At 47.5% G+C, this 230686-nt stretch carries 203 protein-coding genes and 2 tRNA genes (2 of these 205 running past the window's edge); 72 read left to right on the top strand and 133 right to left on the bottom strand.

Features of this window, described 5'->3' with window-relative positions; genetic code table 11:
- Positions 1–178, bottom strand: partial view of a glycosyltransferase gene (locus tag FIU82_RS02895; RefSeq protein ID WP_152440299.1) — the start only. 932 nt of this gene lie to the left of the window's left edge; only the first 178 of its 1110 coding nucleotides appear in the window; its start codon is at positions 176–178; its stop codon lies beyond the left edge, outside the window.
- A 212-nt stretch (positions 179–390) separates the two neighbouring features.
- Here FIU82_RS02895 and FIU82_RS02890 point away from each other — a divergent pair, with 212 nt between their 5' ends.
- A complete protein-coding gene (locus tag FIU82_RS02890; RefSeq protein ID WP_253946337.1) occupies positions 391–1917 on the top strand; it encodes a capsule assembly Wzi family protein in 1527 nt (508 codons plus the stop codon).
- A 36-nt stretch (positions 1918–1953) separates the two neighbouring features.
- On the opposite strand, the gene hldE is transcribed toward FIU82_RS02890, so the two are convergent.
- Positions 1954–3399 carry a bifunctional D-glycero-beta-D-manno-heptose-7-phosphate kinase/D-glycero-beta-D-manno-heptose 1-phosphate adenylyltransferase HldE gene (gene hldE / locus FIU82_RS02885; protein ID WP_152440297.1) on the bottom strand — a complete coding sequence of 482 codons (1446 nt, stop codon included), beginning with the start codon at positions 3397–3399 and terminating at the stop codon, positions 1954–1956.
- 5 nt (positions 3400–3404) lie between these two features.
- On the bottom strand, positions 3405–3989 hold the full coding sequence (locus FIU82_RS02880; protein ID WP_022946494.1) for an SIS domain-containing protein: 585 nt from the start codon (positions 3987–3989) through the stop codon (positions 3405–3407).
- A 134-nt stretch (positions 3990–4123) separates the two neighbouring features.
- On the opposite strand from FIU82_RS02880, the gene waaA reads away from it, so the two are divergent.
- A complete protein-coding gene (waaA, locus tag FIU82_RS02875) occupies positions 4124–5386 on the top strand; it encodes a lipid IV(A) 3-deoxy-D-manno-octulosonic acid transferase (protein ID WP_152441449.1) in 1263 nt (420 codons plus the stop codon).
- Complete coding sequence (locus tag FIU82_RS02870) at positions 5379–5927, top strand: DUF1415 domain-containing protein (protein WP_152440296.1); 549 nt, start codon at positions 5379–5381, stop codon at positions 5925–5927. Before waaA ends, FIU82_RS02870 begins: the two co-directional genes overlap by 8 nt.
- Here FIU82_RS02870 and FIU82_RS02865 read toward each other — a convergent pair.
- The 6 genes from FIU82_RS02865 to proB (FIU82_RS02840) form a co-directional block, all read right to left on the bottom strand.
- A complete protein-coding gene (locus tag FIU82_RS02865; RefSeq protein WP_152440295.1) occupies positions 5908–6678 on the bottom strand; it encodes a MipA/OmpV family protein in 771 nt (256 codons plus the stop codon). The genes FIU82_RS02870 and FIU82_RS02865 overlap by 20 nt on opposite strands.
- Before the next feature lie 132 nt (positions 6679–6810).
- Positions 6811–7509, bottom strand: coding sequence for a DUF3581 family protein (locus FIU82_RS02860; protein ID WP_022946498.1), 699 nt, complete (start codon positions 7507–7509; stop codon positions 6811–6813).
- 140 nt (positions 7510–7649) lie between these two features.
- Positions 7650–9140, bottom strand: coding sequence for a glutamate--tRNA ligase (gltX, locus tag FIU82_RS02855; protein ID WP_152440294.1), 1491 nt, complete (start codon positions 9138–9140; stop codon positions 7650–7652).
- 116 nt (positions 9141–9256) lie between these two features.
- Positions 9257–9616 carry a glutaredoxin gene (locus FIU82_RS02850; protein WP_022946500.1) on the bottom strand — a complete coding sequence of 120 codons (360 nt, stop codon included), beginning with the start codon at positions 9614–9616 and terminating at the stop codon, positions 9257–9259.
- A 52-nt stretch (positions 9617–9668) separates the two neighbouring features.
- Entirely contained in the window at positions 9669–10658 is a 990-nt protein-coding gene (locus FIU82_RS02845) for a GGDEF domain-containing protein (RefSeq protein ID WP_152440293.1), read from the bottom strand.
- Positions 10659–10742: 84 nt separating this feature from the next.
- Positions 10743–11849, bottom strand: coding sequence for a glutamate 5-kinase (gene proB, locus FIU82_RS02840; RefSeq protein WP_152440292.1), 1107 nt, complete (start codon positions 11847–11849; stop codon positions 10743–10745).
- A 122-nt stretch (positions 11850–11971) separates the two neighbouring features.
- Here proB (FIU82_RS02840) and FIU82_RS02835 point away from each other — a divergent pair, with 122 nt between their 5' ends.
- Positions 11972–12916 carry a DMT family transporter gene (locus tag FIU82_RS02835; RefSeq protein WP_152440291.1) on the top strand — a complete coding sequence of 315 codons (945 nt, stop codon included), beginning with the start codon at positions 11972–11974 and terminating at the stop codon, positions 12914–12916.
- Here FIU82_RS02835 and FIU82_RS02830 read toward each other — a convergent pair.
- The 6 genes from FIU82_RS02830 to FIU82_RS02805 form a co-directional block, all read right to left on the bottom strand.
- Positions 12820–13413, bottom strand: a complete 594-nt coding sequence (locus tag FIU82_RS02830) for a class GN sortase (protein ID WP_152440290.1) — start codon at positions 13411–13413, stop codon at positions 12820–12822. The genes FIU82_RS02835 and FIU82_RS02830 overlap by 97 nt on opposite strands.
- Positions 13406–15505, bottom strand: a complete 2100-nt coding sequence (locus tag FIU82_RS02825; protein ID WP_152440289.1) for a marine proteobacterial sortase target protein — start codon at positions 15503–15505, stop codon at positions 13406–13408. The genes FIU82_RS02830 and FIU82_RS02825 overlap by 8 nt, the downstream gene beginning before the upstream one ends.
- A gap of 28 nt (positions 15506–15533) precedes the next feature.
- Positions 15534–16250 carry a sortase-associated OmpA-like protein PdsO gene (gene pdsO / locus FIU82_RS02820; RefSeq protein ID WP_152440288.1) on the bottom strand — a complete coding sequence of 239 codons (717 nt, stop codon included), beginning with the start codon at positions 16248–16250 and terminating at the stop codon, positions 15534–15536.
- 175 nt (positions 16251–16425) lie between these two features.
- Entirely contained in the window at positions 16426–17283 is an 858-nt protein-coding gene (murI, locus tag FIU82_RS02815) for a glutamate racemase (protein ID WP_152440287.1), read from the bottom strand.
- 34 nt (positions 17284–17317) lie between these two features.
- The gene (locus FIU82_RS02810; RefSeq protein ID WP_152440286.1) at positions 17318–18172 is read right to left on the bottom strand and encodes an HDOD domain-containing protein; all 855 of its coding nucleotides are present in this window, start codon (positions 18170–18172) and stop codon (positions 17318–17320) included.
- Between the two features lie 215 nt (positions 18173–18387).
- Positions 18388–21264: a M14 family metallopeptidase gene (locus FIU82_RS02805; protein ID WP_152440285.1), complete on the bottom strand. Its 2877-nt coding sequence runs from the start codon at positions 21262–21264 to the stop codon at positions 18388–18390.
- A gap of 256 nt (positions 21265–21520) precedes the next feature.
- Here FIU82_RS02805 and FIU82_RS02800 point away from each other — a divergent pair, with 256 nt between their 5' ends.
- Positions 21521–23074 carry a BCCT family transporter gene (locus FIU82_RS02800; protein WP_152440284.1) on the top strand — a complete coding sequence of 518 codons (1554 nt, stop codon included), beginning with the start codon at positions 21521–21523 and terminating at the stop codon, positions 23072–23074.
- A gap of 48 nt (positions 23075–23122) precedes the next feature.
- Here the strand turns inward: FIU82_RS02800 and FIU82_RS02795 are convergent, their stop codons facing one another.
- Entirely contained in the window at positions 23123–24307 is a 1185-nt protein-coding gene (locus FIU82_RS02795) for an NAD(P)/FAD-dependent oxidoreductase (RefSeq protein ID WP_152440283.1), read from the bottom strand.
- 206 nt (positions 24308–24513) lie between these two features.
- Between FIU82_RS02795 and FIU82_RS02790 the strand changes: the two genes are divergently transcribed.
- Positions 24514–26655: a S8 family peptidase gene (locus tag FIU82_RS02790; protein WP_152440282.1), complete on the top strand. Its 2142-nt coding sequence runs from the start codon at positions 24514–24516 to the stop codon at positions 26653–26655.
- Between the two features lie 62 nt (positions 26656–26717).
- On the opposite strand, the gene FIU82_RS02785 is transcribed toward FIU82_RS02790, so the two are convergent.
- The 5 genes from FIU82_RS02785 to prlC all read right to left on the bottom strand — a co-directional run bounded on the left by FIU82_RS02785 (position 26718) and on the right by prlC (position 33305).
- Complete coding sequence (locus FIU82_RS02785; RefSeq protein ID WP_152440281.1) at positions 26718–27191, bottom strand: peroxiredoxin; 474 nt, start codon at positions 27189–27191, stop codon at positions 26718–26720.
- A 25-nt stretch (positions 27192–27216) separates the two neighbouring features.
- Positions 27217–29160: a methyl-accepting chemotaxis protein gene (locus FIU82_RS02780; protein WP_152440280.1), complete on the bottom strand. Its 1944-nt coding sequence runs from the start codon at positions 29158–29160 to the stop codon at positions 27217–27219.
- A 100-nt stretch (positions 29161–29260) separates the two neighbouring features.
- The gene (locus FIU82_RS02775) at positions 29261–30019 is read right to left on the bottom strand and encodes a class I SAM-dependent methyltransferase (RefSeq protein WP_152440279.1); all 759 of its coding nucleotides are present in this window, start codon (positions 30017–30019) and stop codon (positions 29261–29263) included.
- A gap of 72 nt (positions 30020–30091) precedes the next feature.
- On the bottom strand, positions 30092–31138 hold the full coding sequence (locus tag FIU82_RS02770; RefSeq protein WP_045979654.1) for a PleD family two-component system response regulator: 1047 nt from the start codon (positions 31136–31138) through the stop codon (positions 30092–30094).
- Between the two features lie 127 nt (positions 31139–31265).
- Positions 31266–33305 (bottom strand): oligopeptidase A, encoded by a 2040-nt coding sequence (prlC, locus tag FIU82_RS02765; protein WP_152440278.1) that lies wholly within the window; start codon positions 33303–33305, stop codon positions 31266–31268.
- Positions 33306–33443: 138 nt separating this feature from the next.
- Between prlC and gorA the strand changes: the two genes are divergently transcribed.
- The 3 genes from gorA (at position 33444) to FIU82_RS02750 (ending at position 36543) form a co-directional block, all read left to right on the top strand.
- The gene (gene gorA, locus FIU82_RS02760; protein WP_152440277.1) at positions 33444–34802 is read left to right on the top strand and encodes a glutathione-disulfide reductase; all 1359 of its coding nucleotides are present in this window, start codon (positions 33444–33446) and stop codon (positions 34800–34802) included.
- 246 nt (positions 34803–35048) lie between these two features.
- Positions 35049–35486 (top strand): thioesterase family protein, encoded by a 438-nt coding sequence (locus FIU82_RS02755; protein WP_152440276.1) that lies wholly within the window; start codon positions 35049–35051, stop codon positions 35484–35486.
- A 4-nt stretch (positions 35487–35490) separates the two neighbouring features.
- Positions 35491–36543, top strand: coding sequence for an aldo/keto reductase (locus FIU82_RS02750; RefSeq protein WP_152440275.1), 1053 nt, complete (start codon positions 35491–35493; stop codon positions 36541–36543).
- Between the two features lie 22 nt (positions 36544–36565).
- Here the strand turns inward: FIU82_RS02750 and FIU82_RS02745 are convergent, their stop codons facing one another.
- Positions 36566–39652 (bottom strand): ATP-binding protein, encoded by a 3087-nt coding sequence (locus tag FIU82_RS02745; protein ID WP_152440274.1) that lies wholly within the window; start codon positions 39650–39652, stop codon positions 36566–36568.
- Positions 39653–39831: 179 nt separating this feature from the next.
- On the opposite strand from FIU82_RS02745, the gene FIU82_RS02740 reads away from it, so the two are divergent.
- Positions 39832–40734: an ABC transporter substrate-binding protein gene (locus tag FIU82_RS02740; protein WP_152440273.1), complete on the top strand. Its 903-nt coding sequence runs from the start codon at positions 39832–39834 to the stop codon at positions 40732–40734.
- On the opposite strand, the gene FIU82_RS02735 is transcribed toward FIU82_RS02740, so the two are convergent.
- The 4 genes from FIU82_RS02735 to FIU82_RS02720 form a co-directional block, all read right to left on the bottom strand.
- On the bottom strand, positions 40691–41308 hold the full coding sequence (locus FIU82_RS02735) for a LysE family translocator (RefSeq protein WP_152440272.1): 618 nt from the start codon (positions 41306–41308) through the stop codon (positions 40691–40693). The genes FIU82_RS02740 and FIU82_RS02735 overlap by 44 nt on opposite strands.
- Positions 41309–41310: 2 nt before the next feature.
- The gene (locus FIU82_RS02730) at positions 41311–43449 is read right to left on the bottom strand and encodes an exonuclease domain-containing protein (RefSeq protein ID WP_152440271.1); all 2139 of its coding nucleotides are present in this window, start codon (positions 43447–43449) and stop codon (positions 41311–41313) included.
- 46 nt (positions 43450–43495) lie between these two features.
- Positions 43496–44101, bottom strand: coding sequence for a fumarylacetoacetate hydrolase family protein (locus FIU82_RS02725; protein WP_130148659.1), 606 nt, complete (start codon positions 44099–44101; stop codon positions 43496–43498).
- 63 nt (positions 44102–44164) lie between these two features.
- Positions 44165–44902, bottom strand: coding sequence for a hypothetical protein (locus FIU82_RS02720; RefSeq protein ID WP_152440270.1), 738 nt, complete (start codon positions 44900–44902; stop codon positions 44165–44167).
- A gap of 151 nt (positions 44903–45053) precedes the next feature.
- Here FIU82_RS02720 and FIU82_RS02715 point away from each other — a divergent pair, with 151 nt between their 5' ends.
- Complete coding sequence (locus FIU82_RS02715) at positions 45054–46187, top strand: sensor histidine kinase (protein ID WP_152440269.1); 1134 nt, start codon at positions 45054–45056, stop codon at positions 46185–46187.
- Positions 46168–46833, top strand: a complete 666-nt coding sequence (locus FIU82_RS02710) for a response regulator transcription factor (RefSeq protein ID WP_152440268.1) — start codon at positions 46168–46170, stop codon at positions 46831–46833. The genes FIU82_RS02715 and FIU82_RS02710 overlap by 20 nt, the downstream gene beginning before the upstream one ends.
- On the opposite strand, the gene FIU82_RS02705 is transcribed toward FIU82_RS02710, so the two are convergent.
- Entirely contained in the window at positions 46823–48241 is a 1419-nt protein-coding gene (locus FIU82_RS02705) for a diguanylate cyclase (protein ID WP_152440267.1), read from the bottom strand. The genes FIU82_RS02710 and FIU82_RS02705 overlap by 11 nt on opposite strands.
- Positions 48242–48369: 128 nt before the next feature.
- On the opposite strand from FIU82_RS02705, the gene FIU82_RS02700 reads away from it, so the two are divergent.
- The gene (locus tag FIU82_RS02700; protein ID WP_152440266.1) at positions 48370–48603 is read left to right on the top strand and encodes a hypothetical protein; all 234 of its coding nucleotides are present in this window, start codon (positions 48370–48372) and stop codon (positions 48601–48603) included.
- Positions 48604–48660: 57 nt separating this feature from the next.
- Here FIU82_RS02700 and pepB read toward each other — a convergent pair whose 3' ends face one another.
- Positions 48661–49956 carry an aminopeptidase PepB gene (pepB, locus tag FIU82_RS02695; protein WP_045979682.1) on the bottom strand — a complete coding sequence of 432 codons (1296 nt, stop codon included), beginning with the start codon at positions 49954–49956 and terminating at the stop codon, positions 48661–48663.
- Between the two features lie 78 nt (positions 49957–50034).
- On the opposite strand from pepB, the gene sfsA reads away from it, so the two are divergent.
- The gene (gene sfsA, locus FIU82_RS02690; RefSeq protein WP_152440265.1) at positions 50035–50742 is read left to right on the top strand and encodes a DNA/RNA nuclease SfsA; all 708 of its coding nucleotides are present in this window, start codon (positions 50035–50037) and stop codon (positions 50740–50742) included.
- Here the strand turns inward: sfsA and FIU82_RS02685 are convergent.
- The gene (locus FIU82_RS02685; RefSeq protein ID WP_152440264.1) at positions 50714–53272 is read right to left on the bottom strand and encodes a penicillin acylase family protein; all 2559 of its coding nucleotides are present in this window, start codon (positions 53270–53272) and stop codon (positions 50714–50716) included. The genes sfsA and FIU82_RS02685 overlap by 29 nt on opposite strands.
- A 151-nt stretch (positions 53273–53423) precedes the next feature.
- Here FIU82_RS02685 and FIU82_RS02680 point away from each other — a divergent pair, with 151 nt between their 5' ends.
- From FIU82_RS02680 to FIU82_RS02645, 8 genes are all read left to right on the top strand, one after another.
- On the top strand, positions 53424–54431 hold the full coding sequence (locus FIU82_RS02680; RefSeq protein ID WP_152440263.1) for an AraC family transcriptional regulator: 1008 nt from the start codon (positions 53424–53426) through the stop codon (positions 54429–54431).
- A 193-nt stretch (positions 54432–54624) separates the two neighbouring features.
- Positions 54625–55068: an RNA polymerase-binding protein DksA gene (gene dksA / locus FIU82_RS02675; protein WP_022944268.1), complete on the top strand. Its 444-nt coding sequence runs from the start codon at positions 54625–54627 to the stop codon at positions 55066–55068.
- Between the two features lie 6 nt (positions 55069–55074).
- Positions 55075–56019 (top strand): tRNA glutamyl-Q(34) synthetase GluQRS, encoded by a 945-nt coding sequence (gene gluQRS / locus FIU82_RS02670; protein WP_152440262.1) that lies wholly within the window; start codon positions 55075–55077, stop codon positions 56017–56019.
- A 77-nt stretch (positions 56020–56096) separates the two neighbouring features.
- Entirely contained in the window at positions 56097–57527 is a 1431-nt protein-coding gene (gene pcnB / locus FIU82_RS02665; protein WP_082079329.1) for a polynucleotide adenylyltransferase PcnB, read from the top strand.
- The gene (folK, locus tag FIU82_RS02660) at positions 57527–58006 is read left to right on the top strand and encodes a 2-amino-4-hydroxy-6-hydroxymethyldihydropteridine diphosphokinase (RefSeq protein WP_152440261.1); all 480 of its coding nucleotides are present in this window, start codon (positions 57527–57529) and stop codon (positions 58004–58006) included. The genes pcnB and folK overlap by 1 nt, the downstream gene beginning before the upstream one ends.
- A gap of 12 nt (positions 58007–58018) precedes the next feature.
- On the top strand, positions 58019–58813 hold the full coding sequence (gene panB, locus FIU82_RS02655) for a 3-methyl-2-oxobutanoate hydroxymethyltransferase (RefSeq protein WP_152440260.1): 795 nt from the start codon (positions 58019–58021) through the stop codon (positions 58811–58813).
- A 12-nt stretch (positions 58814–58825) separates the two neighbouring features.
- Positions 58826–59677, top strand: a complete 852-nt coding sequence (panC, locus tag FIU82_RS02650; RefSeq protein WP_152440259.1) for a pantoate--beta-alanine ligase — start codon at positions 58826–58828, stop codon at positions 59675–59677.
- A gap of 20 nt (positions 59678–59697) precedes the next feature.
- Positions 59698–59934 carry a hypothetical protein gene (locus tag FIU82_RS02645; protein ID WP_026111017.1) on the top strand — a complete coding sequence of 79 codons (237 nt, stop codon included), beginning with the start codon at positions 59698–59700 and terminating at the stop codon, positions 59932–59934.
- Between the two features lie 27 nt (positions 59935–59961).
- Here FIU82_RS02645 and FIU82_RS02640 read toward each other — a convergent pair whose 3' ends face one another.
- The 10 genes from FIU82_RS02640 to ndk form a co-directional block, all read right to left on the bottom strand.
- Positions 59962–60345, bottom strand: a complete 384-nt coding sequence (locus FIU82_RS02640) for a VOC family protein (RefSeq protein WP_045979690.1) — start codon at positions 60343–60345, stop codon at positions 59962–59964.
- Positions 60346–60437: 92 nt separating this feature from the next.
- Positions 60438–61898: a ribosome biogenesis GTPase Der gene (gene der / locus FIU82_RS02635; RefSeq protein WP_045979691.1), complete on the bottom strand. Its 1461-nt coding sequence runs from the start codon at positions 61896–61898 to the stop codon at positions 60438–60440.
- Positions 61899–61988: 90 nt separating this feature from the next.
- Complete coding sequence (gene bamB / locus FIU82_RS02630) at positions 61989–63161, bottom strand: outer membrane protein assembly factor BamB (RefSeq protein WP_152440258.1); 1173 nt, start codon at positions 63159–63161, stop codon at positions 61989–61991.
- Positions 63162–63173: 12 nt separating this feature from the next.
- Entirely contained in the window at positions 63174–63809 is a 636-nt protein-coding gene (locus FIU82_RS02625; RefSeq protein ID WP_022944278.1) for a tetratricopeptide repeat protein, read from the bottom strand.
- Between the two features lie 21 nt (positions 63810–63830).
- Positions 63831–65105, bottom strand: a complete 1275-nt coding sequence (hisS, locus tag FIU82_RS02620; protein ID WP_138509414.1) for a histidine--tRNA ligase — start codon at positions 65103–65105, stop codon at positions 63831–63833.
- 113 nt (positions 65106–65218) lie between these two features.
- Positions 65219–66337: a flavodoxin-dependent (E)-4-hydroxy-3-methylbut-2-enyl-diphosphate synthase gene (gene ispG, locus FIU82_RS02615; RefSeq protein WP_152440257.1), complete on the bottom strand. Its 1119-nt coding sequence runs from the start codon at positions 66335–66337 to the stop codon at positions 65219–65221.
- A 5-nt stretch (positions 66338–66342) separates the two neighbouring features.
- The gene (locus FIU82_RS02610; protein WP_152440256.1) at positions 66343–67272 is read right to left on the bottom strand and encodes a RodZ domain-containing protein; all 930 of its coding nucleotides are present in this window, start codon (positions 67270–67272) and stop codon (positions 66343–66345) included.
- Between the two features lie 2 nt (positions 67273–67274).
- Positions 67275–69338, bottom strand: coding sequence for a type IV pilus biogenesis/stability protein PilW (gene pilW, locus FIU82_RS02605; protein WP_152440255.1), 2064 nt, complete (start codon positions 69336–69338; stop codon positions 67275–67277).
- Positions 69339–69429: 91 nt separating this feature from the next.
- The gene (locus tag FIU82_RS02600) at positions 69430–70560 is read right to left on the bottom strand and encodes a bifunctional tRNA (adenosine(37)-C2)-methyltransferase TrmG/ribosomal RNA large subunit methyltransferase RlmN (RefSeq protein WP_022943790.1); all 1131 of its coding nucleotides are present in this window, start codon (positions 70558–70560) and stop codon (positions 69430–69432) included.
- 169 nt (positions 70561–70729) lie between these two features.
- Positions 70730–71161: a nucleoside-diphosphate kinase gene (gene ndk / locus FIU82_RS02595; RefSeq protein ID WP_130148693.1), complete on the bottom strand. Its 432-nt coding sequence runs from the start codon at positions 71159–71161 to the stop codon at positions 70730–70732.
- Positions 71162–71448: 287 nt separating this feature from the next.
- Between ndk and yegQ the strand changes: the two genes are divergently transcribed.
- Complete coding sequence (yegQ, locus tag FIU82_RS02590) at positions 71449–72804, top strand: tRNA 5-hydroxyuridine modification protein YegQ (protein WP_045979696.1); 1356 nt, start codon at positions 71449–71451, stop codon at positions 72802–72804.
- Here the strand turns inward: yegQ and FIU82_RS02585 are convergent.
- The 3 genes from FIU82_RS02585 to FIU82_RS02575 are packed head-to-tail and all read right to left on the bottom strand — an operon-like array spanning position 72785 to position 77526.
- Positions 72785–74563 (bottom strand): sugar phosphorylase, encoded by a 1779-nt coding sequence (locus tag FIU82_RS02585; protein ID WP_152440254.1) that lies wholly within the window; start codon positions 74561–74563, stop codon positions 72785–72787. The genes yegQ and FIU82_RS02585 overlap by 20 nt on opposite strands.
- Before the next feature lies 1 nt (position 74564).
- Positions 74565–75806 carry a glycosyl transferase gene (locus tag FIU82_RS02580; protein ID WP_045979698.1) on the bottom strand — a complete coding sequence of 414 codons (1242 nt, stop codon included), beginning with the start codon at positions 75804–75806 and terminating at the stop codon, positions 74565–74567.
- Positions 75799–77526, bottom strand: a complete 1728-nt coding sequence (locus FIU82_RS02575; protein WP_152440253.1) for an HAD-IIB family hydrolase — start codon at positions 77524–77526, stop codon at positions 75799–75801. The genes FIU82_RS02580 and FIU82_RS02575 overlap by 8 nt, the downstream gene beginning before the upstream one ends.
- Positions 77527–77784: 258 nt before the next feature.
- Between FIU82_RS02575 and FIU82_RS02570 the strand changes: the two genes are divergently transcribed.
- Positions 77785–78054: a YfhL family 4Fe-4S dicluster ferredoxin gene (locus FIU82_RS02570; RefSeq protein ID WP_152440252.1), complete on the top strand. Its 270-nt coding sequence runs from the start codon at positions 77785–77787 to the stop codon at positions 78052–78054.
- Between the two features lies 1 nt (position 78055).
- Here FIU82_RS02570 and FIU82_RS02565 read toward each other — a convergent pair whose 3' ends face one another.
- The 13 genes from FIU82_RS02565 to trmJ form a co-directional block, all read right to left on the bottom strand.
- A complete protein-coding gene (locus FIU82_RS02565) occupies positions 78056–78298 on the bottom strand; it encodes a hypothetical protein (RefSeq protein ID WP_152440251.1) in 243 nt (80 codons plus the stop codon).
- Positions 78299–78577: 279 nt separating this feature from the next.
- Entirely contained in the window at positions 78578–79954 is a 1377-nt protein-coding gene (locus FIU82_RS02560; RefSeq protein WP_152440250.1) for a Gfo/Idh/MocA family protein, read from the bottom strand.
- 128 nt (positions 79955–80082) lie between these two features.
- Positions 80083–81156, bottom strand: a complete 1074-nt coding sequence (locus tag FIU82_RS02555) for a phosphotransferase enzyme family protein (RefSeq protein WP_152441448.1) — start codon at positions 81154–81156, stop codon at positions 80083–80085.
- A gap of 4 nt (positions 81157–81160) precedes the next feature.
- A complete protein-coding gene (locus FIU82_RS02550; protein ID WP_152440249.1) occupies positions 81161–82066 on the bottom strand; it encodes a sugar phosphate nucleotidyltransferase in 906 nt (301 codons plus the stop codon).
- A 114-nt stretch (positions 82067–82180) separates the two neighbouring features.
- Entirely contained in the window at positions 82181–83614 is a 1434-nt protein-coding gene (locus tag FIU82_RS02545; protein WP_152440248.1) for an NAD-dependent succinate-semialdehyde dehydrogenase, read from the bottom strand.
- Positions 83615–83689: 75 nt separating this feature from the next.
- Positions 83690–84028, bottom strand: a complete 339-nt coding sequence (gene fdx / locus FIU82_RS02540; protein ID WP_022943778.1) for an ISC system 2Fe-2S type ferredoxin — start codon at positions 84026–84028, stop codon at positions 83690–83692.
- Positions 84029–84031: 3 nt separating this feature from the next.
- Positions 84032–85894 (bottom strand): Fe-S protein assembly chaperone HscA, encoded by a 1863-nt coding sequence (gene hscA / locus FIU82_RS02535; RefSeq protein WP_152440247.1) that lies wholly within the window; start codon positions 85892–85894, stop codon positions 84032–84034.
- A gap of 30 nt (positions 85895–85924) precedes the next feature.
- The gene (gene hscB, locus FIU82_RS02530; RefSeq protein ID WP_022943776.1) at positions 85925–86449 is read right to left on the bottom strand and encodes a co-chaperone HscB; all 525 of its coding nucleotides are present in this window, start codon (positions 86447–86449) and stop codon (positions 85925–85927) included.
- 88 nt (positions 86450–86537) lie between these two features.
- On the bottom strand, positions 86538–86861 hold the full coding sequence (iscA, locus tag FIU82_RS02525) for an iron-sulfur cluster assembly protein IscA (RefSeq protein WP_022943775.1): 324 nt from the start codon (positions 86859–86861) through the stop codon (positions 86538–86540).
- Between the two features lie 11 nt (positions 86862–86872).
- Positions 86873–87256, bottom strand: coding sequence for a Fe-S cluster assembly scaffold IscU (iscU, locus tag FIU82_RS02520; RefSeq protein ID WP_022943774.1), 384 nt, complete (start codon positions 87254–87256; stop codon positions 86873–86875).
- Between the two features lie 35 nt (positions 87257–87291).
- Positions 87292–88509, bottom strand: a complete 1218-nt coding sequence (locus FIU82_RS02515) for an IscS subfamily cysteine desulfurase (RefSeq protein ID WP_045980587.1) — start codon at positions 88507–88509, stop codon at positions 87292–87294.
- Positions 88510–88539: 30 nt separating this feature from the next.
- On the bottom strand, positions 88540–89031 hold the full coding sequence (gene iscR, locus FIU82_RS02510) for a Fe-S cluster assembly transcriptional regulator IscR (protein WP_022945495.1): 492 nt from the start codon (positions 89029–89031) through the stop codon (positions 88540–88542).
- A 202-nt stretch (positions 89032–89233) separates the two neighbouring features.
- Positions 89234–89965, bottom strand: a complete 732-nt coding sequence (gene trmJ / locus FIU82_RS02505; protein WP_152440246.1) for a tRNA (cytosine(32)/uridine(32)-2'-O)-methyltransferase TrmJ — start codon at positions 89963–89965, stop codon at positions 89234–89236.
- 206 nt (positions 89966–90171) lie between these two features.
- Between trmJ and suhB the strand changes: the two genes are divergently transcribed.
- Positions 90172–90975 carry an inositol-1-monophosphatase gene (suhB, locus tag FIU82_RS02500; RefSeq protein ID WP_022945497.1) on the top strand — a complete coding sequence of 268 codons (804 nt, stop codon included), beginning with the start codon at positions 90172–90174 and terminating at the stop codon, positions 90973–90975.
- A gap of 74 nt (positions 90976–91049) precedes the next feature.
- Here the strand turns inward: suhB and FIU82_RS02495 are convergent, their stop codons facing one another.
- Entirely contained in the window at positions 91050–93143 is a 2094-nt protein-coding gene (locus FIU82_RS02495; RefSeq protein WP_152440245.1) for a TonB-dependent receptor, read from the bottom strand.
- Between the two features lie 82 nt (positions 93144–93225).
- Entirely contained in the window at positions 93226–93891 is a 666-nt protein-coding gene (locus FIU82_RS02490; RefSeq protein ID WP_151173216.1) for a tRNA-uridine aminocarboxypropyltransferase, read from the bottom strand.
- Positions 93892–93948: 57 nt separating this feature from the next.
- Between FIU82_RS02490 and FIU82_RS02485 the strand changes: the two genes are divergently transcribed.
- The 5 genes from FIU82_RS02485 (at position 93949) to FIU82_RS02465 (ending at position 99368) form a co-directional block, all read left to right on the top strand.
- The gene (locus FIU82_RS02485) at positions 93949–94491 is read left to right on the top strand and encodes a GNAT family N-acetyltransferase (RefSeq protein WP_152440244.1); all 543 of its coding nucleotides are present in this window, start codon (positions 93949–93951) and stop codon (positions 94489–94491) included.
- A gap of 108 nt (positions 94492–94599) precedes the next feature.
- Entirely contained in the window at positions 94600–95895 is a 1296-nt protein-coding gene (locus FIU82_RS02480; protein ID WP_152440243.1) for a hypothetical protein, read from the top strand.
- Positions 95895–96389: a hypothetical protein gene (locus tag FIU82_RS02475; RefSeq protein ID WP_045980583.1), complete on the top strand. Its 495-nt coding sequence runs from the start codon at positions 95895–95897 to the stop codon at positions 96387–96389. Before FIU82_RS02480 ends, FIU82_RS02475 begins: the two co-directional genes overlap by 1 nt.
- Positions 96390–96397: 8 nt before the next feature.
- Entirely contained in the window at positions 96398–98401 is a 2004-nt protein-coding gene (locus tag FIU82_RS02470) for a GMC family oxidoreductase (protein WP_253946336.1), read from the top strand.
- Between the two features lie 4 nt (positions 98402–98405).
- The gene (locus FIU82_RS02465) at positions 98406–99368 is read left to right on the top strand and encodes a DUF2608 domain-containing protein (RefSeq protein WP_152440242.1); all 963 of its coding nucleotides are present in this window, start codon (positions 98406–98408) and stop codon (positions 99366–99368) included.
- A 787-nt stretch (positions 99369–100155) separates the two neighbouring features.
- Here FIU82_RS02465 and lpdA read toward each other — a convergent pair.
- From lpdA to mdh, 5 genes are all read right to left on the bottom strand, one after another.
- Entirely contained in the window at positions 100156–101583 is a 1428-nt protein-coding gene (lpdA, locus tag FIU82_RS02460; RefSeq protein ID WP_045980580.1) for a dihydrolipoyl dehydrogenase, read from the bottom strand.
- 155 nt (positions 101584–101738) lie between these two features.
- On the bottom strand, positions 101739–103646 hold the full coding sequence (gene aceF, locus FIU82_RS02455; protein ID WP_152440241.1) for a pyruvate dehydrogenase complex dihydrolipoyllysine-residue acetyltransferase: 1908 nt from the start codon (positions 103644–103646) through the stop codon (positions 101739–101741).
- A gap of 11 nt (positions 103647–103657) precedes the next feature.
- Complete coding sequence (gene aceE / locus FIU82_RS02450; protein WP_022945362.1) at positions 103658–106324, bottom strand: pyruvate dehydrogenase (acetyl-transferring), homodimeric type; 2667 nt, start codon at positions 106322–106324, stop codon at positions 103658–103660.
- Between the two features lie 89 nt (positions 106325–106413).
- Positions 106414–107163, bottom strand: coding sequence for a pyruvate dehydrogenase complex transcriptional repressor PdhR (gene pdhR, locus FIU82_RS02445; protein WP_022945361.1), 750 nt, complete (start codon positions 107161–107163; stop codon positions 106414–106416).
- Positions 107164–107446: 283 nt separating this feature from the next.
- Positions 107447–108382, bottom strand: coding sequence for a malate dehydrogenase (gene mdh, locus FIU82_RS02440; RefSeq protein ID WP_022945360.1), 936 nt, complete (start codon positions 108380–108382; stop codon positions 107447–107449).
- A gap of 229 nt (positions 108383–108611) precedes the next feature.
- On the opposite strand from mdh, the gene argR reads away from it, so the two are divergent.
- Positions 108612–109079: a transcriptional regulator ArgR gene (argR, locus tag FIU82_RS02435; RefSeq protein WP_022945358.1), complete on the top strand. Its 468-nt coding sequence runs from the start codon at positions 108612–108614 to the stop codon at positions 109077–109079.
- Here the strand turns inward: argR and FIU82_RS02430 are convergent.
- The 6 genes from FIU82_RS02430 to FIU82_RS02405 form a co-directional block, all read right to left on the bottom strand.
- Positions 109039–109977 (bottom strand): Dyp-type peroxidase, encoded by a 939-nt coding sequence (locus FIU82_RS02430; RefSeq protein ID WP_152440240.1) that lies wholly within the window; start codon positions 109975–109977, stop codon positions 109039–109041. The two genes, argR and FIU82_RS02430, sit on opposite strands and share 41 nt — an antisense overlap.
- Before the next feature lie 92 nt (positions 109978–110069).
- Positions 110070–111104, bottom strand: coding sequence for an ABC transporter ATP-binding protein (locus tag FIU82_RS02425; RefSeq protein ID WP_151173221.1), 1035 nt, complete (start codon positions 111102–111104; stop codon positions 110070–110072).
- Entirely contained in the window at positions 111101–112735 is a 1635-nt protein-coding gene (locus FIU82_RS02420; protein ID WP_151173222.1) for an iron ABC transporter permease, read from the bottom strand. The genes FIU82_RS02425 and FIU82_RS02420 overlap by 4 nt, the downstream gene beginning before the upstream one ends.
- Before the next feature lie 13 nt (positions 112736–112748).
- Positions 112749–113765, bottom strand: coding sequence for a Fe(3+) ABC transporter substrate-binding protein (locus FIU82_RS02415; protein ID WP_022945354.1), 1017 nt, complete (start codon positions 113763–113765; stop codon positions 112749–112751).
- Positions 113766–114842: 1077 nt separating this feature from the next.
- Positions 114843–115358: a hypothetical protein gene (locus FIU82_RS02410; RefSeq protein WP_152440239.1), complete on the bottom strand. Its 516-nt coding sequence runs from the start codon at positions 115356–115358 to the stop codon at positions 114843–114845.
- A gap of 294 nt (positions 115359–115652) precedes the next feature.
- A complete protein-coding gene (locus FIU82_RS02405) occupies positions 115653–116099 on the bottom strand; it encodes a Spy/CpxP family protein refolding chaperone (RefSeq protein WP_152440238.1) in 447 nt (148 codons plus the stop codon).
- A 165-nt stretch (positions 116100–116264) separates the two neighbouring features.
- On the opposite strand from FIU82_RS02405, the gene FIU82_RS02400 reads away from it, so the two are divergent.
- The 3 genes from FIU82_RS02400 to FIU82_RS02390 are packed head-to-tail and all read left to right on the top strand — an operon-like array spanning position 116265 to position 119264.
- Positions 116265–116948 (top strand): response regulator transcription factor, encoded by a 684-nt coding sequence (locus tag FIU82_RS02400; protein ID WP_045980572.1) that lies wholly within the window; start codon positions 116265–116267, stop codon positions 116946–116948.
- Positions 116949–118316, top strand: coding sequence for an ATP-binding protein (locus FIU82_RS02395; protein ID WP_152440237.1), 1368 nt, complete (start codon positions 116949–116951; stop codon positions 118314–118316).
- A gap of 6 nt (positions 118317–118322) precedes the next feature.
- Positions 118323–119264, top strand: coding sequence for an alpha/beta fold hydrolase (locus FIU82_RS02390; RefSeq protein ID WP_152440236.1), 942 nt, complete (start codon positions 118323–118325; stop codon positions 119262–119264).
- Positions 119265–119276: 12 nt separating this feature from the next.
- Here FIU82_RS02390 and panP read toward each other — a convergent pair whose 3' ends face one another.
- Both panP and tsaD read right to left on the bottom strand, forming a co-directional pair.
- On the bottom strand, positions 119277–120902 hold the full coding sequence (gene panP, locus FIU82_RS02385) for a pyridoxal-dependent aspartate 1-decarboxylase PanP (RefSeq protein WP_022945348.1): 1626 nt from the start codon (positions 120900–120902) through the stop codon (positions 119277–119279).
- A 241-nt stretch (positions 120903–121143) separates the two neighbouring features.
- A complete protein-coding gene (gene tsaD, locus FIU82_RS02380) occupies positions 121144–122160 on the bottom strand; it encodes a tRNA (adenosine(37)-N6)-threonylcarbamoyltransferase complex transferase subunit TsaD (protein ID WP_152440235.1) in 1017 nt (338 codons plus the stop codon).
- 199 nt (positions 122161–122359) lie between these two features.
- On the opposite strand from tsaD, the gene rpsU reads away from it, so the two are divergent.
- From rpsU to FIU82_RS02320, 12 genes are all read left to right on the top strand, one after another.
- Positions 122360–122575 carry a 30S ribosomal protein S21 gene (rpsU, locus tag FIU82_RS02375; RefSeq protein ID WP_022945346.1) on the top strand — a complete coding sequence of 72 codons (216 nt, stop codon included), beginning with the start codon at positions 122360–122362 and terminating at the stop codon, positions 122573–122575.
- 21 nt (positions 122576–122596) lie between these two features.
- Positions 122597–123043, top strand: coding sequence for a GatB/YqeY domain-containing protein (locus FIU82_RS02370; RefSeq protein ID WP_022945345.1), 447 nt, complete (start codon positions 122597–122599; stop codon positions 123041–123043).
- A gap of 149 nt (positions 123044–123192) precedes the next feature.
- Entirely contained in the window at positions 123193–124962 is a 1770-nt protein-coding gene (dnaG, locus tag FIU82_RS02365) for a DNA primase (RefSeq protein ID WP_152440234.1), read from the top strand.
- Between the two features lie 124 nt (positions 124963–125086).
- Positions 125087–126928, top strand: coding sequence for an RNA polymerase sigma factor RpoD (rpoD, locus tag FIU82_RS02360; protein WP_022945343.1), 1842 nt, complete (start codon positions 125087–125089; stop codon positions 126926–126928).
- Between the two features lie 62 nt (positions 126929–126990).
- On the top strand, positions 126991–127869 hold the full coding sequence (gene prmA / locus FIU82_RS02355) for a 50S ribosomal protein L11 methyltransferase (RefSeq protein WP_152440233.1): 879 nt from the start codon (positions 126991–126993) through the stop codon (positions 127867–127869).
- Positions 127870–128132: 263 nt separating this feature from the next.
- Entirely contained in the window at positions 128133–129098 is a 966-nt protein-coding gene (gene dusB, locus FIU82_RS02350) for a tRNA dihydrouridine synthase DusB (RefSeq protein ID WP_045980568.1), read from the top strand.
- Between the two features lie 26 nt (positions 129099–129124).
- The gene (gene fis, locus FIU82_RS02345) at positions 129125–129415 is read left to right on the top strand and encodes a DNA-binding transcriptional regulator Fis (protein ID WP_010374122.1); all 291 of its coding nucleotides are present in this window, start codon (positions 129125–129127) and stop codon (positions 129413–129415) included.
- 211 nt (positions 129416–129626) lie between these two features.
- Positions 129627–131213 carry a bifunctional phosphoribosylaminoimidazolecarboxamide formyltransferase/IMP cyclohydrolase gene (gene purH, locus FIU82_RS02340; RefSeq protein WP_152440232.1) on the top strand — a complete coding sequence of 529 codons (1587 nt, stop codon included), beginning with the start codon at positions 129627–129629 and terminating at the stop codon, positions 131211–131213.
- Positions 131214–131323: 110 nt separating this feature from the next.
- Positions 131324–132145, top strand: coding sequence for a class I SAM-dependent methyltransferase (locus FIU82_RS02335; RefSeq protein WP_152440231.1), 822 nt, complete (start codon positions 131324–131326; stop codon positions 132143–132145).
- 12 nt (positions 132146–132157) lie between these two features.
- A complete protein-coding gene (gene purD, locus FIU82_RS02330; RefSeq protein ID WP_152440230.1) occupies positions 132158–133444 on the top strand; it encodes a phosphoribosylamine--glycine ligase in 1287 nt (428 codons plus the stop codon).
- Between the two features lie 370 nt (positions 133445–133814).
- On the top strand, positions 133815–136337 hold the full coding sequence (locus FIU82_RS02325; protein WP_152440229.1) for an EAL domain-containing protein: 2523 nt from the start codon (positions 133815–133817) through the stop codon (positions 136335–136337).
- A 42-nt stretch (positions 136338–136379) separates the two neighbouring features.
- Entirely contained in the window at positions 136380–137201 is an 822-nt protein-coding gene (locus tag FIU82_RS02320) for a DUF2797 domain-containing protein (protein WP_022946777.1), read from the top strand.
- Here FIU82_RS02320 and FIU82_RS02315 read toward each other — a convergent pair.
- Positions 137174–139690, bottom strand: a complete 2517-nt coding sequence (locus FIU82_RS02315) for an EAL domain-containing protein (RefSeq protein ID WP_152440228.1) — start codon at positions 139688–139690, stop codon at positions 137174–137176. The genes FIU82_RS02320 and FIU82_RS02315 overlap by 28 nt on opposite strands.
- 22 nt (positions 139691–139712) lie before the next feature.
- Between FIU82_RS02315 and FIU82_RS02310 the strand changes: the two genes are divergently transcribed.
- The gene (locus FIU82_RS02310) at positions 139713–140039 is read left to right on the top strand and encodes a hypothetical protein (RefSeq protein ID WP_152440227.1); all 327 of its coding nucleotides are present in this window, start codon (positions 139713–139715) and stop codon (positions 140037–140039) included.
- Here FIU82_RS02310 and FIU82_RS02305 read toward each other — a convergent pair.
- The 5 genes from FIU82_RS02305 to FIU82_RS02285 all read right to left on the bottom strand — a co-directional run bounded on the left by FIU82_RS02305 (position 140036) and on the right by FIU82_RS02285 (position 144521).
- Positions 140036–140953 carry a histone deacetylase family protein gene (locus FIU82_RS02305; protein ID WP_138587313.1) on the bottom strand — a complete coding sequence of 306 codons (918 nt, stop codon included), beginning with the start codon at positions 140951–140953 and terminating at the stop codon, positions 140036–140038. The genes FIU82_RS02310 and FIU82_RS02305 overlap by 4 nt on opposite strands.
- Before the next feature lie 118 nt (positions 140954–141071).
- Complete coding sequence (locus tag FIU82_RS02300) at positions 141072–142625, bottom strand: serine hydrolase (RefSeq protein ID WP_152440226.1); 1554 nt, start codon at positions 142623–142625, stop codon at positions 141072–141074.
- Positions 142622–143122 (bottom strand): gamma-glutamylcyclotransferase family protein, encoded by a 501-nt coding sequence (locus tag FIU82_RS02295; protein WP_022945892.1) that lies wholly within the window; start codon positions 143120–143122, stop codon positions 142622–142624. The genes FIU82_RS02300 and FIU82_RS02295 overlap by 4 nt, the downstream gene beginning before the upstream one ends.
- Positions 143119–143745, bottom strand: a complete 627-nt coding sequence (locus FIU82_RS02290) for a LysE family transporter (protein WP_022945893.1) — start codon at positions 143743–143745, stop codon at positions 143119–143121. Before FIU82_RS02290 ends, FIU82_RS02295 begins: the two co-directional genes overlap by 4 nt.
- Positions 143742–144521, bottom strand: coding sequence for a hypothetical protein (locus tag FIU82_RS02285; protein WP_053910058.1), 780 nt, complete (start codon positions 144519–144521; stop codon positions 143742–143744). Before FIU82_RS02285 ends, FIU82_RS02290 begins: the two co-directional genes overlap by 4 nt.
- Positions 144522–144641: 120 nt before the next feature.
- On the opposite strand from FIU82_RS02285, the gene FIU82_RS02280 reads away from it, so the two are divergent.
- On the top strand, positions 144642–145229 hold the full coding sequence (locus tag FIU82_RS02280) for an outer membrane beta-barrel protein (RefSeq protein ID WP_138509467.1): 588 nt from the start codon (positions 144642–144644) through the stop codon (positions 145227–145229).
- Positions 145230–145240: 11 nt separating this feature from the next.
- Positions 145241–145570, top strand: coding sequence for a 5-carboxymethyl-2-hydroxymuconate Delta-isomerase (locus FIU82_RS02275; protein WP_022945896.1), 330 nt, complete (start codon positions 145241–145243; stop codon positions 145568–145570).
- A gap of 53 nt (positions 145571–145623) precedes the next feature.
- Here the strand turns inward: FIU82_RS02275 and FIU82_RS02270 are convergent, their stop codons facing one another.
- Positions 145624–147564 carry a winged helix-turn-helix domain-containing protein gene (locus FIU82_RS02270; RefSeq protein ID WP_152440225.1) on the bottom strand — a complete coding sequence of 647 codons (1941 nt, stop codon included), beginning with the start codon at positions 147562–147564 and terminating at the stop codon, positions 145624–145626.
- Between the two features lie 442 nt (positions 147565–148006).
- Here FIU82_RS02270 and FIU82_RS02265 point away from each other — a divergent pair, with 442 nt between their 5' ends.
- Positions 148007–151045 (top strand): TonB-dependent siderophore receptor, encoded by a 3039-nt coding sequence (locus tag FIU82_RS02265; protein ID WP_152440224.1) that lies wholly within the window; start codon positions 148007–148009, stop codon positions 151043–151045.
- Positions 151046–151100: 55 nt separating this feature from the next.
- Here the strand turns inward: FIU82_RS02265 and FIU82_RS02260 are convergent, their stop codons facing one another.
- Positions 151101–151943, bottom strand: coding sequence for an amidohydrolase (locus tag FIU82_RS02260; RefSeq protein ID WP_152440223.1), 843 nt, complete (start codon positions 151941–151943; stop codon positions 151101–151103).
- On the bottom strand, positions 151944–152672 hold the full coding sequence (locus FIU82_RS02255; protein WP_045980555.1) for an SDR family NAD(P)-dependent oxidoreductase: 729 nt from the start codon (positions 152670–152672) through the stop codon (positions 151944–151946).
- Positions 152673–152746: 74 nt separating this feature from the next.
- On the opposite strand from FIU82_RS02255, the gene FIU82_RS02250 reads away from it, so the two are divergent.
- Complete coding sequence (locus FIU82_RS02250) at positions 152747–153136, top strand: thioesterase family protein (RefSeq protein ID WP_022945901.1); 390 nt, start codon at positions 152747–152749, stop codon at positions 153134–153136.
- Here the strand turns inward: FIU82_RS02250 and FIU82_RS02245 are convergent.
- Positions 153133–153537, bottom strand: a complete 405-nt coding sequence (locus FIU82_RS02245; protein WP_022945902.1) for an META domain-containing protein — start codon at positions 153535–153537, stop codon at positions 153133–153135. The two genes, FIU82_RS02250 and FIU82_RS02245, sit on opposite strands and share 4 nt — an antisense overlap.
- 197 nt (positions 153538–153734) lie before the next feature.
- Here FIU82_RS02245 and FIU82_RS02240 point away from each other — a divergent pair, with 197 nt between their 5' ends.
- Both FIU82_RS02240 and FIU82_RS02235 read left to right on the top strand, forming a co-directional pair.
- The gene (locus FIU82_RS02240; protein ID WP_152440222.1) at positions 153735–155309 is read left to right on the top strand and encodes a S41 family peptidase; all 1575 of its coding nucleotides are present in this window, start codon (positions 153735–153737) and stop codon (positions 155307–155309) included.
- A 5-nt stretch (positions 155310–155314) separates the two neighbouring features.
- Entirely contained in the window at positions 155315–155683 is a 369-nt protein-coding gene (locus FIU82_RS02235) for a hypothetical protein (protein ID WP_152440221.1), read from the top strand.
- Positions 155684–155732: 49 nt separating this feature from the next.
- Here the strand turns inward: FIU82_RS02235 and FIU82_RS02230 are convergent, their stop codons facing one another.
- From FIU82_RS02230 to FIU82_RS02215, 4 genes are all read right to left on the bottom strand, one after another.
- A complete protein-coding gene (locus FIU82_RS02230) occupies positions 155733–156908 on the bottom strand; it encodes a mandelate racemase/muconate lactonizing enzyme family protein (protein ID WP_152440220.1) in 1176 nt (391 codons plus the stop codon).
- Positions 156909–156920: 12 nt separating this feature from the next.
- The gene (locus FIU82_RS02225; RefSeq protein ID WP_152441446.1) at positions 156921–157688 is read right to left on the bottom strand and encodes a class II aldolase/adducin family protein; all 768 of its coding nucleotides are present in this window, start codon (positions 157686–157688) and stop codon (positions 156921–156923) included.
- Between the two features lie 120 nt (positions 157689–157808).
- Positions 157809–158132, bottom strand: a complete 324-nt coding sequence (locus FIU82_RS02220) for a cytochrome c (RefSeq protein ID WP_045980550.1) — start codon at positions 158130–158132, stop codon at positions 157809–157811.
- A 131-nt stretch (positions 158133–158263) separates the two neighbouring features.
- Positions 158264–158806, bottom strand: a complete 543-nt coding sequence (locus FIU82_RS02215) for a DUF2058 domain-containing protein (protein ID WP_022945908.1) — start codon at positions 158804–158806, stop codon at positions 158264–158266.
- Between the two features lie 169 nt (positions 158807–158975).
- Between FIU82_RS02215 and FIU82_RS02210 the strand changes: the two genes are divergently transcribed.
- Complete coding sequence (locus FIU82_RS02210; protein WP_152440219.1) at positions 158976–160118, top strand: MFS transporter; 1143 nt, start codon at positions 158976–158978, stop codon at positions 160116–160118.
- On the opposite strand, the gene FIU82_RS02205 is transcribed toward FIU82_RS02210, so the two are convergent.
- Positions 160064–160597, bottom strand: coding sequence for a prolyl-tRNA synthetase associated domain-containing protein (locus FIU82_RS02205; RefSeq protein ID WP_045980547.1), 534 nt, complete (start codon positions 160595–160597; stop codon positions 160064–160066). The two genes, FIU82_RS02210 and FIU82_RS02205, sit on opposite strands and share 55 nt — an antisense overlap.
- Positions 160597–160989, bottom strand: coding sequence for a hypothetical protein (locus tag FIU82_RS02200; protein WP_053910070.1), 393 nt, complete (start codon positions 160987–160989; stop codon positions 160597–160599). The genes FIU82_RS02205 and FIU82_RS02200 overlap by 1 nt, the downstream gene beginning before the upstream one ends.
- Positions 160990–161202: 213 nt before the next feature.
- Here FIU82_RS02200 and FIU82_RS02195 point away from each other — a divergent pair.
- A tRNA-Ala gene (locus FIU82_RS02195) sits at positions 161203–161278 on the top strand.
- A 205-nt stretch (positions 161279–161483) separates the two neighbouring features.
- Here FIU82_RS02195 and FIU82_RS02190 read toward each other — a convergent pair.
- From FIU82_RS02190 to FIU82_RS02180, 3 genes are all read right to left on the bottom strand, one after another.
- On the bottom strand, positions 161484–162080 hold the full coding sequence (locus FIU82_RS02190; protein ID WP_151173239.1) for a DNA-binding response regulator: 597 nt from the start codon (positions 162078–162080) through the stop codon (positions 161484–161486).
- A 10-nt stretch (positions 162081–162090) separates the two neighbouring features.
- Positions 162091–163170: a sensor histidine kinase gene (locus tag FIU82_RS02185; RefSeq protein ID WP_152440218.1), complete on the bottom strand. Its 1080-nt coding sequence runs from the start codon at positions 163168–163170 to the stop codon at positions 162091–162093.
- A gap of 117 nt (positions 163171–163287) precedes the next feature.
- Positions 163288–163986, bottom strand: a complete 699-nt coding sequence (locus tag FIU82_RS02180) for a tetratricopeptide repeat protein (protein ID WP_152440217.1) — start codon at positions 163984–163986, stop codon at positions 163288–163290.
- Positions 163987–164139: 153 nt separating this feature from the next.
- Here FIU82_RS02180 and FIU82_RS02175 point away from each other — a divergent pair, with 153 nt between their 5' ends.
- The 3 genes from FIU82_RS02175 to FIU82_RS02165 all read left to right on the top strand — a co-directional run bounded on the left by FIU82_RS02175 (position 164140) and on the right by FIU82_RS02165 (position 167092).
- The gene (locus FIU82_RS02175; protein WP_152440216.1) at positions 164140–165003 is read left to right on the top strand and encodes a DMT family transporter; all 864 of its coding nucleotides are present in this window, start codon (positions 164140–164142) and stop codon (positions 165001–165003) included.
- Between the two features lie 67 nt (positions 165004–165070).
- Complete coding sequence (locus FIU82_RS02170; RefSeq protein WP_152440215.1) at positions 165071–165769, top strand: glycerophosphodiester phosphodiesterase family protein; 699 nt, start codon at positions 165071–165073, stop codon at positions 165767–165769.
- 102 nt (positions 165770–165871) lie between these two features.
- The gene (locus tag FIU82_RS02165) at positions 165872–167092 is read left to right on the top strand and encodes a methyl-accepting chemotaxis protein (protein ID WP_172972691.1); all 1221 of its coding nucleotides are present in this window, start codon (positions 165872–165874) and stop codon (positions 167090–167092) included.
- Between the two features lie 57 nt (positions 167093–167149).
- Here the strand turns inward: FIU82_RS02165 and FIU82_RS02160 are convergent, their stop codons facing one another.
- The 3 genes from FIU82_RS02160 to putP are packed head-to-tail and all read right to left on the bottom strand — an operon-like array spanning position 167150 to position 171020.
- Positions 167150–168397, bottom strand: a complete 1248-nt coding sequence (locus tag FIU82_RS02160; protein ID WP_152440214.1) for a glutamate-5-semialdehyde dehydrogenase — start codon at positions 168395–168397, stop codon at positions 167150–167152.
- Complete coding sequence (gene proB, locus FIU82_RS02155) at positions 168394–169500, bottom strand: glutamate 5-kinase (protein ID WP_022946039.1); 1107 nt, start codon at positions 169498–169500, stop codon at positions 168394–168396. Before proB (FIU82_RS02155) ends, FIU82_RS02160 begins: the two co-directional genes overlap by 4 nt.
- 23 nt (positions 169501–169523) lie before the next feature.
- Entirely contained in the window at positions 169524–171020 is a 1497-nt protein-coding gene (gene putP, locus FIU82_RS02150; RefSeq protein ID WP_152440213.1) for a sodium/proline symporter PutP, read from the bottom strand.
- Between the two features lie 571 nt (positions 171021–171591).
- Here putP and FIU82_RS02145 point away from each other — a divergent pair.
- Entirely contained in the window at positions 171592–173445 is a 1854-nt protein-coding gene (locus FIU82_RS02145) for a sodium:proton antiporter (protein ID WP_022946037.1), read from the top strand.
- A gap of 41 nt (positions 173446–173486) precedes the next feature.
- Here FIU82_RS02145 and rpmG read toward each other — a convergent pair whose 3' ends face one another.
- The 3 genes from rpmG to radC form a co-directional block, all read right to left on the bottom strand.
- Positions 173487–173642, bottom strand: a complete 156-nt coding sequence (gene rpmG / locus FIU82_RS02140) for a 50S ribosomal protein L33 (protein WP_022946036.1) — start codon at positions 173640–173642, stop codon at positions 173487–173489.
- Positions 173643–173654: 12 nt separating this feature from the next.
- Entirely contained in the window at positions 173655–173891 is a 237-nt protein-coding gene (gene rpmB, locus FIU82_RS02135; RefSeq protein WP_022946035.1) for a 50S ribosomal protein L28, read from the bottom strand.
- A gap of 223 nt (positions 173892–174114) precedes the next feature.
- On the bottom strand, positions 174115–174789 hold the full coding sequence (gene radC / locus FIU82_RS02130) for a DNA repair protein RadC (RefSeq protein ID WP_022946034.1): 675 nt from the start codon (positions 174787–174789) through the stop codon (positions 174115–174117).
- A 105-nt stretch (positions 174790–174894) separates the two neighbouring features.
- Here radC and coaBC point away from each other — a divergent pair, with 105 nt between their 5' ends.
- Both coaBC and slmA read left to right on the top strand, forming a co-directional pair.
- Positions 174895–176082, top strand: a complete 1188-nt coding sequence (coaBC, locus tag FIU82_RS02125; protein WP_152440212.1) for a bifunctional phosphopantothenoylcysteine decarboxylase/phosphopantothenate--cysteine ligase CoaBC — start codon at positions 174895–174897, stop codon at positions 176080–176082.
- Between the two features lie 94 nt (positions 176083–176176).
- On the top strand, positions 176177–176764 hold the full coding sequence (gene slmA, locus FIU82_RS02120) for a nucleoid occlusion factor SlmA (RefSeq protein WP_022946032.1): 588 nt from the start codon (positions 176177–176179) through the stop codon (positions 176762–176764).
- Positions 176765–177886: 1122 nt separating this feature from the next.
- Here slmA and zapE read toward each other — a convergent pair.
- Positions 177887–179005: a cell division protein ZapE gene (gene zapE, locus FIU82_RS02115; RefSeq protein WP_152440211.1), complete on the bottom strand. Its 1119-nt coding sequence runs from the start codon at positions 179003–179005 to the stop codon at positions 177887–177889.
- A 69-nt stretch (positions 179006–179074) separates the two neighbouring features.
- On the opposite strand from zapE, the gene rsuA reads away from it, so the two are divergent.
- From rsuA to FIU82_RS02100, 3 genes are all read left to right on the top strand, one after another.
- The gene (rsuA, locus tag FIU82_RS02110; RefSeq protein ID WP_152440210.1) at positions 179075–179776 is read left to right on the top strand and encodes a 16S rRNA pseudouridine(516) synthase RsuA; all 702 of its coding nucleotides are present in this window, start codon (positions 179075–179077) and stop codon (positions 179774–179776) included.
- Between the two features lie 127 nt (positions 179777–179903).
- Positions 179904–181535, top strand: a complete 1632-nt coding sequence (locus FIU82_RS02105; RefSeq protein WP_152440209.1) for a methyl-accepting chemotaxis protein — start codon at positions 179904–179906, stop codon at positions 181533–181535.
- A 96-nt stretch (positions 181536–181631) separates the two neighbouring features.
- Complete coding sequence (locus tag FIU82_RS02100) at positions 181632–182990, top strand: MBL fold metallo-hydrolase RNA specificity domain-containing protein (protein WP_152441444.1); 1359 nt, start codon at positions 181632–181634, stop codon at positions 182988–182990.
- Between the two features lie 766 nt (positions 182991–183756).
- Here FIU82_RS02100 and galE read toward each other — a convergent pair.
- The 22 genes from galE to FIU82_RS01990 all read right to left on the bottom strand — a co-directional run bounded on the left by galE (position 183757) and on the right by FIU82_RS01990 (position 206487).
- On the bottom strand, positions 183757–184773 hold the full coding sequence (gene galE / locus FIU82_RS02095; RefSeq protein WP_152440208.1) for a UDP-glucose 4-epimerase GalE: 1017 nt from the start codon (positions 184771–184773) through the stop codon (positions 183757–183759).
- Between the two features lie 15 nt (positions 184774–184788).
- Entirely contained in the window at positions 184789–185664 is an 876-nt protein-coding gene (gene galU / locus FIU82_RS02090; RefSeq protein ID WP_152440207.1) for a UTP--glucose-1-phosphate uridylyltransferase GalU, read from the bottom strand.
- Positions 185665–185748: 84 nt separating this feature from the next.
- Complete coding sequence (locus FIU82_RS02085) at positions 185749–186867, bottom strand: nucleotide sugar dehydrogenase (RefSeq protein ID WP_152441443.1); 1119 nt, start codon at positions 186865–186867, stop codon at positions 185749–185751.
- A gap of 66 nt (positions 186868–186933) precedes the next feature.
- Positions 186934–187635: a SapC family protein gene (locus tag FIU82_RS02080; RefSeq protein ID WP_152440206.1), complete on the bottom strand. Its 702-nt coding sequence runs from the start codon at positions 187633–187635 to the stop codon at positions 186934–186936.
- 9 nt (positions 187636–187644) lie between these two features.
- Complete coding sequence (locus tag FIU82_RS02075) at positions 187645–189357, bottom strand: tetratricopeptide repeat-containing sulfotransferase family protein (protein ID WP_152440205.1); 1713 nt, start codon at positions 189355–189357, stop codon at positions 187645–187647.
- The gene (locus FIU82_RS02070; protein WP_045980472.1) at positions 189347–191263 is read right to left on the bottom strand and encodes a nucleoside-diphosphate sugar epimerase/dehydratase; all 1917 of its coding nucleotides are present in this window, start codon (positions 191261–191263) and stop codon (positions 189347–189349) included. The genes FIU82_RS02075 and FIU82_RS02070 overlap by 11 nt, the downstream gene beginning before the upstream one ends.
- Before the next feature lie 134 nt (positions 191264–191397).
- Entirely contained in the window at positions 191398–193656 is a 2259-nt protein-coding gene (locus FIU82_RS02065; RefSeq protein ID WP_152440204.1) for a hypothetical protein, read from the bottom strand.
- 264 nt (positions 193657–193920) lie between these two features.
- Entirely contained in the window at positions 193921–195933 is a 2013-nt protein-coding gene (locus tag FIU82_RS02060) for a secretin N-terminal domain-containing protein (RefSeq protein ID WP_172972690.1), read from the bottom strand.
- A complete protein-coding gene (locus FIU82_RS02055) occupies positions 195926–196399 on the bottom strand; it encodes a hypothetical protein (RefSeq protein WP_152440202.1) in 474 nt (157 codons plus the stop codon). Before FIU82_RS02055 ends, FIU82_RS02060 begins: the two co-directional genes overlap by 8 nt.
- On the bottom strand, positions 196396–196968 hold the full coding sequence (locus FIU82_RS02050) for a hypothetical protein (protein WP_152440201.1): 573 nt from the start codon (positions 196966–196968) through the stop codon (positions 196396–196398). Before FIU82_RS02050 ends, FIU82_RS02055 begins: the two co-directional genes overlap by 4 nt.
- A 1-nt stretch (position 196969) precedes the next feature.
- On the bottom strand, positions 196970–198037 hold the full coding sequence (locus FIU82_RS02045; protein WP_152440200.1) for a hypothetical protein: 1068 nt from the start codon (positions 198035–198037) through the stop codon (positions 196970–196972).
- Position 198038: 1 nt separating this feature from the next.
- Complete coding sequence (locus FIU82_RS02040; protein ID WP_045980370.1) at positions 198039–198962, bottom strand: general secretion pathway protein GspK; 924 nt, start codon at positions 198960–198962, stop codon at positions 198039–198041.
- Position 198963: 1 nt separating this feature from the next.
- On the bottom strand, positions 198964–199635 hold the full coding sequence (locus tag FIU82_RS02035; protein ID WP_045980371.1) for a prepilin-type N-terminal cleavage/methylation domain-containing protein: 672 nt from the start codon (positions 199633–199635) through the stop codon (positions 198964–198966).
- Positions 199619–200038 carry a prepilin-type N-terminal cleavage/methylation domain-containing protein gene (locus tag FIU82_RS02030; RefSeq protein ID WP_152440199.1) on the bottom strand — a complete coding sequence of 140 codons (420 nt, stop codon included), beginning with the start codon at positions 200036–200038 and terminating at the stop codon, positions 199619–199621. Before FIU82_RS02030 ends, FIU82_RS02035 begins: the two co-directional genes overlap by 17 nt.
- Complete coding sequence (locus FIU82_RS02025; RefSeq protein ID WP_045980373.1) at positions 200025–200423, bottom strand: Tfp pilus assembly protein FimT/FimU; 399 nt, start codon at positions 200421–200423, stop codon at positions 200025–200027. Before FIU82_RS02025 ends, FIU82_RS02030 begins: the two co-directional genes overlap by 14 nt.
- Entirely contained in the window at positions 200410–201621 is a 1212-nt protein-coding gene (locus FIU82_RS02020) for a type II secretion system F family protein (protein WP_152440198.1), read from the bottom strand. The genes FIU82_RS02025 and FIU82_RS02020 overlap by 14 nt, the downstream gene beginning before the upstream one ends.
- On the bottom strand, positions 201621–203276 hold the full coding sequence (locus tag FIU82_RS02015; protein WP_152440197.1) for a GspE/PulE family protein: 1656 nt from the start codon (positions 203274–203276) through the stop codon (positions 201621–201623). Before FIU82_RS02015 ends, FIU82_RS02020 begins: the two co-directional genes overlap by 1 nt.
- Before the next feature lie 9 nt (positions 203277–203285).
- Positions 203286–203693: a type II secretion system major pseudopilin GspG gene (gene gspG, locus FIU82_RS02010; RefSeq protein WP_045980376.1), complete on the bottom strand. Its 408-nt coding sequence runs from the start codon at positions 203691–203693 to the stop codon at positions 203286–203288.
- Positions 203694–203710: 17 nt separating this feature from the next.
- A complete protein-coding gene (locus FIU82_RS02005; protein ID WP_151173249.1) occupies positions 203711–204373 on the bottom strand; it encodes a formyltransferase family protein in 663 nt (220 codons plus the stop codon).
- A 6-nt stretch (positions 204374–204379) separates the two neighbouring features.
- Complete coding sequence (locus FIU82_RS02000; RefSeq protein WP_138508566.1) at positions 204380–204715, bottom strand: hypothetical protein; 336 nt, start codon at positions 204713–204715, stop codon at positions 204380–204382.
- Positions 204715–205308 (bottom strand): sugar transferase, encoded by a 594-nt coding sequence (locus tag FIU82_RS01995; protein ID WP_045980378.1) that lies wholly within the window; start codon positions 205306–205308, stop codon positions 204715–204717. Before FIU82_RS01995 ends, FIU82_RS02000 begins: the two co-directional genes overlap by 1 nt.
- Positions 205309–205311: 3 nt before the next feature.
- Entirely contained in the window at positions 205312–206487 is a 1176-nt protein-coding gene (locus FIU82_RS01990) for a DegT/DnrJ/EryC1/StrS aminotransferase family protein (protein WP_152440196.1), read from the bottom strand.
- A gap of 218 nt (positions 206488–206705) precedes the next feature.
- On the opposite strand from FIU82_RS01990, the gene FIU82_RS01985 reads away from it, so the two are divergent.
- Positions 206706–207932: a lipopolysaccharide biosynthesis protein gene (locus FIU82_RS01985; protein WP_152440195.1), complete on the top strand. Its 1227-nt coding sequence runs from the start codon at positions 206706–206708 to the stop codon at positions 207930–207932.
- The gene (locus tag FIU82_RS01980; RefSeq protein WP_152440194.1) at positions 207932–209281 is read left to right on the top strand and encodes a hypothetical protein; all 1350 of its coding nucleotides are present in this window, start codon (positions 207932–207934) and stop codon (positions 209279–209281) included. Before FIU82_RS01985 ends, FIU82_RS01980 begins: the two co-directional genes overlap by 1 nt.
- A gap of 43 nt (positions 209282–209324) precedes the next feature.
- Here FIU82_RS01980 and FIU82_RS01975 read toward each other — a convergent pair whose 3' ends face one another.
- From FIU82_RS01975 to FIU82_RS01930, 10 genes are read right to left on the bottom strand one after another with little or no spacing between them, the layout of a single operon-like run.
- The gene (locus FIU82_RS01975) at positions 209325–210860 is read right to left on the bottom strand and encodes a hypothetical protein (protein ID WP_152440193.1); all 1536 of its coding nucleotides are present in this window, start codon (positions 210858–210860) and stop codon (positions 209325–209327) included.
- Between the two features lie 34 nt (positions 210861–210894).
- The gene (locus tag FIU82_RS01970; RefSeq protein WP_152440192.1) at positions 210895–211959 is read right to left on the bottom strand and encodes a DegT/DnrJ/EryC1/StrS aminotransferase family protein; all 1065 of its coding nucleotides are present in this window, start codon (positions 211957–211959) and stop codon (positions 210895–210897) included.
- On the bottom strand, positions 211960–212541 hold the full coding sequence (locus FIU82_RS01965) for an acyltransferase (protein ID WP_045980384.1): 582 nt from the start codon (positions 212539–212541) through the stop codon (positions 211960–211962).
- On the bottom strand, positions 212541–213485 hold the full coding sequence (locus tag FIU82_RS01960) for a Gfo/Idh/MocA family protein (protein ID WP_152440191.1): 945 nt from the start codon (positions 213483–213485) through the stop codon (positions 212541–212543). Before FIU82_RS01960 ends, FIU82_RS01965 begins: the two co-directional genes overlap by 1 nt.
- Before the next feature lie 3 nt (positions 213486–213488).
- Entirely contained in the window at positions 213489–214799 is a 1311-nt protein-coding gene (locus tag FIU82_RS01955; protein WP_152440190.1) for a nucleotide sugar dehydrogenase, read from the bottom strand.
- Positions 214792–215874 (bottom strand): non-hydrolyzing UDP-N-acetylglucosamine 2-epimerase, encoded by a 1083-nt coding sequence (gene wecB / locus FIU82_RS01950; protein ID WP_152440189.1) that lies wholly within the window; start codon positions 215872–215874, stop codon positions 214792–214794. The genes FIU82_RS01955 and wecB overlap by 8 nt, the downstream gene beginning before the upstream one ends.
- On the bottom strand, positions 215871–216983 hold the full coding sequence (locus tag FIU82_RS01945) for a glycosyltransferase family 4 protein (protein ID WP_216651818.1): 1113 nt from the start codon (positions 216981–216983) through the stop codon (positions 215871–215873). The genes wecB and FIU82_RS01945 overlap by 4 nt, the downstream gene beginning before the upstream one ends.
- Before the next feature lie 28 nt (positions 216984–217011).
- Entirely contained in the window at positions 217012–218274 is a 1263-nt protein-coding gene (locus FIU82_RS01940; protein WP_152440188.1) for a hypothetical protein, read from the bottom strand.
- A 10-nt stretch (positions 218275–218284) separates the two neighbouring features.
- Positions 218285–219214: a Wzz/FepE/Etk N-terminal domain-containing protein gene (locus FIU82_RS01935; protein WP_151173257.1), complete on the bottom strand. Its 930-nt coding sequence runs from the start codon at positions 219212–219214 to the stop codon at positions 218285–218287.
- Complete coding sequence (locus FIU82_RS01930) at positions 219214–221964, bottom strand: SLBB domain-containing protein (RefSeq protein WP_045980391.1); 2751 nt, start codon at positions 221962–221964, stop codon at positions 219214–219216. The genes FIU82_RS01935 and FIU82_RS01930 overlap by 1 nt, the downstream gene beginning before the upstream one ends.
- Positions 221965–222182: 218 nt before the next feature.
- Between FIU82_RS01930 and FIU82_RS01925 the strand changes: the two genes are divergently transcribed.
- Positions 222183–223340: a glycosyltransferase family 4 protein gene (locus FIU82_RS01925; protein ID WP_238319696.1), complete on the top strand. Its 1158-nt coding sequence runs from the start codon at positions 222183–222185 to the stop codon at positions 223338–223340.
- Positions 223341–223373: 33 nt separating this feature from the next.
- On the opposite strand, the gene FIU82_RS01920 is transcribed toward FIU82_RS01925, so the two are convergent.
- Both FIU82_RS01920 and FIU82_RS01915 read right to left on the bottom strand, forming a co-directional pair.
- Positions 223374–224150: a YdiY family protein gene (locus FIU82_RS01920; RefSeq protein ID WP_022945994.1), complete on the bottom strand. Its 777-nt coding sequence runs from the start codon at positions 224148–224150 to the stop codon at positions 223374–223376.
- A gap of 20 nt (positions 224151–224170) precedes the next feature.
- The gene (locus tag FIU82_RS01915; RefSeq protein WP_152440187.1) at positions 224171–224992 is read right to left on the bottom strand and encodes a mechanosensitive ion channel domain-containing protein; all 822 of its coding nucleotides are present in this window, start codon (positions 224990–224992) and stop codon (positions 224171–224173) included.
- 316 nt (positions 224993–225308) lie between these two features.
- On the opposite strand from FIU82_RS01915, the gene FIU82_RS01910 reads away from it, so the two are divergent.
- A tRNA-His gene (locus tag FIU82_RS01910) sits at positions 225309–225384 on the top strand.
- A gap of 679 nt (positions 225385–226063) precedes the next feature.
- Complete coding sequence (locus FIU82_RS01905) at positions 226064–226510, top strand: transposase (protein ID WP_045980393.1); 447 nt, start codon at positions 226064–226066, stop codon at positions 226508–226510.
- A 407-nt stretch (positions 226511–226917) separates the two neighbouring features.
- Here the strand turns inward: FIU82_RS01905 and epmA are convergent, their stop codons facing one another.
- Both epmA and efp read right to left on the bottom strand, forming a co-directional pair.
- On the bottom strand, positions 226918–227880 hold the full coding sequence (gene epmA, locus FIU82_RS01900) for an elongation factor P--(R)-beta-lysine ligase (RefSeq protein WP_152441441.1): 963 nt from the start codon (positions 227878–227880) through the stop codon (positions 226918–226920).
- A 66-nt stretch (positions 227881–227946) separates the two neighbouring features.
- Positions 227947–228513 (bottom strand): elongation factor P, encoded by a 567-nt coding sequence (gene efp / locus FIU82_RS01895; RefSeq protein WP_022945989.1) that lies wholly within the window; start codon positions 228511–228513, stop codon positions 227947–227949.
- 41 nt (positions 228514–228554) lie between these two features.
- Between efp and epmB the strand changes: the two genes are divergently transcribed.
- The gene (gene epmB / locus FIU82_RS01890) at positions 228555–229571 is read left to right on the top strand and encodes an EF-P beta-lysylation protein EpmB (protein ID WP_152440186.1); all 1017 of its coding nucleotides are present in this window, start codon (positions 228555–228557) and stop codon (positions 229569–229571) included.
- Between the two features lie 56 nt (positions 229572–229627).
- On the opposite strand, the gene FIU82_RS01885 is transcribed toward epmB, so the two are convergent.
- Positions 229628–229840 (bottom strand): hypothetical protein, encoded by a 213-nt coding sequence (locus tag FIU82_RS01885; protein WP_130148167.1) that lies wholly within the window; start codon positions 229838–229840, stop codon positions 229628–229630.
- A 69-nt stretch (positions 229841–229909) separates the two neighbouring features.
- Here FIU82_RS01885 and FIU82_RS01880 point away from each other — a divergent pair, with 69 nt between their 5' ends.
- Complete coding sequence (locus FIU82_RS01880) at positions 229910–230209, top strand: hypothetical protein (RefSeq protein WP_045980396.1); 300 nt, start codon at positions 229910–229912, stop codon at positions 230207–230209.
- A gap of 27 nt (positions 230210–230236) precedes the next feature.
- Positions 230237–230686, top strand: partial view of a phosphoglycolate phosphatase gene (gph, locus tag FIU82_RS01875; protein ID WP_152440185.1) — the 5' portion only. It continues 222 nt past the right edge of the window; the window shows 450 of its 672 coding nt (coding positions 1–450); its start codon is at positions 230237–230239; its stop codon lies beyond the right edge, outside the window.

Raw genomic sequence — 230686 nt, 5'->3', positions numbered from 1 at the left:
TGTGCTGATTAAGAGCAAAATGCACATCAATAGCATCCGCGTAGCGCTGCTTTAAACTCAGGGCTAGGGTTAGAGAACGTATATATTCGCCGATACCTTCAGTGGATGAGACCGGAATGAATAGCAGCCGTTTTACACTTGTTGGTGCTATTGGGCTAATGCGCTCGGAATGTTCCATTTACTCCACATTCTGGCTTGCGTTAATCGCCTCATTATATAGGGGGTTGATGTAGTTTTCGATACCCTCACGGTCGCTGTATTGAATATTTAATAAATTATCAAAGCGTATTTCAACTGCTGCAAACTCACTATTAGCTTGGTAGACTACCCGCTCGTTTTGTATTAGGGACTAATAACGTGCGCTTCTCTACTTCTTCATTATGCACTTTTTTGTGTTTAGTTAGTTCTTCAGTTTTTGCTGAGCCTTGGGTTAAGCCTGATGATTATGGTCTTCGTGCAGATATCCAACGCCTTGCCGATGCCGGTGTAATCTCAGCCCCGGTAACCACATTTCCACTTATGTGGAATAGCTTTATCGACGAGTTGCGCGCGGCACCGGTTGCATCATTAAGTGCTGAGCTTCAAGATGCGGCACTGCGCGTGCGTCACCGCTTTGAATCCGAAAATGGCCAACCTCACAACTTTCAAGTGCATAGCTTTAAAGCCACCGATCCCCGTGCAGTCACCAGTTTTGGGATGAGCCACTCTCAGCAAACAGAAATGCTTGCAAGTTACAGCTACTTGGGAGAGAACTTTGCGGCAAAACTAGCAGTTAATCACCGCGAAGACGGACGTAATTGTTATGTCAAAGATAAAGGCCAAGCGGATATCGTGGCCAATGAGCAAGCACTCGAGCAATGTGATGACACGACTTTGGATCACAGTTATATCGCTTATCGTTTAGGAAACTGGATATTTCGTGCCGGTGCGGTTGAGCAGTTTTGGGGGCCGGGTATTGATAACAGCTTGATTATGTCCACCAACGCCAAGCCGCTACCAGCGATTAGTGTGAGCCGTGAAAAGGCCACCGCGTTTGAGACGCCGTGGCTAAGTTGGATTGGTCCTTGGTCATTTACCGCACAGATGGCGCAACTTGAGTCAACACGGGTCGAACCTGATGCGATGCTATGGAGCACCCGCGTTAATTTCCGCCCGCTACAACAACTTGAAGTCGCTTTATCGTGGTCAGCGCAATGGGCAGGTGAAGGCCAGCCAAGCTCCTTAGGAGACTTTGTTGATATGATCTTAGGTAAAACCGAATGTGCAAATGGCGCTCACAGCTGTACCTCTGAGCAGGAGACCAAACTCGGTAACCAACTTGCGGGGCTCGATGTACGTTGGTCAGACACGCTTTTTTCTCAGCCTTATGCCTTGTATGTCAGCACAATTGGAGAAGATGCAAGCAGTTACTTTAAACCGGCAGACAGAGCCTATGTCTTTGGCGCCCAAACCAGCGCATATGCATTCGCGCAAAACCTGACTTTTAACCTGGAATATATCGATACTGGCGTCAGCTGTGCCGCCGAAGCACCGGATATTGAAAACTGCTATTATGAGCACTCAATTTATCTATCCGGCTATCGTTATCAGGGACGGACTATTGGCTCGGCTTACGATAACGACACGCAATCTTGGGTATTTACTGTTTTAGGCCAACAAAGTAATGGTCATGACTGGCAAGTCAAGTTGCGCCAAATCGACTTTAACAGTGACGACAGCGATCGCTACCCCAACAACCCTGACCTTGGTCATAGCATTACCAAAACACCGATTGATAGCCAGCAGCTGGAAGCTCGCTATCGCTTTTTAGCTATGAAAGGACGTTTCACTGTGGGTGGCGTTGTTGCTAACAATGATACCGTTGAGGGCTCAGAAACAGACACCAGCGCATACCTAAAGTTTGAATACAACTTTTAAACCTGACTCATCAAAAAAGGAGCCGTAGCTCCTTTTTTACTGTCCTTTTTTAATTCGCTCAATCACGTTGGAAGTTGAGCAACCATCGAGAAACTCCAGCACTTCAACATGGCCGCCATGGCGCAGCACATGTTCGGCTCCTGCAATTTCTTCTACTTTGTAGTCTCCGCCCTTGACTAAGATATCCGGGCTGATTTGCTCAATCAGTTTTGCTGGCGTGTCGCCCTCGTACTCTTTGCCGAAAGGGATCACCCAGTCCACAGAGTTCAGCGCACTCAATACCATGGCCCGCTCAGCTAAAGGATTGATAGGACGTGCAGGCCCTTTCAGCCGGGCAATAGAGTCATCGGTATTTAAGCCAACAACGAGCCTGTCTCCCATGGCTTTCGCTTGTGCCAAATAGCGCACATGACCGGCGTGGAGGATATCGAAGCAACCATTGGTGAATACAATTTTCTCACCATTTTGTTTCGCAAACTCAATATGCTGGATTACGGATTCAAAAGGCGTTTGGTAATGCTCGCCATTTGCACGCAGGTACTGCCCTAGCTTAGCACTGAGTTCCTCAGGCGACACGGTAGCCGCACCTAGCTTACTCACAGCAATACCCGCTGCTAAATTGGCCAGCTCTACCGCATCAGAATCTGGCATTCCTGCCCCGAGCATCACCGCTAAAGTTGCGATTACGGTATCGCCAGCACCTGTGACATCACTCACTTCTTGCACTTGTGCGGGATAGTCGTGTTTAGCGCTGGCACTAATCAACGACATACCTTGTTCTGAGCGAGTCAGCAACATCGCGCCAATTCCCGCCTCTTTTATTAATGCCCGCGCCGTATCAGTCAATGCCTGCTCGCTGCGGGCATCGCCACCGGCGAGCTTAAACTCATTTAAATTAGGCGTGATGTAGTCGGCACCACGGTATAAGCCTAACTGTGGCGACTTAGGATCTACCAATACGGTTTTTCCCGCGTCTTTGGCTACCCGGATCATGGCCTCAATGAGCGTCAATGAGCCTTTGTTGTAATCTGAGAAAACAATGAAATCATAGTCACCCACCACACGCTCTAAACGATTCAACAATAACTGCGAATGCTCTTTAGAAAACTGTTCTTCTTGGTCTAGGCGCACCACTTGCTGGTGTCGACTAATCACCCTGAGCTTGGCTATCGTCGGCAATTCCACAGCATGGACTAACTGTGAGTCAATGTGTTCATCAGCAAGAATGCGCTCTAGAATTTGACCACTTTCATCCTCACCAATAAGCCCTAGCAGGCCTACCTGACCATCAAGGCGCGCGATATTCTTGGCGACATTGGCAGCGCCACCGGCTTTGTCTTCAAGCTGGTTCACTTTGACCACCGGTACCGGCGCTTCAGGGGAAATACGCCCGGAGTCACCATGCCAGTATCGGTCAAGCATGACATCCCCAACCACCAAGACCTTGGCATTGTGCAGCTGTTTTAACAGACCTAAATCCATGTTGCTTACTCCGCCACTAGCATATCTAGGGCTTCACACAACCAGTGGCCGATAAACATATGGGCTTCTTGGATACGCGCGGTCTCATCATTACTGATGATAATGGGAAGTTTAGCAATATCTTTAACGGTGCCGCCTTCACGGCCAGTCAAAGCCACGGTATAAGCACCAATGTCGTTGGCCGCTTGGAGCGCAAGATTGATATTAGCGCTGGTTCCTGAAGTCGTCAGGCCAATAACCAAATCCTGTGGTTTACACAACGCCTGAACTTGACGCTCAAATACAGTATCAAAATGATAGTCGTTAGAGTGCGCGGTTAAAATGGAAGTATCCGTTGTCAGGGCAATGGATGCCAGTGGCCCGCGCTCTTTTTTATAGCGCACCACAAACTCTGCAGCGAGGTGCTGTGCATCTGCGGCGCTGCCACCATTACCGAACCAGATCACCTTACCACCAGCAGCTAGTGCCTGATGACAGGCGCTCAACAATTGCGATACTTGCGGTTGGTATTGTTCCATGGTGTCGAATAGTGCGCGGTGGCGCGCAAGGCTATCGAGGTAAGTGTTGGCGGCGTTGTCAATATTAGCCATAAAGCGTCCTCATTCACGGGTTTATCGGCATTATTCCAAAGAGTACTGATAAATGCACGTTTTTGTCAGCCAAGCTTTGGCTTGCCCTATTGCCTGCGGTACACTTTAGTCGAATTTCACAATTAGGCTTTATCGTGTTTGCCCGTTTTCTTTATTCGCTCGTTTTAGTACTACTGATCCCCATAGCCTGGGTATACCTATATTATTTGCGTGGTCGCAAAAACCCTGGTTATCGCCAACACTTTGGCGAGCGCTTTGGCTACACTCAGGCCACTGGCGATATTATTTTGCATTGCGCCTCAGTCGGTGAAGTACTTGCCAGCGCACCTCTGATAAAAGCCTTGCTCGGTGCCAAGTACCGCTTAATCATTACTTGCAACACCCCCACCGGGCGTGAGCAAATCACCACTTTATTCGCCGACGCCATAAGCCAAGAACGTTTAAGCTGCTGCTACTTACCGTTCGATTTGCCTTGGTGTCAACGGCGCTTTATCCGTCGTACACAAGCAAAAGTACTGTCTATAATAGAGACCGAGCTGTGGCCGAACTTATTAAAGCAGGCGAAACAAGCAGGTTTAGCGACCGTGATTATTAACGCGCGGCTGTCGGCGAAATCCGCCAACGGATATGCCAAAGTAGCTCCCCTCACTCGGGATATAATGCGCCATATTGATGTGCTTGCCTGCCACCATCATGATGACGCCGAGCGATTTGTAAAGCTGGGTCTGGCCCAACATAAAGTGCATGTTACCGGCTCCATCAAGTTCGATATCACCGTCAGCGAAAAGCACCAACAACAAGCTCAGCAATTGCGTCACAAGTTCAATAAACCCTTTGTTTGGATTGCCGGCTCCACTCACCCTTGCGAGCCGGAATTACTCCTTCAAGCACACCAGGAATTACTGAAGCAGCAGCCCTCGGCTTTACTGATCATTGCTCCGCGTCATCCGGAGCAATTTGACAATGTTGCCACCGTGCTTAAACAGCAGAATTATGATTTTTGTCGTCGTAGTCACAACGACTACCAAGGGCAGAGCGTCATGCTCGCAGATACCCTAGGAGAGCTGACCATGCTTTATGGCTGCGCTGACCTCGCTTTTATCGGCGGCAGTCTTATCGCGCGCGGCGGACACAATCCATTAGAGGCGTGCGCCCACGCCATTCCAGTTTTAACTGGCCCCCATACTTTCAACTTTGCCCACGTTTACCCAGAGCTCATCAACCAAGGCGGTGCGCAGCAAGTGCAAGCCGATAACTTAGCAGCACAACTGATTGCACTCAGCCATGACCCTCATAAGCGCCAACAAATGGGCGCCATAGGTCTTAATGTGGTGAAGAAAAACCAAGGGGCGATAGCGAAAACATTGGCGATTATAGAGGAATACACTGATGTCTAACTGTGTTGCAGCCATGCGTGAATGGGTCAGTGCGGTCATTGTTAAATACAACTTTTGCCCGTTTGCTCGCAAAGAAGTCGAAAGCCAACGCATTCATTATCATCCCAGTGATGCCGTTAGCGTTGATGAGGCGGTGCTTGACACCCTAGAGCAGTGTCGTGTGCTTGATAACGATAGCGACATTGAAACCACCTTGGTGATTTTTGCTAAGGGTTTTAACGACTTTGATGATTTTCTCGAGCTGATAGATTTAGCCAATGCCTTATTAGTCGCACAGGGATTTGAGGGCACCTATCAATTAGCCCACTTTCATCCTCACTATGTGTTTGCTGGCGCCGAGCCTGAGGATGCCGCAAATTACACTAATCGCGCGCCCTACCCGGCCTTACATATTATTCGCGAACACAGTATGGAGCAGGCACTCGCACAGTACGATGACCCTGAAAGTATTCCCGAAAACAACATTCGTTTGGCTCGGCGTAAAGGTAGCCGTTTTTGGCAGCAACTGTTGCAACACTGCACTAACGCAGCCGATAAGTAAAAAAGACCATTAACTGGTGCGTATAATGTGTCGATACTAAGGGACTGTGATAAATTTCATCGTCCCAGAATTCGCCTCGGTAAGCGGCCACTACCTGCCATTGCGGTGCGAATTGATAACTCAGGGCAATACGTGCAAAAGGGTTGATAGCGCCTTGGGAGTGATACTCCGTGCGCCCATACTGTGGGGCAGCTTGCACCTTACTTACACCATAAAAATGTTGGGTATAATCTTCACTGAGCAACCGAACTCCGAATCTTGTGTGTACCCGGAGCTTATCACTCAACGCCCAAGGAGACAGCGTGTAGGAAACGTTTGCCGCCAGCGAACTGGATTCATTGCTAATATCTTGGGCAAAACGGGCCGAAAAGCCATGATAGTTGAGCGCCATAGTTGCGACCAGCTCGCCACTAGGGTCGTCATAAGAGGTGAATACAGGGTCGTCAGAAAGGTCGCTTTTATATAACAAAACACTGTCGTAGCTGGGATCGCGAAAGTTAAGGCCCATATCAATACCGACTTGACTATCCAACACGCGGTAGCTCACCAACCCTTGGTCAACACCAAAGCGCCAACGTCCATATTGAGCACTTACAAACGGCAGTGACTGATGTTGTGTTGCCATTCCAGCCCAAGGGGTTGTGATAATGGCTCCGCCAGCACCGAGGGTGACCTGCCATTGAGTAGACTGCTCAGCCTGAGCCTGCACGGCGACTAACAAGAACCATGCCGCGTTCAATACTTTTTTCATTGTTCGTATCCTGTGATGTGGTTGAAATGTCACTGTAAAGAGCAACACCCCATTCGACCTGTGCCAAATGTCACTGGATGCGAAAAAAGACTCAAAAAAAGCGCCTTCAGGCGCTTTTCTATCTGTGCTTTATTACGGTTTCAATGCCGCTTTGCGTTCGTTATAACCGCGTATCAGTTCATCCACCGTGTCCTGACAATACTCACGAATCCCCGAGACCAGCATATGCTTTTCTCCACGACCCACGACTTCACCCTGAGCCAGTAAATCAAAGCGCAAAATAATCTTGCCGCGCTTACCTTCGTAGGTAAATACATGCTCGGCTTCGCGCAATTCAGGAGCCGTTACTGCTAGAGTATCCATATGAATACTCATTGATTCATAAATGATCATTGGCCGCGCAGGGTTAATCATTACACCTTGCTTTGCCATCAGTGGCACAACCACATGGGGAAAGGCCTTTCCCGAGAATTCAACATAGTTTTTGATCAACGCATTGGTCAGGGTTTTACATTGGCTGTTTTCGCCCTCACGCTGCACGCTTAGATAGCATTTGTCGCCGTCTTTAATATCGAACTGTGCTTCTCCTTGCGGCATGCTTAGCTTTACACCCTCATCGACCATATTGGCGAAGGTGAAGTGCATTTGCTCATTAATTCCATATTTATCGAGTACCACCGAGAACAGTAAATCCCCAGGCACGCAAAATTTCTTCGCCTCGACATCATGTAACGGGTTGAAGTCATCGGCGACCGCTTTAGCAAATCGACTGCCTTGCTCACGAGAAATGCACACATGGGTACCAAAGTCTTGATAAAACTGCTCTAACATACCTGCTCTGCTTTAGTTCAAAAAAACTGCGGCAGTGTAACAAAATTTACGCATGGAGAGGTCGAATCTGTTGCAATTTATGGAAAAAAGGCACAAAAAAGCCGCAGCATAACAGGCTGCGGCTGTCTTTTTGCCAATGCTTAGTTAAAATCGCGGTAGGCTTTTTCTAGTTTCTTCGCTTGCTTCTTAGATACACCAATGTGCCCTAGCGCTACACGCAACCGTGCTCGCGACATATCAGAGCCAAGAATTTCCATCGCATCGATCACCGATGTAGATGACTTCTTGCCCGTAATAGCAACAAAAATAGGCTCTAAAAAGTCTTTGATCTTCAATTCATGGAAGGTCGCCACTTTTTTCGCAATAGCAAAGATCGCTGACTTTTCCCAGGTGCGCAGTGTTTCCAACTCCCAAATAAAGAACTGCAGTGCTTGGCGCACCACATCTTCTGGCGCTTTACCATCGGTTAATAGCGCAGGGTCATATTCAGGCATCCCGGCGACAAAATGCCCGGCCAAGTCGACTAAGTCAGAGAGTGTATCAATACGAGTTTTCGCCTCAGGTAATATGCGCTTTAGCGTATTAGCGTTATATTTCCAGTCGACAAAACGCGTAATCAGTTGCTCATCGCTAAACTCTTCACGTAACCAAGTGCCATTCAGCCACTTTAGCTTTTCCACATCGAATACTGGACCACCCAAAGAAACACGTTTCATATCAAAGTGTTCAATCATCTCAGCGAGGGTAAACTTCTCTCGCTCATCAGGCATCGACCAACCCATACGACCCAAGTAATTCAATACGGCCTCAGGAAGGAAGCCCATTTCCTTGTAGTAATTAATAGACGTTGGGTTTTTGCGCTTTGAAAGCTTTGACTTATCAGGGTTACGCAGCAAAGGTAAATGCCCTAATACCGGCGCTTGCCAACCAAAATCCTCATACAGTTTCAGCAGTTTTGGTGCCGAGTTAATCCACTCTTCACCACGGAAAATATGGCTAATTTTCATGTGGTGGTCGTCCACCACGTTAGCTAAGAAGTAAGTAGGGAAACCATCTTGCTTCAATAACACCTGCATATCGACATTTTCCCATGGGATTTCAATCTCACCACGCAAATAGTCATTGAAAGTAAAGGTGCCTTGCTCCGGTATTTTCATGCGGATCACATAAGGCTTACCAGCATCCAGGTTGGCTTGAATTTCTTCTTCGCTCAAAAGTAACCCACGCCCATCGTACTTAGGACGCAAGCCTTCGGCCATTTGCTGCTCACGCATTTGCTCAAGCTCTTCGGCACTGGCAAAACAATAAAAAGCTTTGCCCTGCTCCACGAGCTGGTGCGCATACTTTTTATAAAGCTCTGAGCGCTCTGACTGACGGTATGGGCCAAACTCACCACCGACATCCGGTCCATGATCCCATTGCAGGCCTAGCCATTGTAGGCTGTCCATGATCGCCTGTTCTGATTCTGCGGTACTGCGCACTTGGTCAGTGTCTTCGATACGCAATACGAATTCACCGCCTTGCTGCTTGGCAAAACAGTAGTTAAACAGGGCAATATAGGCAGTGCCTAGGTGCGGGTCACCCGTAGGTGAAGGGGCAACACGGGTGCGAACACAGGTGTGGTCAGTCATGCTAGCTTCTCTTTCAATTAGCAACAAAAATTTGCTGCAAATGCTAGCACAAAGGGGCAAAACTTCGTAGTGGAAAACGCCGCAATTGCGGCGTTAACGATAAATAGAATGGTTGCTTAAGCAGCTAAATCATCAAGGTAGGCAACAATGTCGGATGATTCATACAACCAGCGCACCTGCTGGTCTTGTTCAATACGTAAACATGGCACTTTTACTTTGCCCCCTTGCTCAGCAAGCTCTTGGCGGTAAGTGTCATTGTTTTTAGCGTCCCGCGTTTGTATTTTTAGGCCGTTACGCTTAATCGCGCGGCGTACTTTTACACAAAAAGGACAGGCGTGAAACTGATACAATGCCATATTCGCGGTTTGCGCATCTAACTGCTGCTGCGCTTCAGCAGGACGTTTTTTACTGCGCGGAGTAAAGACAAAATTAAAGAACAAAATAATACGGCCTAGCAACCAACGTACAAACTTCATAAGCACTCGAACAGAAAAATTCGGCGCAGAGTTTAGCACGCTCTGAAAGTGGTTAAAATAGCTCCAACATATCGTCGTCTAGATCATCGTCGCCTGCACCCTTGGGATTATCAGGAATATTTAAGCTATGGAAATCGACCACTTGGTTGCGGCCATTATTTTTCGCACTGTAAAGAGCTAGGTCGGCTTTATGCACCAGCTCAGGGACCATTGAAGTATCATCAAAAGCACAAAAGCCAGTGCTAATAGTCAACCTTTTCACCTGCGGGAAGGTAAAATCTGCCACAGTTGCGCGCAGTCGCTCTAACACTTGCATCGCTTGGTCTTTATTATCGCATAGCAATAGTACGGCGAACTCTTCGCCTCCATAGCGAAACACATAATCCTCACTGCGAAAGCTCTGTTTTAAAATTCGCGCTACGAGAATAATAACTTCATCACCAATCACATGGCCGTAGGTATCATTAACGCGTTTAAAGTGGTCAATATCGAACATGGCAAGATACCATTGGCGCTCAAGTTCATTGTCACGGCGCTCAGCAAAGCCGTCGCCATTGATGATGTCCATCACCTGTGAGTCAAAAGTTTGCCGGTTAAGCAGTTCAGTGAGTGGGTCTAATCGCGAGCGATACAGTAAATACAGCTGGTTGGCGTAAATATTAAGAATATTAGTGATCACGAAGGGGGAATCATGCGTCAGCGCGAAGTCACTGCTGCTTTGCACAAAACCTATCACTGCACCAAGATGGTAGATAGGAAAGTACACATATTGTCCTTGGCTACCACTAATGCGCATGCGCTCAGCATCAATTTTTGCCACTAACTGCTGAGCTTGTTCATCATTGAGTATTGCGGCTGAGCCCCCTGAATAGCTACATCGTATGCGGCCCTGCGAAGTAAATTGTTTATTCATGTACAGAGCAAAATTGTTATCGGCAAACACCTGGCTAAGTATATCAATAAGCGCTGCATCCAACGCACGTTCACTTTGTTGCTGCGTTAGACGAATGATCCATTGATGACCACAGGAGTTACTTTGCATAGGCGCTTGTTTTGCAGCTTGATTCTCCTAAGTGTAGACGAACAAAAAGAGTTCTGTGCCCAGTGCACAATGACTGTGTGCAGGCTAAACACTGTCAGTGAAATTGATAAAATCATCGCGATGCACCAGCATAGCGCCATTACTGTAGCCCAAGGTTTCGACGATAGTTTGCTCTTTATGAGCCAGCAATTGGGCCACAGCCACACTGTCATATCTCGCCACGCCTTTGCCTAAGTTAAGCCCTTGCTCGTCACACAAAGTGATGACATCACCACGACTAAACGGCCCCCTTAATTGCGTTATACCAACCAGAAGCACACTGGCCCCACCTTTTGCAATCGCTGCTGCCGCACCGCCATCGAGTACCACCTTGGCTTTGCTCATCGGCCCTGCTAGCAACCACAGCTTGCGACTGCGCCGAGGTGCTTTTAAGCTCAATACCCGGGTGCCTGTTTGCTGCTGCAAACAATTTATAATGACATTCTGGCCGTGTCCTGCACTGATGACCACATCCACACCACCGTGACGGGCAATACTCGCAGCTTCCAGCTTAGTAGCCATCCCCCCTGTGCCCACGGTGCTGCCTGAACCTCCTGCTAACGCCTTTACCTGATCATCAATATGGCGGATTTCCGCAATCAGCTCGGCATCGGGGTGGCTGCGCGGATCGGCGGTAAATAATCCAGGCTGATCAGTTAGCAATAACAAGGTATCAGCGCAAGCTAATATGGCTACCTTAGCGGAGAGGTTGTCATTGTCGCCCACTTTAATTTGTGTGGTTGCGACGGCATCGTTCTCATTGATGATGGGCACCGCTCCCTCTTGCAATATAGCTAGCAACGCATCACGAGCATTGAGGTAGCGCTCGCGGTTTTCTAAATCCGCTTGTGTCAGTAACATTTGCCCCACGGCAATTGAATAAAGCGCAAATAGGCTTTGCCAGGTATGCAGCAGCTGGCTTTGCCCTATCGCAGCTAACATCTGTTTTTGGGCCAAGGTCTCAGTACCAGGCTGGCGGCCCAATAATTCTCGCCCCGCTGCAATCGCCCCGCTGGTGACGATAATTATACGATGGCCTTGTTGCTTCAATTGCGCGCACTGGCGCACTAAATCAACCATGTGCGCTTTATCTAGGCCTCGGCCATGATTGGTCAGCACGCTGGTGCCCAACTTAACGACAATAGTTTGCACTTCATTGCTTCACTTTGTGGAAATGATGACTAATTATTACCCTAGGACTAGGCGCACAAACAAGTTAAATTAATTCAAGTGTGCTAGCATCGCCGCAATTTTGCTTAACCCCACGTTTGTTTATGCCTGCAAGCTTATGTTTAATTATTGCCACCTTCTTATGGGGCAGTTCTTTTATCTCGCTAAAGTATGCCATTGGCGTGTACGACCCAGCTGTGGTTATTTTCTTGCGTATGCTCACCACTCTAGCCGTAAGCCTATGCTTGTGGCGTTTTATTACGCGTTTTGATTATCGCCAGGGTGACTGGAAGTACCTTGTGTCGATGAGTTTAGCCGAGCCTTGCCTGTATTTTCTATTCGAAGGCCACGCTATGGAGCACACCTCAGCATCACAGGCAGGGGTTATTGTGTCGTGTTTACCGCTGATTGTTGCTGTACTGGCATTTTTTATGCTCAAGGAGCGTATCAGCCGCGCCATTATTGTCGGCTTTACGCTGTGTATCGGTGGCAGTATTTTGCTCACCATGCTCTCTCCTGCCTCTGAGCATGCGCCCAACCCCATTGTTGGCAACACCTTGGAGCTACTGGCGATGCTCTGCGCCGCTTATTACACTGTGAGCGTAAAACACCTCGCGGCGCGCTACTCACCGCTGAGCTTGATTGCCTTGCAAGGGTTAGCAGGCTCGCTGTTCTTTGCGCCATTTTTGCTTTTTGTAGAAGTGCCGCAGAACCATGATCCCATTGCCTTTGCTCATATCCTCTATTTAGGCACCTTTGTAACCCTTGGCGGCTATGGCATGTATAACTATGCCATCAGTAAAGTGTCGGTGCTCACTGCTGCCGCCTACTCAAACTTGATCCCTATTTTTACCCTGTTGCTCTCTGCCATTGTGCTCAGCGAGGTACTGACCCTAGGACAATGGTTAAGCATTGCCGTGGTGTTCGCTGGGGTGATGATAAGCCAACGACATCAGGCGATTGTCGTTGACTTGGAAGAGGAAGAAACCAATGAGGCAGAAACCAACAAGCGCAAATCCGTGCCAGAGGCGGGCGAATTAAAAGGGTAGCACGTCACCAGATGCAAACCGGGAGCACTGGCCGCTGCGGTCTGCTCCTGGTGCACCACTTGTTTTTGCTCAATGCGATAACTTAATTGACGACCATCAGCGAGCGACAACACCAGTGTGTCGCCCACCTGCACATGGCGTAAAAAAGCAAAGTGGGTATCATTATGCGCAGCGATCACGCTGCTACCATCACTGCCTAATGGGCTCGAGGCCAAAGCATGAGCGGGGCCGAACGCCAAATTTCGGCCGCTGGCTCCGGCCAGCACATAGCGCTCAAGCGCTAAGTCCGGCACACTGAGCTTTGCCACCACATGGGTATCAGCGTAATACCAAGGCGCGACTGCGGCGCCTTGGCGTACCAGGCTTTGCTGCCAAGCTCGCTCAATAAGGTGCTGAGCCAACCATGCTTTGGCTTGTACATAGCCCCCTTGAGTAAAGAGCAACAACCCCAATGCAAACACCCCATAAAGGGCGTAACGCCCCTTCTGTTTACGCATGTTGACCTCGCACTTTAAGCCAAGCGGATGCAATCACCATCAGCACCATGCCCAGTAGTACATGCCACAATGACTGACCATCTGTTTGCGCAAAGCGCATAAGACGCTGCCCCTGGGCCACAGGGTTAGGCACTTGCTCATCATGCATTGCCGGGCTTTTAGCTGGTGTTTCATCAACCGCAATAAAGGCGGTGAATGGGCTTAATAGCTGATGCTTTAGCGCTAATTCCAAGACTTGCTCACGCACCGCTTGCTGTTCATTATAAAGTAACAGTGAAGCTATTTGTTGACGCGCCCAAACTCTCGCAATGGCTTCGCTACGCTCATAATTACGCGCACTCTCATGCATTGGCATACTCAGACGTAATGGACCATGTTGCGACGTGGCGTTAATGTGGATATCTTGCTGCTGACTGTCGAGCTTAATTGCAACCATTAACGGCTCGCCAAAATAAAGATCCGGTAACGGTTTGGGCCAGTAATCTAATTCACCACTGCGCGCCCCAGCGAGATGCAAGTCTCTCAGTGCAGGGTTGGCAAGGCGTGCTATCAATGCCTGCATTTGCGCTTGCACCTCAGAGCCATCACTAATAAAGGTGTAGCTACCACGACCCACTTGCGCAGCGCGGCGCATAAAGTAGCTATTGGGCGCACTGCCGATGCCCACCGTAAATAAACGGCTATCGCCTAATCGCGCTTTGATCAAATCAAACAGCGCTTGCTCATTACTCACGCTACCGTCGGTCAAAAACACCACCTGACGAACAAACCCCGGGTGTTGCTTAGCGTCTAGCGCGTGATGCAGCGCACCAGCTATTTCGGTGCCGCCATCAGCGTCAAGGTTATAAACAAATCGCTCTGCCTCATTGCGGTTAAACTCATTAGCCGCCACGGCACTGGGTCGGAATAAACGCGCCGTAGAGTCAAAGTCGATGATATTAAAGCTGTCATTTTCATTCATGTTGTCCAGCGCGTAAAACAGTGCCTGTTTTGCCGCCTGCATGGAGCTGCCATGCATTGAGCCGGAACTGTCAATAACGAAAATGAGCTCTCGCGCTAAACGCTGCTGAGCGCTAAATTCGTCGCTCGGTGGGAGCAGCATTAACAGCCCATAATCACCACTTTGCGCTGTCTGCCTAAAGAAAGCGGCACGTGCTTTGTCGCTTTGCTCCACTTTGGCGCGCAGCACAAAATCGCGGTTCATACTTTCGTCACTTACTAAAAGCTGGTAACGACCAAAGCTAGGGTTGCGAATATCCGCCTTATAATGAGGGGTGCGAATGCTGTGCAGTGCGAGGCCAAAATCGATATCTACCTGCAGCTGCAACTTCGGCTGTGTATTGGTCAGTGGCTGTTGACCGGTGGCTTGTTGAGCAAAACGCGGACTCATCCAGCCTGACACTAACTCTGCTGCCACTCTTGCAGTCGCCCCTGCGGTCGCCCCTGCGGTCGCCCCTGCAGTCGTTTCTAGTTCAGGGCTGCTAAGCGTTGCAACCTTATCAGCCCCATCAAGACGATACTGCCTTGGATGATAACGCGGTGTGAAGGTCATCGGCAAACGCACGCTGAGCTGGGCATCGCGTAAAGACACCATTTCTTGATACTGCAAGGTAATGCGCACTTGCTCACCGGGGCCAAGATTGGCCAGTCGCGAGGTAAACATATTGGCACGTTGCTGGTTAACTAGAGCCGCACGCTTACCGGCACGTTTAGCCGCTTGATACTGACGCTCCGCCGCTTGTTTCTCCGCAATTTTACCGACAATTTTGCGCTCTCCCACAGTCATAACCATGGCGTGTACCGCACTCTCACTGGGTAGCGGAAACACATACTGGGCATTGACCGCAAACGGGTGACGATTGATAAAAGTTTGCGTTACCTCAACATGGTTAATTAACCCAGTAATACGCATTTTTGCTTGCGTATTCAGTAACACTCCGGGCGCTACATGGGTGCCATGCGCATCACTTAAGCGCAGCTGCGCTTTGTTGTTTGCATGACTATCATTACTGGCTAAAGCTGGCGAACATAGAAGTAGAGAAAAAAGGCCCACAGCGAGAGCTGTGAGCACTTTGCTAGGACTACTCAACATAATCGGGTCCTCGTGATGATTGGCAAACTTAGTTTTTAGCCATTTGGCTTTGCGTCGCACCACGGGCCGTTAATGTTACGCGACGATCGAAGAAGTTAGTTTCATATTCATTGCCGTTATCGACCAGTTTCTGCTCACCATAGCCTTGAGCATAAAGTTGCTCGCCACTCACGCCTTGGTCAACAAGGTAAGCCTGTACTGCATCAGCACGACGCTGCGATAAACTCAGGTTTGCGCTTTCATCACCCTGGACATCGGCATAGCCGTTCAAGTTCAGGCTCAATTCTGGTTTACGCTTAAGGATTAAAGCGAGCTGGTCGAGCTGCTCGGCGAAATGTGGCTCGATACGCGACGAACCCGAGCGAAATTGCACCGTCATTGCCAGTAAGTTATCAATGCGCGCTTGTTCTAAGCGGTTTTGTTCATTTTCTAATGCGTCGATTTGCGCCGTCAGTGAACGGTTACGGTCTAAGGTGCTACGTAGTTGTTGGTCAGTGTCTTTATATTGGCTGAGCATCACTTGTTGTGATTCAACGGTGTTCTCTGCAGCTTCTTTCTCGCCGATGATGCCGCCGATAAATGCGCCTGCGAAAGCGCCAATCGGGCCACCGACTACGGCACCAATGGTTGCGCCCGTGCCAAGTCCCCATGCAGTTTCTGAGGCCATTTCTTTTTGCTCTTTCGCCATCGCCGGTGCAGCCATTAGGGTCGAAATAAGTGCAGTTGCAAGTAATTGTTTTTTCATCGTCTTCATCCTTCAATACTTAATTTGGTTGGTGTATTGCAAGCAACAAAGTGGTTGGTGACTGTGCTGTCTTGCTTAGGAGTTATTAAAACAAGACACAGTGGCAACAAAGGGGAGCAAAAAAGGAAAAATGAAGGGCAATTATGGCAATAAAATGGCAAGTCTGAGCGCCAGCTTAAAATGGCAGTGAAATCACCTCTGTAGAGACGTTTTGCGGCCATAAACACCGCAGCTGATGATGAAAATAGTCGGGGCAAGCGGAAGTTGCGAAGCGTGCTTCCCCCACTTTAGAGGCCGGATTGATTGCTTGGCTGGGTAAGCACCGCTGCAGTTGCAGGGCCACCGCTTGCTCGGTGGTCAGCACATCAATGTGTGGGCCATATAGCTTGCGCAAAACAGGAGCAATAAAGGCATAGTGCGTGCAGCCCATCACCAAAACATCGGCGCCTTGGTCAATCAAGGGATGCGCGTAGCTGTGCAGCAGTTGCTCCACCTTTTTGCCACTCAGTTGCAATTGCTCTATGGTGCGTGCCAGCTCAGGGCAAGGTTGGAAAATAATACGCCCAGAGGCCTCGCCTTGGCGTTGACACAATTGAATGAATCGTGGCGAAGCCACGGTATTGGGCGTTGCCAACACCCCAACCACCTTGGTTTTGCTCAATGATAATGCCGGTTTCACGCCGGGCTCAACACCCACAATAGGCAGCGTGAATTGTGCTCGTAAGGTATCAATGGCTGCCATCGTCGCAGTATTGCAAGCCAAAACAATCGCACTGGCCCCATGCTCGCATAAGTAAGAAGTAATTCGCGAGCACCTTGATATCACTTGCTCGGGGCTTTTGTCGCCATAGGGCATAAAGCCACTGTCCGCAACATAGTGAATATCAAACTGGGGCAGCAATTGTCGCACTTGTTGGGCAATGGCAAGACCACCCACGCCAGAGTCGAAAATACCGATAGAAGAGTGGAACAAAATAGCGCGCTCAGGGTTACTAAGGCGGCCAAGTGTAGAGCCTTTATGACACAAAGCCAAGCAACAAAAAACGGCTTAGCCAGGCATTTAAAGGTTATAGTTGCTTGTCTATAAAGTACTCTTCGACATCATCTTTAATATCGAGGTAATCGTCATTTTCGAGGTCGAGCACGGCTAAGGCCGACGTCTCAAAGTACTGCCAATCCTGAGACGGTGAAAACCGCCGCTGTAAATGCACGAAGTTTTCCGCCATTTTCAACGTTGCCATAGTCATACGCAGAGTTTCATCTTGGCAGCTATTAAAAAAATGGTGATCATGGTGGCGTAAAATAAGCTGGCAGGTGTCTTTTGGTAAATTCCAGGCACTGGCCAAGTAATAGCCAATAACAGCATGATTAGTACGAGAAGCCGTTTCTTCGTAGGCCACTAAACTACGGCTATGATCGCTATTCGCTTGCTCTAACACATTGATATAGTCCGGATACTGAACGGCTAAAGCAGGGATCCCTGCATCATGGAATAAACCAAGCATATGTAGATTTTCGGTGGGCACTCTAGATTTAATCTTTTTGCCAATTAACACCGCCATATCAGCCACTTCCGTGGCGGTGTCCCAAAACCGCTCTAACTTGATGCAGCACTGATGCTGTGAGTAGGCTTGCTTTAGTAAAAACCCCGTCACTAACGTGGCAATACTGTCGAGACCAAGAAACATCACCGCTTGGCGAATATCAGTGATTGACCTTGCCAAGCCATAGCAAGGAGAGTTTATCACTTTTAACACCGCCGCAGAGGTGGCAACATCTTGGGATATGAGCCCAGCAATATCATGCAATTCAGGCTCTGGTTGTTCAAGGCTATGCTGTAGCTGGGTGAGCAGCTCGGGTTTAGGAGGTAAGCTAAAGCCGCGCTCAACATCTTGTAGCACGGAGCTGTCAATATTTATCATATTCAATGCACTCGTAAATGGGTTATCGCCATCCACTAGCTGAACCTTGCGTTAACGAGATAATAGTTTAGCTGGTTATTTTTTACTACTATTTTGTTAATTAAATTTTAAAAACCAATACAAAGTAACTATTATAAAATGCATAACATCTGGTCCTAGTTGCAGGGCACAAAAAAGCCGAGCATGGTGCTCGGCTTCGTTAAAAACATCCCAGTTTAAAGTTTAATTACCGCGTCAGTGCCTAGCCCAGGGCCGTAGACAATGGCATTGAGCAGTAACCGTGCGGTGCCTTTAGTAGCACCACGGAAGTTAGGCATATTGGCAAACATGATCACTTGGCCATTGCCCTTTTTCTCGCGCGTAAGGTAAGCGGCATTACTCATTCGCTGCGCCGCTTCAGGCCACAACAAACCACTCATACGCACGTACAGGTCCTGCCCTTGCGGAATAGTCGCCCAGCCAATCATGCGCTGCTCGGCCTTGCTGTTTTCTTGCAGTACACCGTAGCGTACCACCGCATCAACGCCTTGCTTAGCCATAAATAAGGGCACATCACCGGCCAATACCGGCAGCTGCTGCTCAACCCCATAGCTGAGCCAATGTTTTTGATCTGTGCGCCCAGCGACTATCGCCCCAGAAGGCATAAATGCAGCACTCCAATCATGCCAACGCTCAAGCTGCTCCTTGTTCAAAGGCTTCACATCGTCGCTTTTATCCCAAGGGAAACTCAATTGTGCAGAGACCTTATGAGCGTTAATCAAATCAGCATTGGCGATACGCTGCTGCTTGGCTTGCCACTCGCGCATCAGCGCCAGGTCATACTCACCGGCCCTCTCAAAACTCTGCTTCAGCAGCGCCACTTTTGAGAAGTCTTCTGCTGTGGCTAATTGCGCAGCCGAGTTACCATTAACGATTAAGGTGCCGCCCTGCGCAACCCACTTGTCCAAAGCGCTAATATGGCTTTTCGATAACTCACCATACCAACGACTAGGGACAATGATGACATTGTAGCCACGAAGATCGCTGTAAGAGAGCATCTCTTGGCTTAAATGGCTATGACGAATACCAAGCTCGGTATCAAGCATATGCCACATCGAGCCAATATCGCCCGGAGCAATGCCATTTTGGCTAATAAAGGCTATTTTTGGTGCTTTCAATAAGTTAAAGTTTTCGCCGCCAATATCGGGTAAGTCTCCTTTACCCAAACCTTGGTCTATAGCGATGGCAGACACGCCGACTTCCTTTGCCACCTTATCCAATAAGGTGCTCAGCTCGCCGCTCTCTAGGGTGTTATCATAATTATTGACCACCACTGAGCCTCGGTTGAAGCGAGTGTCGTTAAACACGCCCGGCTTAGCCAATACGCGCACTTTTACGCCTTGCTCAAGTAAGCGCGCGGCAAACGCCACAGAGGCATCGCTGGCGCCATCAACAACATAAGCAATGGCGTTATCACGAGGTTGCACACCGGCTTCGCTGGGGCGCTGATAGGTGGTGAGATCATCATCAAGGTGCTCAGGTACTTCCAATGCCGGCAGACCAAACATCATCGATACATTCCACGCGGTGGTGTCATACATAATTGAGCTGCCATCACGCAGGGTCTTTTGTCGCTCCTCCAATAGCACCGCATCATTTAACTCTGCGTCAAACTCCATGATGGTTGCCAGTAACGGCGCATCATACTGGCGATTGGGGATGACAATAGCGCCCTTAGGGATGGTCGCATCACGCACCTGCCCGAGGTGGTTTTTGGCCTTGCGTACCTTAAGCTCTTCAGTGGTTGCATAATAATCGATGCCCTGTAAATCAAGGATATCCATCAGCTTGTGCAGGCGCGCGGTATTATCGGTCGGGAGAATAACAAAACTGCGCTCACCATATTTTCCGTCGGGGTCAATATGCGCTAAGCGGTTACTGACAAAGTCACGATACATGGCCTTGCTGTGCTGTTGCAGGGTCTTAAGGTTAGCCAAAGAGCTAATATATTGATGGTCAACAGACTCTTTGTAACTACGCACATTGCCATTTTTTAAGCGCACGCCATCTTCTGCGGTACGTGCTTGTTCATATAGAATATGTACCGTTCCTTTGTACTCGGCATAGTTGGAGTAACCCGGGTAGAGGTTTTCAAACCACTCGCCGGTGTAATAAGGCCAGTTTTTATCGTCAAAAGCGCTGGCGTGATCGCCGGCAAATACCTTGCTCCATTTACGCGTACTGGTGGGAATATTCACGTTCAGCGGTTCACGCGGCGGGCCCATTAAAAAGGTGTCTAAGGCACCCATTTCATGGCCATCGATCATCAGTTGCGGAAACCATTCATTGATGGCTTGTATACGACCCTTTGATTCTGGATTTACGGCAAAGTAAAAGTCGCGATTGAGGTCGAAGTAATAATGGTTAGTCCGCCCAAATGGCCATGAACCGCTGTGCAGCAGTGATTGCGTGTCAAAGTTAGGCGCGGCACTGCGGCTTTCTTGCAGGCGTTTAGTAAATCGGGCGCGACCATCGGGGTTCATTAATGGGTCGACCAGTATCACCAAATCATCTAGGAGCGATTCTATCTCTGAGTCTTGTGAGGCAAGTAATTGGTAAATAAGCGCTAAAGAAGCATCCGCACCGGAAGATTCATTGCCATGGATACTGTAGGCCATCCATGCCGTCCCTGGAGTGGAATCAATGAGAGTATCTATTTGTGATGATGAGAGCGCGTCCGGTTCGCTGAGTTTGCTGATATTCGCTTTAATTTCATCAATATTGGCCAGATTCTTTGCTGAGCTAATCATTAAATAATGCAACGGGCGCCCTTCATAACTGCGGGCGTACTCAACGATTTGTGCTTTATCACTTTGCTCGGCCCACTTATTTACCAGCTCAGTAATTTGCGCTGGCGTGGCGGTGCGCTGACCCACGTCAAAACCAAGCACCTCTTTAGCCGGGGTGATATTTGCCGCATATTGCCCTTGATGTAACGCGGGATAGTCGCCACCGGGCACCGACGTGGGCTGCATTAGCACAGTGGCATGGGCACTGGCCGCAAACACTGCACAGCCCCATGCAGCACTTGCTAATATCCTGTTTAGCTTCATAAATTTACCTTTTTATTATGGTTTTACGTCGCCTTCACTATAGCAGCTGCAATCTAAGCCGAGCATTATTTGAGCTAAATAGCATTATGCTGCGATAACCATAAAGCGAGACAGCGCAACAGCAATTGCAGCAAACATTGGCATGATGTTTCTGTGCCACGTTATAATAAGGGCTATACACCATTGGTTTTTGTTACCCACCTAAGCGTGACAAAGGGCAATGAACCTTTGCTAAACGCGTAATTGGGGAAGCACAATCAATTTAACCAACACTAAATTCAACCGCCTCGGTGTCGACGCACCTCTATTTTTACTCAGCGCCGGATTCATCATCTGCTTTTGCCTTTTTGCCCTGTTCGACCTCAAGACCCTATCGCAGTGGGTTGATGCCAGCTTTGCTTGGTCGGCTAGGTATTTTGGCTTGTACTGGCAATTGTTGTTATTAGCCACCTTTATCATTGCCATCGCCACTGCGATGTTGCCCGCAGCCAAACAGCGTATTGGCAACTTAGTCGCTCCGGAATTTTCGTTATTCCAATGGGGAGCCATGATTATGTGCACTCTGCTCGCGGGCGGTGGCGTATTTTGGGCTGCTGGAGAGCCCATGGCTCACTTTTTATCCATGCCGCCCCAGTTTGACCACGTCGCGGCGGCAACCCAAGAGGCGGTGCCCTACGCTTTGGCCCAATCATACTTGCATTGGGGCTTTCTGGCTTGGGCCATACTCGGCAGTTTAACCACCATTATGCTGATGCATTATCACTATGATAAAGGCTTGCCTTTAGCACCACGTACTTTGCTCTACCCGGTATTTAAAGAAAAAGCCCTGAGTGGGCCCATTGCCGTTATCGCCGATGCCGTGTGTATTGTGGCTGTAGTAGCCGGTACCGTGGGGCCAATCGGCTTTTTAGGCTTACAGGTAAGCTATGGCTTGAATGCGTTATTTGCCATTCCCGATACCACGCTCACCCAAGTAAGCGTGATAGGCGTGCTGACTTTTATTTTCGTGATGTCGGCCGTCTCTGGGGTTACCAAAGGCATTCAGATACTCAGTCGTTTGAACATGTTACTTGCGCTGGTGTTACTGGCATTTATATTAGTTGCGGGAGCCACCTCATTCATTTTCACGAGCTTTTTTAGCGGCCTTATCACCCATTTAAGCCACTTTTTTGATATGGCTTTATACCGGGGCGAGGCAGGACTATTTAATGATGCCGGCTGGCTTGGTTGGTGGACAGTGTTCTTTTGGGGTTGGTTTTTAGGATACGGCCCGATGATGGCCATTTTTATCGCGCGCATTAGTCGTGGCCGCTCTATTCGCGCCATTATTATTATGCTGTGTATCGTGGCTCCGCTTATTACCATGTTCTGGTTTACCATCGTCGGTGGCACCGGGTTAAGCCTCGAACTAGAACAAGCCGATACTATTTCCAAAGCGTTTGCTGGTTTTAACCTTCCCGCAGCATTAATTGCCATCACTCAGGCCTTGCCGCTAGGCGGGTTAGTGTCTTTACTGTTTTTAATTCTAACCCTGACCTTTGTCGCCACCACCGGGGATTCGATGACCTATGTATTATCGGTATCGACCTCTCGTTCAGAGCACCCCGCCGTGCCTATTCGAGTATTTTGGGGGATAGCTATGGGCTTGATGGGTAGTATTTTAATCATCATAGGCTCTGGCGGTATCGACAAACTGCAAGCGTTTATAGTGGTCACCGCCGTGCCGGTCTCTATTATCTTACTGCCCTCGCTGTGGGATGCGCCGCGTATTGTGTTTGCTCGGGCAAAAAATCCGCCCACCCATACGTGAGGGCCCGTTTAAGGTTGGGGTGTAGCAGCGAGGCGTGAGTGAGAGTTATCAACACGCCTGGCCGCAGGCCCAGCCGCAGCTCCACGCATATTGGAAATTATAGCCGCCGAGCCAGCCGGTGACGTCGGTAACTTCGCCGATAAAGTAAAGCCCTGGGCTTTGCTTTGCTTCGAAGGTTTTCGAGCTAAGCTCATCGGTGTCCACTCCGCCTAGGGTCACTTCGGCGGTGCGATAACCTTCGGTGCCATTGGGCTTAATCTGCCAGCGGTGAAGGTAGTTGCCTAACTCGTTTATCTGGCTGTGGCTTAACTGGTTTACATTACAATCAGCAATGGCATTCGTCTCGTGTAACATCTCCACAAATCGCTTCGGTAAGATGGTGGCCAAGGCATTTTTTAGCGACTTCTGCGGGTTATCTTGACGCTGCTGATCTAACCATTGCTCAACACTCAGATCGGGTAAAAGGTTAATAGTCACCGCTTGGCCGGCACGCCAAAACGAGCTTATTTGTAAAATAGCGGGGCCCGACAAACCGCGATGGGTAAAGAGTATATTTTCTCGAAACTGCGTGTTGCACTCACTGCTCACTTCACACTCCACACTAATCCCAGAGAGACCATCAAAGCGGTCTTTATCGTGCTGGTGCAACGTAAAAGGCACTAAGGCTGCCATAGTCGGTAACACCTTTAAGCCGAATTGTTCAGCAATTTTATAGCCTATTGGTGTCGCGCCTAGTTTCGGCATGGTTAGGCCGCCAGATGCTACGACCAGAGATTCACACGCATAAGTTTGCGTACTGGTGGTGACCACATAGCCCTGCTGCGCTTTTTCGACACTGATGACTTCACTGCGCAGCTGCACATGAACGCCCGCCCACTGACATTCGGTCATAAGGATATCGACAATATCTTGCGCACTGTTATCGCAAAATAACTGCCCTAAGGTTTTATGGTGATATGCCAGGCCATGGCGCTCGACTAGGTCGATAAAATCATGCTGAGTGTAGCGACTGAGACAGGATTTAACGAAGTGGGGATTATTGCATAAATAGTTATGAGGACTGGCATGCTCGTTGGTAAAGTTGCAACGCCCGCCGCCGCTGATAAGAATCTTACGTCCGGGCTTTTTGCCCATGTCGACGACCACCACATTGCGCCCACGATACCCTGCTTGTGCAGCGCACATAAGCCCCGTAGCGCCAGCGCCTATAACCAGTACATCGACTTGTTGCATCACTTAAACCCACATCAACATAAAGCGGCATTATAACAGCTGAATACAACTCAGCGACAGCAACTTTACCCACTTATACGGCTTGATATAACTTTTTGTACCAGTTTTATTTCAAAATATTATTTTAACAATATTCACAGTATCTTTACGATTGTCCCCTCATTTGATCCAGATCAAATGTAAAAATTCAACAAAAGGGATACCTTATGACAACCACAAAAACCCCTCGCTCATTGAGCGTCAAGAAAACCGTTTTAGCCTTGGCAATTCCAATGGCGCTAAGCACCACTTCAGCCTTAGCAAATGATCTTCAAGAAGTTTCTGTACCAGCCCAAGCAACCATGGCGCAAACACAAGCCAAACTGCAAGGCCAATCGTCCCTAGGTACTCAATTCATCATAAAATACAAAAATGTACCTGAATTCGGTGTTAACAGCCCTGCTACAGCGGCAAATGCCAATCTTCGTGCGCAAAAGTTTGTAAACAACTTTAAGAATAAAGGCCTAGCTCGCGCTCAATACGTGCGTGAAATGGCCATGCAAGACCACCACGTTATTCGTGCAGACAAAAAGTTAAGCGCCCAAGAAGCTCAGCAGTTTATGCAAAGCATGGCGTCGAGCGGTGAAATCGAATACATCGAAATTGACCAAATGCTACAACCATTTGCTACGCCGAGCGATCCGCGCTACAGCGATCAGTGGCATTACTTCGAGCAAACAGCTGGCATTAACTTGCCTAGTGCATGGGATAGCGCAACAGGCGCGGGTGTCACTGTGGCCGTGCTTGATACAGGTTATCGCCCGCATGCCGATTTAGCTGCTAACCTTCTTGCTGGTTATGACATGATCTCCGACACCTTTGTTGCTAACGATGGCGGCGGTCGTGACAATGATGCACGCGATCCAGGTGATGCAATCACCGCAAACGAATGTGGCTACACTCATGGCGCGCAAGGTTCTAGTTGGCACGGTACACACGTGGCAGGAACGGTTGCAGCCGTTGCCAATAATGGTGAAGGTGTAACGGGTGTTGCTTATGACGCCAATATCGTTCCGGTTCGTGTTCTTGGTAAATGTGGTGGTTTAACGTCTGATATTGCTGATGCAATCGTATGGGCGTCTGGTGGCAGTGTATCGGGTGTGCCTGCAAACGCGAACCCCGCTGATGTTATCAACATGAGCTTAGGTGGTTCAGGCTCGTGTAGCTCAACTACGCAAAATGCGATTAACCAAGCACGCGCTAACGGCACGGCCATTGTAGTGGCAGCTGGTAACGATAACGATAACTCTGCCAACTACAACCCAGGTAACTGTAACGGCGTTATCAACGTCGCTGCGGTAGGCCGTGACGGTGGTCGTGCATACTATTCAAACTACGGCAGCAACATCGATGTTGCTGCTCCTGGTGGTGCACAAAGCTTTGCAAACGACCCTGAAGGGATTCTTTCAACCCTAAACAGCGGTTCAACTTCACCGGGTAGCGACAACTACGCCTACTCTCAAGGTACTTCAATGGCTGCGCCGCATGTTGCCGGTGTTGCTGCCTTGATCAAAGAAGCAAAACCTGCTGCTACGCCAGACGAAATTGAAAATATTCTTAAAGCAACCACCAAGTCTTTTGGTGCAACGTGTAATAACTGCGGTACCGGTATCATCGATGCAGCAGCAGCGGTTGCCGAAGCAGGTGGCACCACGACACCACCACCAAGTGGCGATAATGAGCTTACTCCTGGCCAAGCAGAAACAGGCCTAAGTGGTGCGCAAGGTTCTGAAACCACCTTCACAATGACCGTTCCTTCAGGCGCGTCGAACGTGACCTTCACCACCAGCGGTGGCAGCGGTGACCTCGACATGTATGTGAAAGCAGGTAGCGCCCCAACAACTTCAAGCTATGACTGTCGTCCATACGAAAGTGGTAACAACGAAGTATGTAGCATTGATAACCCTGCAGCAGGCACTTACTACGTGATGCTACGTGGTTATAGCAGCTACAACAATGCCAGCCTACTAGGTGAGCTAACTACCTCAGGTGGCAGCACTGGCGAAGGTGGCGGCGGCAGCGTTACAGACATCTCTGCAAGCTCTGGCCAATGGAAACATTACACCCTAGAAGTACCTGCAGGTATGAGCACACTTGACATTGATATGTCGGGTGGCACAGGTGACGGTGACCTTTTCGTGCGCTTTGGCTCACAACCAACAAGCAGCAGCTACGATTGCCGTCCTTATAAATCAGGAAACAATGAAAGCTGTAGTTTCAGCAACCCACAAGCAGGTACTTGGCACATTAGCATTAATGCGTACCAGACCTTCTCTGGAGTTACGCTAAACGCACAGTACAACCCGTAAACAACCCTACGAAAACACCAAGGGCCGCAATTGCGGCCCTTTTTTATGCATTCTCGCGTGTTTTACAGATTCGCCAGAACCTGCTCTGCACTTGAAACGCCAAATTGTTTATCTTGCTCAACAAATAACTGCGTCACGACCCCATCATCAACCACCATGGCATAACGTTTCGAGCGTATGCCACCAAAACCAGCGGTGTCTTTGTCCAAGCCAATGGCTTTGGTGAAACTGGCATCACCATCAGCTAGCATGGTGATCCCCTGCGCACCTTGCTGCTCACCCCAGGCTTTCATGACAAAGGCATCATTCACCGATAAACAGATGATGCTGTCTACACCTTTGCTGCTAAACTGCGCTTGATGAGCAATAAAGCCAGGAAGGTGCTTTGCCGAGCAAGTGGGGGTAAACGCGCCAGGCAGAGCAAAAAGCACAACCTTTTTGCCAGCAAAAAGCTGCTCTGTGCTGGGGTGGGTCATTCCTTGCTTATCAAGGAGGGAAAAAGTGGCAGAAGGGAGCGCTTGGCCTTGGGCTATCATTATTTATTTCCTCTTTTAAACGGGGTTAAACCGATTGATTATCAAGCCCTAGGCTAGCACGAATACTTTGCATTTGTTGCTGCAGGCTCAGGTGAATATCTTTAACCCGGGTATCCGATGCGCTAATTTGCGTTTGCATATCTTGCATGGAGCGCTCGAATTCAATCAGCATATCACGCTGGCGATGCGCATAGTCGGTTGCTTGTGCCGCCACTTGGTTAGCATGCTCTGCGCTTTGAGAGATATCTTCGGCGTTACGCTTAAGTTCTTCGGCGTTGTCTGTTTGTGCTTGCGCTTGCGTTGCCAACTCGCCAATGTGTTGTGACACGCGCTGCGAATTAGCACTTAAACTATTGAGTTGGGCGTGAATATCGCCCAAAGAAGCTTGTGTTTGCTGCGCCAGTTTACGCACCTCATCGGCCACGACAGCAAACCCTCGGCCATGTTCACCAGCACGAGCCGACTCGATAGCAGCATTAAGCGCCAGCAAATTGGTTTGCTCGGCAATGGTATTGATCACATCCAACACCTTGGAGACATCTTCAACACCAGCGAGTAACTGATTAAGACTTTGCATGCCTTGCTCAATACGTTGCTCGGTGGTCGACGAAGCCGCTAGCATAGCATCGGCGAACCCTAAGCTTTGCGCCATGGTGGTCAGCGTATGCTGGGCGTTATCAGCCACTTGGCTGTTCACCTCATTGACATCATCACCAATACGTTGCACTTCACCGAGTAAGGTTTGACTGTGCGACGCATGTGCTGAGGTTTGCTCAGCGCCACTGCGAATATGCTGCAGGTTATCACTCATGTCACTCATAAATTCATTAATGACCCGCAGCATCTCTTGGCGCTCACGCACTTCATTGCGTTGGCGCTCAATAAGCTGGTTAAAGTAATCTGCAATTTCGCCTACTTCCGTTTCGCTATTTTTACTTACTATGGGATTAAGTTCGTTGCTTTCTATGAGTGTGGCGAAGCCGTCGCGCAATTGGCGCAGTGGGTTCAGCACTTGCGAGCGCTGCAACCAATATACCGCTGCAGCCAAAATAAATAACAAACCAATGGCAATGCCAAATACCACTAAAAGGCGTTGCTTGAGAACATTCTGAGCCGCGCGCAGCTGCTGTTCAGCATCAATAACTACATCAACGACACTGCTTACTTCTGTACGCAGTTGCATTATGCCCTGCTGGTGAATTTGACCTTGTTCAATGGTACTTTGCAAATCGCGCGGATAACGTTTTGGCCAGCTGCGGATCTCCGCTTTGATATCGCCGGCGAGGTCTTCAGGCTCAGCACCAAAGAACAGCTCGTCTTCATCTACTTCACTCATCACCCCGAGGTTTTCGGTATTTTCAATCTCTGCCGCTAAAGCATTCAGCTGTTTTACTGCTTGTTCAACCGCTACCTGCTTGTCGGCGCTATAACCTTGGTACAACGCTTGAGTTGCAAGGCTTAAGTCAAGTACGCCTTGGTAATAATCTCCCGCCAACTCAATGTACCTTGAGGCACTGCCGCGCTTATCTTGCGGTGCTTGTTGGGCATAATTAATTAACGAGGTTGCCGAGCCCGCCATTTGCCGAAGTGCGTTATCTAATAACGCGGTTTCATTTCCAGAGAGCTTACCCAGAGCGCGGTAATCGCCGTCAATGCCATCGAGCAGTACTTGCAAACGGGTATTGAGCTGGTGCTGCAATTGCGCCGACAGTGAGGGTAAGTATTGATTTTGAATAGTTTCGATACGCTGTTTGGCGTCTACCAGATTTTGCGCATCTCCAGTGCTTAAGTAGTCTTCGATATCACCCGATAAGCCGATGATAATGTCATTTTTAAGAGCGCCATAGTGGGTGTTTTGTTGCTCCAAAGAGACTAAGGTTTTAGATGCCCACCAAAGTACAGCAACAAGCACCAAACTGGCTGTTGAGAGCAACAGTGCTACCAAACGAGTAAAAGTAGAAACACGCATAAAAAACCCCACCAATGCTAGTGGGGATAGCGTATTACTTATTTATGACAGTTGTATTAAAAAACACATATAGGGGCATTGAAGGCGCCACCGACTTGGTTTATTTCATGGCCGCATTCACATACACATCAAAGCGGTTTTTCTTGGTTTTTATTTGTGTGCTAGGCGTTTTACCTTCTAAAAACGGGGCGTAGTCAGGGCGCTTTACCACAACCCGTTTTGTCGCTAATGAAAGAGCCGGTGCTAATAACGCATCCGCGTCTTGATCATCCCCCACTAAGGTTTGAAATACGCGCATCTCCTTTTTTACCAAAGCCGACTTTTCTCGGTGCGGGAACATAGGATCAAGGTACACGACATCAACAGGCTGCTCACTACTGACAATGGATAATAACTGCTGCGACGCGCCATGCTCTAAGCGCATACGCTCACTCATCCAAGGGCCAATTTCGCTATCCATGTAAGCCCGCTCTAGGCCATCGGCAAGTAATGCAGCAACCACAGGGTGACGTTCAAATAGAGTCACCGTGCATCCAAGCGATGCCAGCACAAAAGCGTCTCTTCCTAGCCCTGCGGTGGCATCAAGAACATGGGGAATTGCGCCTTTGTTTAGCCCCACTGCTTTGGCAATCGCTTGGCCTTTGCCGCCACCGAATTTACGACGGTGCGCAGCGCCGCCGCTGACGAAATCAACACGAATAGGCGCGAGTTTTGGCTCATCCCGTTTCACCAAAGATAAGCCGTGTTCATCGTACTGAAGATAAAAAGTGTCGTTGTCGTTATACTCTGCTAGTTGAAAACGTGTTGCTAGGGTATCAACATAGCCTTGTGCCTGCGGAATTCGGCAATAGATTTGCACAGCTCGCTCCAAGAAATCACCAAGGCACCCATAATAACAAAAGTTCGTTATTCGCAGGGACTAAATTCCCGCCTAAAACAGCTCAACATCCGTTTGACTGCTGCACTGTTGTTCTGAAGGGGGTTGGGCGAACTGCTCAATATAATGAATTAGCTCATTGCGAATACTTTGTAACTGCGCTCCTTGAGTGGCAACCAGGCGCAATAACTCTTTTTCACCATGGGCCTCAAGCTTGTTCATTAACTGGCTTTCAAACGCCATAAACGCTTCACCAAATAATGCTGCGCAGCGCAGCGCTTGGTCACTGTTTTCCATATCCTGTAACTTCGCGTTCGTGGCCTCTAATAAGTGTGGGAATAAATCTTTATAGCGCCCATACAATGCACTGTCATCAATGGGCATATTTTTTATTAATAATGACACTTTGGGGTAATTGATAATGGTGTTGTCGTCAAAATCAACGAAGCGCTCGCCGTGGCGCTGTTGCAACAGTAGCTCCTGCTCTAGCGGACACTCTGCGCCATGGTTAGCAAAGAACTGATGCTCATCCTCGTGCCAAAACGCCACCACGACGTCGAGCCGCATTGGCTCAAAAAAGGCCAAAAAGTTGCGCGATAAGCTCGCTAAGTCATGGGTAGCAAACGACTGACTGACAAAGCGCATAACACGTCCCATATCTCCCGAGTCGGTCATGGCCATTTCAGCGGTACTTTGAGCGCGATTAACTTCGTGTTCTAACTCCTTAGAGCGCTGTTTGTATTGGTACAAGACATCAATACGCGCTGCCAGCTCGTCACTGGCAAAAGGTTTAATGATGTAGTCATCAGCACCGGCATTATAACCGCGAATGCGTTCTTCTAAATCTGCACGACCGGATAAAAATAGTATGGGAATGCCTTGCGTAAGCTCATTATTTTTAAGTTCTTTACATACCGCATAACCATCCATTTTGGGCATTTCAACATCAAGCAAAATGATATCAGGCTGGTGCTTTTGCGCTTGACGTATGCCTTGTTCGCCGTTTTTTGCGTGGATCACCTGAGCAACCCCAGATAACGCTTCTTCCACTAGATGGTGAATCACTTTGTCATCGTCGATGGTCAGCACTATTTTCGCCATTGGCCACTCGCATACTTAGAAAAGTTACTATTAGCATAGTATGAGTGACTGATTTTGCGAGAGAAAGTGAGAGTTTTATAGGGGAGGAAAAGCAAACAGCGCCCGCAGGCGCTGTCAGTTGTATGGCTTAAGCCGCGATGCCACTGTGCCTAAGCAATGCGTCAACGGTTGGCGCACGGCCACGAAAACGCTCAAACAGCACCGCTGGCTCTTCAGAGCCGCCTTTTTCCAAGATATTGGTTAAAAAGGCACGGCCGGTATCGCTATTAAAAATGCCCTCTTCTTCAAATTTAGAAAAGGCATCGGCCGAGAGCACTTCTGCCCACTTATAAGAATAGTAACCCGCGCTGTAACCGCCGGCAAAAATATGCGCAAAACCATGCTGGAAACGGTTGAAACTCGGCGGCTGAATAACGGCCACCTGCTGGCGCACCTTATCGAGTATGATTTGAATTTCACTGCCCGCAGTGGGGTTGTAATCGGCGTGAATATGAAAATCAAATAACGAAAACTCGAGCTGGCGAACCATCTGCATAGCGGATTGGTAGTTCTTTGCCGCGAGTAGTTTTGATAGCAGCTCTTGCGGTAAGGGCTCGCCACTTTCATAGTGGCCAGAGATAAAGGCAAGTGCCTCTTTCTCATAGCACCAGTTTTCTAAGAACTGGCTTGGTAATTCCACCGCATCCCAAGCCACGCCGTTTATACCGGCAACGGCAGCGGCATCCACTTGAGTCAACATATGGTGCAGACCATGGCCAAACTCATGGAACAAGGTGACCACTTCATCATGGGTAAACAGTGCCGGCTTATCCCCTATTGGGCGATTAAAGTTACACACTAAATAGGCGACTGGGGTTTGCAATTGCCCACCCAAGCGTACTTTTCGGCCCATGCAGTCGTCCATCCAAGCGCCACCACGCTTGTGCTCACGGGCATACAAATCAAGGTAAAAACGCCCGCGCAGCGTGTTATTGCCATCATAAATGGCGAAGAAACGCACATCGTCATGATATGTATCGATATCTTGCTGCTCTTCAACACGCACACCAAACAGTTGCTCAACTGTTTTAAATAGACCACTAAGGACTTTATCTTCAGGGAAGTATGGGCGTAATTGTTCGTCGCTGATGGCGTACTTTTCTTGCTTTAGCTTTTCACTGTAGTAGGCATAGTCCCACGCTTCGAGCTGATCAATATCGTGTTTTTCTTTGGCATAGGCACACAGCTCCTCTAGCTCTTTTTGCGCTTGTGGTCTCGACTTTTCCGCCAAGTCATTTAAGAAGCCAAACACTTGCTCAGTGGAGTCTGCCATTTTAGTGGCTAACGACATTTGCGCATAGTTTTCAAAACCCAATAACTGCGCCAATTCATGACGCAGTGCCAATTCCTCATCCATGATAGCGCTGTTGTCGTATTCACCGGCATTAGGGCCCTGATCGGACGCACGAGTAACGAACGCGGTGTAGGCCTCTTGGCGAAGTTCACGGTTATCGGCGTGGGTCATAATTGGCAAGTAAGAAGGAATATCTAATGTAAACAACCACCCTTCTAACTCTTTGCTCTGCGCTGTTTGCGCCGCCAAAGCCTTTGCTGATTCAGGTAAGCCCGCGAGCTCTTGCTCATCGGTAATATGTTTTTGCCATGCCAGTGTGGCATCCATCACATTATTACCAAACTTAGCGGCAAGCTCACTTAAGCGGCTGGATATTTCGCCATAGCGCTTTTTATCACTGGCATTCAACGCGATGCCAGAGAGCTTAAAATCTCGTAAGGCATTATCAATGACTTTTTGTTGTGCCCTTGACAGCTGCGCGTATTCATCGCTTTGCGCTAAAGCAGTGTATGCATCAAACAACCCTTGGTGCTGACCCACATAGGTGCTGTATTCACTTAATTTAGGTAATACTTGGTCATACACCTCACGCAGAGCTTGAGAGTTTACCACCGAGTGCATATGAGACACGGGCGAGAACAGTCGGCTTAGCTTGTCATCCGCTTCCTCCAGCGGCATCACTAACCCTTGCCAAGTAAAGTCTTTGCCAGCAAGCACTTGTTCAATGGTTTTCTTGCACTGCTCAATACCGTGCTCCACGGCTGGCACCACATGCTCGGGTTTGATCTTTGAAAATGGCGGTAAGCCCTCGAGGCCAATCAACGGGTTGGTCATAGTAATCTCTCATTATTCATTTAATACCTACATTCTTGGGGCGATGATGGAAAATGCAAGTGCAGATCCACCGCCTTATTTCTGCTAAGGTATGGCAATATAGTGATGACAACATCAGTTCATAGGAATAAAGAAATTATGGCTCAACATTTTGATTATATTTGTATTGGCGGTGGTAGTGGCGGCATTGGCTCGGCAAATAGAGCGGCCATGCGTGGTGCTAACGTCGCGTTAATTGAGGCGACTCACTTAGGTGGCACTTGTGTGAATGTAGGATGCGTGCCTAAAAAAGCGATGTGGCATGGTGCCCAAGTTGCAGAAGCAATTAAGCTATACGCCCCAGATTATGGTTTTGATGTTGAACTAAAGAGTTTCAGTTGGAGTAAGCTGGTAGAAAGCCGTGAGGCCTATATTGGCCGTATTCACCAAGGCTACAACAAGTACTTAGCCAGCAACGGGGTAACCGTGATTAATGGTTTTGCTAAGTTTGTTGATAGCAATACCGTAGAGGTGAATGGCGAGCACTACAGTGCCGATCATATCCTCATTGCCGTGGGCGGACGCCCTATTATTCCAAATATTCCTGGTGCTGAGTATGGCATTGATTCGAACGGCTTCTTTGAACTCACCGAGCAGCCCAAACGCGTTGCGGTTGTGGGTGCTGGTTACATTGCCGTAGAAATTGCCGGTGTACTGCATGCCCTAGGCACAGAAACGCACCTATTTGTGCGCCGTCATGCGCCGCTGCGCAATTTCGACAACATGCTGGTAGAGACGTTGGTGGAGGTCATGGAAAAAGAAGGGCCAACCCTACATACCGAATGCTCACCTAAAGAGGTGGTGAAAGAAAGCGATGGCAGCCTCACCATTCACTTTGAAAATGGCCACAGTCAAAATGTCGATGAAGTGATTTGGGCCATTGGCCGCACGCCTACCACCGATGCTATTAACGTTGCTGCTGCGGGTGTAGAGGTGAACGAAAGTGGTTATGTGAAGGTCGATGAGTACCAAAATACCACTGCCAAAAACGTTTATGCCGTTGGCGACATTATCGAAAATGGCATTGAACTCACACCGGTTGCAGTTAAAGCAGGCCGCTTACTCTCTGAGCGCCTTTTCAACCCAGAAATGCCCAATGCGAAAATGGATTATGACCTGGTTCCGACCGTGGTATTTAGCCACCCACCTATCGGTACTATTGGTCTCACCGAGCAAGAGGCCATCAACCAATATGGCGAAGAAAATATCAAAGTGTACAGCTCTACATTTGCAGCAATGTATACCGCCGTCACCCAACACCGCCAACCATGCGCAATGAAATTAGTATGCGCTGGCAGTGACGAAAAAGTGGTCGGCTTGCATGGTATTGGCTTCACCGTTGATGAGATGATCCAAGGTTTTGCGGTAGCAATGAAAATGGGCGCGACCAAAGCCGATTTTGATGCTGTGGTTGCTATTCACCCCACCGGCTCAGAAGAGTTTGTTACTATGCGCTAACACGCTGAGTCACTGATAACCTCTGGCAGGCTGCTCAAAGCAGCCTGCTGCCTTGTTTATTACCCTTAACTAAGTTCAATCGCTCCTGCGATATATAGCGACCAACCTCTCACCCTTTAGTAGCAAAAGTACTTATCAAGCTACTCCAATTTTTGTTCTATCTACTACCAATAAAACACTTGTCGCTTGTTATTTGTTTGCACAAGCTGTCGTGCTAGTCTGAGTAAAAACTCTAAGGATTTACTCATGCCAGATAAACAACAGTTTTTAGAACGCTTTCCGCACGCCTGTGAAATTAAAGTGGCCTGGGGTGATATGGATGCGCTACAGCACGTCAATAACAGTATGTATTTTAAGTACTTTGAGATAGCGCGTATTGATTTCTTTGCGCAAGCGGGGCTGTTTGATCGCCTCGAGGCAGAGAAGATAGGCCCCGTACTGGCTGACAACTATTGTAAATACAAGCGCCCGGTTACCTTCCCCGACACCTTACTCATTGGAGTCAGCGTTAGCGAGATTGCCGAAGCGGGCTTTATGACTCACTACACGGTGTTTTCTTGTGCCCAGAAAGCCATTGTTACCGAGGGTCAAGCTCGAGTGGTGATGTTCGATTTCAAGACATCGCAAAAAGCACCATTGAGTGATACCTTACGTACATTCCTGCATGCGAATGAAAAAGGATAACTCAATGCACTATACAAAACTTGGTCACAGTGGTTTAAACGTATCGCGAGTGTGCCTAGGGAGTATGACGTGGGGTAGGCAAAACACTCAGCAAGATGCCGATGAGCAACTCAACTACGCACTGGCTCAAGGCGTTAACTTTATTGATACTGCAGAGATGTATGCAGTTCCCCCGACGCCGGAAACCTATGGTAAAACCGAGGCCATTATTGGTGATTGGCTAAGCCGCCATAGCGACAAGCGTAAGGATGTGGTTATTGCGACCAAAGTGGCCGGGAATGGCCTAGCTTGGGTCCGTGACGGTGGTGACATCACCAAAGAGTCAGTCATCAGTGCCGTTGATGGTTCGTTGCAACGTTTACAGAGCGACCATATCGATCTGTATCAAATTCATTGGCCTAACCGCACCTCGCCACATTTTGGTAAACAGTGGCCAGGCATGGTGGATTTGCAGCAAATAGATAAAAGTTCGCAGCGGGCGCAAATGCACGCTATTTTAGAGGGTTTAGATGCGTGTGTTCGTGCCGGTAAAATTCGCCACTGCGGGCTTTCAAATGAAACGCCTTGGGGCTTAAATCAGTACCTTGATTTAGCGAAACAGTATTCGCTTCCGGCCATGGTATCGATGCAAAATGAGTTCAGTTTAGTGCATGCCAAAGATTGGCCTTATCTGCTTGAGCAGTGTCACCATGAGGACATCGCTTATTTGCCTTGGTCACCTTTAGCGGGCGGCATGCTCAGTGGTAAATACTTAGGAGGAGCCCGGCCACAAGGCTCACGTTGGACCATTGCCCAGCGTAACGGCTTGTTCCGCGATACTCACCTTGCGCAAGAAGCCGTTGCTAAATATCAGGCTATCGCGAAAGAGCACAATATGACGGCGGCACAACTGGCCCTGGCGTGGTGTAACCAAGTGCAAGGGGTTACCTCCACAATCATTGGTGCAACCACTGTGGCGCAACTTGAGGAAAACATTGCTGCATTTGATATCCAGCTTGAGGACGAAGCACTGGCGCAAATCGACTCAGTGTTAAAAGCCTATCCCGCTCCCTTTTAATGTGGAAGTAGCCTGTAATAGGCTACTTTTCTGATTTCACATCTATTTGCGTGCGCTTTTTCACATTGGCTACGCTGAGCCAGTAATACACTTTCTCTAACAGCTGGTCAGCATCAACAGGTTTGGTGATGTAATCACTCATACCGGCTTGCAAGCAGCGTTCACGATCCCCTGCCATGGCGTTGGCAGTCATCGCGACAATCGCAATGCCGGTGTACTGCTCACCCGCATCCCCTCGACGAATCGCTAAACTGGCACTGTAGCCATCCATCACCGGCATTTGGCAATCCATTAAAATGACGTCAAAGTGCGGATCAGCATTGAGAATATCCAACGCTTGTTTGCCATCCCCACAACTGACTAGGGTAATGGGTAAATCTTTAAAGACACCGGTCACAACCACTTGGTTAATAGCGTTATCGTCTACCACTAGCACTTTTGCACCTGAAACCGAATGAAAGTCGAGTGCGGTGACCGGTGGGCTATCACACAGTGGCTGCTCCGCTCCTTCGGCTGAAAACAAAATATGGGCCAACACCACAGCAGAAATGGGTGGTGAGAGGCACTCAACATTGTCATATTGTTCAGCAAATGCCGTATTCATTTGATACTGACTACAATTGACGATGACTTTAAGTTTTTCACTGTGCTGGGCATGTAATAAGGTATGTAAATGCGCTTGCACCTCTCGACCTTGTTTCGTAGCGTCGACAAACAATAACAACTGATGAAAATCACCAGAAGCTGCGAGTTGGTCAACATCATGCCAGTCGGCGTCGATTACTTCAGCGCCCCACTGGCGCAAATGATTCGTGAGCACCTGTTTACGTATGGCTACTTCATCGATGATAACTGCGCAGGACCCAGCCAAAGGCTTAGCAGTAACCGCACGACTTTTTGCACTACGTAGCATAATATGACCTACAAAGCGCGACCCTTTCCCAAGCTCACTCTCTACGTGAATCTCTCCTCCCATCAACATTACCAGTTGTTTGGTGATGGCAAGCCCCAGCCCTGTACCACCATATTTTCTGGTGATACTATTATCGGCTTGAGTGAACGCGTTGAACAGGCCGTCAATCTTATCAGGTTCAATGCCCACCCCCGAATCTTCAACTACGAAGTCAATTCTGCAGTCAGCTCCATCTTTCTTGCTTTTGACGCAGACTAACACATAACCATTGTGCGTAAACTTAATCGCATTACCAATTAGATTAGTAAAAATCTGTCGAATACGGGTGACATCGCCCAAGAAGTTGGGCTGAGTAAGACCACTACTATCTAGTAGCAGCATTAGTCCCTTCTCTTTCGGGCGAATAGAGTTGGATTGTAGTAACTCACTAAGCACAACCTCTAAATTGACACTTTGTACTTCAAGCTCCATCTTCCCTGCTTCAATTTTAGAGATATCAAGCACGCTATTAATCAAACCCGTTAGATTCGTAGCACTGGCCTGCGCTAATTGCAGATAATGGTTTTGTTGCTCGCTTAACGGCTCTTTTTTGATCAGATTGAGCATGCCAAATACGCCATTCATGGGGGTGCGCAGCTCGTGGCTCATATTGGCTACAAATAGGCTTTTCGCTTCGTTAGCTAGCTCAGCCTCCTTGCGAGCAACGTCTAGCTCTTCGGTGCGCTCTGCCACTTTAGCCTCTAACGATGTGTTAGCTTGTTCAAGCTGCTGCCGTAGAGTTTGTTCTTTGGTAATATCATACAAAATTAAGGCTACAGAAGCGTGCTTACTATTACGTCGTCCGCTAATAGGAACTAAACTAATGTTAATTGAGCGTTCACGGTTATCAAACTCCACCATCCTGACACTCAGCTCCATTGCTTGGCCTTGACGGATGCCCTGTTCTAAGGCTTCATTAGTTTCTTTATCAAGCCTTAATAGTGTCATTACACTTTGACATTTGGCAGTGCGTTGTGAGCACTTTACAAGCTCCAATGCGGGGGAGTTACAGTTCGTGACGAAGCCTTCATGATTTACCAGCAAAATAGGCATTTTTGTACGCTGGAAAATAGTAAAGTACTCATGGTTTGACCGAGACAAACGAACCTGTCTATTTAAGTACTGATAGTAAGCCAACATAAAAATTAAGGAACAAGCGTATAAGAAGAGCAGAATACCCAACCGCGCAAACCATTTATCGTGAATCACTGTTTCGAAGTAGCTCACCGGTGTAAATAAATGCAATGAGATGACTATTGGCTCTATTTCACTACCTAGAAACACCTCTCCTGATTGCGAGTAAACTTTCTCAGAGCTAGCCTTATCCAAATAGATAGGCATCTCATAAAACCGTTTATTGGTATCTGCAAACTGCCGCTTAGCCGCTACATAGAGCGGATCAAACTCATTAGCGAATACCCAATTATCTTTGGGGTGAATAAAGAATTGTTCTTGAGCGCCAACGCCTATTAGAGTAAGGTAATTTGGTAGATCGCTTTGTAACGAATCAATTAAAGGCTTTGCATCATAGTTGATTATTATCATTCCCTGTGCGACGCCATCGGGACCGAAAACAAGCTGACTGATTCGATACGTCGGTTGATAAGGCTGTTGTAGTTTTCCAAATTCCCGGTTCAGACCTATTTCAGAGACAAAAGTGTCTCCTTTTTGTAACTCCATGGTACGGTGTATATAGTCCCTACCAGCTTTAGATTGTAATTGAGAGTCTGAGACTCGAACTATATTTTTTCCCTCTAACTGTACTTTTAATAACTCAGAATGGTTTGGATCAGTCAAAACAAAACGCATTTGTAAGATGTGCTTATGCTCTTGCATGTAAGCTTTAAAATTGCTGGCGAGTATAGCTTTCCAATCAAGTAAACTTATCTTCGTTTTAGGGTCTACCTGTTGATTGTTCAAGGCTCTAACAATCCCCAATGTACTTGGTAACTGGGCAAAGTACTCCACTTCGTCCCGGCCCAACGCTATGGACTCATTGACCATGTTTACTTTATCGGAAAGCTCTTCATCAAGGACTCGCTTTAAGTTTTGAGCTTCTTCAGTTGTAACAAGATAATGCGTGTAAAACCCCGCCCCTGTAAACAGCAAGGAGAGGACCAGCGTCATAGTGATAAGCCCGGAGCGTTCAAGCCTCATCGCTGTAACCTCTTTGTAGGTTAAAACTTTAACTATCTTTAAAGTTTAGGTGAGTTTTAGTACTTAACAAGTTCCACTGATTTTTCTACCAGATTATGTAGATAATTGGCGAGATGCGTACAAATTTCTATACTCAGCTAGAACACCTTATAAATACCATTACCGCACAGGGAGAGACTATGCTTAAGCCACGACAACTACTTGTTGCCACTTTGGTTTTATGTACAGCTTGGAGTACCAAGGCACAAACGGTAGAGAAAATCATTTGGCTGCAAAGCAAGACTCCGCCCTTCCATTTACCTCGTACTACAGAGTATCCCTTTGCAGGACTATGTGATGAGTTGCTCAACCAGCTCATCACCAATATGCCAGGTATTGAACATGAAAAGCTGCTATTGCCGCAAAAGCGTATTCACCGCTATATGAATGAAGGCGAAAAGGTGTGCTTCCCGTGTATGATCCACCGAAATAAAGATACACATACTGCAAAGCTCAGTATCCCCACAGCGGTGTATCCTCCCTTTGCACTTATCACTACGGTAGACAAGCGCGATCAACTCACACAAGTCCATGGTCAGCCTATTAACTTGGCGAGTTTGTTTGCCGATGACTCTTTTACTTACGGCCAAGTGGCTGCGCGACGTTTTAATGGCGAACTGCAAGCGTTACTGCAGAAGACCTCCCACTCCCGCCCTGCGGTATTGAGTTATCGCGCCGATGGCGAAAGCGGTGCAATTGCCGAAATGCTACAACATGGCATCATCGACTACACCCTTGATTACCCGTATATGGCTCGCTATTTCGCTAAGAAATACGGCAATATCCGCGCCTTAGAAACCAACCTCACACAAGACTTAGTCAGAGGCGCAGTAGGCTGCTCCGCGAGCGCTGCAGACGGCTTCGCTGAGCAAGCTATTTCGGCCATCAACAAAGCGCTCAAACAAGTCGTTTTGGAAAATACCAATTACGTGCTGTCACAGCGTTTTTGGTTAGCCCCTTATTTCACTGATTTTGATGCGGTTTATAAAACTCACGTGCTCAAAGCCACTGACGAGCAACCACCATCAACGCAAGACCCATAAAGGCAACACTGAGTAAGCGGTTGATCAACACTTGATTGCGCTCCAATACAGGTAAAAATCGACCGTGGCTACACAATAGTGCCACTATCACATACCAACTCGCATCAATGACGGTAGGCGTTGCCACCATAACAGCGCCTTGCACGGTACTGACTTGCTCTGCGGGGATGAATTGAGAAAATAACGCGATAAAGAAAATGGCTAATTTAGGATTCAAAAAAGCGATAGCAAAGCCATCTGTGGCGGCTTTTTTATAGCTCCCTCGGGTTGTCTCAATGGTCAGCTTTCCTGCGCTACTACGCCAACTGTTAATAGCGAGGTATACGAGATAAGCCGCCCCTCCATAAATGAGCGCGGTGTACAACATCGGCCACTGATGAATAAGTGCGCCCAACCCTAACACCGCTGTTAAGGCATACACACCCACACCAAAACCATGGCTCAATGCGGTGATAATACCCGCCGTGCGGCCACTGGCTAGACAATGCTTCAGCACCACAGCCAAGCTAGGCCCGGGAGACATCGCCCCCATTAAGCATATTCCTACCAGCGCTAACCACATTGATAATTCCATTGTTATTCTTGCCTTTGTTGTTGTATTAAATTAAAAATAGCCACCGTTGCTTCTGCGTCACTCATGGCGCGGTGATGCCGCGACAATACGATATCTAAATCGGCACTTAAACGTGCTAAAGAGTATGATGCATGTCCGGGCAAGTAACTGCGACCCAAGCGCACCGTACATAGCTTCGCCATACTTAAGTGGCGTTCGGTACGGGCAAATTCTGCTTTTAAAAAGCCATAATCAAAGTTAACGTTATGGGCGACAAAAATACAGCCTTGCATAAATTGCCACAGCGATTCTGCCAACTCTGCGAATACAGGGGCATCGGCCACCATCACATTATCTATGCCGGTAAGCTCGGTAATTGCTCGCGGTATGTGACGCTGTGGGTTAACTAACGAATGCCAACGCGCAACTTCCTTACCAGCCACCACCTTGATAGCGGCGACTTCGGTGATCCGATGGCTGTGATGGCGCCCACCGGTGGTTTCTATATCAACAATCACATAAGGCTGTTCACTGTTCACCTGCCAGCGTACGGTTTGCACACTGACATCAAACCCGGCACGCTGCAATTGTTTTAACGCCACCAGCTGGTTACGGCGCAAGCTATCACCCGGCGCTTTTATTTCCTCAAAACGCACTTTGCCAGATGTGATCACCATCAAATCTGGATAACCGTCCTTGGCGCTGCGGAAGTCTTTCGCCATGGTTTCAAGTTGCGTATAAACCGCGCTTAGGGGGGCATGATTGATGAGAGCCACCAATGGCGCTAATACTTCTTCGTGCCACCGAATAAATGCGTTGGGCTGTTGGTAGTAGCGACTGGCCGCCGCGCTGATGTGATTGATTAGCGCCCCTTTACTGTTATGTTCTGCGAACAGTTCACGTATTTGCTGCTGATAATAGTGATAAAACTGGCCGTCACGTAAGCTTGCAGGAAAAACATCAAACTCACTCCCCCTGCCAGTCTGCTCGCCATCAAACAGTAAGTGCCAAAAACAGAGCGCAAATAAGTGTTGCCACAACTGATTTTCGCTATGCAGCGCTTGTTCGCCGCGTTGGGTATATAAATCTATCACCCCCTGCTCGACTCGATGGCGATACGCCTCATCTATAGCCAACGGTTCTTTCTCAGCCAGCAGGTCGCTCAGTACGCTGGTGCGTTTACCTTGATATTTTAAAGCGTAAAAATCCTCGGCGAATACAAATACCTCATCGCTAGGCGGATCGTCAATCAATGCGCATAAACGCTGCTCAACCCATTGCCTGTGCCCTTTTTTAAAGCGCTGACGCAGCAGCAATTCAATGGCGCGATTATCCTCACTGTGTGCTAGCACTGATAATGCTAAATCTTGATGTGGCGGTTCCGCGAGTAAGGCTTTACCTAAACGATAGAGATACTCATGCGAATAGCGCTCTGCCAGCGCACCTATAGCGCTTGGTAGCTGCGTTACTTGCTCGCCATAATGCACCAGCTGCTGCTCGCTCAACTCGCTAACCTGGGCCCGTAATTGCGCATAAGTGAACGCACTTTTAGCCCCTTCTAAGGTGTCAAAGCGCGGGATGACCTTGCCTTGTTGGGTGCGCATAATCCCTAAATCACGCAACGAAAAATGACCCAGCCCAGCTTGTAGGCGACCAAAAAAGATAAAACATAAATAAGCTAAAACCGGGTTATAGGCATGGACTACATAACTGAGAAATACATGGCTGTGGCAAGCTTTGGCAAAGCTCACGTGGGTTTGGCAATAGCCCAACCATTGCTCTTTACGCTTAGACAACGCCACCCCGGGTAGTCCCAGTTCACGACAAAGTGCGACTAGCTCAGCTTTGGTTAATGCCACCAACCATTGTTCAAACTCCCCCTCGTGTACATGACGCAACCAACCTCGACGCTTGAGTAAGGCGAGCGCCAGTGGCGCTTGCTCTATCTCGTCATAATGCAAGCTGCTTTGTTCAAGAAAATCAGACTTGCGATTAAAGCCACGCACCAAAACACACTGGGCATTTTTTGGTAAGGCTAAAAAGTTATCAATAAAGCGCTGTTCATGGGCACCGCATAAATGCCAGCCTTGATGCTGGAAAAAATGCAGCAACTCCAAGAAGTGATCATGATAATAGGTTGGGGGTAAAGACTTGTTGTACATAAACTCGGTAATTCCGACTTGGTGGCACAAGCCTAATACTGTTTATTTATACAGTCAAGTTATCTCTTGCGCGCCAGCTCTGGCTCACTATCACCTCTTGGGAGAGCAGCAGCTGCGCCGTAAACTCAGCCCCTGCGTGCACTTCCCCAACGCCTTTAGGGGTGCCAGTCATCAGCCAATCGCCCGGCTGCAAAGCCATAAATGTAGCCAGCTCTTGCACCGCCATAAGAGGCGGGTACATCATATGCTTTACTTCACCGTGCTGTACTTGCTTGCCATCAATCAGTAAACGCACACCCAATTGCGAAATCTGTGCTTCGCTAATATCAATAAAGTCGCTCATCACCACGGCACCATCAAAGGCTTTAGCACGCTCCCAAGGCAGTCCTGCTTGCTTGAGTTGGCTTTGCAGCATGCGCTTAGTTAAATCAAGCCCCACCGCTGCTTGAGTGAGACCTTGCTCGGTCATACGCAAGCAGATCTCAGCTTCGTAATGTAACCTATCGCCTTGATGCTGAGCATAAAGATGCTGGCTAAGACTACTGCTAGGCTTGTTAAATACCACCATCTGCTCTGGAATAGCATTGCCCAACTCGTGAATATGCTCAACATAATTACGGCCAATACATACAATTTTTCCCGGTAAGCTCATGGGCGTTATCTCTTTTTTCTTTATTTGCCGCTCAGTGTAACTGCCTTTATAAAGAGCGCCAAGCTAGACACCATAGCGTCGACGATAGTGCTGCGCGGCGTACATCAAGCCCGCGCTACCTACCAAAGTGGGTAGCAGCCAACCAATTAACTGGGCATCACTTCCTAATACCGCATTAAATAGACGGCGTCCGCCAAAGGCACCAAAAGCGGTATACACACCAATACCGGAGCCTAACATGGCGCTCAGGTGCTCAATAACCCAGCTACGAGGCCGCACAGAGGGTCGGTAAATATAATGCGCCATAGTGACTGCGATAACCATGGCTAACACCGAAAACGCCAGCAATAACACTTGTTGCTGTTGCCACCCTAGGTAAAAGGTATAACAAGCACATAGAGCCAGTGCTGCAATAAGCCCAAGGTGAGCTGGCGTGCGTAATAAGGAACGCTGCTCCTTGGCCACCAACACTCGCCGGCCATGATAAACCGACACCCACACCAACATTGATAACATGCTTAAAAACCATGCCATACGATGGTTAACCTGTAGATAGCGGCGCAACTCTTCTGCCGTGCTCAAGGTATCGATATTGCGCGCGCCCAACGGGTCTAATAGCACTAGTGCACAGCAAAAAAGGCCACTGCCTGCAATTGCGTACATCACATACGCATAGACCTTACCACTTTGACTGTGCAGCCGGGAGCCTTTGGCCGCACACACTGGCAGCCAAAATAACACTAAAGCAATGCATCCTAATACAATATGTATATAAAGCGCCCCTTGATGTAACCAATACATAACTCTTCTCACTGTGTTGCCAATTAACAGTGTTAGAGTACAAACGCCATGCTGACACGGTAAGTCACATTCGTCATTTTGGTGCATGACATCTGTCACAACATGCGTTGCACTGCTGGTGTTAGATGCGTGCTGTGGATATAGTTAAGGAATGAAAAAATACTTTCGTTATCAGTTATCTTGGTTAGTAGTCGTGCTCGTAACTTGGGCCGTTATCGCGATACCGCGCATCATGGTCAACACTGAGCATGGGTTTACTGCATTAGCCACCATAGAAGTGGTGATACACACACTCATGTTGCTTTGCTTACTACTGGTCATAAACGAGCAAGAGCAAAGTTACGGCTACCCGGTACGCTATGTACTACTGGTAGTTATTGGTGCGGGCATTATCGGCCTGCAACTGCTCACTAGCGCAACACTGATTCTCATCTACATGGTGATGTTTAGCGCCATTTTGGTTTATTACTTGCCGCTGCGTTACTGTTACCTCAGCATTGCTGTTAACGCGGTACTCTTTTTACTCCTACAGCGATTTTATTGGCATCACCCATGGCCTGTTTTGAATACCCTTTCTACCAGCGCCTTTTGCTTATTCGCGTTAGTGGTGAGCCAACGCACAATGGCCGAACAGCAAGCCAAAGAAGCACTGCAAATCAGTAATGCCTCCTTGCAAACCACTCAAGCCTTATTAATCCAAGCAGGAGCAAGTGAAGAGCGCTTACACCTTGCGCGTGAACTGCATGATGATGTAGGCCATCAATTAACGAGCCTTATAATGCAACTAGATATTGCTCGGCGTACCGCCTCGGATACGCTTAAACCACAACTTGAACACTGTTATCAACATGCTCGGCAAACGCTTGCTAGTGTCCGCTCTGTGGTCAGTGGTAAACGCAACCACAGCCCGATTGATTTACAGCCTACCTTAATGCAGTTAGCTGAAAACACGCCACGCATTGCGGTGGTTGTACACTACCAAGCTCACCCACTGCTGGCACAACTTAATTATGCCCAATGTGTGCTGCGCTGTGCTCAAGAGGGAATTAGCAATGCTTTAAAGCATTCGCTTGCTACGGAGCTACATATACATTTGTATAACCATAACCCACTGCGGTTGACGATAAGTGACAATGGTGGTCACTTACATAATCCAGTGCCTGGCAATGGCCTGTTGGGGCTAAAGGAGCGCGTTGAAACCTTGGGCGGCACGTTTACGTTCACCCCCAATAGCAAAGGCATGGTGTTAAATGCGGAGTTTCCCTATGCAAACGACAACCATTAAAGTTCACCTGGTTGACGACCAACACTTAGTTCGTGCAGGGTTGGCGAGTTTGCTGGCGCTCGATAAGCGCATCCAGGTCAGTGGTGAGTCTGTGGACGGCCAAGCCTTTTTAGAGTGTTATCAACAGGGAAACGTGGATGCGGATGTAATTCTACTGGATGTACGCATGCCACGATTAGACGGCATAGGCGTGCTACAGGCACTTGCGAAGTACCACGCGCCGCCCTGCCTTATCCTAACCACCTTCAACGACAGCGACATTTTGTTTCGGGCTATTGAGCACAACGCCAAAGGGTTCATGCTTAAGGATGCATCACTGGAAGAGTTGGTTGCAGGGATCATAGCACTCTCACAAGGCGGTAGCGTATTACAACAAGCACTAAAAGAGGCGGTGATGGCTAAGCAGCGCAGTGTAGTAACGCCACAAGTACAGGGCTTAACAGCGCGCGAACAGCAAATTTTACAGCTTATTTGTGCAGGCTATGCCAATAAAGAAATCGCCGCTAAATTACACAAAGCACCAGGCACTATTCGCAACGCGGTATCGACGATATTAACTAAACTTGAAGTGCGCGATCGCACCCAAGCCACCATTAAAGCCATCGAATTAGGCCTGTACTGCGCTGCGAATACACCTAGTGATTAATACACACTTGATTACGACCCTGCTGCTTTGCCTTGTAGAGGCTTCCATCCGCACGACTGAGCGCAGAACCGATATCTTCACCTTGGTTAACGTGAGTAACACCGATGCTGCACGTCACGCGAAGTTCGGGGTAGTCATCAAAAGTAAGTTCACTAATGGCGATGCGAATTCGCTCGACAATGCCACAGCCTTGCTCAAGGTGGGCACTGAGTAACAATACAAACTCTTCACCACCAAAACGAGCGGCTAAGTCATGCTCACGTAATTGCTTGGTGAGGCAATAGGCCACGCATTCCAACACTTCATCACCAGCCTGATGACCAAAGCGGTCATTCACCTTCTTAAATAAATCTAAATCGACGACCGCAATGCTGCTACTTTTTCCCTTTAGCCCACCGCAGCGTAAGCTGTGTTCAGCGGCATCCATAAAGGCATTTCGCTGCATTAACTGCGTCAAGTCGTCAAACCGAGCTTGATGCTGCCAATAGTGTTTTGAATCGGTCTCATTGAGTAATTGCGACTGCAATAGTCGCCCGCCTATAGTTAACATGGAAAGGGTCACAATAAACGATTGCAGCATAAACAATGACTGCATGGGGGTATCTTGAATAAAAGGGCCAAAGTCATGACCAAAAAGCACCACCAGCGCCGCCACAACGGCTAACAATACCGAATAAACAAAGACACTGGCGCAGACAAAGATCATCACTAGTACGCAAGGCAAAACAGCGAAAATAAAGCCACCGAGCCAAAGTTTGCCTGTGAGCATCGCCGCCAAAGCCAGTACAATCGCCGCACATGCCAGCGCAGATTGACGCAATGGCCATTGCTGTTGCTTCACAAAAGCATCAAAAAATGCGTAGACCAGCAAAGCACCTAAAATGTCGGAAAACAGCAATTGCAGCACATACTGAGCAAAGAGTTCGCTACCAATATACCCACCTAAAATAAGGTTGACCGTTAGCATCACCACAGACAACGCAATAGGCAGCAGATAAACTCGCACAACCAAGGTGACCAAGTCTTGAAAGCGGCTTAAGCCACTTTGTAAATGGCGTTTAACAAGCCCCGCCATCACCCAAGGCGCAAGTGTATCAATCAAAGCCGCGATACTGGTATGCACTACCCCATGGGCCATGTCCGCCACCTGCATACCAGGATAATTAGCAGCGAAACTTGCAATAAAAACCACAATGGCCGATGCCTTGCCCAATCGCAAATACATCACTAGCGCTACACCAACACTGAGCCAAATCAAGGTGATATTAGCAGGCTGAGTCGCCATAAAGGTCATACCGAACTGCGCTAAAGCGTAGTACAACAGGCCGCCAATCAATAGCTTAGGAAACGTATTGAGATGAGGTAAGCGCGCGCTTGCATGAGATTGTGCTTTTACTGTCGGTGTCACAGCGAACCTGTCTAATGATTATTTATTATTTTGGGACGAAATATACCTTGTATGAGGTAGATCAATCCAATAAAAATTTACATTTGCTTAAATAATAGTCGCAAAATGTGACTAAAAGTGATTACCCCATGCAAAAAGCCACCCAACTCACCCTATTAAAATGCATCATAGTATTGGGACTGTTGCTCATTTTGAGTGGTCATAGCCTGCTTGTCGTGGATGGCTTCCGCCAGTATTTTGGTATGTACAGCTATATGTTTGGCGCTATGTGTATTGCTATTGGGCTTATTCTCTCACTCCCCACAAAAATTTATCTGACCATTTTATTAATGCGCCATGAGGGCCATGATTCCAAGCTTTAAGTTAATTTTAGGCATAAAAAAAGCGGCGCAAGGCCGCTTTCTATCGAATTGTTAAAGTTACGACTTTTCTTGTAGCGTACGTGCAACCGTACGCATACCTTGTGTCGTTGCCCCAGCTGCCCACATGCCCGTAGCGGATGTTTGAAACGCTGCGGCTAAATCGATATGCACCCAGCCTTGGCCTTCATCACGAACAAAGCGAGACAAGAATCCGGCGGCGTTTGAGGCGCCACCAAAACCACCACCTTTTTGTGGACGACTATTAGCGGTGTCAGCATAAGGTGATGGACAGTTGTGCTGGTGGAACTTCTCCAATGGCAACGGCCATGCACCTTCAAATTCTTCTTTAGCGAAGCCTTCAACATCGCGTACCATGTCTTTGTCTAGGCCAAATAGGGCGTTATATTCCTGACCCACAGCCACTAACGCTGCGCCCGTTAAGGTGGCTGCATTAATAATGGTTTTTGCCCCAGACTCACTGGCGGCCATCAAACCATCAGCTAGCACTAGGCGGCCTTCGGCGTCGGTATTCACAATTTCCACTGTGGTGCCGTTTTTATAGGTCAGGATGTCACCAAGTTTATATGCGTGCCCTGAAATCAGGTTCTCGGCACAACAAAGGTATAATTTAACTCGCTTATCTAAACCACGACTAATTGCTAGGGCCAAGCCTGCGGTGACGGTTGCTGCACCGCCCATATCGCACTTCATGCCCAGCATCCCTTCGCTCGGCTTGATTGAATAACCGCCAGAATCAAAGGTGATCCCTTTACCAACAAGTGCAGAAGCCACTTCAGCGGCATCATCACCTGTGGGGTTAAAATCAAGCTCTAGTAGCACCGGTGGGCGCTCACTACCGCGACCGACTTCGTAAATACCAATCCACTGCTGCTCTTTTAGTGCTTCACCTTTGATAATTTGATAGCTGACATGCTCAGGCGCCAGAGACTGAATAAATTCACCCGCCTTTTCCGCCAGGCTTTCTGGGTAAATTTCTTCTGCCGTGCCGTTGATCATCTGGCGCATCCAAGTCGCTGCTTGCTTAAGCGCTTGCAGCTCCTTAATGTCGCTTTGGTCGTTATCAACAAAGCTCACCCCATCGAGTACCTTAGGGCTAACAAAGCCTTGGTAGAATGCCCACTGACTTTCAGTGCACCAAGTATCGCCGCTTAACTGCACCGCTTTTACGCCTTGATTAGCTATGGCGCGGCCCGCCTTTTGTACGTTTTTAAGGGTTTCATCTTCACTTAAGTGCACCGTGGCACCTTGTTCATTGAAAGACACTGATGCAGATTCGCCCCAATGACTAGGCGCAGCTTGTTCACTTAGGTGTACTAAAAATTGTTGACTCATGTGGGTCCTCTTGGACTGTGATTACAATTACTCGCAGTTTACACTAGGGCTATGCAGTTCTAAAGCGAAGTGAGATTAATGTTATTTCCTGCCCCGTTACAAAGCGCCACCCTGCTAAAGCGCTATAAACGTTTCTTAGTGGATTTGCGCGACGAAGATGGTAATGAGTTCACCGTGCACTGTGCTAACACCGGTAAAATGACCGGCTGTGCCGAGCCTGGCGTGCACGCCTACTACTCCACCAGCGACAACGCCAAACGCAAATACCCGCATAGTTTGGAGCTCAGTAGTAACGCCCAAGGGGATTTAATTTGTGTTAATACCGCCGTGGCTAATAAAGTCGCCATTGAGGCCATCAACAACGATGTGATCGAAGAACTGCAAGGCTATGAACAACTACACAGTGAAGTAAAATACGGTGCAGAAAATAGCCGTATCGACATACTGTTGCGCGATGCCGACAAAGCAGATTGCTATATCGAAGTAAAATCAGTGACCTTACTTGAGCACTCAGGACAGGGTTACTTCCCCGACGCGCAAACGCTACGTGGGCAAAAACACCTGCGCGAGTTAACCGCCATGCGCCAACAAGGAAAGCGGGCGGTGTTACTGTTCGCTGTGCTGCACAGCGGCATCAACCAAGTCAGCGCCGCCGCCCATATTGATCCGGTTTACGCCGACCTCCTGCGCCAAGCGCAGCAAGCCGGCGTTGAAGTGTTAGCCTATAAAGCCCGTATCAGTGCCGAGGAGGTCACCCTCACTCAGCGCTTGGCTTTTCAAGACTAATACTCATCTCGGCAATCAAGTTGTTGCTAATGTCGCCCTCAGAAAAATACAGCGGGCGCAAAGCGGCTTGTTGCGAGTAATAACGGCTTTGGTCGTCGAAGTGTGGTGAGTCTGAGTGTGCGCTCTGAGACATGGTCAGCAACCCTTTGGCAACCGGGCCGTTCTCGGTAAAGTTCATCACAAACATCCAGCTTGAACCATAGTTGATGGGGTAACCAGATGCACTGAGATTGGAAGCCAGTGGTGCGCCGCTAAGCGCATCATTGAGCGCGGGGAAGCTAACATAGGGGATCACCGTCGAATCGGAAAGCCCACGGCGGTCAAAGCGAAATACGTTAAAGCCGCCTTCGACATGCATAGGGCCCGCCCAGGGGAGTTTTTCTCCTGAGGCCATGCCCCCGGCCAGTGTTTTTTCAACGAACTGCAACTCACCCAAGGTCGCATCCAGGGCAAAACCATTGTCGGTCACATTTAGTACCGCATGTGCCAGAGTTTGTAATGCTGAGCCATCGGGGCGCAACGTGTTCGGAGTATTTGCAGCATCGATGCTGGAGAAGTTATCAAACAAATGCACTGCTGGGTCAAATAAGTGCGCAAACTCACGGATCAGCGCAGCGCCTTTGGTCTGCAAGGTCATCTTGCCGTCAAACTGAGCCAACAGCGCGCAGGCATCACTTAAGTCAACCGCCCGACCATCAAGGTTAATAGGCTCGTTGCCCTGAGCCTGACATTGATTTACCAGCTCCGGAAAGACCAAGTCATAAAGGTAAATATCATTGCCAATTAACGCTTGCTCGAGCTCAGCTAATGAGAACTTACCGTCTTCGCCACCGCCTTCACGCAGTAGCTTTAGTCCCATGCGCGTGCGCAGTGATTGCGGGTATTGCACGTCTCCATATTGCGCAGCAAATCCTGACAGCGGTTGCTCGGGGTTGGTGAGCCAATAACTGTCATTGGAATTTTGCACATAATCGCTGCGCTCTAACTTCGGCGCCTCGGCATAAGGCACCACGCCATCAGCGGCAAATAATGAGGTATCGCCAGGGACTAAATCGAACCCTGTTTGCTCACGTAATGCCACTAATTGTGGCTCTAATCGCAGCGCCAGGTTAGCGGTTTCCCCCACTTTTAGAACGGTGGAGTCATCAATAAAAAAGGCATTGCCGTGCTTGTCCGCTGCCATGGTATTGTTAAAGGATACGCCATCAAATTCGGCAAATGCTGCTTTCATGTCGTCCAAGCTACTGGCGGCATTCATACGCGACCAAAAGCCCACCACATCCATATTAAATTCGTTGGCATCTTTAATGGTAAATGCGTGACTGTCACTCCACCCTAATCCTTGCGCGGCTGGGGTCTCGATCATCAAGCCTTGATGTGAGTAATAGTAGTCTTTCGTCAAGGTAATACTCTGCCCTGGTGCAATGGCAACATCGACATTGATGGTTTTGCTGTTAATGGCCATAGGCTCACCATCTAAGGTGTAACTTAAGCGGTCATTGTCACTGAGCGCTAACTGGTAAATAATGAAATGCCGAGCCTTGGAGAAGGTATGAGTCCAAGCGACATGCTCATTAAAGCCGATATTGACCACACCCGGCATGCCCTGCAAGCTGCCGCCCATGACATTGAGTGATTCAGGGATGGTCAAATGCGATTGCCAGAACCTGAGGTTACCGCGATGCGGAAAATGCGGGTTCGCTAACAAGCCACCCATGCCATTTTCCATTTTATCTTTACCTAACCCCCAACCGTTCGAGCCCAAGTGCTCATACTTCTTTTCTAGCTTTAAGGTTTTCGTACGGGCATTCAAATTGGCAGCAAAACTCTGCGCCACCGCCCCGCTTTGGGCCATAACTGGCAGGTATTCATCGCCCTCACCAGGGTTGGCATAAAAGGCTAAATCAAGAAAGTTGGCAGAGCTGGCTAATTGCACTGTGGCCATAGAGTAGGCCAGCATATCTTCAGGGGTGAGCGTAATCACCCAAGGTTGTGAGGCGCACTCGGGGGCGAGATTAGCAGCCCCGGTGTCACTGACATACTTATTAAACCCAGCAACAAAGCCTTGATAATGGGCGCGACTTTGCGCATCGAGCTGGTCGTAATTTTCTGCAGCATAGTCATTAACGCCCAAGGCCTTATAGCCAAAGTCTGAAATCAAATGAGCGGAGTCGCCGCTGCCAGGGACTTCATCTGGGCCAAAGTAACGGCTACGGTGGCCTCGCACTTTGACGATTTGGTCCATCAATACACAGGCATTGTCTTTGGCATAGGCGTAGCCACTACCAAATGCCAAGCTCTCAACATTGTCTGCTTTAATATGGGGGACGCCGTAAGTGGTCCAACGTATATCAGCGTTTAACGTACCATCGTCATCAAACAGCACCAGAGGTTTAGGTTCAGGGTCCGGTTGTACTGGGTCCGGGGTTTCGACCACAGGCGAGGTATTGTCATCGGAGTCAGAGCCGCAACCATTTAAGGTTAGTGCGCTGATGACGGCAAGGCACAGCGGCGTAAACGATGTTTTCATAGGGTGTCCTTCTCTATTGTTATTCTACTTGCTCTGCTTCACCTTGCCCTAAGCTCAGGTGTAAATCTTGACCTATAACGCCAAAAATTGACTTTACGCGCCAATTAGCGCAGCGTGGATAAAGAACAATAAAATAATAACAAATAGCACTATGAGTCCCTCTTTTGTCAGCCATCAAGTACTGCGCTCTTTGGTTTTGTTTTTAGAAACAAAGGGGCTGAAACGAGCCGACGCCTTGCACCAGCTGCGCTGCGATGAGCAGGCACTACACCAGCCTAGTGAAAGCTTTCACCTTGGCCATTACCACCGCCTAATGCTTTGGGCGCATCAGCAACTCAATTGCGCACATATCGGCTTATACTTTGGTGTGCAATTGGACCTTGAGCGCTGGGGCGTGCTTGGTCATCTTGCTGCCGTGAGCCCTAATTTACACCGGGTCATTGACTACGGACGTCGATTCCACCCATTAGTGCGCCACACCCAAAGCCTCACCTTTCATCAGCGAGCGCAAACGCTAACTTTAGATTTAGGGCCCACGCAGTCGCACTGTTACTACGTAATTGATGAGCTTTTTGCTAGCTGGCTAAGCTTTGCTCGCATGTATGTCTTGCAAGCTGAGCAGCTGACGCCGGTTGCCGTGCACCTAATGCGCTCGCCACCTAATAACACCAAGGAACAGCGTATTTACGAAAACGTGTTTAAATGTCCAGTGTATTTCAATAGCAGCACTAACAGCATGACCATCGCACGGGGGTTGCTTAGCCAACCTCTCAAGCAGCCCGATACCACCCTAGAGCAGCTGTTACTGCATCAGGCTCAACAACAACTGGATGCGCGCTTTGATTTACGCGAAAAAGTAAAACAGCAACTGGTAGCGCATTTGCCACAGCGGCTCAATGTAGAGCAAGCGGCGCAACTGTGCGCTGTGCCAACACGCACATTGCAGCGTCATCTGGCGCAGCAGCAAACAAGCTTTTCGCAATTATTGGATGAAGCCCGTGCGCGTCTGGCTTTACAGCTCTTTGAATCTGGCTATAAAGCCATTGATATTGCAACAAAACTTGGTTTTTCTGAGCAGAGTGCGTTGCAACGAGCTTTCAAGCGTTGGTACGGCAAATCACCAAAACGTTATCTTATTACAAAAAACAACTTGAAATAGTGGCCAAGGACACCATATAAAGCTGAATTAAGAAAAGAATAAACGCCACACTTTATCGTTCCTTTTTACCAGTCATGATGGATTCAGTCGCCATCGGGTTAAGAAAAAAGTGTTTGCTAAGGGGGTGGTATTCTGCTATTTATAGCCGCCGGTTATTTCCGGGGACTGTATATTAAGGATTTAGGAGAGTGTTATGCCAGAGCAGCGTAAACTAGGGTTAATCGCTCAGGCGGGGTTAGAACCGTATCAAGAACAGCCAGGCGAAGAGTATATGAATGAGCAGCAACGTGCTCACTTTCGCAAAATTCTGGAATCATGGCGTAACGAACTGAGAAATGAAGTTGACCGCACCAAGACCCATATGGCGGATGAAGCGGCTAACTTTCCAGACCCAGTCGATCGTGCCGCGCAAGAGGAAGAGTTCTCTTTGGAACTTCGCACTCGTGACCGCGAACGTAAGCTAATTAAAAAGATTGAAAAAACCCTCACACTTATCGATGAAGACGAGTTTGGTTATTGCGAATCTTGTGGTATTGAAATCGGTATTCGCCGCTTAGAAGCGCGACCAACTGCAGATTTGTGTGTGGACTGTAAATCACTCGCTGAGATTAAAGAGAAGCAAGCCGGTCGCGGTTAATCAACCATGACAACTACGGGTTTGGGCACGAGCACACCTGCCGCGCGCCATTACGTTGGCCGTTTTGCCCCTTCCCCATCCGGTCCCCTGCATTTCGGCTCTCTGGTAGCTGCTCTTGGTAGCTACCTAGATGCCCGCTGCCATCATGGCCGCTGGCTCGTTCGCATTGAAGATATTGACACTCCACGCGTCAAAGCTGGCGCTGATACCGACATTCTAAAAACCCTCGAAGCCTATGCACTGCATTGGCATGGTGACGTCGTTTACCAAAGCCAACGTTTAGAGCGCTATCAAGCAATCACCGATGAACTTTATGACCGAGGTTTAATTTACCGCTGTCAATGCACCCGCAAACAAATTAAAGCCATGGGCGGCGTCTATGACAATCGCTGCCGCAACTTGACGGTGAGCGGTGATGAATATGCCCTCAGATTAGTTCAAAACCAGATTGTCGAGCGTTTTCAAGACCGCCTTCAAGGCGAGGTAAAAGTGTTGGCGCAACAAGCACGCGAAGACTACATTATTAAGCGCCGGGACGGCTTGTTCGCATACCAACTGGTCGTGGTCATCGATGACATTGACCAAGGCATTACTGATGTTGTCCGTGGTGCCGACATACTTATCCCCAGCGCACGGCAAATCGGCTTATTTACTGAATTAGGGGCCACTCCACCGAGCTATATGCACCTGCCGTTAGCTGTGGCCAGCCCAGGCTTTAAGCTGTCGAAGCAAAATTACGCGCCAGCTATCGAGCGCGCACACCCTCAACCAGCTCTATTAGATGCACTACGCTTTTTAGGTTTTCAACCTGACCCTGAACTGCTCCATGAGCGCGCTGCAACCATTGTTGATTGGGCTGTTAGCCAATACCCTAAAATACAGCTGCGTCAGGCCCTAGAAGTGCAAGTAAGTGAAAATGAAGCGGGCAACACCGAATTAACCACCCTATAAAGCCGTGATTTTTTGCTCCCTCGCTTAATTTTTCCGCCGCGCTGGTATATTATAAGCCACTTCTAAAATCGCCATAAATGCAGCCTAGGAGAGCGATTATCATTTCCAAATTGTTTCATTTTTGCCGACAAGCACTGTCCGCAAAAGAGCACATTGACGCCCACTCAGCAACCGTAGGGACGCTCGACGAGCCGGTGATTATCCCCCGCAGCGAGCACGGGATTTCGCGCAGCCAGTTTAGCCCCAACGCGTTAAAAGTATTATACCGGCTCAAAGACGGTGGTTTTGAAGCCTACCTGGTCGGTGGTTGTGTGCGCGATTTGCTACTGGGTCTGCAACCAAAAGACTTTGATGTCGTCACTAATGCGACGCCAGAGCAGGTTAAGAAGCTGTTTCGCAACTGTCGTTTAATTGGTCGTCGCTTTCGTCTCGCGCATATCGTATTTGGCCGCGAGATCATTGAAGTGGCGACCATGCGTGGTCACCACGAGGCGCAAGACTCAAAAAATAACGTCAGTCAGTCATCTGAGCATGGTCAACTGCTCCGCGACAACGTCTACGGTACTATCGACGAAGATGCCGAGCGCCGTGATTTCACTATCAATGCGCTGTACTACTCAATTAAAGATTTCTGCATTTATGATTACGCTAATGGCGTCGCAGCCATTAAAGGCCGCCGCATAGAGCTTATTGGCGATCCAGAGACACGCTACCGCGAAGACCCTGTGCGGATGTTGCGTGCCATTCGCTTTGCCACCAAGTTAGACATGAGCATTAGCAGCGCTACAGCAAAACCCATTACTGAATTGGCTGACTTACTTGCGCATATCCCGCCGGCTCGTTTGTTTGAAGAGTGTTTGAAGTTGTTTTTGGGCGGCAAAGCCGAAGCTAATTTCCATGCTTTGCGCCAATATGGGTTATTTAAGTATTTATTTCCCGCATTGGACAAGCTGCTTGATGCCAACCCAGGTGGTCAAGAAGAGCGTTTTATAGCGCAGATGTTTGCCAATACCGATGTGCGGATTAACGGCGACAAGAAAGTCACCCCGGCGTTTATTTTTGCCGCACTGCTGTGGTTCCCGCTGTTAGAGCGTTGTCAGTTGTTGATGCAACGCGATCAATTGCCACATTTTGAAGCCTTGGCTGCGGCCATGAACCAAATTTTATCGGAAAACGCCCAACATGTGGCAGTGCCTAAGCGTTTCACGCTAGGAGCACGAGACATTTGGCACATTCAACACCGCTTTGATAAACGCGGTGGCCAACGCGCCTATCGCCTGAGCCAGCAGCCACGCTTTAAAGCCGCTTACGACTTTATGTTGCTACTGGTAGATAGCGGTCAAGAGGACCTAAAAGAGCTGGCTGATTGGTGGAGTGCCTACCTTAATGCCGATGTGAACGGTCAAAAGATGATGGTCAAAGCCCTAGGAGGCAATAACCGCCCTCGTCGGCGTCGTCGTAGCGGCGGCTCACGCAACCGCAACAAACCTAAGGGTGAGTCACAATAATGACCCAGGTGTACTTAGGATTAGGTGCAAACCAAGGCGACCCTATCGCCCAATTACACCATGCCATTACTGAACTCAAGGCTCTGGCGGGCACCACAGCACACCGCTGCTCGGCGCTGTACGCTAGTAAACCTATGGGACCGCAAGATCAGCCCGACTATGTGAATGCGGTGCTCGCAATGCAATGCACCTTAGGCGCACACCAACTTCTCGATGCCACTCAAGCGATTGAACAACGACTCGGTCGAGTGCGCAAGGCCGAGCGCTGGGGGCCACGTACTTTAGATATCGATATCCTCTTGTTTGGCGAGCAATGCATTGATGATGCCCGCCTCACAGTGCCACATTACGGTATGAAAGAGCGTGAATTTGTGCTCTACCCACTTCATGAGCTAGCTCCTGATTTACAACTACCAGATGGCAGCTCGCTGCAACGCCTCGTGGCCAATACCCCACGCAATGGCTTAGAACAACTCTAATAAGGACAGCATATGGCGAAGATCTCAGTTTCTACTCTGGCAAAGAAAAAACAAGTAGGTGAAAAAATAACCTCGCTTACAGCCTATGATGCCAGTTTTGCCAAACTTTTTGCCGACAATGGCGTTGATGCCGTATTGGTCGGTGACTCCCTCGGCATGGTGCTGCAAGGCAGTGATGATACGCTCGCAGTCAGCATAGAGGATATTGCATATCACACGCGTTGCGTTCGCGCTGGCAGCCGCGATTTGTTTGTCATCGCTGATATGCCATTTATGACTTACAACACCGTTGCTGCAAGCTGCGAGAATGCTGCCAAGCTGATGCGTGCCGGTGCCAACATGGTTAAGGTGGAGGGCGGCGAGTGGCTGCATGACAGTATCCAAGCCCTCACTCAGCAAGGCGTGCCGGTTTGTGGACATTTGGGGCTAACGCCGCAATCGGTCCATGTGTTTGGCGGCTTTAAAATTCAAGGCCGTGACCAAGCGCAGGCGCAGAAAATGATTGCCGATGCGCAAGCATTAGAGCAGGCTGGAGCGCAGCTTTTGGTACTTGAATGCATTCCAAGCGCCTTAGCCAAAGCCATCACCGATGCGGTGAGTATTCCCACTATAGGCATTGGCGCGGGCAACCAGACCGATGGACAGATTCTGGTTATGCATGATTTAGTCGGTATTTCCGCAGGGTATATTCCTAAATTCTCGAAAAACTTTCTTGCCGAAACCGGTAACATGCCTGCGGCGGTGCAGAAGTTTTGTGAAGATGTAAAAAGTGGTGCCTTTCCTGGCCCTGACCATGAATTCAATTAGACGAAGATAGCTATGCAGACTACCAGCGAAATTCGCTCACTACGCAGCCAAATTAAGTCTTGGCGCCAAGCGGGGTTGAGCATCGCCTTTGTTCCAACTATGGGCAACTTACATGAGGGGCACTACTCACTTGTTGATAAAGCGAAAACGTTAGCAGATAAGGTAGTCGTCAGTATTTTTGTTAATCCCATGCAATTTGGTGCCAATGAGGATTTAGATGCGTACCCGCGTACCTTAAAAGCTGATCAACAGGGGTTAAGTGAGCGCGGTGCCGATTACTTATTTACTCCCACAGTACAAACCATCTACCCCAATGGCTTAGAAAGTCAAAGCTATGTTGACGTCCCTGGCGTATCATTGGGTTATTGCGGCGGTGCCCGGCCAGGACACTTTCGCGGTGTTGCCACTGTGGTCACTAAGCTGTTCAATTTAGTACAGCCTGACTTCGCCTGTTTTGGCGAGAAGGACTTTCAGCAGCTACAAGTTATAAAAACCATGGTGCGCGACCTGTCCATGCCGATAGAGGTCATCGGTGTGCCAACCCAACGAGATGTGAATGGTTTAGCACTAAGCTCTCGGAATAACTATCTTAATGAAGCGCAAAAGCAGCAAGCGAGCACCTTGTTTACTACCTTGCAGTGGGTCAAAGAACAAATACAGGCCGGTAATAACGACTTTGCCGACTTGGAGCATCAAGCTATCGCCCGCATAGAACAGCAAGGACTGCGTATTGATTACTTTAATGTGGCTGAGCGCAATCGACTGACAGCAGCGACAACCAAAGACTCTGAGCTGGTGTTATTAGTGGCCGCCTACTTGGATAAAGTGAGACTTATCGATAATTTAACGCTAGACTGCAGCTAAGTAACAGAAAAATAAAAGGGATGAATACCATGAAAGCGATTTTCGCGTTAGCTTTAGTCGCCGCTCTAAGTGGCTGTCAGAATAGTGTGGAAAACCCTGAGCTTAACCAGTGTGCACAGCAAAATTTTCAGTGTGAAACCAACTGTAGCAACAGCACCGTTGAAGAGAGTATGACCAACACCGTGTGCGTGGCCCAGTGCCAAGAAATCTACAACCGCTGTAAAGAGCAAGCCGAAAAGCTCGGCGAAATTCAATAACCAAACAAGCCGCCTAGAGCGGCTTTTTTATGGTTCATTGCTGAGCACAACTAAAGTCCCCTCCAGGGTGCGCACATAGGCGTAGGTGAGCCCTTGATGAGTTGCCGGTGGCGACAGTGGTTCAGCCCCAGCGGCCACCGCTTTAGCAAAGCTCTGGGCAACATTATCGCAGCATAAACTCAACTCAAAGCCCAGTGCCGGTTGCTTTGGCTGAGTACGGATATATTCTTGGCGAAAGCGTGATTGCGCAAATGGATGGCTGGCAAAGGCGATTTTGGCGACCCCGCAGGCTAGTTCGCCGTAAGTGCCTTGCTCGTCAATGTAGTGTGTCGATAAACCAAAAGCTTGGTAATAAAAATCCAGCACTTCTTCGACATTATCAACGAAGATAGTCGTCCCTACGCACTTCATAGCCACTCGTTTTATTTCTGAACAATAGCTTAAGAATAGCGCTAAGGGCGTATAAAATAAACAAAAACGGCGCTCTAATTGCGCCGCTTTCATTACTTACCTTTAGACTCTTGGCTGATTTTTTTCAGCTTCCGTCGCTGTGATAAGGTCATTTTATTACTGCGTCCTGCATAAGGGTTATCCCCTTCACGGAATTCAATTTTGATCGGCGTCCCCATGATGTCTAGGGCTTTGCGATAATAGTTCATTAAGTAACGCTTATAGCTATCCGGCAACTCATGCACTTGGTTACCATGAATAACGATACGCGGTGGGTTATAGCCACCGGCGTGCGCATACTTTAACTTCACTCGACGACCACGCACCAAAGGTGGTTGGTGATCCGCCTGTGCCATATCCATGATCCGCCGTAACATCGCCGTACTAATTCGTTTAGTGGCGCTATCAAAGGCTTCTTCCACCGACTCAAATAAATGCCCTACCCCAGTGCCGTGCAGCGCTGAGATAAAGTGAATACGCGCAAAGTCAACAAAGCCAAGACGGCGGTCTAACTCAGACTTAATACGGTCTTTGACATCGGTATCCAGTCCGTCCCATTTATTTACCGCCAATACCAAGGAGCGTCCGGCATTGAGGGCAAAGCCAAGCAAGCTTAGGTCTTGATCGGAAATGCCTGTGCGCGCATCAATCACCAACAGCACAACGTTCGCATCTTCTATGGCCTTGAGCGTTTTAATCACAGAAAACTTCTCAACCACATCACTGACTTTCTTGCGCTTTCGAACACCGGCAGTGTCTATCAACACATACTCGCGCTCATTGCGGGTCATAGGAATATAAATGGAGTCTCGTGTGGTACCTGGCATATCATAAACAATCACCCTTTCCTCGCCAAGGATACGGTTAGTGAGTGTTGACTTACCAACATTAGGGCGACCAATAATAGCCAATTTTATGGCTTGATTCTCCAGCTCTTGCTGAGCTTCGTCACTCAGCTCACCGTCGTGATCAAACGCAGCAAAGGCTTCTTCCTCAGTGTCAGCCTCTAATGCGCTGAGCTCTTCGATAACCGGGTGCAATGCTGTAGTAAGTAGCCCAGCTATACCACGACCGTGGGCAGCTGCAATCTGGTATACCTCACCGAGGGCTAACTGATAAAACTCCGCACAGTTAGAATCGGCATCGATGCCGTCGGTTTTATTTGCTACCAAGAACACCTTTTTTTCCTGCTTACGCAGGTGGTGGGCAATGGCCTGATCAGCCACCGTCATGCCAGCACGAGCATCGACTAAAAACAGCACCACATCGGCTTCATCAATCGCCAACAGCGATTGCTCTGCCATTTCTGTTTCTATGCCCTCTTCAGAGCCATCGATACCACCGGTGTCGACCACAATAAAGTCATAGCCATCATAGCTCGCTTGACCATATTTACGATCACGAGTGAGCCCGGGAAAATCAGCAACGAGCGCATCTCGAGTGCGAGTTAAGCGGTTAAACAATGTCGACTTACCAACATTAGGTCGCCCCACTAAGGCGATCACAGGAAGCATAATATACCTCTTAAACAACAAAAAAGCTCCGCCATGACCAATTGGCCTGAAGGCGAAGCCTATTTTAGGGCAAAGCCCAATTAATCTAACTTACGGCGCTTTAACGGCGCTTACTTCGCCATCGCGCGTGACAATGATCAAGCGATCATCAGCAACCACAGATTCAACGTAAAACCCTGAGCCATCAAACTCGTGACGAGCGACTAACTCACCGCTGTTGCGGTCTAGCCAGTGCAAGTTACCTTCTTGGTCACCCACAGCGAGGTAATCACCTAGTACCGCAGGGCCTGTGATATACCAGCCGCGCAGTGCTGGCTGTGACCAGCGTTCGATCCCCGAACTCTTATCTAAAGCATAGATAACACCATCAGAATCGACCACATAAATCGTAGTACCAACAATACTGAATTCGCGGTAGCTGCTGTATTCACGCTTCCAGACCACGTTACCAGAGCGAATATCAACAGCAGCCAAGTTGCCGTTATAAGCTAAGGTGTACACCATAGAGCCGCTTACTTTGGGCTCAGTGTCAACGTCGACTAAACGTTCGAACTCAGAAGCACCTTTAGGCTGGGCAATATCTGCCTGCCACGCGGCAAATCCACTGTCAGAAATAAGCACAGATAACTTACCCGTCTCTTCACCCACTAAGACTCCGCCATTCGCGACAGTGGGAGCACTTAGGCCACGCAAGGTCAACGGCGGCACTTCTTGCTCATAGCGCCAGCGCTCTTCCCCGCTATCAGGGTGTAACGCCAGTAACTTACCCGAGCCTAAGTTAACGTAAACCAGGCCATCTCCGGCGGCGGGCTTTGATAGCGCTTCACCGGGAACACTTTTTCGCCAAATGACCTCACCAGTTTCTCGGTCAAGAGCAACCACTTGGCCATGCTCCGAGCCGATAAATAGCTTGCCATAGGCTTGCAAGATACCACCTGAGAGTTTGGCGCTGTCTGTGCTTTCCCATGGCCAAAACGAGGCGTCTGCGCGCACATCGTTCTCCCACAAGACGTCGCCATCAGTTAATGACAATGCTTGTACTTCACCAAAACGCGAGGCAACAAAGACGCGGTCTTTATAAACAGCGGGCTGTAAACGAGAAAAATAATGCTCTACACCATCTCCCACAGTTTCTTGCCACAACACTTGCGTTTCAAACTGGTTGGCAATCTCTGGTAACACCAACTCATCTTCATCACTGGAAGAGCAACCGGTGAGCGACGCCATACACAGTGCTAAGCCTGCCAGGGTTAACTTTTTCATACTACCCACTCCTTAAGCTGCTGGAGTCTGCTCGGCTAAATCGTCTAACTTCACTTGTAGTAAAGGGTTACTCTCTAAACCGCCATTGTCTGCTGCCGCTTGGTACGACGCCCGCGCTTGTGCTTTATCGCCTTGAGCTAGGTAAATATCACCCTTGAGCTCGGCAACATTGGCCTTATAGCTTTCAGGTAACTGCGTATCAAGCGTTGCGAGTGCCGCATCATAGTCTTTCTGAGCTAGTTGAATACGCGCTAAGCGCGTGGTAGCAATCGCTTGCAATTCTGCTTTGCCAGCATTTTTTTGTGCCCACGTTAGCTTCTCAGCAGCCAGAGCTAAGTCGTCATTATCAACCGCTTCTTTCGCTGCAACGAAAGCCGCCAGCACGGCATAGCTCGAGCCATTGTACTGCTCAATAAAGGCATCACTTTTAGCAACTACATCACTGTCTTGTGACCCAGCACCTTCAATCACCTTGTTAAAGGCATCAGATGCTTGCTCGGCGCTGCTTAACTGGTTTTGGTTATAGGCTTTCCAGCCATATAAGCCACCTAGACCGATAACAATACCTAGGCCTAGCGTAATACCATTTTCTTTGAAAAAGCGCTTAATCGCTTCTGCTTGTTGTTCTTCTGTTGAATAAATTTCCATTATTACCTCGTAGACTCAGGTCTAAATCATCTCAGCCAATAGCTGGGTAATTTCATTCAAGGAGTGGGTTGCTTGTGGTTTTTCTTCACGCAGGTATTTCACTGTCACCACTCCTTGCTCAAGTTCGTCTTCACCGAGGATCAGCGCCACTTCAGCACCGCTCTTATCGGCTCGTTTTAATTGTTTTTTAAAGTTACCACCACCGGCGTGTACTAGCACTCGTAAACCTGGCACTTGCGCACGTAACTGGGCAGCAATAACGGGGGCTTGAATACTGGCTTTGTCACCCATTGCTGCAACGTATACATCGGCGTCACGGCGAATGTCGCCGACGCTCTCTAATGCTTGCAACAACAACACCAAACGTTCCATACCCATGGCAAAGCCAACAGCAGGCGTCGCTTTACCACCAAGTTGCTCAACTAAACCATCGTAACGGCCGCCCGCACAAACTGTGCCTTGGGCCCCCAAACTATCGGTCACCCACTCAAACACAGTGCGGTTGTAGTAATCAAGACCACGCACGAGTTTTTCGTTAACCTGATATTCGATACCCGCTGCGTCTAAACGTTCACATAAATCTGCAAAATGTGCTTTAGATTCATCATCTAAGTGCTCAGATAACTTAGGTGCGTCGGCCAGAACAGCTTGTACATCAGGGTTTTTACTATCAAGCACTCGCAGTGGGTTTGAGTGCATGCGGCGCTTTGAATCTTCATCGAGCTTGTCTTCGTGCTGCGCTAGGTAAGCAATAAGTGCATCACGATATTGTGCACGCGCTTCATTGGAGCCTAACGAATTAAGCTCGAGGCGTACATGCTCGCTAATACCAAATTGTTGCCAAAGCTGCGCAGTAAGCATGATCACTTCGGCATCAATATCAGCACTGGCAATACCAAACACTTCCAAACCGAACTGATGAAATTGGCGATAACGACCTTTTTGAGGGCGCTCATGGCGGAACATAGGCCCCATATACCACAGACGCTGTTCTTGATTATACAGTAAACCATTTTGGTTTCCGGCACGCACACACACCGCAGTGCCCTCAGGACGTAAGGTGAGGCTATCACCGTTACGATCGGCAAAGGTATACATTTCCTTTTCTACGATATCAGTCACTTCGCCAATAGAGCGTTTGAAAAGATCGGTTGATTCAACGATCGGGAAGCGGATTTCTTGATAACCGAAAGAGGCCACACACTGGCGTAAGGTATCTTCCACTTTCTGCCAAACTTGTGTATCACCCGGTAGGATGTCATTCATCCCACGGACTGCTTGAATTTGTTTTGCCACTGATAATCCCAAAAATTCTGTTTAGGCGCTCAAGCGCCGATGTCAAAGCGTCGATAAATTAAGCGCGCCATTATAGCCTTTTGCGCCGCTACCACCAAGTAGCAGAGCAAGGCTTAATCAACTAATTTAACGTCGATTGGCGTTTGTTGTTCTTGTTTAGCGAGGTAATCGCGCACTTGCTCTTCAAGTTGATCGACAATGTTATCGTTATCGATACGCAGCTTTTGTCGCTGACCGTTGATATACAGGCCTGAACGGCGATTTGCCCCGGCTAAGCCAATATCACTGACCAAGGCTTCACCCGGGCCATTGACTACGCAGCCGATCACAGAAACGGTCATCGGCTTGACCACGTCTTCGAGGCGCTCTTCAAGCTGGTTCATGGTGCCGACCACATCAAACTCTTGACGCGAACAGCTTGGGCAGGCAATAAAGTTAATACCGCGCGAACGTATGCGCAACGATTTAAGGATATCAAAGCCGACTTTAATTTCTTGCACAGGATCGGCCGCCAACGACACCCGTAAAGTATCACCAATCCCCTCGGCTAGGAGCATGCCTAACCCGACTGCTGACTTCACCGAGCCAGAACGAAAACCACCTGCTTCGGTGATCCCTAAATGCAACGGCTGATCAATTTCTTGTGCTAACAATCGGTATGCGCCGACAGCCAAAAATACATCTGAGGCTTTGACAGACACTTTAAACTGGTCGAAGTTGAGACGCTGTAAAATTTCCACATGACGCATCGCCGACTCAAGCAGAGCTTGAGGCGTTGGCTCGCCGTACTTTTCCTGTAAGTCACGCTCTAGTGAGCCGCCATTAACGCCGATACGAATCGGAATATTACGTTCACCAGCGGCATCGACTACTGCTCGAATTCGCTCTTCATTACCGATATTCCCGGGGTTAATACGTAGGCAATCAGCGCCGTACTCAGCCACTTTAAGCGCGATACGATAGTCAAAGTGGATATCCGTAACTAGCGGAATATCCACTTGTTCTTTAATGCTTTTAAACGCCTCAGCCGCCGCCATAGTGGGCACTGAGACACGCACCAAGTCTGCGCCTGCTTGCTCAATAGCTTGAATTTGCTTGACTGTGGCATCGACGTCCATGGTGTCGGTATTGGTCATGGACTGCACCGCAATTGGCGCGCCGTCGCCAATAGGCACATCACCTACATAAATACGCGTCGATTTGCGGCGTTTGATCGGTGACTCTGAAAACATACTACTTACTCTGTTAACGGTAATGAAAATTTAGCGAGGCGGTTTTTCGGAAACTGTGAAATATCAACCGCTTCACCATTTAATTCGATATCAACAACATCGTGTTTGCCAAGCGTGACAGCAAAAGGCGCTTTGCCAATGAGTTCAAGCTCTTGTCCTGCATTTTTTATATCGTAAACTAGGCGTTTACCATCAGCATCTTCTACCGCCACCCAGCACTCACCGCTAAAACGCATATATACACGCTGCTGACCACTTTTTAAGGGCTCGCTTTGCACTGCAGTATTTGCTGTAGGTGCTGCATCAGCAGTCTCTTCACGCTCTTCTGTCGCAGTGTTAGAGATTGGCTCTTGCGCGCTCAGCGTCGTCGCTGATTGCTGTGCTTCGGGAGCAGGTGTTTGTTGACTTTGTTCTTGGGATTCGCCACCTGGTTGCACTGGCTGTTGCTCAGCGCTTTCAGGCCCCTCACTGGATATTGGGTTCGAGCTCACAGTGCTGGACTCTGGGGTAGACAAACTCAGCGGGTCATCACTATTTTGCCACCACCAAATAGCGGAAGAGCCTAAGATGATAGCCAGGATAATATAGCTTACCAGCATCAAGCGGCTGTCATGGGCTTCTTTTTCAGTTCTTCGCGAGAAGCTTTGCATGGCCGCGATTTGTTCACTGTCATCTTGTGGGTCATAACCCTCAAGCAATTCTTTATGATCTAGGCCTACCACTTTGCAGTAAGCCTTCACATAGCCTTTAACAAAGATCGGCGGGCCGAGCTTTTCGAGGCGGTCATGCTCTAAATCATCAAGCTTTTGCACTGTCAGGTTCAGCCTTTTCGCCATTTGTTCTTGGCTTAACCTGTGTTGCTCCCTCGCTTGTACTAAATATTTCCCTATTTCTAATGGAGCACTTTCCTCTGTTATTTCACTATTTTCGCTCATATTTAATAGTTTTGAGGATCAACTAAATACAGTTTCTCGCCGGGTACTAGGCGAGCGCCCTCATCTAGCTGATTCCATTCCATTAGTCGTTGCAGAAGAATGTTATACTGGGTGGAGATACTAAACAGCGTATCTCCTTCTTGCACAGTATGATAAATGTTCGGCTCTTTTAAGTAAATTTTACTACCACTGAGCACGTGATCTGCGCTCTTAAGGTTATTCCATTCACGCAAAGTGCTTAAGCGAATATTATAGCGTGCTGAAACACTGAATAAGGTCTCCCCTTTTTTCATTACGTGATAGGGCAGCGCCAGTGGGTCATCACTATCGACCTGTGCGCCTTGAGCGATAAACTCGCTGACCCCTTCACTGAGCTCAGTATTACTTTGCTGTACCACCACATCTTCACTTGCGAGGGCCTGTGCATCGGACGCTTGCGTACTGTCTACGGGCGTGGTGTCATCGCTCTCACTTTGTGCAGGGACATCACTCACCTGTGCCATTGCTTGTTCATCGGTGGATAAAGATGGCGGCTCGGCGCCGTCATTGCTTTCGGCCACTACGTCAGATGCACTGTCAGCCCCTTCGCTTTGGGTCGCTACTTCAGCATTTTGTTGCTCAGCAACCGTGTCGACTTCATCGGTGACGGCTGTGGTTGCAGGCTCATCTTGTACAGCGGAGTCATGCTCTGGCAAATCGGCCGATGACGTTGATTGTTCATCAATTTCGGCGCTTGCTTGCAGCGCTTCAGCAGGCTGTTGCGGTGCGCTCTGCGCGCCATCGCTATTATCATCACTCGGCTGTGCTGCAGGTTGTGCAGCTGACGGCTCTGGATTCGAGGTCGTTGTCTCGTCACTGGTATCGGTGGTCGTGACCATCGCAATGTCCTGAGAGTCTGCATTAACCTGCTCGGTAGCACTTTGTTCGGTTTGAGTCGCTTCAGTATCTGGGGTTTGTGCTTTAACAGCTTCTGCGGCTGTATCCACCTCAGTATTTGCTGCTTCTACCTTGTCATTTGTGGTTGCTGCATCGTCATTTGCAACTAGGTCGCTATTTTCATGAGCACTGTCGACCATTTCTTGAGTCTGCTCGGCACTGCTGGTTGCGGCCTGTTGCTGCGCTGGTGAAGTGATGACTACCGGCGCTGTGGTAGGCGTTGTCGAAGTGCTCGACTTTTTCTTCATCACCTTGATTTTTGGCTTGGCAACGATGCGGTCATCTTGCATCACCCCTTGCAACTCAGAAAGTTGGTGTTTGCGATACTGCTCTCGCAACTGTTCAAACTCACTGGCGCTATAGCGCTGCTCGCGAACAATACGCGCTTCAATCGACGACGGGTACGTCAGCTCAATGGTTTCTGCTAATTTACGCGCATCTTCCACATGACCCATACGATCCTGAATCAGATAACCAAGTAACAATGACCGCGATGAAACTCGTCCAGTGCGCTCATAACGCTGGAGCACCTGCTGTGCTTTATAAAAATCGCTTTTAGCATAGTGCACTGCAGCTAAATTAATAAGGCTGGATGCACGTAAAGAACTGTGATTCAACGCTTCTTCAAGGTAGGACTCAGCGGCATCAAATTTATCAAATTCGAGTGCGCACAAAGCTAAGTTTTCGTAGCTTTCCGCAACCCGTAAATAGCTTGGAATTTCAATTGCTGACATAAACTTGTCAACCGCGCCTTCATAATCGCCAATATCACATAAAAACACCCCATAATTATTCAAGGTGTTTGGATCATTAGGCTCGAGCTCAATCGCACGTTCGTAAGCATCTTGGGCACGCTGATGCTCACCGACTCGTTGATAGTAGTAAGCCATCGAGTAATGTACTTCAGGAAGCTCTGGTGCAAACTTAGCTGCGCGTTCGAGGTTATATTTAGCTTGTGTGCTGTTGCCCTGCGAGAGATAGTTGAGGGCTAAAGAGATGCGCGTACGCGCGGCGTCGACATTATTTATTCGTTTTTCTACTACAGGCCGGTCGCTGCCCACATAGGTGCTTTCGGTTACACACCCGCCTAAGGCGAGTAAACTGACACTGGTCACTAAAAGCTTGCGCATGGCGTCGCCTCGTTAATTCCGTTATTGCACCTATATTACCGAAAAGCCCTTTTGTTTCATCTATTTTTTAACAAAAGGGCGATATTTTCTGTTATTGAGCCACATTTATAGCGATAGCGCTCTTTTCTCGCTCTTTTCTCTTGGCCAAACGTTTGGTTCTATCAACTACATCGCCCACCAGCTGACCACATGCGGCGTCGATATCATCGCCTCGGGTACGACGCACTATGGTGGTAATACCGGCCCCTTGCAGTACCTTAGAGAAGCGGTCGATGCGACTGTTGCTTGAGCGCCCGTAATCATTGCCAGGGAAAGGGTTAAAAGGAATCAAGTTAACCTTCGATGGCGTGCCTTTAAGTACTTTCACTAATTCATGGGCATGATCGGTGCTGTCATTGACTTCTTGCAGCATCACATATTCAATGGTGATGTCTTTATTCGCTTTTGAACCGTCAATATAACGGCGACACGCCGCTAAGAATTCTTCAATAGGGTACTTTTTATTAATCGGCACTAGCTCATCACGCAATTCGTTATTCGGAGCGTGTAAGGAGATAGCCAAGGCCACGTCTATTTGCTCTTTTAACAAATCAAGCGCTGGAACCACACCTGAAGTACTCAAGGTAACGCGACGCTTCGATAAACCAAACGCCCAATCATCCATCATCAATTCCATCGCCGGAACCACGTTTTTCAAATTCAACAGAGGCTCTCCCATGCCCATCATCACCACATTGGTGATAGGACGGCGGGTGCTGTCACCGTGCAGACCAATGTCACGAGCCACACGCCATACCTGACCGATGATTTCAGAAACCTTGAGGTTACGGTTAAAGCCCTGTTGTGCGGTCGAGCAGAAAGTACATTCCAATGCACAACCCACTTGGGACGATACGCACAAGGTGGCGCGATCTTTTTCCGGGATCCAAACAGTTTCTACCTCTTGGCCACCATCGAGTAGCAAGGCATATTTGATAGTGCCATCGCTGGATGGCTGCTTTACCGAAATTTCCGGGGCGCGAATCTCACACTCAGCACTCAGTCGCGCTTTGAGTTTTTTATTGAGATTGGTCATGTCGTCGAAATTGTCGATGCCGAAATGGTAAATCCACTTCATCACCTGATCGGCGCGGAACGGCTTTTCACCAATGGATGCGAAATACTCGCGCATTCCTTGGCGATTAAAATCGAGTAAATTGATTTTTTTCTCAGTCGTGGCCATGAACAAACCTCTATCAGGTGACGGATAAAACGAAGGTGGCAAATTGTACACAATTTAACCATTATAGCAATTCCTTAGCACACTGGCTGCAGTGCCAATAAACTAAGGAATTACAAGGACAAGAAAAGGGCCCGAAAGCCCTTCCCGCGACTGTTGTCGTAGCTCGAAATTAACGAGTACGAGGACAGATTTCTTCTTCAGCGAAGAAGTAAGCGATTTCGCGAGCCGCAGACTCTGGCGCGTCAGAACCGTGTACTGCGTTTTCGTCGATGCTTTCTGCGTAGTCAGCACGTAGTGTGCCAGCAGCCGCTTCCGCAGGGTTAGTCGCACCCATGATTTCGCGGTTTTTACGGATTGCATCTTCACCTTCAAGAACTTGCACCATTACTGGGCCAGAAGTCATGAAAGAAACAAGGGCACCGAAGAAAGGACGCTCTTTGTGTTCAGCGTAGAAGCCTTCAGCTTGCTCTTGTGATAGGTGAACCATTTTTGATGCAACGATCTTAAGACCTGCAGTTTCGAAACGGTTGTAGATTGCACCGATGTGGTTTTTAGCTACCGCATCAGGCTTAACGATAGAGAAAGTGCGCTCTAAAGCCATGTTTTGCTCCAAATAACGTTAAATTTTAAGTGTTAAACTTTACCGGGCGCGAATTATACGCGCTTTAGCGTGAAAATCCTACTACATTGTTACGCCCGTGAGCTTAGTGAATAAACAAGTCAGGGCGATGACAATCCCGTTTCGGTGATGATGTGCTCTACCGCCCTACTGTGCTTAGTGGGCTGACGCAATAGCAAAAGCTGATCCATATCAAACCATCCTAGCGCCCTCACCGCTACACTGCCGAGCTATTTTTTCACTGACCTGGACTCAGTTAAGGAATCATTATGTCTGTATTTTCACCAGAGCTGCTCAGCCCTGCGGGTAGTTTAAAAAATATGCGCTACGCCTTTGCTTATGGCGCGGATGCCGTCTATGCGGGACAGCCTCGCTATAGTTTGCGCGTTCGAAACAACGAGTTTAACCTCGCTAACCTCGAGCTTGGTATAAATGAAGCCCACCAGCAAAATAAAAAACTTTATGTGGTTTCTAATATTGCGCCGCACAACGCCAAAATAAAAACCTATTTGCGCGATATAGAGCCGGTTATCGCCATGAAGCCCGATGCCCTGATCATGTCTGACCCGGGGCTTATTATGTTGGTGAGAGAAAAATGGCCTGATATGCCCATTCACTTGAGTGTTCAAGCCAACGCCGTGAATTATGCCAGCGTGCTGTTTTGGGCCAAACAGGGGGTTGAGCGGGTGATTCTATCGCGTGAGTTATCACTGCAAGAGATTGCAGAGATCCGCGAACTGTGTCCTAACACCGAATTAGAAGTGTTTGTCCATGGCGCGTTATGCATGGCGTATTCCGGGCGCTGCTTACTCAGTGGCTACATCAACAAACGCGACCCCAACCAAGGTACCTGCACGAATGCCTGTCGCTGGAGCTACGATGTGCAACCGGCCACCGAAACGCCGACCGGTGATGTGGTACATAAGGTGGACCCAACACTTGGGTTGGGTGCGCCTACCAATGAGGTATTTATGCTTGAAGAGCAAGGCCGCCCGGGGGAGTATATGCCAGCATTTGAGGATGAACACGGCACCTACATCATGAACTCCAAAGACCTGCGCGCCGTGCAGTATGTGGATGCGCTGACACGTATGGGCGTTCATAGTCTTAAAATAGAAGGCCGTACTAAGTCGTTCTATTACGTTGCACGCACGGCTCAGGTGTACCGCCAAGCCATAGATGATGCCGTCGCTGGCAAGCCATTCGATGCCAACTTACTGCGCAGTCTCGAGCATCTCGCCCACCGAGGCTATACCGAAGGCTTTTTAAAACGCCATGCGCACCAAGAGTATCAAAATTATGACTATGGCCACTCTATTTCTGATTCACAGCAGTTCGTTGGTGAGGTGCTTGGTCGAACCGCAAATGGCTTGGCGGAAATAGACGTTAAAAATAAATTTTGTACCGGCCACTCATTGGAGTTAATGACACCTAAAGGCAACGTGCATTTTAACTTACAGCACATGGAAAACACTAAGGGCGAGCGTATTAGCGATGCGAAAGGCTCTGGCCATCAAGTGCGTATTCCCATCCCCGAGGATATCAATCTTGAACACGCCATTTTGATGCGTAATTTAGAAAGTGGTCAAGATACACGCAACCCATTTAAGTCGTCGTGTTCGTAAGCCATATAGCTTGATAAGGGCGCATGCTCAGGCATGTGCTCATGTCTTTATAGACAATGTCACTGAGCAAATCGCACCACGGCTGGGTGTTCACCAAGTTTAAATCTTCCAGTGACAAGGTTTGTGGCTGGTTGCTAATGTTAAACAGACAAAAAATACTTTGTTGGCGGTCGGCGCTTTGCCGCCAAAAGCCGAAAATTTCTTGGCCAAGGTGCAAAGTAAACTGCGTTGCATTGGGGTGAAAGGCTTTTTGCTTCCCGCGTATCTTAAGCAAATTCAACATACCACGATGCACCTTTTGGTGATGGCTATGTGGATCGGCCAATTTGGCCTCTAAGTCATGCCAGTGCCAACGATGGCGATTAATGGCACGATTATGCTGGGTATTATTAAAACGCTCATAGTCGTTTTCGGTCCCCGTGAGCGAGTGAATATACACACCGGGAATTCCCTCCAGTGCCAACATAATGGCATGAGCACATAGAAATCGCGCCACAGCAAAGTTATCTGGCCCCTGCTGCGCTCCCTGTAAGGCATCAAACAACGCGATGTTGATTTCATAAGGCGCTAACGTACCGTCATTTTGTGTGCGCCAACTCACCTTGGCACCAAAGCGCTGCATACAGGCCACCAGAGCATTAATTTGCACGGTATCTAACAGGCCCTCTGCTGGGCGCAAGCCAATGCCGTCATGGGAGGCTATAAAGTTAAAATAGGCCGTACCATCTTGGGCGGGGGGCATGCGCATCATCCACTTTTTCAGTGCTGTGCAGTCACCGGTAGTCAAGGTGTGTAATAACAAAGGAGGTAAAGAGAAGTTATAAATACAATGCGCTTCATTGGCATTACCAAAATAGGAGAGGTTTTGCTCATTGGGAATATTGGTTTCAGTAATGATAATGGCCTGTGGCTGCACATGTTCTATCAAAGTGCGAAGCAGACGCACCACTTCATGTGTTTGCGGCAAGTTAATGCAGGAAGTTCCGGGGACTTTCCACAAAAAGGCCACCGCATCGAGGCGAAATAAACGTACCCCGTTGTCGAGATAAAAGCGGATAATCGCCACAAACTCTCGCAACACCTGCGGGTTAGCGAAGTCAAAGTCCACTTGATCATGACTAAAAGTGCACCACACATGTTGCTCACCCGCTGCCGTACGCACCTTGTTGAGTAGCTCAGATGTGCGTGGACGCACCACACCCTCTAGATTGTCTCTGATATTGGCCGTTTTAAAGTAGCCCTTTCCGGGGGCAACGTTAGCAATAAAGTTACTAAACCACAGGCTCTTACTGGAACAATGATTGATCACTAAATCGGCCATCAGCCGGTAATCTTTACTGATATCGTTTATATGCTGCCAACTGCCAAGGGCCTCATTGACTTGCACGTAATTCATCACCGCAAATCCCTCGTCTGACGAGTAAGGGTAAAACGGCAAAATATGCACCGAGTTAATGGCGCCTTCGGTGTAGGTATCGAGAAATTGTTTCAGTGTATACAAAGGCGGTTCAGTGGGCAGCGTATGGGGTTCATGAGCCTGAGTTTTATTCACCGAGTCGCCATAACAAATCAACACCGCATCCCGTTCATCCCAGCGACTTTTATGTGGTGTGGGCTGGCGAACCACATCACCTTGAAGCATCGATTCTAGCAACTGTGCCGCGAGCTCCTGACATTGCGCATCATCAAGAATACCGGCGTAAATGATCGCTAAATGGTGGGTGACACGTTGCTCAAACTGACGCTGGCGAGAAGTCATACTACCCCGCCTTGCGTATGTGTGCGCTGAACTGCTGATTATCAAGCTCAACCGCTTCACGTAATCGGGCAAACACGTCAGGCATTGCCGACACTACGCGGTTCCAGCTAGGTACGAAAGGCGCTTCCATCGGGTGCTCTAAAAAATGTTGCCCGGCATGCATAATATTTTGCGCGAACATTTCCACCGCCTTTTCTTCTTGGTGAATATCGAGGCTTAAACCATTCATAAGCGCATCATTATGATAGGTTTCGACAAAATCCAAGGCAATGCGGTAGTAAGTTGCTTTCAGTGAGCGAATGGTTTCGGTAGTAAAGGTTTCGCCTTGGGTGGCAAGCTTGCGAAATAGCGCTTTGGTAATATCCACCGACATTTTTGATAGTCCAGCGTTTCTATCCTCCAAGGAAAGATCTTGGTGTTTGTGGTCATAGGTTTGGGCAATATCGACTTGGCATAAACGGTTATGAGCGTAGTTGCGGTACATCTCCGACAGCACACCAATCTCTAAGCCCCAATCACTGGGGATACGAATATCATTGAGCACATCGCGGCGAAACGAAAATTCCCCCGCTAAGGGGTAGCGAAATGAGTCCATGTACTCGAGGTAATCGGTGCTACCTAAAACCGTTTTGAATGAGCGCAGCAGTGGCGTCACCAATAAACGCGAAACTCGACCATTGATTTTTCCTGCCGCAGTACGGGCATAAAAGCCCTTACAGAACTCATAGTTAAAGCGTGGGTGGGCCACAGGATAGATAAGCCGAGCCAGCAGTGCACGGTCATAGGTGAGAATGTCGCAATCATGCAAAGCGATAGATTCAACTTTTGATGCAGCAAGGGTATAGCCCATGCAATACCACACATTACGCCCCTTCCCTAACTCCTTAGGGGCCACACCAAGGGCCTGTAGCTCACTATCCAAGGCACGTAAACGCGGGCCATCATTCCATAGTACCCGGTGTTTTTGCGGCAATTTATCGAAGAATGTCAGCGCATGACGGTACTGTTGCTCGTCTGCTCGGTCCAGGCCTATGATGACTTCATCGAGATAAGGCACTTGCTGCAGGTGATTCACTATGTTTCCTAACGCGGGGCCTTCGAGTTCGGAAAAAAGCGATGGCAGAATAAGACCCATGGGCCGTTCTTGGGCAAATTGCACCAACTCCCCTTCAAGTTCAGCGACCGAACGCTGAGAAATATTGTGGAGTGTTGTGACAATGCCATTTTGATGAAAATCAGCCATGGTTACGCACCTCATCTGCTGCTAGTTGCTCTTTGATCAGCGCTAAACTACTGAGCGTTTCCTGCCAACCTCGCGGCCCGGCATGAACACTGAATAACGCGCTGCGTTTTTTTAAAATCGGGGCTGTGTTTTCGCTGTTCGCAATAACTATCGCAGTGTCTGCCGCCTCTAGCATTGCCACATCATTATGGCTGTCGCCCAGGGCGATGCTGTGCAGTGGGCAACTATATTGCGGTGCCAGCATTTGCATCACATAGTGCAGCGCTTTGCCCTTGTTCACTCCCAGACTCAGGTGCACAAAGCGCCCACCGCGCAACACTTCACATCCTAATTTCTGCGCCGCCAGCGTGAATTGGTGTAACACCTCGTCACTACCTTGCCAGTAAAGCGGATCGCTGTAATGGCGTGTTTGCGCTTGTGTTAATGCCTCGCCAGTGAGGCCAGTTAAGGCACTTAAGCGCTTAGACGATAATTGACTAAAAGAACGAAAGCTGTCACCGAATTGCTCTGCCAAAGCAGATATGCACTGTTGCAATGTCCCTAAAGGCGGGGCAAAGGGCATGATCCAGTAGTTATCGCACTGCTGAGCAGCTTTAGGTGGTGTAATAAAGTGCCCTTTGGGCACATACAGAGCGGCGCCATTTTCGCAAATAAAGGGCAAGTCAAGGTGTAAAACCTGGCACAGCGCACGGATTTCCGCCGCTGTTTTACTGGAATTAACGATCACTGGCACCTGCGCCTGATTCAAAGCATTGAGTAAGGGCTTCGCCTCATCACACTGATAGCTGTGATGATCTAATAAAGTGCCATCCAAATCGGTAAAGATCACCGGAAATGCCGACCCCTGAGTGGCTAGTTTATTATCGCATTGGTAAATGTGTCGTGTGTTATCAAGGTGATAAACTACATCACAGTGCGCGGGTAAGTGAGCTAAACAATGGCGGGTTAAGCGCTCAAAATAGCTAATAAAGGATTTGACTCCTTGCTCGTCGAGAGTGTGCTCACTGGCTCCATGGCGGGCAATAAGATGCTGCTCTTGCTGCCAACGCCACGCTTGCACAGTATCAAAGCTGGGCGCTTTCAACATGATGCGAATATCAGCGGCGTTGAAAACCGCTTGATACTCGTTGGCCAAACGGGAATTCACACAACGCCGCCAGCGGCCATCTGGATCTTGGTTCTGCTCTAGACTATTAACCGCGACGTTAAGCTCACACGGGCTTTGTGGCTGCGCACCAACACACCAGCCTTCAAGAATAAACACATCGATGGGGCGCTCAAAGCAAGGCCAATTCACTAACGGCTCGCGGTCATCGGTGGCTTTATTGAATCGCGGCACTCGGATACCACGAGCTCCGTCTTGAATTCGTGCGATCACTTTATTGAGCAGTGCAATATCATGGGTGCCCGGCACACCTCGGGTGGCAAAGAGCGGGTGCACTGACTGCGCTAACTGTTCACGTACAGCCCTTGGGAAGTAGAAATCATCTATAGAGCACGCGCAGGTATGCAAAGCAAAGCGCTGTTGTAATGCTTGCGCCAAGAACGCTGCTAAGGTGCTTTTACCCGACCCTTGTGCACCATTTATGGTGATAAACAACGCCTGTCCAGGTTGCTTATTATTTGCTAACTGCTGCGCCAGCGGCATGAAGTGGTGCTGAATTTGCAATTTATAACTCGACTGCAACTGTTGCGCTGATATAAATTTTTCAATATCCATGCCGTGCTCACACAAGGTTCGATTGTAACTATGAAGGTAATTTGCAGGACTTAGGCCAAATTGTAAAAGGCGGCCTTTTCATAAGGTTAGTAAATAAGCGAAGAGTAAGCGCACCAAAAAAGTGCAAAAAGGAGGGATTATGCGCTGCTATCGCACTTTGTTTTAGATCAAGCAAAGTAGTAAAACGATAACTAAAAGGCTGTGCTTGAACCACGTTTTTTGTACTATCGCGTCCGCGCTGAAACAAGGGGAGTCGTGATGGCTTTATTAATCAACGATAAGTGTATTAACTGCGATATGTGTGAGCCCGAGTGCCCTAATGGCGCTATTTTTATGGGCGAAGAAATCTATCAAATCGAGGCGAGTAAATGCACTGAGTGTGTTGGTCACTATGATCAACCAACCTGCGTGCAAGTATGCCCTATTGATTGCATAAAACCAGACCCTGCACATCAAGAGAGTGTGGAGCAGCTTGCCGATAAGTATGTACGCTTAACCGAACAAACTGCCCACTACGGCAACACATAAATTACGACCGAGGCGCAGATGTATTGCTTTTCTCTGCGGTATTCACATCATCATCAAGTGCATGCTCTAGCAAATTAGAGACACTCGCTCGCAGTGCTTCACGTTGCGCTTGTACAAAGTTTTCAAGTGCTTGCTCAGCCGCTTGTTTAACGGCTAATTCCACCTCTTCGGCTAGACTGGCCGCTTGAGTAGAAAAGCTCAATGTCATTACAGTAGTGATAAGTGCGATACGTGCGAATTTCATAGTTGTATTCCTTTTTCAGTTTAATTAAAGCATCTTTTGATGCGCTTACTGTAGGAATATCAAGGTCCGTGCCAAAAATTTAAATGTTTAATTATCAATAACTTAAATATTTAACACGCATTTTATTCGTAGCTAAGCTGTCCGTCTGTGGACACGTATGCGTCCGCAATCGGACACTTTTGTTGTATCAGCTTGCTTATCACCGCAACCAAAAACAGCCATTGCTCGATAGACTCACCCCAACAGGCTCAGTATCAAGCTATCGAATTTAAAGAGGGGTTAAGCGCCAACAATCCCCAATGGTGTGGCGCTTTTCCAGGCACCACGAGTAAAGTCAGGAATACTCAAGGACTCACTGCGATTAGCCACCGACTGCGCAGATAAGGGAGAGATCACTGACCACGCGGCGCCATCGTATACATCTTGATCCAATGGTTCACCATTGCGCAGACAGTAGATCATGCGCCAAAACATCAAGAAATCCATACCACCATGGCCACCATTATGCTCTGCTTGCGCACCCATTTTTTGCCATAAGGGATGATCGTATTTGTCATACCATGGCTGCATGTCGTACTCCCACTCATGGAAGCTTTTGTCGCCCCCTTGCTCCAGAGCGATGCGATTAGGGAAGCCGGCAAACACGCCGTTAGTTCCTTGGATAAGATTATGACGACTATAAGGGCGAGGAGTGGTGGTATCGTGCTGAACCATAATACTGCGCCCTTTAACGGTTTTTATCAGCGTGGTATTCATATCGCCAGTTATGAATTCCATTTGATTACGCGAGTGTTCGGGGGGAAATTCGCGCTGTGCATACGCAGCACGTCCTAATGCTGGGGAACTCATAGAGGTGAGGTAATCGAAACGATCGCCACGATTGATATTCATGTATTGCGACACCGGACCTAAACCATGTGTTGGATACAAGTTACCATTACGTTTGGTGTGCCATGCAGTACGCCAAGAGCCGGTCTTATGGGTGATTTCTTTCATTTGCCAACGCAGCTCATGAATGTACGCAGCTTCACCATGGAGTAACTCACCAAATACGCCCTGGCGCACCATATTTAACACCATAAGCTCATCGCGACCGTAATTGACGTTTTCCATCATCATACAGTTCATTTGCGTGCGCTCAGCGGTATCTACCAGCTCCCACATTTCTTCTACAGTCAACGCCAGTGGCACTTCAACAAACGCGTGCTTGCCGCTTGTCATGGTATCGATAGCCATCGGCGCATGCCATTGCCAGGGCGTAGAAATAATAACAATATCAATGTCATCGCGTGCGAGCATATCGCGATAAGCATAGTCACTATCGCCGTAGGCAGTGGGCTTGGGTTGACCGTTATTAACAACGAACTGGACGCTGCGCTCCAGCACTTCTTGGTGGGTATCGCAGATGGCTTTGATTTCGGTGCCTGCAATGGCACTCATACGCTTTACATGGCCGTAGCCTCGTTGACCAACGCCGATAAAGCCGACCCGAACAACCTCCATTTTAGGTGCCACCAAACCGATCACTGAGCTGCCTTGGCGTGCAGGCGTCACTGCTTGTTGTGAACTGGCACAGCCAGCCAAAGAGGCGGTTGCCGCCCCAGCGGCAACCGCGCCTGCGGCCTTAATGAAATCGCGTCGATTAAACTGCTTCATAATCTATTCCTTGGTAAATGCGTCACTAGCACGCTATCGCAAAGCGGTTGGCTAGGCAAAAGGAACAGGATGAATAACGCGCTGGTTGGAGCTGTCGTCAGCTGAGATAACGCGACAACAGCAAAAAGCTAAGCGTGGTCGATCAGTGTTTTCAGAGTGTCGGTGTTATTGATGAGATCGCGGTACAAGGCAAACTGATTGTTTGCTCTGTCCAAATTATGCTCGGGGTACTTAGTGGCAAAGTACTTATCGCCATTAATATAATCAGTTAAAAAGCGAACACCAATCATAAATGGCATCACTTGCGCACCGAGCCAAAAACTGCGTTTTTCCTGTACCGTGATCAGCCCTTTTAATGGCTCAATATAACCCTCAACAATAGCGGCAAATATATCTTTACGCACCCGCACATTACTAAGCTCGGTACTGTCTTCGGGTTCAGGCGAGCAAAAGGTACGGACCATATCACCGAAATCAAATAACCAATAACCTGGCATACAAGTATCTAGGTCAATGACCGCCTTGGCCTGATCGGTTTTGTTGCTAAAGAGCATGTTATTTATCTTGGTGTCGTTATGACATGGACGCACTGGAACACAGGTCACAAGTTCTGCCAATTGGTGCACAAGATGGGTTTGCTGTTGGCAAAAGGCTAATTGCTCATCCACCTTTGCTACACGCCCTTGGCTATCCGCTTGCACCGCTTGCTCGAGCATGTCCAAGCGCATTGCTAAGTTATGAAAGTCCTTAATCACCGGATAAAGCTGCTCGGCGTCGAAATCCTCAAGCGCTGCTGCAAATTGACCGAACGCATTAGCCGCGACCCTCGCTTGGCTTGGTGAGCGCACCACTTCCTCGCTGTAACTACCACCGATAAACTCCAATGCACGCCATTTCTCACCGTTGATATCGAGTAGGTAGCGCTGATCTGTAGTGGCTACATGTTTAATAATATCAAGCTGATATTGTTGTTTATGATGCTTCTTAAGCAAGTGCTGTTCGATTTTACGGGCATTCGCGACCAGCTTATCAGGCTTAGGAAACACATCGGTATTGAGGCGTTGTACCACGACCGCGCCGTGAGCATGTTTCAATAACATGGTGGTATTAATGTGACCATTACCAATGGGATTTAAACTAAGCTGGGTCGGCTCAAAGCCGAACTGGTGCGCCAATAACTGCGCATGAGAGTCTGTATTCATAGGTTCAATCTTGAGTGCCGCTTCGCTCATTGCTTAATCCCTTGAGCTGTTTTATTTTTTTTGCGATTACAGCGAGTTCATCTTTATAAGTCATGCCGAGCCAGGGCTGTGTGGCAGGGTAAACATCAACGGTCGCCAAATGATGGTCAATGCAATATTGTATTTGATCGGGAAGATAATACTCTTTTTTGACACCGTTGTCAGTGCGCACCAAAAAGCGCTCGAAATTATCCGCTAACACATCAAATAATGCTCGCCCTATACCCCAAAAGGTCATTGACGCGAGCGCTCCTGAATCAATTTGTAACCTTTCATCCTTATCATTATAGCCGACAAGCTCGTCATCAACGTTTTGAATATTAAGCACTTCATCAACACGTTGAAGTTGGTTATGGCTGTTAAGCTGACAAATACCCCGATTCACGCCGCCCTGCTCACTACAGGTACTCGCCACTGGGTAAGCAACACAGGCCCAGTGCTCACTGTGCTCAAAGTGTGCCACCATTTGCTGATAGGCGTGCTTACCATAATAGTCATCGGCGGTGATCACGATAGCTTTATCCCTCACCTTGTCTCTCGCACATAGCAAAGCATGGCCTGTTCCCCAAGGCTTATTGCGCTCATGTACTAAGTGAGCATAAGCCGCTGGTACATCACTGATATGTTGCTCGACCAAGTCAACACTCATGTCCTTTGGTAATTGCGGTAATATATGCTCGCACAGCGTCGCCCGCACTTGTTGGTTAATGACCAATACTACATGGCGCACCCCCGCCCTATAAGCGTCTTCAATACTCAATTGCATTATGGTCTTTTGCAAACCCGGCAATACCGCCACCTGCTTGGCGCCACCAAAACGGCTCCCTAAGCCGCCAGCAAGAATAACTAAACTTAGCGTTGCTGCACTCATATTCGTCCAATTACTACGACAAAAGGTAGAGTGTACAGATAACTGAGGGAGTTGAGCAAATAGTTGGGAGGGAATCCAGATGAGGCGCGTTTGCACGCGCCCCCACTTAAGCTGTTAATCAAGGTTGAGACACAAATACTTCTCTTCGAGGTACTCTTCTAACCCTTGGTGCCCCCCTTCACGGCCAAGACCAGACTGTTTCACCCCGCCAAAGGGTGCTACAGGATTAGAAATGAGTCCTTCATTGATACCTACCATGCCATATTCAAGCGCCTCTGCGACCCGGTGTATCTGGGCTACATCTTGACTGTAAAAATACGCAGCTAAGCCGTAGGGAGTGTCATTGGCCTGTTGTAGTGCCTGTTGCTCGTCTTTAAAAGTGGCAACCGTGAGCACTGGGCCAAAAATTTCCTCACAACTGATACGCATCTCACTGGTGACATTACTCAATAACACTGGCGCCACAAAATTTCCTTCAAGACTTTGGCGCTCGCCCACTAAGGTCGCGCCTTCTTGCAGCGCCGAGTCGATAAGCTCATTCACTTTATTTTTGGCTTGTGGGTAAATAAGCGGGCCAATATCAACACCCTCTTCGGTGCCTGGCCCCACCTTTAATTTGGCCACTCGCTGCTGTAACTTGGCAAGCAACTTGTCGGCAATGCGCTCGTCAGCTAATACTCGGTTAACGCACACGCAGGTCTGCCCAGCATTGCGAAACTTACTGGCAATGATGCCATCAGCCGCCTTATCTAAGTCGGCACTGGCGAACACCAATAAAGGCGCGTTGCCTCCCAGCTCCATAGAGGTGCGCTTAATGGTACTCGCACATTGTTTTAGCAGCTGGCTGCCGACCTGGGTTGAACCAGTAAAGGTGAATTTACGCACCGTTTCGCTGGCCGTAAGTTGTTCCCCAACCGCTTTAGCATCATCACTAAGCAGAACATTAAAGGCGCCCCGAGTGAACCCCGCTTGATGTGCCAAGTGAGCCAGAGCTAACGCACACAATGGTGTGTGTTCTGAGGGTTTAAGCACAAAGCTACAGCCCGCCGCATAAGCAGGTGCAACCTTACGAGTGATCATGGCAATGGGAAAGTTCCACGGGGTAATGCCAGCAACTACACCAACGCCTTGCTTGACAACACTAATGCGATGTTCAGGCTTGCTAGCTGGAATAATTTCACCATAGCTACGCTTGGCTTGCTCAGCAAACCATTTTACAAACCCGGCACCATACGCGACCTCACCTTGCGATTCGGCTAACGGCTTACCCTGCTCCAGCGTCATCAGCTCAGCAAGGCTGTGTTGATGCTTCATAATCAACTCATACCAACGGTAGAGTACTTCGCTGCGCTGCTCAGCAGTGGTTGTTTTAAGATCTTTAAAAGCACGTTGTGCACTCGTTATTGCCTGCTCTACCTGAGAAGGGCTCACCCTTGAGGCACGCACTATCTCGCTCCCATCGGCGGGGTTAGTTACGGCAAACTCCCCCTCTCCTTTTAGCCATTGCCCATCAATAAATGAGTGTTGAAATATCCAAGCTGAATCCATAACGCGCCTCCAAAACAAAAAAGCCGCTGAAGATAAATTACAGCGGCTTTTTGCATAAATTAAGTTCGAACCAAATTAATGCTCTTCATTAACGATGTTGAGGTTGTATTTGGGAATTTCAACCACTAAGTCCTCGTCATGAATTTTGGCTTGGCACCCAAGGCGTGATTCGGCCTCAAGTCCCCAAGCTTTATCAAGCATGTCATCTTCAAGTTCATCACTTTCTTCTAAAGAATCAAACCCTTCGCGGATCACCACGTGACATGTAGTGCAGGCACAAGATTTTTCGCAAGCATGGGGAATACTGATGCCATTTTTCAGTGCCACATCAAGGACTGTTTCGCCCTCTTTTGCCTCTAAAGCCGCGCCATCGGGGCACAATTCATCATGGGGTAAAAAGATAATTTGTGGCATTGCTTATACCTCGTCTACTGACTGGCCCGTAAGAGCCTTTTTAATGGATGCATCCATACGACGCGCAGCAAACTCGCTGCTGGCCGCATCAACTTTCTCAATTGCTTGTTTAATTTGCTGTGGCTCATTGGCCTGACTGCTAATTTCCGTGAGCTCCGCCATGGCTGCTCGCAGCGCATTCAACTCTTGCTCATCAAGCAAGTGACTGTCGGTTGCCAATGAAGCTTCTAGTGCCTCTACAACCCGTAGCGCCTCTACTTGCTGCTCTTTAAGCATACGCGCTTGCATGTCCTCTTTAGCGTTGCTCATTGACGATGTAAGCATCTCGGCAACTTGGTCATCAGATAGACCATAAGAAGGTTTTACCTGAATCTCTGCTTGCACACCGGTGGATTTTTCCATCGCCGTCACACTGAGTAGGCCATCAGCATCAACATTAAAGGTAACCCGAATGTGCGCTGCACCAGCGGCCATGGGCGGGATCCCTTTTAAGCTAAATTTCGCCAGAGAGCGACAATCGTCAACTAGCTCTCGCTCGCCCTGCAAAACATGCAACGACATGGCTGTTTGCCCATCTTTAAAAGTGGTGAACTCTTGCGCCCGTGCAACCGGAATTGTGGTATTGCGGGGAATGATTTTCTCCACCAAGCCACCCATGGTTTCTAACCCTAAAGACAGCGGCAACACATCAAGCAATAACATATCAGAGTCAGGCTTATTACCGACTAAAATATCGGCTTGAATCGCGGCGCCGACGGCAACAACACGATCTGGGTCAATGCTGGTTAATGGCTGTTTGGCAAAAAACTCGGCCACTTGTTCACGCACCACTGGCATTCGAGTCGAGCCACCGACCATCACCACTTCGAGCACTTCTTCATTGCTGATCTGGGCATCTTTTAACGCCCGGCGACAGCTGCGTAAGGTTTTCTTAACCAGCGGCTGTGCCAGTTCGGCAAACTGTTCGCGGGTCACGGTGACGGTGTGAGATTGACCATCAAATTCCAATACCACATTCACTTTGCCATAGCTTGTCAGTGCTTCCTTACAGGCTTTGGCTTTATTGATAAATAACCGTAAGGTATTGGCCGTTAATTGCGCAACGCCGGTTTGCTGTTTAAAGTAATCCACCAACAAGGAATCAAAGTCATCGCCGCCCAGAGCGGAATCGCCACCGGTTGCCAGCACTTCAAACACGCCTTTGTTCAAGCGCAAAATAGAGATATCAAAGGTACCGCCACCGAGATCATAAACGGCAATCACCCCTTCTTGGCCCGAATCTAAACCGTATGCCACCGCTGCTGCGGTTGGTTCATTCAGTAAGCGCAACACTTTTAGCCCTGCTAATTGGGCCGCATCTTTGGTGCTTTGGCGCTGGGCATCATCAAAATAGGCAGGCACGGTGATCACCGCCCCGGTGATGTCCTCACCGCCGAAGCTTTGCTCGGCGCGGTTACGCAATGCTTTGAGAATCTCACTGGAAGCTTGTACTGGGCTAACGTCGCCTTGACGAGTGTGAATGTGCAGACTGTTATTGGTATCAGTGAACTGATACGGCAGCTGGCCGTAACTGGCCTCGATTTCCGCTTGGGTTTTACCTAAAAAGCGTTTAACCGAGATCAGCGTATTATGAGGGTCATCTGCAGCGTGCTGCTGCGCGTCAGTGCCGACGACCACGTCTTGCTCTAAATAACGCACAACAGAGGGTAAAATAGCCTCACCTTGCTCATTAGCTAAGGTTTTTGCCTCACCGCTTTGCACCGTGGCAACAAGCGAGTTGGTGGTGCCTAAATCAATTCCCACAGCGAGTTTGTGTTCATGTGGTGCCGCGCTTTGCCCCGGCTCAGCGATTTGCAATAATGCCATGTAATCTAAAAAACCTTTTCGTTTAATGCGCTAATCAAATAACTCATCTTCAATGCGTTCTAGTTCGTCTCGTAACTTGTAGACAAACTTCAGTTTGCGCACGTCATCTGCAGCCTTGTGCCATTGTGCTGAATCGTCGCTCGCTAACAGCGTCGCGAGTTCATTGCTGTATTGCTTATCTAAGGCAGCAATGTGCTTTTCAAACTCAGCGATGGCCGCATCCGGATCGCTGGCTGATTGCAATTCTTCAAGCTCTTCACGCAGCTCCATTTGCTGCATTAAAAATTCAGGGTCTTGCAGCGTCTGCTGTTCGCCGCGTAGGTCCACCCCAAGCTCAGCCAGCATATACTCTGCGCGCTTTACTGGGTGCTTAAGCGTTTGCAACGCATCATTGATTTCCGCTGTTTTTTGCACGGCGACGAGTTTATCCCGCTCACTGCCACCACTGTGTCTGTCTGGGTGAGCAGCACGTTGCAACTCTAAATAGCGCTCATTAATTAAGGTTAAATCAACCGTAAAGCTGACTGGAATAGAAAATAGTTCAAAATAACGCATTGGTTAAACCCTATAATGAAAAGCCCTACATTGGGTAGGGCTTAAAAACGTGCGATGCACACCGCTTCGGCGTACTCACTGCTGGTTATTAAACAGTGAAGCTCTCGCCGCAGCCACATTCACCACTTTGGTTCGGGTTATTAAACTTAAACCCTTCATTCAACCCTTCTTTGGTGAAGTCCAATTCAGTGCCATCAATATACACCAGGCTTTTTGCATCAATGATCAGGGTTACGCCCTTGTCTTCGAAGGTTTGATCTCCTTCGCTGAGCTCGTCGACAAACTCTAGCACATAGGCAAGCCCCGAACAGCCGGTGGTTTTGATCCCCACGCGCAAACCTATGCCCTTGCCACGGTTTGCGAGGAAGGATTTAACTCGGTCTGCTGCTGAGTCTGTTAAGGTGATTGCCATATACTGCCGCCTTATTTGTCTTGCTTGCTCTTGTAATCTTTGATTGCTGCTTGGATTGCATCTTCCGCTAGGATTGAACAGTGAATTTTCACTGGTGGTAATTCTAGCTCTGCACTGATGTCGGTATTTTTGATAGTCGCCGCTTCATCTAAGGTTTTGCCTTTCACCCACTCAGTGACCAGCGATGATGATGCGATTGCACTACCACAGCCATAGGTTTTGAACTTAGCGTCTTCGATGACACCTGTATCAGATACCTTGATTTGCAGCTTCATAACGTCGCCACACGCAGGTGCGCCGACCATACCGGTTGCAACGCTGGGATCGTTTTTGTCTAGAACGCCCACGTTACGTGGATTTTCAACATGATCAATTACTTTATCACTGTATGCCATAACTTTTACCTCGCTACCTTGTCATTCGCCAAGGCTTAATGATGTGCCCATTCAACCGATTCTAAATCAATCCCTTCTTGGTGCATCTCCCACAATGGAGACATTTCACGCAAGCGGCCAATGGACTCTTTAATAAGTTTTACGGTGTAATCGATTTCCTCTTCAGTGGTGAAACGACCAATACTGAAGCGAATCGAGCTGTGTGCTAGCTCATCGTTACGACCTAGTGCACGCAGCACGTAAGACGGCTCCAAGCTTGCTGATGTACAGGCTGAGCCAGAAGATACGGCAATGTCTTTCACTGCCATTAACAGCGACTCACCCTCAACAAAGTTGAAGCTAATGTTGGTAATACCAGGAACCGATTGCTCCGGTGCACCATTAAAATACACTTCGTCCATGTCATTCATAATGCCGTCAATTAAGCGCTGACGCAGGGCACTGATGTGTGCATGGTCTTTATCAAAATCCTGTTTGGCATAGCGGAATGCCGCGCCCATGCCAACGATTTGATGCGTTGCCAGCGTGCCCGAGCGCATACCACGCTCATGACCACCACCGTGCATTTGCGCTTCTAAACGCGCACGTGGCTTACGGCGCACATACAAGGCACCAATGCCTTTAGGGCCATATACTTTGTGGCCAGAAAATGACATGAAGTCGACTTTCAACTCTTGTAAGTCAATTTTCACCTTACCGGCGCTTTGAGCGGCATCGACATGGAACATAATTTTACGTTCGCGACACATCTCACCGATGGTGGCGATATCTTGAATGACACCAAGTTCGTTATTTACGTGCATCACGCTCACTAAAATGGTGTCGTCACGCATTGCTGCTTCCAGCTTTTTCAAATCAAGTAGGCCGTTTTCTTCAACGTCCATATAAGTCACTTCAAAGCCCTGACGCTCAAGCTCACGACAGGTATCGATCACCGCTTTGTGCTCGGTACGCACGGTAATCACGTGCTTACCTTTTTTCTTATAAAAGTTAGCGGCGCCTTTAATAGCTAGGTTATTCGATTCAGTCGCACCTGAAGTAAATACAATTTCACGGGCATCGGCGTTGATTAAATCGGCAATGTCGTGACGCGCCTGATCGACCGCTTCTTCCGCTTGCCAACCGAAGCGGTGTGAACGCGATGCGGGGTTACCAAAATTACCTTCCATTGTCAGGCATTGCATCATTTCTTCGGCAACGCGCGGGTCCACCGGCGTTGTTGCTGCATAATCTAAATAAATCGGTAACTTCATTACTTTCTCCGCTTACGGCAACCTAGTTGCTTACAGTTGACAGCTGACTTGAATATTTTCTAACTTGCTAATGGCATCATTAAGCTGTTTATCTTGGCGATCGGCCACTTCTTTAATGTCAGATTTGCTGACTAACTCAGATAAACTAATACCATGTAAAAACTCTTCTATGCGCTGACTTAAGTCAGACCACAAAGTGTGGGTCAAACAGCGCATGCCGCTTTGACACCCACCATCAGCGCCATGACAACGAGTGGCATCCACCGACTCATTAACCGCACTGATAACATCGCCGACCGAAATAGCACCGGCTTCTTTACCTAGTAAATAACCGCCGCCTGGACCGCGCACTGAGGTCACTAACCCTTGCTTACGTAGGCGAGCGAATAATTGTTCAAGATAAGATAATGAGATTTCCTGCCGCTGTGAAATATCGGCAAGGGGAACGGGCCCTGCATCGGTGTGCAGCGCAACATCGAGCATCGCGGTAACCGCATATCTGCCTTTGGATGTTAACTTCATATCGCCCCCATACTCTTCAAGAGTGTGAATTTTAATTACCTGAGTATTAGAGTCAAGTATTTACTGGAAGTACTTGAGTAAAATACTCGGGTATTGACTGCCATTGTAATTACCTGAGTAAAATAGTCAAGTATTAACCTGCAGTGTATAGAGGGATCACGAGCGCCCCTTCATAGTAGCGCTCTAGTGACGTTTCTGAGTATCAGTCTTGGTTGTTTTGCTGTTTATCTACAGAAGTCAGCATACCGCGCAGAATATTGAGCTCTTGTTGCTCTGGGCGGGCACGGTTAAACAAACGTTTGAGTTTTGTCATCACCTGACCAGGGTGCTGTTTGATGATAAATCCGGTGTTGCTAAAGGTATTTTGCAAGTGTTCATAGAAGCGCTGCATTTGTTCATTGGTAGGGTATTCGTTGTCGTCTTGTTCGACCGCTTGCTCTTGGGTATCTAAAAACTGCATGCGCGTCTCATAACACAGAGTTTGTACCGCCATGGCTAGGTTCAATGAGCTATAATCTGGGTTCGCCGGAATACACACATGGAAATTACATAGCTGCAACTCTTCATTGGTTAAGCCGCTGTTTTCACGACCAAAAACCAATGCCACAGGGCTGCTCTCGCCCTCTTTAACAAGTTTTTCACCGCATTGACGAGGGTCTACCATCGGCCAGCTCAAAGTGCGAGAACGGGCGCTAGTGCCTATGGCCAATACACAGCCTTCAAGTGCTTGCTCTAGCGTATCGACCACCTGAGCCTGCCCTAAAACATCCGTAGCACCAGCTGCGAGTGCGCTGGCATGACTATCAATTTCACAGGCTGGGTCAACAAGATAAAGGTTACTAAAACCCATGGTTTTCATTGCTCGAGCCGCCGAGCCAATATTACCTGAATGCGAGGTGTTAACCAAAACGATGCGAATGTTCTCAAGTGCCATAGTACGGTGTTTATTCTTTAGTAAATTACAATACGCCGTAGTTTATCATAACCCTAGGTAGAGAGCCGCTGAAAAATTTTTCTAATCAAAACAGCGCTGCACAAAAAATCACCAGGTTATTTTTACTCGCGTATTTACTTTAGTTGAAAAACCGCTAGAATACGCCGGCTCGAAATATTGTTCTTTTACAACCCAAAGGTAATGCTATGCATCCGATGTTAAACATTGCGATTCGCGCTGCGCGAAACGCAAGCAAGGTGATTTTGCGCGCCTGTGAAGATTTATCAAAAGTAGAAGCCAGCCAAAAAGGCAGCAACGACTTTGTAACCAGCGTTGATAAAGAGGCGGAAGCCGTTATTCGCGAAACCATCTTAAAATCTTACCCTAACCACAGTATTATAGGGGAAGAGTTAGGCCAACATAATGGCACTGATGCTGACTACCTTTGGGTGATCGATCCCCTCGATGGCACCACTAACTTCATTAAAGATATTCCGCACTTCTGCGTCTCTATTGCCTTAAAGGTCAAAGGCCGTATCGAACAGGCCGTTGTTTATGATCCTATCCGTGGTGAGCTTTTCACTGCAAGTCGAGGTCAAGGCGCGCAACTTAACAGCAAGCGTATTCGTGTTAGTAACGCTAAAGAGCTTTCTGGCACAGTGCTAGCCACAGGCTTCCCATTTAAGCAAAAGCATCACATGGATGCATACATGGAAGCGTTTAAATCGCTATTTGTATACACTGCCGATATTCGTCGCGCGGGCTCTGCCGCGTTAGATATGGCGTATGTGGCGGCAGGCCGTGTTGATGGCTTCTTTGAGATTGGTTTGAAACCTTGGGATACCGCTGCAGGTCAACTATTGGTAAAAGAAGCCGGTGGTTTGGTCATGGATTTTGCTGGCGGTGCTAACCACGAGAAAAGCGGTAACGTGATCTGCGGTTCACCAAAACTCGCTAAAGCTATTGTAAAAGAAATTCGCCCGGTATTAACAGAGTCATTACTGAAGTAATGTCGTGACCGGCGCTTGAACTATCAAGCATAATAGAAAAAACGCGAGCTTAGGCTCGCGTTTTTTATTGCTCTCTAAAAACCGTAGTTAAAGCTGACGCCCGCAACTCTTGGCTCGGCATATTGCACGTAAGTTTGCGCGATGTAACCATTCACTGGGTTATTGCCGAATTTAAAGCCGCGATTGTAGTAGTCTTTATCTAGGGCATTGCGCACCCAGAAGTTCACTCCCCAATATTCGGCTTGGTAGCCAACACTGGCATTAACAAGGTTGTAGCTCGGCGACTTCGAATTATGGCTATTTGAGAAATAGTATTCGTCTTTGCCTTCTACCCCTAAGTTCACGAATAGCGCGTCGGTGATGTCAAAACGGGCGTTCAATGCATACTGATAATGGGGCGCTTGCGCTTGATCGCGGTCACTTTGATCAACGCCCTCAGCGGTAACAAAACCATCGATTTCACTGTCCAGTGCACCGACACTGCCCGTTAAGGTTAAGCGCTTAGAAACAGCATACTCGCCTTCAATTTCAAGGCCGTAGTTTTCGCCGCTGTTGCCGTTATCAAAGTAGCCTGCGAACTGCTGGTCTTCGGTTTTCCAGGCCTTTAGCTGGATATTATCGCGATACATATAAAACGCGGTGATGCGCAAATTAAGGCGCTTATCGGCTGAGCTGCCCTTCACGCCGAACTCAGCATTCCATAAGTACTCTGGGTCGAAAGTGCGATGGTTTAAGAAAAAATCAGCATCTTGGCTTAACCCTTCATCATTGGCCTTGGCGATGGCTTCGGCATTGATACCACCGGCTTTGTAGCCTCGGCTGATACTGGTATAAATCATCGTTCTCGGCACTACTTGATACTCAAGCGCCACTTTTGCACCGACCATGGTGTCGTCGACATTCTCGACGACCGCAGCGGAGTCACTGTATTGGCCCTCATTGCGCTCTACGCGAAGTCCCGTGACCAACCGCGTTTTGTCGCTGATAGGCGTTTCTATTTGCCCATATAAGGCAATATTTTCACTGTCATAGGTCGATGTGAAATCACCGGCATTCCAAGTGTACTGGCGCAATAAGTCAACATCTCGAGATTGGTAATATAGCCCAGTGACCCAATTCCCCGCTTTACCGCTAAGTTGTAGCTCTGCGGTGTAATCTTGACGGTCACGTTGATAACTGTCAGTGGAGCTGTAAGCATAGGGATGCAAGCCCTCTAAACACAACGCTGGCTGCTCGGGGTCATTACACACCCAATCTTCATCGTAACTATATAAAAGGTCAGCGTCTAAACCGGTTAAGTTAAATTGCACATCGGCAAAGTTAAAGCCACTGTAGATGTTGCTCAGCCCCACAGCAACACTCTCTTGAGTATCTTTACCGGGCTCATCGGCCACACTGATACGGGAATTATCTAAGGTGAACGCATCATAGCCGTTATCAATATCCATATAATGAGCAACGAGTTCCGTACGCCAATGCTCTGTAATTTGCGAGTGCAGCTTTATGCGGGCGACTTGTTCATCAATATTTTGACTGTTGCTATCAAGGTATTGGTTATCAACATAGCCGTCTGACTTATTTTGATAGAAGCTCGCGCGCACACTGCTTTTTTCACCAAACCCGGTGCCTGCAGCAATACCAGCATCCCACGCATTGTAGTTACCCGCACCGAGCTTCACCTTAACACTAGGCTCCAAGGTTGGCTCAGCGCTTTCCATGTGGATCATCCCCGCGAGCGCATCGGCGCCAAAACGCGTGCCTTGTGGGCCTCGATAAATCTCTACTTGGTCAACATCAAACAGCATTGCGGCGCCGCCAAGGCCGGAATAATTAATACCATCAATCACCACTCCGACCGATGGATTAACAGGGTCAACAAACTGCGAACGCAAGCCGATACCACGAATTTGCACAAACTTACCGCGCGACGCGCCGGCAGTAAAATTCACATTGGCAGCTTGGTTAAGTAGCTCATCTAAATATTTGGCTTCGCGGGAGGCAATATCGGCCTCGGAGAACAAGCTTGCGCTAGCGCTAAGCTCTTGGATTGATTCGCTTTTAAAGTCACCCGTTACAATGATCTTTTCAATATCACTTTCATCAGCGTGTGCACTGAGACTCAAACTTTGAGCCACGGCACAGGCCAGCAAACATAGACGTGCATTCATGCGCAGCTTGGCATCCCTAGTGGATTAAAAAAGGAACACCGAGTCTAGCAAAATCAGGCCATTAAATGAATATCTGTGGGGGCTAAAGCTTAGAACGTTTACCTTTAAGATAAGCGTTGCGAAAGTCAATAAAATGCTCGGCGAGCTTGCTTGCAGCTTGGTGCTGTTCAGCTAACTCTAAAACCATAATAGCCACTTCAGCAGTCCCTAACTGATGCTCATGTGGGGCAATACGTAAGCGATAGTCCGACACCTGCTCTGGGGCAATGGATAGCACCGGAAAACCATCTAAATAAGGAGATTTACGCATCATTTTTTTCGCCTCACGCCAAGTGCCGTCAAGGAAAATAAACAAAGGCGTTTTGCCCTCAATAGGCTGTACCTCAGTACAGACTCGTTGTGGTTCAACGCCTTGCTCCGGGAACACCACCCACGGCTGATAACGACTATCTTCTAATAGCGCTAATAATGCAGGGTCTGGATCGGTTCTATCCCAGCGAAAAGCAAAGTTCTGCGGCACGATATCGGCAATGAGCCGACCGGTATTAGAGGGTTTAAAACTCTCGTTATGATACATCAACAAACACACGGCAACATCACAAGGCACCGTTTCAACCCCGGCACAAATACATAATGACTGCGCTAACAAGCAATGTTCACAACGGCTGAGCTTACTGCCTCGGGCTTTGTATTCGCGTTTGGCATCAGCAATTTGCTGCGCACGAAGTTTTAATACAGAATTAGTCACCACATACCTCAGGTCGACGATAGCCGCTTATTGTAAGCGAATTAAGGATGCAAGAACATGGTTAACCTAACCAATAGCGCGCGACTACGCTTTCGCCTTATGGATCTTAGCGACGCCGAGCTATTGTACGAACTAGACCAAGACCCCAAGGTGATGCGCTACATTAATGGCGGAACGCCCACCTCCAGAGCAAGCATCAACGAAGTTTTTCTGCCTCGCCTTCGCGCATACCTTAATCCTGCAAAGGGCTGGGGCATTTGGCAAGTCAACCGTATCGCAGATGATGCCTATCTCGGCTGGATACTCGTGCGCCCTTTTGATTTTTTCAGTGACGCACCAAAATGGCACGATATTGAGCTCGGTTGGCGCTTTAAACACTCAGCATGGGGCCAAGGTTATGCCACTGAAGCGGCTCATGCGGTGCTTCATGGTCTTGCTGAACAGCAACCAGAAGTACGTTACTTCAGCGCCATCGCAATGGCCGAAAATCTTGGTTCCATCGCCGTCATGAAGCGCCTAGGCATGCGCTTTCAGCGCCAGTATGTGCACCATGATCCACTGGGGGACTGGCCCGTTGTCCACTATCAGTTAGCGGTGTAACCCACTGTAATGTGAAGTCCCAGCGTTTGAATCTACATTGGTTAGTACACCTAACAGGCACTGAGTGCGTGTTAACCGTCATTACCCTATTGATTCAAGGAGCTGAATATGAGGCTACCCCTCATTGCTGTTGCCACTGTTGGCGCACTCAGTACGTTTGCTAACGGCCATGCGCAAACAACGCCCACACAACAGTTAACCCCCCATCTACCCAAAGACATCAGCGTCACCGAGCCGGTCACGTTGCAATCTTTACAGCACGACTTTGATGTATTCTCTTGGCAGTCCTTTATTGCTCTGAATTGGCCTGCAAACGCAGACGGTCTGCCGGATACCAGTAAAACCATAGGCCAACAAGGCAACGCTGTGGTATGGCAGCACTATAAGGGAAGTCGCGATATATTTTTAGCTAACGGTGCCAAACCGCCCGGCTGGAAAGAGCACAACCCGCCGCCAACCCAGTGCGATGCACCTAATAATGCGTTAGTGCTGTCGCAAGTGGGAAAAACTCCGAATGTGCTTGATGAAAGCGGAGAGCCGTTTCAAACCGGGCCACTGATAGACCAAAATGGCCAGTACACGCGCTTTGAAATTCTCACCAATAAAATGATGTTCGATTACATCGTTGATAACGAACTCTACAACCAGCAAGGGCAACATAAATTCAAAGGCGACGCTGACTTCCCGTCTACCGATAACAGTAAGAATAAAGACGGCGCAATTATGATAAAGGCCGCTTGGAAAGTGATGGGCCCAGGCGATGATCGCAGCCGTTTTTATACCGTAGATGCCTATGTGTATAACAATCCCGACGAAAACCAGGGAGTTCAAGCTGCGTGCCAATTGCAGCGAGTTGGCTTAGTTGGCTTTCACATCGCCACAAAAGTAGCAGGCAACCCACAATGGATTTGGTCTACCTTCGAGCATATTAATAATGCACCCACGCAAGGCCAACCGGCGACTAAGCAGAGCTACAACTATTACCGGCCCAACTGCGATGATTGCACTGCGGTGAATACCCCACCGCCACGCCCGTGGGACCCAAGTACACCCCATACGCAACCCTCGCAGGTTGAACGCGTAATTGCAATTGACGAGGCAACCAACAAGCTGAACCAGAAATATCATGCCCAACTCAAGCACGCCTTTGCCGAAAGCGTTTGGGTAAACTATGAGCTAGTGAGCACTCAGTGGCCCACAGACGCTCAAAGTAAAACCGACCCAACCGGCGTCCCAGCCCCCAGCTTTCTTGCCAATACCACCTTGGAGACCTACATACAAGGCGAGGTTAAACAAACGTCATCAAGCTGTATTGGCTGTCACAACAATGCCGCCATGACCAATGGCCGCTTTGCTGATTTCACCTACCTACTACAACGTGCACAAGCCAAAGGAGAAAAGTAATGAGTAAAATGGATAATTTCATCGGCTTGAGTGCCGTTTTAACAGGCTTTGCCGAGAGCAAACTCGCGCCGCAAATCGACCCTATTGATATCAAATCTGAGTACCTGCCGCTGTGGCAAGAAAAGGTTGATGAACAAAGTAACGGCTTAAGCAGCAAAATTCTCGCCACTTACAGTGACCTAAAAAGCGTTCAACCGCCCTTGTCAGATCAAAAAATTGGTGAGGCCATGCTCAGCGAGCGCAACGGCGCTGACTTCACCATGGCCTGCCGACAACTGATTTACCTTTGGTATATGGGGGCCTGGCCCAGTGTCCCAAAGGACAATAGCCGTACCGACTTCACCATAGTGTCAAGTAAAGCTTACTCTGCAGGGCTGGTGTGGCAGGTCATGCAAGCCCACCCTATGGGCGATTCGAATGAACGCTACGGCTATTGGGCGGAGAAACCCAGCGCCACATTAAGTGACTTTACCGGCCACAGCAGCGAGCAATAAGGAGTAGCATGATGAATAGCAAAACCGAATATGATGTGGTGATTGTCGGCGCGGGAATCGCAGGTGCCATTGTCGCCTACGAGCTTGGCAAAGCAGGTAAAAAGGTACTTATTTTAGAGGCCGGACCTGCCGTGCCCGCTGATCGCTCCAAATATATGGATACTTTTTTTAAAGCTGCCGCAAAAACACCTGAAAGCCCGTACCCACCGGCAACACAGAATGCGGTGGCAAATAGCCTAAACAATCCCCTTGGCTTACCCGATCCCAGTACCGAAAACACACCAAGATACACAGTATTACAAGTGGATGCTTGGCGTAAGCCGACACAATGTTACTTTGATTATCCACCGCAAGATGCCAATGTCAGCGGCACGAGTTTAAATGCTAAGTTTGCTTTTGCCAGCTCCTACGAACGCATCGGTGGCGGTACCACATGGCATTGGTTAGGTACCTGCTTGCGCTTGTTACCACAAGATTTTGAGCTTAAAACCTTGTATGGCCAAGGGGTTGATTGGCCCGGTGGTGAGCAGTTTTATCAGGACTTAGTGCCGTTTTATGAAAAAGCGGACCAAGAGATAAACGTCGCTGGCGATAAACAGCGGATGCAGCGCCTGTATGAGCAGTTTGGCGTCGACCCCAGCGGCACCTACGGCGCTGATTATGATTTCCCCATGCCGGGGATCGTTCCTGCCCTACAAGACAGAGTCTACGAGCATGCCACCTTGGGCATGAAATATGAGGGCAATGAAGTCTATGTATCGCCAACGCCACAGGGACGAAACTCTCGCCCCGGTGAGCGCCGCCAATGCGCCGGTAACACCAACTGCATACCTATTTGCCCTATTCAGGCTAAATATGATGCCACCGTGACCTTGGCTCGAGCACTGCAAACCGGCAACGTTGAGATCCGCTATCAACATGTGGCAAGCAATATCCAGCTCGATAGCACGACCCAACAGGTATGCGCCATTGATTACATCAGCTATACCCATGCTAACGGCATTGCCACAGGTCAGGGTTCGGTCACTGGTAAACGCTTTGTGCTTGCCGCGCATGCTATTGAAACTCCGAAACTACTGCTTATGTCGAATGAAAACCCTGGCTTCGAGAATGGGGTTGCTAACAGCAGCGATCAGGTGGGCCGCAACCTCATGGACCATATTATGTATTTAGGCTGGGGACTAGCGGAGAAGCCAATTTACCCGTATCGCGGTCCACTTTCCACAGGTGGCATTGAATCGCTGCGCGATGGAGACTTTCGTAAACAGCGCTCAGCTTATCGCATCGAGATTGGTAACGAGGGCTGGCAATGGGCTGCTAATGATCCCGGCACGACGCTCGCTGATTTCATATTTGGGCAGAACAATAGTCAGTTGAACGGCAACTCGGTGAATCAACAAGGACAAGAGCTACGCTTAGATGATAACTTACCGGCGAATAGTAAGTTGTTCGGTCAACAACTGGTGCAGACCTTGAATCAGGCCTACACCCGCCAACTGCGTTTAGGTTACCTAATTGAGCAACTCCCCGATGCCAATAACCGAGTCGAGCTATCTTCGACGCTGAAGGACAACCTTGGCTTGCCAAGACCCAAGGTCACCTACCGCTTGGCATCCGATTACGAGCGTAAGGCGTTTGTTTCGGCGAAACAAATTACCACAGAGCTGTTCACTCAATTAGGTGCCACCGAATATACTCAAGACCCCGGCGAGCCCAACCTCAATAATGCCGAGGATGCCTCGGCGACAAAATTCCAATACCAGGATGACAGTGGCACCTTGCATAATTTTAAGTTTTATGGCGCAGGGCATATCGTTGGCACCTATCGCATGGGTGATGACCCAGCGACCTCGGTGCTTAACCACCGCCAACAATCATGGGACCATGCTAACCTGTATATGGTAGGAAGCGGTGTGTTTCCAACCATTGGTACGGGTAACCCTACATTGACGATCGCCGCCTTGGCATTTCAAGGTGCTGGCCACATACTCGACGATTTAGCAGGAGCTTAATGCCATGCACTTTTTATCTTTGACTTACTATGCCTTACTTACAGGCATCGCCACCATGACTCTGAGCCCCCATGTGTATGCTGAGTCAGCAGAGAGCATTTTAACCACCGATTCGTTTGCTTCGCTAGAGCAGCAAGTAATGCAGTGGGGGGAGCCAGAAAACACTCTGGTAGTGATGGATAACGACGATACGCTGACGATGATCGCCTGCGCTGATGACCAATCCCCGAGTGAGTGCCAGTATCTCGGTGGGGCCGCTTGGTATGCGTGGCAAAGTGAGTTAGTCACTGCACAATCAGCTCCGCGTGTCGCCGACACAAGTCTGGAGCTTATTGAAGCCTCAGACCTATTATTTGCGCTTAACACCATGGTTTACACTCGAGATAACGTCCCCGCCATATTGGCACGGTTAAGCAGTCAAGGGGTGAGGCTAATGGTTGAGACGGCACGTGGTAACCAAACGATTTCTGCTACAGAAGACCAGTTTACCGACTTAACACTACCAGATGGCGGCAATTTACTGAGCTTTTTTGCCACCCATGCGCCCAAGTTTGCAGGACTTGCTAGTAAAGCCAGCCCCTACTCATCGTGTGATAGTGACAGCCAGCGTCGCATTTCCTATCGCCAAGGAGTGATGTATTTGGCAGGCCAAGATAAAGGCAAAAACCTACTGTGCTTTGTGATCCAGTACAACGACACGCTATCACCCGATAAGCAAATTCGTAATATCGCCTTTATTGATGACACACTGGAGAATGTCGAAAGTATAAACCACGCATTTGCAACTCAAGCGCAGTTCAACGTTGCCGCCTACCACTACACAGCGCTGGCGGCGCATAAAGCGGCACTGACCCAAGGGCCAATGGCGAAAAAGCACCAAGCAAAAGCCACCGAACGCTGGTGTAGGGTAATAAAAACCATGACCAAGGAGCTGATAAAACCAAGCTACACCCGCGAGTGCCACTGAAAAAAGAATATTCCTCCTAGCTTATTTGAGCTAGGGGGAAGTACTTGCCAAAACGAAAGCGTTTGCGAACATAGTCAAAAGCACTTAAATTAGTTTTTCATCAATACTAATGAGTAAAGAACTACTTCGGACAAAGCAACTACCCACTTTACATAACAACAGATGCTAAGTTTTTTATAAGACAATAACTCGCCTTAACTGAAAACAATGGCCACATTCAGTTCTAATGCTATTTAACAAATAAGAAGTGTTTGAAAATTATGGTTTTTACTACCTAGTAATCGGAAGCATATTTCGCCTTATGAGAAAAAAGTTTGAAAAATAGAAAGAAGATAAAACAAGCTAAATTGAGCGAAACAAGGCTATTTATAAATAAAGCAATATTTTCATTGTTTTGCTGGCTTAGCGGTTTAGCAGGGCTCACAGTACCTATAGTTGCGCTTTTTACTGGCCATATCAGTAGCCTTAGGAAGTATGGGCCGCCTGAAGAGACCTACTTCTTCACATCTTCTCCTTTGACCTTCATATTTATTGTACTGCTTTATTTTGGCTCTTCTCTATTTATACTGCTAGCACCGACACTATTCAATGAAACATTTTTCCCGAAGAAAATAAAAAGAAAGAATAAAAAGTGATTACTTTTAAGTTACTTTATTTTCCTATAGCACCCCAATTACATTGCTGAATTCAACTTTTATGTTCCTGTCACAGTTAAACAATTAAGTATAAATATCAAACATAAAAAAACCCGGCACTAAGCCGGGTTTTTAAATTCAGTTAAAGAAGCTTACTTCTTCTTTTTCGCAGCCTTTTTGTTCGGTAGGTCAGTGATTGACCCCTCGAAAATTTCAGCCGCGAGACCGATTGACTCATTGAGCGTTGGGTGCGCGTGGATGGTTAAAGCGATGTCTTCAGCATCGGCACCCATTTCCACACCTAGACCAATCTCACCCAGCATCTCGCCAGCGTTGATACCGATCATTGCACCACCGATAAGACGATCTGTGTCTTTATCGAAGATAAGTTTAGTTTGACCTTCGGTGCGTGATGAAGCAATCGCACGACCTGAAGCAGCCCATGGGAATACCGCTGTTTCAATATTCAGCCCTTGCTCTTTTGCTTCTTTCTCAGTGACACCAACCCATGCAATTTCAGGGTCTGTGTAGGCAATTGAAGGAATGCACTTAGGATCAAAGTAGTGCTTCTTGCCAGAAATTACTTCAGCGGCAACATGGCCTTCATGAACGGCTTTGTGAGCAAGCATAGGCTGGCCAACGATGTCACCAATGGCATAGATATGCTCAACATTGGTCTTCATTTGCTTATCAGTGTTGATAAAGCCGCGCTCATCAACGTTAACACCGGCTTTGTCGGCATCAACCAACTTACCATTTGGTGTACGACCAACAGCAACTAATACTTTGTCGTAACGCACAGGCTCCGCCGGCGCATTTTTGCCTTCAAAAGTAACGTATAGACCGTCGTCTTTCGCTTCAACACCGGTTACCTTAGTCGATAGCATAACGTTGAACTTGTCTTTAACGTACTTCTGGTAAATCTTGATAACGTCTTTGTCCGCTGCCGGAACTAGCTGATCAGCAAATTCGACAACGTCGATTTGTGAGCCAAGAGCGCGGTATACAGTGCCCATTTCAAGACCGATAATACCACCACCTAGTACCAATAGTTTTTCTGGTACGTCTTTAAGCTCAAGCGCACCAGTCGAGTCAATAACACGCTCGTCTTCTGGAATGAAAGGTAGGTTCACCGGCTGAGAACCAGCCGCGATAATAGCATTATCAAAAGTGATGGTGGTTTTGCCGTCATCGCCTTCTACGTCAATGGTGTTGCTGCCAGTGAATTTACCGTAGCCGCTCACGACTTTCACTTTACGCATTTTTGCCATGCCGTCTAGGCCGCCAGTTAGCTGACCAATAACAGAGTCCTTCCAATCGCGGATCTTGTCTAGGTCAATTTCAGGCTTGCCAAAAGAAACACCGTGTGACGCCATTTCGCTCGCGTCATCAATCACTTTAGCAACGTGTAGAAGTGCTTTTGAAGGGATACAACCGACATTCAAGCACACACCACCTAGGGTCGCGCGTGACTCAACGAGGGTCACTTCCAAACCTAAATCCGCAGCACGGAATGCCGCAGAGTAACCACCAGGACCACCGCCTAGTACAACGACTTGTGTTTTGATTTCGTTGCTCATGCTATTACCTTATTTTGTCCGAACGGGAAGCAATGACACGGTTTGCTGTCAACATGCCATCGCTCACAAAAATTGTGCAAAGATTGTATCATTGCAATTTAAAAAAATCCCAGTAAAAACCGATTACTGGGATTAAAGTTCATTATCTGTATGGCTTACATTACCAAGTGGCGAATATCGCTTAGGTAATTTGCCAGAGTCACAGTAAAGCGTGCTGCCAGCGCACCGTCAATAACACGGTGGTCGTAAGAGCAGCTTAGCGGCACCATTAAGCGCGGCTCAAACTCTTTACCATTCCATTTCGGTTTAAAGTCTGACTTAGAGACACCCAAAATAGCCACCTCAGGCGCATTGACGATAGGCGTAAACGCAGTGCCACCGATGCCACCGAGGCTAGAGATGGTGAAGCAACCGCCCTGCATATCGGCCGAGGTTAGCTTACCATCGCGGGCCTTTTTGGAGATATCCATCAGCTCGCGTGATAACTCCATAATGCCTTTTTTGTTGACATCACGAACCACAGGAACAACGAGGCCATTTGGGGTATCAACCGCAATACCGATATGTACATACTTCTTCAGAATCAAGCTCTCGCCGTCTTCTGAAAGTGATGAGTTAAAGGTTGGGAACTCTTCCAACGCCTTGGCTGCCGCTTTCATCACAAACACTAATGGAGTGATTTTAACGCCCAGCTTTTTCTTCTCAGCCAGCGCGTTTTGCTCTTTACGGAATGCCTCTAAGCTGGTGATATCGGCTTCGTCGTATTGGGTTACATGAGGAATATGTACCCAGTTACGGTGTAAGTTAGCACCAGACAGCTTTTGAATGCGCGATAGCTTCTTCTCTTCGACTTCACCAAACTTGCTGAAGTCGACTTTTGGCCATGGGATCAAGTCGACACCGGCACCGCTGCCGCCTTTACCTGCGCTACCGGATTCAACTTGCTTCACTAAGTCTTTAACATAGTTTTGCACGTCTTCTTTTAACACCCGGTTTTTACGGCCTGTGCCTTTGACTTTCGCCAGGTTAATACCAAACTCACGGGCCAAACGGCGCACTACCGGTGAAGCATGGGCATAATCAGCATTTTCGACGAAGTCTTCACGCTTCGCTGGCGCTGGGCCACTGACCTTGTGCTCTTGCGGTTGCGCGTCGCTTGCCGTTGTTGATTGTTGCTTAGCCGGAGCCTGTTGCTGTGCAGGGGCACTGCCTTGCACCTCAAAGGTAAAGATTAAGCTGCCCGTTTTCACGGTATCGCCCACGGCAACTTTCACTTCTTTTACTTTGCCGGCAAAAGGAGCAGGCACTTCCATAGAAGCTTTATCGCCTTCAACGTTAAGAATCGACTGCTCTTCATCAACGGTGTCGCCAGCACTGACCATCACTTCGGTCACTTCCACTTCGTCGCCGCCAATATCCGGCACCGTCACTTCTTTAACTTCAACACTGCCGCTGTCTTTGTCTGCTTTCGCTTCTTGCTTGTCGCTATCGCTCGAGCTTGGGCTCTCGGTACTGCCACCGCCTGCGGTTTCAAAGATAAATACCAGCGACCCTGTCTTTACGGTGTCGCCGACATTGATTTTGATTTCTTTAACTTTACCAGCTTGTGGCGCAGGCACTTCCATAGAAGCTTTATCGCCTTCAACGTTAAGAATTGATTGTTCTTCTTCAACGCTATCACCGACACTGACCATAATTTCGGTGACTTCAACTTCGTCATCACCAATATCAGGCACAGTAATTTCCACCTCGGCGCCGGCTTCATTGCTAGCACCGCTGTTGTCCTCACTGCTGTCTGCAACCTCGCTTTGCTCGGCATCGGCATTGCCTTGCTCGCCTTCGAAAATCATAATCAAAGTGCCAGTAGAGACGGTATCGCCCTCTTTCACTTTGATTTCTTTTACTACGCCCGCTTCGCTGGCAGGCACTTCCATAGAGGCTTTATCGCCTTCTACGGTAATCAAAGATTGCTCAACTTCAACCTTGTCGCCTACCGAGACAAGCACTTCGGTGACTTCAACTTCATCGCCACCAATATCAGGTACGTTAATTTCAATGCTCATTTGCAAACCCCTTAAGCGTGCAGCGGGTTAATCTTGTCGGCATCAATGTCGAACTTCTTGATTGCTTCTGCAATCACAGATTTTTCTACATCGCCACGTTTCGCTAATTCTGTTAGTGCAGCAACCACCACGTAACCTGCATTCACCTCGAAGTGACGGCGCAGATTCTCGCGGCTGTCGGAGCGGCCATAGCCATCGGTACCCAGTACGCGATATGACTCAGCCGGGATGAAAGCACGAATTTGTTCGGCGTAGTTCTTCATGTAGTCGGTAGCCGCAATCGCAGGCTCTTCACCTAATACAGTTTGCAGATACGGCACTTTCGCCTCTGCCTCTGGGTGCAGCATGTTATAGCGGTCGGCTTCTTGACCATCACGGGTGATCTCATTAAACGAGGTTACCGAGAATATATCTGAGCTAACGCCGTAGTCATCACTTAGAATTTGCGCGGCTTTGCGCACTTCGTTCATGATCGTACCCGAGCTTAATAACTGTACTTTGCCCTTGTTGCCTTCGTAGCTTTCAAGCTTATAAATACCCTTACGGATCCCTTCTTCCGCACCTTCCGGCATGGCTGGCTGATGATAGTTTTCGTTCATCAACGTCAGGTAGTAGTAGATATTTTCTTGGTCTTCACCATACATACGGCGAATACCATCTTGAACGATAACCGCGACTTCATAGCCGAAGGTTGGGTCATAAGAAATACAGTTCGGCACGGTGTTCGCTAGAATATGGCTGTGGCCATCTTCGTGCTGCAACCCTTCTCCGTTAAGCGTTGTTCGCCCTGCGGTGGCACCGAGCAAGAAGCCACGTGCTTGTTGGTCACCGGCCATCCACGCCATATCACCTACACGTTGGAAACCAAACATCGAGTAGTAGATGTAGAACGGGATCATCGGTAGGTCGTTAGTGCTGTATGAGGTCGCCGCAGCAACCCATGAGGACATCGCACCGAGCTCGTTAATACCTTCTTGCAACACCTGACCTTTTTGGTCTTCTTTATAGTAAGCAACGATATCACGGTCTTCCGGGCTGTAATTTTGGCCCCGTGGATTATAAATACCAATTTGACGGAACAAGCCTTCCATACCGAAGGTGCGTGCTTCATCGGCAATAATTGGCACAATGTTTTTGCCAATGCCTTTGTCTTTTAGCAATACATTAAGAGTACGCACAAATGCCATGGTGGTGGAAATATCACGCTTTTGCTCTTCAAGTAATTGCTTGAACGCATCCATCTGCGGCAACTGCAACTGTTCGCTGAAATTAGGCAAACGCGTTGGCGTGTAACCATGCAGCTCTTTACGACGGGCGTGCATATACTCGTACTCTTTTGAGCCTTCTTCTAAGGTCAGGTACGGTAAGTCTTTAAGCTCATCTTCGGAAACAAGATCTTCTAACCCTAAGCGCTTACGTAAGTGAGCCACGTGGGTCATGTCCATTTTCTTCACTTGGTGAGCAATGTTTTTACCTTCGGCGGCATCGCCCATACCATAACCTTTAACGGTTTTAGCTAAGATCACCGTAGGACGGCCCTTGGTATCTTGCGCCGATTTAAAGGCTGCGAATAGCTTCGATGGCTCGTGACCACCGCGCTTTAAGGCAAAGATTTCGTCGTCGGTCATATCGGCAACAAGAGCTGCTGTTTCTGGGTAACGACCGAAGAAGTGCTCGCGCACATAGGCACCGTCTTTTGACTTATAGGTTTGGTAATCGCCGTCAACCGTTTCGTTCATCAGCTGTAGCAATTTACCTGTGGTGTCTTTAGCCAGTAATTTATCCCAGCCACTGCCCCACACGACTTTGATGACGTTCCAACCAGCCCCTTTGAACAGGCCTTCAAGCTCTTGGATAATCTTGCCATTACCCATAACTGGGCCATCAAGACGCTGCAGGTTACAGTTAATTAGGTAGCATAAGTTGTCCAAGCCTTCACGAGCAGCAAAGGAAATTGCGCCCCGTGATTCTGGCTCATCCATTTCACCATCACCTAGGAAGGCATAAACGCGTTGGTTGCTGGTGTCTTTCAGGCCACGACCTTCAAGATACTTAAGGAAGCGAGCTTGATAGATTGAAGCGATAGGGCCTAGACCCATAGACACAGTTGGGAACTGCCAAAACTCAGGCATCAACTTAGGGTGTGGGTATGAAGGTAACCCTTTTCCATCTACTTCTTGGCGGAAATTATCAAGCTGCTCTGCGCTCAGGCGCCCTTCGACGAAGGCACGTGCATAAATACCCGGTGAAATGTGACCTTGGTAATACACCAAATCACCACCGTCTTGCTCATTTGGCGCGCGGAAGAAGTGGTTGAAGCAAACTTCATAAAATGCCGCTGATGATTGGAAAGACGCCATGTGTCCACCCAAGTCAAGATCCTTTTTCGAGGCACGCAGAACAATCATAATCGCATTCCAGCGAATGATAGAGCGGATACGACGCTCAACGTTCACATCACCTGGGTACGCTGGCTCTTGGTCAGCGGGGATGGTATTGACGTAGTTTGTGGTAGTGCCAGTTGGCATATCTACGCCATCAAGACGTGCTTGCTCTAGCACTTGTTCAAGGATGTATTGAGCTCGCTCAACGCCCTCTTCACGCACAACCGACTCAAGGGCTTGTAGCCATTCCTGGGTTTCGAGTGCGTCTACGTCAACGTTATTGACTTCAGACATATGGAGTTTTCCTTATGTTTAAAATACGAATTTAAAATGCCAAAAAGCCCCAGCTTAAGCGCGATGCTCAACTGAGGCTTACAGCGAATTTATTGTGCTCTGGTACGTCGCAAAGAGCGCTCAATACGCGAATGCTCTTTCGTTGCTTCCAGTAAGGCTTCTTCGATAAAGGCTAAGTGCGCATTACTGGCCAGGCGTGCCTCTTCTGGGCGGCCTTCAATGACGGCGTCCATCAACACTTTGCGGTGCTGCGCTAATTGCTGCGACACGGCGGTTTTCTTCATCAATACCTGCAAGTTTTGCAGTACGTTTTGCTCTAGTAAAGCTTGCATGCCACGCACCAAGTGCAGTAACACCACGTTATGAGACGCTTCAGCGATACAAAAGTGAAAAGCATTAATAGCTTTCGCTTTGGCACTCAGGTCATCACTTACTTGCGCTATTTTTTCAAAGCTATGCTTTACCTTTACAAAGTCATTTTGAGTCCCGCGCAATGCCGCATAATAGGCGGCGATACCTTCGAGGGCGTGGCGAAACTCAAGCAAATCAAACTGCGACTCTGGGTGCTTACTGATCAACTCAAACAGTGGATCACTTAAGCCCTCTTCCAATTGATTCTTTACAAAGGTGCCACCACCTTGGCGGCGCGTAACCAACCCCTTGGCTTCGAGTTTTTGAATTGCCTCACGCAGCGATGGGCGTGATACTTCAAACTGCTTAGCCAGCTCACGCTCAGGCGGAAGCTTTTCCCCCGGCGCCAGCGATCCCTCAAGAATCATATTCTCAAGCTGGGCCAAGATCACGTCCGATAATTTCGCTGCTTTTACTTTCAATGACATCGTTGATTTATGCTTTGGGTAAATTGGTCATACCAAAAAGTGCGGTTAAGGTATCAAATTCACCGCAAGCTGTCAAAATTGACCCAGTTCACATCAATTTTTATTCAGCCAATTATGGTGGATATGCGCGCAAATTAAAGTAATTTACGCTTAGCGACAAATGGTCAGACCAGTGGAAGGAAAGGAAATAAATGCACAAAAAAGCCCCTATAGCAGAACTATAGGGGCTTTTAGCATGATATCGCTATTAGCCAATATCATGAAGTAACGGCCATAGCGGCTATTACTTATTCATGAAGTCGATGCCTTCTTGAATATCTTTATTCAAGGTGCCTAGCATGTCTTCTTTGGCTTGTTGTTCAAAGGCGCTTAGTTCACCGTAAGAAAGCAACTCTTCGACACCATTTTTACCAAGACGTACTGGCTGAGCGAAGAACTGTGCGTCTTCACCATTGCCTTCAACATAGGCGTATTCAACAACATCTTCACCTTGCATGCCTTTGACTAGTGACAAGCAGAAGCGCGCTGCAGCTGCGCCCATAGAAAGTGTAGCACTACCGCCACCCGCTTTTGCTTCAACAACTTCGGTACCGGCGTTTTGGATACGCTTAGTTAGCGCAGCAACTTCCTCATCAGAGAAGCTCGCACCTTCTACTTGAGACAGTAGAGGTAGAATAGTCGTCCCTGAGTGACCACCAATTACTGGCACTTTCACGTCGTTCACGTTCAAGCCTTTTAGCTCAGCAATGAAAGTTTCTGCACGGATGACGTCAAGTGTTGTTACACCAAATACGCGTGCAGGGTCATAAGTGCCCGCTTTTTTGAATACTTCAGCCACGATTGGCACTGTGCCATTGACTGGGTTAGTGATAACACCGACCATGGCTTTCGGGCAGTTTTTAACAATGCCTTCAGCTAGCGTCTGGACAATGCTGGCGTTTACATTGAACAAATCAGCGCGGTCCATGCCCGGCTTACGCGGCATACCCGCTGGGATTAAAACAATGTCACAACCGTTTAGTGCTGCGTCTAAGTCTTCTTTACCGAAGCCCTTTACATCAACCGCAGTTGGGATGTGTGACAGGTCAACAGCAACACCAGGAACCACAGGGGCTACGTCGTATAGAGCAAGCTCAGAACCAGCAGGAAGGCTATTTTTTAGTAGCAAAGAGAGCGCTTGACCGATACCACCGGCAGCACCTAAAACGGCAACTTTCATTTTAATTCTCCGTAAAATAACGAGATTGGGTTATCAAGATTTGGGTCATCTGACCTTTTGGTGGCCTTAAAGATAATGAAAAGCGCCGATAAAGACAAATTTATCCGCGTTATTTTGACGATAATCTCGACCATAGTCGTAAACTTCACTGTAAACCCCAGTGCCTTGGATGAAATAACCCCGGTTCTTGGGTAGAATGATAAGACTTTAAGCTACAAAGACCATTATTATGCACGCGCAAGAAAAACAAGAAGCCTTGGTAAAAGCCTTTAAAGCCCTCCTAAAAGAAGAAAATTTCGGCTCACAAGGAGAGATTGTTGATGCCTTAAAAGAACAAGGCTTCGATAACATCAGCCAAAGCAAAGTTTCGCGCATGCTCAGCAAGTTTGGTGCGGTGCGTACACGCAACGCCAAACAAGAAATGGTCTATTGCTTACCCGCAGAATTAGCCGTTCCCACAGCGAAGTCGCCACTGCGCCAATTAGTGCTGGATATTGTTCACAATGAGATGATGATCATCATCACCACCAGCCCGGGTGCAGCACAATTAATCGCGCGTTTGCTCGATTCTCTCGGTAAGGCCGATGGCGTGCTAGGAACCATAGCCGGGGATGACACCATCTTTATTGCCCCCGCCAAAGTCTCTGAAATTGATATTACTCTGGAGCGGGTGCGTAAGCTGTTTGAGAACGTGTAGCCAACGACTTTAGAAAATCCACCGAGGGGGCAAAAAACGCTGAGCCCATGTCAGCTTGGGTAAAGTCCAGCCAAGCATCATAATGATGATGATCCCCTAGCTGACTTTTCAGCATTTGCGTAAACGCGTCGCCACTGGCGGCGCAGGTCACCGACAGCAAGCCTTGCTTGGTCATGGTGCCAAAAGGCATGCCCTGGTGCAGTAACAGCGGCTCGCCTTTTTCATCTTTCAACTCTGAGCGCGCCGCGTGACTGTTGGCATTAATCGGCATTAGCAGCTCGGCATCCAGACGAGTACGGCCAATCACCAACTCTTGTTCTTCAATACTGAGCGCTTGCCAGGCATTGAGGTTGTGGGTAAAGCGCTGGACGTGCACATAACTGCCTTTTACAAAATCATTGCTGGGGTCATTAATGAGCGCCGTGAGATTTTTTTGCCGTCCATGAGGTGTATCTGGAGCGTAAAGAAAGCCATTAAAATCACGCCCGTCTAAAAAGCGATAACAGGTGATTTCCTCAACAAGCTCCACATCACTGCCTAACAGTTTCAATACTCGCTGGCCAAATAGATGATTGACATCTTCCCGGTCCGAGCGAATTTGTATAAACAAATCGAACGGCTGTGCTAGCACGTGGTGGTCACGGTTGGGGATACTCGGAAAGCTCGCTAATTCTGCAGGCATGGCATCGGGATGAAAATGCGGCCAGTACTGCGCACCTATGGCGACAAAGCTGGAAACCATAGCCTCAGAGAAGCGATCATCGTATTCGCTTTGCAGGTCCACTAACTGTGCGAGCTTACTTTTAACTGCGTGATCATGGCCATCAAGGACATTGAGAAACAAGTGCAAGCCGTGCAAATTGGCCTGCGCGCACACACCGGATTGCGCTCTGGGCATTAAGTTACCATTCCTTTCGTTGTTATTGTTAGCAGCGCCTATTACGGGCGCTAAGCCGCCCGCGCGGCTACATACAGGCTATGAATTCGCGCTTAATCAGCGAAGAAATTCACAGAGTGTGGGGTAATTGTAAGCGATAGCTTCTGACTCGGCAAAAACTCTTGTTCAGCTTTAGCAGGAATTTCAACTTCTTGAGCAAACACGCTGACGCGATAAACGTATTCTGTGCCGACAAAACGCTGTGATAGTAACGTCACTTCACCGTGTTCATCACCAATCAACTGCATATCGTGAGGACGAACATACACTTGCCCCTTTCCCGATGATGGCAAAGGCTGTAAAGAGCGCACAATACCAAAGGGCGTTTGTACATGCTCGGCATCAACGATAGTGGCATCAATATACACACCCGTGCCTAAAAACTCTGCCACGACTTTAGAGTTAGGGTGCTGGAATAATTGTTTCGCCGTACCTTGCTGCGCAATTTGTCCGTTGTGCATGACCGCTAATGTGTCGGCAAAGGCAAATGCTTCTTCTTTGGAGTGGGTCACAAAAATAGCAGAGACGCGCTGGTCTTTAATAATGCGGCGAATGTCAGCAATTAGTTGAAAACGCACCTGATGGTCAATATTCGAAAACGGCTCATCAAGTAGCAATAGGCTAGGTTTGTATGCCAGCGCTCTAGCTATGGCAACACGTTGCTGTTGGCCGCCTGAAAGCTGGTGTGGATAACGCCCTCCACACTCATCTAGATGCACCAGTGCGAGCATTTCCGCGACCCGCTGCTGTTTGTTTGCTTTGCTCATGCCCTTTAAACCAAAGGCTATGTTTTGCGCCACGGTTAAGTGTGGAAACAGCGCGTAATCCTGAAACATCATACCCATGTTGCGGTGCTGTGGGGGCACACAATGCTGGTCACTACACAGGACCTCTTTCCCTAAGCGGATCACCCCTCGATGTGGACGTATAAGCCCAGCAATGGCTTTTAGTGTGGTTGTTTTGCCGCAACCGCTGGCGCCTAGCAAACACAAAATCTCATCGTCTGCTAAGGTCAGGCTTAAATTGTTGACCACTGCCCGCTCAGCGTATTCGAAACTAATGTTGTCTAATTCTAGTTGCGCTGTCATGACCGAGAATGCTCCATTGAGCGGTTAATAAAATACAAGGGCAGTAGCCCCACTAATACAATAAATAGTGCCGACACTGAAGCCAGCTCTAATTGCTCATCGCTCACATACTGAAACACATGGGTCGCCAATGTTTCAAAGTTAAATGGCCGCAACAGTAATGCTGCTGGCAACTCTTTCATACACTCGATAAACACTAATAAGGCAGCGGTTAAGATACCGCGTTTAAGAATGGGAATATGCACGCCAAGTAAGGTTTGTCGCTCATTGCGGCCCATTGAGTGGCTGGCCATATCCAAGCTCGGGCTAATGCGGCTAAAGCTTGATTCTATGGCGCCATGGGCAATGGCGTAAAATCGCACCAAGTAACCAAACACGATGGCAAATATAGTACCGCTTAAGAATAACCCTGGTTGATAGTCATATTGGGCGAGCCAATCATTAATGCCGACTTCTAAACTAGTCAGTGGTAACAGCACCGCAATGGCTAAAACGGTGCCAGGTAAGGCGTATCCAGTGCTGGCTAAGCGCCCAGGCCACAGTGTATATCGTGCTGTACTCAAGCGTTGGTAGTACACCACAAGAATACTCAGGGTAATGGCGAGGATGCTGACCATAGTGGCAATTTTTAGGCTTTGCCAAGCATAGAGGAAAAACTCATCATTCCACGCTTGGTCAAAATAATTAAACGCGTAGCTAACCAGCACCGCCGTCGGAATAGCGAAAGCAAGCGCCAAAATAACTAAGGCAAAGCCTGTAGCTGCCAACGCTTTAGCTCCTTTGAGAGTATAAAGAGGCTCACCGCTTAGCTGGGTTTGGCGCTCAAATACGGCGCGGTTGCGGCGCGAATAACGCTCAATAATGATAGCCAAAAACAAAATGAGCAGCATGATCCCTGAGATTTTCGCAGCGGCGGTTAATGAATAATACCCAAACCAAGTATCGTACACCGCTGTCGTTAGGGTGCTTACAGCAAAGTAATTGACGGTGGCAAAATCCGCCATCGCCTCCATGCTAATTAAGGTTATAGCGGCGACAATCGCCCCTCGAGCTAAAGGAAGACTGACTTTAAAAAAGCCTGCAACTGGGCCGTGTCCCATAATATGGGCGGCTTGAACCAGCTTATGAGACTGCTCCTTCAGCGCGGTTTTAAAAATTAAGAATAAGTAGGGGTACAGCACTAACGCAATCATCACGATTGCGCCACCGAGCGTACGAATATCAAAAAACCAGTAATCATCCGGCGATTGCCAGCCAAACCACTGCCGTAACTGAATTTGCACCGGACCAGCATAATCCAGTAAGTCGGTATAAACATAGGCAATAAGATAGGTAGGCATGGCTAAGGGCAGCATCAAAGCCCATTCAAAGTGTTTTCGCCCCGGAAAGTCGCAGCAGGCGACCAACCACCCTAAAGGCAACGCAATCAAGCAACTCAATAGCGCTACACCGAGGATCAACACTAAGGTATTACGGGTATAATCCCACAGCACCGTATCCCAGAGGTGGTTAAACACGTTGGGATCACTTTGCAAGGACTCAAAAATAAGGAAAGCTAACGGCAACGACAGGCCTAAGCCTGTCGTCCACGCAATAAGCTGCCACGATGACAGCGAGAATTTAAAGCGCATCAATACCCAGTAATTAAAGGTCGAATTTTACCTCATCGAGCAGCTTCAACGCCGTTTGACGATGTTTACTGATTTCCGATAAAGGCAGAGAGTCCTCTTTAAAGTCACCCCAAGAGGCAACTAACTCAGACAATGGCACACCCTTTTTCACTGGGTATTCCATATTCACAGAGGCATACATATTTTGCGCTGTATTGTCGGTCATAAACTCGATCAGTTTCAAGGCGTTATCCTTGTTTTTAGCATACTTTGTTAAGGCAACGCCGGAGACATTAACGTGCGCTCCTCGGTCTTGTTGGTTAGGAAAGTTAATATAAACGGCATCAGCCCAAGTACGTTGTTGCTCGTCTTGCATCATTTTTCCAAAGTAATAGCTGTTACCGATGGCCACATCGCACAGCCCTTCTTTTACGGCCTTAACCTGCGCTCGATCGTTGCCCTGCGGTTTACGGGCAAGGTTCTGCTTTAACGCTGTTAACCACTGCTTGGTTTGTGCTTCACCGTGATGGGCAATCATAGATGCGACCAACGCCAAGTTATAAGGGTGCTTGCCTGAGCGCATGCACACCTTACCTGCAAATTGCTCGCTCCCCAGGTCTTCATAGCGCACGCTGCTTAACTGGCCCACACGTTCTTTTGACGAGTAGACATTGCGCACCCGTTTGGTTAATGCCACCCATTGCCCATTGGGGTCGCGGAAGCTAGCAGGAATATTGTCGGCCACCGCGTCGCTATTAATGCTTTGCGTTAGCTCCATATCGTCTAGTTGCATTAAGGCACTAAAATTAGAGGTAAGTACTAAATCAGCGCGAGTATGCTTGCCTTCACGCTTTAAGCGCTCAATAAGCCCTTTTTTCGCAAACACCACGTTGGTCTCTATTCCCGTTTGTGCTGTAAACTTCTCTAGTATGGGCTCAATAAGAAAAGGCTGACGAAACGAGTAAATATTGACGCTGTCTTGCGCCAAGGTGGGAGCGGCTGTTAACGTAGTGAGTAACGATGCCAAGCCCAAAGCCAATGCTTTTTTCATAAAGCCTCCAATAGATAAAAATAATTCTCAAGCGCATCATATCTTTTGCACCGCAAAAGTACAGCACCATCATCACAACATAAACACCAGCTGAACAACTTCCATCTTTGCCCGAGTTACTGTGAGATATATCTCACATAGCATCAGGTTATTGCGTCATTTGCGATAAAGAACAGCACGCAAAAATACACAAAACACTGATAAATAATAGATTTTTAATTATTTCGTTTATTTTACTAAATCAGTGTTTGTTACCACTACCTGACCTGTACCTAATTCATCCTTATACTGTCTCCATCGCTTGTAAGGGCATATGGGCGATAAAGTTAAGGAAAGCCAACCTCAAAGGACGGACCGGAAGTTCAAGGACAGGCGCAGGACGCGTAACGCAACGGACACGCAGACAGGACGGTAGGATTTGGCAAGATGCCATAGAAGGACAGGTGCAGGACGCATAACACAAGGGAATTGTTATTCTAAGGATAGTCAAGGGAAAACGGCAAGATGCCAATATGGACAGATGCAGGATGCATAACGCAAAGGAGTTGCTACTTTAAGGACAGCAAAGGAAAAATAGGCAGGATGCCGAGCACACCGGACGTGATACTCAAGGTTGAGTATAGGACAGGCGAGTGAACGCAGCTCACAAAGGAAATGTGAATAAGGACAGCGAAGGATTTGTCAGTGATAGCTCCACTGAGGATTATGTGCAGGATGTACATATCACAGGAAGTACAGGATGAGCTAAACAATCATAGCAGTCATAATGCGAACCACATGCGACTGACTTGGATGTGTATCACAGGTTTATACAGGAAGTGGACAAGGATGAACCTACAAAGCGATTTGTAGCGCTCACTACGGTGAGTAAAGGAACATTGGACTTGCTCCAATCCCGGCAGGAAGCTGGAAATTATTCCGTCAGCGCGGCCCTCAACGGCCGCGTATTTTTTTGCCTATCGCACACGCCTAGTGGTGATACTCAGATACCACGAAAACACCGCAATACTCAGATAGACAACTGTAACGGTGCTGTGCACTGAAGCACCGTATTCCACTACTTTCACACATCAGTCGTTATTGTAAAAAAGCCTGCTTAGAGTTTACCTCACACTGCTCTACAGGACGGGCTTGAAGCGAGCGACTCACCACCCAACAGTCGTCATAAATTGAGCAGTAACACAGCTCGATTTCGAGGCGTTTATCTATCTTTAAGATATTTTCTACAGCCTCCCCTTTGTATACCAAGGGCTTTATCATTTCGCCTGCAGGAAGCGTGGTTGAACTTATATGGGATTGGTAAATGGAGTTGAACTCAGGTAAATCCGACCACTGCTGCAAATACCGCTTATCGATACTGACTTTTACATACTTAATAATGGCCGGGCCCGTGCCTCTATTCGCCACGCCATAACTAAAGCGATCCTTTCCTTTGCTTCTGAAAACCTCTACTTTTGGCCACACAGAAGCTTTCGCGTAGGCGCGATCTATGTACGCAGAATAAATAGAGATAAAGGCCGTAATTAAGCCAATAAAAAGCGCGGTCAGCGCAATGAGCATTTCTGGATTTTTATACCACTTCTGTTTTTCCAACAACTTAGTCCTTTAATACGCGAAGCCGCTGTATTGTGTTCGCTCCGTAAACTTGGGCCCTACCCCAATACAGCATCGATAATGGTTATTTCCGTGGCTCAAGGGAGAGAGAAAACCACGACATACCTGATCAACTTTAAGCATTTACATTTTAGTAAGCTATCGAGTCATAGCTCAACGTTATTATTGATAGCAAAATTTGCTATCGCTTACTAGCACTTAAGCGCAAGTCACTGAAAATGTCCGCACAAAAAAACGACCCAATGGGCCGTTTACGTGCACTAACATAAAATTTTAATGATCACGCTTATGATGGCCGCGCGACTGACGCTTTTCCTTGAGTTCCTGCAACTTTTGTTGCTGCTGCTCGGTGAGTAAGTTCCATATTTGATGCTGGGTGTGTAACCGTGCAACCTTACGTTCAAGCTGTTTAGCTTGCTGCTCTTGGATTAACGCTCGCGCAGCCTGCTCATCGAAGCTCGCATTGGTGTGCGTTAAGGCATTTAGCTGCTGTTTCATGTCACCACGCTGGTCTCGCTGCGGCTGCAGTTGCTTTTGCGCATCTAAAATAGCCTCGATTTGGCTCTGTTGCTGCTCGCTAAGCTGTAAATAATTGGCCATACGCTTGTTAAACATACCACGCTCACCATGGTTGTGGTGAGCGCCTTGACCAGCAAACACGGCGCTGGATGCCAAGGCTAAAGAAAGCAACGTTGCGCTGATACTCTTACCTAGTTTCATTGTGGACTCCTTGTTTGTCCTGATTGAAAACAATTCACAGTGCCTAGCATAGCGCCGTCAACGCAAAGCACTGTCAGGGCGGTGTAAAGGTTATGTAAAGGATTCACACTGCTGGCAAGGGATAAGGTAGTATAGCGTTGTCGCTGTATACGTACTGGGAATGACATGCATATTTTACTAACCGACGATGATACTGAACTAGCGCAAATGCTCAGCGAATACCTACAGAGCCAGCATTTCCAAGTGACCTGTGCGCATGATGGAAAAACAGGCTTGGAGCTTGCCGAAACTGGCAATTTTGATCTGTTATTACTGGATGTCATGCTGCCAGAGTTAGATGGCTTCGAGGTCTTAAAAAGGCTCAGAGCTCAATCGCTGATGCCAGTCATCATGCTGACCGCTAAAGGCGATGATTTTGATCGTATTTTTGGCCTAGAGCTCGGTGCCGATGACTATATCCCCAAGCCTTTCAACCACCGAGAGCTGCTCGCCCGCGTCAAGGCTATTACTCGACGCATCGAGCATATCAATGCCACTAAGCCTCGTCAGGACTTACAGTTTGCCGGTCTGGATATGTGTATGCATAGCCGCAGCGTCAGCGCCAATACACAGCCTTTGGCACTCACCGGCACTGAGTTTGCTATTTTGCACTTATTACTACAACAACCGGGCACCGTGATCAGTAAAGAGCAAATAAGTGAACAAGTGTTGGGCCGCCGCTTAGCGCCATATGACCGCTCTATTGACATGCATGTCAGTAACTTGCGCAAGAAAATAGCCGAACACATTGAGGCCGAGCGTATTCGCACGCTACGCGGTGCCGGTTACGTCTTGGTGGGAGATGCGTAAATGCGGCCATTGTTTAGCAAACTTTATGTGAAAATATTCTTGTGGTTTTGGCTCACCCTAGCCGCGACCTTCGCGTTGCTTGCCGGGCTAAGCTCGATGAGCTTCAGTGAACTGTCTTATGAGCCTTTACGCGGTGGCGATGCGCACTACTTAAAGCGCTTAGGGCATGCCATTGAGCGCAGTGCTAATAAACACGATATCAGCGCTGAGCAGCTCATCAACCATGGCCGCTTTGCCAAAAGAAAGCAGCTTTATCTGTATTCTGTTGACCAAGATAAAGCGCTACAGAACTTCACCCCACCCCACGACATTGGCCTCAATGAGCTTAATTTTCGCCAGAGCATGGCTCCACAAATGATTTTCCACGAGCACTTTCAAGCATTAGGCCCTTTGCTGATCACCCTACCGGACGGGCAATATCAGCTGTATGAGCTGCGCCCCGGGCGCAAGCTACCTTGGTTATTGCGGCTCAAACTCATGCCTACTTGGCTTAAGGTAGTTGTGGCTTTGGGTGCCTCTTTGTTGTTGAGTTTGCTGTTTACCCGCACCTTGATCACACCGGTCAATGCGCTACGAAGCGCCGCGAAAGACATCGCCGCAGGTAATTTACAAAGTCGTGCGCCGAGTAACGTTCGCCATGATGAGCTTGGCGTTCTCACCGACGAGTTCAATGCCATGGCGGCGCGTCTAGAAACCCTTGTGAATAGTCAACGTTCGTTGTTGGGTGATATTTCTCATGAGCTACGTTCGCCATTAACGCGACTCTCGCTCGCCTGTGCATTAGCCCAAGACAGTGCCGATAGCGCAACCTTATTACAACTGCAGCGCATAGAAAAAGAAACCAAGCAGCTTGATACACTTATTGCCCGTATTTTGATGCTCTCACGGCTAGAAAATCGTCAACAAAGTATTGCGCGCCAGCGCATCAGTGTGCGTGAGTTACTGGCTCCGGTATTTGCCGACGCCAAGTTCGAGGCCGACTCTGAGCATAAGCAGCTCTCTCTTGCTGAGCTCAGTGATAGCCATTTCCTCAACATTGACCCCCAAGTGGTAGCCAGTGCCTGCGATAACTTACTGCGTAACGCAATCAAATATGCCAATCAGCATATTGAAGTGAGCTTGCAGTGGATAGACACGATAATGCTACTGTCTATTAGCGACGATGGTCCTGGCGTTGCTGAGCATGAGCTTGCTCATCTCAAGGAACCCTTTTACCGCGTTGGCTCTGCGCGCAGCCGCGATAGTGGCGGCACCGGTTTAGGCTTAGCGATTGCCAACAAGGCTATAGCGGCCCACAATGGGGAACTTGTATTGCAAAATAACCCTCAAGGTGGTTTAGTAGCGACCATAAAACTCCCTACGACCTGATACTGAATGTTCTACTCCAGCGAAGCACTACTGCATAAAAATGATGACGCCATCGCGCAATTTTGGCAGCAAGATATGCATAAGGGCTTTGTGGACACACGCCAAGGTAAGTTATTTTACGCCTACCATTTACCCTACCAAGCTGACTTTGCGTTAGTGATCAGCTCAGGGCGCATTGAAGCGGCACAGAAATACCAAGAGCTGCTGTGGGAATTTGCGCGTAATAACATTGCCGTGTTTATTGTTGACCATCAAGGTCAAGGGCGCTCTTATCGCCATCTTGAAGATAGCCACAAAGGGTATGTAGGGCACTTTGATGATTACAGCCGAGACCTTGCGCAATTTGTAAACGAGGTGGTTGAACGCCACTGGCAAGGGAAAAAAATACTCCTTGGCCACTCCATGGGGGGAGCAATCGCTTTAGACTATCTTTGTCACCACCGCCATTCGTTCAGCGGCGCGTTTTTAAGCGCCCCGATGCTGCAACTGGATACCGGTAATATCAAAGCTTGGCAAGCACGCTTATGGGCATGGCTAATGACCTTAGTCGGTCAAGGCGGGCGTTATGTCCCTGGACACGGCCCTTATCGTAATATCCCCTTTGCAGAAAATGAACTCACCCACAGTGAAGCCCGGTATACGCGCTTTCGCCAGTTATATGAGCAGCACAGCGATATGCAATTAGGGGGGGTGACTTACGCCTGGCTTAACGCCGCTTTTGCCGCTATCAAGAAGCTACGGACCTGCCAATGTCCTGTGCCGTTATTTGTCGCTGCAGCACAATGCGATACCGTGGTTGACCCAAGTCCTTATAACGACTTTATCCATGGTCAACGCCAAGCTGTATTAAAAACCTATCAAGGGGCTAAGCATGAGCTGTTATGCGAGCACGATACGGTGCGTAAGCCACTCATTCGCGACTTACTCACCTTCTGTCAGGGCTTGTAGTTTAAGGCAGGCTTAAAGGTACTTAGACAAGTACTTTTTGTACATCGGATCTGAGGCGGCTAATTCACGCTGCTCTGCAAGAATGTCCTTAAGTATCGCTTTCGAGGTGAGTGGGTTCGCCAATACCACACGAAATACCACCGTAGGCTGATAACCGTAGGCAGCTGGAGTCAACCGGGTACGCGATACAAATGAACGCCCCGCCTCACGCTGGCGCTTTTGCATGCTAGCGGTGAAACGATTCAATGCGGCGTAAATATCCAGCTTGGTTTGCTCATCCGCCTGCTGCAACCGTGCCTTTATTTTCTCTGGCACATAACGGTAGGTTAATAAGCACAGTTCAGGCTCGGAGATCAGTTCAAAATCCGCTTCCGATTTAATTAAATCAGCGAAAAAGCGCGCTTTCTCTAAGCTTTTATCGATCAGCATCTCATAGCCTTTACGACCGATAATACGTAAGCAGGCATGCACCAACATCGCCATTCCCGGGCGGCTCCCCTCTAAAGTATGACTGCCTAAATCTTTTGAACCTTTACGCAGTATATATTCAGCGTGGTGCTCTATGGCGTCGGTCGCGCTGGGGTCTTTAAATAACACGATTCCCGCGCCCATAGGCACATACATTTGTTTGTGCGCATCAATGGTGATGGAGTCTGCACGCTCAATGCCACTGAGCAGATGACGGTGATTATTCGATAACAAGGTGGCTCCACCCCAAGCCGCATCGACATGGAAGTGACAGCCTAGCTCCTCGGCCAGATCAGCCATGTCATTCAACGGGTCGATATTGCCGGTTTCGGTGGTCCCAGCGACTCCCACCAAGGCCATCACTTTGATGCCTTGGGCTTCGAGGGCACGTGCCTCTTTGCGCATCGCCGCAACATCGACTTTATTATCTTCATCGGTAGGAATCGCGATAAAGTTATCGCGGCCAATACCGAGCACATCGGCGGCCTTACCAAGGGAATAATGGCCTCGCTCGGAAACCAATACCGCCAAACCTTTATAACCGTAGTGGAACATCGCCGACACCAATCCTTGAGCGCCAATGCCTTTAAAATCACCTTCAGCCTTGAGCAAGCAGTTGCGCGCTATCCACAAGGCAGTAATGTTCGCCACCGTGCCCCCGGAGCAAAACGCACCGAGCGAGGTTTTGGCGCTATGCATCCACTTGTCGTAGAACTTTTGCTCGCGACCATACGCCATATGATGCAGCATGCCGACCACTTGGCGCTCTAATGGAGTAAAGGCTTTGGAGGTTTCGATCTTTACCAGGTTTTGGTTAAGACCCACCATGAGTTTGGACAGTGGCAGCACAAAATGAGGTAACGCCGAGGTCATATGACCAATAAAGCTCGGGGCAGCGGTATGCACGGAATGCGCTACCAGCTTTTCCATGATGTCCTGAGCATGGGCACTGACAAACATCGGCTCTTCGGGAACCTGAGCTGATTCGAAGTCGCGCTCGATTTCATGCAGCGGCTTTTCAACCGCAGCAATGTTCTCATTTAAAAAGCCAGCTAGATTACTAGAAATCTCGGCTTCTATTTTACTGAGCGTTGAGTCCGGTGCCTCTGGCACCGTAAAGACGCGCATCAAGCTCTGCTCTGATGCGACGGCAAAACGCTTATCACTCATGACATACCTAAATGCATTGGCTTTAAGGCGGTGACGGGTTGCTTAAAGCAGTTCAATTTAATTGCGCTCACTTTATAGCAATCACCTTAGAAAGTCTTGCAGCTTTGGTCAAATTTAAGAAAGTTAGGTGAATTTTTTACGACATTACCAGCATAAGCGGCACTTATACTGGTACAAAAGAATGAATTAACAACGCCTCATCTAAGGCTGCGCGCATGGGTTGAACATGCGCACACGACCCTTAAGCAATGCTCGGTAAACTATCTATTGGCCAGCGCGGCATAACTTGCGTGCTCACATCACCAGTTTGCCCTGCTTTTAGGCGCTGCATGCCGGCGTAGGCGATCATCGCACCATTATCTGTACAAAAAGCTGGGCGCGGATAGTACACCTCACCTTGCATGCCTTGCATCACCTTCGCCAACTGTTCACGTAAATAAGTATTGGCACTGACTCCACCGGCGATCACTAAGCGGTTTATACCGGTTTGCTTAAGTGCTCGCTTACACTTAATCGCCAAGGTATCGATCACGGCGGTTTGGAAGGCATGGGCAATATCAGCCTTCGTTTGTGAGTCGTCCCCTTCATTACGAATGGTATTCGCCGCAGAGGTCTTCAACCCGCTAAAGCTAAAATCCAAGCCAGGTCTGTCGGTCATTGGTCGGGGGAACTTAAAGCGCCCCGGCGTGCCTTGCTCTGCCAACTTCGCCAATAAGGGCCCGCCAGGATAATCTAACCCAAGTAATTTTGCGGTTTTATCGAAGGCTTCACCGGCAGCATCATCCACCGACTCACCAAGTACTTGGTATTCACCGATATTGCTAACCTTCACCAACAGCGTGTGCCCTCCGGATACCAACAGAGCCACAAAAGGAAACTCTGGGACTCGCTCTTCCAACATCGGTGCCAGCAAATGTCCTTCCATATGGTGAACCGCCACAGTAGGGAGCTGCCACCCATAGGCTAAGGAGCGTGCAATGGATGAGCCTACTAATAAAGCCCCGACAAGGCCTGGGCCTGCGGTATAGGCCACACCATCTAAATCCTCAGGGCTACACTTTGCTTCGGCAAACGCAGCTTCAATTAAAGGCAATGTCTTACGCACATGATCGCGCGATGCTAATTCAGGCACCACGCCGCCATAATCGGCATGCATTTTCACTTGGCTATATAATTGATGCGCAAGCAAACCTTGTTCATCGTCATAAATAGCAATCCCGGTCTCGTCACAGGAAGATTCTATTCCCAAAATGCGCAATGTGAGTCTCCTACATGGGCTTAGGTGGCACGGATAAGGCCGCATATTCTACTTGGTTGCTGCAATTTTACCAGTATTGTGATATTTATTCTTTACACACGGGGGTAAGTCGGATTACAATGCCGCACCATTTTTGAACCACTTGATCATAATTTGATCAGATGAGTGAAGCTCATTTAGTTAGGTAGGTGAATTTTTAATGCCAGTAGTTAAAGTAAGAGAAAACGAGCCGTTTGACGTAGCTCTACGCCGCTTCAAGCGTTCATGTGAAAAAGCAGGTATCCTTTCAGAAGTTCGTCGTCGCGAGCACTATGAAAAGCCAACCGCTGCGCGTAAGCGTAAAAAAGCGGCTGCTGTTAAGCGTCACATGAAAAAGCTTTCTCGCGAAAACGCACGTCGCGTTCGTTTATACTAATCGCTTCTCGGTCTTGATGTCATGAGTCTTTTAGTTACCTTAAAAGATGCACAAAAAGACGCGATGCGTGCCAAGGACAAAATGCGCCTTGGTGCTGTGCGTTCAGTATTAGCAGCCATTAAACAGCGTGAGATCGACGAGCGCATTACCTTAGACGAAGCCGCGATTACCTCGGTTATCGTTAAGCTCGTTAAGCAACGCCGTGATTCTTATACTCAGTATAAAGACGCCGGTCGTGACGATCTCGCTGATGTGGAAGCTGCCGAAATTGCGGTTTTAGAAGAGTTTCTTCCAAAACCACTGAACGAGGATGAAATCAATCAACTGATTGATAACGCCATCGCCGACACCGGTGCCCAAGGCATGCAAGACATGGGTAAAGTGATGGGCGTAATTAAGAGTCAAGCTGAAGGCCGTGCCGATATGGGCAAATTATCAGGCCTTATTAAACAGCGACTCAGCGCCTAGATTGCGAAAGCAAATTCAAGCAAACCGAGCCTTGTGCTCGGTTTCTTCGTTTGTGCACGATTGAAAAATAAAGTCACTGTGGCAGCTCCATTTCTTCGTGGCGATTGATATACTACTGAGATTCTCTATTCCCAATTAGGTGTTAGCAAATGGCAGGCAAGATCCCACGACAATTTATCGATGATCTTTTAGCTCGCACCGATATTGTAGAGTTAATAGACGCGCGCGTTAATCTTAAAAAAGCAGGCAAAGACTACCAAGCCTGTTGCCCTTTCCATAACGAAAAAACACCGTCGTTTACCGTCTCTCAAGACAAACAGTTTTATCACTGCTTTGGTTGTGGCGCCAATGGCAACGCCATCAGTTTTGTCATGGAATACGATAAACTCGACTTTGTTGACGCTATCGAAGAGCTCGCCAGTTTATTGCACCTCGAAGTGCCAAGAGAGCAAGGCCATAATAATTCCGAGCGCCCTCCTGTCAGTCAAGAACAAAAGCGCTCAGACTATGAATTGATGGAACAAGCAGCACGGTATTATCAGCAGCAGTTGCGCCATCATGCTAACTCACAGTTGGTGATTGATTACCTTAAAGGGCGAGGCCTCAGCGGCCAAACGGTCAAAGACTATCAAATTGGCTATGCCCCGAGTGAGTGGGAAGCCTTGTGCCAGACTCTGGGGAAAAACCCCAAGCAAAAGCAGCAGTTGATCGAGCTTAAACTGGCCACCCAAAAAGACAATGGCCGCACCTTTGATTTCTTCCGTGACCGACTGATGTTCCCTATCCGCGACCGTCGCGGTCGGGTCATTGCTTTTGGCGGACGTATTATGGGCAGCGATGATAACGGCCCTAAATACCTAAACTCACCTGAGACCCGGGTATTCCATAAAGGATTTGAGCTGTACGGTTTTTATGAGGCTAAGCAAGCGCACAAAAAGCTTGAGCAGTTACTTATTGTTGAAGGCTATATGGATGTGGTGGCCTTGGCTGAGCATGATATTAAATATGCCGTTGCCGCCTTGGGCACTGCGACCACCGCCGAACACATGCAATTACTGCTGCGGGCCACCGACAAAGTTATTTGTTGTTATGATGGCGACCGCGCGGGTCGCGACGCGGCTTGGCGCGCACTTGAAAACGCTCTGCCCTATTTAAAAGACGGCAAGGCACTGAAGTTCGTGTTTTTACCGGACGGTGAAGACCCCGATTCATTGGTACAGCAAGAGGGCAAAGCGGCCTTTGAACAACGCTTGGATGACGCCAAAGATTTTATCGAGGTGTTTTTTGCTCGTTTGAGCGAACATTTAGATCTTACTCAGGATGCAGGCAAGGCCAAGTTACTAAGCGAAGCCTTACCACTGATTGAAAAAATTCCCAGTGAGTTTTACCAAGAAAGCCTATTAGAACGTTTAGCACGGTTTATTGGCCGCACTCGGGAACAACTCAATGCCAAGCTCAAAACCCCAAAACAACAAAAACGGGTTGAGAGCCAATTTAAAATGACGCCCATGCGCACCGCGATTGCGCTCATGGTGCAACACCCACAACTGGCACCTACGGTTGAGTACATGCCAGAGCTTGCCAGTTTAGGTTTACCGGGTTTGGAATTGTTTTTAGCCATTCAAAAGCAATGTTTAGACAACCCACAAATTACCACCGCGCAGTTGTTAGAAAGTTACCGTGAACGCCCTGAATACGGCGCACTTACTAAGCTTGCAGCGTGGCCACACCAAATAAACGACGAGGTTTTGGAACCTCATTTCCAACAAACGGTCAAATTCATTGAAGATCAGTGTTTAAATCATCGCCTCGAGACCTTATTAATAAAGGACAAGACGCAAGGTTTAAGCTTTGAAGAACGACGTGAATACGCGCTACTAACGCAAGCACTAAAAGGCAGTGAAGTGCTCGAAAGCTAGCCAGAAAAAACTCGGTCTGTTATAATACGCAATTCACTGCGTCAAACCGGCTTGGGGCTCCCAGCTTAGGTTCTTAAGCTGACGCCTGTTGTATCAACTTATCAGGGTGGAAGAGCAAATCTCTATGGATCCAACTCCTCAGTCACAACTAAAACTTCTGATTCAGAAAGGTAAAGAGCAAGGTTATCTTACATTCGCGGAAGTGAACGATCACCTTCCACAAGACATCATTGACTCGGATCAGGTCGAAGACATTATCAGCATGATTAATGACATGGGTATTAAGGTCAGCGAGTCTGCGCCTGATGCCGATGAATTAATGATGGCTGAAACGACCACGGATGAGGACGCAGCAGAGGCTGCGGCTGCAGCCCTGGCAACGGTAGAAAAAGAGATCGGTCGTACTACGGACCCTGTGCGCATGTATATGCGTGAAATGGGGACGGTTGAGCTACTTACTCGTGAGGGCGAAATTGATATCGCCAAGCGTATTGAGGAAGGTATCAACCAAGTACAGATTTCTGTTGCTGAATATCCAGAGGCTATCTCGCACCTACTTGAACAGTGGGACATGTTCGAAGCCGAAGAAATTCGCTTGAGCGACATCATCACTGGCTTTTTCGATCCCAACGAGGACGAAACACAAATCTCTGCCACACACATTGGTTCTGAATTGAGCGAAGAAGAGCTCGATGACGAAGACGATGATGCTGACAGCGATGACGATGATGAAGAAGAAACCGATAACGGTCCAGATCCGGAAGAAGCGCGCGAGCACTTTGAAAAGCTTCGTGCCTTGTACACTGGCGCACGCGAGATTTTCGAGCAAAAAGGCCGTTCGCATCCCGATGCTAAAGCCGCGATTATTGAGATCGGCGAGCTATTTCGTACCTTCAAACTAGTACCGAAGCAATTTGATCGCATGGTTAACAACATGCGTGCAATGATGGATAAAGTGCGTGTGCAAGAACGCATCATCATGAAGCAAGCGGTACAAGTTGCTAAAATGCCAAAGAAAACGTTCGTTAAGCATTTTGCTAACAACGAAACCGATGCCTCTTGGCTTGATGCCGAAATCGCTAAAGGCGAGAGCTACTCAGCGAAATTAAGCGAGCTAAAACCGGAAATTGAACGTTGCATCAATAAGCTAAAACAGATTGAGCAAAGCACCGGTTTATCCATTGAGCGTATTAAAGACATCAACCGTCGTATGAGTATTGGTGAGGCGAAAGCTCGCCGTGCGAAAAAAGAGATGGTTGAAGCAAACTTACGTCTGGTTATTTCAATTGCCAAGAAATACACCAACCGAGGTCTGCAGTTCTTGGATCTGATCCAAGAAGGTAACATCGGCTTGATGAAAGCGGTCGACAAATTTGAATATCGCCGTGGTTATAAGTTCTCAACTTATGCAACTTGGTGGATCCGTCAGGCAATCACTCGCTCGATTGCTGACCAAGCGCGTACTATTCGTATTCCGGTACATATGATTGAGACCATTAATAAGCTCAATCGTATCTCGCGTCAGATGCTTCAGGAAATGGGCCGCGAGCCAAACCCTGAAGAACTGGCTGAGCGCATGCTAATGCCTGAAGATAAGATTCGTAAGGTATTAAAAATCGCTAAAGAGCCGATTTCAATGGAGACGCCTATCGGTGACGATGAAGATTCGCACTTAGGTGATTTCATTGAGGATACCACCATTGATTCGCCAATCGATTCAGCGACCATGGAAAGCCTTAAAGGCGCGACTCACGAAGTACTGGCAGGCCTGACAGCCCGCGAAGCAAAAGTACTACGTATGCGTTTTGGTATCGACATGAATACCGACCACACCCTAGAGGAAGTGGGTAAGCAGTTTGACGTTACTCGAGAGCGTATCCGTCAAATCGAAGCGAAGGCACTGCGTAAGTTACGCCATCCATCGCGCTCTGACCTGCTGAAGAGTTTCTTAGACGCCAGCAAATAAGCCGCGTCTTACACACTACATCAAGGCCGCTTTTTAGCGGCCTTTTTTAACGAGGATTTACAATGGCTTGGATCCAAATCCGCATTCGTGCCACCGAGTCAACGGCTGATGCCATTAGTGATCACCTTATGGACATCGGTTGTCCATCGGTGACCTTCATGGACACTAAAGACACGCCTATTTTTGAACCCCAGCCCGGGGAAGTAAAATACTGGGCAGAAACCACTGTGATTGGCCTGTTTGAGGCCAACCACGATATGCAAGCCGTGGTTGACTACCTAAAAGTACAGCCTGAGCTTAAAGAGCAATTTCATTATAAAATTGAGCAACTTGAAGACAAAGATTGGGAACGAGAGTGGATGAAAAACTTCCACCCTATCCGCTTTGGCGAGCGTTTGTGGATTTGCCCGAGCTGGCTCGATGTGCCAGACCCTAGTGCGGTTAATGTTATGCTCGACCCGGGTCTGGCCTTTGGCACCGGCACCCATGCTACTACCGCGCTGTGCTTAAAGTGGTTAGAAGGCCTCGATTTAAGCGGCAAAACTGTGGTCGATTTTGGCTGTGGTTCCGGTATTTTGGGGATTGCGGCCATCAAGTTAGGTGCTGCCCGCGTTATCGGTATAGATATCGACCAGCAAGCCCTCGATGCCAGTCAAGACAACGCCGCACGTAATGGTGTTGCTGAACAGCTAGAGGTGTATTTGCCACAAAACCAACCTCACCTTGAAGCTGATGTGGTGGTTGCTAATATTCTTGCCCAACCCTTGCGTGAGCTTAATGAAGTGATTCTCAGCTTGCTAAAGTCCGGCGGTGACATTGCTCTATCTGGAGTGCTGGCTGAGCAAGCGCAATCGGTAGCCAGTCATTATGACCAGCAAGTAAACCTCGCCCCTATCGAACAGGAAGGGGATTGGGTGCGCATCAGTGGGGTTAAAAAGTAACCACAGCTGACACTATTTGCGCAGCGGACAATTGTCCCTGCGCGACTTTTTTACACTTTTTACGCATCATCAACACCCCGCAGAGTAAGCTTTCACGGGCCTGTGTTCATAAAACAAACAAAAAAATCACTCCCTCAGCTCGTTACCAAATGTCAATACGAAAAGTTTAAAAAAAAAGCACTTTTGTTCAATTTATAGCCTTTGATTTTGCCGCAAAAAACCGTAAACTTAGCGCCCCTTGAAACGAGGTGAATTGAGTCGCTGTGCAAATTGGTCCGTACCAGTTAGAAAACAACTTAATGGTCGCCCCCATGGCTGGGATAACCGACCGCCCTTTTCGACAACTCTGTCGTCGCTTAGGTGCAGGCCTCGCGGTCTCCGAGATGTTGTCTTCCAACCCAAAGGTTTGGCGTACAGCTAAATCCATGGGCCGTATGGATCACAGCGGTGAGTCAGGTATTCGTTCCGTGCAAATTGCCGGTGCCGACCCTGAACTTATGGCGCAAGCCGCACAATTTAACGTTTCCAATGGCGCGCAGATCATAGATATCAATATGGGCTGCCCGGCAAAAAAAGTGAATAAAAAGCTTGCAGGCTCTGCGTTGCTGCAATATCCAGAGTTGGTCGAAGCCATCGTTAAAGCGGTGGTTAATGCGGTGGATGTGCCCGTCACATTGAAAATCCGTACTGGCTGGGATGTGGATAATCGCAACGGCGTCGAGATTGCAGCTATCGCTGAGCACAATGGTATTCAGTCACTTGCCGTCCATGGACGCACTCGTGCGTGCATGTATAAAGGCAATGCTGAATACGACACGATTAGAGCCGTGAAACGCTCAGTGTCGATTCCTGTGGTGGCTAATGGTGATATTACATCGCCACATAAGGCACAACAGGTTTTAGAGTATACGGGCGCAGATGCCATCATGGTTGGCCGAGCCGCCCAAGGTCGCCCCTGGATTTTCCGGGAAATCGATCATTATTTAAAAACCGGAACGCTGCTAGCGCCGCCTGAATTAGGCGAAGTACGCAGCATATTGATGGAGCATTTAACTAATCTGCATCAATTTTACGGTGAGCCCATGGGGGCGCGGATTGCTCGCAAGCATGTTGGATGGTATTTGCACGCTCATGACGAAAACGGTCAGTTTAGGCGAGTATTCAATGCGCTAGAAACACCTCAACAGCAGGTGGAAGCGCTTAATGAGTACTTTGAAACTTATTGCTAATCCAGAAAGAAAGAGACAATACAACGATGTTTGAACAAAATGTGACTTCTCCTTTTATTACTAACGCTCACGTTCAGTCACAAGAGAAACCACAGCCTCTTCGCGACGCTGTTAAAAAAGCTGTTCACCACTACTTAAAGCAGCTTAACGGTCAGGACGTACAAGATGTATACGAGCTTGTTCTTTCTGAACTAGAAGCACCGCTTCTAGAAGAAGTAATGACTTACACACGTGGCAACCAAACGCGTGCGGCCATCTTGCTAGGTATCAACCGTGGTACTTTACGCAAGAAGCTGAAAAAGTACGGCATGAACTAATGAATACGCAGCGCTAAGCTGCACCTAAAAGCACCTTCGGGTGCTTTTTTATTTTCGTCCATACGCGAAAATGACCAGCGCTACACCTGGTCTGGTGTTATACAAAAGCACCATCATTGTTTAAAATAAGGGATTCTAAGCAAGTCCCCTTGCCTAACCCCAAGGCGTAAGCCTAGGCAAGCTTTCACTCATTGAGGTAATCAAAACAACCATGGATACACATCGTCCAATTCGTCGCGCACTTATCAGTGTGTCTGACAAAACGGGTATCGTTGAATTCGCTCGCGAACTAGCCGCTCAAGGCGTTGACATTCTTTCTACCGGTGGCACCTGCAAACTGCTTGCTGACAACGGCATTAAGGTCACTGAAGTATCTGACCACACCGGTCATCCAGAAATTATGGACGGTCGCGTAAAAACCCTACACCCGAAAATCCACGGCGGCATATTAGCGCGTCGCGGCCAAGATGAAGGGGTGATGAGCGACAACGACATCGATGCCATCGATATGGTTGTAGTGAACCTATATCCTTTTGCACAAACCGTTGCCAAAGCGGATTGCAGCCTTGAAGACGCCATTGAGAATATCGATATCGGCGGCCCAACTATGGTGCGCGCGGCAGCGAAAAATCACAAAGACGTGACCATCGTAGTAAATGCGGGTGATTACACACGCGTAATTGACGAAATGAAAGCCAACCAAGGCTCAACCACCCACGCCACACGTTTTGATTTAGCTATTGCGGCTTTTGAGCACACCGCTCAGTACGATGGCATGATCGCCAACTACTTCGGTAAAATGGTGCCAGATTACACCGAGGAAGCGGCGGCTGAGACTAAATTTCCACGCACTTTCAACATGCAATTCACCAAGAAGCAGGACATGCGCTATGGTGAAAACTCGCACCAAGATGCGGCGTTTTACGTTGAAAATGACCTTAGCGAAGCCTCAGTGGCCACCGCTAAGCAGCTACAAGGCAAGGCGCTATCATACAACAACATTGCTGATACCGACGCAGCCCTTGAGTGCGTAAAGGAATTCGATGCGCCAGCGTGTGTGATCGTCAAACACGCCAACCCATGTGGCGTATCGGTCGGTGAAAACATCCTTAGCGCCTATGACCGCGCCTTTAAAACCGACCCAACTTCCGCTTTCGGCGGCATTATTGCCTTTAACCGTGAACTTGATGGTGATACCGCAGAAGCCATCGTCGCGCGCCAGTTTGTGGAAGTGATTATTGCGCCTAGCATCAGCGAAGAAGCGGCGCAAATCGTTTCGGCAAAACAAAATGTACGCCTACTAGAGTGTGGCCAGTGGCAAGATAAAACCACCGCTGTGGATATTAAGCGCGTTAATGGCGGTATTTTAGTGCAAGACCGCGACCAAGGCATGGTGGCCAAAGAAGAGCTAAAAGTCGTGTCTAAGCGCCAACCTACCGAGCAAGAGCTAAACGATTTAATGTTCTGCTGGAAGGTGGCTAAGTTTGTTAAATCGAACGCCATCGTATACGCCAAAGACGGCATGACCATTGGTGTGGGCGCCGGACAAATGAGCCGCGTTTATTCAGCGAAAATCGCCGGTATTAAAGCTGCTGACGAAAACCTCGTGGTTGAGGGTTCGGTCATGGCCTCGGATGCCTTCTTCCCGTTCCGTGATGGCATCGACGCCGCAGCAGCGGCTGGTATCACGGCCGTGATTCAGCCCGGTGGCTCAATGCGCGATGAAGAAGTTATCGCCGCTGCAGACGAAGCAGGCATGGCCATGGTATTCACCGGCATGCGCCACTTCCGCCACTAAAACCGCTAACCACGCCAGTGCATAATTTGTACTGGCGTGTTTTCGTAGACTATTCAAATCAATCTGTTATGTTGGCACTAAATACCAAAAACAACAGCAAGGATTAGATTATGAAACTAGGCTTGAAAACCGCGCTCAGCGCTGCTTTAGCTGTCTCTTTAAGTGCTTGTGCTGCAACCAGTGGCACCGAAGCACTCACCGATGCCGCGCAAAACGATTTGCGTAGCGAGCAAGCAAAAAGTCGCGACCAATATCGCCACCCGGTGGAAACCTTGGCGTTTTTTGGCTTCGAACCGTCGATGACCGTAGTTGAGATCTGGCCTGGTGGCGGCTGGTACAGCGATATTATCGCCCCTGCGATGAAAGGTGAAGGCACCTTTTACGCCGCCCACTTCCCTGCTGATAGCGATGTTGAGTATTACCAACGCTCACTAACCCGTTTCCAAGATAAACTTGCCAGCGACGGTGCTTACAGCGACGTTAAACTCAGTGAGTTTGCGCCTGGCACACATCATAGCATCGCTCCTGAAGGAAGCGCCGACATGGTGCTGACGTTCAGAAACCTGCACAACTGGTATATGCAAAAAGACGAACAAGGCGTTAAAGATGCCTTTAAAGCCTTTTATGCAGCCTTAAAGCCCGGTGGCGTACTTGGTGTAGTTGATCACCGCTTACCCGAAAGCCGCGATGCAGGTAAAGCGAAACGCTCAGGCTATGTTAAAGAAAGTTGGGTGATTGAGCTGGCTAAACAGGCCGGATTTGAACTCGCTGCGAAAAGTGAAATCAATGCAAACCCGAATGATTTTGCCGACCACCCTCGTGGCGTATGGACATTGCCACCGCGTTTAGCGCTAGGCGATGAAGACCGCGCTAAATATGAGGCGATTGGTGAAAGCGATCGGATGACGCTGAAATTCATCAAACCGCAATAGGATTTTTACGCCATGAATGTACTTGTCATTGGCAGTGGCGGCCGCGAACACGCACTTGCGTTTAAGGCCGCTCAATCAAGCAAAGTAGAAAAAGTATTTGTCGCGCCAGGTAATGCTGGCACCGCTCTAGAGCCAAAACTAGAAAACGTCGCCATTGGTGTCGAAGACATCGATGCGCTTATCGCTTTCGTCAAAGAAAACCAAGTTGAACTGACCATTGTCGGCCCTGAAGCACCGCTAGTGATTGGTGTGGTCGATGCCTTTCGCGAACAAGGCTTGGCTATTTTCGGACCGACACAAGGCGCCGCCCAACTCGAAGGCTCTAAGTCATTCACTAAAGACTTTTTAGCACGCCACAATATCCCAACGGCGTTCTACAAGACCTTTGAGCAAATCGAGCCCGCGCTTGCTTACATTAAAGAGCAAGGCGCTCCCATCGTGGTCAAAGCCGATGGCTTGGCCGCAGGTAAAGGCGTTATTGTGGCCATGACCGAAGCCGAAGCCGAGGCTGCTGTACGCGATATGCTCGCAGGCAATGCCTTTGGTGAGGCGGGTAGCCGCGTGGTTATCGAGGAGTTCTTAGAAGGCGAGGAAGCCTCGTTTATCGTTATGGTTGACGGTAAGAACGTACTACCTTTTGCCACCAGCCAAGACCATAAGCGTGCCTATGATGGTGATAAAGGCCCGAACACCGGTGGCATGGGAGCCTACTCTCCAGCCCCCGTGGTCAGTGAAGAAATTCACAACCGCATTATGGATGAAGTGATCAACCCGACCGTAGCAGGTATGGCAGCAGAGGGTCATCCGTATACCGGCTTTTTGTATGCAGGGCTGATGATTGCCGCCGATGGCACGCCTAAGGTCATTGAATACAACTGCCGCTTTGGCGACCCAGAAACGCAACCGATTATGCTGCGTCTGCAATCAGACCTAGTGTCGTTGATTGAAGCTGCGAATCGTCAAGAACTGGATCGCACAGAAATTAACTTCGACCCACGCGCCGCCGTTGGCGTGGTGCTGGCAGCGAAAGGGTATCCAGGTTCTTACCCTAAAGGTGATGCTATCTCCGGTCTAAAGGTAAATTACCCACAGGGCGAAAAAGTCTTCCATGCAGGCACCAAGCAGCAAGGTGAAGACATCGTCACTGCCGGGGGCCGGGTTCTGTGTGCGACAGCGCTAGGCGATACCGTAACAGCGGCGCAACAACGTGCGTATGATTTGGTGAAAGAGATTAACTGGGACGGTGTTGAATACCGCACCGATATCGCTCACCACGCCATTCGTCGCGAGCGTACTTAACCCCCACGAGAACATTCGTTCCGAGAACCTTCGTTCCGAGAACATTCGTTCAAAACAGGGTTAAGAGCTAATAACCGTACATATCAAGCGAGGCTAAATGCCTCGCTTTTTTATGAAGTCCTAAGAAATGGACACAAAATGCTCGACTTGCACTCGTTCTTCACCAGTTTGATTGTCTCCTCACTAGACGCTTCCCTATTCACTTACTTCACTGTAACTAGTATCAAGCGTTATCGTAGCCCAGTGTAAACACCTCTACCTTTGCATCTACCTAAACTCCTGGTACCGCAAAGTAACCGGGCGTTAATCCGTCCATTTTTCTGTGCTTTGCTACACTTTGACCATCTAAACTAGAAGAAAGTATTGCATTTTGTTGCCACGGCTGGATTTATTTAACGTACTTGCTGCTTGTTTGCTCGCCACTCTAGTGCTTATCGCCGGTGTGTTAGCCGCCAATATTACTCAGTCTTCACCCCACAGTCTGGGCAATGAACCAGGGTTAACAGTGGAGCCAAGTTTTATGGTGCTCCCGCAAGCGGTCACATTTTCAGCGCTTCATGAAAAGCATTTTGATGACTTCACTGCAGGGTCATGGCAACAGGTTCCTTGGCAATTTGGTACACAGCAATATTGGCTACGTTTAACTATTACCAATAACCAAACTGAGCCAAGATCGCTTATTGCCCGCTTTGATAACCCCATGGTCGATAATTTGCTCGTGTATCACCTTGATGAAGCAGGCCAAGTGCAACATAGCGTGCAATTGGGCGACCACCGCCGCGATTTAAGCCAGCTTGAATACGCCCTGCCCCACTATGCATTTACTCTGCAAGCGCAACAGCAACATACTCTAGTTATTGGTATACACACCACGGGCATAAGCAAAACCCCAGTCAACCTTTACTCCGAACAGACCTTTTTTGAGCTTAGCCGCAGTACTTTCTCGTTGTGGAGCGTATATGTTGGCGTGTTATTAATGACCGCGCTGTATAACTTGATTCTATACTTCAGCATTCGCGATCGCGTGTATTTGCTCTATGTGGGCTATATTCTTGCGGTGATGACCTTGCTCGGCATCGTGCTCGGCTATGGCTTTTATTTATGGCCCACGTCATGGCAGCAATGGTTTCACCACCAAGTCATTTTATTTAACTACGCCATTGCCATTACCACGCTGGGGTTTTGCGTTATGTTTTTGCGTTATCACAAAGACCGAGGCAAGCCGTATCGCGTGGCGATAAGTTATTTGCAGCTTTTGCTGTTGTTGTGCGCGCTCAGCCTGTTTTTACCGGAATTTTATAGCGCACCGATATTTTTTATGACCATGCCGGGGCTGTATATCATTTGCTTCTGGCTAATTTTCAAAAAGCTCATCAGTGGTTTTCGGTGGGCTAAATATTACGTACTTTCGTGGTTTCCGTTGTTATGTGCCGCCGCCATCCAGCCGTTAGAATTGACCGGTGTTATTGAATACAGCTATCTAACCCGTCATGCTTTTTTATTCGGCAGCTTAATTGAAATTACCCTGATGGCCCTAGCACTGGCCGATAGAGTACGCTATCAACGTAAGAAATCACTGTATTACGCCATTCATAATAGCCACAGTGGCTTACTGACCTACACCACGTTGATGCGCCGGATTGCGCAACTACAAAATCAACGTCGCAGTTTCACACTGTGTATCGTGCATATGGCGAACTTTCAAAACCTACAGAAGACCATTGGCATCGAAAGTAGCTCGCAACTGCTCAAAAGTATTGCAGCAACGCTCAGTGAACACGCTAAGGCGCTTCGCTGTTATCGCATTCACTCAAGCAGCAAAGAAACCGTGGCTGAGCTTAACAACGGCTGCTTAGCAGTGCTCAGCGCAGAGCCTGCGGCAACACTCGAGCATCAGCGACTGCCGCACTTGCTTAGCCAGTTACAGGCCGAGTTGAGTGTCGCCGATTTACGTCTTAAGCCTAGTTACATTCTCGCTACTGTCGCTGCTGAGCAAAGCTCGCAACCTTTTAAACAGCTGATAGAGCAAGCTTGCCAGCGCGTACAAAAAGCCCCTGCTGGCCGGCATCGTATATTCTCAGTGGATGACAACAGCGATGTCAGCCAGTTACAACGGGCCACTGCACTGCAGCAAGCCATGCACAACAATGAATTGTGTCTTTATTACCAGCCGCAGCTTAATCTGCAAACTCTGCAAGTATGCGGCGCTGAAGCGCTGCTGCGCTGGCCCCAACAACAAAGCCGTGATTTTACCGTTGAAGATATTATTCATTTGGCAGAGCAAACGGGGTTGATCAATCAGCTGACCCTGTGGATTCTTAATTGCGCCTGCAGAGATATCGCTGCGCAAGGAGAGCTGTGGCAAGGGCAGCATATATCTGTCAACCTCAGTGCCCGAGACATACATATTGCAGATTTTACCCACAAGCTTGCTGATATCCTTAATGAGCATGGGGTGGCCCCGACACAGCTGAAACTGGAACTGACAGAGTCAGCCCTTGTTGATGATCCAGAAGCGCTTAAAGCCCTTATCGCTAGGCTTGCTGAGTTGGGGGTCAAGGTCGTGTTAGATGATTATGGTACTGGCTACTCATCGCTCGAGTATCTCGTTAAATACGCCTTCGCGGAGCTTAAAATTGATAAATACTTTGTAATGTCATTGGCGCATTCTCAACACCATCAAGCGATTGTAAACACGACTATTATGATGGCCCATAACCTTGGTTTAAAGGTCACTGCTGAGGGCGTTGAAACGCAAGAAATCGCTCACTTGCTACGCCATTATGGTGCGGATACGGCACAAGGCTATTTGTATGCTAAACCCATGAATATTGCCGATTACAACGCATGGCTGCAGCAGCAAAAGCAATGGAGCAACGACAGTCTAGCCTAGGTTTGCTACCATACGCGCTGACTTTTAACATTGGGGCGTTAAATGCTAGGCACACTAAATAAAATGAAAGCCGCGCTAAGTGATAGCGACGGCGTACATTACCAGCTACCTGTCGGTGACGAACTGCTGTCATTGAATGAGCTAATGGGTCAGCCCATTACCTTAACTCACACCGGCAATATCTTTTGTAAAAACTGCGGCAAAAAAACCAAGAAGAGCTACTCACAAGGCCACTGCTTCGTATGTATGCGCAAGCTCGCTAGCTGCGACATGTGTATTATGAAGCCGGAAACCTGCCACTATGACCAAGGCACCTGCCGCGAGCCTCAGTGGGGTGAGGAAAACTGTATGATCCCGCACTATGTCTACTTGGCTAACACTTCAGGCCTTAAAGTGGGTATTACTCGCCATACACAAATCCCCACTCGCTGGATAGATCAAGGTGCGACCGCTGCGCTGCCTATTTTTAAGGTGCAAACCCGCCTACAGTCTGGCTTAGTCGAGGTTGCTCTCGCTGACTTTATTGCCGATAAAACCAATTGGCGCAATATGCTAAAAGGCACGAGCGTCGATGTTGACTTGAAAGCGGCGCGCGATGAGTTAGTGCCACAAATTCAGCACAAATTAGATGAGCTGGCTGAGCTCTTCGGAGCCACCGCAGTGGAACTGCTCGACGAAGAGGTGGTAGAAATTAACTACCCAGTACAAGATTATCCGAGCAAAGTCAGTTCCTTTAACTTTGATAAGAACCCTCAGGTCAGTGGTGTACTACAAGGAATTAAAGGCCAGTACTTAATTTTAGATACGGGTGTAATTAATATTCGCAAATTTGGCGCTTACGAAGTAGAAGTAGCGCACGGATAAACATAGCGGTTATTAAAGTCTGTGATACTGCAAGGTTCGCCAAGTAAAAAACCTTGCACGTAATCACAGGCTAAGCCCTGTAAAAACTGGTGTTGGCAAGGCTTCTCCACCCCTTCGGCAACCACCAACAAGTTCAGACTAGAGGCCATAGCAATAATGGCACTGACAATTTCGCTATTGCCGTATTCATCCGGCACTTTAGCAATAAAGCTAGAATCAACCTTCAGCTTATCAATCGGTAACTTGGTCAAATAACTAAGCGCCGAATAGCCGGTGCCGAAGTCATCCAAAGCCACTTTTACTCCTAGTAATTTGAGCGCTAACAATACTTCCCGTGCTTGGCTAAATGAGCTAATGAAGCTACTTTCGGTAATTTCAATTTCCAGTTGCTCGGCACTCACTCCATGCTCATTGATAGCCGCTGTCACGGTATCGACTAAATCATGGTGACATAAGTGCGCCGCTGACAAGTTAATTGATAAAGTGCCACTAAAGTGTGTGTGCTGTTGCCACTGGGCAAGCAGCGCGCAACTTCGAGTGATCACCCATTTATCAATATCAATGATCAATCCAAGCTCCTCGGCCAGTGGAATGAACTGCCCCGGTGCCACCATGCCCAGTTGCGGGTCTTGCCATCGCAGTAAAGCCTCAGCACCACACAACTGCGTTGTTTGGCAATCGACAATAGGCTGTAAAAACAATTCAAACTCATCATTGACCAGCGCCTGTTTAATTCGACTGCTCATGGTTAGGCGCTCCAAAGAGCGGGCATTCATGGTCGCTTTAAACAGCTGATAAGAGTTTCTACCTAAGTCTTTAGAGCGGTACATCGCGACATCAGCATGCTTTAGCAAGGTTTCCATGCTCTCACCATCATCAGGGTAAATAGCAATACCTATTGATGTAGTAATGGTGATGGCTTGGCCTGCCAACGAAAAGGAGGGCTTAAATTGAGCCAACACTTTCTCTGCACAGGCGATCACCTCATCGATATCCGCCACCTCGTTAAGCAGTAAGGTAAACTCATCGCCCCCCAAACGTGCTAGGGTATCGCCACTGCGCACACAGCGTTGTAATCGCTTCGCCACTTGCTTTAGCAGCTCATCGCCAACACTGTGACCAAGGCTGTCATTGACGCCTTTAAAGTGGTCTAAGTCGATAAACATAATGGCTAAGCGCTGATGTTGCCGCTGACCGTGCGCGAGGGCGACACTGAGCCGGTCTTTAAACAAGCGTCGATTCGGCAGCCCAGTCAGGTCATCAAAGTAAGCAAGCTTAGTGATTTTGCGCTCCGATGCTTTGCGCTCAGTTATATCGGTAAAGATCCCCGCATAGACTAAATCGCTGTCTTGCTTATCTTTAATCTCAATGATGGTGAGCCATTCGACATAGGTGTCACCGTCTTTACGGCGATTACAAATCTCGCCTTGCCATACCCCCTGCTGCGATAAACTCTGCCACATCGCCTGGTAAAAACTGTGGTCATGAGTGCCAGAGCTCAATATTCGCGGGGTCTTGCCTAGTACTTCTTCAGCACTGTAACCAGTTAGTCGAGTAAAAGCAGGGTTAACTTGTAAAATCGTTCCCTGAGCATCGGTGATCATGATGCCATCTAGGGAAGCGGCAATAATTTTATTTGCTAAATACAAATCTTTTTGCGAGGCCTGCAACGCACAATCGCGCTCAGCCAATACCGCTTCCAATTCACTTAAATAAGCAGACTCAATTTCGGTATTGATATGCTTGAGGGTGAGCACCCCCTTTACTCGCTGCGACTCTTTGCTCGCTGTGACAAGCAAATGACGAATACCATGTTGGTGCAATAACCGATAAGCATGCAGCAAGGTATCTTCACAACTCACAGTGACTAGTTCTTTACTGGCAAAGGGCCAACAGCATTGCCCCTGTGCCGCGAGCATCATTTCCAGCACATCCGTAGCAGTAATAATACCCACGTGCTGTTGCTGCTCCACCAGCACCGCATGGGTATTCGATTTCGCCATGTGTTGGGCTACGACCCGAGCATTGTCGCCGCCTTGCACTTTGGGCACACGGTGATCAAAATGATCGCCAATCAATTTTAGATTAAGGTAATGATCCAACCCCTGATTGCCGACAATATCAGCCAATGACAACAGCCCTAAGGGGGTATCGTCGTCAGCGACCACAATTAAGTGACGAATCGCCAAGGTTGCACATTTATTGGCGGCGTCATTAAGCGCACTATCATCACTAATCGTATGCACTGGGGTCGACATTAAGGTACGAATGGGTTGGCGCAAAACATCACCATTGTGCGCTTGCGCACGAACACAATCCGACTCGGTCCAAATCCCGATCACCTTATTTTTCTCACGAATGGCAATTGCACTGACATTGTGGGTGCGCATGAGCTTGATAACAGCAATGGCTGGCTGGTGAGGCATACAAAAGTGCAACGCCGATAGCTTGGCGTCTTTTACTTTGTAGTCCCGAGTGCTCAGTTGCATAGCCATTCCTAGAGGTTGTAACATGGCTATACTAGACAATCACTGCATTGCACAATTTGACATAAAACAAAAAATGACCAACTTTCACTTTCCCGTACTGGCCGTTGAAGCCGCTCACCTAACCCGTTGTGATAGCGCCAGCGAACTGGCACACCTTTGCAACAGTGCTCAGGTGCTGTTTATTGTTGATGCTCACCAGCAATATTTTGATGTGTCCGGGCAGCGCATTGAGCGCCAGTGGCCGATGTTACAGCAGGCGTTAAAAGCTTACCTGATTGGCGAAGGCGAATGTTGTGTTAGCAAGCTAAGACTTGGTGATGAAGGCCAAGTGTGGAAGTTCGTCGATTAACCCAGCTGGCCTCGTAGATAATGCTCAACGCTGCGAGATAAAGCAGAGAGGTGATAACCCCCTTCTAAAAAAGACACCACCCCTTTCACGTCATGACTTTGTGCAAACTCACTAATGCATTGACTAAACCAGCCGTAATCTTGCTCGACAAATTTCAGCGCCGACATATCATCTTCTAAATGCGCATCAAAGCCCGCAGAGACGAAGATAAGCTGGGGTTTAAATTCTTGCAGCCTTGGCAGCCACTGCTGCGCAACCACTTCGCGCAATGCTTGGCCATCACTGGCAGGCGGCAGTGGTGATTGCACTAGGTTATCGCGCGCGATGAGTTCGGGGTCTGGGTATAAAGGGCGTTGGAACAGCGAGCACAACAACACCGAATCGTCGTCGCTAAAAATACTCTGAGTACCATCACCATGATGAACATCAATATCCAACACCGCTATACGTTCAATACCCAGTGACTGCGCATAGCGTACAGCGATTGCCAGGTTATTGAAAATACAAAACCCGGCGCTGCGGTCTTCGCTGGCATGGTGCCCTGGTGGACGCACCGCACAAAAACCAGCATCGATATGCCCGGCAAGAATTTCGTCTACCGCCGTGAGTCCAGCGCCGACGGCTCGCTCAATAGCATGAAGGGTTTGTGGACACAGACGCGTATCACCATCTAAATCGGCGTAGCCAATATCAGGTATGCGCTGCTCTACCTCATGCACTAAGCGCTCACTGTGAACACGCAGGTAATCTTGACGTTGCGCCCCACGTGCTTGCAGCTGCCGCACTTCTAAGTCCAGGCTGCTAGCAAGTAAACGATCAGAGATAACATCAAGGCGCTCCGGTGACTCAGGATGTTCACTGCCCATTTCGTGGCGGCGACATGCGGGGTGAGTAATAACAGCGATTCGAGACATAAGCGGTTTAGGCAATTACATTGAGCCTATATAGTAAACAAGCTCGCATCAATGCGCTTTTCTCCTTTAGTCTTATAATGAACAAGGCACCCTTAGGTGCCTTATTATCACGGTTTTACTACTCTGTGGCTCGTAAATCTAAATTACGGAAGTCGAAGCTAAAGTCTGTCACCTGTGGTGCCACCGCACGCATAGAGGCTGACTTTAGCGTATTATCGCTACCCATGGTAAATTCGATAAAAGCATCGGCTTCAAGCAATGGCTCGTCCCACTTAACGATAAAGGTGTTGCCACTGTGATGCTTGAGCTGCCCTTTTAAGCGTTTAGTATGGGTAAAATCGATACGCAACGTGCCGCTCACTTCTTCGATAATCACATCGCCGTACCAAGCATCGTGCAAAGTGCCGGTATAATAATGATTAGGCAATGCCTGTTGGTAATCCTCCACCATGGCTGGTTTAGCTGAAGCATAGGCTTTTTCCTTGCGGCTAAAGTGCTGTTCAGCGTAAATTTCGACCCAGTCTTTATCTTCTAGCTCCAGCGCTTGCTCAAAAATTTCCTCGGTCACCGCTGATAAAGCCGAAAACGCCTGCTGGTTTGATAACACCACAACACCGAGCTTTTCTTCAGGGATCAAAGAAACCTGAGAGACCATGCCAAGAATGCCGCCACCATGGCCAACACGCTTGTAACCGTGATAGTCAACAATCGACCACCCTAAACCATAGCCACTGAATTGACGGCGCGAGTCGGCAAAAGCTTTTTTCGACACGGCGCGGTTAATATGCGGTAACCACATCTCACGTTGCTGCTTTTCACTGAAAAGTTGCTCGCCATTAGCCATTGTGCCGCCATTGAGCTGAGTATTTAACCACGAGCTCATCTCTTCAACATTGGAAGCTATTGCGCCGGCTCCACGAAAGTCTTCAAGGTAGTTGACGAAAAACGGGTGCAGCTTGCCATCTAAAGGAATGTGCCCGGTAGCATAGTTAGTATTATCTGGTGCAATACGCGAGAACCCGGCGCGTGAGCGGGTCATCTCAAGCGGTGTGAGAATCTTCTGTTCAATATAATCTTGCCAACTCATACCACTGACTCGCGCCACCACTTCACCGGCGGTAACGAACATTAAGTTGTTGTAGGCATATTGACTACGAAAGCTCGACTTTGGTTTTAAATGCTTTAGCCCGGCGAGAATATCCGCCACCGATTTATTGGTGTCTGGCCAAATCATTAAGTCGCCCTGCCCAAGCCCCAATCCGCTACGGTGACTCAACAGGTCGCGAATAGTCATATGCGCCGATGCATACGGATCGTGCAAACGAAACTCCGGCAGATGTGTCTGCACTTTATCATCCCAGTCCAACTTGCCTTCATCTACCAGCATTGCGAGCGCCGCACTGGTAAAAGCTTTGGTATTGGAGGCAATGCCAAACAAGGTCTCACTAGTCACTGGCTCTTGGCTTTGAATATGGCGCACACCAAAACCCTGGGCATACACCACTTCGCCATCTTCGACGACGGCCACAGCCATACCCGGCACATCAAATCGGGCCATAGAGTGCTCAATAGCGGCGGTTATTTTATCTTTATCAAGTGCTGCCGAGGCCGAATTAGGTAGGTGCAGAGCGGCGAATAGCGCACTCGAAGCTAACAATGTTTTCAGTTTCATTTTTGTTCCTTGTTATACATCTGTGTTTCCCGTAAATGCCGTTCGCGATTTAAATCCTCTACGCTGGCCCTGGTTTTAATAGCGTTCACATAATGCTCCGGTAGCTGAGCTTCACGGGCGCCGTAATACACATGCTGAACATACCAATCAAACGGCAGCGCAACTTTATCTAAGGTATTGGCAATGTAACAAAACACCTGCACGTGTTCATTGCTGTCGATAAGAGTGACCGTGCGAGTTTCAATGTCATAACGCGGCCCTTCGATATCGTGCAAAATACCTTGTTCGTGATCACTTAATTGCCACACTACCCCATACACGGATTCATCGTCACTGGGATGAATTGTACATTTTCCAGAACCATCCAGACTGAGCATATCAAAATCAAGACGGTGGCCTTTGAGTTCTGCTACGCCAATGCGCTCAGCCCCTGGCAGGCGAGCGCGAATACGGTGAAGTGACATATTTGAGCCAAAGGCAAAATAAAACTGTGTCATAAAAGCACCACTTGTGTCGCTAATAGTAGAAGTACTACGCCGATGGCACGGTCAAACCAAAACCCCTTAGCAAGGAAGAATGTGCGCACTCGTGCTCGTGTCAGCATAATGGATAAAAAAGAAAACCACGCCCAAGTCGCCAGTGCCATATAGAGCCCGTAGCCAAGTTGCACCCATTTGGGCGTGTCGATTGAGATCACTAGGGTAAATAACGATAAAAAAAACAGCGTTGCCTTGGGGTTTAACGCATTGGTTAAAAAACCACGGCGAAAGGCCACTATAAATGACTCTGTAGGCTGCGTGGTAGTAGGGTGAACTTGCTCAACTTGCCCCGGTTTCGCGTGACGTAAAGCCTGAATACCCATGTATGCCAAATAGGCGGCTGCCATGTATTTAAGTAAATTAAATAAATCAGGTGCCTGCGAGATAAGTAATGCCACACCTACGAGGCAGTAAATAATGTGTACGAGAATACCCGCGCCCACCCCAGCGCTGGTAATAAGTGCATTATCGCGACCAAAACGCACACTTTGACGCAGTACTACGGCAAAGTCAGGACCGGGACTGGCAACGGCAAAGAAGTGGGCACTGGCAATCGCTAAAAATTCCGGCCAATAGCTCATACTTGCTCCTTGCTCAGCAAGGATAGCAACATCGGGTTCGGACTATGATTGGCCAGTGTGCTGATAATCTTATGCGCTTTTTTATAATAACTGCGCAAATGTCCTTTCAAGTGTGCGGTGCCTTGCTTTTCCCCTTTGATAAAACAAAATAACGCCAGTAAAAACACATGTTGCTGCTCAGAAAGCTCACTGGCGCGATTAGCGTAGGGGTTATAACACTTGCCACAGCCGCCACGGAACTGATAGACGGTGTTGCTAAGCATCACGCCAAAACCAAAGAAGCTGGCCACTACCTCAGTAGCGGCACCTATCATGGCTTCGCCACCTGGTGGCAATACCCCACGCTGATAAATCATAATGCGTGCAAATGCTTGTGCATAACTGGCGATTAAGTCTTGAGGTTGATTAATTTGCTGCGGGTTATAAGACACAAAGATCGCATGACTGTGCTCAACACAGTGCGCTTGCTCGCCTCGTAAAGTACCACTGAAACGCATCAGCGGAAATTGCTGCTCTGGCATCTGCCCTGGACCGAGTAATTGAATAGGCCAATTTTGCAAGCCACTGTGCGCTTTGACTTGGGCAAACACTTGCGCCGCCATTTGCTCTGTACTGCTACTTTGCCCCTGGAAAAATTCATTACTAGGCTGCACCAAGCGACTGTGATTGCGAAAGTAATCCGCATCAAAATGTTCGAAGGCCCATAAAAAGGCATCAAGCAGCCACTGCTGTTCGCTCTCGGTCAGTAACGGCGAGGGTTTTAACCAACTTAACATGTAATTTTTTATTGCAACTTATGTCGTTAACTGCAAGCATATCAACTTGGGTAAAAAATGATAGCCATCAGCGATATGGCTCAGCTATCGATGTCACACTAACGCTCAAGGAGAGCCCTTATGATCACACGCTCGTTGTTGTTAGCCACGACCCTATTTAGCAGCGTTGCTGCCGCCGATGTAGCCGTGACCCTTTATGGCGGTCAATCATTTAGTCAAAGCTTAGAAACCAAAGAAGGCGCCGATATCGATCTTGAAGATGCCAACCACTTTGCTTTTAGTATCGATAGGACCATTACCGATGCCCGCTATGGCTTTTATTACTCAACCAACAAGAGCGATATTCAAGGGAATAATGAGCGCCAAGTAAATATTCAACACTATATGTTTCAAAGTGCCGTAGAGTATCCCCTAGCGAGCTCGACAACGGGTTACTTTGGGGCCCAAATTGGCGCCGCGAATGTCGACCCCGAATGGTTAAGCAGCGATACCTACTTTGCCACCGGGTTATTCACTGGCGCTGGCTATCATGTCACCGACAACGCTCAGCTTATGTTCGAGGTGCGCTGGTTAGCGACCATTATTAATAATGACAGCGACTTTAATTGCACCATTAGCAATGATCCAAATGATCAATGCCTCTGGCATTTTGATGGAGATGTGCTAAACCAATTCAATACCAGCTTGGCATTTAGTATGCGATTTTAACGAGTTCAGCCATGCCACACATTGTTGTAGAACACTCAGAAGATTTGCCTGTACTCCCCCAGGTACTGGTAGAAAAAGTACACCAAGCCACCTTTTCCAGTGGCCTCTTTGAATTAGATGCGATTAAGACGCGAGCCATCGCCTATCGCCATTATCAACTTGGCGAAAACAAAGAAGGCTTCATTCACATCTGTGCTTACATTATGGCGGGACGCTCGCCCATGCAGAAACAGCAACTCAGCAATCACTTATTAGAGTGTCTGCGCACTTATTGTCGCGAATCAGATTGTCTCAGCGTCGATGTGCGTGATCTTGAGCCAGATATATACTGTAAAGGATAATACGGACCAAGACAGGTGAGGCGAGTATTCGATTCTCGCCTCAGCTTTGGCCGTTAGCGATATACCATAATGTCAATTTGCGGGTCTTTATAGGCACTGTACAGCAGCCAGTTCTTGTGCGGCACAAAGCTCATTCCCAAATTACGAGAGAAGCCGCGCTCTTGCACCCTGATCACATCGGTCACCTTATTCGTGGCCATATCATAGCGACTAATACGATAATCGGCGCGATTAACTTTAAAGAAGTACACCTTTTCATTGTGATAATGCCATCCGTAGGCGCCCGACAAGAGCACCTCCTTGGTCAGCGGTGCCGAAGTGCCATCGCTTAAGTTAAGTAAGTACAATCGCTTACCTTGAGGTTTGGCGTATATCAAGGTCTGCTCATCCATCGCCATAGCATAAGCGCCGCCATCTTGAGTCAGCGCCTGCACGCTCAGGGTGTTCAAATCAATACTATAAAGTTGCTTCTGGTCAGAAACATAAAGGTGATGGTTGTCTAAAGACCACGTAGGACGCCCAAAATAATTAAGCGACACTTCTAGCTGCTGAGCGCGGCCACTGTGCATATCATAGATATACAAATGATTACTGTGTTCACTGAAAGCATTGAAGGCAATATAGCGGCCATCATGAGACCAGCTCGGGTCCTCTGCGGTCATCTGCAAATGCGTGAGTTGGCGGCGATTGCTGCCGTCGACATCGGCACTCCATAGCTCATCAAAGCCTGACTCATTGGAGACAAACACTATTTTTTTGGCTTGTTCGCTGTATGCGGGGTAGCGCACACTGTGCTCACCTAGCAGCAAGGGGAAAGGAGTTGAGGCCACATCGGCGTCTAGACTTAATCTCACAATCGATTTAGGAATGCGCCAACGGTGGTAATACAAGGCACCATCTGGCCCATAATGCGGATAGCTAAAGCCAGGCAAATCGAGGGCTTGTAACTGTCCACTGGGCAAATGCAAGTGATAACCTTGACGACGCCCTTGTTCAATAACAGAAAATGTAAGCCGAGATAATAAAGGATGCCATGCCACACCACGCACATCGAGAAAGCCTGATGTAAGTTGCTGTTGCTCGCCGCTGGTGGCATTGATCAAGACTAACTCTTCATGGCCTGAGTCATAGTTGCGGCTAACCACCAAATGCGAGGCATCCGGCGATAAAGCTAATGCTTCATCTCGAAACTGGCAAGGCTCATGGGTGCAGCTCAAAGGCCGTTTGCTACCGGTGCGCAAATCACGCAAATAAGCAATGTTAGTAGTACCGTCGGCACTCAAGCCGATATACGCCAATGTGTGACCATCTTTCGAGATAGCAACATCAGCACTGCCTTTACTTAAACACTCATCCAGTATCTGCACCTTATTATTAAGCAAAGAATGTTGCACCACTTGGCAGCCGATATCCTTACCCTTACGGTAGTAAAATAATGAATGCATATCAGCGCTAAATACCCCACGACTTTCACGATACGGGCTTTGCGTAATTGCCTGCGCACTTTGCTCCGGTGCTAATAAGCTTTGTTTGTAAAGGTTGGTGGGTTGGCCAAGGCGGCGCCACGAGTACAACAGCCATTGACCATCGGGCGATACACTGGGGAAGAGTTCACGCCCTAACTCATCGGTGATTTTAGTGCTACTCGCCTGCGCTATTTTGGTTGCCGGTTGCGGCCACCAGAGAAAAATGATCGCAGACAGAGCCATAATCCCCAAGAAAATCAAAGCGAACGAGCGTTTAAGCGGTTTTGTCTGTGCTTGCTTAGGCTCTTGTGCCTGCGGCGAAATACATAAGCGATAACCCGTTTTGCGCAATGTTTCAATGTATTCATGCTGCGCATCGCATTGTTTAAAGGCACTACGCAGGTGCCAGATAGCATTAGTGAGTGCTTTTTTGCCTACATAGGCGTTGCCTTGCCAAATATGCGCAATTAACTCGTCACGACTGACAGGCTCAGGATAGTGCTGGGCTAGAGAGCATAATAATTCCATGAATTTGGGCTGCAATGCATGACTATTCTGCCCACATGTAATAATGCAACGGCTTACATCTATATGACACGCACCTATTAAAAATTCCTTGCCAAACTGCACTAATTCTATACAACCCAAAAAGCCAACATATCCACTTTTGCAGTCTACAGTGATTCACTTTAGTTAACCAAGCCGTTTGCGATAAAGGGTCGAGAAATTAAATTAAGCACATGATTTTTAAGGAATAGATATTTAATAGATATAAAAAAGGTTGATAAAAGAGGCTCCCTTGTTTGCTAGTTGTCAGCAATCAAATTACAACGGTTACATGTAATTAACCACTGTAATATTACACATAATTAAAGACCCATCGCTGCCGCGCAGGCAAACTGATTTCCCCCCAGTTATTGGTTTAAAACGCTGCGGCAGCACCTCGAATATAATAATAAAGGGAACAATCGTGTCTTACTCCAAAACCCCACTTAAAAAGTGTCTAGTCGCGGCAGCAATTAGCGCCTGTTTTAGCAGCTATGCAGTGGCTAACGAGCAACAAGTAGCGCGACAAAATAACGCTGCGCCCGCCACCGTTGAACAGCCAGAAGAAGTTGAAAAAATCATCGTCACTGGGTCACGACTACGTCGTACCAATTTTGACACGCCTTCACCCATTGTCAGCGTCGGTAAAGACGAACTAAACGACACTGGGCTAGGCTCATTATCTGAGATATTAGTCGATCAAATACCCGCGATCAGTGAATCATTCAGTAACACCAACAGCCAATCTAGTGTACAAAATACCGGGTTATCCACCATAAACCTACGAGACTTAGGCACTGACCGCACCTTAACCCTGATCGATGGCCGTCGCGTTGTCTCCAACAGCTACAGTGGCAACTATATCAGCCTTGGCACCATCCCCTCCGGTATGGTGCAACGTGTTGAAGTCATTTCCGGTGGTGCTTCAGCTGTCTACGGCTCTGATGCCATAGCCGGGGTGGTTAACATCATCACCCAAACAGATAAAGTCGGCAGCGAAATTAAAGTGCGCGGCGGCACCACGCCTGAAGGCGGTGGCGACGAATTTACCCTAGATGCCGAGCATGGCTTTACCTTTGCTGATGGCCAAGGCTACGGCTTTTTTAGCGCCACATGGGATCGTCAATTTGGCATTAATTGGGAGGACCGTGACCGAGCAGCGATTGAGGCCAGTTATGATTACCTCGCCAGTAAAATGTGTAATGCCATGAACACCATCGATGGTGACCAATGTATGCGTGATATCACCCAAGCCGATTGGCGAGAGCGCAGCGATGGTACCTATGGCGGGGTATTCGAAGAAGGGTTAGATGCCGCTGACGGAGGCTACTACTACACCGCTGATGGCTTACAAAGTGGCTGGAATGAAGAGCGCGATGGTATCAACTATGAGATGTTCGATAAGATTAAGGTCCCCAATGATCGCTTCGCTGCCGCCTTTAAACTTGATTACGATTTGAATGACAGTGTTCGCGGCTATGCACAAGTGCAATACAGCAAAACTGGTTCCCGCAATGTGAAGTCGCCAGAGGACGAATACGAAGGCGCAGATGCACTCATTCTCGACCCATTAACGGGCGCTGCGGGTGAAATTAGCCCAGGATATATTGAGCTTGATAACCCCTTCTTGCCCGATGAAATTCGCGATAATGCGAAAGGCCGTGTCAACTGGGACCGCCGCTTTGCCGAAGTCGGCCCTGTGACCACAGATAATAGCCGAGAAACGATTCGTAGCTGGGCAGGCTTAAAAGGCACGGCCTTTAATGATGAGTGGGACTGGGATGTTTCGGTAGGCTATGGCACCTTTGAGCAAAAACAAAAGCGCCTTAATGAGCTAAATACCGTGCGTGTACGCCAAGCCCTCGCCTCTGAGCGTCTGGCTGATGGCACGGTGCAATGTAAAGATGCCGATGCACGAGCCGAGGGCTGTGTACCGCTGAATATTTTCGGTATTGGCTCGATTACACCAGAGATGGCAGATTGGATCCGGGCCACTCCCGTGATCACCACAGATATTACTCAGCTTAACGTGCAAGGCTATATGACGGGCGATCTATTCGAGATGCCAGCTGGCCCAGTGGCGACTGCTTTTGGCTTTGAGTATCGCCGCGATACCCAAGATGTGATCACCAATAAGGAACAGCGATATGGCGGCGTAACCTTTAACGTTGTGCCGACCTTCTCAGGTGATATGGATATTTATGAAGCCTTTGCCGAGGCCTCCATACCCGTGTTAAAAGGCGCAACTTTAGCGAAATCTTTGGATTTAGAAACCTCGCTACGCATTGCCAACTATAGCCCAGAAGGCATAGATACCATGGCGAGTTACCGCGCAGGGTTTAGCTGGGTGCCAGCCTCAGGTTATATGGTTCGTGCCAACTACTCTCGAGCACAACGAGCTCCGAACATTACTGAGCTAATGTCGCCACCACGCGGTGACTTTGACAGCTTCAGCGATATTTGTGATGGCGTAACAGCAACCTCCACAGAGCTTGGTCATGATGCCTGTCGCCAAGAAGCGGGAATTGCCCAAGCGATTGCAAACGAAGGCGTGTTTGAAGATGAAAACAGCGGCTACTCACCTAACACCGGTAACGAACTGCTCAAAGAAGAAACCGCCGACACCTACACGTTAGGATTAACCATTCAGCCCGATTTCGCTCCTAATTTAGGCATGTCGTTCGATTATTATGATATCCAAATCAGTGACTCCATCGAACAAATTGGCAATGAAGATATTCTTGAAGAGTGCTACGCTTCTGCTGCTGTGCCCTTTGGTGAAAATAATAGTTTCTGTGGTGACATTACCCGTGACAGTGATGGTCAAATCACACAAATTTTGCAGCGTGTATTTAACCTTAGCGAAACCCGTACTCGGGGCTATGACATTGCCATCAACTACCGTTACGACTTGCCCGAGTACGGTAGTCTGCGCTTAAAGCTCGATTGGAACCACGTCACGGAGTACAGCATTACCTATGAAGGTAACGACGGCACCGTGGTCAATCGCTACGATGGTGAGCTAGATTCTGGCATTTTCACCGACAAAGCCCGCGCTTCACTCACTTGGTCTTATGAAGACTTACGAGTACGTTGGACCACCAAGTACAAAAGCGACATCGTTGATAGCCATGACCGCGTTGAAGACATGCGCGAACTCTTTGCCGAGAATGCCGCAAGTTGTGCCGCCGGCGATGATAGCTGTGTCGAAAACCCAGAGCAGCCAAAATATTTATATTACCCCTCTTATATCACTCATGATATCTCGCTTTCTTATAACCTCGCATTGCAAGGGGATCAGGACGTGCGCCTATTTGCTGGGGTAAATAATATTTTTGACGACCAAGGCCCGTTTATTCCTTACACAGGCGATAATGTCGAGCATGGCGTCGGCAACTTTGATAGTGAATATGGCGGTGGTGTTGGCCGGTTTGTCTATCTTGGAGCCCAATACAGCTTCTAAACGAGTAGGCTCATCCCCTACCTTGTTGACTAAAGCCTCTCAATGAGAGGCTTTTTTATGGCTGGCGATAAAGCTGCCAAGCATTATCATGCATAAGTTTGTGCTTTTGCGGCAACACCATATCGGCGTACCCCTGCCACACCTGATGATAACTTTGCTGCATTAAACACAGGGGAAAGTTACTGGCGAGCATCACCCGTTCAGCGCCCAGCGCGTTAATACAACACCTAATAACCTGCTGCTGCCACTGCACTGACTTATGCGGATACAACATTTCCCAGCCACTGCATTTGATCAAGATGTTGTCACAGCTGCGCAATAACGCTAGGTTGTCTTGCCATAATGACCACCCATCCACACTCACTAAGCCACAATGGTTAATGATTATGTTGATAGTCGGCACAGCAGTGGCCAACTCAATAAGGCGTTTACACAATTGGCTATCAGCAAGTGTAAATTGCGCCTCAAAAAGAAGCCCTTGCTCTGCTAATAGCGCGGCGTTGTCGATGCAATGGGGGTTAAGTAATCGCGCTCCATCTGCGCCTTCGGTGATATCACGAATACCACGCAATAGGGGGTGTTGTAACTTAGCTAATGCCTCAGCAAAATCAGCAGGGGCTAGGTCAATCGCGGCATGACTGATGGCGGCCCCAGTAAATCCCGTGGCAGCCAACCACTGTAGCTCTCGAGCGGGTTCAGCATTGTCAAAACCGGATTCAATATGCACCGCGCCGCAGTGTTGCAACGGCTCCTTAAGGTGCAAATCCTGTTGCTTAAAATTGCGCGTAATAGCCTGTTTTTGCGGCCAAAATGGCGGTCCTTTGCGCCTTAACCAGTGATAGTCACCCCGGCTAAGGTCAAACAAGTGCACATGAGGGTCAAACAGGCGCTGCGACATTTACTGGGCCGTGTAACCACCGTCGATCACCTGCAGTGATCCGGTGATAAACCCAGCTTCATCGCTGGCTAAAAATGCCACTAGGCTCGCCACTTCATGGGCTTGCCCGAGTCGCCCCAACGGCTGCATCGCTGACTCCTGTGCCACCACTTCTTCTTTGTTAGCGCCACTGCGCTGGCAGTAGTTGTCGATGGCATTGTGGAATAACGGCGTTTCTATGGTACCTGGACACACCGCATTGGCCCGAATGCCAAACTCGGCGTAATCCAGTGCTGTGGTTTTCGCCATCGAAGCCAATGCAGATTTCGATAGGCTGTAGGCGAAGGAGTTGCGCTTACCCACCAGTGCTTGGTCAGAAGAGATATAAACAATCGCTCCTTTATTAGCGCTGCGCATACTGGGCAGCACGGCTTGGGTCGCCGCATAAGCACCTTTTATGTTGAGCGCGATAACTTCATCCAGCAGCGCTTCATCGGTCTGCTCTATGGTGGCGCTGCGATGAATTCCCGCATTGCATACCAACACATCAACCCCTTGCTCACGCTCGCATATCTCTGCAATGATCGCTTTTACGCTAGGCACATCGCGCATATCACAATGGCGATACTCGCCTTGCTCCGACGTGACAATATCCAAGTTATAGACGCGATACCCTTGCGCTAATAACTTTTCGACAATGGCCAGACCAATTCCTTTACTACCACCGGTTACAATAGCGATTTCACTCATATTCATTTACGCCTTGATGTACTGTAATCCCCATACTAGCATCAGCGCCAAATAAAAATATAGGAATTGAGATTATGACCTTTCGTATTGATATGAAAGTACGCGATTACGAATGTGATATTCAAGGAATTGTTAACAACAGTGTTTATTTCAACTACTTAGAGCATGCTCGTCACGAGTTTTTACTCGCTCAAGGGGTTGATTTTGCTGCGCTTGCGAGAGATAAAATCAACTTGGTGGTGCTGCGTAGCGAGCTGGATTACAAAGCATCGCTTATGCCAGGGGATCATTTCTACGTTACCGTAGAGGTTGTGCGCGAAAGCCGCTTGAAATTTGCGTTTGTGCAAAATGTTTATCGCAGCGCTGATGACAAAGTGGCCCTACAAGCCAAAGTGATAGGGACGGCGGTGAATGCCAAAGGGCGCCCTTTTGTTGCCAAAGAACTGGAAACGCTAATCGCTTAAGGTGTGGTGCGCTTGAAGGTGAGCACATGCTCGCCGCTCAGCGTCATTTGACGCTCACCAAGGCGCACAATCGGCGCTGACTTCAACGTCGCCAATAGTGCTTGCTCTGTGCCTGTCAGTGCGGCGTTACATTGTTTATAGGTCATTCCCAGATTAGTGACTTCTAAGCGTTGCTCGCGAATATTGCTGGCGGCAAAGAAGTCATTACAACCGGAAAAGCCATTTAGCTGCAAAGCATCAATAAAGCTGAGTGAGGCTTGATGATGGCGCACATCTTGACCATCAACGGACATAAGCTGCCAGTCATGGTACTTCGCTGCATCCGCTAGCTGCTCGTCAGTTGATGCACAACCGCTCAACGCTAAAACCATAGCCATCGCAAAGACTTGTTTTGCTCTCACCTATTACACCTTACGCTTATTCTTAGCCACGTCCGTAGTGGGTATTAACTATCGCGCTAATGCTAATGCAAAGCAACGTATAATGCACTGCTTTAACTAAAAGAAAGCGATATAAATCATAAGAGTTAACTTTCTTTTTACAGTCTTACACGCTTTGATATAAAGTTACTTACAGGCTAACACTAAGGCGAAACTCCATGATCATTAAACATTCTTTTCGAACGACTTTATGTGCCGCTATCATAGCTACCTTAAATGGCTGTGGGGGTGGCAGTGACGATACTACATCCCCAGGTCCTAGCCCCGATACAGGTTGGGTAGCCGGTGTTTTTGCTGACTCCGAACAATTTAAAGGCCAATGCGCTGCGCTAGACCAAAAGTACTGGCTGCGCTCATGGAGTAATGAAACTTACCTTTGGTACGATGAAATTGAAGACCGCGATCCCGCGTCCATCACCGATGTCATTGACTACTTCAATGTACTGAAAACGAATGACGTCACCGCGTCCGGTGCGCCCAAAGATAACTTTCATTTTAGCCTGCCCACCGATGAATGGGAGCAACAACAGCAAAGTGGCAGTGTGTTAGGCTATGGTTTTAACTTTCGCGTTGTCAAGGCGACTCCTCCGCGCGAGGTCGTGGTGACCTACAGCGAGCCGAATACTGATGCGAGCACCCAAGGCATTGAACGAGGTTGGCAAATCGCCGCTGTAAATGGCGTGGATGTTGTCAATAGCGACAATGTCGACGCCATTAACGCCGCCTTATTCCCCACGCAAACAGGAGTTGAAACACAGTTTACCTTCACCCTGCGCGGCTCCAACCAGCAACAGCGTATTACCTTAGATTCAGCGCAATTCATCCAAGACCCAGTAATGAAGGTGGGCACACTCAGTACCGGCACTGGCAATGTTGGTTATATGCAGTTTAATGATCACAATGCACCTGCCGAGCGTCAGCTGGTTGATGCGGTTAATCAACTCGCCAGCGCCAATATTTCTGACTTGGTGGTTGATATGCGCTACAACGGTGGTGGCTTTCTCGCCATGGCGGCTCAGCTTGGGTATATGATTGCAGGTAGCAATAACACCAATGGGGTGATATTCGAGCAAACTATTTTTAATGATAAAAACCCAGACACAAACCCGGTAACTGGCGATCCCTTAACCCCCTTTCCTTTTATTGACGAATACATTGGCTTCGATCCCGACTCCGGGATCAGCGCGGGCACAGCCTTGCCAAGTCTTAGTTTGAACCGTGTATTTGTGCTCACCACCGGCAATACGTGCTCCGCCAGCGAAGCGTTAATTAACGGCTTACGGGGTATCCCCGATAGCCGTAACTTTGAAGTGGTGCTCATTGGCGATGGCACCTGTGGCAAGCCTTATGGCTTTTACCCTACCGATAATTGCGATACCACCTTTTTCACCATTCAATTTACTGGCGTCAATGACAAAGGGTTTGGTGAATATGCCGATGGCTTTGCGCCGCAGAATATTACTAATACCGAGCGCGCGCCTGTGCTTGTACAAGGCTGCGCTGTAGCCGATGACTTTAATCATTTACTCGGCGATCGTAATGAGGCCTTGCTCAGTGCAGCTCTTGGCTACCGCGCGACCGGTAACTGCCCTGCAGCAAGCACTTTAGCTGGCTTAAAAGGTTATGCTGTTAGCAATGCTGCGGCTAATTCAGGAGCAGCCGCCATCGGCGACAACCGCACGCACAGCAAGTTGCAAAACAACCGGATAATGACGCCAGTGATAAAGGACTAACGGCTATGACTCTTAAAAAAATCACAACCCTGTTGGCGTCAATGCTGTTTATCACCAGTACCGGTTGCAATAGCACCAGCGACTCGCAGCTCAAGCAAACCCTACTGGTCAATGCCGCAGACGAGCAAGTCGCTGAGATTATCAGTCGCATCCTTGAGGCTGATAAGGTGCGCCTCAGTGGCGGCGTGTTCACCCAGCAAAGCTCATTGGTACTAAGCCATCCCAATGTGGTCGATAGCCAAGGCAACCCGATCATGGGCAAACAAATCACCATGCCCGATCGCTTTATGCTGCTGCGCGATAACGAGCAGTGTTATATCCACCACCTTAATAGCGACACCCTAGTCGCGGCACCACAGCTGCAATGCCAGTAAAAACAAAAAAGGCCAGCGCATAGGCTGGCCTTTTTTGTATCCAGTGAAGCTACTTCACTTCAACTCTTGATGAGCGCATCACGACCTCATCATTAAGCTCTATGCCAATACCTGGCACTTCACTGACCTTAAACTTGCCATTCACTGGCTGCGGGTCTTGAATACACAGCTCGCGGTTCCACTTTTTAATGGCATAGGTGTGATGCTCGTGAATTAAAAAGTTCGGAATCGCACTTTCTAGATGCAAGGACGCCGCCGTAGCTACTGGCCCGCCACACACATGCGCTTGAATACGCACATCGAAGATATCGGCATAGTCACAGACTTTTTTAGTCTCGGTAAAGCCACCGCACAAACCAATATCCGGTTGCAGTACGTCAATACTTTGATCTTCAAGATAAGGGCGTACACCCCAGCGGTTATATAAACGCTCACCACCGGCGATGGGCACGGCGACTTTGTCTGCCACCTTTGCATGCAAAGAATGGTTGAGGTAATTCACCGGCTCTTCGTAGTACATACAATCGAATTCTTCAGCGATTTCACCAATCTGAATTGCCGATGTTGCTCCTGGCAGGCTATGACATTCAAAAATAATATCCACCTCGTCCCCCACCGCTTCACGAATGGCTTGCATCCGCGCGCGGTACAGTTTCATCTCGCCACGGTCGATGATCTTAGTGCGATCGTAGTAAGTGTTCCCTTGTTTATCGTATTGAATTGGGTCCACTTTCACAGCATCGTAGCCTTGCGCCACCGCCTTATGTGCGGCTTCAGCATACTCTTGCGGCTGCACTAAGGCCTTAAATTCGCTGTCCCAGTCAAACTGTAACTGCGACGCATAAGTACGCAGTTCATCATTCACCTTGCCGCCCAATAATTGGTATACAGGTAAGCCCAAAGCTTTACCCTTGATATCCCAAAGCGCGGTATCTATCGCACTCATGGCGGCGTAGACCACCGGCCCGCCACCGAGCCCCCAAAAGCTCTCACGCAGCATCCGCGACCATAACAGTTCCGTTTGGAATGGGTCATGACCTATTAAAAATGCATCCGCCATTTCTTTAATCATCGCTGCTGCAGCGCTGTGCCCCAAGTCATAAGCCAAGCCTGCTTCACCTACACCACTGATCCCCTCATCGGTGTGAATACGCACAAATACGGGTGTCCAAGCTGGGCGCTCTGGGCAGTGAATATCAAATATTTCTACACGATTTACTTTCATGGCTTATCCTTGTTATTCAGCAAAGCTAGGGTCAAGACGATATGCTTTACGAAGCATAGCTGGCCACGCTTTTTGCCCGCCAGTGCTGCCGCTGTGGACCACATTCGCTTGATTATAAATATTATCGATAATAGCCTGAGGCACAGGCGTAGGTGGCTGATTCATACTTTGAATGGCTACTTGAATTTCACACGCCCGCTGCAAGTCATAGAAACGCATAAAGGCATCGCCCACCGTTGGCCCGACGGTTAACCCGCCATGATTCACTAACAACATATGGTTAGTAGTGCCTAAGTCTTGTTGTAAGCGCTGCTTTTCCTCGTCATTCACTGCCAACCCCTCGTATTCGTGGTACGACAATGATGGCAATGAGAACATAGAGTGCTGGCTGTATGGCTGCAAGCCACCCTTAACACTGGCTACAGCGATGGTTTCTTTGGTATGCAAGTGGATTACACAGTGGGCATCATCGCGCACTTCGTGAATGGCGCTATGAATAGTAAAACCCGCTGGGTTTATTTGATGGGGCGTGTCGTCAAGAATATCGCCTTGCAGATTCACCTTCACTAAATTAGAGGCAGTCACCTCATCGAAGCTCAGGCCAAATGCATTCACCAAGTACTCATCAGTGCCGGGAATACGCGCCGACATATGGGTGTAAATTAAATCGCCCCAACGCATATGCTCAACCAAGCGATAACACGCCGCCAAATCAATGCGTAAACGCCACTCTTGATCACTGACCTTATCGCGTACGCTTAACGGGGGTAATGTCGGGATCACACTCATGAGTTACTCCACTTAAAATAGATGTATAGAAGTCTAAACACTTCTAGGGTGTCATTCAATAAAAAAAGCCACCGCAGGCAAACCTACGATGGCTTTTTTAAAATAATGACCTTACTTTACGTTGGCAAGGTATTCGGCAATGGCTTCAAACTCCGCATCACTGATGTTCATTACCATGGCTTTCATCGCCGCCGACATGCCGTTGTTGCGCTTGCCAGACTTAATATCTTTCATTTGCGCTACCATATACTCTTTGTTCTGCCCTGCTAGTTTAGGATACAAAGGCATGATCGGTGCTTTACCATCGGCACCGTGGCAAGTGTGGCAGTTTTTCTCGGTGTAAAGCGCTTTGCCATCGGCAGCATGAACATTCATAGTTAATGCCGATAATGCTAAGGCACCAGTTCCCACAAGGACTTTTGTTAGTTTTTTCATAGTAGTTACTCTTATGTTGACGGTAGATAAAATATTAACAATGAGTGTAGACCCATGTTCTTAAACCTAGCAACTAAGAATTAACCTACACTGAGTGCCACCGACCACTGTGCTCGTGCCGTCGCCTTTGACTACCAGATTAGATCATCAGGTACTTCGTAGTCTGCGTACGGATCGTCCTCGTCTTTTTGGTCGTCCTCATTTTCCACATGGAAAACAATATATTTTTCATCGACCTCGGCTATTTTACGAGCTGGCTCATCTTGCAGCACATAAAACTGGCCTTCTAATACGCAAATGGCTAAGCGCCCTTTTGCCAGCGCCTGCTGGGTTTGTGCATTAACATCGATTTCTTTAATTTTATTGTCGTAGGTGAAGTTGAAAGTAAGCTCACCGCGAATCTCATCTTGATTGTGATGTTCAAGAATTTGTTTTACCCGTGCAACCTGCTCTCGCTCTTTAAGCTCCTGTTGGCGTTGCTCGTTCAGCTGATTAGCTTTTTCTTGCTGCGCTTGTTTGGTTTGCTCAATGTGCTTTTGCAAATCACTTTGGTCGCTAGTGGCGCCTTTTTTCTTCTTTTTCTTTTGTGCTTTACGCTTTTCCGACTTGGCCAGTTTAGCTTTGTGCTCGTTGGTTAGCCCGGCTTTAAGAAGCTGATCTTGTAATGACCCCATAACTATCACTTGTAAAATACGAACTGAATAAGGTTATTTTACTCATCATTTTCGGAAATGACAGTAACAGAAGTGATTGCGAGAAACTTTGACTAAGCGCAAGCCAAGGTTTGCCCCTGAACTTATGATACACTGACGCTGCAGCTACTCATTTTATGTACTTGGGTTTATGTCTTATTGGTTGTTACTGACCTGCTCGGTCTTTACTTTTTTTATTCTTTACGCCGTACAACCCCTTTTGGCGCTGTTCGCACAGCATTATCAAGTATCCCCGGCCACTGCTGGCTCGCTCATGACCTTGACCATGGCCCCTTTGGCCATTGCTCCTTTACTTTATGGGGTCATTCTCAACCGTCGCAATCTATACCGGGTGCTCCAAGTAGTGATGGTCACGCTCGCCTTAACCAATGCCTTGGTACCACTCACCGAGCAATTTTGGCAGTTGCAAGCGCTGCGATTAATTCAAGGTTTGGCACTGCCCGCCGCACTCACCGCGATGACGGCCAGTATTGCGATACGCTACCAAGGCGCAGATGTGAGCAAAAAAATGAGTGGTTATATTGGCAGTACCATTGCTGGTGGCTTTCTAGGTCGCGCCTTAGCAGCTGGATTCGCTGAGTATCTCAGCTGGCAAAGCTTTTTTTGGCTTAATTCACTGTTATTGATGGCACTCGCTGCATGCATTCGCGCCCATCGGGCGCCCATACGCCAAGCCCATACACCACTGCGGGGTAACCTTAGCGCACTGTTAAATACGCGCATACTTACGCTTTACGCCAGTGTTTTTTGTATGTTTTTCTGTTTTGCAGCGCTGTTGAATTATTTGCCCTTTATTTTGCGCAGTACCTACGCCATGACCAATACCAAAAATATTGGTTTAGTTTATAGCGGTTACCTATTAGGAGCGTTAACGACCTTTGTTACTCCCTATTTGCAAAAACGCTGTGCGAATATTTTCAGTTTATTGGCCACGGTATTTTTAGGCTACAGCGCCACCATTGCGCTGATGTTTTGGCATAGTTTGCCGGTTTTCCTCGTTGCCTTTACCTGTTTTTGTGCATCGATGTTTATTATTCATGCAACCGCGGCTCCGCTAGTAAACCGCCTCAGCAGCGCCAGCGCCAGCCTCACCAATGGAGTGTATGTGTCTTTTTACTACAGCGGCGGCGCACTGGGCTCGTTTATTCCTGGGTTGTTATATCAAGCCTATGGCGAGCGTGCTTTTTTAGGGTGTTTACTGCTTGTGTGTTTATGTGGCTACTTACTCATCGCCGTGCCACAACGTTTGGGGACCGACAAAACCTGCACTTGATGCTGCCAATGCCTGAACAGACGCAGTAAGTCCTGCTTGGCCACCAGCCAAGTATAACGATTGTCAAAAGGATGGCAGTGATAAAGCGTACCAGGTGGAGTGTTCTGCCAAATGGCCTCATCTAGCCATAATTCAACCTGATTTTCAGGGTCATTCATCAATGCCAGCATTGATACACACCCGGGGTGTACGCCTAAATAACGCTGTAACCGCTCATTCGATGCAAAGCCAAGACGCGATACTTGCTGCGCTTTAGAAAGCGCTTTGAGATCCACCTGTGCGTCATGGGCGGTGATCAGTAAAAAATGCCGGCGGCCATAGTTGTCTCGTAAAAATAGATTTTTTAGCCTCACTCCGGGGCGCTCTAAGGCAATGTTGTCGGCCGCTTGTGCCGTCGCTAAGGGCGGGTGAGAGAGCTTCTCACAAGTAATATCCAAAGCCGTAAAAAGCGCCTCCAGCGCTGCAATAGCACGACTCATTACAGGCACTCACCGCGCAACTGCACACTTAAATCGCGCCATAGCACTTGTGTTATTTCATAGTCACCGGGGCAATACTGGCGCTCATCGAGCTCTTTTTTTAGGGCTGCGGCACCTTGATCTTCAAGTTGCAGCTTCAGCACCCGCGATTCTTCGAAGTACTCTTTTTCAGCATAACGTTCAAACTCACGGCGAGTGATGGGTTCATCCGGGTCGAGCATTTCTCTGCGGCTGGCTTTGACGGTAATAACATAGGCAAATATTTTCTGCCCTTGCTCTGTGGTTTTGCCGTAAAACTGCTGTGACTGCACCTCATATTCGGGTTCATCATAAGATGATGAGCAGGCCGTTAAAGCGCAATAAAACAAGGCCACCGTGATTAATTTATACATGATAAAGACATTCTTATTATTAACTTTCCCTACTGTATCAAAGCCCCCGCGCTTTGGGGAGCGTATTGTCACGAAGCGACAGCCCGCACCTTAGTGCGTGCATCTGATAAAGATAATGTTTAGGTTTGCGTGATTTTTTTTGATGCGGTACTTGACCTTGAAAGTAAAATTAATAAAATACCAAACGTCTTAACGGACAAGCCACTTTTTAGTGGGGCTATAGCTCAGCTGGGAGAGCGCCTGCCTTGCACGCAGGAGGTCAGCAGTTCGATCCTGCTTAGCTCCACCATTTCCTTCTTGTTTTATTATTTTCTTAGTCTGGCATCCAAGCCTATCCCCCGGCTCGGTATCCCTACCTCGCGTTCAAAACTAAAAAAGCAGTGCTTTTTTCGAGCGTTTTTCACCCTGCTTAGCTCCACCATTTCCTTCTTGTTTTGTTATTTTCTTAGTCTGGCATCCAAGCCCACTGGCCAGGCAGCCGTAAGTGTTATTATTTACAACCACCCTTTTTGCCTGGCGATACGCGCTGCATCACTGCGATTGGAGGCATTTAACTTACTAATGGCTTCACTGAGATAATTGCGTACCGTGCCTTCGCTTAAATAGAGCTGCGCGGCGATATCACTGGTTTTTAGCCCCTCTTCGGTGAGCTTAAGTGCGGCACTCTCTTTACGACTTAGGGGGTTATTATCCTCCAGCGCTAACAATGCCAACTCTGGGTCGATAACTTTTTGCCCTTGATGGACTTTCTTTAATGCATCGATTAGATAATCACTGGACGCTTCTTTGAGAATAAATCCGCGTACACCCGCATCCAATGCGCGGCGAATATAACCAGATTTAGAAAATGTTGTCATAATCACGATTTGGATACCTTCATGGGTGACTTGCTCGGCCAGCTCCAAGCCACTCATATTGGGCATTTCGATATCGCTGAGTAGTAAATCAGCCTGTACTTCAGTCAATAATGTCAGCGCTGATTGGCCGTCACTGGCTTCACCAACCACTTCAATAAAAGGGTCTAAATTTAGTAAAGCAACAATAGCATTACGCACTAGCGCCTGATCTTCTATAACAACAACGCGTATCATCGCCGCCCCCTTATTTTAAAAATGTGCATGTTAAACGCACGCCTTGCTCAGTGTTGATATCGAGCTCACCACCTAACTGCTCACAGCGTGTTTGAATGCCCTTAAGTCCATTGCCAAAAGAGACGTTCGTTTCTTTGCCATTATCGAACATACTCGCTTGCCAATAGCTATCAGTCTCTTTGAACTCAACCCCAAAGTGAGTCGCCTTGCTATGGCGTATAACATTAGTTGCCGCCTCTTTGCAGATAAAGCACAGTGCACTCTCAATCGTGCTCGGCAAACGTGGCACCGGCCCAACATGGCATTGAATGTTCTGGCTTTGCAAATTTTTAGTAATGGTCTCTAACACTCCACCCAGGCCCATTTGCTTCATCCCCGCCACCGCCTGGCGCACTTCGCTGAGTAAGTCCCGAGCCAACTGACTTACCTCGTTGATCTCGACGCGGGCTCGCTCACTTTCTGTGGCATCAAGCATTTTTTGCGCGAGCTCTGATTTTAAGGCAATACTTGATAGCGAATGCCCTAGCAAATCATGGAGATCGCGAGCGATGCGCTCACGCTCAGCCACCGCGCCAATATGCTCAATTTGTTGCTCGCTACGTGCTTTAGCTCGTGCATGCTGACGCTCGCGGCGCTCAAAGACACCAAAAAAGAAAATACCAATACTGACTACCACCGCCGGAAGCAAGTAATAACCGAGCTGCACCGGGGCAAAGACCACGCCACTTAGGGTCGCGCCCAGTAAAATAATCACTAACGCAGCTTTCCCTTGCCAGCCAATAAAGTGAAAACCACATAAAAACGCGATAAAACCAAATAATGCCTGGCTTCCAGGGGTGATAGCCGTTGCTGCAATACACAGCACCAGCATGGCAATCACACAGACAACCAGCTTGCTCCCTTTAACCCGAAGAGCGAAGCCATACAGCCCGACAAAAACAATGTAAGCGACGATGGCTAACGCGATCTGTGCCGACGAAAAATAATCGCTCGCCATGATTAAAGGTAAAAAGTAAAAACTTGAGAAAATCAGTGGCATCCAGTTCCAAAAAGGCTTCTGGTTTTGTGCGATAGTGTAGGAGTAAAGCATATAACGGTTTTCCTGTGGCCTTTAACTCATAGAGCGACCATGACGCTGTATGAGCTAGTAAATAACAAGCGGCGGTGGTTATCAATACCACCGCGCTGATGGGCTTGTGCTCATAATCTACTGATTTTTAGCGATGAGCATTTTCGCCCAGCCATAATCAGGGTTCACTTGCAGCGCCTGCTGCCAGTCGGCTAAGGCTTGCTCGCCATGGCCAAGCTCCTTTTGTGTTAGCCCACGCCATGTGTAGGTTTCTGCCTCTCCCCACCCATAGCGAGTGTCCTGTTGCTGAGAGAACAATAACACTGCTTTATTAAAATCACGCAAGGCCTGTTGTTTTGAACCGCCAAACATGGACGGGGTGTTATAAGCACTAACACCTTTTATAAGGTGTACACGCGGACTATTAGGTGCAAGACGCTCTGCTTGGGACAATAACTTACCAGCTTTAGGCCCGTAGTACGCCCCTTTGAGAGGGTTAAAGGTGATTTTGAAGCCATACACTTGGGCTAGCAAAGCTTTGGCCTCGCCTAATTCGGTATCTGACAAAGGCTCAGCGAGAAGTTGTTCTAAGCTCTGCTGCGCCATCTCCAGGCTTTGCTGCGCCGCCTGCTGTTGTGCTTGCAAATACTGACTCATACTCAAGCGGTAATAGGCCAAGCCTTGCTCGTAACCCTGGGCTGATTGACTATGTAAGCGTAACTCTTTTATATCTAGAGTGGCTGCTGCTTGCTCAATGTGTTGCACATCAGTTGAGCTGGCAAAGGTCGAGGTGGTCACGGCGCTGGTAAGTGCCAAAGCGATAATGGTTATTTTCATGATGTCTCTCCTGTTGTTTGGACATCTTTATCATTGCTTATTTACCATCCGCTGCGCAGTCACCTTTGTCATCAATAGCAGATGACATTTGTCAGCACCTGCTTTGTTATATAGCTCATGGTATGCTGGCAAAAAAACAGCCTTTGACACGCTATGAGCTCTCACAAACAAAGCTTATTCTTTTTGCATACAGCGGTTCTACTGTTTGGTGGCACCGCCTTATTCGCCAAGTTAATTCACCTGCCAGCGTTAGATATCACTGTATATCGCACCGCAATCGCAGCCTTTGCCTTAGTTATCATGCTCGGTGCAATGCGCCAGCCCATCGGCCTAAGAAGCACCAAAGACTACCTTATTGCACTGGCACTCGGTGCCATCGTTGGCGTGCACTGGGTAACCTATTTTGCTGGAATGCAGCTTGCGGGAATCACCATCGGCATTATCGCGTTTTTTAGTTATCCGGTTCTAACCGTTATGATTGAACCGCTTTTTCATCGCGCTTTGCCCAAGCTTAAGGACATGTTCAGTGCCATTGCCGTCAGTGTCGGAATTTACTTACTCATACCAGAAGCAACACTGGGAAATGATGTCACTTTGGGCATAGCGACCGGGGTGTTTTCTGCATTATGCTTTGCCCTTCGTAATATTTTGCAGCGCCAGTACTTCAACCACTATGGCGGCCCGCAAACCATGTTTTATCAAACCTTGGTCGCCAGTATAATGCTATGTGCCTTTGTTGAGGTTCCCCCCATGGCCGTTACGCAGCGTGATATTGCTCTGCTGTTTTTGGTCGCCATAGTATTTACAGCCACTCCCCATGCATTGTTTGCCGCCTCATTGCGCCAACTCAGTGCAACAACGGCTGGGCTCATCTCTTGCTTACAACCTCTCTATGCCACCATTTTGGCCTTTATTTTATTACAAGAGCGTCCAGACATCGCCACGCTGATAGGCGGTATGCTGGTTGTCAGTGCTGCATTTTTTGAGACTTGGTCAGTATCTCGACAATCGCGATAAATGCCCTTGATAAATTGATTACCATCAACAAAGATAGCAATGACCCTGCTAGACGGACTGATAAGAAATGAAAGTATTTGCTCATCGCGGTGCCAGCGGTAACCACCCGGAAAATACGCAAATCGCCATAGAAAGTGCCCTTTCTGTGGGCGTCGATGGTATAGAAGTCGACCTACAAAGCTGTCTTGATGACTATGTCATCATTCATGACACCTGGCTTGATAGGACCACCTCAGGTCAAGGCAAGGTCAATAAAACCCCTTTAGCAGAAATTCAACGTTATGATGCCGGCCAAGGACAGCGCGTGCCGGGGCTGCAAGACATGATCGACTGGATAGGGAATAAGACCCTACTGAACCTAGAACTTAAACACACATTCTCACTCGATAAACTCGTTGCTACCCTTGAGCACAATGTACAACAGGGTTTATTACAGCGAGAGCAGCTTATTGTCTCTTCTTTTGATCACCATCAACTCGTATGGTTGAAGCAACATCTACCTTGGGTGAAAATTGGGGCGCTGACTTCCTCTATCCCGCTCAACTATGCTGAGTTTGCTCAACGCTTGCATGCGTATAGCTTGCACTTAGACAAAAACTTCGTAAACCACGAGTTTGTCGCCGATGCGAAACAGCGCGGGCTCGAGGTCTATGCTTATACTGTAGATAAGAAAGAAGATATTCTTGATATGCGAGCACTGGGAGTTGATGGTATTTTCACCAATTACCCATGCAATACTAAGATGATTTTAGCGAATGATGCCTAACTAGGCGCTTACTTCATCGCTAAACACTTGAAAATCTTTTGCTTTATACAATACTGAGCATGTATACATTGACGTCTACTCAGGCAAACGGAGCCCTCATCAATGAGTTGGTTTATGCGCATGTACAATTATATTGAAGAAACATTTTTTTATACGCTAACTCGGAAGATTGTTGGCAACCTTAGCTTTTTGTTTGCTTTACAGTTACTTACTTTAGTTTGGCTGTATCGCGAACTGAGCGCTCAAGAACAAGGTTTGGCGCTGTTTGCGGTGATCTCGCTATTAGTCGTCGGTGGTTTTATTTTTACGGTGTTCTATATGCGCCATTTAATCGTGCGCCCAGTGCAAGCGATGCGCGATACGTTAGAGCAAGTCAATCAGCAAGATGCCAACTTAAATGCGCGATTACCACAATTCACGTATGATGAATTTCGTGACTTATCAGAGCAATATAATAAGTTTGTACACCATCTAAGCGCCCTTTTAAATACCACCTATGAAGGTGCAGCCCAAGCTGCTGATAGCAATCAGCAGGTCAATTTATCCATGCAAAACACAGCTGAATTGGGAGCTCGACAATTACAATTTAGTAGTGAGATTGCAGCGAGCACCACGCAAGTCACGCATAGCCTAGAGCAAATCGTTGCCAATACGGATGCAGTGTTCAGCGACAACAGTGAGAACCTCACCTTTGTACGCACTTCATCTGAAGAGCTTAGCCAATTAGTATCGCAAATTCATAAGATCACGCAGCTATTAGGGCGATTTGCCGACACCGTTGCAGGCTTGAAAGAAAACTCAGAGAACATTCGCAGTATTTTGCAAATGGTCGAAGGGTTTGCCGATCAAACTAACCTGCTCGCCCTTAATGCAGCCATTGAAGCTGCTCGCGCCGGTGAAGCAGGCAGAGGCTTCGCTGTCGTTGCTGATGAGGTTCGCTCACTGTCACTTAAAGTCAGTGATGCGACCCAGCAAATTAGCGACTTTATTAATAAAATGGGCACGCTGGTAAGCGATACTAACCAAGAGTCAGAGCAACTTATTGAGCACTCTTCAAGCGCTGAACAAGCAATCGGTAACACGGCTTCAGGCTTTAGTGAACTAGTGCAAGACTTTGAGAAAAACCAACAACAATTGCAGGATATTGTCGCAGCAGTGCATGAACTGGAGCAAACCCAGGCCAATACTCAGCAATCGGTGGAGCAAATTAAAACCTTAGGTGAAGACGCAAAAGCGCAAATAGACCAAGCCGCAGAGCAATGCGCACGCTCAGAGCACCTAACCCGCACCACTCAAAGCGAGCTAGAGCGCTTCGTAAAATAACCTTTAGAGCACAAAAAAGCCCAGCACTAAGCTGGGCTTTTTAAATCTTAGTCGTGATTAGCTACGAATTTGTCCTTCACCATTCACTAAGTATTTTTCTGTGGTCAATGACTCTAGGCCCATAGGCCCGTAAGCGTGCAACTTAGTGGTTGCGATGCCGATTTCAGCGCCTAGACCTAGCTGCGAACCATCAGAGAAACGTGAGGAGGCATTTACCATCACGACTGACGCATCAACACTGCGCTGGAACAAGTTGGCAGTTTGCTCGTCTTTGGTACAAATAACTTCGGTGTGGAAGCTACCAAAGCGATCAATATGCGCCACTGCTGCATCAAAGTCAGCAACGATACATACCGCGATTTCAAGATCAAGGTACTCTTCACCAAATTCATCATCGCCAATGACATTCGCATTGCTGAAGAATTTCGCTGCTTGAGCATCAGCATTAACACGTACACCTTTTGCTTCAAGCTCTTTTGCCGCACGAGCTAAAAATGCCTCTGCCATCTCTTGGTGCACAACCAAGCCCTCTAGCGCGTTACATACACCGGTACGCTGAGTTTTACCGTTCAGCAACAGGTTCATCGCCACATCAAGGTCTGCATCTTTATCAACATACAGGTGACACACCCCTTTAAAGTGCTGAATAACCGGTACGGTACTGTTTTCAGTCACAAAATTAATCAGCCCTTCGCCACCGCGAGGAATAATCAAGTCAATGGTGTCACGCTGCTGCATAAGATCCATCAACAGGCCACGGTCTGGATCAGGGATCACTGAGATAAGCGCCGTCGGCAAGTTGTGTTTCTCCAGCACACTGTGCAGTACACTGGCAATGGCTTTACTTGACGCTAAAGCCTCTTTACCGCCACGCAAAATAACCGCATTACCTGATTTGAAGCACAGTGCGCCAGCATCGGCTGTTACGTTTGGACGGGCTTCATAAATCATGCAAATCACCCCAAGAGGCACTCGCATTTTATTGATTTTGATACCATTGGGGCGCTCACCCAATGAACGCAACTGACCTACTGGATCATCGAGATCGGCAATGGTTTCAATGCCCACGGCCATATCTTCAATACGCTCATCGGTCAGCGTCAAACGGTCAACCATGGCTGCAGCTAAGTTGTTGTCTCGCGCATTGGCAAGATCTGATTCGTTTTCCGCCTTAATATGCTCTTTATTGGCACGCAGTGCCTCAGCCATTTCTTTAAGTACGTTGTTTTTACTCTCTGTATCAAGCAGAGCAAGCACCTTAGCGGCTTTTGCTGCTTGAGCTGAAATATCCTTAACTAAACTCATGATTTCTCCAATACTGCAATGTCTTCGTCTGAAATAATCGGGCCGATGGAATCTTGTGCTTCATCGCTAAACTCACTGGTTTCATTCTCGGCAATAAAGTTCAGCAAACAGCTACTGTAGTTTGCTCGTGCCTTAGCCAGCTTCGTGCCGTCGTCGCTGCGCACCAAAATAGTGTCGCCAACGGAGAACTCGCCCCGAACCTCGATAATGCCTTGCGGGTTAATCTGCTCGGCGTTTTCATCTAATGGCTCGCTGAAGTCACCTTCAACAATCACCTCACCCTGCTCACTGGCGGTATGTGTACGCCAATGGACTGCCTCTTGCATTGGTTTTTCATACGGCAAGAAGATAGTGCCCGGGTTTTTACCTTCTAACAACAAGTTAAAGGTCTGCTCTTTAAAGCCATTTAGAATAAATGTAGTAATACCATGGGAAGTGGCTTTTTCTGCCGCCTCGATTTTGGTTTTCATGCCGCCGGTGCCTACGGCACTGGTAGCACACCCAGCCATGGCGTAAATAGATTCATCAATTTCACTGATCTCAGGTAACAGTACAGCGTCGGTATGCAAGTTAGGATTCTTGTCATAAAGGCCGTCCACATCTGAGAAAATCATTAATGCGTCAGCATCAGCGGCCGCTGCTACCATAGCTGATAAGTTGTCATTATCACCTACTTTCAAATCATCAGTAGTCACCGTGTCATTTTCGTTGATGACAGGAAGAACACCGTGATCAAGCAAGGTAAAAATGGTGTCGCGTACACTGGTGTAACGCTCACGGTCACGTAAATCACCGTGCGTTAGCAGAATCTGTGCCGATGGGAAATCAAAAAAGCGATCCCATGTTGCCATCATCTCCATTTGCCCAGCGGCTGCCATTGCTTTTTTAAGTGCTACAGAGCGCGGCTTATCCTCTGGGAATAAGTGTGAGCCCGCAGCCACAGAGCCTGATGACACCAAAATAACTTCAATACCTTGGGCGCGGCAACGAACAATAAACTGAGCTATGGTGAGTAAATAGCGTGAACTACAGCCATTTTGCTCGGGTGCAATTAAGGCACTGCCTACTTTGAGTACGATGCGTTGCCATTTAAAATTTTGCATTGCGATTACTTTCCTTACTAGCTTTAGCTAAGTTGCTCAAGTTTTTGCTCAGTTGCATGAAAAGTTTCTTTCACCTCGGCTGACGGTGCCTGAGAAAGCTTACTCACCACAACGATTGCAAGTGAACTTGCGATAAATCCGGGAACAATTTCGTAAATAACACTGCTTAGCGTGCCCCCGTCACTAAGCACTGGTGCAAATATCCAGAATAAAACAGTTGCTGCGCCGACAACGATTCCGGCGAGCGCGCCTTGATGGGTTATTTTCGACCAACACAGGCTAAATAATACTAATGGGCCAAATGCGGCACCGAAACCAGCCCAGGCATTACTGACCAATGACAAAATGCTATTAGATTTGTCCAGTGCCAGTAAGGTAGCAACGAGTGCCACGGCGAAAACCCCTATCCGGCCGATTTTTACTAAGGTTTTTTGCTCTACCTCAGTTTTTGAAAAAGCACGGTATACGTCCTCGGTCAGCGAGCTTGATGACACCAACAGCTGTGATGAGATGGTGCTCATGATCGCCGCTAAAATCGCGGCGAGTAAAAAGCCGCTAATCAGAGGGTGGAACAAAATTTCCGAGAAAATAACGAAAATTGTCTCTGGGTCGGCCACTTGCAAACCAAATTTGTTGGCATAAGCAACCCCAACTAAGCCTGTTCCTAGCGAACCTAAAATGGTGACTGTCATCCAGCTCATACCAATATTACGCGCCGTTTTAATATCTTTTACCGAGCGAATCGCCATAAAGCGCACAATAATATGAGGCTGGCCAAAATAACCTAACCCCCAAGCCAAGCTTGATACTATGCCCAGCAAGGTGATGCTCTGCCAAGATTCACTAAAACTTGGAATCGATTGCTGCGCGAAATTAAGCATATCGGCACTGCCATTGAACTGCATGTAAGCCACAATCGGCACGAGTATTAATGCCACAAACATAATGCAGCCTTGGACAAAGTCGGTCATGCTCACAGCTAAAAAGCCACCTAATAAAGTGTAGGCCACAACCACCGAAACGGTAATGATTAAGCCAAGGTGGTAGCTTAAACCGAACGCCGATTCAAACAGCTTCCCGCCTGCAACTAACCCTGCCGAGGTATAGAGCGTAAAGAACAAGATGATCACTGCCGCTGAAATCACGCGAATCGGCCCTTTGCTCATATTAAAACGCTTATCGAAGAAGTCCGGTAACGTCAGTGCATCATCGGCCATTTCTGTGTACACCCGCAGACGCGGTGCAACTAATAAATAATTGGCCAGTGCACCTAAAACCAAGCCCAGTGCAATCCATACGGTGTCGAAACCAGTTAAGAACATGGCTCCTGGCAAGCCCATTAGCATCCAACCACTCATATCCGATGCTCCTGCAGACAAGGCAGTCACATGAGAGCTCACTTGACGGCCACCTAGAATGTAGCCAGAAATATCACTTGTGGAATTGCGATAAGCGAACAAGCCAATGCCAAGCATGGCTAAAAAATACAATGCGAGAGAGAGATATGTATAAAAATGCATTCCTTATCCTGTTTGGCCACCCTAGGTGGACTTTGTTTTGGGCAATAAAAAGCGTCGCGATATAACAACTGGGGCGACGCTAAATTTTGCTTACGGCTTTACCTACCCAACGCTAACAAGCACAGGCATCAAGCTGTTCCAAAACCAATTAAAAGGAAAGCACTAACAGTTGTGGTTTACGCTGTGATAACAGCGGTTGCATACGACGAGGCAGGCTAAAAACCACAATTAATTAGCACTCTAATAATTTGTCTACGAACGTTATTATGCGGATTTAGATATAAAAATCAAGGTCAAAACTTAGCCATAGCCAGTATTCATGCTATTTATAGCGCATTGAAATAGCTCCTAAGCGCGTAAAGATGCACTCTAGCGATGAATACATAAAATTTTGACCTATTATGAATTTTTAGTGATCTAAGGCTCTTTTTTACTTAAAGAGTAATCAGCTTCGCTATATCACACGTTAAAAGATGGGTAGTTATGCGTGTTTGACTGATGTAGCAAAACGTTGTCATCACGCTCTGCTTATCTCATACTGAGTTTTCATGGACAGATAATAAGGGTCTTTATGTCAGCAATTTATATTGCAGGAATTGCTTTATGTAGTGTTATTGCGCAATGGCTCGCCTGGGCCTTCCGTGTTCCCGCTATTTTATTTCTTTTACTCACTGGCTTATTACTTGGGCCAACCACCTCGTTACTCGAGCCCGACGAACTCCTTGGCGACTTACTGTTTCCAGTGGTGTCCTTATCGGTGGCGATTATTCTTTTTGAGGGCGCGCTCACGCTCCACTTTAGGGAGCTAAAGGGCATTGGTAAGGTGGTGCGCAACCTGTGCTCCATAGGCATGCTCATAACCTGTCTGGTCGTCAGCTTAAGTGCTTATTGGTTGCTTGAGCTCGATTGGCGTGTCGCAGCAGTGCTAGGCGCAGTATTGGTCGTTACCGGGCCCACGGTTATCGCGCCCCTACTTAACGCCATGCGCCCCACTCAAGACATTGACCGAGTACTACGCTGGGAAGGCATTGTGATTGACCCCATCGGTGCGCTCTTCGCTGTGTTAGTGTTCGAGGCGGTGATGTTAGTGGGGCAAAGCGATGTGTTTAGTCACACCCTGGGGGCATTGGTCACCACGCTGAGTGTGGGCTTTTCGCTCGGCGCTGCCGCAGGATGGTTAACAACGCAATTGATTCGTCGCGAGTGGCTCCCTTATGAGCTGCATAAGTTTGGTATTCTTGCGCTAGTGCTTATCAGCTTTACCGTCTCGAACCATCTCAGTCACGAGTCTGGGCTGCTAGCGGTGACGGTATTCGGTATTTGGCTTGCGAACCAAGACGATTTGGAAATTGACTCGGTGCTTGAATTTAAAGAAGACCTGTCGATGATTCTTATCTCTAGCTTGTTTATTTTGCTGGCAGCACGCCTCAAGCTTGAAGATTTACTGGCTCTGGATGCACAAGTCTTCATCTTTTTAGCCATTGTGCTGTTTGTCGCTCGACCACTGAATATTTTAATTTCTACTTATGGCAGTGACTTGCCCGTCAAATCGCGGCTGATACTGGCATGGATTGCGCCTCGCGGTATTGTTGCCGCCGCTGTCGGCTCGGTGTTTGCGCTCAGTATGGCCGATGCCGGTATTGTGGATGCCAATAAAATGGTGCCCTTAATCTTCACGGTGATAATTGTCACTGTGGTTTTAAATAGCCTCACCGCCATCCCATTAGCCAAAATGCTCGGGGTCCGTCAACCTGCTCCCTCGACCTTACTCATCATTGGTGCGAACCACGTTGCCAGAGCTATAGCCTGTGGCCTAAAAGAGCAAGATATCGATGTGCACCTCTCCGATCCGGCATGGGAAAACTGTAAAATGGCCCGTATGGATGGTTTGCCCTGCTATTATGGTAATCCGCAATCGGAACATGCCGAGCGGTATCTGCCACTAACAAGCATCAGTAAGGTGTTGGCACTGTCACCTAACCGCCATCACAACGCATTAGGGGTGCAATACTTTAGCCACCTATTTAGCGAAAACCGAGTGTTCTCACTCAAGTCATCACAAAACCACGCGAAAGCCAATAAAGACAGTGCTACTTTCCTCTCTCGACAAATTCTATTTGGCGAGAATGGTTCTTATGCCAAGCTCAGTAGCCTGATAGCCAAAGGCGGTAAGGTCAGTGCGACTCGATTAAGTGATGAATTTGACTGGCAACAATATCAAGAAGTAAATAGCGAAGCGATTCCGCTGTTTATTATTGGTAACGAAAAAGTAGTGCGTATTATTACCGCGCAAATGGAGAATCCACCAGCCAGTGGTGAGAAGGTTGTTGCTCTGCAGCCACCAAAAATGTCGATGGTGAAAGATGCACAGCAAAACCCACCGACCAAGAATCCGCAATTACAGCCAACAAAAAACCCGACATAAAGTCGGGTTTTCAAATTTGGAAGCGTACGCTTAAAATCAGATTACTTGATTTTTGCTTCTTTGAAAATCACGTGCTTACGAGCTTTAGGATCGTATTTTTTGATTTCCATTTTTTCAGGCATGTTACGCTTGTTTTTGTCGGTAGTGTAGAAAAAACCAGTACCGGCAGTTGAAACTAGACGAATCTTATCGCGCATGACTCAGGCTCCTTAAACTTTTTCGCCGCGAGCACGGATATCAGTCAGTACCGCGTCGATGCCTTTTTTGTCGATGATACGCATACCTTTAGTAGTAGTGCGTAGTGATACAAAGCGTTTTTCGCTTTCAACCCAAAAACGGTGAGTTTGTAGGTTAGGTAGGAAACGACGCTTAGTCGCGTTGCGCGCGTGTGAGCGGTGGTTACCTACCACTGGGCGCTTACCTGTAACTTGACAGACTTTAGACATGTCTATTTATCTCCAATAACTTCGCTCGAGCTTAATTTTCCCTTACGGCCTTTTTGTATACTGCCCCGGGATAAATCGAAGGGCGCTCTTTATACAGCATAGACAGGCAAAGATCAAGAAACCTGATCTCAGAATCAGCTCATATGTAAATTTGATAGCGGCTAATTATAAAGATCAACGCAGCAAAGGGAAAGCAAAAACTGCATTTAAATTGCACAAATAGCTACAGTAGGCCGCGCTCGGCAAAAGAGACCGCGTGGCAACCGCCTATCACTAAATGATCGAGCACACGAATATCGACCAAACCAAGAGCTTGTATTAGCTTGCGGGTAATGACTTCATCGGCCTGGCTCGGCTCGGCGATACCACTGGGATGATTATGCGCAAAAATAACGGCAGCGGCATTATGCTTGAGTGCTGCTTTAACAACTTCTCTGGGGTATACCGACGCTGCATCTATGGTGCCTTGAAACAACGTTTCTGTGCTTATTAAACGGTGTTGGGCATCAACAAACAACACTAAAAAGACTTCCCGTTGCAGCCCTTTTAATTCTAACTTGAGATAATCTTGCACCGCTTGTGGTGAGTCAAAGCTGAGCGCTCGTTCCAAACTTGTTTGTAAATATCGCCGCGCCAACTCAATTGCCGCCTGCAATTGCGTATACTTAGCGGTGCCCATACCTTTAAAACGGCAGAAATGGTCATGTTCAGCAGCCAACAAAGTATGCAGCCCTTGGCTTTGGCTGAGTATCTGTTGGGCTAGGTCAATAGCATTGCAACCGGCAATGCCCGTTCTAAAAAAGATAGCGAGTAATTCGGCATCACTCAGTGCCCCGGCACCCTGAGTAAGTAATTTTTCCCTAGGCCGTTGCTGGGCTGGCAAGTCAGTGAGTCGCATGGGCATTCCTTGGCTTTTGCGCTTATGAACCTTTCTCAACTATAGTGCAATAGCGGCACATCTGGTATCTTCTAAGCTGTCACACAAGCGATATTGTCTATTGTTATGCAAAATAAAAAGGTGGTCCTTGGGATCAGTGGCGGCATCGCCGCATACAAATGTGCAGAGCTAACCCGACGGCTGAAAGAACGCGGTTGTGAGGTCAAAGTGGTTATGACCGACAGCGCTAAGCATTTTATCACTCCGCTCACGATACAAGCGGTATCAGGAGAAATTGTTTCTGATTCACTGCTCGATCCTCAGGCCGAAGCAGCGATGGGCCATATTGAATTTGCTAAATGGGCCGACTTGATTCTCGTTGCCCCTGCGACAGCCAATATCATTGCCAAAATGGCGGCCGGTATTGCCGATGATCTACTCACTACTTTGTTGCTGGCCACCCCAGCTAAAGTTGCTATCGCTCCTGCCATGAACCAGCAAATGTATGCTCATGCGGCAACGCAAGCGAACTTAGCCACCTTAGCACAGCGAGATATTGCTATTTGGGGCCCAGGTGCGGGCGAACAAGCCTGTGGCGACGTAGGAGCCGGACGTATGCTCGAGCCCAACGAGCTTGTTGAGTTAGTGTGTGCCCCTACAGTACAGCCGTTATTAGCGGGTAAAACCCTCACCATCACCGCTGGCCCCACCCGTGAAGCGCTCGACCCTGTACGTTACATCTCTAACCACAGCTCAGGCAAAATGGGCTATGCCTTAGCCGCTGCAGGGGTAGCAATGGGAGCAACAGTGAACCTGATTTCCGGCCCGGTTAATTTACCAACGCCTGTCGGAGTCACGCGCATTGATGTGCAAAGCGCACAACAAATGCACCAACAAGCACTCGCTTTGGCGCCAAGCTCCGATATTTTCATTGGCTGCGCTGCCGTGGCCGATTATCGTGCTGCTGATATCGCCGAGCAGAAAATGAAAAAGCAAGGCGATGAACTCACCCTCACACTAGTGAAAAACCCGGATATTATTGCTGATGTTGCTGCGCTGTCTGAGAATAGGCCGTTTACTGTTGGTTTTGCTGCGGAAACACAAGATGTCGCCGCCTATGCACAGGGCAAATTAAAGAATAAAAAGCTAGATATGATTTGCGCTAATGATGTGTCGGTACAAGGGCAAGGGTTTAACAGCGATAATAATGCCCTGACCTTATTTAGTCATGACAGCACACAAAGCATTGCGCTTATGAAAAAAGATAAGTTAGCACTTACTGTCATCGAAGCAATTGCTACAAAGTTAGTGTAAAGGTCGCAAAAGACTGGAAAGGGACCTCACAAAGCATTAATATGGCGTTCATAATAAAGGTCAGTGACCACCAAAGTTGTTAAAAAGGAACGCCATGGCTGCCTCACGTCGCACTAACCGTAAAGAGCAGATTTTACAATCACTCGCGCAAATGCTGGAAACTAGTCCCGGTCAGCGTATCACTACCGCCAAATTGGCCGCCGAAGTAGGCGTTTCAGAAGCAGCTCTCTATCGCCACTTTCCTAGCAAAGCGCGTATGTTCGAGGGGTTAATTGAGTTTATTGAAGACACCTTGCTGTCTCGCATTAACTTAATCTTAGAGAACGAGAAAGAAACGCAAAGCCGTGTCTACAACATTTTGATGCTACTGCTAGCGTTTGCAGAAAAGAACCCTGGGATTACTCGAATTCTCACTGGTGATGCACTGCAAGGCGAAAACGAACGATTACGTGAACGCATTCAGAGTCTATTTGAAAAGCTAGAAACCCAGTTCAAACAGGTTTTACGTGAACGTAAATTGCGTGAGGGTAAGGCCTTTGCAAGTGACGAGGGAACCCTAGCGAACCTTTTCCTAGCGTTTGTTGAAGGGAAAATGAACCAGTTTGTACGCTCTAATTTCACGATTAAACCCAGTGGCCAATTTGATAAGCAGTGGCAAGAGCTACAGAAAATTTGGTTGTAGGTCAGGCTTTAGCCTGATAATCGAAATCGACCTAATACCCACGCAAGGCTAAAGGCCTTGCCGACAACAACCGACTACAGACCCGTTGTAGGTCGGGCTTTAGCCTGACAATCGACATCGACTTCACACCCGTTGTAGGTCGGGCTTTAGCCTGACAATGGAAATCGGCCTTACACCCACACAAGGCTAAAAGCCTTGCCTACAACATCAAACTGCACACCCGTTGTAGGTCGGGCTTAGCCTGACAATGGAAACCGGCCTCAAACCCGCGCAAGGCTAAAAGCCTTGCCTACAACAAACTACACACCCGTTGTAGGTCAGGCTTTAGCCTGACAATCGAAATCGGCTTCACAGCTGCGCAAGGCTAAAAGCCTTGCCTACAACAACAAGCTACACACCCGTTGTAGGTCGGGCTTTAGCCCGACAATCGAAATCGACCTAATACCTGAGCAAGGCTACAAGCCTTGCCTACAAAAACAAACTACACAGCCGTTGTGGGTCGGGCTTTAGCCTGACAATCGAAATCAGCCTAACACCCGCGCAAGGCTACAAGCCTTGCCTACAACATAAAACAACCTACCCGTTGTAGGTCGGGCTTTAGCCTGACAATGGACATCAATCTAACAGCTGTGCAAGGCTAAAAGCCTTGCCTACAACAACCAACTACACACACGTTGTGGGTCGGGCTTTAGCCTGACAATCGACATCAGCCTAACACCTGCGCAAGGCTAAAGCCTTGCCTACAAAATCAAACTACACACCCGTTGTGGGTCAGGCTTGAGCCTGACAATGGAAATCGACCTAATACCTGAGCAAGGCTAAAAGCCTTGCCTACAACAACCAACTACAGACCCGTTGTAGGTCGGGCTTTAGCCTGACAACCGAAATCAACCTTACACCCGCGCAAGGCTAAAAGCCTTGCCTACAACATCAAACTGCACACCCGTTGTAGGTCGGGCTTTAGCCTGACAATGGAAACCGGCCTCACACCTGCGCAAGGCTAAAGCCTTGCCTACAACAACAAACTACACATCCGTTGTAGGTCAGGCTTTAGCCTGACAATCGACATCAACCTAACAGCTGCGCAAGGCTAAAAGCCTTGCCTACCTCTGCCCTACAACATTAGTGGCTTGGTAAAGACCAACGTTGCATTTCAATTAAGCGCGACTGGGTTCGTGCAAACTCAAAAGCTAAACGCTCTCCTTGATAAAGCGACTCTAGCTCCACCTCTGCAGTGATAACTAGCAACTTATGGTTATCATAAAACTCATCAACCAAAGCAATAAAGCGCCGCGCTTCATCGTCATACTGAGCCTGGCGCTGTGGGGCCTGATCGCGGATGTAACCATCTTCTGTGCCTTGGGCTACATGTGCGCTGTGCATAGCGACTCCCATAGCCGGGACTTTGTCCACATAAAGCACCTGCAGTTGCTGGGCCAGCTCCATATAATCTGCACTGGCGCGACCATCGCCACACAAGGCAAAGAAATCAATCATGGCCGCATCGCTGGCATAAGCCATAAAATGCATGCTTCGTCGGTTTATCTCTCGTATGCAAGGCTTAATAGAACAGCGTTGTTGCTGCTTAAACAGCTCACTCAACACCTCTGGGCCATAGGCGAGGTAGTAACGAAAGCCAGCAAACCCTTGCAGCCGATAATCTAGCTCACCGCTGACATCACAGAGATGGCAATGCGCTTCAAGTAAGGCGATGGTAGGTTCAAAGCGCGCTCGCTGTAACCCATTGCGATACAACTGCTGCGGATGGCAATTACTGGTTGCTACCAAGACCATACCTTGGGCAAACAAAGCCTCGAATAGCCGGGCCATAATCATGGCGTCACCGATATCGCTTACGAAGAACTCATCAAAACACAGCACATCGATACTTCTGGCATACTCTTTTGCCAACTGACGCATAGGATTCTTCACCCCCTGCAACTGCCCCAAGCGTTGATGCACAAAAGCCATAAAGTGATGAAAGTGTAAACGTTGCTTTTTATCACTATTGAGATGCTGGAAGAATAAGTCCATCAGCATTGATTTGCCCCGCCCTACCGGGCCATATAAATATACCCCGGTGGTGACTTCAGGACGACGCCAAAAGCACTGAGACGATGAGCGCTGCTCAAGCTCCTGCGCTAAACGGGCAAGCTCCTCGACCGCCCGTTGTTGCGCATCATCAACGGCAAGTATTTGCGCATCAATTTGCTGTTGGTACTGTGAGAGGATTTTATTCACGGTGGCTGTTTTCGCTGAGACGCATAAGCTATACTCGCGCCATTGTAGCGAAATTAAAGCCCCGACCCAATGAAGTTTCCTTGCCGTTTAGATAAGTTCATTAGCCACGTTACCCAGTTACCACGTACCAAAACCAAGGCCGTGATCAAAGCCAAGCGGGTATGTGTGGGTGGTGAGATGACCACACAGCAAAACACCGCTATTGATGAGAACACCGTGGTTACTCTAGACGGTGAACAGTTGCATTATTTGGGCAAGCGCTACTTTATGCTTAATAAGCCCGAAGGCTATGTATGTGCTAATAGTGACGATTTACATGCAACGGTGCTCGATTTAATGGATGAGCCCAACTTGCAGGAATTGCATGTTGCTGGGCGTTTGGATATAGATACCACTGGCCTAGTGCTGCTGAGTAACGATGGTCAGTGGACACATCAAATAACTAGCCCAAAGAAGCAGAAATACAAAACCTATGTGGTGGAGTTAGGGCAACCTATTACCGAACACGCGGTGCATGAACTTGAACAAGGGGTGCAGCTACATGGCGAACGTGAACTCACTCGCCCAGCCAAAGTTGAGGTATTAGCCCCCTATCAAATTCGCTTGCATATTGTTGAGGGTAAATATCATCAGGTGAAGCGTATGCTAGCCGCCGTTGGCAATGAGGTGGTCGCCCTGCACCGAGAGGCCATAGCCGGTGTGACTCTTGATGACGCGCTTGCCCCAGGGGAGTACCGAGCCTTAAGCGAAGATGAAATAAACCTTTGTTGAGCGTACCTACCAAACATACACTCAAAAAAAATTCAACAGAAAAAAGTCTGTTTTTGCGGCTTTTGCCTTAAAAAGCCGCTGAAAAAGTGATAAGTGTAACAAACCGCTTATCGATTTGGAGCTTGCTGTGTTCGCAACGTTCTCTTTACGAAGCAAAATTATTGCTTTTGCTGTCACCCTATTTATTGCCCTTATTGCCGTCGCTTTGCTAGGTTTGCAAGCCTTGCGTCATGCTAGTGAAAACGACAATATTGCCCGTATTAATCAATTGATGAAAAGTACCGTCAATGTGGTTGAGGAGCTCGAAACCTTAGCGGCTCAGGGTGAGCTTAGTGACGCGCAAGCACAAGCTTACGCCAGCACCATATTACAAAATAATACTTACCATGACTCTGAGTATGTGTATGTAGTCAGCAGCGATCTCAACTTTGTTGCCGCACCGCATGATCCGCAATTGCACGGTACCAGCTTTAATGACTTCAAAGATGCCCAAGGCAACAGCATTGGTGCCATGGTGGAGCGCTTAGTTGGTAGCAAAACGGGTGAGATCATCACCTACCACTGGACTTCTGAGCGCGATGGTGAAGTCGTTGATTTAACCTCAGTTGTACAAAAAACGCCTCGTTGGGGTTGGTATATTGGTACCGGCATCAGCTACAAAGAAGTCGATCAGCGTTACTGGAGCACCGCCAGCTGGTTACTCGGTTTATCGCTTATCATCGCGGTATTACTCACACTCGCCTTAGCTAAGTTTGGTTTAGCACTGACCAATGCCTTAGGCGCTGAATTAAGCTCAGTGAGAGATATCGTAACGCAAGTATCACGCGGGCGTTTGAACAATACTATCGCCCATCAAGAACACAACAAAGATAGCATTATCGGTAGCATGGCCTACATGCAACAAGGATTGCAGGGAGTGGTAACAGGCATAAAAGAAGCCGCAGACACCTTACAGCAACAAAGCGTAGACTCCGACAAACGCTCGGTTGAGCTGGAGCGCTTAACGCAATCGTTACAGCAAGATACGGCCATTGTGGCCTCAGCGATTACTCAGCTTACGGCCTCAGCGCAAAGTGTGGTCGACCTTGCCGAGCAATCAGCTTACGCCGTTGGTGAAGCTGAGCAGCAAGGCCAAGCAGCGAACGCGTTGACAGAGGAGGCTGTTGACACCATTTCCCTTTTAGAGAAACAAATTGACAGCGCTGGTAATAATATTCAGCTACTCGATGACGAAGTCAATAATATCGCCAATGTGCTCGGGGTTATTCAAGGTATTGCCGAACAAACAAACCTACTGGCGCTGAATGCGGCCATTGAAGCTGCTCGCGCGGGCGAGCAAGGCCGAGGTTTTGCAGTGGTCGCGGATGAAGTGAGGCAACTCGCGCAGCGCACCCAAAGTAGCACCGAAGAAATCCACAGCATGATCACTAATCTACAAAGTGCCACCAGCGAGGCTAAACAGTCGGTACAAATGAGCATTGAGACCAGTGAACAAACCGTGAGTAAATCGCAACGAGTGCGCACCGAGTTAGTGCATATCGCCCAGTCGTTGAGTACCCTAGCCGGTATGAGCCAAGAAATAGCCAGTGCCGCGAGAGAGCAGCTCGGGGCAGGTGAAGATACGGCAAATCGCGTGGTGGTGATCTCTGATACCGCCACGAACACAGCGCAGGTATCAAAACAGGCGCATGAGGCCAGCGAAAGCATGCGTGCACTTACTGAGCAACTAGAGCAACAAACGCAAAAATTTGAAACCTAAAACCTTGTACCTCGAAGGGCTGATGTTCTCCGCACTTAAGTGCTACAGTGAAAGCATAAGCAGCGAATAAAAGCGATATGATCAACAATGGATGAGGTGCAAATACGCCATCATGGCGCGGTAAACGGTGTTACGGGCTCTTGCCATGAACTTCAGGTGAGTAAGGCACAGTCGGTGCTGGTAGATTGTGGGTTGTTTCAGGGTGCCGAGGCCAAGCCAAGTTTGGCCATCGACTTTGATATAAGTGCCGTGACTGCGGTTATCATCACGCACTGTCATATTGATCATGTCGGCCGCTTACCTTATTTACTTGCAGCGGGATTCACAGGCCCCATTTATGCTTCACAGGCGACATCGGCATTATTGCCTTTGGTCATTGAAGATGCGCTTAAACTTGGTGTCACTAAAGAGCAAGAGTTAGTGGCCACCTGTATTCGTTTGCTTAAACGCCAATTGGTGAGCGTTGATTTTAAGCACTGGTATGATTTACCCAACACCGATTGTCGCTTTCGACTGCAACGCGCGGGTCATATTCTTGGTTCAGCCTATGTGGAAATTGATTTGCCGCATAACGAGACCCGTCATCGCGTGGTGTTCTCGGGCGATCTTGGAGCCCCTTACACTCCATTACTACCAGCGCCGAAAGCGCCCTACAAGGCCGATACTTTGGTTATTGAGTCCACCTATGGCGATAGCCTCCATCATGGCCGTAAACAACGTACACAGCAACTTAAAGCCGTGATTGAACGCGCGGTGTCAGATAACGGCGTGGTGCTCATTCCAGCCTTTAGCATTGGCCGCACACAGGAATTACTATACGAGCTTGAGCAGATTATACACAGCGCTAAAAAGTACTCTTTCTGGCAAGATATCGAAGTGATTATTGACTCTCCCATGGCAGCAAATTTCACCCGAGAATATCGGCGCTTTAAGTCATTATGGGATAAAGAAGCCAAAGCAAGAGTGGCTAGAGGTCGCCACCCTCTCGATTTCGATAATATAGTGACGATAGATACTCACCAACAGCATGTGCAGCTACTGCAATATCTTCAGAAAAGACAAAAGCCCGCGATTGTCATTGCTGCTAGCGGCATGTGCAGTGGCGGGCGTATAGTTAACTATCTCGTTGAGTTTTTACCGGAGCCCACGACCGATGTCATTTTTGTTGGCTACCAAGGTGCAGGCACGCCAGGGCGAGCTATTCAAAAATATGGCCCGCGAGGAGGCTATGTTGAACTAAATGAGCAACGCATTGATATCAATGCACATATCCACACCATCAGTGGTTACAGTGCACACGCCGATCAGGCTGGGCTGATACGCTTTGTTACCGGCATGCGTAAAAAACCTCAGCATATTAAAATTGTTCATGGCGATAATGAGGCCAAACAAGCGCTGGCAGAACAGCTCAGAAGTAAGCTTGCGCAGCAAACCAAGGTAGAAATAGCCACCTGATGCCTGCGCAAGGCTGAAGCCTTGCCTACAAAAACCAAGCTATACACCCGTTGTAGGTCAGGCTTTAGCCTGACTGTCTGGATACACCTAATACCTGCGCAAGGCTGAAGCTTTGCCTACAACAAACCACACACCGGTTGTGGGTCAGGCTTTAGCCTGACTGTCTAGCTACACCTGATACCTATGCAAGGCTAGAAGCCTTGCCTACAACAACCAAGCTACACAGCCGTTGTGGGTCAGGCTTTAGCCTGACTGTCTAGATAAACCTAATACCTATGCAAGGCTGAAGCCTTGCCTACAACAACCAAACCACACATCGGTTGTAGGTCAGGCTTTAAGCCTGACTATCTGGGTACACCTGATACCTGTGCAAGGCTGAAGCCTTGCCTACAAAAACCACACATTGGTTGTAGGTCAGGCTTTAGCCTGACTGTCTGGATACACCTCTCACCTGTGCAAGGCTGAATCCTTGCCTACAATAACCAAGCTACACATCCGTTGTAGGTCAGGCTTTAGCCTGACTGTCTAGCTACACCTGATACCTGTGCAAGGCTAGAAGCCTTGCCTACAACAAACTACAATCGGTTGTGGGTCGGGCTTTAGCCTGACTGTCTAGCTACACCTCTCACCTGAGCAAGGCTGAAGCCTTGCCTACAACACCCTAGCTACACCTGATACCTGTGCAAGGCTGAAGCCTTGCCTACAAAAAATCACACACCGGTTGTGGGTGTCGATAAAAAAAAGGAGCTAAACGCTCCTTCTTTAATTAATCTTGATACCCATCCGGGTTTTTGCTTTGCCAGCGCCACGTATCTTGCATCATCTGCTCAATACCTCGCTGTGCATGCCAGCCAAGCTCATCAGCGGCTTTTTGAGCGCTGGCGTAACAGGCAGCAATATCACCGTCACGGCGTGGTGCAATTTCGTATGGCACGGCTTTATCGGCGGCTTGCTCAAACGCTTTGACCATTTCCAGAACCGAGTAGCCATTCCCTGTACCCAAGTTATAGATGTGCACACCGCTATGCAGGCTAAGCCAATCCAAAGCTTTTAGGTGGCCAATAGCAAGATCAACAACATGGATATAATCACGCACTCCGGTGCCATCTTTGGTGTTGTAGTCATCACCAAAAACTGCCAGTTGCTTGAGCTTACCTACCGCCACTTGAGAAATATAAGGCAGCAAATTGTTTGGAATACCATTGGGATCTTCGCCTATTTGCCCACTATGGTGCGCACCCACCGGATTAAAATAACGTAAAATAGCGAAACGCCAACGCTCATCCGATTGCGCCACATCCTGCATGATTTGTTCAACCATTAACTTTGACGTGCCGTATGGGTTGGTCGTCCCTCCCACAGGTGCCGACTCCTTAATGGGCAGAGCCTCAGGGTCACCATAAACGGTCGCCGATGAGCTGAACACTAAAGAAAACACACCAGCATCGCGCATGGCCGAAATTAACGTCAATGAACCTTGTACGTTATTTTGGTAATACAGCGTAGGCTTAGCAACAGATTCACCCACGGCTTTCAAACCCGCGAAGTGCACAACGCTATCAATATCATGGTTCTTAAATACACTATCAAGTGCGCCTTTATCACACACATCACCTTTCACAAAGGTGACAGGCTTATCGGCAAGCGCCTCAACGCGACGTAGCGACTCTCTGGAGGCGTTACTCAGGTTATCAAAAACCACCACCTCACTTCCTTGATTTAGCAGTTCCAACACGGTGTGAGAACCAATGTAGCCGGCACCACCTGTCACTAAAATTGCCATTTTAACTCCTTCGCTTTAAATACTCTTGAGGTGTTCCGAGAAGTCCGCACCTAACTCAGGGTGTTGCTGGGCATAGCGTACAAACGCCTTTAAGTACCCCAACTTGTCGCCGCAGTCATGAGAAATGCCACTCATGCGAAATGCCTCGACCGCCTCTTGAGCTATCAGCATATCAATGGCATCGGTCAATTGTATTTCACCACCGGCACCAATAGGTGTTTTTCTTAGCAGTGGCCAAATATTGTGAGACAGTACATAGCGACCGACAACCGCGAGGTTAGACGGTGCGTCTTCGACTTTAGGCTTTTCTACCATAGACTTGATGACTGCACTCTGACCTGGTTCAATTTGCTCGCCATTAATATCAGCAATACCGTACTTACTAACGTCCTGTTGCGCTACGGCCTCAAGCATAATTTGACTGGTTTGCGTATCCTTAAAACGGGCAATCATTGCCGCCAAGTTTTCACTGGTTTGGTCGGCACTGTATTCGTCTAAGATGACATCCGGAAGAATAACAGTAAAAGGCGCATCACCTACGACTGGCTCAGCACACATAATGGCATGGCCTAAGCCTTTGGCCTCGCCCTGGCGTACGCCAATAATGGTCACGTCGTCGGGGCAAATAGAGCGTACTTCTTCAAGCAATTGGCGCTTAACCCGTTTCTCCAAGGTCACTTCCAGTTCAAAGCTGGTATCAAAGTGATTTTCCACCGAGTTTTTCGATGAGTGAGTCACTAAAATAATTTCTTTGATCCCCGCTCGCACACACTCATTGACAACGTATTGAATAAGCGGCTTATCAACAAGAGGAAGCATTTCTTTAGGGATAGCTTTGGTCGCGGGAAGCATGCGGGTGCCCAAGCCCGCAACGGGGATAACGGCTTTCATAAAAGTCCTTGAAATAAAAATGGCTAGCAATTGCTAACCATTCTAATATCTTTTTAGGGCTAAACACCAGTGAGAAACAGCTTGCTAATCGGTGCCAAAAATATCTCGTGTATACACTTTATCTGTTACATCGTTTAAAGACGCAAACATCCGGTTGGCAACAATCACATCAGCATGAGCTTTAAAATGCTCTTCGTCTCTAAAGACTTGAGAATTAAAGAAGCTATCTTCTTCGAGTGTTGGTTCAAAGATAATTACTTCGACCCCTTTAGCCTTAATACGCTTCATCACTCCTTGAATCGCTGAGGCCCTGAAATTGTCGGAGCCCGCTTTCATGACTAAGCGGTAAAGCCCAACTACTCTGGGTTTTTTAGCCAAAATAGACTCAGCAATAAAGTCTTTACGGGTGCGGTTCGCTTCAACTATCGCTGAAATCAAGTTATTCGGCACATCCTGATAATTAGCTAAAAGTTGCTTGGTGTCTTTCGGCAAGCAATAACCGCCATAACCAAACGACGGGTTATTATAATGATCACCTATACGCGGGTCTAAGCCAACGCCCTCGATGATCTGACGGGTATTCAAGCCATGCGTCTCTGCGTAGGTGTCCAGCTCATTAAAATAAGCAACCCGCATCGCCAAATAGGTATTTGAGAATAGCTTGATAGCCTCGGCTTCGGTGGAGTCAGTTAGCAGCACCTGAATATCCTGCTTTTTTGCCCCTTCAACAAGCAAATCAGCAAACGATTGCGCGGTTTGTGAGCGCTCACCCACAATCACCCTTGAGGGGTACAAATTGTCGTGAAGCGCTTTGCCTTCACGCAGAAACTCAGGAGAGAAAATGACATGTAAGCCGGGAAATTGCTCAGCCACACTTTGCGTGTACCCCACCGGCACGGTCGACTTAATCACCACGACCGCATTCGCAGCATAAAGCTGAACATCGGCTAATACCGACTCCACAGAGCTCGTATCAAAATAGTTGGTTTGCGGGTCATAGTCCGTTGGTGTTGCTATCAAAACAAAGTGCGCGTCGGCATAAGCCGCTTGCTTGTCCGTAGTCGCGTGGAAGCGAATATTGGCATCACCTAGGTATGCATCAATATCGGCATCAACAATGGGAGAGACGCCCTTGTTAAGGGCCTCTACCCGGCCTTGGTCTATATCCAACGCCACTACCTCATTGTGTTTGGCCAACAACATGGCGTTAGACAAACCTACATACCCTGTGCCAACGACAGTAATCTTAGTCAAAACGACAACCTTTCCTTACGCCGACTGGTTTTCTAATAAACTAGGTAGGTGCTCTAGTGACATAATCATTGCGTAGCAGTGATACAACACACCCAGTTTTTTAAGTTCGATGTACTTACGCTGTGATAGACCTTCGAGCTTTTTCTGGTTAAGTACGAAGAAGCTTTGCAGTTCTTTTTTCTCACCTAGCGACTCAACCACCAACTGACGAGGCTCAATTAACTCATATTCCACTAATAGCTTAGTAAATTCACGAGTTTGATGTTGCTGCTGGGTGAAGTGTATCAAATGCTGTTTACGGCCTTTAAGCGCCTCGGTCTCAGAGCCATCATCATTAAACATGGCGACGGTAGACTCATCTTCAGCACCGGCGATCAGCTCGCTTTGCATATCAACCGCAACAATATAATCATTGCCCTTAGTTTGGCTGAGTATCAACGGTTGATTAAACAGCGCTAATGGAGTGTGCTTTGCTAGCCACTTGCCCTGCTCAACGAAGTTGTTGCGCTGTGGCTCAAGCGAAAACAATGCAAAAGGGGCCAACTCACCATTACTTTGGCGTAAAAATACTAAAGGAAACTCGGCTGCTAGCTTTGGCATCTCCGATAATACAACCGGCACAGCCTGCTGCTTCTCTAGTGAATTCAGTGGTAAGTCTTTTTTAATTCGTAAATTTTTATGCGTTTGGGCATTTAATCCCTGAAATTGACGAGCCATTGAATGCTCCTACTTGTCGTCAAATGATAAAGAATAACCGTAGTGAGCGGCTATTGATTCTAATTGTGGCGCGTATGGCAACAATTTATCTGCATAATTATGCCATGTATTGATAGATCCTTTATAGAGCTTTTGCGTTACTTGGTCTTTTGAAGCTGAGGTCACATGCTTTTTCTCGCGTGCAAACTTATCAAACTCTTTGTAACTGTCATCGGCCTCAATACCAATAAAGTCGAACACCTGCTGCATTTGATTGTCGAAATCTTGCACCAAGTCTTCGTATTTTATTTCTAAGAAGCTTTGCTGGGCGTGCTCTTTAAACTCTAACCATAATGCAAAGACTGAAGAGTAAAGTTGTACTGCACTATCCAAGGTTAATAGCAAGTTATTCATGCGGTTAGCTGCAAAATTTTGCTTAAAGCAACTTAACAGCACATCGAAAGGATGGCGTATCGGAGTGATAAACTTAGCTCTGGGGAATACAACAATGATAAAAGGTATCAGCAACGTATGATAAGGCGATTTATCTACTATCTGCTCTAGTTGAATATTCTCATCGCCAAAATAACGACGGGCAAAATCTAAATAGACACCACGCAATTCGTCAATTTGCTCAGCAGTCAGCTTATGAAGATCTGTTTCGCAACTTAACCCTAGCGTATTTTCCATGTAATTAATCGTTTGTGCCAACGCATGGGATTCGCTAAGCACATATAATTGCTGCTGGGTATCGAGCACTGTGTCTAGCAATGTCGTACCAGAGCGAGGGAAACCGCCGATAAAAACAGGGGATTTGCTCGTCTCCGGGCCATGTTGACGACTGAGACTTGCTTTTAACTGTTTTAAAGCATCATTGAATTGAACAGGTTTTTGAACTCTACTTTGCAAATGAAGTTTAGCCGCTCCCTGAATCAACTCATAAGCGCGTTGAAAATCACCTAACTTATCGTAAACCCGGGCCATATCATAATTCACCATGGCGTGATCGCCACGTCGAATCTTTTCATACTTGCTTTTACACTGGGCATAATCGCCTTTGTGAGCCAAGAACAAAAGCTCTGCAACCCTATCTTCTAAAGTAAAAGGCATATTCAGCTGATAAAGCAATATCTCCGCTTTATCTAAATACCCTTGATGCAAGAACAGCTCTACTAGCTCCGCGCGATTTATCGCACTGGGGTCCAACCTTATACGTTGTAGCATCTGCTCAGCCAGCATATTGGCGTTGTCTTTTTGCCCTAACTCCAAGTAAGCTTCAATTAACAGCTTCGCAGCGGAAAAATATGACCCTTGTTCATTGAGTGCAGGCTTAGCCAATTCGATGACCTTATCGTACCACGCGCCTTTTTTATGAAGCTCTGCGAGGGCCAAGCGTGATGCATTGGCTGCGCTGCCACCACTGAGTGCAATTGCTTTTTCATAAAGTTCAATCGCTTTTACTTCATTAAACTGTGCGAGGGCTATCCGAGCCTGCAAGTTTAACTCTATCGACGTTGGACTTTTGAAAACATGCAACAACCGGTGCAAAGTCTGAGTTGCCTCGGTGTAACGCCCTAACTGAAACTGCGCTTCAGCTAGCAGGTAATATACTTCACGAATAACATTCGGGTTTAGTTTTAGAATTTTTTTAATGGTCGCGGTACAGGGCTTATAATTTTTGCTATTAAACTCTTGCTGAGCTTTGCCCCATAGCTTATCTATTTTTTGTTGTTTAATTGACATAGTTTGATTCGTATTTCTTTGATGATGTCCACAGCAAGTCGACTAAATTACTTTGTGGTTGGTACTCCAACGGCGCCGCTAATAATATGGCTCTTACTTGCTCACAATCAAATTGATTGCATGCTAAGCGCAGCTGCTCTAAAGTCACACGCAATTGTGAATAAGGCAAGAACTGCTCCTGAGCGGTCATAATACGCTCATGAGTTGTGCCTTGTACATTATCCCCAATCAAAAGCTCTTCATACAGTTTCTCGCCCGGGCGCAACCCAGTGCATTGAATCTCAATATCCCCATAAGGGTTGGCGTCATCACGCACTTCTAACCCAGACAGGTGTACCATCTTGGTTGCTAAATCTTTGATTTTGACTGGCTCACCCATGTCTAATACAAACACATCACCGCCTTGTCCCATCGCGCCCGCTTGTATCACTAACTGTGCCGCTTCTGGGATGGTCATAAAATAGCGGGTAATATCGTAGTGGGTCAGGGTTATAGGCCCGCCACTGGCGATTTGCTTGCGAAATAAAGGCACTACAGAGCCGGAAGAGCCCAGCACATTGCCAAAGCGCACCATACAGAAGCGCGTTCCCTTTTGGTGCTTGGCAAGGGCTTGCAGGATCATCTCTGACATGCGTTTACTGGCGCCCATGGTATTAGTGGGGCGAACCGCTTTGTCGGTCGAAATTAACACAAAGGTTTCTACTTTGTGCGTTATAGCGGCTTGCGCGGTATTGAGGGTTCCGAATACGTTATTCTCCACCCCTTCTATGGTGTTGTATTCAACCAAAGGCACATGCTTATACGCTGCTGCATGGTACAGGGTTTGTACATTGAAGTGATGCAACACTGAGCCGATGCGCTCGGCATTTTGCACTGAGCCGAGAACAGGGGTAATAGTACAATTAAGGTTTTGCGCTTTCTTAATACCGTTTAACTCTTTATCTATGCTGTAAAGGTTAAACTCTGAGGCTTCAAATAAAATTAGCTGTGTGGGTTGCTGAGCAATAATTTGACGGCACAGCTCAGCGCCAATAGAGCCGCCAGCGCCGGTAACCAGCACCACCTTGTCACGAATATTGGCCTGCATCAGCTCAGGGACTGGATCAACGGCGTCGCGACCCAGTAAATCGGCGACATCAACCTCGTTAAGCTCGTCAATGCGGTGCTTACCGGCAACAATATCGGCAATACAGGGAATGGTCAGCACTTTAATACTGAGTGGCTCAAGCCCTGAGAGAATCTGTTTACGTTTAGCGCGAGTGGCGCTGGGAACCGCTAACAGTAATTTGGTTGCACCCTTACTTTTTATTAGCTCTGGGAGCTGATCACGGCGATAAACGTTAATGCCCATGATCATCTGCCCCTGTAGGCTGGCATCATCATCAATAAAAGCGGCGGCATGGTACTCACCACTATTTATCAGTCCGGTGGCCACTTGGCGTCCGGCAGACCCAGCGCCATAAATAATCACCGGTTCAGCCCCTTGTAATTGCTTGGCAGAGATTAGCGCGCGAATAAAAACCCGGCTCCCACCAACGCCTAACAACAAATAACAGGCATAAATTAACACCGATGGCCAGGTAATGGTCGAAGGTAGAATATGGGAGAACACATATAAACTCAGGGTGCTGGCTAGGCTTGCGCTGAGCACTACGCCCACAGCACGGCTACTGATATAGCGCAGTACCGCACGGTATAAACCAATGCGAATAAAAATAGCTAAACTGGTCAGTGATACTGCAGCAAGCACAACCCAGTTCGCCGGGGTTGCCAACGCCGTGGTAATCGGCGATATCAGTGCAACAGCGCCCCAAAATGCGGCAACGATAAAACTTAAATCAACAGCAAGTGTAAATAAACGTTTGTGGGATTGGTGTGCACCCAGTAATGGTTCAAGAAAAGACATAACGGTTATTTGATTGGCCTCGAAATCCATTTATGCGGCGGCAAGTTTAGCGCCTGCGTCATGAATTTGCAATGAAGGCAATAAAAAAGGCACCCGGGGGTGCCTTTTTTTCTAAGTTAGTTACCTAACTTAAATTACTGCCATTGACGGCCATCAACTGTACGTGAAGTACAAGTTTCTGTTTGAAGTGTGTCGTCGAACGTATTTGGAGATACGCTGCCGTCACGAGTGTCGCTGTACTTACAGCTAACTTCTTCAGTTTGGTTGATGAAGTAAAGAACTGGTGAATCGGCACGGCCGTTCGGGTTCTTGTTCTGTGCAGCAACGTGTACTTTGTTCTGCGCAGCTTCAACAAGTAGCTCGATTTCGATGTGATAGTTAGTCGCAGCATCTAGGCCTAGGCTCTCGATGATGTGCTTACCGTCGAACGTTAGGTGACCTTCAGCAGGAACGTGACCTAGTGATTCGATATCGAACGTGTAACCGCCTTCTAGACGACCAGTTGTTGCATCAACAGCAGTTTGGTAATCACCAGACTCAAGTACTGCAGACGCTTTGTTACCTAGCTCACCAAGGATAACTTTAGCAGAAACGTTTGCTTCGTTTGCGCTTTCGTTAACAATCTTAACTACTGAAGACCAATCGTCAGCATTGATGTTGTATAGGTAAGGGATTTTCGCCTGTAGACCGTTGATAGTCCAAGTGTGCGTTTTACCTTCAGCGTTTTCGCCTACTGGTACTACATAAGTACCTGAAGTTACTTCACCAGCGTCTGCGCCGTCGTCAGTAACAACTAGCTCAGCCATCCAGTCAACTGCGCTGTCAACGTTAGGGTAAAGAATAGTTTCACCGTCTACGTTGATTTCGAAGTCTTGGTTAGTAAGAAGGTTTAGACCTGAACCGAAGTCTTGGTCACCAGTAGTCCAAGAACCGTCAGCATTCTGAGTTAGTGAAACTGAACCAAGAGTTACAGATTCAACAGCGTCAGAGTTCTCTTCGTCTAGACGCTTAAGTACTAGTTCGAAAGAGTCACCAGCGTCAAGCGTGATACCGTAGTCAGCTTCGTTTTCTAGTACAACGTCTGCACGAGAAACTTCTAGGTCAGTATCACCAAGGCCAGCGCCACCTTCAGCTACGAACTGAAGACGTGAACCAGCGTCAGCTTCTACGTCGATTTGTGAAGTTGCTTCATCTACAGTTAGTGCAAGGCCTGAACCGATAGTTACAGCAGGAGCTTGACCAGCGATTGCAGCAGCGATATCAACACCTGCGGTGTTTTTCGCTTCTGGGATTGAAACGTTAATTTCATCACCAATTGCTGAACCTTCAGTTACTACGAACTCAACTGGCTCGTACTCTGTGCCTGAAGGAAGCGCTAGGTATAACTGAGTGCGACGTGGAAGTGCTTCACCAGAGTTGAAAGATAGTGAAACATCTTGAGTAGACGCAGTGAAGCTATCGCCATCAGCGTTAAGTACTTCGTTAGCACCGTCAGTGTAAGCTAGACGCCATACGTCATCAGCTGTTTGAGCAACACCGTCAGTACCTGGACCTACGTATACGAATTCAACAGCAGTTGCACCGCCAGCGATTGCGCTGCGTGAAGTGCGGTAACCGTCAAGAGCAAAACGTGTGCCGTTAGCTACTGATACAGTGTCTAGCTGTACAGTTACGTAGTCTACGTCGCCATCATTGTCTTCGTCAGCATAGTCGAAAGACTGACCTACTTCTACGAAGCTACCAGTGTCAGCGTTAGCAGTAACGAATGCACCAACACCTAGGATAGTAGTAGTGTTAGCCGCGTCGTCAAAAAGTGCTGCAGGAGCTGGAGCACCAGCATTTGAACCTACTGTAGGAGCAGCTGTAGCCGCACCGTATGCAATTTTACCAATTGCATTTGCAGTTTGAACGTTGTTCGCGTCGAAGTAAGTGTAGCCGATAGTGTCTACGTTCTGCGCCAACAATTTGATTGAGTTAGCAGTGCTAGGATCGAAACCACCCGCAGTGCCATCAAGTTGGAAGCGAAGTGTGCCTTCATCCGGAAGCTGTACGTCTGTTGCGTAAGCAATTGATACAGAAGGGCGTGCTGAAGCAGGCATAGGACCAGCGAAAGTAATATCGCGCTGTGAAATAGTCGCATTGCCGTCATCACGTACATACACTTGGTCAACAGTTACATCGTCGCTTGGGATGTAAGAACCACCATTAGTTTGGATACCACGCGCTACTGGCACAGAGTTAGCAGTAGTTGGGTAAGTTACGCCGTTAACGTCATCGGCAGGAAGACCTACGCGAGAGTCGTTAACAACGATTTTAGCTGCAGCGTTAACAGCAAGAGGTGTCGCTAGCGCACCTGCAACTGCTAAAGAAAGCAGAGCTTTATTAAATTTCATTATATTCTCCTTGAATATTCGGAATATTTTGGTTAACCAAAATGCCCTTTGATCAAATTAAGGCAACTATATTTAAGCCAGTTCTGACAAAGGTGTCAAACACTTTTTCGTTATGGTGATAACTTAAATACAGGCCCGTACAGTAAAACAATCGATTGTGAAATACAATCTATTAACAGTAGAAAACGTTTGTTTGCCGTTTTTTTAAGCAAAAAATTTCCTAAACCTTAATCACAACTTAATAACCCATTGAATTCAAAAGACTTATTCAACTACCAAACTTTTGAATTCTTGTGTCATCACGTCGAGTAATTCGTTAATGTGGTCATCGCTGCGAATAATACGCGGCGTCAACATAACAATCAGCTCGACCCGGTTCGAACTATCACCTTGGCTCTTAAAAAGATTACCCAACAAAGGTAAATCACCTAGCAGTGGCACTTGCGTGGAGCTGTCCGAGTTATTTTCACTGATTAAGCCCCCGAGTACGATGGTTTGGCCATCACGAGCTAATAGCTCGGTACTGAAGCTACGGTTAAGAATGATGGGTGAGTCGACCCCAGATAATTTGTTTTCGCCGGCCTCGGACACAGACTGATTGACCTTTACACTGATCACCCCTTGGGCATTAATGGTGGGGGTCACACTCAAGGTTACACCGGTATTACGGTATTGAACATTTTGCACTACCCGGTCTTGAGATGAATCTAAATCAGACGAGGTCTGTGTTAATAACGGGATCTCAGTACCCACGTTAAGGTTTGCCGACGAGCCATCTTTTACCAAGATACGCGGCTTCGATAAAATATTAACCCGAGACTGGCCCTGCAAAAAGTTAAGCGTTGCCGAGTAATCCACCCCTGAGAGCGTGTAACTCAAGCCGCCACCACTGAAATTGAGCAAACTGCCCTTACCTGGGCTGTCTTCATTTACTAATGCACCATCGGCCAATGACCAATCAACGCCATAGCTAAAGTTCCCTTCCAAGGTCACCTCGGTGATTGCGGCTTCGATAAGTACCTGCCCCGGTAGAATGTCTATTTGCTCTATAAGCTCAACAACATCGTGATACTTTGACGGTGTGGTATAAAACATTAACACGTTTTGATTTTTATCTACCGCCATGGAAATATCATCAGACACATAACCTTCTTGACCACCGCGACCCCGGTTGCGGTTTTGTGTCTGTTCAGGTTCTGCAGACTCCTCTAGCCCAAATAACTGCTTTAAGCTCTCGCCTAAATCTTCGGCACGAATATTTTTAGGGAAATAAGTAAAGTAGCGGCGACCATCACTGGATGTCGGTACATCCAGTTGCTCAGCCCAAAACTCAATACGCTCTAACAATTTTTGCGAGGAGGTATGCACTAATATTGAGCGCATACGTGGCATAGGTGTAACCACGATACTGCCGGATGTAGCTAAGCCCTCGGCATCCATTACGGTGGCTAATTGTTCTTTGAAGTCTTCAGGCTTAGTATACACCAGCTCAATCAAGCGAATGTATTTACCACGCGATGATGGCTTATCAAAAGCGTTGACTATTTTTATAACCTGCTCAACCTCTTTATATGTACCTGTTATTGATAACGCGTTTTGGGTATTGTTATATCTAAAGTCTGCATTAGTCAGGGTTTTGATGATACGCGTAAGCGAACCATAATCGACATATTCTAAGGGTACAAATTGTAAAATTTGACCATCTGTTTTTGGAATATCAGAGAGTTGACGCCCAGCGCCTAGTGCCAATCTGCTTTGCGCATCACGTGGGCGCGGCATCACGAACAGCACTTCATTACGCGGCTCGATAATCATATCTTTATCAAGCAGTAGGTTCACCGTAATTTCATACAGCTTTTCTTTGCTTACCCCTTGCGGCAAATTTAAGGTGATGGTGTCGCGCGACTTTTGCAATTGGTCATCAATCACATAGTTCAGGCCTAAATTTTCGCCCATGACTAGGTGTAAAAAGTCAGGCAGTGCGAGCTGGTTAGCTGACACATTTACAACGGTATCCTTGTCCTCAATAGGTGGCACAAATACCGATGTATCATTATTGAACTCTTTCGCATCGTAGGGAACTGGCTGTAAAGACTTAACTTGGCGCTGCCTATCTGAATCTTGATACTTTACTGTTTGCTCTTGTCGCTGTTGCTGCTGTTTGGCCAACGCTGACTTCGTAATCTTCACAGGCTCATGCTGCTGCTCTGTCATTGCACAGGCACTTAACATTGCGAGAGTCATCACGCTTAATGCAAGACTTCGAACTCTAACCATTATTTTCACCATCAAAAATTTTAATTTCTGCCTGTTGCTCACCTTGGGTGAATACAACCTTATTCAGGGTAATTGCGCTTACATCAAACCCAGCAATTTTTTGCCCTTGGTTGATTTTCTTTAAGCTCCCTACTTGCGTCAGTGGCTCTTCTAAATTTTGCACATCGATAAGCGCGATTAATTGCTGCTCTTCGAGGGAAATAGCCTTAAGTACCACTTTATATTTACCTAGCAAGGTTTCACTTGGGCCTTGTACAACCGGGGCTTGCTCTTGCTCTTCAAGCTCTTTGCCAAAGATATCATATTCAAATTGATGCTCGGCAAGCGCCTGCTCGGCGGGTTGCTGCGGAGCACTGAGCTCGTAACTATATTCTTTCGGAGCATGCTTTACCGTTAATACATTTGAATATAAGTCAAAGCCTATCAATGCAACCGCAAGGCCAGCTAATACAAACTTGAGATTCATGACTGCTCCCGGTAATAGGCGACAATACCTATATTGATACTCAGCTTGTCATTGCGACCCATTGAACGGACAAAGAAATCTGTTACCAATAGCTTGGGCGTGTTTTGCTCTAACTTAGACACTAAGTCCATAAAGCCTTGCGAGCGACCATCCAAGGACAGCGATAACTTGACCGCTTTAATATCACCTTTCAAGGCAATAGGTTGCCAATTCGCCCGCTCTTGATCCAATTCGAGTTCATCGAGAATAGGCTCAAGTTTACGTTGTAGGTCTAGCTGTAAAGATTGAATGCTTTTAGTTTTAAAAATATGCTTATCAACAGCGCTAATAATCGATTTTAAATCTTCCGTAGACTGCTGATAGTCATCTTTAGCCTGCGACACTGAAGCGATGTCTCTCAATTGCAAAGATTGAGACTCAACCTCCTGCGCCAACTCCGCTCGCCACTCAAATAAAGGCTGCACAATAAACTTTGCCGAAGCTAATAGCAACACTAGATATAAGTACATAGCTTGCTTGCTGGGTACCTGCTTTTTCTCTTTCAGGTAATCGATAAATGACGGCACCATATTACAGCCCCTCTCCTGGTGTGGTGGTAAAGGAGATATTAAACGTGGCGAGCTTACCGCGCTTAACCGTTGGGGTAATATACGCCACATTATGCATATTCGGGTGTTGGTTAAAGGCTTCAAAAACGGCTACCGGATCTTGCGCTTTCCCCATCACTCTGAAAATATCCTTAGAGTAATTGACGCGCTCGATATCAAATTCTGCTTGTTTGTAAGCATCACTAAGTGCAGCCATAGCTGAAGCTACTTGCGGTGGCGTTTGAAATGGTGCCCGGATAGAGTCGTAGGTATCAAGCTGATTTTGATATTCACTTTGCGCTGTTATCAGCTGTTGCTGTTGCTCCTTTTGCGCTTGCATATGGGCCTCTATATCGTATTGCTGATAGATAAGAAACCCCGCACTGGCAGCGCCGTATAAGCACACCCCAAGTAATGTCAAAGTGAGCGCTTGTTCATATTTTTCGATAAAGTTTTTATTTTGCTTTACCAGTTGGCACTGACCCAGCAGTAACACATGCTTAGGTTGAGCAAACTCGACCAGCATTTGCAGCCACTGCTGGACACTATTGATGACTTGGTACTGTTGCTGGCTAACCAACTCACCTAGCTCAAGTGGGTTATCTGTCTGGGTCATGCCTAGTTGCGCACTACTTAAACGATAACCATTAAATGCTAATTCGTAGGCACCCTGCTGTTGGTGCTGTAAAAGTAATTCTTCAGGGATAATAAAGCAGCTGCTTTGCAACTTTTGCTGCAACGTGGCAACAGCTGACTCGGTCAGGTAGAAAAAGTTAACAAGTGAGCTTGTTTCCTTTTTTTGTTGCTTGTCGGCAACAACTAGCGGTGAAGGAAATGGCTTTTGATGCTCTTTATACAGCTTAATAGCTTTACCTAACTCTTTACCCGTTCCAGGTAGTTGACGCTGATCTGCTAAATAGCATTGGCTTGTCACAAACACCACGGCGTAGGCCGGAATATGAGTGGCTTCACTTCCTTTGCTATCATAAACACTTTGTCCATCAAAGTAATAGCAACGCGCTAATAACTTTGCTCGCCAATCAAATTGCATATTAATTTACTACCCAATGCCACGTGCTTATAGGGGGTTCGTTCTTATACTTGAAATTAGTGTCAAGTACAAGCTCCCGGGAGGCCGAAACCTTACCAACATGCGCCTCGACACGCAAGCGATACGCGCCTGAGAGAGTGTACCGTACGCCCAATGCGTTGGGGGATTCCAGTTGTTTTGCTATTTCTGTAGGTGCCATGCGAGAGCGCATATCTAATACTTTTTCAGCCGCACTTTGGTCTTGGTAAAAGGCTTCAACTAACACAGGGTCAGCCATGACTGGATAGAAATCAAAGTAATTATACGGCGTTAGATAAGGTGACACTTTATCGACTAAGGCTTTATCCCAACCACAGATAAGTTGTAGCTCAGCTTTAGACATCAACATCGCATTGCGCGGTGGCACTTTGCTCATCGAAGTGTAGCTGTATGACTCGCCGCCGTTTAGGCGCTTTAAATCGTCCCAGTCGGTCCAATCTTGCAGACATTCAGAGGCACGCGTTGCGGTTTCTTCACTTTCCCCTAACTGCATTAGCAACCTTTCGATAATGCTCGCTTTTGGATTGTTGTAGGGGATCAACGAAGCGACATCTAAGACACTCGCTTGAACATTATCGCTAAGGGTAAAGGGAGCACCATAGTAATTAAATGTGGTTGTTTGCGCATCAAGCTCTTGCTGATTGGTGAATGAATTTAATGACTCAACACTGATATCTGCGCTACGAGCGGTGCCTTTTATAATGTCCATTTTTAACTGTGCCATCGCAGAGTCGGCCTTTAGTTCTGCCCGCATTCGATTTTGAATGCGCTCTAACAGCAGCTGGTTTTGCTTGGTCACCGTTAAATAATAAGCAGAAAACGCAGCTAGAGAGGCAACCACTAACAATACAGAAAAAAGGGCAATCCCTGTTTGACGCTTGAGCATGTTAAATCCCCACCTGATGAAACTCGACGACCTGTCGCTTGTACTTTGGTAAGTTTCTAATGTGGGTTCGAAACACACTTTGGTATTGGGTCTCTTGGTATGTGTATGAAACCTTTATCGCTCGCGGCAATAGGTGCTGCGCCTCTGCTTCAACGTATGATTCACTGATATCATCAAAGGTTATTATCGGCTTTGCCTCTATGGCAGTGATGGTAAAGTCACTAACAGGCTGCTGCAGAACTTCACTGCGGCATGAGCTTTGCTCGATCTGCTGAGAAATACTTAATATTAAATTTTGGGCTAAGTCACACTCAGTAATAACAAGCTCGTTTGGCTGCTGCTCGTTCATTGCCAGTGTAGTCACTACCTCATTGCCAAAGCCGAGTACAGAGTAATTCGAGGCGTAGCGAAGGGTATTGTTTTGCGTACTTAACAGCAGCATAGTCTCACCGCTGCCATCATCAACATAGTAATCCATCATGCTGGCTATGGAGTAGCGTAGCTTAAGTTGCGTCTTTAAGTTTGTTTGTGCACCACTTATCAGGGATTTAGTGCTGCCAAAATTTTTCAAGTACAGACCAAAAGCTTGATAGCTCAACGTTAGCACCATAGCTAAGATGGTGACTGAGATAAGCATTTCAATTAATGTGAAGCCGTTATTGTTGCTGCGCATCTTTCAACCATAACAGGTGAGTAAATTTAAACGTTTGTGAACTTACATCATCTTTGACGCATGAAAATTCAACATCAATCAGTTGATATGAATAGCGGCTGTTAATATACCCACCCGCGTCTATATCAAAGCGGCTTGGGGTGTATTGCTCTCGCTTTTCGCTGTTCCAATTACATTGCTTGCCTAGTAACTCTATGGTGCCGGAGCGTTGCTCGTCTTCGAGCGCAATAATAATTTCGTCACGTAGAGTCAATACACTTTCAAGCTCATTGATCCGCTTACTCGCTTTAATCTCGAAGTTAACGAAGTTGCTGTATATTAATTGTGTCAATGCTATCGCCATGGTGGCAATGGTTACCGCTACGAGCAACTCAACTAAGCTGAAGCCTTTAATATTGTTCACTGCACAGCTCCAAGCTCGTTAATGCTTGCTGCAAAAATTGCAAACGCTCACTTTCGATACACCCAGTAATTTCGCCACTGGGGCTGATAGTGAACTCTTCTTTGCGCTGCACCTGAGTATTTAACTCCAGCGTTCGGACTGTCTCGGAATTTTGCGCTAGCATCACGGTGTTGTTGTCAAAAGTGAGTGTTTGCGCTTGGTTTGTCCAAAAAGCGTAATCAACCGCCGCTCGCGCTAGGCTGAGAGTGGTTTTTTCATCGCTTTTTTGTCTAATTTTATCAAGCTGGTCAATTCCTAGCGGCACAACAAACGACAGCGCTAAGCCAAGCAACGAAAAAACAATAAGCAGCTCTATTAAGGTAAATCCCAGATTAGAGCGTGACATCTTGAACACTCAAAATACTCAGCATCATAATGATTACAACGCCCCCGACTAAGACCCCCATGACTAAAATCAGCATCGGCTCTAGAATCTTTAGCAAGCTATTGAGCTTTAAATTAAATTGCTCAATTTTTCGTGTTCTGACCTCATCAAAGGCACCGGCTAAGTCGCCCGTTTCTTCGCCAATCTCCAAATAGCCAATATCCATACTCTCGAGAACGTTAGCCTCTTCTATGGCGTTAGAGAAACGCTCTCCCCCTTGGATGACTTTAGAGGCCATCTGCACTCGAGCTCGGTGAGATAAGCTACTTAACGTGTTCGAAGCTAGTTTCATTGCGCTGGTTAAGTTCAACCCACTACGTAAAGACACATACATCGCCGAAGTGAAGCGCGACTGCTCAGCCAAAGTGTGCAACCCTTTGATGAGCGGCGCTTTAAGCCATACTTTTAGCAACCTAGAGCGGAACGCTTTGGCGAATGCTTGGCTTGACGTAAACAGCATAGTGATAAGAGCTGCAATGACAGCAAGGCTAATAAGCCCATATGAGGAATTAATCCAATTGCTGGCAACTAACAAGGCTTCGGTATACACAGGAAGCTCTTTACTGCCGTCAAGCATTGACGAAAGCTGCGGGACGACGACTTTTAAAATAAACGCCAAAGATGCAATACACACAAACACAATAACCATCGGATATGACATGGCTTGTTTTATTTGGTTTTGCATTTGGTTTTTAAATTTCAGCTGTTCACTCAGGCCTTTCATGACCTCACCAATTGTGCCGGTGGCTTCACCTAACTCAACCAGTTTAATGTACAGCTCATCAAAGTGCTTAGGGTGCTTCTTTAGCGCACTCGAAAGGGCTGCACCGCCACGCACGGAAATTTGTAATGATTGTAAAAGCTCTTCAACTTGTTCATTGTCGGCGGATTTCATCAACAAGCCCAAGGCTTTATCTAGATTGACGCCGTTCCCCAGTAGCGAGGCTAAGTTTGTAGTTAACGTCTCAATGTCGGTGGATTTCACCTTGGGCGCGAACAAGCTGCTGCTGGACTTTTTGCGTAGAGGCTTAATATCAGTAGGTGAGAAACCAATATCCGTAAGGGATTTGTAAGCAAGCGCTTCTGACTCAGCCTGAATGATTTTCTGGTGTTTGTGCCCCTGCTTATCTAGATAAGTCGCCTTGAACTTTGTCGCCATTAGCCCGCAACCCTCATGACTTCTTCAATGGTGGTTTGCCCTTGTAGTACTTTTAATAGGCCATCTTGCTTAAGGCTACGATAGCCTTGCTTACGCATGAATTGCTCGGCACTGAGAGCGAAATTACTGTCTTTCGGCAATGACTTAATATGATCGACATTCGGCAGATACTCTAATATCGCTAAACGCCCTTGATATCCCGTTCCTTTACAGTGTTCGCAACCAACAGCACGGTTTATGGTTATATCTTCGATACCACATTGCTGCGCTAGTTTATCAAGTTCTAACTTTGCAATATGCTCTGTGGCATGAGGGTCTGGCTCTTTACAGTGCTCGCATAGTTTACGAGTTAGTCGCTGCGCTAAAATGGCAACCACCGCCGAATTTAGCAAGAACTCATCAACACCTAAATCTATCAATCGGACATATGCACTGGGTGCATCGTTGGTGTGCACGGTACTGAATACAAGGTGGCCGGTTAGCGCTGACTGCATGGCGATACGCGCCGTTTCACTGTCTCGAATTTCACCGACCATGATCACATCAGGGTCTTGGCGAACAATACTACGAATACCCGCAGCGAAGTCGAACCCAATATCAGGTTTTACTTGAATTTGGTTAATCCCTTCGATTTCATACTCAACAGGATCCTCGAGAGTAATTATTTTCTCATGAATGTCGTTCAGTGAATCAAGGAATGAATACAGCGTCGTCGTCTTACCTGAACCGGTAGGCCCGGTCATGAGGATCACCCCTGAGGTGCGATCTAAGTCTTGTTGTATGTGCTCAACTAAGTCATGGTGAAAACCAAGATCATTTAAATCCAGTTTCAACGAACCTTTAACAAGGAAACGCATTACCACACTTTCACCGTTATTAAGCGGCAAGCAAGACACACGAATATCAATGTTCTTGTGTTTTAGCGCAATTTTACCGTCTTGTGGACGGCGCTTTTCAGCAATATCCATGTCAGCGAGTATTTTTAAGCGCGATACAACCGCCAAAACAAGGGAGGCTGGGATAGTATCAAGCTTGTGTAACAAGCCATCTACCCGGACTCTGACAATTCCGCCTTCTTTCGTTGGTTCTACGTGCATATCCGAGGCCCCCATATCAAGAGCCCGAGATATGAGTGAATTAACCAAGTTCACAACAGGGGTTTCTGATGCAAGCGCTCTGATTTTTTCTAGCTCTTCACTTGCTTCTTTAGCTTCGTTTTCGAGCCCTTCAACAATAGAAACAACCCTTTGTAACAGAGTTTTGTCGGTCACTATGAGCGTGTACTGCACATCGGCTAGGCGCAAAAAGTTTTTCGCGGCATTGCACAGTGGTCGGTTAGTGAGAATGTGAAGATTGTCGTCTTCCCTACTTAATGGGTACCAGTTTTTACCTTTAAGAAACGTCCATTCTATATCCGAGTTATGTAATGCATCTTGCACTTTAAACTCATCTATAAAATCTATCGCATTCCCGTAATCAATAAGCTGAAGGTTAAAATGCTCAGCAATTGCGGCAATGACCTCCTCCTCACTTAAACCGGAAAAACCAACTAATACCTCTTCAGCATTAGTTAGCTTATTGAATCCACTAGGGTATTCTGATTGGAAAGCAGGGTTTTGTGATACCGAGCTTACGATACTGCTTAAATCGCGCATAAACGTCACTTAGTAAATTATATCAGCGTCAATATCAGTGCCGCCTTCTTTACCATCACGGCCTAAAGAAGAAAGTTCGAACCCTTCACTGGTACGCTTATATTCATAAGGGTTATCCCATGGGTCCATAGGCACATCTTTAGGCAAATAAGGACCATCCCAGCGTTTATCATCACTCACCCTTAGACCTTGCAGGCTTTCTGGGTACTGCCCCACATCGAGGCGATATGTATCTAACGCAGTGGCTAACAAATCCATTTGCGCTTCGGCAGTATTTACTTTTGAGGAATCTAATTTGCCAAACATAGCCGGGCCGACTAGTGATGCCAAAAGACCAATAATAACCATCACTATCAATAGCTCAACCAAAGAAAAGCCTTGCTGACGTTTGCTAACGCTGTTTTTAAATTTATTCATGTTAATTCACCACACTATTATTGTGCTTCGTTAGGTACCAGTTTAAATGTATGACCATGCAACTTGATATAAGGCTGATATTGACGAAAACTCACCGCCCTAACCCGTCGTTGGACTTCATCCGCATCCATTTGCGGAGTGATGATAAATAACTCTTCAAACTCTTTTCGGGTATACGGCTTTCGTGCCCATTGCTTGTTTGCAACCGCAAATTTGCCGTCTTTTACAAAGGTATCTATCACTTCTTGGAAAAGAGCTAGCTGCGCATCATATGCTCTCTTCAATATACTTTCAACATTGTCTGATGCATCTAAGTCGAACTCTTTGGTGGCGATAATTTCACCTGTATCAACTGCGGCTTTCATGTGATGACAGGTTACGCCGAAGGTTTTCTCGTTGTTATACAGAGCAAAGTTATTACAACCAATACCTGGGTATTCTGGCGGTGCCGGGTGAAAATTGATGGCGGCTATGTTAGCCCTATCAAGCAAAGCTTGTGGCACTATCCAGCGTGAAAGGTAGGAAATAATAATATCTCCCCGCCATTGGGCTGCGCTATGAGGTAATTTATCACCCCACTCGCCAAAATGATGTTCAACATCAAAGCCTTTATCATGTAGGTAACTCAGTGCCGAGCTACTTGCGTCGTCGCCTTTTTTGGCAAGGAATAGTACTTTCATAAACTGCTAGCTCGAGAAAAAGTATGTTTTTGCATCTGCAGGTAAGGGGTGTATCGAGTTAAAAACAAAGGGCTGCTCTAAAGTAGGTTTTAGGCTCTGTTGTAACTCACGCCACTGCTGTGACCAAATATTGATATGTAAACTAAGACGCAATGCAGCCTGTTGCGCGGGCTCATCCAGCTGGTGCCCAAGCTCCATAATAAGCGTATTGAGTTGCTGGTTATAAGAATACAGCGCATGAGCGTAAGCATAGGCCTTGTTATGCTGCAAATATTCGCGATATGCATGGTCGCAGCCATGTAGTAAAAAACGAATTCGTTGTTGAACCTGTTCTGCGTCCATTACTTATCATTACCCTCAAAAAACTTAGTTGTTGCTTGCCCTTCAGCCACAACGCCCTCGCTTTTAATGACCTTACCTAAGGTTTGGTACATAATTTTGATATCCAATGCTAGGCTTTGGTTTTCCACGTACCACACATCATGTTCAAACTTATCCTGCCAAGACATATCATTGCGACCGTTTATTTGCGCCCACCCTGTTAGTCCAGGACGCACATTATGGCGCTTACTTTGCCTCTCGTTATACAAAGGCAGGTATTGCATCAACAAAGGCCGTGGGCCAACAAAGCTCATATCTCCTTTTAAGATATTAAAAAGCTCAGGAAGTTCATCCAATGATGTGGCTCTTAGTTTTGCGCCAAATGGAGTCAACCGCTGCTCATCACTGAGTAACTCCCCATGCTCATCTTTACCGTCAGTCATGGAGCGAAACTTGAACATCTTGAATGGTTTGCCGTGCAACCCTGGACGAACCTGAGAAAAAATGACTGGTCGACCAAGTTTCAACGCCACTAAAGCCGCCGTAATGAATAATATCGGCGCTAGCAGCAATATAAGCAGTGCGGAAAAAACGATATCAAAAACTCTTTTCACTCTTTACCCCATAGCCTCGGTTAACACCGACTTTAAAGCCGCCACTGTGGTTTCAATTTCCTGTGATGTGAGCGTGGGATGCACCAATAGCATTAAGCTTCGCTCTCCAAGTGCTTTCGTATTAGGTAATCGATGTGCCGGGGCGAGACCTGCATCGTCAAAGCATTTCTCCAAATATATCTCTGAACAACTGCCTTGATAACAAGGGACACCACGGGCATTTATTTCAGCGACGATACGGTCACGATGCCAATGCTGTGAGAGGCGCTCAGGTTTGATATAAAGATACAGTTTGTACTGAGCGTGAATTATATTCGCTGGATAGACTGGTACTTCAATTGCTTCTATACCTTGCAGAGCCTCACGGATCGTATCTGCATTGTCGTTGCGCTGCGCTGTCCATTGCGACATTTTCTTTAATTGGATGCGACCAATCGCAGCCTGCATTTCGGTCATACGATAGTTCGTACCAAAGCTTTCATGGAGCCACCTGAATCCGGGTGGATGCTGACGATGGTAGACCGCGTCGTAACTTTTCCCATGGTCTTTAAAAGACCACATTCGGCTCCACAGCTGTTGCTCATTGGTAGTGACCATGCCACCTTCACCGCCCGTGGTCATAATCTTATCCTGACAAAAAGACCAGCAACCAACATCACCAATAGACCCGACCGAGCGGCCGTTATATTTGGCACCATGTGCTTGCGCGCAGTCCTCTATTACAAAAAGCTTGTGTTGCGCTGCGATGGCCATAATCCGATCCATATCACAAGGCCACCCAGCAAGATGTACACAAACAATCGCTCTAGTTCGCTCAGTTATGAGCGAAGCGATAGAGTCGGGGTCAATATTACCGGAATCGCTGAGTACATCAGCAAATATAGGGACACCACCGGCAGTAATGACTGCTGTTGCAGTCGCAAGGAAGGTACGAGAGGGAACGATCACCTCGTCACCAGCTTGGATATCGATTCCGTGCAATGCTAATTCAAGCGCGTTGGTACCATTACTCACAGCGATGGCGAATTGACTGTCAGCGAAGTCCGCAAACTCCCTTTCAAATGAGCGACACTGGTCTCCTGTCCAGTAATTCACTTTGTTACTCAACAGGACTTGTTTTGCCTTTTCAGCTTCCTCTTCTGAGTAAGAGGGCCAAGGACTAAAAGCAGTATTTAACATGTGCGGTTCTGTCTGTGGGAAGTCCCTATAGTTTACATCAAGCCCACACGCTTTTTAACCTAAAACTCGGTGTTAACTTCTAGCTTTGCTATGGTTTCGCAGTTTTTTGATACCACATTCAGCCCACCTTTGAGATTGCCGACATTAATACAACCAAGTAAACTACAGAGGCTCAAAAAAACTCCACTTTAAGATCGCGAAACAAGCAAAGGCTCTCAATGCTTTCACCTTTTATTAAACGAGTTCTAACGCTGCTATCAGGCAGTGTTTTAGCTCAGGTTATAACGCTAGCACTCACTCCACTTTTGGCTCGCCTTTATTCTAAAGAAGCCTTTGGAGAATTAGGCATACTTATGAGCTGCAGCGCAGTTTTAGCGATTCTCTTCACAGGCAAGCTGGAGCTGTCCTTTTTCAATTTACGCTCTCAAGTCCAAAGACAGAGAATGAAGCTGGGGGTGGTGTTTATTGCTTTATTGATGAGCTTGCTGTTTTTGCCAGTTTTTTTCATATTTAAAAGTGATATTGCCAATACCCTAAATATAAGTGTTGTTGCGGCGTTATTGATTCCTGTAGCGGCGCTGTTTCTAGCTTATTTTAACTTATTCACTAACTTTGCCATTTCAGTACAAGATTTTAGCTCGGCATCACGCGCAAAGGTTGCTCGAGCAATTACCCAAGGTGCGGCTCAATCTGCTGCCTTTGTTTTGCCTCTTGGGCTAATAATCGGTGAAGTGTTTGGGCGCATTTACGCGTGTGGATACCTCCTATATAAAACCAAGATAGAAAATATTGCATTTAGTAAACGCAAGGTTTTGGCGACCTTACGCAAGGGCAAACCTTTTGTTAAATACACAACCCCAGCGAGCCTTTTAAATACCTTTAGTATGCAAATGCCCACTATCTTTATTGGTATTAACTATGACGCAGCTAGTGCAGGACTCTTTCTCATGACTCAGCGAATTCTGGCGGCGCCAACAGCTCTCATAGGGCAAGCGCTATCTCAAGTGTATAATAGCGAATTTGCACACAGCGATTTGAACACCGCAAAATGGCGACTATTTAGAGCGACTTTGGTCAAATCCTCGGCTTTATCTCTACTCTTTTTCTCGACCCTAGCTATAACAGCTCCATATTTAGTCACTACATTCCTCGGCGATAAGTGGCTTAGTGTCGCTGATTTTATCCTGTTGCTGACACCCATGTTTTTTTGCCAACTTTCTATTGGTGTTATTTCCAACACCCTTAATATGCTTGAAAAGAACAAAGTAATGATGTTTTGGGATGCATTTAGGGGCTCAGGTATCATTCTTTTCGCCATTGCCACCACGACCCAGCACTTCACTATCAGTACGTTTTTGCTAGGATACAGTGCAATAATGGTATTTAACTATTTAGTATTGCTTGCTCTCACCCTAACGCCCATGAAGGCCTTAAAGGATTTATAATGCGTCTTTCACTCTTGCTTACTTCATCTTTATTAATTTCAGCCTGTGGAGGCTCTGACCCAACAACAGAGCCACCTACCAAACCTGAGCCCCCGATAGAGCCCACCACCCTACACAGTGATAAGGTGCAGCAATTGTGGCAAGAAAATATAACCGACTTAATTACATCGGAGCCGCTTTGGCAAAGTGACTATGCATATGATACGGCCAATGTATTAATGCTACCCATGCATTACGCGTATCAACATAAAGAGCGTTTTAACGATGACCCTCGCCATAACTTTGAGCAATTCTTCGCCAATGTGGAAAGTGCTTTCTATCCACAGGATATTGAAAACCGAGTTATAAAAACTCAGTTTCTGTATTTCGTTAGTCAATATCTAAAACTACAAATTGAGTCATCACGCTGGTCAGAGAATGAGACTGTAAACCTACTGTTGCTAGAGCGAATAGAAAGCGCTTTAAATGAGCTATGGTATAACCTTGATGCGGTTCATTGGGACGCTTCTTTGCAGTTCACAGGCATTAAGCAACGACTAGAGTGGAAACTTAGCTCGCCCGCATATGATTACGCCTACTATGGCGCCATTATTGATGAAGAAATGTTTTCTTTGGCAATAATGAATGATTTAGCTTTCATCAAGAGCGCTTTAGGTCAGGAGTATGGACCTGCAGACGAAATTAAAGCGGTGACAAGGCAAGTGATCACCACTCAAGGTAGCTTTGATGGCACTGCTTGGTTTTTTCAAAAGGGTCAATGGCATGATCACCGAGATTACGCTTACGCAGGTCACGCCACTCTAGGTTCAGCTTTAGAGCGCTCAGAAGTCAGCGATATAGCAATAGACTCCTCTCACTCTCACAGAATGCCTCTTTGGCTTAAATCATTTGCTGATGCGGCCGGTTCAAATAATGACAGTCTTTATGTAGATGCATTAGCAGGGTTCAGGCACACATTTGAAACATATGCGCTACAAACACGCGAGTCAGAGGGAGAGTTTCAACTACTGCAAACTAATTATTTGGATGGCAGAAATGGCTTATACCGTTACTCATACTCGACTCTAGGAGATGACAACGGCTATGGTCCATTTGAGTTATCAGGAACCTTATTAGTTGGTTATTACGCATTTTCTGGCTCACAGAAGTATGCTCAGGGAATGCGACGTCTAGCAAACAGCTTCCCATTGTCACATGCTTTAATAGAGACTTACACTGGACCAGCCTCGAGTCGCTATAGACACCCTAGCTTTCAATGGCCAGAGTATTTTAGCAACGGTTTTGCACAGACTTTCTCGTTTCTTGCATCATGTTATCAAAGAGATATAGAAAGTTGTGAGGGGGAGTAAGTAATAAGCTGTGGCGATTGATATCGCCACAGCCTAGTCGGGCTTAATAGTAGTCGCGTTGAGCCAATGCTAAATAGGCTGAGTTCGCACGAATCAACGATACAGCACCAATAAGCGAATTAGCCTCTCTATCCAAAAAGGCCTCATTAGTTTGTAGCCAATTCGTGGCATCAAAATCAAAAGCGTACTTTGCGTACAGCAAAGCTTCTACGTTATTAGCATAGTAGGGACCATAATTAACCACAGCTTCATCAAGCATGCTTTGAAACACGCTGCTAAAGCCTAAGTTCTGCTTAGTTTGCCACTCCAATTTGGCTACTAGCATCATGTCATAAGTATGGTACGTTTTTTTGAAGTTTGGATAGCTCGCAGAGGACTCTTTCATAACGTAAGGAATGAGCCCGCTAAAGTTCTCTATTTGTGCCAATAGCGACGGCGAGTTATCAGCTATTACCTGCTTGGCAAACGAATCTTGTGGTTGAGTTACCCGTTCCGCGTAAAGTAAGCCAATAACTGAGTTAGTCCAATGATTCCACACGCCTTCAGTCGTATGCTCAAAAGCATTGCTCAACTGCTCCAATTTGACTTGGAAGACATGATCATTAGTGTACTTACTAAGAAGATACAATGTTTCCACAATGATGCCGTTATCCATTCCTGTTGGCAAAGGCGCACTTTCTGTAAGAAACCTTCTTGCATACTGACCTTCCCCTGCTAAAACGCGGTTAGCTAGATACAGGCCATTTTGCCTTGCTAGTTCTAGATACTCCGCCTTGCCACTCATCACATAGGCACGAATTAACGAGTTAATGAAGTATGCATTACTATGCAAGTAAGCTAAGCGGACCTCGACTCCCTGAGAGTTTGCTTGGGCGACATAAAACTCTGGGTAATCAGGCAGAAACTCACCTGTTTGAATGGGTTTCTTTTGCTCAAACCCACCTGTGGTCAGGTAAACATTGTTGCCGTCAAATATGAAGTCAATTTCATGGAGTGAACTTGCTCCTACTAGCCACCCCTCAGGAACATCAACACCGTTGCTATGTGATGCAAATGTAGTGGTAAAACGATGTGAGTTAACATCGTTATCACTCACCAAATAACCATTCACTAGCAAGTGAGGCTCACTTTTAATGAAAGCAAGTTGCTTATCCAAGTTATTCAAGTAGGCTTGCGTTTGCTGTGACAACTCTTTCGGTTCGTACGATGAGCTAAGGGCAAACGTTATATTGCCTAGTGTAATACTTTCTTCGAGCCTGACACCAGGCTTGCTTGGCGCTGTAGCAGTAAATCGAACACTATCACCCATAGAATAGCTGGTGCTTTCACTAACGATATTATCGTTAAGCAAAATTGTGAAAGCGCTGCTTGTTGGCGGAGATATGCTGACAGCTGAATCGAACTCAAAAGAAAAAGCTTGAGAGCTTATCGCAGTATCTGGAAGATCACTTATCAGGTCTACGTCAATGGTTACTTTTTGTGACGGAGGTTGGGGAGTTGTTTCATCACTCTTTTGGTTACTTCCACATCCAAATAATAAACTTACGAATAATGAAACAATAAACAACTGCTTTGGCATTAAAAATCCTTTTAAAATATTAAAAATCAAATAACTACAAATATCCATGCATGGGCAGACTAAACACCGACTGCGCCAATTTAGTGGCGACAGGAAAGTCTTTATCTTCATAGCCTAATTCAGCAAAAGCACTCTGCTGGTGCATGCAGGTACCGTAGTAAATCATAGTCGGGACACCTTGTGCTTTATAAGCTTGCATATCTGACTCTCGGTTATCACTCACTAACGTATACTGAGCCCAAGAGCTGAGGTAACCTGAGGGCACTTTAGGAGTTTTAAACTTACCGCTCAATTGCTCCTCATAGCGCTGTGCTGCTTTATTTCTGTTCTCTAACTCTTCTGGGAATGCTGCCAGCTTTTCCAGTAGTATGGCCGCTTGGATGGTATCTAACCGGCTATTCATTCCTATACGCACATTGTCATACTTGTCTTTTCCCTTACCATGAACACGGTAGGATCTTAACAACTCTGCGTATTCGTCACTATTTGTAAAAATAGCACCGCCATCGCCATAGCAACCTAAAGGTTTAGCAGGGAAAAAGCTTGTTGTAGCAATATCACCAAAGCTACCAGCTCGGCGTGAGTTTATAGCGCCTCCAAACCCTTGAGCCGCATCCTCGATGAGTTTGAGCCCATACTTTTCAGCGATACGCTCTAACTCAGGATAGTTTGCTGGCAGGCCAAATAAGTCGACAGCTATAATTGCCCTCGGTGTATAAAGACCCTGTTCAACTACGCTTTTTATCTGCTTCTCAAGATGGACGGGGCAGATATTGAATGTGTCCTCATCAGAGTCCACTAAAACAGGTGTCGCACCAGCGTAAGATATAACTTCGGCGGTGGCGAAAAAGGTAAACGTTGGACAAAAAACCGCGTCATTCTCTTCGATCCCCAATGTCATTAAAGACAGTGTTAATGCGTCGGTTCCATTCGCACATGAAATCACATGTTTAACACCGACATAATCGGCTAGCTGTTGCTCTAACTCGCGTACTTCAGGACCCATGATGTACTGACCATGTTCAAGAACCGTTTTTATACGCGCATCAATTTTATTTTGTAAATGCTTATATTGTGCTTCAAGGTCAATAAAGTGCATTTATTCTTCCTTTATCGATAGGTTACCATTCACTAATGAATACAGCTCGTTAGTGTGTACACAACGAGCTTCTGCGCTTCCCTCAAGGGGTAAATCTAGCTGCTCACCATACTTACTGATCCAGCCAACTTGACGTGCAGGTACGCCAACCATCAAAGCGAAAGCTTTTACATCTTTGTTGACCACAGCACCTGCACCTACTAGCGCATATTCACCAATGGTTACACCGCACACAATTGTGCAGTTGGCTCCCAACGTGGCGCCTTTTCGGACAAACGTATCTCTGTACTCAGACTTTCGTTCAATGAATGAGCGAGGATTGTAAACATTCGTGAAAACCATACTCGGTCCACAAAACACATCATCCTCAAGAAAAACGTTGTCATAGACTGAAACATTGTTCTGTACTTTAACGTTATTACCAATCGTAACTTTGTTACCGACAAAAACATTTTGCCCTAGCGAGCAGCCTTTACCTATTTGAGCTTGCCCACATACATGAGCAAAGTGCCAAACTCTGGAACCTTCTCCTATTTCGGCTCCCTCGTCGACTATTGCGCTTTCGTGAATCATAACCGTCATCAGAGCACCTTCGCTAGCAGAGCATGAGCGCGATCACCGGCATCTACTAGAGGCTGTTTACGAATTGCTTCGACTGTCTCTATGGCGACCCGGTTTTCATCAACACCAAAGCCTTCCCCTTTCAAGATATACTCATAGCTTTGTGTGTGAAGGTCCGTAAACCCGCCAGAGAACTCTAGCTCTTCATCACCTATGGTGATGCTACGGTAGGTGAGCTTTTCACCTTTTACGGCATTTTCAGGTAAGTTATTCGCATCAATGGATAAAAACCACCTCACACGTGCTTTTTCATACTCGAGGTAGCCACTTGCTGTTTTTTCATCACGGTAATGCACTTCATTACTCAGCAACTTACCAAATACAAAATGCAACATGTCGTAAAAATGTACGCCTATATTCGTTGCCACCCCGCCAGACTTATGGTCGAACCCTTTCCATGACTTCATGTACCACTTACCACGAGAGGTCATATAGGTAAGGTCAACATCAAAGATATGATCAGCGGGTGCGGCTGCGACTTTCTCTTTTAACGCGATAATCGCAGGGTGCAACCTTAGCTGAAGTATCGAGTTAACTTGTGCACTGTATTTCTCCTCATACTCTTTCAAGATATCCATATCCGCAGAATTAAGTACTAAAGGCTTTTCACAAATAACGTCTATACCATTTTTTAAGGCATACTTCATGTGTGGCGCGTGGAGGTAATTAGGGCTACAAATAGCAATATAATCAAGCTTTTTGCCCTGCATACTTTGATCTTCAACGAAGGCGGTAAAGTCCTCAAATTCAGTAAAGAACTCGGCCTCGGGAAAGTGGCTATCCATTATGCCCACAGAGTCATTAGTATCCATGGCAACAACCAATTCGTTACCGGTTTCTTTGATAGCCTTGAGATGGCGAGGAGCAATGTATCCGGCAGCTCCGATTAGTGCGAATCTTTTCATGGTTTAGGCCTTTATAACTTTCTGCGAGGCACTTCTATATTTGCCACGTGTGTCAACGATTAAAGGAGCGTGTTCGAGGATCAATTCATAATCGAACTTATCGTGATCGGTTGCCAATACGACAGCATCAACCTCACTCAACGACTCAGCTGTTAGTTCTTCAGAGCGTAAATCAAAATCATGCTCACGCATTCGTGGAAATTCATGAACATGAGGATCGCTGTAAGATACATCGCACCCTTTTGCTCTTAGGAGCTCCATGATTTCCACGGAAGGAGATTCACGCATGTCATCAACATTCTTCTTATATGCGATCCCTAAGACCAGTACTTTGCTCCCTTTGAGCGCTTTACCGGAGTCATTTAGACCATCCATCAGTTTACTAACAACGTACTCTGGCATGGCCTGATTCACTTCACCAGAGAGCTCAATAAAGCGGGTATGTAAACCATACTCTCTGGCTTTCCAAGTCAGGTAGAATGGGTCTATAGGGATACAATGGCCGCCTAAACCTGGTCCTGGATAATAAGGAGTAAAGCCAAAAGGTTTTGTCGCTGCAGCGTCAACCACCTCAAAAATGTCTACTCCCATACGATCAGCGACTACTTTCATTTCATTGACTAAGCCAATATTCACTGCTCGGTGAATATTCTCGAGTAGCTTCGTCATTTCAGCCACTTTAGTGGAGCTAACAGGCACCACACTATCAATAGCAGGTGAGTACAACGATATACCGACTTCTGTGCATTCTTTGGTATGACCGCCACAAATTTTTGGGATTGTATTAGTTTGAAAATCGGGGTTGCCTGGGTCTTCGCGCTCTGGTGAGTATATTAAGAAATAGTTGTCTCCCACTGTAAACCCACACTTTTCAATCCGAGGAAGCAACTCTTCCTCGGTAGTTCCAGGATAAGTGGTGCTCTCAAGAGATAACACCTGTCCCGATATAAGGTGTGGCAGTAATGAGTCCATCGTCGATGTGACGTAACTTAAATCCGGCTCTCGGTATTTATTAAGCGGAGTAGGAACACATAAAATAATGGCATCACACTTCGCAGCTTGAGCAAAGTCTGAAGTAGCGACAGCTCCGCCAGTGACCGCTGCTGCTATCGCATCTGAAGCGATGTGCTCTATGTAGCTTTTACCGGAGTTTATCTGCTCGACTTTATTGGGGTCTATATCGATACCGATCACATTAAAGCCTATGGAGCTATACCTCAAAAGTAGAGGCAAACCAACATAACCCAGGCCAACAATACCTATTGTTGCTGAACGTGACTCAAAACGAGAGATTAATTGCTCTTTATTATTCATGGTTACCTGCTAAAAACTTTGCTATTTCCTTTGCGCTTGAGCCATTTCCATAAAGCTGGCCTTGATTGTCTATTCCTGCGCTATTGATAATCTGGGATGCCTTTTTGATCATTGCTTGAGTATCAGAGCCGACCAGAGTGTTTATACCTGCTTCAACAAGCTCAACCCACTCAGTCTCTTCCCGTGCAGTAATACACTCACGCCCTAAAAAATACGCTTCTTTTTGTAGGCCACCGCTGTCGGTTACAACAAAGCTACTTGCATTAATGAGCTTTAACATTTCGACGTAACCAACAGGAGCAATCAGATCAATATTGGTGCTGATATTATGCTCGGCTAATTTCTGCTTTGTTCTCGGGTGAATAGGCATAACAATTGGAATTTGCTGGTTTATTTCCTCTAACCCAGAAAATATGCTGCGCAGCTTCTCTTCACTATCTGTGTTTTCAGCGCGATGTATGGTAGCCAGTACAAACTTACTGTGCTTTGCCAAAGTATCCTTTAAAACTTCATTATCAGAGGGTTTATCCTTGAAATGAAGCACAGCATCATACATGACATCACCGGTTTCAATGACTTGGGCCGGCTTTTGGGCATACCCCTCCAGCTCGAGGTTTGCCATTGCCGTTTTAGTTGGACAAAACAGCACATCACTAATATTGTCTGTCAGTATCCGGTTCACTTCTTCTGGCATTTTTTTGTTAAAACTTCTTAAGCCAGCTTCAACATGAGCAACTTTGACATGAAGTTTTACCGCAGCCAAAGCCCCTGCTAAGGTAGAATTTGTATCGCCATAAACAAGGACCCAATCTGGTTTTTCGCGTTGTATAACAGACTCTATTTCTGCCAACATTGTACCTGTCATCACGCCATGAGAACCAGAGTTGATATCCAAATTATAATCTGGTTTAGGTATCTCCATTTGCGTAAAGAAGATATCACTCATATTCTCATCAAAGTGTTGTCCCGTATGAACGATGATCTCTTTAACACCAGGTATTTCTCTAAGAGCTTTAGAAACTACAGCGGCCTTAACAAACTGCGGCCGCGCCCCTATCACGGTAAGAACTTTCATTGTGAAACCTTTTCATAAAATGCTTTAAGCTTGGCAAACTCAGGTTGCCAACTATACTTGCTCTCAACGGCTGCGACCCCGTTTTTTCCCATTTGTTTCGCTTTTTCAGGGTTGTCCACCAGAAACTGCATCGCGTCCGCTATTTGCTGGGGATCTGTTGGGTCAACACAAATACCACATTCATGTTTTTCAACAACATTACGCCACAGAGGGAAGTTTGACGCGATAACCGGCAAACCAGCAGACATATACTCAAACAATTTGTTAGGTTGAGCTTCAACATGATTCGGCTCTGGTAGGAAGGTAACCAGCCCTGCAATTGCCTTTTCCAACAGGAGTTGAACACCTTTACGGTCTACAGAACCAAGAAATTCGATATTTCCAGCTCCTAGGGATTCATTTACCTGTCGCAGAGTCTCTTGCTCTTGACACTTACCTGCCACTTTCAGCGTGAGACTAGTATTAATCGACAAAGCCTGTGCCAGTTCAACAATTCCCCTAATTTTACTAAATGCACCTACATAGGCAAAGTAACTTTCTCTCTCAACATTGCCTGAGCGCTTAAGCTCGCCAAGAATAGGATAGTTGTTAATGTCTATCACATTGCTATTCATATTCTTAAACTTGTCGCGAATGACCGGGGTCGCGGCGATTATGCCATCTAGTTTTGGCACCTTATACTTCTCATAACTATCAGCAGCAAAAGAGAGAATCTTGGCTACTGGTTTTGATAAATAAGGCTTTGATAATAGTTGCTTAGGGAAATCTTCATGAGCATCAAAAATAACTCTTTTGCCATTTTTCTTCAGTAAGTTTGCTACTGTGAGTAACTCAGGGTCATGCATATGGTAAACGTGTGCATTGAGTTCAAGACCTTTAACAGCCACTTCTTTTGGCATTTTAAGTATGCGGCTAAAGCGAGATGAAGCTGTGCCAACATCAAAAATATTGACACCATCTTTGGTTTCATCTCCTTGGCCATCGGCAACAACCAAAGATACCTTATATCCGGCAGACTTTAAGCTCTCACACATTTTCAAATAAACGCGGGTATCTGAGCGGTTGTGAACGGATGTAAGGTGACAAATATGCATGTCATTTGTTTGCAAAATAAATTCTCTTTAAAGCTTCTTAGTATTAATGAAACGCGTTTCTTTTTATTAGCATCGTAATTAAGAGAAACGCTACTAGCCCGTGAGTGAGTATTACGGTAGTTAAATCTGCTGACAGTATTATGGTTATCATTAAAATGAAGGTGGCACTGAAAATGAATCGTTCACCACATCTTTCCCCCAAAGAGGAAAAGTAGGAAATAATAACACCAACTAGTAGTGAGTAAAATGCGACCCCAAATAATCCTGCATTAGCATATCCAGAACCGACCCAACCAGTGTTTGCTGATAGCTCAGGGTCTGAAAAAATCTCTTGGCCCATCAAAAATGCTGCTGTCACTGGGTAGGGAGATTCGATTAACCCAAAGCTTAGGCGACTGTCAGCCCAGTAATAATGAAGGTTATTGCTAAAAAACTCGAGATAAAGCATGTTTAAGTGAGAAGGAATTAAAATAGCCCGGCGCGATATTAATGAGCCAAACCAACCTAATAATGGGCTGTCTAACTCTTGCTTAAGAGTAAAGTCCAGAATCGATATTGCGACCAGGCTAATAGCGCCAACAGCTAATAACCGCGCGATCAATCTCTTGGGGATAGTATAAACAGCTAATATCAGTATTGGGTAAATAAGTGGCGATTTATGAGCCGTTAAGCCAAATACCATTATCGAACTTGCAACCCCTAAAGCCGCATACAAATACTGCTTCTGAATTACCGACATCACGATGACAAGAGGTATGAATATTTTCCCTACAATGGGGCTTAAATAAGCAAACACTGGATGCAAACTACTGTTTGCTTCATCTCTAATCTCATACACTTTAGAAAGGTTAAAGTTTAGATAAGATAAACCACCCTGAGCAATAATCCCCAACAGATAGAGCGCTATCATCAGCAGGAGCAACCTTGACAGTACAATGGTATTTATTTGGTGGGATACAATTACTTTGGGTCTAAACAGCTTTGATGCCAGTAACATCAGAAGACACGCCATCATGGTAGTCAAGTAAAAATCATACCCGCCACCTCCAAACGCAAATAGCACAAGCGATGGAATTAACAGCAGACAATAGACTAGCTGAAGATACGTATACTTTAAGCGGTTAGAGTAAGAGACAATATAGATTAAAACTATAGAAATAATGCTTACAAACACCTTAAGAAGGTCAAGCTCAGAATTAAACTTCATGTAATCAAAAAGCTTGCCTACAAATTCATAATGGCAGTAGCCTAATAGCAAGAAGTAGAGAATAGCTAAGACTAAGCTTTGATAAAGGGGCTTGGGCAAAACTTACCCCTTATTTCTTCGGTGAGTATCGAAATACAGAGGTCACAGCCCCTATAAAGCCACCCAAAAATAGCCCTAATAACAACAGCCCAAAGCGATTGGGATAAGCTGGCTCTTCTGGCGCAATAGGTGGGTCGATAACTCTAAGGGAGTACTCTTCTCGAGTATTCGCTAGCATCTTCTTTTGCTCTTGCTGCTGAATAAGCTCATAAAAAACGTTTTCTAAGTCTTTCAAACGAGTGTCCGCGATCACCTCATTGAGATAATCGATACTTTTCTGAGCTTCCTTAATATCCTTCTCACGCGTTCGGTCATTTAAAAAAGCGACGAGTTTTTTCAATGTTTCTTTGGCAAAGTATGGCGAGTAATGGGAAAAACTTACTTCCACTAAGCCTGAGTTTTGATCAAAATCTACTTTTAAATATTCATCCTTCATGAACTTGCGAAGCTCAATTAAGCTCGGTTCTTGTTTCTTTGGCGGCTCCACTTCCCGAACCCAAGCTTGCTTATCCGCGTCATATAGCTCCGAGTCATATAGAAAACTATCGGAGGCATAGTCCCATCCTGATACCGCGAATATAGGTACAGCTAATTGATGTTTATCTATGAATTGCATTTGAAAATCCCTACTTTTAAGGATTTCAACTGTTAAAGCGATATCTGTGCCTTGCGCACCTCCGAGGTTAACCCCAGCCAAAGATGCTAGTCCGCCAAACTTGTTCGCTAGGGAAGAGAGGTCCCCTCCCTCCCCCGTATCAGCTGCTGCAAGCAACATTGAAGATTTATACATGTTAGGGGTATTGATAGCTACGACCGCGAAGATAGCACCGAATAAAAATGCAGCTCCAACAACAATCAGCTTTCCTTTCCATATGCGAGACAGCAAATCAAGGAGATGTATTTCCTCTGGCTCGTAAGTCTTATTCACACTTTCTGACATTACAAGCTCCCTACTGCTGCTACTGCAACACCTAACTGATAAACGATCTGAGTTACTTGTGTCCACAGCGTCAAGTTATCTTTGTAAGCGCTATCTAAAGGCACCACGATGGTATCGCCTGCAGCTATTTGTTCTTCAGCTCCACCCTTCGAGAACCAAGACTTTTGCTCAGGTACTACCACCTGACCGTTGGCCTTAATTACATAAACTTTTTCCATAGCAGCTTTGTCTTTATAACCACCGCTGAGGTTGATGTATTCATCTATTCCATACCCCGGCTTAAAGAGGTGAGAAGTAGCCACGTAGACTTCACCAATCACATTCACAGATTGACGCTCTGTTGGAACATATAAGGTGTCCATATTCTCAAGGACGAGACGAGTATCCCCGCTCATCACTTCATCTAAATCGATTATCAGACGGCCAACAGCTTCTGTTTCTGATAGTTGTTGGATTAGGTCATTTAGCCCCTCGCTACCGGTAGAGAGTATGCTATCACTTGTATTTAGGTTATTAGTAATCACCTCGCGGCGAAGGGCCTCAGATAAGTCCTGAAGATACTTTTGCTCTTGCTCTTTGAGTGATTCTCGAGTAAACACTGCGGCATTAGGTTGCGCATATTCTGTAAATCCGCCCGCTCTCTCAATGACACTCTTAAGAGTTTCCCCGCGCTTTATAGTATATTTACCCGGTAGTAAAACCTCTCCGACTAGTTCTACAACTTGGTTTTCTTGCCAGTTTGGCGCTTTGAAAATGTTGATATAATCTCGTCCCTGAAGCTCATAGTCTGAAGCTTTAGACGACAATGCGTTTTTCAGCGAAAAGGTTACGTTTTCAACATTGACTTTGCCTGCGGTTTGAATTCTTGTGATCTCGGCTTGCTCAAGGTACGTCCCCTCTAGTAACCCCCCAGCTGCCTTCACAACATCTTTTACTGTGGCGCTTTCAGAAATAGGGTATAAACCTGGGTACTTCACACTACCCGAGATTTCGACGATGCTTGCAGGTTGTCCTTGACCCCCCTGTGTAGCTAGCTTGTCTAAAATAGGAGAAAGCAGCTTAGAACGGCTGAACACAGTCAGCTCATTTTCTATAAATTCCTTTGCTTCATCGACAGAATTGAATTCATTTACGTCTTCTTGCAACGAGCTTAAATAGATAGGATATTTGTTGGTTACAAATACTTCTAAATCTTGTTTTGATAGTTTTTTAGAAGTAACTTCTAGCTCTTCGCCAAAAGTCGCCTGCTCTTTCTTAGCAGTGTATTGTTCAAACTTGTATTGCTTATACTCATCCCAACGCAGTCGATTCTGTAAATTCTTGAGTTCTTGTTTTGTTAACGCCTTTTTGCGTAACTGTGCAAGTTCTTGCTGCTTCAACTCAAAGCTACTAAATATAACAACTTGATCATGGGGTTTCAGTTCGTGATTCTGCTCGTCACTATCTAATATATTGATAGGTGAGAACTGCTTAATAACGACATTGCCATTGTCTTGAGAACGCACAACCAAACCATAATTGAGGTCAGCATTGGGAAGAAGACTAATATTAGGGTCTCCTAGCAAGTCTGATAATCTGATTCCCTCATACCATTGATATTGACCGGGTCTTGAAGATGCACCGATGAGATAGATAGAATTTGACGCTTTATCTGTTTTCTCTGGGACAAAAACCTGATCTCCATCAGCTAGTTCAAATTTCCCTAAGTTTTTTCTGGCTACATTTTTAATCACCTTTGAACCAGAACCACTAGAACTATGTATGCGTATTGAGTCAGTATAGGCTTGGTGAGAGAAGCCACCAGCATAAGCGATTGCATCAGCCAAGGTTTCACCCGAGCTAAGCTCATATATCGCCTCTCTTTTGATACTCCCCTCAACGTTTACAAGTTTCTTAACCGTTGGTACTAAAACCACGTCGCCTGTACGTAAAGTGATATCGTCTGCATTCGAGCCTTCAACCAATAAGTCATACAAGTCAAACTCAGCGACTAATTCGCCGTTACGTTTTACCGATACTTCTCTGTAGGAGCCAACTTCACTGATGCCGCCAGCAAAACTAATTGCTGTACTAATTGTCGATAACGGAGGCAAAACGTAGGGACCGGGTTTTACAACTTCACCGGAGATGTATACCTTGATGGGTTGTAACTGAGATATTGAAACAAGAGACTTAACACCGATAAGCTGGGTTTCAACCTGCTGTGCCACCAACTCTTTAACTTCAGCTAACGATAACCCGATTACGTTAATCGGCTCTAAGCTAGGAACAACCACTGAACCATTGTTGTCAACAACGACGGAGTGTTGCTCATTCTGTTTACCAAAAAGCGTAATAGAGAGCTCATCACCTATAGAGATAAGGTAATCGTTAGGAGAAGATTGTACGGTGGCCGTTGTAATATTAGAAATATCCGGCTGAAAGAACTCTTCTCCAAATCGCTTAAGTTCTAACTCTTCCGGTTTGTAATAATCGTCTTCAGGGAAGAGGCTGGTTTCCGATTCTTGCTCTGTCTGTTTTTGGTGAGGCGTATAATCGAATTCTTTGGTGCCTTGATCTTTGTTTTGCCCAGGAGAAAGTATGGTGTCTATATCAACACCGTACTTTTTTGCTAGTGCTTCTTGCTGAGACTTTGGCAGCTTTTTAAACATCTCCAATTGAGACTGACTGATCTGAGGCGCTGCCTGAGAAACATTAAAAGAACTCAGAACGAGGAAAACTACAAAAAAGCTACTTAACAATCGATACACATTACTCTCCCATCATGTGTGGCGCAAAACCGGCAAAGGATTGTATCTAAAGTTATGTAATTTTGAAAACCTTAATTGTTACCTAAGGTAGAGACTTTTCACCGTTAGGGTATAATCCCCCGTTATTCTTGTAAATTCCCCTCTAAATTATGCACATTTTATATCTTCACCAATACTTCGCTACTCCAAAAAGTAACGGTGGAACACGATCTTATGAGATGGCTCGTAGGTTAGTTCAAGATGGCTATACCGTAGAGTTTGTTACTTCCTCGGCCTTCTTAAATGAGGTATACGAATTTAAGCGAGGATGGAACGAGTTACATATAGAGGGTATTAAATTACATGTTTATCACTTGCCTTACTCCAATACAGACAGTTTTGTAGCGCGAATTCTCAAATTTTTACGCTTTTCCAGCGTTTCAATTTTTAAGAGTTTTTCTATAAAAACTGATCTCGTTTTTGCTACTAGCACTCCACTCACCATAGGCTTACCTGCACTTCTTTTGAAAAAGCTCAAAAAGCTCCCTTTGGTTTTTGAGGTCAGAGACTTGTGGCCTGAGCTACCAGTTGCCGTAGGTGTTATTAAAAATCCACTACTTATTAAGCTACTTAAGTGGTTTGAAGCTTGTATTTATCGAAACTCTAGAAGAGTCGTCGCGCTTTCTCCTGGTATGCAAGCAGGCATAGTGCGAACTGGCTACCCAGAATCAAAAACGACCTGCATTCCAAATAGTTGCGACGTTTCATTATTTAATATTCCCAATCAAGAAGGTGTAGCTTATAAGCAGCAAAAGTTAAGTTTTGTTGGTGAACGCAAGCTTATCATCTACGCAGGCACCTTTGGTCTTATAAATGATGTTGAATATATCGCCCATTTAGCCCATGCGGCTCGTTCCTATGATGATTTATGCTTTGTTGCCATTGGCAACGGGATGTGTAAAGCCGATGTTATTGCAAAAGCTAAAGAGCTGGGAGTTTATGAAAATAACTTATACATCTTAGACCCTATCGCGAAACAAGAAGTGATAAAGCTATATTCTGCGGCGGATCTGAGCTTGAGCTTGTTTGGCCCTGTACCTGAGATGTGGAACAACTCAGCGAACAAGCTCTTTGATGCTTTAGCTTCGCAGACTCCTATTGCCATTAATTATGCAGGTTGGCAAAAAGACTTCATAGAGGAGTCTGGTTGTGGTTTAGTACTGAACAATGATTTGAAAGACTCAGTGGATAAAATTGAATCCTTCTTAGCCAACTCAGAAAAATACACAAGCGCGGTGAAAGCTTGTCAAGATCTGAGTCACGGACAGTTTTCTCGGGATAACCTATACGAGAAGTTCAAGAAAACGATTGAAGATGCATACAGTGAACATGATTAAGTGCTCACTGTATGTATGTGAACTCACGCCTTGTTAAAAGTTATACACCAAGGTTAACGCGGTTTCGGTGTCAGTGTTTTCTTTGTCATCCGCCACATCGGAGTTATGAGTGACGTTAAAGCCCACTTTCATTTGCAAAGAGCCATTAATTTTAGTTAATAGCGCTGTTTCTGAACGGGTTTTAGTGTTGGTACTACCGTATTCCATCGCAACTAGCTGAGTAAATTTGGCACCCTCGGAGATTTGCCAAGTGTAATCAGCCTTTGCTAGGGCGATCACTTCACCTTCCCACTCGTCAGCCAGTAACTCACCGTCATCGCCTACTTCGGTGCTATCGTCTGGGTATTGGAAATACTTATAACCCGGACCAATTTCCGCATTGAGCACCATGGTGTCGGTATCGAGCAAACGCAAACCGTAACCGCCAGAGACCACTGCTTCTTGGCGGTAAGCGCCAAAGTAGTCACTTAAGTAGGAGCCGTACACGAATAAGTGCGCGTTTTCCTCGTTGAGCTTGTAGTTACCCTGCGCCGATGCAAAATACTTTTCGTTAGTGCGCTCAGTTACTTTAGTACCGTTGTCTTTCTCGACTTCGTCTTCTTTATAGATGCCGTCGAGCTTGTACTCGTTATTCCAGTTTTCAAGGTTGTGCTTTACGTTTAAAGCGCCCTTGAATGTAGTTGTTTCGGTATTACCACTGGTGATAATGGCACCTAGCTCAGCGTTGGCTTCCCAAGTCTTTTTTTCGCTAGCCACAGCGCTCGTTGCTACGCCTGCAGCAACGAGAACAGATAAATACTTCAATTTCATGTCAGCGCGGTTCCCCTAGTTTATTCGCTGGTTTTATGTAAATGCACATCCATTTGTGGATATGGAATACCGATGTCGTTGTCATCTAATGCAATTTTGATGTTTTCCATCAAATCAAAATACGTTGGCCAATAGTCAACGGTGTTTACCCAAGGGCGAACCACAAAGTTCACACTTGAATCAGCCAGTTCGTTCACGGCCACCGTGTATTCTGGCTCTTTTAACAGCCTTGATTCAGCATCAAGCACTGATTTTAAAACTTCTTTGGTCTTTTTAAGGTCGGCATCGTAGCTCACGCCAATAACCAAGTCGATACGACGCGTTTTCTCACGTGAGTAGTTTACTATGGCGCCAGACATAATCGATGAATTAGGCATCACGATAATTTTATTGTCTGGTGTATTGAGCTCGGTAGAGAAGATTTCAATTTTACGAACGCTTCCTGCTTTACCGCCTGCTTCGATGTAGTCACCTGATTTAAATGGACGCAAAATAATGATCAGCACACCCGAGGCAAAATTAGAAAGCGACCCTTGCAATGCCAGACCTACGGCCAAGCCCGCCGCACCTAGAATAGCAATAAAGGAAGTGGTCTCAACACCTACTTGTGATAGCGCCATTAAAATAGTAGCGATGAACACCAAGGCATAAATGATGTTGCCACAGAATGAGCCAACCGCTTTGTCTACCTTACGCTTGGCAAAACCTTTTTCAGTCAGCTTGCTACACCACTTAGCAAGGCGCATACCGACCAAAAAGACAATCAGTGCCAAAACAAATTGAATGGCGTAGTGAGTGAGCAGTCCGGAGTTTTCCGACAGCCAGTTTGTTATTGCTTCCATTAGCGCTCCTAATTATATGCTGATAGCCCATGACACCTTACAACTTTATGCTTTGTACCTATGCGCCGTAAAGTACCTAATCTATTATTTTCTCAAGCCGAACCTAAACGCCAACTGAACATTAGTGCAACTCAAGCAACAATAAGCCTAGCATATGCTTTTCGTGCTGTAATACTCCGTGGTTAAGCGGCTTTCATTGTGTTCACTGAACAAATTTGCAGCGAACGAATAATTATCTTAAATTTACACTTCACAAGGTGGCGGAAACTATGTATTATGCGCGCCACACATCACGAGGTGGTGTATCCCCTTTGTGGCGGCTGTAGCTCAGTTGGTAGAGCCCTGGATTGTGATTCCGGTTGTCGTGGGTTCAAGTCCCATCAGTCGCCCCATTCTTTTCTTTCTCATTTGTATTCCTTATTTAAATCAAACAGCTATCAGCGCTTTTTTATTCCGTATTACGCCAATATTGTGCCCAATAGCTTGCAAGGCTAAAGTCTTGCCTACAACACACCTACCCTGAAACTGTAGGTTGGGCTTTAGCCCAATCCCGTGCTTTGCAAGGCTAAAGCCTTGCCTACAATACACCGACCCTGAACTTGTAGGTTGAGCTTTAGCCCAATCCCGAGCTTTGCAAGGCTGAAGCCTTGCCTACAACACACCGACCCTGAACCTGTGGGTTGGGCTTTAGCCCAATCCCGAGCTTTGCAAGGCTGAAGCCTTGCCTACAACACACCAACCTACACCTGTAGGTTGGGCTTTAGCCCAATCCCTTGCTTTGCAAGGCTGAAGCCTTGTCTACAACACACCGACCCTGAACTTGTAGGTTGGGCTTTAGCCCAATCACGCGTTTTGCAAGGCTAGAGCCTTGCCTACAACACACCGACCCTGAACTTGTAGGTTGGGCTTTAGCCCAATCCTTAGCTTTGCAAGGCTGAAACCTTGCCTACAACACACCGATCCTGAACCTGTAGGTTGGGCTTTAGCCCAATAGCACCTTCATCCCAACACAGGCAACCTTGTAACTCTCGAGCTATAATTGAATGTCCACCATATTCAAAGGAGCTGAATATGCCTTATAGTGATTTATTAAAAGGACGTTATTCGCAAATTCACCGCGAGTATTTTATTACTTTTTGTTGTTACAAACGCACACCATTTTTTGCCTCTGCGAAACTAGCACAGCTATTTTGCACCACGATTACAACGAATGAGCAGGCTTGCGGCTGCCAATGGTTAACCTGGGTCTTAATGCCAGACCACTTTCATGGGCTTGTGTTACTGCACCATAGCGATCTTAGCGCTTGTATACGGCACCTAAAAGGTTGCACCGCAGCCATGGTTAATCGTCAATTACAGCGTCGCGGTAAAGTTTGGCAAAGCGGGTTTTATGACCACGCTTTGCGTGAGGATGAGCAGCGCATTCACATAGCCAGGTACATCGTTGCCAACCCATTGCGAAAAGGGATTGTCTCTAGTGTGCGATTATATCCGTACTGGAATTCGGTTTATTTATAGATTGCAAGGCTGAAGCCTTGCCTACAACAAACCAGTGGAACTTTGTGGGTTGGGCTTTAGTCCAATCCCGTGCTTTGCAAGGCTAAAGCCTTGCCTACAACACACCTACCCTGAGCCTGTAGGTTAGGCTTTTAGCCCAATCCCGTGCTTTGCAAGGCTGAAGCCTTGCCTACAACGAACCTGTTGAAACTTTGTGGGTTGGGCTTTAGCCCAATCCCGTGCTTTGCGAGGCTGAAGCCTTGCCTACAACACATCGACCCTGAACCTGTGGGTTGGGCTTTAGCCCAATCCCGAGCTTTGCAAGGCTAGAGCCTTGCCTACAACACACCGACCCTGAACCTGTGGGTTGGGCTTTAGCCCAATCACGAGCTTTGCAAGGCTGAAGCCTTGCCGACAACAATTTGAGGTTAGGCGCGTTCAATGTCGAAACTAAGCACTTCGCGAATATGCTTTTTGCCGCAGGCAATCATCACGAGACGATCCACTCCGAGGGCGACTCCGGCACATTGTGGTAGGCCAGCATCCAGTGCTGCTAATAAGTTTTCATCCAAGGCTACGGGCTCAAGACCTTTGGCAATACGTTTGTTGTTGTCATTGGCAAAACGCTGGCGCTGTTCATTGGCGTCGGTCAGCTCATTAAAGCCATTAGCGAGCTCTTGCCCTTGGTAATACAGCTCAAAACGCCCGGCAACGCGTGGGTCTTGCTCATGAAGACGCGCTAGTGCCGCTTGCGAGGCCGGAAAGTGATACACAAAACACGGCTGTTGCTGGCCAATCGTCGGCTCTATCACCATGCAAAATAGCAGCTGTAATAAAGTGTCAGCCTCTTCTTCATTCGCGGCGATATCGGCAAAGCCATGAGTGCTTGCAAGCTGCTTTAATTCACGCAAACTTGCCGTTAACGGATCCACACCCAGCACCTGTATAAACACCTGCTGGTAGCTTATATATTGGGCTTTTTCACAATCCAGTAGCTGTTGCATCAATTCGTCGATTTCAGCCATAAGGTCAAACTCATCAAAGCCTGGACGATACCACTCAAGCATAGTGAACTCAGGGTTATGATGACGGCCATTTTCCTCGTTACGAAAGGCTTTACAGATTTGGAAAATAGCCCCACTGCCTGCTGCAAGAAGGCGCTTCATCGCATATTCGGGAGAGGTTTGTAAATACAGTGGCAAGCCCTCGGCATAGCCTTGGCCCACAAACCGTGTGGCAAAGCTATGTAAGTGTTCATCACTCACTGACGCCTTGCTTAGCGACGGGGTATCCACCTCCATCACATCACGTTGATAAAAGAAATGCCTAATCTGCTGAATGAGCTTAGCGCGCTGCTGCAAAGTATGAATATCGGCACTGGGCTGCCACATCACAAAAATCTCCCATAAAAAATCCCAGCGCGGCTGCCCGGGCTGGGATATACACGTATAAGGTGCTTATTTTACGCGACCCACGTACTCAGCTGAGCGGGTATCAACCTTGATCACTTCACCAATTTGGATGAACAAAGGAACACGTACCACGGCACCGGTACTTAAAGTAGCAGGCTTGCCACCGGTACCAGCCGTGTCGCCTTTTAGGCCTGGATCGGTTTCAGTTACTTCAAGTTCAACGAAGTTGGGTGGTGTTACAGCAATCGGGTTGCCGTCCCATAAAGTAATGGTGCACACATCGTTTTCTACAAGCCATTTTACGTTGTCGCCTACAGCTTTTTCATCAGCAGCGATTTGCTCAAAGGTCTCGTTGTTCATGAAGTGCCAGAATTCGCCATCTGTGTATAGATAAGCTAGGTCGGTATCCATTACATCAGCCGCTTCCACACTTTCGCCTGACTTAAAGGTTTTCTCTAATACCTTACCTGAGATCAGTTTGCGGATACGAACGCGGTTAAATGCCTGGCCTTTACCCGGCTTAACCACTTCGTTTTCTAGGATGCTGCAAGGCTCGCCATCCAACATAAATTTTAGGCCACCCTTGAATTCGTTGGTGCTATAATTCGCCATCTTGTCCTCTAATAACCGTTTTTCGAGTAATTAATCCGTCAATGATACAAAGAATCGAAGTAAATTTGCATAAAAACTGGCAAAAAGAATTAGCCGATGTAGTCACTCGCCCCGAAGAACTGCTGAGTATGTTGGATTTACCCCCCGATGCGTATCAACCAGATAGTGAGGCCAAAAGCTTATTTAATCTACGAGTACCGCGCCCCTTTATCGCCAAAATGGCCAAGGGTGACGCCCGCGACCCCTTGTTATTACAAGTGCTGCCACGACGACAAGAGTTTCAGCAACACTCGCAGTACAGTGTCGACCCGTTGCAAGAACAAGATAACAACGAGCCAGGTTTATTACACAAATACCGCTCCCGTGTCTTGTTGATGTTTAAAACCGCGTGCGCAATCAACTGCCGATATTGTTTTCGTCGTCATTTCCCGTACCAAGATAACCAACTCAATAAAGCCGCTTTGGCCGATAAACTAACCTACATTGGTAATCATTCAGAGATCAATGAAGTGATCCTCAGCGGTGGCGACCCGCTCATGGCAAAAGACGAAGCACTGGCATGGTTTTTAGATAAGCTAGAGCAACTCCCCAACATTAAGCGTTTACGCATTCACTCGCGCTTGCCGGTGACCATCCCGGCACGCATTACCGAGCAGTTATGTCAGCGTTTTGCCCAATCGCCCTTACAAATAGTCTTTGTGCACCATATTAATCATGCCAACGAGGTCGATGAGGTTTTTAGCCACGCCTGTAAAAAGCTGACCCAAGCGGGAGTAACGCAGTTGAATCAAGCGGTGTTATTGAAAGAGGTCAATGCCAATGCGGCTGCGCAAATCGCCTTAAGTGAGAGCTTATTTGCCGCCGGGATACTCCCCTACTACCTGCACCAATTAGACAAAGTGCAAGGCGCCGCACATTTTGAGGTAAGCGATGATGAAGCCCGCACTATCATGACAGAGGTACTTAGCGAACTGCCTGGCTTTTTAGTGCCAAAGTTGGTGCGTGAGGTCGGTGGCGAACGCAGTAAAACCCCCATTGATCTGCATTTAGAGCCATAAAAAAACCCGCTTAACGCGGGTTGCTTGGGGTTCATTTACGACGCGCTGCCTTGCTATTACACGTGGATATTAATGTTATTACCCAAGGTTGCCGTAGTCGAGGCGGCTGGGCTCTGCGCTGCTTTGGTCACATTACCTGCTGACTCAATCAACGCCAATGCAGCCTGGCCATCGGCTTGCTGTCGTTTCTTAGCAAGGGCCGCGCTATAAACCTCGGCGCCTTGATCGGCTCCACTCATGGCGGGAAGTGAACTTCCTGATATATTCATAACGCTACCTGACATTTTAAATGAATCCACGTACCATATCGGCCATCTGCTCTAAAGCTTTAGAAAAAAATGCACGCAATTATCGAAAAGTTAAACGAAAACCTTAAACTCGCCTATCGTCAGGCCTTAGACGCCGATCAAAAACTGGATCAGCTACAAAAAGAAGGCCATGGTAAGTTTCAAGCCTTGTTCAATCGCGACGCGGGATTCGACTTTGAAGCAAAGCGCTTTAAACCCTATGTATTAGACGTGGCCGCCGATGTCGAGGCACTTTCCCAAGCCGAGCAACTTGATGAACAAAAGTTGAAACAAACCGTGGTTAAACTGCAACATATACTCACTTTGCTGGCGACTTTTAAAGACCAGTAAAGTCCTGTTTAAAACAAGGATGTTAAAATGCAATTACCTCACTCGCTGACTTGGGTTGGCTTTGATTTAGACGGCACCTTAGTCAATACCGCTGCCGATATCTGCGCTGCCATTAATACCACGCTGGAGCATTACCATGTCGGTCAAGTCGCCGTGGACGACGTGCAAACTTGGATAGGCAACGGTATTGATAAAGCCACCGAGCGCGCCTTAGCAAAAGTGGGCGCCACACATATTGATGTTAGCGCAGCGGCGGCGAAAGTCAGTGCTGCTTACAACCAATGTGTGACCGATTCCTCGACTTTATATGTTGATGCCAAAGCGACCCTACAAGCACTGCAGCAGCAAGGGTTAAAGTTATTACTTGTCACTAATAAAAATGAAAGCCACACTCATGCTCTGGTAAATGCATTGGGCATTGCCGATTACTTTGATGCCATTGTCTGTGGTGACACTCTGCCCCAGCGCAAGCCAGAC

Origin of the sequence: Pseudoalteromonas sp. THAF3, from assembly GCF_009363775.1 — a bacterium.
In the GTDB taxonomy this organism is placed as follows: Bacteria; Pseudomonadota; Gammaproteobacteria; order Enterobacterales; family Alteromonadaceae; genus Pseudoalteromonas; species Pseudoalteromonas ruthenica.
The sequence above is the reverse complement of the archived record's forward strand: the minus strand, read 5'-3'. Positions and strand labels throughout refer to the sequence as shown.

Excerpts from the sequence above, each read along its gene's own strand:
- hldE (WP_152440297.1), bottom strand. The coding sequence starts at position 3,399 with ATGGATTTAGGTCTGTTAAAACAGCTGCACAATGCCAAGGTCTTGGTG.
- FIU82_RS02880 (WP_022946494.1), bottom strand. The coding sequence starts at position 3,989 with ATGGCTAATATTGACAACGCCGCCAACACTTACCTCGATAGCCTTGCG.
- FIU82_RS02870 (WP_152440296.1), top strand. The coding sequence starts at position 5,379 with ATGTCTAACTGTGTTGCAGCCATGCGTGAATGGGTCAGTGCGGTCATT.
- FIU82_RS02865 (WP_152440295.1), bottom strand. The coding sequence starts at position 6,678 with ATGAAAAAAGTATTGAACGCGGCATGGTTCTTGTTAGTCGCCGTGCAG.
- FIU82_RS02860 (WP_022946498.1), bottom strand. The coding sequence starts at position 7,509 with ATGTTAGAGCAGTTTTATCAAGACTTTGGTACCCATGTGTGCATTTCT.
- gltX (WP_152440294.1), bottom strand. The coding sequence starts at position 9,140 with ATGACTGACCACACCTGTGTTCGCACCCGTGTTGCCCCTTCACCTACG.
- FIU82_RS02850 (WP_022946500.1), bottom strand. The coding sequence starts at position 9,616 with ATGAAGTTTGTACGTTGGTTGCTAGGCCGTATTATTTTGTTCTTTAAT.
- FIU82_RS02845 (WP_152440293.1), bottom strand. The coding sequence starts at position 10,658 with ATGCAAAGTAACTCCTGTGGTCATCAATGGATCATTCGTCTAACGCAG.
- FIU82_RS02835 (WP_152440291.1), top strand. The coding sequence starts at position 11,972 with ATGCCTGCAAGCTTATGTTTAATTATTGCCACCTTCTTATGGGGCAGT.
- FIU82_RS02830 (WP_152440290.1), bottom strand. The coding sequence starts at position 13,413 with ATGCGTAAACAGAAGGGGCGTTACGCCCTTTATGGGGTGTTTGCATTG.
- FIU82_RS02825 (WP_152440289.1), bottom strand. The coding sequence starts at position 15,505 with ATGTTGAGTAGTCCTAGCAAAGTGCTCACAGCTCTCGCTGTGGGCCTT.
- pdsO (WP_152440288.1), bottom strand. The coding sequence starts at position 16,250 with ATGAAAAAACAATTACTTGCAACTGCACTTATTTCGACCCTAATGGCT.
- FIU82_RS02810 (WP_152440286.1), bottom strand. The coding sequence starts at position 18,172 with ATGATAAATATTGACAGCTCCGTGCTACAAGATGTTGAGCGCGGCTTT.
- FIU82_RS02805 (WP_152440285.1), bottom strand. The coding sequence starts at position 21,264 with ATGAAGCTAAACAGGATATTAGCAAGTGCTGCATGGGGCTGTGCAGTG.
- FIU82_RS02795 (WP_152440283.1), bottom strand. The coding sequence starts at position 24,307 with ATGCAACAAGTCGATGTACTGGTTATAGGCGCTGGCGCTACGGGGCTT.
- FIU82_RS02790 (WP_152440282.1), top strand. The coding sequence starts at position 24,514 with ATGACAACCACAAAAACCCCTCGCTCATTGAGCGTCAAGAAAACCGTT.
- FIU82_RS02785 (WP_152440281.1), bottom strand. The coding sequence starts at position 27,191 with ATGATAGCCCAAGGCCAAGCGCTCCCTTCTGCCACTTTTTCCCTCCTT.
- FIU82_RS02780 (WP_152440280.1), bottom strand. The coding sequence starts at position 29,160 with ATGCGTGTTTCTACTTTTACTCGTTTGGTAGCACTGTTGCTCTCAACA.
- FIU82_RS02770 (WP_045979654.1), bottom strand. The coding sequence starts at position 31,138 with ATGGCGAAAATAGTGCTGACCATCGACGATGACAAAGTGATTCACCAT.
- prlC (WP_152440278.1), bottom strand. The coding sequence starts at position 33,305 with ATGACCAACCCGTTGATTGGCCTCGAGGGCTTACCGCCATTTTCAAAG.
- gorA (WP_152440277.1), top strand. The coding sequence starts at position 33,444 with ATGGCTCAACATTTTGATTATATTTGTATTGGCGGTGGTAGTGGCGGC.
- FIU82_RS02755 (WP_152440276.1), top strand. The coding sequence starts at position 35,049 with ATGCCAGATAAACAACAGTTTTTAGAACGCTTTCCGCACGCCTGTGAA.
- FIU82_RS02750 (WP_152440275.1), top strand. The coding sequence starts at position 35,491 with ATGCACTATACAAAACTTGGTCACAGTGGTTTAAACGTATCGCGAGTG.
- FIU82_RS02745 (WP_152440274.1), bottom strand. The coding sequence starts at position 39,652 with ATGAGGCTTGAACGCTCCGGGCTTATCACTATGACGCTGGTCCTCTCC.
- FIU82_RS02740 (WP_152440273.1), top strand. The coding sequence starts at position 39,832 with ATGCTTAAGCCACGACAACTACTTGTTGCCACTTTGGTTTTATGTACA.
- FIU82_RS02735 (WP_152440272.1), bottom strand. The coding sequence starts at position 41,308 with ATGGAATTATCAATGTGGTTAGCGCTGGTAGGAATATGCTTAATGGGG.
- FIU82_RS02730 (WP_152440271.1), bottom strand. The coding sequence starts at position 43,449 with ATGTACAACAAGTCTTTACCCCCAACCTATTATCATGATCACTTCTTG.
- FIU82_RS02725 (WP_130148659.1), bottom strand. The coding sequence starts at position 44,101 with ATGAGCTTACCGGGAAAAATTGTATGTATTGGCCGTAATTATGTTGAG.
- FIU82_RS02720 (WP_152440270.1), bottom strand. The coding sequence starts at position 44,902 with ATGTATTGGTTACATCAAGGGGCGCTTTATATACATATTGTATTAGGA.
- FIU82_RS02715 (WP_152440269.1), top strand. The coding sequence starts at position 45,054 with ATGAAAAAATACTTTCGTTATCAGTTATCTTGGTTAGTAGTCGTGCTC.
- FIU82_RS02710 (WP_152440268.1), top strand. The coding sequence starts at position 46,168 with ATGCAAACGACAACCATTAAAGTTCACCTGGTTGACGACCAACACTTA.
- FIU82_RS02700 (WP_152440266.1), top strand. The coding sequence starts at position 48,370 with ATGCAAAAAGCCACCCAACTCACCCTATTAAAATGCATCATAGTATTG.
- pepB (WP_045979682.1), bottom strand. The coding sequence starts at position 49,956 with ATGAGTCAACAATTTTTAGTACACCTAAGTGAACAAGCTGCGCCTAGT.
- sfsA (WP_152440265.1), top strand. The coding sequence starts at position 50,035 with ATGTTATTTCCTGCCCCGTTACAAAGCGCCACCCTGCTAAAGCGCTAT.
- FIU82_RS02685 (WP_152440264.1), bottom strand. The coding sequence starts at position 53,272 with ATGAAAACATCGTTTACGCCGCTGTGCCTTGCCGTCATCAGCGCACTA.
- FIU82_RS02680 (WP_152440263.1), top strand. The coding sequence starts at position 53,424 with ATGAGTCCCTCTTTTGTCAGCCATCAAGTACTGCGCTCTTTGGTTTTG.
- dksA (WP_022944268.1), top strand. The coding sequence starts at position 54,625 with ATGCCAGAGCAGCGTAAACTAGGGTTAATCGCTCAGGCGGGGTTAGAA.
- gluQRS (WP_152440262.1), top strand. The coding sequence starts at position 55,075 with ATGACAACTACGGGTTTGGGCACGAGCACACCTGCCGCGCGCCATTAC.
- pcnB (WP_082079329.1), top strand. The coding sequence starts at position 56,097 with ATGCAGCCTAGGAGAGCGATTATCATTTCCAAATTGTTTCATTTTTGC.
- folK (WP_152440261.1), top strand. The coding sequence starts at position 57,527 with ATGACCCAGGTGTACTTAGGATTAGGTGCAAACCAAGGCGACCCTATC.
- panB (WP_152440260.1), top strand. The coding sequence starts at position 58,019 with ATGGCGAAGATCTCAGTTTCTACTCTGGCAAAGAAAAAACAAGTAGGT.
- panC (WP_152440259.1), top strand. The coding sequence starts at position 58,826 with ATGCAGACTACCAGCGAAATTCGCTCACTACGCAGCCAAATTAAGTCT.
- FIU82_RS02645 (WP_026111017.1), top strand. The coding sequence starts at position 59,698 with ATGAATACCATGAAAGCGATTTTCGCGTTAGCTTTAGTCGCCGCTCTA.
- FIU82_RS02640 (WP_045979690.1), bottom strand. The coding sequence starts at position 60,345 with ATGAAGTGCGTAGGGACGACTATCTTCGTTGATAATGTCGAAGAAGTG.
- der (WP_045979691.1), bottom strand. The coding sequence starts at position 61,898 with ATGCTTCCTGTGATCGCCTTAGTGGGGCGACCTAATGTTGGTAAGTCG.
- bamB (WP_152440258.1), bottom strand. The coding sequence starts at position 63,161 with ATGAAAAAGTTAACCCTGGCAGGCTTAGCACTGTGTATGGCGTCGCTC.
- FIU82_RS02625 (WP_022944278.1), bottom strand. The coding sequence starts at position 63,809 with ATGGAAATTTATTCAACAGAAGAACAACAAGCAGAAGCGATTAAGCGC.
- ispG (WP_152440257.1), bottom strand. The coding sequence starts at position 66,337 with ATGTTTTCAGAGTCACCGATCAAACGCCGCAAATCGACGCGTATTTAT.
- FIU82_RS02610 (WP_152440256.1), bottom strand. The coding sequence starts at position 67,272 with ATGAGCGAAAATAGTGAAATAACAGAGGAAAGTGCTCCATTAGAAATA.
- pilW (WP_152440255.1), bottom strand. The coding sequence starts at position 69,338 with ATGCGCAAGCTTTTAGTGACCAGTGTCAGTTTACTCGCCTTAGGCGGG.
- FIU82_RS02600 (WP_022943790.1), bottom strand. The coding sequence starts at position 70,560 with ATGGCCACGACTGAGAAAAAAATCAATTTACTCGATTTTAATCGCCAA.
- ndk (WP_130148693.1), bottom strand. The coding sequence starts at position 71,161 with ATGGCTTTAGAGCGCACTTTCTCTATCGTTAAGCCTGATGCGGTAGCT.
- yegQ (WP_045979696.1), top strand. The coding sequence starts at position 71,449 with ATGTCTGTATTTTCACCAGAGCTGCTCAGCCCTGCGGGTAGTTTAAAA.
- FIU82_RS02585 (WP_152440254.1), bottom strand. The coding sequence starts at position 74,563 with ATGACTTCTCGCCAGCGTCAGTTTGAGCAACGTGTCACCCACCATTTA.
- FIU82_RS02580 (WP_045979698.1), bottom strand. The coding sequence starts at position 75,806 with ATGGCTGATTTTCATCAAAATGGCATTGTCACAACACTCCACAATATT.
- FIU82_RS02575 (WP_152440253.1), bottom strand. The coding sequence starts at position 77,526 with ATGGATATTGAAAAATTTATATCAGCGCAACAGTTGCAGTCGAGTTAT.
- FIU82_RS02570 (WP_152440252.1), top strand. The coding sequence starts at position 77,785 with ATGGCTTTATTAATCAACGATAAGTGTATTAACTGCGATATGTGTGAG.
- FIU82_RS02565 (WP_152440251.1), bottom strand. The coding sequence starts at position 78,298 with ATGAAATTCGCACGTATCGCACTTATCACTACTGTAATGACATTGAGC.
- FIU82_RS02560 (WP_152440250.1), bottom strand. The coding sequence starts at position 79,954 with ATGAAGCAGTTTAATCGACGCGATTTCATTAAGGCCGCAGGCGCGGTT.
- FIU82_RS02555 (WP_152441448.1), bottom strand. The coding sequence starts at position 81,156 with ATGAATACAGACTCTCATGCGCAGTTATTGGCGCACCAGTTCGGCTTT.
- FIU82_RS02550 (WP_152440249.1), bottom strand. The coding sequence starts at position 82,066 with ATGAGTGCAGCAACGCTAAGTTTAGTTATTCTTGCTGGCGGCTTAGGG.
- FIU82_RS02545 (WP_152440248.1), bottom strand. The coding sequence starts at position 83,614 with ATGGATTCAGCTTGGATATTTCAACACTCATTTATTGATGGGCAATGG.
- fdx (WP_022943778.1), bottom strand. The coding sequence starts at position 84,028 with ATGCCACAAATTATCTTTTTACCCCATGATGAATTGTGCCCCGATGGC.
- hscA (WP_152440247.1), bottom strand. The coding sequence starts at position 85,894 with ATGGCATTATTGCAAATCGCTGAGCCGGGGCAAAGCGCGGCACCACAT.
- hscB (WP_022943776.1), bottom strand. The coding sequence starts at position 86,449 with ATGCGTTATTTTGAACTATTTTCTATTCCAGTCAGCTTTACGGTTGAT.
- iscA (WP_022943775.1), bottom strand. The coding sequence starts at position 86,861 with ATGGCAATCACCTTAACAGACTCAGCAGCAGACCGAGTTAAATCCTTC.
- iscU (WP_022943774.1), bottom strand. The coding sequence starts at position 87,256 with ATGGCATACAGTGATAAAGTAATTGATCATGTTGAAAATCCACGTAAC.
- FIU82_RS02515 (WP_045980587.1), bottom strand. The coding sequence starts at position 88,509 with ATGAAGTTACCGATTTATTTAGATTATGCAGCAACAACGCCGGTGGAC.
- iscR (WP_022945495.1), bottom strand. The coding sequence starts at position 89,031 with ATGAAGTTAACATCCAAAGGCAGATATGCGGTTACCGCGATGCTCGAT.
- trmJ (WP_152440246.1), bottom strand. The coding sequence starts at position 89,965 with ATGGCACTTGAGAACATTCGCATCGTTTTGGTTAACACCTCGCATTCA.
- suhB (WP_022945497.1), top strand. The coding sequence starts at position 90,172 with ATGCATCCGATGTTAAACATTGCGATTCGCGCTGCGCGAAACGCAAGC.
- FIU82_RS02495 (WP_152440245.1), bottom strand. The coding sequence starts at position 93,143 with ATGAATGCACGTCTATGTTTGCTGGCCTGTGCCGTGGCTCAAAGTTTG.
- FIU82_RS02485 (WP_152440244.1), top strand. The coding sequence starts at position 93,949 with ATGGTTAACCTAACCAATAGCGCGCGACTACGCTTTCGCCTTATGGAT.
- FIU82_RS02480 (WP_152440243.1), top strand. The coding sequence starts at position 94,600 with ATGAGGCTACCCCTCATTGCTGTTGCCACTGTTGGCGCACTCAGTACG.
- FIU82_RS02475 (WP_045980583.1), top strand. The coding sequence starts at position 95,895 with ATGAGTAAAATGGATAATTTCATCGGCTTGAGTGCCGTTTTAACAGGC.
- FIU82_RS02470 (WP_253946336.1), top strand. The coding sequence starts at position 96,398 with ATGATGAATAGCAAAACCGAATATGATGTGGTGATTGTCGGCGCGGGA.
- FIU82_RS02465 (WP_152440242.1), top strand. The coding sequence starts at position 98,406 with ATGCACTTTTTATCTTTGACTTACTATGCCTTACTTACAGGCATCGCC.
- lpdA (WP_045980580.1), bottom strand. The coding sequence starts at position 101,583 with ATGAGCAACGAAATCAAAACACAAGTCGTTGTACTAGGCGGTGGTCCT.
- aceF (WP_152440241.1), bottom strand. The coding sequence starts at position 103,646 with ATGAGCATTGAAATTAACGTACCTGATATTGGTGGCGATGAAGTTGAA.
- aceE (WP_022945362.1), bottom strand. The coding sequence starts at position 106,324 with ATGTCTGAAGTCAATAACGTTGACGTAGACGCACTCGAAACCCAGGAA.
- pdhR (WP_022945361.1), bottom strand. The coding sequence starts at position 107,163 with ATGTCATTGAAAGTAAAAGCAGCGAAATTATCGGACGTGATCTTGGCC.
- mdh (WP_022945360.1), bottom strand. The coding sequence starts at position 108,382 with ATGAAAGTTGCCGTTTTAGGTGCTGCCGGTGGTATCGGTCAAGCGCTC.
- argR (WP_022945358.1), top strand. The coding sequence starts at position 108,612 with ATGCACGCGCAAGAAAAACAAGAAGCCTTGGTAAAAGCCTTTAAAGCC.
- FIU82_RS02430 (WP_152440240.1), bottom strand. The coding sequence starts at position 109,977 with ATGCCCAGAGCGCAATCCGGTGTGTGCGCGCAGGCCAATTTGCACGGC.
- FIU82_RS02425 (WP_151173221.1), bottom strand. The coding sequence starts at position 111,104 with ATGACAGCGCAACTAGAATTAGACAACATTAGTTTCGAATACGCTGAG.
- FIU82_RS02420 (WP_151173222.1), bottom strand. The coding sequence starts at position 112,735 with ATGCGCTTTAAATTCTCGCTGTCATCGTGGCAGCTTATTGCGTGGACG.
- FIU82_RS02415 (WP_022945354.1), bottom strand. The coding sequence starts at position 113,765 with ATGAAAAAAGCATTGGCTTTGGGCTTGGCATCGTTACTCACTACGTTA.
- FIU82_RS02405 (WP_152440238.1), bottom strand. The coding sequence starts at position 116,099 with ATGAAACTAGGTAAGAGTATCAGCGCAACGTTGCTTTCTTTAGCCTTG.
- FIU82_RS02400 (WP_045980572.1), top strand. The coding sequence starts at position 116,265 with ATGCATATTTTACTAACCGACGATGATACTGAACTAGCGCAAATGCTC.
- FIU82_RS02395 (WP_152440237.1), top strand. The coding sequence starts at position 116,949 with ATGCGGCCATTGTTTAGCAAACTTTATGTGAAAATATTCTTGTGGTTT.
- FIU82_RS02390 (WP_152440236.1), top strand. The coding sequence starts at position 118,323 with ATGTTCTACTCCAGCGAAGCACTACTGCATAAAAATGATGACGCCATC.
- panP (WP_022945348.1), bottom strand. The coding sequence starts at position 120,902 with ATGAGTGATAAGCGTTTTGCCGTCGCATCAGAGCAGAGCTTGATGCGC.
- rpsU (WP_022945346.1), top strand. The coding sequence starts at position 122,360 with ATGCCAGTAGTTAAAGTAAGAGAAAACGAGCCGTTTGACGTAGCTCTA.
- FIU82_RS02370 (WP_022945345.1), top strand. The coding sequence starts at position 122,597 with ATGAGTCTTTTAGTTACCTTAAAAGATGCACAAAAAGACGCGATGCGT.
- dnaG (WP_152440234.1), top strand. The coding sequence starts at position 123,193 with ATGGCAGGCAAGATCCCACGACAATTTATCGATGATCTTTTAGCTCGC.
- rpoD (WP_022945343.1), top strand. The coding sequence starts at position 125,087 with ATGGATCCAACTCCTCAGTCACAACTAAAACTTCTGATTCAGAAAGGT.
- prmA (WP_152440233.1), top strand. The coding sequence starts at position 126,991 with ATGGCTTGGATCCAAATCCGCATTCGTGCCACCGAGTCAACGGCTGAT.
- fis (WP_010374122.1), top strand. The coding sequence starts at position 129,125 with ATGTTTGAACAAAATGTGACTTCTCCTTTTATTACTAACGCTCACGTT.
- purH (WP_152440232.1), top strand. The coding sequence starts at position 129,627 with ATGGATACACATCGTCCAATTCGTCGCGCACTTATCAGTGTGTCTGAC.
- FIU82_RS02335 (WP_152440231.1), top strand. The coding sequence starts at position 131,324 with ATGAAACTAGGCTTGAAAACCGCGCTCAGCGCTGCTTTAGCTGTCTCT.
- purD (WP_152440230.1), top strand. The coding sequence starts at position 132,158 with ATGAATGTACTTGTCATTGGCAGTGGCGGCCGCGAACACGCACTTGCG.
- FIU82_RS02320 (WP_022946777.1), top strand. The coding sequence starts at position 136,380 with ATGCTAGGCACACTAAATAAAATGAAAGCCGCGCTAAGTGATAGCGAC.
- FIU82_RS02315 (WP_152440228.1), bottom strand. The coding sequence starts at position 139,690 with ATGCAACTGAGCACTCGGGACTACAAAGTAAAAGACGCCAAGCTATCG.
- FIU82_RS02310 (WP_152440227.1), top strand. The coding sequence starts at position 139,713 with ATGGCTATACTAGACAATCACTGCATTGCACAATTTGACATAAAACAA.
- FIU82_RS02305 (WP_138587313.1), bottom strand. The coding sequence starts at position 140,953 with ATGTCTCGAATCGCTGTTATTACTCACCCCGCATGTCGCCGCCACGAA.
- FIU82_RS02300 (WP_152440226.1), bottom strand. The coding sequence starts at position 142,625 with ATGAAACTGAAAACATTGTTAGCTTCGAGTGCGCTATTCGCCGCTCTG.
- FIU82_RS02295 (WP_022945892.1), bottom strand. The coding sequence starts at position 143,122 with ATGACACAGTTTTATTTTGCCTTTGGCTCAAATATGTCACTTCACCGT.
- FIU82_RS02290 (WP_022945893.1), bottom strand. The coding sequence starts at position 143,745 with ATGAGCTATTGGCCGGAATTTTTAGCGATTGCCAGTGCCCACTTCTTT.
- FIU82_RS02285 (WP_053910058.1), bottom strand. The coding sequence starts at position 144,521 with ATGTTAAGTTGGTTAAAACCCTCGCCGTTACTGACCGAGAGCGAACAG.
- FIU82_RS02280 (WP_138509467.1), top strand. The coding sequence starts at position 144,642 with ATGATCACACGCTCGTTGTTGTTAGCCACGACCCTATTTAGCAGCGTT.
- FIU82_RS02275 (WP_022945896.1), top strand. The coding sequence starts at position 145,241 with ATGCCACACATTGTTGTAGAACACTCAGAAGATTTGCCTGTACTCCCC.
- FIU82_RS02270 (WP_152440225.1), bottom strand. The coding sequence starts at position 147,564 with ATGGAATTATTATGCTCTCTAGCCCAGCACTATCCTGAGCCTGTCAGT.
- FIU82_RS02260 (WP_152440223.1), bottom strand. The coding sequence starts at position 151,943 with ATGTCGCAGCGCCTGTTTGACCCTCATGTGCACTTGTTTGACCTTAGC.
- FIU82_RS02255 (WP_045980555.1), bottom strand. The coding sequence starts at position 152,672 with ATGAGTGAAATCGCTATTGTAACCGGTGGTAGTAAAGGAATTGGTCTG.
- FIU82_RS02250 (WP_022945901.1), top strand. The coding sequence starts at position 152,747 with ATGACCTTTCGTATTGATATGAAAGTACGCGATTACGAATGTGATATT.
- FIU82_RS02240 (WP_152440222.1), top strand. The coding sequence starts at position 153,735 with ATGATCATTAAACATTCTTTTCGAACGACTTTATGTGCCGCTATCATA.
- FIU82_RS02235 (WP_152440221.1), top strand. The coding sequence starts at position 155,315 with ATGACTCTTAAAAAAATCACAACCCTGTTGGCGTCAATGCTGTTTATC.
- FIU82_RS02230 (WP_152440220.1), bottom strand. The coding sequence starts at position 156,908 with ATGAAAGTAAATCGTGTAGAAATATTTGATATTCACTGCCCAGAGCGC.
- FIU82_RS02220 (WP_045980550.1), bottom strand. The coding sequence starts at position 158,132 with ATGAAAAAACTAACAAAAGTCCTTGTGGGAACTGGTGCCTTAGCATTA.
- FIU82_RS02215 (WP_022945908.1), bottom strand. The coding sequence starts at position 158,806 with ATGGGGTCATTACAAGATCAGCTTCTTAAAGCCGGGCTAACCAACGAG.
- FIU82_RS02210 (WP_152440219.1), top strand. The coding sequence starts at position 158,976 with ATGTCTTATTGGTTGTTACTGACCTGCTCGGTCTTTACTTTTTTTATT.
- FIU82_RS02205 (WP_045980547.1), bottom strand. The coding sequence starts at position 160,597 with ATGAGTCGTGCTATTGCAGCGCTGGAGGCGCTTTTTACGGCTTTGGAT.
- FIU82_RS02200 (WP_053910070.1), bottom strand. The coding sequence starts at position 160,989 with ATGTATAAATTAATCACGGTGGCCTTGTTTTATTGCGCTTTAACGGCC.
- FIU82_RS02190 (WP_151173239.1), bottom strand. The coding sequence starts at position 162,080 with ATGATACGCGTTGTTGTTATAGAAGATCAGGCGCTAGTGCGTAATGCT.
- FIU82_RS02185 (WP_152440218.1), bottom strand. The coding sequence starts at position 163,170 with ATGCTTTACTCCTACACTATCGCACAAAACCAGAAGCCTTTTTGGAAC.
- FIU82_RS02180 (WP_152440217.1), bottom strand. The coding sequence starts at position 163,986 with ATGAAAATAACCATTATCGCTTTGGCACTTACCAGCGCCGTGACCACC.
- FIU82_RS02175 (WP_152440216.1), top strand. The coding sequence starts at position 164,140 with ATGAGCTCTCACAAACAAAGCTTATTCTTTTTGCATACAGCGGTTCTA.
- FIU82_RS02170 (WP_152440215.1), top strand. The coding sequence starts at position 165,071 with ATGAAAGTATTTGCTCATCGCGGTGCCAGCGGTAACCACCCGGAAAAT.
- FIU82_RS02165 (WP_172972691.1), top strand. The coding sequence starts at position 165,872 with ATGAGTTGGTTTATGCGCATGTACAATTATATTGAAGAAACATTTTTT.
- FIU82_RS02160 (WP_152440214.1), bottom strand. The coding sequence starts at position 168,397 with ATGAGTTTAGTTAAGGATATTTCAGCTCAAGCAGCAAAAGCCGCTAAG.
- proB (WP_022946039.1), bottom strand. The coding sequence starts at position 169,500 with ATGCAAAATTTTAAATGGCAACGCATCGTACTCAAAGTAGGCAGTGCC.
- putP (WP_152440213.1), bottom strand. The coding sequence starts at position 171,020 with ATGCATTTTTATACATATCTCTCTCTCGCATTGTATTTTTTAGCCATG.
- FIU82_RS02145 (WP_022946037.1), top strand. The coding sequence starts at position 171,592 with ATGTCAGCAATTTATATTGCAGGAATTGCTTTATGTAGTGTTATTGCG.
- rpmG (WP_022946036.1), bottom strand. The coding sequence starts at position 173,642 with ATGCGCGATAAGATTCGTCTAGTTTCAACTGCCGGTACTGGTTTTTTC.
- rpmB (WP_022946035.1), bottom strand. The coding sequence starts at position 173,891 with ATGTCTAAAGTCTGTCAAGTTACAGGTAAGCGCCCAGTGGTAGGTAAC.
- radC (WP_022946034.1), bottom strand. The coding sequence starts at position 174,789 with ATGCGACTCACTGACTTGCCAGCCCAGCAACGGCCTAGGGAAAAATTA.
- coaBC (WP_152440212.1), top strand. The coding sequence starts at position 174,895 with ATGCAAAATAAAAAGGTGGTCCTTGGGATCAGTGGCGGCATCGCCGCA.
- slmA (WP_022946032.1), top strand. The coding sequence starts at position 176,177 with ATGGCTGCCTCACGTCGCACTAACCGTAAAGAGCAGATTTTACAATCA.
- rsuA (WP_152440210.1), top strand. The coding sequence starts at position 179,075 with ATGAAGTTTCCTTGCCGTTTAGATAAGTTCATTAGCCACGTTACCCAG.
- galE (WP_152440208.1), bottom strand. The coding sequence starts at position 184,773 with ATGGCAATTTTAGTGACAGGTGGTGCCGGCTACATTGGTTCTCACACC.
- galU (WP_152440207.1), bottom strand. The coding sequence starts at position 185,664 with ATGAAAGCCGTTATCCCCGTTGCGGGCTTGGGCACCCGCATGCTTCCC.
- FIU82_RS02085 (WP_152441443.1), bottom strand. The coding sequence starts at position 186,867 with ATGTTGTTGGCCAAACACAATGAGGTAGTGGCGTTGGATATAGACCAA.
- FIU82_RS02080 (WP_152440206.1), bottom strand. The coding sequence starts at position 187,635 with ATGGCTCGTCAATTTCAGGGATTAAATGCCCAAACGCATAAAAATTTA.
- FIU82_RS02075 (WP_152440205.1), bottom strand. The coding sequence starts at position 189,357 with ATGTCAATTAAACAACAAAAAATAGATAAGCTATGGGGCAAAGCTCAG.
- FIU82_RS02070 (WP_045980472.1), bottom strand. The coding sequence starts at position 191,263 with ATGTCTTTTCTTGAACCATTACTGGGTGCACACCAATCCCACAAACGT.
- FIU82_RS02065 (WP_152440204.1), bottom strand. The coding sequence starts at position 193,656 with ATGAAATTTAATAAAGCTCTGCTTTCTTTAGCAGTTGCAGGTGCGCTA.
- FIU82_RS02060 (WP_172972690.1), bottom strand. The coding sequence starts at position 195,933 with ATGGTTAGAGTTCGAAGTCTTGCATTAAGCGTGATGACTCTCGCAATG.
- FIU82_RS02055 (WP_152440202.1), bottom strand. The coding sequence starts at position 196,399 with ATGAATCTCAAGTTTGTATTAGCTGGCCTTGCGGTTGCATTGATAGGC.
- FIU82_RS02050 (WP_152440201.1), bottom strand. The coding sequence starts at position 196,968 with ATGGTGCCGTCATTTATCGATTACCTGAAAGAGAAAAAGCAGGTACCC.
- FIU82_RS02045 (WP_152440200.1), bottom strand. The coding sequence starts at position 198,037 with ATGCAATTTGATTGGCGAGCAAAGTTATTAGCGCGTTGCTATTACTTT.
- FIU82_RS02040 (WP_045980370.1), bottom strand. The coding sequence starts at position 198,962 with ATGCTCAAGCGTCAAACAGGGATTGCCCTTTTTTCTGTATTGTTAGTG.
- FIU82_RS02035 (WP_045980371.1), bottom strand. The coding sequence starts at position 199,635 with ATGCGCAGCAACAATAACGGCTTCACATTAATTGAAATGCTTATCTCA.
- FIU82_RS02025 (WP_045980373.1), bottom strand. The coding sequence starts at position 200,423 with ATGTCACGCTCTAATCTGGGATTTACCTTAATAGAGCTGCTTATTGTT.
- FIU82_RS02020 (WP_152440198.1), bottom strand. The coding sequence starts at position 201,621 with ATGGCGACAAAGTTCAAGGCGACTTATCTAGATAAGCAGGGGCACAAA.
- FIU82_RS02015 (WP_152440197.1), bottom strand. The coding sequence starts at position 203,276 with ATGCGCGATTTAAGCAGTATCGTAAGCTCGGTATCACAAAACCCTGCT.
- gspG (WP_045980376.1), bottom strand. The coding sequence starts at position 203,693 with ATGAATAAATTTAAAAACAGCGTTAGCAAACGTCAGCAAGGCTTTTCT.
- FIU82_RS02005 (WP_151173249.1), bottom strand. The coding sequence starts at position 204,373 with ATGAAAGTACTATTCCTTGCCAAAAAAGGCGACGACGCAAGTAGCTCG.
- FIU82_RS02000 (WP_138508566.1), bottom strand. The coding sequence starts at position 204,715 with ATGGACGCAGAACAGGTTCAACAACGAATTCGTTTTTTACTACATGGC.
- FIU82_RS01990 (WP_152440196.1), bottom strand. The coding sequence starts at position 206,487 with ATGTTAAATACTGCTTTTAGTCCTTGGCCCTCTTACTCAGAAGAGGAA.
- FIU82_RS01985 (WP_152440195.1), top strand. The coding sequence starts at position 206,706 with ATGCTTTCACCTTTTATTAAACGAGTTCTAACGCTGCTATCAGGCAGT.
- FIU82_RS01980 (WP_152440194.1), top strand. The coding sequence starts at position 207,932 with ATGCGTCTTTCACTCTTGCTTACTTCATCTTTATTAATTTCAGCCTGT.
- FIU82_RS01975 (WP_152440193.1), bottom strand. The coding sequence starts at position 210,860 with ATGCCAAAGCAGTTGTTTATTGTTTCATTATTCGTAAGTTTATTATTT.
- FIU82_RS01970 (WP_152440192.1), bottom strand. The coding sequence starts at position 211,959 with ATGCACTTTATTGACCTTGAAGCACAATATAAGCATTTACAAAATAAA.
- FIU82_RS01965 (WP_045980384.1), bottom strand. The coding sequence starts at position 212,541 with ATGACGGTTATGATTCACGAAAGCGCAATAGTCGACGAGGGAGCCGAA.
- FIU82_RS01960 (WP_152440191.1), bottom strand. The coding sequence starts at position 213,485 with ATGAAAAGATTCGCACTAATCGGAGCTGCCGGATACATTGCTCCTCGC.
- FIU82_RS01955 (WP_152440190.1), bottom strand. The coding sequence starts at position 214,799 with ATGAATAATAAAGAGCAATTAATCTCTCGTTTTGAGTCACGTTCAGCA.
- wecB (WP_152440189.1), bottom strand. The coding sequence starts at position 215,874 with ATGAAAGTTCTTACCGTGATAGGGGCGCGGCCGCAGTTTGTTAAGGCC.
- FIU82_RS01935 (WP_151173257.1), bottom strand. The coding sequence starts at position 219,214 with ATGTCAGAAAGTGTGAATAAGACTTACGAGCCAGAGGAAATACATCTC.
- FIU82_RS01925 (WP_238319696.1), top strand. The coding sequence starts at position 222,183 with ATGGCTCGTAGGTTAGTTCAAGATGGCTATACCGTAGAGTTTGTTACT.
- FIU82_RS01920 (WP_022945994.1), bottom strand. The coding sequence starts at position 224,150 with ATGAAATTGAAGTATTTATCTGTTCTCGTTGCTGCAGGCGTAGCAACG.
- FIU82_RS01915 (WP_152440187.1), bottom strand. The coding sequence starts at position 224,992 with ATGGAAGCAATAACAAACTGGCTGTCGGAAAACTCCGGACTGCTCACT.
- FIU82_RS01905 (WP_045980393.1), top strand. The coding sequence starts at position 226,064 with ATGCCTTATAGTGATTTATTAAAAGGACGTTATTCGCAAATTCACCGC.
- epmA (WP_152441441.1), bottom strand. The coding sequence starts at position 227,880 with ATGTGGCAGCCCAGTGCCGATATTCATACTTTGCAGCAGCGCGCTAAG.
- efp (WP_022945989.1), bottom strand. The coding sequence starts at position 228,513 with ATGGCGAATTATAGCACCAACGAATTCAAGGGTGGCCTAAAATTTATG.
- epmB (WP_152440186.1), top strand. The coding sequence starts at position 228,555 with ATGATACAAAGAATCGAAGTAAATTTGCATAAAAACTGGCAAAAAGAA.
- FIU82_RS01885 (WP_130148167.1), bottom strand. The coding sequence starts at position 229,840 with ATGAATATATCAGGAAGTTCACTTCCCGCCATGAGTGGAGCCGATCAA.
- FIU82_RS01880 (WP_045980396.1), top strand. The coding sequence starts at position 229,910 with ATGCACGCAATTATCGAAAAGTTAAACGAAAACCTTAAACTCGCCTAT.